Source organism: Cysteiniphilum sp. GTC20157, assembly GCF_055396795.1.
This window is the reverse complement of the sequence record NZ_AP044698.1, coordinates 632,127-862,812: the sequence shown is the minus strand read 5'-3', so window position 1 is coordinate 862,812 and position 230,686 is coordinate 632,127. Positions and strand designations below refer to the sequence as shown.

Sequence of the window (230,686 nt, the reverse complement as noted above, 5' to 3'; positions counted from 1 at the left end):
GTGAAATAACACATTGATTTCACCAGTGCCACATTCAGATATTGATGCACTATTTATCATAGTTAATGTTACACATTGTCACTTGTCACACATACTTTTCCCATCAAAAAACACATACGATCAGCACCGTACTGTAACTTCGAAATCAAGGATATATTTATGGAAAATGTACAAAACAAGCCACTAAAAGTACTCTATGCGCTAGACATCTATGAAAAGCATACCTGTATGATCGACGAAATCAGTCTTCGACTATTTCCCCAGAATACTGAATTTCATATCGTTACCGTAATACCTAAAGTACTTGATACAACCGGTTTTTTGATTGGTATTATTAATGAACTTAATGAGGATCAGCTCAATGCTGCCAAAGCGAAACTGATACAATCAATAAATCATGTCGGCGATAATTATCATTTTACGCCTGTTGTTATCATCGACAACTCAGTCGTTCACGCAATTAAGGAATATGTTGAAGAAAACCATATCGACTGCGTTATCATTAACGGGCAGAAACATGGTTTATGGGAACGTTACATCACCGGCAATCAGGAAAAAATCATCAGCATACTTGATTGCGATGTGATTATTTCTAAAAAGTCTTACCTCAATAGAGTGAAAAAGGAAATACTCCAGACTGCTTTGTAAATGGTATAAAGCACTAAAAATCAAAAGTGATTCATTTCACTCAACTCTGAAGAAAAGTCATCGGTTAAGCTATCGGTATAGTGCACATCCGTGGTTAGAATATACCCAGTGCTGTGGACTGTTTTTACTAGCCGCGGCTGAGCCGTGTTTTGCTCTACTTTTTTACGCAAACGCCCTATGGTGATATCCACAGAACGATCCATGCCATCATAATGTCTGTTATGCATTGACTTTGTGATCTGGTCTCTTGAGACAACTCGCCGTGCATTTTCAATTAACAACATCAAAAGATCGTATTCGGCTCTGGAGAGTTCAACCGTCACCATATCACGATCAAAAAGCGTTCTTTCATAAATATCAAGTCGCCAAGGACCAAAACAAATATAACGAGAATTTATTTTTTTTGGCGTGCGTTTAATGTTAAATACACTCTTTATTTGTGCCACGAGCAAATCTGGATTAAATGGTTTGGTAATGTACTGGCATGCCCCAAACTCATAGCCTAAGATCCTCTTAATGTCACTATCAACAGCGGTTAACATGATCACAGGAATGTCGCATTGACTACGAATTTGACGACATAAATCAACACCATCACCATCTGGTAACATAATATCTAACAGTATCAAATCCGGTTTAGATTGTAATTTTTTGAGTCCTTGCTCTGCCGTTTCGGCACACTCCGTCTTATAACCATGCTTTTTTAGCAAATCTGACACAAGACTTAATATTTCTTTATCATCATCAATGATTAAAATTTTATTTGTACTTTTCATCTTATTTCCTTATGCAGTCACTTAAATACAATTTCGTATAATTTATTACAACTGGTAGCATATTTAGCCACTTTGCATCAGTCAATATGCATATAATTTTTGCTTCAAATTGATGCTTTATGATACGTTTTTAGCCATTTCTTTATAGATGACTTTATGTACTTGCTCAGTAGGATGAACATAGTCATAAAAAAGATAGTTCTCAGGGTTGCTACACACATTAAAGTATTGATAACCGTTATAAAACATATCTTTTAAATTGATTAACCCAGGTAGGGCTTGCTCACTATAAGCACTATATGCAACTTTCACCATGTCTGAATTTATCCAAGAATAACCGCCTCGATAGCAAGGACGATCGATAATATCGATCGTCGTATGATGTTGATCATTGAGTGTTGCCCTTTGCGCTTTGCCTGTAAATTTTTGAAACAAATCTGCCACATTGACTAACTTAAATGTATACTCTTGCGGGTATTGCTCATCTAGCGCTTTGACCATCTGCTGTAGTTTCTCGTTATGTAATTGTGTTAGCACTCGTGTAACAGCAGCATTTTTGTTGATGCTGATTGACGATGGTACACGTGACAAATCAGGTAAATTAACAATCAAAAACTTTTTAATACCAGAGCTCGACAAGTCATCAATCGTCGCCTTAATGTTTGCCACAACCTCCGTTGTTAATTGTTGTTGTGCTTTTTCATCTAACTTAAGAGGCTGTGTCAGATAGTCATTACCACCTATCCAGATAATTGCTAATGTGCTATCGATATCTTGCCAGTTTTCATTTAACGCATTGGCATGATACATATATGTTTGATAGGTTAAAGTATAAGGCAGATGTTCGGTATCGGCATAAGATAAAGTAGTCGCACCGCCTACTGCATAATTACTTACTTGTATACCATGCGCTGACAGCTGCCCCCTTAAAATGGCAGACCAAGTATTGCCATTAGTAAACATCCCGTTATAGTAATTGCGTGCACTTGGTACGACACCTTGTGTCATGCTAAATAAATTACCTTCATCAGATAGACTATCGCCAAAGACGATAACACGTTTCACCCCGTCAAGCAGCGCGTTTTTTGAAATTTCAAGTTGCTTTCTAGGACATAGTTGCATTGTAACACTAGGAGTGCCTATCCAGTTATGCCACGAACGACTAGGCATATCAATAGCAATATTTCCTTGATTTGACGACATGGCAGTATATTGATTATTACGCCATGAATTATGCAAGGAAATATCAACAGTTGCTAATGCGTTTTGTTTCGCGTTATCTTGATAAACAAAATACTTAACTTCGCTGTCGTATGATAAATAGCCTGTATCAATATACTCAAGGAAAGTACGTTGATAGGGCCTAATCTCTTTTATTGGCTTTGCAACGCCATCCACTTGCGATTCAATATACTGTATTTTGTCACAATGATTGTCGACATATACATTCACTCCCGCCTTGGCGTAAGTATATGATGTAACCATCGACAAACCAAAAGCATATAATATTGAGCCCCATTTATTATTCAATTGCATCATTGTATTGCTCCTTGTGATTTCTTTGTTTCTTTACAATTTAATCAGAAATCATCTTTGGCATACACAAAACAAACTGCTTAAGATATATCTACATAAACGCTTGTATTTTGAGGCTTTAAGCACTTAACAAATCAATTTTAATGTCCAATTCATTACAAACTATCTGTTTTAAAACCTAAAATTTGTTATGGCAATCTTTCTGGTCACCACTCGTTGGCTGAGCGTTAGTCGAGGCCATCACGAGTTTGCAAAAATCCCATGGGATTGGCGTTAACAAAACGTGTAGGGCGAGCTTTTTGGTGACTTTTTTGCGGGAAAAAAGTCACTGCCATCAGCCACGTCAGTGGCGGGCATAATCACTTATTATTCAGTGACAGTTATCTTCCATGACACAACTGGATTGCCACGCATCCTCCTCGTAATCACAAAAAACATCATCATGAACCTTTTTTTATTGTCATCCTGAGCCTCCTCTTTTTTGTCATCCTGAGCCAGGAAGGCGTGAGGATCCAATGTGAAGCTGCCATGGATGGGAATGATCATTAAGTTAATAGTATGTTGTAACATTAAGCTTTATAGCACCTAACAGACACTTTGTCTCTAACTGCGCTCTAAAATATGAGAGGTATTGTAATCACTATATAAATTACGCTACTTGGGATAAAATATCTGATGACTGAAATTCGGACAGGCAACTAGTCTCCTAAACTCAAAACCTAATGCATACCGCCTTTTAACTCGTCCGCTAGAGCACTTACTTCTTCAATTGATAAATCAGTCGCTTCAACTACTTTTGAAGTCTCTAAGCCCATTAAAAGTAATTTGCGAGCTGTTGCTAAGGCTTTTTCTCGTAGCCCCTCAGCTTTACCCTCAGCTTTACCTAAAAGCACTCCTTGTAACTTCGCTTCATCTTGCCAACGCTGTAAAATACTCATAAGCTCACCACCTGTTTTATTGTCTATTACTTTTATTAAACGTCCGATACTTTCAGGGTCTTTATTCTTTCTTGTCTCTACATAAGATAATACAACATTTAAAAAATCTACGCCACCACTCAAGAAGTAATAAACAAACTGGGGATGTTGCTCGATGAAGTCTATTAGCTTCTCGGCAAAGTCTTCATCACGTGCATGTCTTAGCAAATACTCAAAGTACAACGTCGGTGGTAATTTCGCTATATCGTCATCTGTCGCGATCGTTAAATCAATTAAATTAAAAGGCTTAAATGCATACTCTTTGGCAAGCTCGACATCCTCAAAACAATCCAACAAATCATTGCTAAAAGGATAAGGCGATTTTTCACCATGGTAAATCACACAAGGTAAAATGATTGGTAGCTTTTTAAACCCTGCTCAACCTTTTGGCATTGTCCCAAAAGTAAGCAAGAACGCTAGACTCACAAATTAATGGCACTACCTTAAAAAGTAGCTTGTAAATATAGGCTTTGCAACGAAGTTAAATCAATGATCCCTGATAAAATGGATTGCCACGCATCCATGCTCGCAACGCCCCCCTCTGACTTGTCATCCTGAGCCAGGAAGGCGTGAGGATCCAATGCGAAGCTGCCATGGATGGTTATTGATCCTCCTAAAGGCAGTGCCATTAGCCTCACAAATTTCTTAACGTTTTTAAAACAGGTGCTTTGCAAACTCGTTGCACTCAAACAGTGTAAGACAATTATACCCCTCACCCGTGCAGCTTAAGCCGCACGACCTCTCCCGCAAGGGGAGAGGTAAAAAATAGTGCAACTTGTTTGTTAATCATTACTCACTTATATGACCACCTTTCCGAACCTCACTATGCCGAATGCATCAAATAACCTTTGATCGGCTGACTTAATGCCCATTAACGTTTTGCGTCCAATACCATGGATTAGATTTTTGCACTGTTTGAGTGCAACGAGTTTGCAAAAATCCCATGGGATTGGCATTAACAAAACGTGTAGGGTGAGCTTTTTGGTAACTTTTGCGGGAAAAAAGTCACTGCCATCAGCCACGACAGTGGCGGGCATCATAAACAAGTTTCAATCATTCGGTAATGCTATGTGCTGTATATCATCACTTATTGCCAAATAATCATTGTCGTTCATGACACAACTGGATTGCCACGCATCCATGCTCGCAATGACGGGAAGCAGAATTTAGTTCTAATCTCATCATTTTTTTCCATATAAAATTTATACAGTTAATTGTTTTAGTTTTTTAAATCAAGTTCATTCTCTGTATTTGCACTATAAGTTTCTAAATTATTCAAATTCAATTTTGTGTTATAGGCAAAAGAATTATTAGAGAGTGACTCCATGCTAACGTTATTTAATGTTTTTTCACCTACCATCATTTTGCTTAAATTACTTTCTGTAAGCTCAGAATGTTTTAGATTACAAGCTTCTTGATATGCCAAAATCCCCTTACCCATTTCATCTAAATGGACAAGCAAAGAGTCACTTTGGTCTAATACGCCGAGCTGAATCATCTCATCTTTCATAGCTAATAAGTCATTTAGATCATTATGCATCACCTCAACACCTTTCTTATCATGAGTAACATCAATAGCTTTATCAGTAGGTGATTGACTTGCAATATTTTGAACTAATGCATAGTTATAATTCATTACCTTATTTGCCAGTTGAATACACTGCTCATAAAAAGCATTTAACGTTTCTTGTTTGTCGTTTTCACCTATTTTGTACTCTTTATCTTCATCCTTATCATCAACTTTATCTAATTCGTTGAGCTGATTTAATAGCTTTGTCTTTAAATCATTTTTTTGCTCTTGCTTCAACTTCTTATTTTTATCAAAAGCTAACAGATCGTTTTTAACCTTATCTAAACTATTTTTTAATTTATTATCGTTGCTGTCATTATGATCTTCATTTTGAGGATCATTATCTAAATTATTCAAAAAATCCAAATTGTTATCTTCATCTAGAATAGGATTGTTAAGTTCATTTAACTTAGCTTTATAATCATCATCAAGATTTTTCTGTTTTTCCTGTTTTAATTGTTCCTTATACTTCTCTTTTAGTTGATTTTGACAGTCCTTATCCGTAATAAAAATTGACATTGTTTCCAGTGCGACTTGTTTTGTAGCCGTATCTATTAGCTCATTGTTATAATCATTTTTTGGATAAGTTTTCTTATATTCGTTAACTAATAATTCTTGTAATTTAATAATAGCGCCGCTATTTCGAATTCTTGTTGCTAATTTCTGTTTTTTATTTCCATCATTTACTTCATTATCTGTTATGTGTGCTTTGTAAATAGCATATGCTTCAGCAAATAAATATTGATTAAGGGCTACCTGATTATTACCATCAGTAATATTATCATTATTGCTAAGTAAACTCGTAGAATTATCAGTCAACGTTGCCTTAAGCATACGATATTGTGCTTTTTCTTTAATATCATCGTTATAGTTATTATCTTGAAATAATGGCATTTTATTCTCCTGTGGTTGATTATTTGGTTTGATTTGGTTGGTTTGATTAATCGTTATAATGGATCGATTAAAATTTATATCGCTGTTTAATGATATGAAGCTAGCTCGATCTTGAGTGCTTCGCCTTACATCAGAATAATCATGGCTATCAAGATCATTAATTTTCATTGCAATATCATCAACGCTTTTTGTGATGTTTTCGACGTTTGCTAAAGAATATTTATCATCGTTATCTTGATCAATATTATCAATACTTTCTTGTATAACTGCTAATTCATTAACTAGCGCTTTTATAGTGTTACCTAGCGCCAAAATAGAATCACGTCTACGTTGCATTGCTTTAGCCATATATTTTTTTTGATCATCATTCTCTACAATTGAATAATTACCTATTAATGACGAATTAGCATTTAAATAGTCATTTGAATGATCAGAAAATGGGTCTAAACTATCTAACTCTGTCAAATCCTCTTGATATAATTTATCTTGTTCATTAAGTCTCTCGCTTAATAAAGCTAGCTTTTTCTTGATTAGTTCCAATTGAGCAAGCTTTTGCTGATTTTCACTATCTCGTGTTCTGTCCTCCTCTAACTTCGTTATATAATTTAAGTGCTCAGTGTTATTACTTTTGTATTGAGATTTAAATATAGATAATTGATCATCAAAATGATTTAAAACTATTACTGCCTGATTAAGACCGTCTAACTTTGTATTAATTTCTTGCAATTGATTAACTGCATTTTTAATGTGATCCCACTGCTTAGATAACTTGCTACTGATATTTTCTCGGTCATTGCTATTATTGACTTGATTATCTAAAAGTTTTCGATACTTCTTTAATAGCTCACTAATGCTCAATTCATTAAATTCATTAACTAAACTTTGCTTCTGATCACGGTAATTATTTAATGTGTTACTGATTTGCTCTATATAATTTTGCCAGTCTTTAAAATTTTTAGCTTGCGATCCTTTTAAGTGATTAGCATCGGCATAAAGTTTTGTCGCATAATAGTCTTTGTTTTTATCTTCTAGTCCGTCATTTACCTCAGCAATATTATTATCTACTGCATTTTTAATTTTATTGTAATCCTCGATTAATCCTTGTACTTCGATAGCATATTGTTCAAAGTCATCTTTACTTAAAAATACAGCTGTCTGAAAACTTTCGTTATACAACACTGAATTAGAATATCCAAAACTTAATGTATCTCTTTTGTAATTAGATGGACTTTTCAAAAGAGACGAATAATTATCAAGGTTATCATCATTGCTTTCTTCTTCAACCATGCTTGATGACGATAAAATCGTATTTTTATTATCGTCATATAATGACTCGTTTGTACTATATTGATCCAAATCAACACTTTGTTCCTTGCCCTCATTTAAAAAAAATTCTGACTCTTTCTGATTTTTTTGAAATTCAATTGAATCAATATCATCTAAATCTTGAGGCTTATGGTTACTAAAAGCGGTGTTGTTATTTGAGCTTATACTTTCATCTTGGGTAGCAAATTCAGTTTTAGAAAGCGCTTCTTGAACAGAATATTGATCATTTTGCCACTGAATGTCATCATCGACTTTATTATCGGTATCTAATAAACTGATGGTTTTGCTTTGAGGGTAGTCATTTGACTCAACTAAATACTTGGGTAAATAATCTTTATATTTACTCTTAAATTCGTCATTAAAAACTTTTGTATTAGCTACCATTGCTTGCTGTAATGCGGGTTCTCCATAGACTGCTTTATATAAAGATAACGCCTCTTGAACCGCTCTTTTAAGCTGCTTATCATTACTTTTATACTTTTCTTGGCAAAAAGTTAAGTGGGTACTTAGGTCGGGATGCTTAGGTACATCATTTTTAATTAATGAACCTAAGAAACGATAGTGTCCACCATAAAAAAATTCACTCTCGCTTTTAGTTGATTGAGAGATACCATATTGATGAACCCCAGATCCCATAACACAGTATTTCGCACTTGCTGTTAAGGTATTTGTGCTATTTAATAGATTATGAAATCCATTGTTAAGAGTCACACATTTTTTGTCTTCTGACATTATTGTGTTTAGCTGCTTACTCAAGGCTTCCCTGAGCTTCTGATTGGTTTCAATATAGTTATGATAGTTCTTAACTAAATTATAAAATTCTGTGCATAAGTTACTCATCACTATCACCATTTTCATTTTATTGCCAATGACGATAGTATCAAAGAATATGGCGCATTTAGCAAAGCATGAAATATGTCACTAAAAGCTTATAGATTAAAGGGTAAAGAGTAAGTTAAAATGATCTTAGCATGTCAAAATAGATATAATTTTGTGCATAAAAATACATTTTGATACATAAAATTAATCATTATTTTTAACTCAAACGGAAACCGTGTGATGCACACCCCATTTGATAGATCCTTCAAATACTGGATAGCCTGAGCTTAAGGAAATATTAGCAACAGTCGACAGAGTGTGTAATTTCCTACCAACAACCAATAGTCCACCATTGATGGTCAATTGACTATACAAGCTCGTGGGGCTGACAATACTCATCTTAACCCCCATGTCCTTAAACTCAAGGTAAAATGGCGAATACAACTGTAAAGTGCTTGTTGGATTAGGAACCTCTGTAATCCGCCAATGCCATCCATCTTCTCCTTGTGAATACTGAGTTGTCCATTGCCCTTTAATCTCATAGGTTAACACGATTGAGTTATCTTCTGCATTATGATAGATGTGTAATTGACAATTGTAACTATGCGTTGACGTTTGATCTTTTTGCTCAATAATCTCATAGGCGCACACTGAATCTTTTTTAGGGACAAAGAATGACATTTGATTAACCGTTAGCACATTGCCTTGGTCTTTGAGCTGTGTTTTTAATGGATAGTTTGCATAACTTACATCAACGAAGGAAAGTACTTTGATTAATCCGATCAACCCAATAACAACTATACAATAGTGTTTCATGCTTTACACTGCCTGTTTTGCGATGTCATCCTTAAGCAGAAACTTTAGCACAAACATAAAATAAAGTAGTTACACAAGATGTATCAAAGATGCACCTTATCATTAACTCTCGATAATGGGGTTAGATAACGCTCAGCCAACGAGCGGGGATCGGTAATATTGCCATAGCAAATTTTAAGTTTTAAAACAGATAAGTGCATTGCACTGTTTGAGTGCAACGAGTTTGCAAAGCACCTGTTTTAAAAACGTTAAGAAATTTGTGAGGCTAGCGTTTTTGCCTACTTTTGGGGCAATGCCAAAAGTAGGTCACATCAGCTGTGAAACAGCGGTGGAGAAACTTAGGATAATAATTAGTGAGTGGCCATAAGTGATGATGCCCGCCACTAACATGGCTGATGGCAGTGACTTTTTTCCCGCAAAAAAGTCACCAAAAAGCGCGCCCCACACGTTTTGTGAACGCTAATTCTTAAGTATATAAGAATCACTCAGCTCAAGCAGACTTTCTTGCCATGCTCTAGATAGCAAATATCACCCGCTTGTAAATGATTCGTTGTTTTTGGTGTGTTAATACGTTGATAATAATGAGCACTTGTCGGCGATTGATAAATAACTTTGACATCATCTGGTAATGATTGCTCGGGTGACACAACAATGTAACCAATATAATTATCATGCTTTTCTACAGTGTCAACTACGGCTTGTGCTGAGCCTAATACCAAGGGTGGACAAAACTCTAAGGGCGATGAGAATTGGGCTTGGGCACGTGTGCGCGTAATATAAGAAGTATCAACACCCAGTGCATTATAGAATATCGAATTGATATTTCTATCGGTTTGTTCAATGGTTGTCACATTCGTGCTATTAAGATGATTGCTATAAGTGTACAACGCAAGCAGCGACTGTGGCGTTAATTGCTTTTCTGGAAAATCTTTATTTGCTATCACCAGCAATTGTGCAAAACAACTATTAAATAGCAAGGTTACTGTAAACATTACCATTAGTACAAAGCGAAACCACTGCAAAACGAAGTATTTACCGTGCTTGAGCATTGCTTGGCAGTTATCGCCCTTATTAAAATGAGTTGGTTTGATGCTTTTTCTCATTGACTGATTACTTACGCTTTCTTCATTTGTGCTAGCATACATGAATTAATATCAATGCAGCTAAATTAAAATATCGTTTTGACATACAACCCATGCGAAAACTGACGACGCCAAGGTCGAAACAAGACATTATCACAACTGAGCTTTTCACTACGAACCGCACTTAATATATCAACAGCGTAATGCTTTGAAGGTTCATAATCACTATATAATTGGACATCAAAATAACGACACCACTTACGCACGGTGGTTTCTTTGTAGCCCGTCAGCTCAGCAACATCACGATAGGTCATATTGCGATAGGAAAAAATAGCCAATACCTCATCTATCGGTTTTTTATATCTTTTTAAAATATAATCCCTAAAACTATCCGCATATTGATTCGCCATATTAATGCTCCTATTTTATCTAACATTCCATGAATAACATAACCTGCATTTTCAACGAAATATTAATTTTGACAACGGTTTGAGATAGGTCATTTGATATAAATTCTTGTCTTTTGTTGTCACTTTTATACCTTGCACAGAATTAAAAGCACACGTTAACGACAGTAAAAGTACTGGCTGTGATAATTTAATATTTCTTCCTGTAAGACCTAGAAAACACTGCATGTACTGACACTATATGCCAGCAAATATATCATTTCATTATTTCCTTTGCTTAGATTGAAATCATTTTATTGATATCTTGGCGCCTGTCACTCAAAACAAAAAATAATTAAAGTAGAGGTTACTCAATGAATTACAATAAATCAAAAATATCACTATTGATCGCCGCCAACCTGATCACCATCGCGCCGATTTACGCGCATACTTTTAATCTAGGACAGGTCGGTGTTGATATCAGTGGTTTTGCGTCAACCGGTATGACGACAAGCACTAGCTCCACACCTTATGCTATGCCAGGACATGGCACAGTTGACAATCATCCTAATTTTGCAACACCTTCATTATTAGGTTTACAATTATCCGCTGATTTAGGCAGTGGCTTTAGTGCGGTTGGTCAAGTGGTTGCCAATGGTGATAGTACCAATGGTCATAATGCCTTTAACCTGACAACACCATGGCTTTATCTGGCTTATAAAGTCAGCTCGAATTTGCGTGTCAGTGCTGGACGTATGCAACTACCTTCTTACATGTACTCGCAACAAATCGATGTAGGTTACAGCTATCCTTATACTTTTTTACCCAATGAAGTTTATCGCATTATTCCTTTTTATTCATTCAATGGCGTCAAGGCAGATTATACGATTAATTTAAATCAAAATTGGCAGCTGACATTATCCCCTTTTTACGGTCAAAACGATTTTAAATACGATGCGATGATGCGTCTTGATCTAACCTCACAAGATAAAATCACCTTAGCTGGCAAAGCCTATAATCTCATTGGCTCAAGTGTTGATTTAAACAATGGCAGCTTTAGTCTACATGGAGCTTATCTATACAGTAAGGTTGATGTATCAGCGACTATCAAAGGTCAAACCAATAATAAAAATGGCATTAACGCCCAATTTTTAAGCTTAGGCTCTAGTTGGAATATTCACAATCTAATGCTCAGCGCTGAAGTCGCTTATCGCAAAGCAGATCCAATGGCATCTTTACTTGGTGAATATATGACTATTGGTTATAACACCGACAATTGGTTACCGTATATTAGCATTGCTAATTTACACACAACCAATAGTGACACACTGAACAACCCCAAAAATTGGCCAACTGAAATTCCAGAAAATCAAACCACTGTATCCGTTGGCTTAAATCGTTATATTGCACAGAACATTGTCTTGAAAGGCGAATATAGTTACATTATGCCACACAATGGGCAATCAGGATTATTCTACGGTATTCCTAACGGCAACGTCAGCATGCTAACACTATCTGCTAGTGTTGTATTTTAACGTGCTTTTGTATAGATTTACTTCTTTTTGTTATTTAAACAATCCTTACATTCGATATAGAGTACTGAGCTATGCTCAACAAGTTTGCCTCCTAACTCCTCTACCGCTTTAACCTGTCTGGCTTCAATCACATGATCAACAAATTCTTCTACCTTGTGGCATTTGACACAAATCATATGATCGTGATGGTCATCCGAATCAAGCTCATATACCGCTTGCTCACGCCCAAGGTTTAGGCGCTGCAACAATCCAGCTGACTCAAACTGCGCCAACACGCGATAAACGGTTGCAATTCCAATATCTTCTTCTTTTTCTTTAACGACTCTATACACATCATCGGCAGATAAATGGCGCTGCTCTGATTCTTCAAAAATACGTAATATTTTTAATCTTTGTTGCGTGATCTTTAATCCCGCCTGTTTTAGATCTTCTTTTCCTAATGACATTTGTATATAACAACTCATTAAATTCATCAATGCTCGACATTCTAACCTGATCATTTAGATAAATGAAGAATTCACTCACGTAAAATTTGTACTTGTTTATCTATTTCCAAATAAAAAACAGTTGGTTTAAGCTTTTCCCCTCACCCGTGCAGCTTATACTGCACGACCTCTCCCGCAAGGGGAGAGGTTATTTCACGTTGGCTGAGCGTAAGTCGAAGCCATTATATACCGCACCCTTCGACTGTGCTCAAGAGACGGTTAACACTTCGTACTTGTGAGAAATCAAAGCGTCACACTTGCTTTTTTGCATCTTGAATCATTACCATAAGCGTCATCTTGAGATAAATTGATAAGGCATTTATGCTGAACTACAAAGATTTACGCGAATTTTTAGATCACTTAGAGGAAATGGGTGAGCTAAAACGCATCAAACAAGAAGTATCACCTTTTCTCGAGATGACTGAGATCTCATCGCGCGTACTTCATAACAAAGGACCTGCCCTTTTATTTGAAAACCCTAAAAATCATGATATGCCAGTATTAACCAACTTATTTGGCACTGAAAAACGCATTGCATTGGCACTTGGTGCTGAGGATGTCAGCCAACTGCGCGAAATTGGTAAACTTCTCGCGTATTTAAAAGAACCCGAACCACCAAAAGGTCTTAAAGATGCTTGGGATAAAATGCCTATTTTAAAACAAGTCTTAAAGATGTCACCTAAAGTAATCAAGAATGCACCGTGTCGTGAGGTAATCATTAACAAAGATGATATCGATTTCTATCAAATGCCCATACAAACCTGTTGGCCTGGAGATATTGCTCCTCTTGTGACATGGGGCTTAACCATCACCAATAGTATTCGGAAAGAGCGCTTAAATCTAGGCATTTATCGCCAACAAGTCATTGGTAAGAATCACCTTATTATGCGTTGGCTTCATCACCGAGGTGGCGCGCTTGATTACCAAGCTTGGTGCAAAGCAAATCCCGAGAAGCCTTTCCCAGTGTGCGTTGCATTGGGAGCAGATCCTGCGACTACTTTAGGCGCAGTAACCCCCATTCCCGATACGCTCTCTGAATATGCTTTTGCCGGATTATTGCGAGGTAGCAAAACGGAACTCACCCCTTCGATCCTCCATGGTGAAGATATTATGGTACCGGCGCATGCTGAGATCATTCTTGAGGGCTTTATATATCCTAATGATATCGCCGAGGAAGGACCCTTTGGCGATCATACGGGTTATTATAATGAAGTTGAAAAATTCCCTGTATTCACAGTTGAGAAAATCACCCATCGCAAAAATCCTATTTATCACAGCACCTACACTGGACGCCCGCCAGATGAACCGGCTATTTTGGGTGTTGCCTTTAATGAGATATTCGTGCCCATCATTCAAAAGCAATTTCCTGAAATCGTGGATTTTTATCTACCACCTGAGGGCTGTTCTTATCGCTTGGCAGTTGTCAGTATCAAAAAACAATACCCAGGACACGCCAAGCGCGTAATGATGGGTGTTTGGTCATTCTTACGTCAATTCATGTATACCAAGTTTGTGATTATTGTTGATGAGGACATCAACACACGATCTTGGGAGGATGTGATCTGGGCAATTACCACACGCATGGACCCGACAAGAGACACAACACTAATTGATAATACACCGATTGATTATTTGGATTTTGCCTCGCCTGTGGCAAGCTTAGGCTCAAAAATGGGGCTGGATGCTACCAATAAACTCCCCGGTGAGACAACGCGCGAATGGGGTGAGGTGATCACCATGCGTCAAGATATTGTTGATAAAGTTGATGCTATTTGGGCGGATTTAGGATTTTAGTTCATTCACAATTTTTACAACTTTCTATCTGAAGTATTTTTTGCTAACCTATCCAGACTTTGAGTTTACTTTAAAAGTCTATGCCTATTTTTTTTCAGCGTATTTACGCATGGTTTGTACACTTATTTACCGCCAGTGGTGCTGTTTTCTCAGTACTTGCGTTAACTAGCTCAGCACAAGCTTATGCTGCTAAGTTACTAGGAAACCATCTTGATTATATCCATTATTTAAAACTTTCTTTCCTCTATGTCGTCATTGCGATTTTAATCGATGCTGCTGATGGCACGTTAGCACGTCGCGTTGACATTAAAAAGTTGGCACCTTTAGATGGTGGCTTATTAGATAATATTATCGATTTCACCAATTATGCCGTTATTCCTGCTGTATGGGTTTATATCACCGATGTGGTACCTGATGGCTTTAAAACACTCGCTCTTATTTTGATCATGCTCGCTTCATGCTATCAATTTTGTCAAATTGATGCCAAAACCAAAGATCATTTCTTTAAGGGCTTTCCAAGTTATTGGAATCTGGCAATTTACTATCTGATTTATTTCCAATTCTCAGGCACCACCAACTTTGTTATTATTATTGCGTTAACTATTTTGACCTTTGTGCCGATTAAATATATCTACCCATCACGTATGAATTATTTAAGCAAGCGTAAATCCATTATTTCATTGATGTTTATTTACACCCTAATTTGGGGCGCTGCAACGATTGCATCAGCACTTATCTGGCCAGTTTCCAATACCCTTTTGACTTGGACGATTGTTAGTTATATTTTGGTGTATTTTCTATTTAGTCTTTATCGCACGTTGAAGCCTTTGCAATAGAGTCAATAGCACTACCTTTAGGAGAATCGCTAACCATCCATGGCAGCTTCGCATTGGATCCTCACGCCATCCTGGCTCAGGATGACAAGAAAAGAGGTGGCTCAGGATGACGCCTTTTGTCATTGCGAGTAGGACGCGTGGCAATCCATTTTGTCATGGATGACAACGGTTACTGAGTAATAAGTGATGATGCCCGCCACTGTCGTGGCTGATGGCAGTGACTTTTTTCCCGCAAAAAAGTCACCAAAAAGCTCGCCCGACACGTTTTGTTAACGCCAATCCCATGGGATTTTTGCTAACTCGTTTCACTCAAACAGTGCAAAAATCTCATCCATGGTATTGGGCGCAAAACGTTAATGGGCATTAAGGTTACCATCGAAGCTTGATAGGACATGGCTACATTCCACCTCATGGATTTGACTGACGCACAGCCAACGGGTGCTGACTGGAATATTGCCATAGCAAATTTTAGGTTTTAAAACAGATAAGTGCATTGCACTGTTTGAGTGCAACGAGTTTGCAAAGCACCTGTTTTAAAAGCGTTAAGAAATTTGTGAGGCTAGCGTTTTTGCCTACTTTTGGGGCAATGCCAAAAGTAGGTCACATCAGCTGTGAAACAGCGGTGAAGAAAAATAAAATAAAATTTAAGCAACACAGAAAGTATTGGGCGTATGCAATACGCCCCTACAAAAAACAATTACTCTGATTAACCCCTATAAAATACTGCACCTGTGATATATACTCCCAGCCAATTTCAAATATCACTTTATCACTCAAGCACATGCTTAAACATAATCGAATTATTATTGCGTTATCCGGTGCCACCGGCATTGAATATGCTGTCAGAATGCTTAAAGTTCTAAAAAACCAAGGTATTGAAACGCATTTAATCGTATCAAAGCCTGCCGAGATGACGCGTGAATACGAAACAGCGTATCGCTCACAAGAAATCAAATCCTTAGCACATAGCTGTTATGCTAATGCTGATATTGGCGCCAAAATTGCCAGTGGTTCCTACCCAACGGATGGCATGATCATCATTCCATCATCCACCAAGACATTGGCTGAGATCGCCAGTGGCATTGGAGATTCGTTAATTGCGCGTGCGGCGGATGTGGTACTAAAAGAGCGTCGTAAGCTCATCATTTGCTTAAGAGAAACGCCCTTTAGCTTAATACACATTGAAAATATGCAAAAAGCAACATTAGCAGGCGCAATTATTATGCCACCTGTACCTGCTTTTTATCACAAACCGCAAACGCTTGATGACATTATCGATGACTTTGTTTATCGTACACTCGATGTTTTTGGGCTAAATTTACCACAAATGAAACAATGGCAAGGATAAAAGGATAATAAACATGCATCAAAACCTTAAATATTTTTACAGTGCTTTTTTCATCACCATCATTGGTATCATTGCTGCCATCATGCTTGAACCAACACACAAACTTTATGCACTTTATTTGATTTTGGTATTATCTCTTTTGGAGATTTCATTGAGTTTTGATAATGCCGTCGTTAATGCTAAAGTATTGGCAAAAATGCCTAAAAAATGGCAAAAGATATTTATCTGGGTTGGCTTGCCCATTGCTGTATTTGGTATGCGCTTAATATTTCCTATCCTCTTGGTCAGTGTGACGACAAGCCTCTCTTTTCTTGATGTCTTCAAACTTGCCACCAATGATCCTGCGGCTTATCAACATGCCTTAGAGCTTGGTTTCCCTACGATTTGCGCGTTTGGTGGCGGCTTTCTGATCATGGTTTTCTTAAAGTTTTTTGTCGCTGAGAAGCATGAACTGCATTGGATCACTGCAATTGAGGAGAATAAATTTATTAGCCTGATTCGTCACTACCCTGGTGGCTATATTATCTTTGCATTGATTATTGGCTTTATCGTTATTTACAATGCAGATACTAATCAAGGCGGCACACTGGCACTTGCCTTTTTAATGGGCTTAATGGTGCATGAAGCATTAGGTATTTTAAATCACGCCTTTGGTAGTAACATGACCGGAAAAGTCATGCAAAACGGTTTAATGGGCTTTTTATACCTTGAAGTGTTAGATGCATCATTTAGCTTTGATGGTGTTATTGGCGCCTTTGCCATTTCAACCAATATTTTCATTATCATGATTGGTTTGGGTATTGGTGCGATGTATGTACGCTCACTGACGATTTTCTTTGTTGAGCATCAAACGCTAACTAAATTTCGTTATCTTGAGCACGGTGCGCATTATGCCATTGGCTTTTTAGCAGTTGTGATGTTTATCAAGATCTATACCCATGTACCAGAATGGTTAACAGGAACTGTTGGGATTGGTTTGATTATTATAGCGTTCATTCACTCAAATATTGCAAACAAACGCTCGAAATAACCTCTTGGTAATGAATCAAGAATAAGTTGCACTTTAATTTCCCCCTCACCCGCGCAGCTTAATGCTGCACGACCTCTCCCACAAGGGGAGAGGTGCTAGCTGATGCAACTTATTCATACATCGTTACTTACTTTATTAACAACATTGTCCAAAGACAACATCCAACTCACGCACGGCTTTAACATCATCCACACGTTTCACCGGTTGTGTTAATGGCGCTTGTTTCATCTTCTCAGGGTTTGTTCGAGCAAGCTCACGAATACTGATCATTGCATCAACAAATTCATTCATTTGTTCACGCGTTTCAGTTTCGGTCGGCTCAATCAATAAACATTCAGGCACTAACAAAGGAAAATACATCGTTGGCGCATGCATATCATGATCCAAAAGCTGCTTAGCAAAATCATTGGCATTAACACCATAGGCTTTTTTCTCGGGAGCTAACGACACGATAAACTCATGTGAGGCACGGCGATCAGGTAACGCAATGGTGAAACCTGCTAATTTCAAACGTGCCATCATATAGTTGGCATTTAAAGTGGCTATCTCTGACGCCTTTGTTAAACCATTGCCACCTAATGTTTTAAGGTAAACATACGCGCGAATTAATACACCGATATTTCCCATAAAGGCATGCATCGCACCAATGGTTTCTGGAATGACCTCTTTGCCTTTGATACGATAAGCATCTCCTTCTTTGACAATCGTTGGTATTGGCAAATAAGGCAACAAACGTTTATTCACAGCAATTGGTCCGCCCCCTGGTCCACCACCACCATGCGGTGTCGCAAAGGTTTTATGTACATTCATATGCATCACATCAAACCCCATCTTACCAGGCTTAGCTTTACCCATAATCGCATTCAAGTTTGCTCCATCGTAATATAAAAGCCCGCCTGCCTCATGGACAAGCTTAGCCACCTGTTCGATATCACGTTCAAATACGCCCATCGTTGACGGATTGGTTAACATGATCCCTGCCGTATTAGGTCCTAGGACTTTCTTTAATGCCTCAATATCAATATCACCTGTTTTAAGTGATGTTGGGATTTCAATCACTTTGCATCCTGCCATCACCGCGGTTGCCGGATTGGTGCCATGGGCAGCATCCGGCACAATGATTTCATTGCGATGTGCTTGACCATTAGCAATATGATAGGCTCTTATCATCTGTACACCGGCAAACTCACCTTGGGCACCTGCGCAAGGCACAAGTGACACCCCATTCATTCCTGTGAGCTCTGCCAATATCTCCTGTAACTCATACAGCATCTCTAAAAGACCTTGTTGTGTTAGCTCATCTTGATATGGATGAATATTTAATATTGATGGATTAAATGCACACTTTAATGCAATACGCGGATTGTATTTCATTGTACATGAACCCAGTGGGTAGAACTGCGTATCAATTGAGAAATTTTTTTGCGATAACTTGGTGAAATGGCGTAATACTTCAAGCTCGCCCATCTCTGGTAATAACGGTTTATCATCACGCAAATGCTTTTGATCAAAAAAGATTGCATCTGAAACTGCCCATTTTTGTGAATTTGCCCTGCGATTTTCTGCTGATTTTTCAAAACTAACTGTCATTTATTATACCTCTGCCATACACATTGCTAGAACTTTTGTCAAAACCTCAACATAGCGATTTAAATCCGCTTCATTGTGCACCTCAGTGACACATACCAATAAGCTATTGGCTTGTTGAGCATCAAACTGACCCAAATCATAACCTAACTGTACGTTTTCTTTGCTTGCAAGCGCCTTCGCTTCTTTAGCTGAAATCGGTAAATCAATAACTATTTCATACATATAGTTATCAGTAAATCGAACATTAACACCTGATATTTTTGCTAGCTTTTCTATCAATCGATGTGTGTTCTGATGCGATTGTAATGCTACTTCTTTTAAGCCAACAGCACCCATCAACGTCATATAAACTGTTGCCGCCGTTACAAGTAAGCCTTGATTTGAGCAAATATTTGATGTTGCCTTAGCACGTCTGATATGCTGTTCACGTGCTTGCAGTGTCAAACAAAAAGCCTCTTTACCATCAACATCAACCGTGCGCCCCACAATACGCCCTGGCATTTGGCGCGACAACTCTTCTTTGGTGGTAATAAAACCAAAGTAAGGTCCACCACCACTTAGTGGCAATCCTAAACTTTGACCATCACCACAGGCAATATCGGCACCATCTTCGTCTTCGCCCCAATATCCCGGTGCTTTTAACAAGCCTAGCGTCATTGGGTTGACAAGACCTATTACCATCACTGAGGTCTCATGCGCCCAATCAGTTATTGCATCAAATTCAGTAATCTGACCATAGAAATTAACTTGCGGCACGATAACAGCAGCATAATCACCCACTTCAATATCCGGTAAGTCATCAATCTCAGTCTTACCAATACTTGGATTTGGCGTTAAAAACTCAAGCTCAACCCCTTGGGCATGTGTCATTGACTTAATGACATCAACATACTGCGGGAAAATCGCATCAGTAATCAGCACTTTTTTACTCTTGATTTTCTTATTGGCACGCACTGCCATCAATACGCTTTCAGCCAAAGCCGTTGCACCATCATACATCGAGGCATTAGAGATATCCATACCCGTTAATGAAGCGATCATCGTCTGATATTCATATATCACTTGCAATGTCCCTTGTGAGGCTTCCGCCTGATAAGGTGTATAGGATGTATAAAACTCACCGCGACTAATCACATCCGTGACAATCGCTGGTGTGTAATGCTGATAAGCACCCGCACCAATAAAGTTGGTTTGCGGAATATTTTTAGCGCACTTGTCATTGAACAAACGATGCATTTGACACTCATTTAAACCATCTGCCAAGTTTAAATGACTTTTACTTTTGATCGATTGGGGAATTTCATCAAACAAGTCTTCAACTTTTTTTGCTCCAATCGTATAAAGCATCATATCAATGTCACGCTCGGTATGCGGCACAAAAGGCATATAGGCTCCTTAGATAGTGATGAAAAAAATAAGTTGCATTTTAATTACCCCTCACCCGCGCAGCGCAAGCTGCACGACCTCTCCCGCAAGGGGAGAGGTAATAAGTAATTCAACTTATTTTTTCATTGTTACTATGTTTCTATCGTCTTACTTACAAGGGCGTATTCAATACGCCCCTACTTTTATTTAAAAATTTACAAACAAAAACGCCCGATGTCATTGGAGCTCACCGGGCGTCTCTTTATATGCCAAACTTAAGCATCAAGCTCATCTGCATATTCTTCTGCAGATAATAAGTCATCTAACTCGGTTGGGTCATCCATTTTAATCTTAAATAACCAACCCTCATCGTAGCAGGCATCATTAACCATTGATGGTGAATCAACTAATGCTTCATTGATTTCAATAATTGTCCCTGAAACAGGTGCGTAAACATCAGAGGCGGCTTTCACTGACTCAACAACACAGACATCGTCCCCTGCTTTCACTTCATCATCTAATTCAGGTAACTCGACAAAAACAAGCTCACCCGCACTAGATTGCGCAAAATCGTCAATCCCACAAACGGCAATATCACCTTCAACACGCACCCACTCATGTGACTTGCTATAGCGACACTCTTCTCTTATTTCTGCCATTTTTTTCTCCTTAGATTTTATATGTCATTCGTTAAAATATTAATTTTCAGTCACTGCCTTTTGGCATTCTTTATATACTTTTTCGCCTTTGCGCACAAAAGGGAACTGCACGATTTTAGCAGACACTTGCTTGTTGCGAATCTCAACAAATACGTTCTCAGCATCTTTCGGAATACGTGCTAAAGCAACACTCTCAGATAAAGTAGGTGAAAAAGTGCCACTGGTGATAACCCCTGTTTTGCTGCTTCCTTCAACTACGACTTTTTGACCATGACGCAACACTCCGCGATCCAAAAGCACTAAACCGACAAGCTTACTATCAATCACAGGCTTTTTATTAAGTAATGCCTTTTTACCGACAAAATCACGATCATCGGTTAATGACACCGTCCACATCAATGCTGATTCTACAGGTGTTGTCGTTTGATCCATATCTTGCGAATAAAGATTCATACCCGCCTCTAAGCGCAAAGTATCACGTGAAGCTAGACCACACGGTGTAACACCTTGACCAATAAGCTTATCCCAAAATTCACATGCTTCACTTGCAGGTAGTGATATTTCATAGCCATCTTCACCGGTATAACCAGTGCGCGCAATCATCCACTGACCATTTTTATGCATGGCAAATGGTTTTAAGCTTTTGACTTCTGCTGTGGCTAAATTGCTCAGTGCTGCATCGGCTTTTTGGCGTGCCGTAGGACCTTGCACAGCAATAATTGCCAGATCATCACGCACATTAATTTTTACGTCAAAATTACCTTTATGCTGATTCATCCACTCAACATCTGTTGTGCGATTTCCAGCATTAATCACCAAACGAATAAAGTCATCACTAAAATGATAGGCAATAAGATCATCAACAATGCCGGCTTCTTCATTAAGCATGCAAGAATACAATGCCTTACCTTGCGGTATTTTATTAATATCATTGGCTAATAAAAATCGAATAAAGCGCTTTGCGTCCTTGCCAACAATATCAACCGTTAGCATGTGACTGACATCAAACATACCGGCATCTTTGCGTACCGCATGATGTTCTTCAATCACGCCTTGATATTGAATAGGCATCTCCCAACCAGCAAAATCAACCATTCGCGCATTGTGTTGTAAATGCTTTTCATATAAAGGTGTTCTTAATCCCATTATGACCTCGTGTGGCTTAATCCTCTTATGTCGAGGGCTCATTATAGCCAAAACAAAATAGCGAATAAATCGCTAATTGGCAGAAAATTACAGAATTTAAATTCCCCTCACCCATGCAGCATAAGCTATGACCATATTGTTTACTTCACTAAACAAATAAGCTAAGGTAGCCGTCAGTTTTATTTACTAAGCATATTTTACGATACGATGATTCACTGGTTTCCAGGGCATATGCACAAAGCAACAAAAGAGCTTATGAAGCTTATGCCACAAATTGATATTGCGATTGAAGTTGTTGACGCGCGCGCGCCTGAGGCGAGTGCCAATCCAGTACTGCACGAAGCAGCTAAATCTAAACCTATTATTAAAATTCTTTCTAAGTCTGATTTGGCTGATCCCACAGTCACCAAACAATGGCTGCAATTTTATAATGGCAAAGCAATTGCCTTGGATATTGCACGTGATAAAAAAAGTGCGCAAAAAATTATTCAATTATGCAAAAAACAACTGCCTCATCGCGGTACACTCTTAAAACCGATACGTGCCGTTATTTTTGGTATTCCTAATGTCGGAAAGTCTACGCTTATTAATAGCCTTGCTAAACGCAAAATTGCACAAACTGGCAATGAGCCGGCAGTGACTAAAAAGCAACAAAAAATTGAAATCGAGAAACATTTTTACTTAAATGACACCCCCGGTATCATGTTTCCAAGTCCTAAAGATGAAGGCTGTGGCTTTAAGTTGGCTGCGATTGGCTCCATTCGTGATACCGCAATGGATTATCCAACCACCGCCTATTTTATGTTGCAGTTATTAAAAGAAGACTACTCTGGTGTTTTAAATGCTCGTTATAAAATCGCTGAGGATTCTGAGGATCTAGAAAAAATACTCATGAGTGTTGGTCAAACACTAGGGCAGCAGCATATGCATCATATTGCTGAAAAGATCATCCAAGATTTCCGTCAAGGCAGAATAGGAAAAATCTCCTTAGAAACACCTGAAAATTATTTAAAATTTCAGGTGACCAATAAAATGTAACAAATTTATACATTTTATCTAAATCAATCTGATCTTTGCTTCTGGTACAATCTGAAATCAGCTAATCAATGGGGTGATTCAGAAGATGGTTGTTTTCCACTTCAAAAAAAAATTCCTCAATAGGAATATCTTCCTAGGTCTGTAATTGAAGAAGAAAAATATAGATACACATGGGGCTAAGCCCGTGGTGAGCTATCTGCAGACACATAGTTTAAGCTACAGGATATATACAATGAATAATAAAAACACTAATGAAAGTGATGTTGTATCACTTGAAGATATTTTAATTTTTTTTATAAAAAATTTTAAGATTTTTATTTTGATCGGGCTATTCCTATTCTTGGTTTCGTCTACATTTTTGTTATATTTTCATAAACAGAGTAATAACATTTATATTGCCATTGACCCTCCGATGAGTACTGAAAAGGTTGCAGACAATTTAAGTTTTCATGATTTGAAAGATATCTTAAATTTAAAAGAACTAATTGTTTGGCAGCTTATTCCAAACTACATTAATAGCTTAACAGATCAAAGGGAAAAAAAATTGATTTCAAACTTAAAATTTGAAGCTAGTTTTCCAGTAGAATCCAATAGTAAAATATCAAACGATAAGCTATTAATTTTAAAAACACAAACCAAAGATCAAACTAGTGATTTAGATATAATTTTAAAGAATTTCACAAGCTATTTAGCAAATCATTTAAGTAACAAAATTATGGAGATAATTTCAGTTATTGATAAGCGTCATGCTTATGAAGAGTTTAACTACATTTTCTCTAAGCGTTTAGTTGATGAAAGGGCTCAATCAGAAGTAGAAAACTTAAGTAAACAGTATGAAATTAATGTAGAGAAGATAAAAGAAAGTTTAAAATCAAGTAAAATGCTTGAAGGAGAATTGGAACGTCAGATTGCTAAGATTGAATCTAATGGTATTAAACTTGAAAATCATGGTTATTTGTTATTGAAACAGAACTTTTTATATGAACAGCTGTATGTGCTTAATCAGAAACGGTTTCAAGAGCAAAATTCACTGAAATATATGCAGGAAGATTTACAATTTAATATTAATAAAATTAACAACCAAAAGAGGTTATCCCTTCTAGAAATTAAAGCTCAGAAAGATATAAAATTGAAGCAGTATGAATTGCGTAAAGATAGCTTAGTGAAAGCATCCCTTTCTTACTTTGTTTCTCATGATAAAAAAGGGCTCAGTGTGTTTGCTCTTTTGGGATTAAGCTTTATGTTGAGTTTACTTATTTCTGCCCTATCAACGTTTTTATTAGTACAAATAAAAAAGCTTAGAATTAGGGTTAAGAATTAACAATTATTATGGTGTGACAAGAGGTACTTGCAAAATTATTAAAATTTCAACACATTCATACTGGGTTTGAAGTAGTTAAAGACTCGTATGCACTCTGTCTTCGACCATATAGATTGAGCCTTATAGATTAGCTATATTACTTAACAATAGAAGCCTCACCTGAAGCAAATACACGCTCACTATCGCCAACCTTAAGTTTTAATTGACCCAGCGCATTAACGCCATTAGCAATACCTGTAATCACTTCTTTATTTAAAATATTTAACCCAATGCTTTTTCCTTTTAAATAATCGTACTTAGCATAATCATCAATAAAGATACTAAAATCATTATTTTCAAATCGCTCTAACGTTGAGATCAGTTTATTGCTAATGCCGATGGCTAAGTCATTGCGATCAATATAATGATTTAATTCACTTGCTAATGATGTCCAATCTTGGGTTATATCATCACTTTGCTGCATATTAACGTTAACACCTATACCGATAACAATCTGACTTTGCGCATTGGATTCTGCTTTTACCTCAATCAAAATACCCGAAAGCTTTTTGGCATTAATATAAATATCATTTGGCCATTTGATTTTAACATCTAGCATTGGATATTTATTCACTAACGCTTTCACGACACTCACTGCCACTGCCAAACTCAAGCCTGATAGCTCACTTAATTCTTTTTGTAAGCTTACTTTTAATGAGTAATATAGGTTCTCAGCAAAGGGTGAGCGCCAAATACGATCAAAACGCCCTTTGCCTTGGCGTTGCTCTTCTGCCATACAAATATGATACTCACTTTTAAGTGCTGAGTTTTGCAAGTAAGTATTGGTTGAATCAACAGTTGTTAAGCATTCAAGTTCTACATTTGCCGCCTCAACACCTGCCAAAATCTTTGTTTGATCCAGCATAATAAGTGGTGATTGTAACTTATAACCATAAACACGATGCGACTCAATCGCTATATGATAATCATTTTGCAGTTTCTGAATCGCTTTCCATACCGCAGCTCGTGTAATTCCAAGCGTGTTACCGATGGTAGTGCCATCAATATAACTCTCATGATTTAATTGCTTTAAAATCTCTAATGTTGTTGCATTCAATAATAGTTACTCCGTTTTACAACTGTGTATTTATTTACATATTAAATAATATTGACAGAGAGGAAATAAAAACATGCCCCAAAGAGCATGTCTTGATAAGATATTAAAATTTTAAAAGCTGATTTTGCCGTAATTAGAGTTATTTCTTCTTAGGCGCATAAATATCGGTTGCTGTTCCTTCATAAACTTCTGTTGCCATCATTAAGGTTTCAGACAGGGTTGGGTGTGGATGAATCGTCAACGAGATATCCTCGGCATCACAACCCATTTCGATCGCTAACGCGGCTTCTGCAATTAACTCACCGGCATTTGGACCGACAATACCAGCACCAATAATGACATGGTTCTCATCATAAAGGATTTTTGTGATTCCTTCATTGCGTCCGATGCTAAGGGATCTACCACTTGCTGCCCATGGGAAAACACCCTTGTCATACTTGATGCCTTTTTCTTTGGCTTCTTTTTCAGTCACACCAACCCAAGAAACTTCTGGATCAGTATAAGCAACCGCTGGAATGCATTTTGGCTCAAAATAATGTTTCATACCACAGATAACTTCAGCGGCAACACGCCCTTCAGGCACGGCTTTGTGTGCTAACATCGGCTGACCGACCACGTCCCCTATCGCATAAATATGTGGCACATTAGTTTTTAGCTGATTATCAACAGCGATAAAGCCACGCTCATCGACATTAACACCTGCTTTCTCAGCATCGATCAACTTACCATTTGGTGTACGCCCTACCGCCAAAAGAATGTGATCAAAGCGCTCATCTTGAGCTGGCTTTTTACCTTCCATTGAAACATAAAGACCATCTTTTTTCGCTTCAACTTTAGTCACTTTCGTCTCTAAGCGAATATCATACCGCTTAGACATCATTTTCTCATATGGCTTAACGATATCTTTATCTGCCGCACCCATAAGTTGATCCATAAACTCAACAACGGTGATCTCAGAACCTAATTCACTATAAACTTGCGCCATCTCAAGACCGATGACACCACCGCCAATAACCAGCATTTTTTTCGGCACTTCTTTCATCTCGAGCGCACCTGTTGAGTCAATAATACGTGGATCCTCTGGAATAAATGGTAATTTAATTGAGCTAGAACCCACTGCGATAATGGCATTTTCAAATGCAATTTTCTTAACGCCATCTTTTGTTTCAACAGCAATTTCATTAGCACCTGTAAACTTACCATAGCCTTGTACAATCTCAACTTTACGCTGTTTTGCCAAGCCTTTTAAGCCACCTGTTAATTGCCCAACGATCTTATCTTTATAACCTAAAATTTTATCTTTATTGAACGTTAAGTTATCAAAACTAATCAAGCCATCTTTTTCTAAGTGACGCGCTTCATTGATGACTTTAGCGACATGCAACAACGCTTTTGATGGGATACATCCAACATTTAAGCACACGCCACCAATGGAGTCATAACGCTCAACGAGTACGACCTTTTTACCTAAATCTGCCGCACGAAATGCCGCACTATAACCGCCAGGACCACTACCTAAGACAACGACTTCTGTTTTAATATTGTTTACATCACTCATTTTTTTACCCTTTGTTTATAAAAGTATTTCTCTTAAATCTGCCAAAATTGCACAATAACGCGTTAAGAACTGTGCTGCTAACGCGCCATCAATCACGCGATGATCAGTAGATAGCGATAATGGCAGCATTGTTCTTGGCGCAAACTCTTTACCATTCCATACCGGTTTAATGGCAGCCTTTGATACACCCATAATTGCCACTTCAGGCATATTAATAATTGGCGTAAATGCAGTCGTACCTAAAACGCCTAAACTTGAAATCGTAAATGTCGCACCTTGCATATCATCAGGTTTTAACTTACCATCACGTCCTTTCTTAACTAACTCCATAATCTCGCGTGAGATTTCAAAAATACCTTTTTGATCAGCGTCTTTGATGACGGGTACAACTAGCCCTTTCGGCGTATCCGCGGCAAAACCAATGTTAAAATATTTCTTAACAATTAAATTCTCACCATCATTGGATAATGAGCTGTTAAAACGTGGATATTCTTTTAATGCCACAGCAGCAGCCTTGATCAAAAATGATAACGGTGTCACTTTAACACCTGCTTTTTCAGCAGCTGGTTTTTTCGCATTTCTAAAGGCTTCAAGGTCGGTAATATCCGCATCATCATAGAAAGTCACATGTGGGATCTTCACCCAGTTGCGCGCTAAGTTCTTGGCACTTAATTTATTAATGCGTGATAAAGACTCAACTTCAATCTCACCAAATTTAGCAAAGTCAATCTGTGGATCAGGTAAAAGATCTAATCCACCACCACTTGATACATTGCCTGATTGAGCGGCTTGCACGGCTTTTTTGATATAGTTTTCACAGTCTTCTTTGGTAATACGCCCTTTGCGACCTGTTGCCACAACACGTGATAATTCAACACCTAAGATACGCGCTAAACGACGCACAGCAGGCGATGCATGGGCATTGGTGTTATGCACTTCAGTTGCTTCAAATCCAGCAGCTGACTGAGTTTGAGCGGCTGGGGCAGCAGTGATAGCTGCTGCTTTGGTTTCTGGTTGTTTTGCTGCGGGTGTAACAGTTGCTGCACCTGCAACCTCAAGTGTTAGCACCAAGTCACCTTGTGATACTTTATCACCGATTTTAATTTTAACATCAACGACCTTACCTGATTCAGGTGCTGGAATCTCCATTGACGCCTTATCGGTTTCAAGCGTTGCTAATGAATCTTCAGCATTGATCTCGTCCTCTGGCTTGACGTTGATCTCAATGACATCAACCCCTTTATAATCACCAATATCAGGAACGGTCACATTAACCACTCGTGTGTTTTGCGCTTGTGATGGAGTAACTTCTGGTGTTACCGAATCAGCTGCTTGAGGTGCTTCAAATGAAGCCGCTGCATCAGTTTCTACAGATAGAACCAATGAGCCCTCTGAGACCTTATCACCTACTTTGACATTAATCTCTTTAACAACGCCTGCAAAAGGGGCTGGCACTTCCATTGACGCTTTGTCCGTTTCTAGGGTAACTAATGAGTCTTCCGCCTCAATCACATCTCCTACGTTGACATTCACCTCAATTACATCAACATCTTTATAGTCACCAATATCTGGTACTGTGACTTTTTGTATTGCCATGCAATTTTCCTCTTGTTTTTAATTTAATTTTAAAATGCTTTTTTGGGTGTACGCAACTCCCTATTGGGCGTATGCAATACTCTCTCTTGGGCGTATTCAATACGCCCCTACTAGTGATTAATCGGGTCAAGGCGTTCTGGATCAATATTATATTTCTTAATCGCATCTTTAACCACTTTGGCAGTCACAGCACCTTCACGTAATAAGCCAGTTAATGCGGCAATAACGACATGATAACGATCTACTTCAAAGAAACTTCTTAAGTTCTCACGTGAATCAGAACGACCAAAGCCATCAGTGCCCAACGTAATATAATTTTGAGGCATAAATTCACGCAACTGCTCGGTATAAAGCTTAATATAATCCGTTGATGCAATCACTGGGCCCTTGCGGTCTTTCAAGCATTTTTCAATATGAGTTTCTTGCGCTTTTTTATCAGGATGCAACATATTCCAACGCGCTACTTTACGACTATCACGATAAAGCTCATTGGCTGAGGTCATACTCCAAATATCACTGGTTACACCAAAGTCTTTCTCTAACAATTCAGCAGCGGCTTCCACTTCACGCAAAATGGTGCCTGAACCCATTAACTGTACATGCTTTTTAGCATCGGCTTTTTTAGCACCTTTTAACAAATATAAACCTTTGATGATACCCTCTTCAGCACCTTCAGGCATCGCGCCATGCACATAGTTTTCATTCATTACCGTGACATAATAGAAAACTTGCTCACCCTCAACATACATGCGACGCATACCATCCCAAAGGATAACAGCAAGTTCATACGCATACGTTGGGTCATAAGAGATGCATGATGGAATAAGGCCTGCTTGAATATGGCTATGCCCATCTTCGTGTTGAAGTCCTTCGCCATTAAGTGTCGTGCGTCCTGCTGTACCTCCTAATAAGAAACCTTTGGCATGTGAATCCCCTGCCAACCATGCCAAATCACCAATACGTTGAAAGCCAAACATTGAGTAATAGATATAAAACGGAATCATCGGTACACGATGGACACTGTACGAAGTCGCTGCCGCTAACCATGAGCAAAAACCACCGGCTTCATTAATGCCATCTTGAATGATTTGCCCATCAACCGACTCTTTGTAATACATCACTTGCGCTTTATCTTCTGGCACATATTGCTGACCACGGTGGTTATAAATGCCTAGTTGACGGAACAAACCCTCCATACCAAACGTGCGTGACTCATCTACTGTCACTGGCACCAAACGATCTTTGAGCTCTTTATGACGTGTTAGATTAACGAACATACGTACAAATGCTGTTGTCGTTGAAAACTCACGATCACCGCTGGCTTCTAAAAATAACTTACCAAAATCCTCATAGCTTGGAATCGGCAGCGCTGTATTATCTTCAAAGCGTGCGGGGACATATCCATCTAATGCTTTACGTTGCGCATGTAAATAGGCATGCTCTTTAGAGCCTTCTTGGAATTTCACAAATTCCATGTTTTCAACTTGCTCATCCGTTGCCGGTACATCAAAGCGATCACGGATATATTTCAATGCTGCGGTATCTAGCTTTTTGACGTTATGGGCAATATTTTTGGACTCACCCCATTCGCCCAAACCATAGCCTTTAATCGTCATCGGTAAAATAACGGTTGGTTTACCCGTTGTATTATTGACTGCACGCTGATAGGCAGCATAAACCTTGATTGGGTCATGACCACCACGCATTAAGTTTTGCACGTCTTCATCGGTATAACCTTTGCCCATTTCTTCTAGTTCAGGATCACCACCGAAAATAGTCTGGCGCAAATCTTGTCCGCCATGCGAACGCGCAAACTGCATCTGACCATCATTCATTTGTGCTAAACGCTGTTGTAATTTACCGTTGGTGTCTTTGGCAAATAACGGCTCCCAATTACTACCCCATAATACTTTAATGACATTCCAACCGGCACCCGTGAAAATCTGAGCGAATTCTTCAACGATCTTGCCATTGCCATCAACTAGACCATCTAAGCGCTGAAGGTTACAGTTAATCACGAAAATCAGATTATCCAAGCCTTCACGTGCCGCGCGATTAATCGCCCCTAATGATTCAGGCTCATCCATCTCACCATCACCACAAAACGCCCATACACGCCGATCTTTGGTTTCGGCTAATTGACGCGCTTGTAGATATTTCATAAAGCGTGCTTGGTAAATTGCCTGCAAAGGACCAAGTCCCATCGAAACGGTTGGAAACTGCCAATAGCTTGGCTGTAAATATGGATGAGGATAAGACGATAAACCTTTATCACCATTGAATGCTTGTTGGCGGAAGTTCTTTAGCTGTTCTTCAGTTAAACGCCCTTCAAGATAAGAGCGCGCGTAAATCACAGGCGTTGTATGCCCTTGATAAAATACTAAATCTCCGGCTTTTGTTTCATTTGGCGCATGAAAGAAGTGATTAAAGCCGACTTCATACAGCGTCATAATGGATGCACCTGAGCCAATATGCCCACCTAACGTGCCATCTTTTTTGTTGGCTTTAGCAACCATCACCGCCGCATTCCAACGATTAAGATTCTCGATTTTTTGCTCAATTTCCAAATCCCCTGGATAACCAGTCTGATCAGCCACTTTAATCGTATTCATAAACGAAATACTCTTGGCAGGCGCATACGCGCCATCAATGCCAATTTCGCCAGCGCGATCCAATAAGCGATTTACCAGAAAACTAGCACGCTCTGCACCTTCACGCGTCACCACATCTTCTAATGCTTCTAGCCACTCTTGCGTTTCGGTTGTATCAATATCATGAAACCTTTCAGACATGTTGCCTCCATAGACGGTTAAAGCTTAATAAAGCTAAGTATTAAAAACGGCGACAATTATAAACCTAAGATACCTGAAAATATAGGCGAATTAGCATTTTAGCGGAAAAGCTTGTGACCTTTGATTAAAACACAATCACAAAGTAATATCTTTTGTTCTAACCTCTTTGAAAAAAAGTGCAATCACAAAAGACAGTAACATTAAAACAGGAATTAAAATCATCATATATTGATACGCTTGATTCAGCCCATGCGTACTTTTAAAAAACTGTAACAAGAAACCAGACAATGGCTGCAATATTGCACCACTTAATGGTAAGAACAAATTAATAAAAGCAATACCAACACCAAGTTGTTTATTCTCAACATGCCCTTTGATCATCGAAAAATTAAGCACATGCGCACTTTGCATCGCACCAAATAAAAAGCATAGTAAGTAGATGAGATATACATTTAAATCTACGTAAATAAGCAATAGCACAACGACAAATCCAATAATTGGCGCCCATATTAAGAAAACTTTGTCTTTATTTATAATTGTCGCTAATGTCCCCCAGATTGGACTTGAAATAGCAACCGAAATAAAAATTAAACTGCAAGCAAATGCCGCTTGCGCTTCAGTGATATGATGAACACTGCTTAAGTAGCTAATTCCCCATAAATCAGCAAAAACAACAGTAGTGCCATAGATGGTGAAAAAATACAGTCCGTTTAACAAAAGTTGGCGATTTTTAACCATTTTACCTAGTGCTAAAATCTGCTGCCAAACCGTCTCCTGATGAATTAAATGACGCTTTTTATCCATTGATGGATGTTTACGCATAAAAAGCGCACTCACCAAAAACAATACCAAACTGATTATTGCGACCACAAAAAACACTTGTGAAACCGTGTAATGATCCAAAAATAAAACCAAAGGCAATGCAGATAGCGCACCACCGGCATAACAGCTAAACTGAGTGAAGCCTACAAACATTGAAAACAATCGATCTGGCAACCATAATGACAATGATTTTAACGCACACAGAATGCCAAACCCACCAGCAAAGCCCGCGATGACGCGTGCCAAGATCATCACGATGGGGTTATGACTTAATGAGAACATAAACATTGCCATAGTAAACAAAAAAGTACTACAAACCATGATACGCTTAACACCAAAGCGATCTACTAATAGTCCTGCTGGGATTTGTGAGATCACATAAGATAGGTAAAATGCCGAACCTAAGATAGCAATGGTTGATGAGTCAAAACCATAGTCTTCACGTAATGACAATGCCAAGGCATTGGTTGATGAACGCACAAAATATTCAAAGCCATAAAAAAGCGCACAAATACTCCAAATAAATAGCCCCAATGCCGTGAGCTTTTTGACGGTGTTATTTACGGTATCAGAATGATTAGAATGCACGTTATCCCCTTCTAAATCTTAAATAATAAAATGATATACTTTCGTGAAATCACCCATATTTACAATCCATAGCAAGGTGGTTTTATTCGACTTAATATCAATCGGTGTCTCTTTTAATGCAATGTCTAACGTATACTTTCCTGGCTTATACTGCTGCTCAAATAGTTGAATATTATTAGGCAGTAGCAACCAACTACGCTCATCGGCTTGCGCGGTCATAAAGCTGTAAATCGATCCTGCCAACAAACCCCAGCCACCGGCTTGGTTACTCGCTTCATACGTTGCTAATGATTTTACGACCAAGCGAATCACTTCACGGGTAATAATCGCAGGATATTCTTCAGTCAATGACTTCATTGCCATTTGCGTGGTATTCACCAGCAGTGATGTCTGACCTTTATCGATGATTTTCTTATCTTGTGTGATATATAAGTCTTTTGCTGGCAACAAGGTGTATTTTGAAGGGTAATACGCCACAGCCACCTCTTGTAAACCAAGTTTGCCTAAAAACAGCGGCAGTTTAAACGCCTCTCTTGGAGTGACAAAACCTTGCTCATAAAGCACAACCAGACGACCTTTATTATTTTCATACGCACTGCCACCACTAAACCCACGCTCCATTTCTTTGTATGTTTGCACTACGTATGGATTATCTGGCAATAGACGTTTAGCATCTTTAATCGAGACAAAAGCATTATTGTAATTATTGTCAAATGCTTCATATAGGATACTTGCCAAGTAATAGCCAAAGCCATTTTCATAGGCGTTACTGGCGTCTTTCACTGCATTAAACATCTGATTAATTTCGGTTGACTTATTAAGTCCTAATTTATCTCCATTAATACCTACTTTATGCGTATCTTTTTGGTATTTACTTTGCAAATCTCCTGCCATCAATTTTTGTTGATACGTCCAATATTGTGCATTAGTCAATTGACGAATCGCCACAAGCGCGCCACTTAGGTCATTTTCAGATAAATAATTAAGTGCCTGGTATGGGTATAAGAATGTCATTGCATAATCAGGTGTTGAAAATGGCAACTCACGATCATTGGTAAGTACTGCCCCCATATTCTCAAGCACTTTAGATACTTGAATTTTCGCTGCCATTTTACTGGTTGCTACTGTTTGGATCACTGCTTGATAATCTTTCTTAGACTCGGCAACATTACCATTTAGTTGCGCTAAACGCGCTTGCTCTAATAAATATAAGTTATCAGTTGTAGGTTTGTCACCAAACGCTTCAACAAATGCCTTTTGTGCTTCGGGTATATTACCACTTGCAGCATCTGCCTTTACTTGCTTCATTTTATTTGGGTAGGACGCTGAAAAAGTCGCACATCCTGATAACATCAACGCACTAACACACAATAGACTTAATGCGCTATTTTTAATTGTTTTTTCCATTGTCTTTAATCCAAACCACTACTTTGTAGGATAAACCTGTAAACCTCTAACAACCGTATCAGCCTGACCTGAGAGCACTCTTGCTATTGCATATTTTGGCGTCACACTCGTCACTTCGAGCTCAGCAAGCTTTTTACCTTGTATTGGAATATGCTCGCCTGTGCTTGGATCAATGACCGTATCTGCTTTAGCACGCACTTCAAACTTTTGACCAACCTGTACGCGATCACCACCTTGATTAAGATAAACCTCATCACCGTGAACGGTTAATATCGTTAGTGGATAAATTAGCCCAATCACTTGATTAGCGATCTTCTGCCCTGCTTTGTCAAACAAAGACTGTGCGATCGAATTTACCGCCGTGTTTTCTGAATTTATTTCTTTTGCAACATCCGATGATGGCAAGTAAACTTTAACACTATCCGACCATTTGATTGCCATTGTTGCCGTCTCAATCACGCGATAATTGATCACAACACCCACATGCCAAGTTTTAAATTCCTCGCCATAAAATGATTTTTTAGTTTGATAAAAATCAAAGCTTGCAATATCACCAACCACCATAAAATCAGCACCAATCAACTGCTTGATACGCGCTTTTTCAGCAGGTTTTGCATGCCCTGATTCCAGTACTGCCATTTCATCTTTATATGCCCCAAAATCTTCAGCACTGCGACTAACCACATTAAACTTGCGTGACTGGACAAACTGGTTTTGCAATGCCTCTTGAATCATTGGTTTTACTTGCTCTAAACCAATTAAGCCATTAATTGACCCAGGCATAAAATGAAAAGGTGTCAAAGCAATGGAGTAAAGCTTCAGTTTCTCACGCTCATCAACACTTTGATATTCACTCATTTTGACAACAACCGTTAATTGCCATACGCCATCAACTTCTTTGCTATCAATCACGTCATAGCCATTGATTAAGCCTTTGGTTGCGGTTTTGATGCTTGATTCATAGCTTTTTGATAGCTTAACATCTGCCTTCACATCACCATAATCACTGCTTTTGGCATTAATATTCGCATCAAAAGTTTTATTAATCGACTGCTCAATTGATGACACATCAACGCCATTAACTTGTGATACCGCTTGAACTAATGCGCTTTTTAAAGCCTTGTCATAAGTTTTACCAACGCCTGTGACATTTTTTGACACTTCCGTCACTTGTGCAAATAACACAGCAGGAAGCAATGAAAGTGCTAATATCGTTTTTTTAATCATTATCCATTCTCACTTAAAACTGATGTAAATAAGGGTTGTCTTCACTCTCACTCACAATCGCTTTATTGCTTTGTCTATTTTGTTTATTTGCCACATTTGTTTTATCAGTATTGTGTTTTTGCTGTGCTTGATTATATGTATTCACATTAAAATCTTTAACACTCTGCGCCAAATGCATACTTGTGGGCGACCACGCAAGCACAACACCATAGACAGCATCATTGTTGCCTTTTTGTGTATAACGCCATGTTTTTGCTACTTGAACACCGGATAATGACGTGCTTGCTGTGTTTTTAATTTCACTATCAAGCATATTAATTAGATTATTTGTTGATTTAATGTTTTCTTTACCCGTGGTTAGATTTCTAAATACATATTCCGCACTTTCTCTACCTAATTTTGTCAACTGACTGGTGGTCATTGAGGAGTTTAAAAAATTAGCATAATTTGCTTCAGCAACAGCACGCGCTTGTGCCACTGCGATATCCAAAGAGTTGGCTGAGCCCCGACGTTGATAACCAAATTGCGCATACGACAAAATAACTGGCTCACCACGCTCATCAAATACAACACGAATTCCAAAATCATTTTTCAACACATTGGCTGATTTATTGACCACCTCATTGATATTCAAACCTTTTTGATAATGCACTGATGACTCTTTTCCTGATTTAACATCCGCCACCAAAGCCCTTATTTTCTCAGAATACAACGCAATAACTGCGACATATTGCTGATTGTCTTTACTTACGACAAATGTTTTCAACGGCAACAAGCCCGCAACTTCCAGATAGGCATTTTTATAGGCTTCAATCAACATCTTTTGAAATGCCACTTGTTTTTTAAGCATCGGATCTTGAGCAATTTTCTCAGCGTCAACACCTTGTTTTGCCAACTCTTTATCTAAATCGTTACTTTTTATCGCAATATACTTATGATACAAGGAGCTCATCGTGTTCCAAAAACCATCACCACCTCCGGGCAATTGATCATTGTCAATGTCATATTTATTCAAGCTGTCATTTTGATGGTTCTCAAATACTATTTTGGTTAAGTTTTTACTAACCACACTGTTTACCAGTTCAGCTTGCGCTTTTAACATCGCCTCTTGAAATGCAAGCTGTAAAGTTGTTGCATTCATTGTGTTATTATCATTATCACTTTTAGCCACTTTAGCGTAAGCAGAGTACACTCGCGTATCTTCATTATTAAAGTTCAACCCATTACTAGCAATATAGGCGCCCACCTTATCCATAATAACTTCTTGAGCAGTACGATCATCTTGATCAGCCCTCACTGAAATAGGTGTATCTTTAGCGACCACTTGATTTATTGTACCTTCAATGGGGATTGTTTCCGCCTTTTGCTGTGTTTTCACGCCACTTGCAGCTAAATCGGCAGTCGTTTGATTTTGCTGTGCGGCATGTACATTAACACCTGCCACCATAAACAAAGTAGCCGCAATTGTTTTTAGTTTCATAAAAGTCCTTATTTACTGGAGTTACGCACTTTTTCTATTACAACACCCCGCCTCACAAGCTCGGCACCCCTCTTGTAAAGAGGGGAATAAAATCACCTTTGCCTAATTCCCCTCTTTGCAAGAGGGGTGGCAGCCGTAGGCTGACAGGGTGTTTATAAAATCATAGTTTTTCCCAAAGTGCGTAACTCCAGTTATTTATTTTAGAAAATGCAGCACCTAAACAATAGTTATTGGCAATACTAGATATTTAGATCACATCCAAATATGACAACTCATGATCACTCCCTAGCTTGATCCGAGAGCCCAAAAAACATCTAATCAATATTTATTAATAGACTACCACCCAAAAGAGCTACGCTTTTGTACTTTGCGAATTTGTTTTTGATCTTGCCATGTAATAATGCCGGTTTTAAGATCAATCATTTTTAACGTAATTAAATAGAATAAAGATTGCTGATCACTATTCATCGACTGCATATCGGCAATGCTGCCATAAATCATATATTGTGCACCAATTTGCTGTCCCATCTTCGTTGCTGTTGCTTGATCCACCATACCAGATTGAGATTGATAATCCATCTGCTCTTTCATGTGTTTGACTTGCGACATATCGGTGAATTGAAACTTACCACTATTGATAATCTCAGTCGAAACCGTATTCGCTAGCATACCTGTATTAATATGCTCAGCTGTTTCGTTTTTAATCGTACTAAAGAATACAACCGGTTGCTTGCCGCCTGCGGTAATGCGCGCAATGGCAGGAGAGGCTAACATGCCCCCAACCATTTTTTGCGTTGTCGTTTGCAAGTCTGTTGAGTTGAAATTAATCGATGTCGTATCGACACCCTGCGGATCTACATAGCTAACATTATTGCCAGAGCTTGCACAGCCGGCTAATAAGCCAACAGATAGCAATGCCGGTAGCATATAAATTGATTTGGTTTTTAACTTTTGTTTCATATTCATTGTATTCACTCCATAGTCCTTAGAATCCAAAATTCAACCGAGATTCTATTGAAAAAAAACCTTACTTTCAAATTGTATTTATTGTGCAAACATATATATTTTACTTTTTGTTTATTAACTTTACAGCTAAGCCCTAAAATCACACAATCCATTGGCTTTCAAAGTAATCATTGAACATTGTTGCCACAACTTCTCATTGGTAATTTTTCCTGTTTTATCGGCATAAGCATAATGTCCATCCTTGGTTAAGCCACAGACCTTAGCACATTGCAATGCATCTTTTTGATCAATACGGTACCAATATTGTGTACGTCCAAATAATGAGAAACCGACATAACCACGCACATAAAGTTTCTTGCCATTTTCTTGTGTTTGAATCTTGCAACTATAGACTTTGCCACTGGATGGATCCAAGATTGAACCATCTTCATATAACGCGCCATCTGTTCCATCCTTGTCACCATCCTTGTTAAAACTCCACATCATTTTCAAGCCTTGCACTTGATTGTTTGGATAGCTTGAATAGTCAAACTTATAACCATTTTCGTCACCCTTACCACACTTTTTACAGGATACGTCAGGCACTTGTTTTTTATCATCAACAATGTTTACAAAAGGCACAATAATCTTACCCTCAAGTTTGCCATCTTTACCTTTGTAAACTTGTAAAATTGACTGTGCTTGTTTGCCATCATCGGTATACTGCAACCAATAGCCAATGGGCGAATACAGATTTTGTGCTTTATGCATTGTAGCAATTGTTTGATCATTATACGACTTCACTGAAGCTTGATCAGTGACTGCTTGTGATAGCCCGATACTGGCAGTTACAGACATTGAAGCTAATAATGCTATATATTTTCCTTTCATCTTGTTTCCTTAAGTTGTTTATTTTAAAAGAGCGTTCTGACGTGCTCATAACTACGTATTGTTTCATCCGCTGTTATTAATGTTGCGCCATAAATACTTGCAGTTGCAATAATCATACGATCAGCAGGATCCTTATGATAATCAAAATTTGGTAAAGATGTCGAAGTCATTGCTATCTCATTGGTAACGGGGACAAACTCAACACAATCTATCATCTGCACTGTTTCAAGCCATTTTCTAATATCAATACGTAGACTCAACCTCCCTTTGTTAATTAGCATACAAATTTCCCATGCTGTAATCGACGATAATAGAATTCGACTTTTCTCTTGCTGAGCCTTATTAATAACCTTTACTGCTTTAGTGCTTAGCTTATCGTTACCGTCAACCCACCAAACTAAAATATGCGTATCCAAGACAATATCCATTTATGCCAGATCCCAATCATTATCTGCCACCGGTTTAGTTGGATCCTCAAATTTCATTACTGAGTCTTTCAATACATCCAAAGGCACTTTCTTTTTTATTAATGAGACCATTAATGATGGCTTACCATGATTTGTGATAATAAATGGCTGTCCCGTTTTTTCTATTGTACGGAAACACTCTAAAGCATGTGTTTTAAAATTTGATTTAGAAATCTGCTTACTCATAAAAAATGACCACCTATAATGACTATATCCATATTTTAGCCTTAAACCTTAGTAATGCAAACATTAATAGTTAGACTCCGCGCCATAAAAGTTAAAGCATTAATAACAGTAACGCAAGATAAACACTATTGACACTAGTCGTTTCTTAAAAATTTCGCTAACATACTGGCAATTTAGTAAATACTTTTACCCGCTACTTAGAACATAAAATTGGATAATAGAATGCAACAAACTTATGATTTCACCCAATTAGAAAAACACATCCAAGCCTTCTGGCAAAATAATCAATCTTTTAAAGCTGTTAAAGATACCAGCAAAGAAAAGTTTTATAGCCTGTCAATGCTGCCTTACCCTAGCGGCACATTACATATGGGACACGTTCGTAATTATACCCTTGGTGATGTCGTTAGTCGCTATCAACGTATGCTTGGTAAAAATGTATTGCAACCAATGGGTTGGGATGCCTTTGGTTTGCCCGCTGAAAATGCGGCGATCAAACATCAAAAAGCACCCGCTGATTGGACATATAGCAATATCGCTTATATGAAAAAGCAATTACAATCTTTAGGTTTTGGCTATGACTGGGATCGCGAGCTTGCAACATGTGATGATAGTTATTACAAGTGGGAGCAATGGTTTTTTATCGAGCTTTACAACAAAGGCTTAGTCTATAGCAAAAATTCAGTAGTAAACTGGGATCCCGTGGATCAAACCGTTCTTGCCAATGAACAGGTCGTTGATGGTCGCGGTTGGCGCTCAGGCGCACTTGTTGAGAAAAAAGAGATTCCACAATGGTTTGTTAAAATCACTGACTATGCCGATGAACTTTTGCAAGATCTAGACAAACTAAAAGGTTGGCCCGATGCCGTTAAAATCATGCAAAACAATTGGATTGGAAAATCTGAAGGTACAACGGTAACCTTTGATGTCAATGGCACAAAACTTGATGTTTTTACCACACGTCCTGATACGTTAATGGGTGTTACCTATTTGGCAATTGCTGCAGAGCATCCACTGGCATTACAAGCAGCTAAAGATAATGCTGAGATTGCTGAGTTTATTAAACAATGTCAACAGACGTCAACCATGGAAGCTGACCTTGCTACCCAAGAAAAGCTTGGCATTAAAACGCCTTTTTATGCGACACATCCCATTACAGGTGACAAAGTTGAAGTGTGGATTGCTAACTTTGTCTTAATGAGCTATGGCACAGGTGCTGTGATGTCAGTTCCGGCACACGATGAACGTGACTGGGAATTTGCCCATAAGTATAACATTCCATTAAAACAAGTCATTGAGACTACTGAAGGCAATACAGATCTTAGTAAAGGTGCGATTACTGAAAAAGGCACTTTGATTAACTCAGGTCCATTTGATGGTCTTGATTTCAAGATGGCTTTCAACAAAATTGCTGAGCATTTAATTAGCAATAACACAGGCGAGATCACCACCAACTTTAGAATTCGCGATTGGGGTGTATCGCGCCAACGTTACTGGGGCTGCCCTATTCCCATGATTCATTGTGATCATTGCGGCATTGTTCCTGAAAAAGAAGAAAACTTACCTGTCAAACTACCTCAAGATGTCACATTAACCGGTGCCACCTCTCCTCTTAAGATCATGCCTGAGTTCTACCAAACAACCTGCCCGCAATGTGGCAGTAAAGCAACACGCGAGACAGATACCTTTGATACTTTTATGGAGTCTTCATGGTATTACGCACGCTACACTTGCCCAACTGCTGATAAAATGCTCGATGATGAAGCCAACTACTGGTTGCCAGTAGATCAATACATTGGCGGCATTGAGCATGCGATCATGCACTTATTATATGCCCGTTTTTTCCACAAATTGATGCGTGACGCCGGTCTTGTAACAAGCAGCGAGCCATTTACCAACCTATTAACACAAGGCATGGTACTTAAAGACGGTGCCAAAATGTCCAAGTCAAAAGGCAACACGGTTGACCCACAAACTTTGATTGAGCAATATGGCGCTGACACCGTGCGTTTATTTAGTATGTTTGCCGCTCCTCCTGAGCAATCACTTGAGTGGTCTGATTCAGGTGTGGAAGGCGCACACAGATTCTTAAAGAAAATATGGAGCTATATTCATAACAACCATGACAAGATTAACCCACAAAGCACATTAAGCCTTGATAGCTTAAGTAACGATGATAAAAAAGTGCGTTTTGAAATCTATAGCGTATTAAAACAAGCTTTATTTGACTTCGATAAAATGCAGTTTAATACGGTTGTTTCAGCGTGCATGAAGATCTTTAATAGCTTACAAAACGCCTCAGATAGCACCGTTATTACTGAAGGTGTGAGCATTTTGCTGCGTTTATTAGCGCCATTTACTCCACACATTGCACAAGCTTTGTGGTCAGAGCTTCACTTTGGCGATGACATTTTAAATGCAGGCTTCCCGCAAATTGATAACCAAGCACTTGTCAGTGACAACTTCACGCTCGTAGTACAAGTCAATGGTAAACTGCGTGCCAAGATGGATGTCTCAAGCACACTTACTGCCAAGGAGATTGAAGCGATGGTTATTGCCGATGACGTCGTGAGTAAATTTCTGGAGGGCAAGGAAATTAAAAAAGCGATTTATGTACCTAAAAAACTCATGAATATTGTTATTGGAGCTTAGTTTAATATGCGCTACCCACGTTTAAATCAACTCAATATAAAACTGCTTATCACTGCGCTCTTTGTCAGTATGCTTTACGGCTGCGGCTTTCACTTACGCGGCTGGAATGAAGGCATGCCTAAGTTTATGCAAAAAGTATATATAAGCTATAACGGCAGTGAATTTGGCTTTATTAACGCATTAAGCTCCATTGTCACCTCAACAGGTGCTGATATTGTTACTTCCGCCAAAGAAGCCAATATTATTATTCACATTAAATCTGCTGCACAAAGTAGTCGCTTAGTGGGGATCACCGGTGGCGCATCTTCAAATGACTACATCATGAGTTATACCGTGACATATGATATTTTAAATAACAAAAACCAAGTTATCCTCAAAAATCAAAACAACTCTGCACAACAAACTTATACAACAAATGCAACACAACAGCTAAGCAATAACTCACAACAGCAACAAATTTACAACAGCCTACAATCGCAAGTGGCAAGTAATATTATTGTGCAAATGCAAAGTATTACACTTGATAAATATAATGAGCCATCTAGTAATGCACCTGAAGCACAATCATCATCTTCCTCAACTAATGACAATGCACAAATTAGTAATGCAAAGATAAGTTGAGCTTCAATAAAGGCTTCGACTTACGCTCAGCCAGCGCTCACACAGTCGAAGTGGGCAAGAAAATGGTCATAACCAATGGTTTGCAATGTGAATACAATTAAAAAGAATATGCAATCGTTGTTGATGTTGTCGTATTAACGCGTTTTTTATTAGTACTTGCCCAGCTACTACCATTGACCTTAAAGCCTAATTGTAAAATCAAATTTTTGTATATTTCTGTAGATAATGTGCTATTACTTTCATAGGTTGTTGCATCATCAGCTGTCCAGTTTACTAAGAAGCTTTGTTTGAAGCTCGAGCTATCGGTAAAGTTCCAGACATAATCAAGTCCACCCTGCGCACCAAGTGCGTTGGAAAACTCACCAGTATCTTTGACTTTTTGCTGCGTTAAACTTGGACCAACCGTCGCAATTAAGCTCATGGTATTATTACTATATAATTGACGCTGATAACCTACTGACTCTGATAAAATATAAGTATACGTATCAAGTTGGTCATTCAAGTAATTGACCCGTGCATAAACACCATTATTCTTATCAAAATTCCATGAAGTTTTACCTGTTGCTTGAAACTTATTGGTTTTAACTCCTTTACCATCGGGCATATCATCACGATTATATAAGTAACTCATCACCAATGTATTTTGCCATGGAATAATTGGGCTGTAGCTAATATTGGCATTGGCATTATAATTCGTTGCCGCAGAGTTACCTGTGACAATGCTGCCACCTAAACCAAAGCTCGTTCCCTTCCAAGGATCTGCTACCGCTATATTTGGTTTTTTCTGCGACAGGGCATCATCATTGGCAATACCTTCTGGCAGATTTAAACTATTAAGTGACGACGTAGATTTCGTCTGCGATGTTGCCGTAGTATCGGCACTTGATTCAGATGCCTGCTTTGACTGAACTGCTGATTTTTTCTGCTTTTGCAATGCGTCACCCCACGAACTAAGTACTGCGTCACTGGCGACTGGGACTTTGGCATCCGCAACGGAGCTATCCATTTTTTGTGTAACTGCACTTGTTTTTGCGCTTTGTGCTTTATCACTTGGATTAGCTTTAGGACTACCCGCATCAGCAATTGCCTGATAATGTTTGGCTAAATCTTCATAGCTTTGTGCTAATGCTCGATATTTTTGCGCCATGGTCTGTGCATCATCAGAGTTCATTGCATAAACTGCTGTTACGTTAAGCGCCCCTATCAATACAGCTAAAGAAGTTAGCTTTTTTGTCATTGTTCACTCCAGTTATTTTTTATTTTCTTTACCTTTTATTCGCTTTAATTTTGCAGACCATCTGAACTCTGCTGATCTTGCTGATTCTCTGCGCCTTCTATATCTTGCTTAGTTTGTACATCATCAGCCTCCGCTTGGTCATTACTCGATGATAACGTTGTATTGTCTTGATCACTTTGCTTATTTTTATCCCTGTCATCTGTTTTATCAACTGCTTTGTTAGATGCCTTATCATTACTACTAGTATCTGTAGAATCTGCTGCTGTTGCGTTTGTTTTTGCTGCACTAGAGGCTTCAGTAGACTTTGCCGCATTAGCAGTGTCTGCCGTAGGCAAATATAAAGGTCCCATTTGCCCACAACCTACTAATAAGGTCATAGGAATAAGTAATGTAAATAGTTTTATAAATCTTTTTGTCATAATCCGCTTGGCGCTATGTAAATATTCGTTAAAATAATTCCCAACATAATAAGAAACATTATGCATGAAGCCAAATAGAATTATGGTTTTTCTGCGTTAATTTTGACATCTTTTACGAAGGAATATGTGTGATTAAAAAACTCTTACTTAGTATTGCCGCTCTTATTACGCTGTTAATTATATTAATATTGATCTGGTTGATATTTATTTTCAATCCCAATGACTATAAAAACTGGATTAATAACAAAATAAATAATGACCCCAATATCCACATTATACTTAATGGACCACTGGATTTCTCGCTAAAATCAATGCAACTTAATGCCAAAGAAGTCACCATTAATGCGCAAAATGGCACATTTAATAGTCACTGGCAAAACGCAACGATCAAGATTAATCCGCTAGACTTTTTCATTCATCCGAGCAATCCTTTTGAATCTTTGACACTACAAAACGGTGAGATTAGGGCTGCACACCAACAGTTTAAAGCCCCCCTTTTGAATATTATCGAAAAACATCAACGCTATAGCGTGAGCACGGAGTTAACGAACGATATCAAGCAGTTAAATATTCAATTAACGCTAACCCCACACCCTAACAGCACTGAAATTACCGATTTAAGCATACAAACCACGCTTAATAGATTACCCGCTTGCCTTAAAGTGCCCAGTATTTATCTAAACAATAATAATATGCTCAACAATATTGATCATATTCGCCTGAAAATCAATGATCAGCTACTAATGGGTAATATTAGCCAAATCATACTCAAACCTAAGCTTTCGTTTAAAGGACAATTTACAGCACCCTATCTTGCAGTAGCACAAATAATGAACCTTAACGGTTTCAAATTAGATTTAAATTCATTTGCACTTAATTTTACTGTCTCACGAAATGACTCAGCAGCAAAAGCAGACATTAATGTTAATGCCCAAAGTGCTAATCTTACTGGTATTAATCTTAATGCCATTGCTTCTTCAACGCACAATCTATTAAGTGCTGTTGATCAAGGTGACGGTATTGGTAGCGCCTTTCAAACATTGAAATCTCAGCTACTACCGCTTCTTGCTAAAGACAAACTCATTGCTGATCCAAAAAAAAGCACGCAATTAAAACAACTTAGCATTCAAAGCACTGTTAATAATAAGCAACTTAAGACGACGGCTATTAAGTGGCAAGCCCCCGAATTTACGGTCACAGGCTATGGCCAAATCAACTTAAGCACACATGACTTAAACTATCCACTTTCTATTCATATCAAAGGCACCCCAAGCTTGACTATCCCATACAGCCTAAACTATCAAGACAAGCAATTTAGTGCTGCCATTAATCAAACTCAACTGCAAAAAAACTTACAACCTATTATTGAAAAAGCCCTCACAAATGCCTTAAATAATAAACTCGGTTCGTTCTTTAGGTAAGTGCATGAGTATAGATCTGGCAAGCTTAAAAGGCATTGGACAATCAACATTAGCAAAGCTTAATAAAGCCAACATCCATACGCTATGGGATCTATTACTTCATTTGCCCAAAGATTATCAAGATCGACGCACCATCACACCGATTGGACGTACCATCTCAGGACAAAAACAGCAAATATCTGGCGTTATTCGCCAAGTAAATATCAACGGCTTTGGCAAGAAGCATCTCAACTGCTATTTCTCTGATGACAGCGGCATGTGCAAAATGCATTTATTTAAGTTTTATCCCAATCAAACTAAGCTACTGCAAAAGGGTAAAATTATTCGCTGCTTTGGTGAGATCAATCATACCCATCACGGCATTGAAGTCATCCATCCTGAATGGCAAATTATCAATGATACAAATGAAGCATTAACTGGCGAAATCACTGCCATTTATCCAACAATTGAAGGTATAAGCTCGACAGTTATTCATAAACTGATAAGTCAAATTAGATCATCGATATCTTTTAAAGAACTGCTGCCTACTGAGATCTTGCAAGCCCGTGGCTTTATGGATATTAATAACGCTTTAATGGAGATTCATTTCCCACAAAACAATAACTTTGAGCAGTCGATTAAGCGCGTCACACACGCACGTTATCGCTTAGCGATTGAGGAAATGCTAGCACATAATCTTAATGCTAAAAAGGTACGCTTAACCAATCAATCGACACCATTTGCAAAGATAAAGATCAAGCCTAAATTACTTGATAGGTTTATTAATCAATTGCCATTTGTCCCAACCAAAGCCCAAGAGCGTGTTATTGCTGAGATTTTTGCTGATTTGACCAAACCCAAACCATGCTCTCGCCTTATTCAAGGTGATGTCGGTTCAGGTAAAACCGTTGTTGCCGCTGCAAGCTTAATTCAAGCTGCTGCTAATAATTTACAATCAGTGATGATGGCTCCCACAGAGATTTTGGCAGAGCAACATTATCAAAACCTAAGTAGCTGGCTTAGTGCTTTTGATATTCCTGTTGTTTTTATTGCCCAAAAATTGACTGCAAAAGAACGTAAGAACACACTTGAGATAATACAGACACAGCATAATTGCATTATTGTTGGCACGCATGCAGTATTTCAGCAAAGCATTGATTATCCCAATCTTGGATTAGTGATTATTGATGAGCAACATCGTTTTGGCGTTGAACAACGTCTGGCATTAATTGATAAATCAAGAAGTAACAATTGGCAGCCCCATCAAATTGTGATGACAGCAACCCCTATTCCACGGACATTGGCAATGACCGTATATGGTGATCTTGATCTATCAATCATTGATGAGTTACCCCCTAATCGCAAACCAATCACAACCAGTGTGTTAAATCAAAATAAAAAGCAAGTGCTAATCAATAAACTTGAAGCACATATCAATGCCAATGGACAAGCCTATTGGGTGTGCCCTTTAATTGAATCATCCGAAGTGTTAGTGACATTGCAAGACGCTGAATCACTCTTTGAAACGATCAAAGAAATGCTACCAAGCGCACGCATTGGTCTTATTCACGGTAAGATGAAAGCACAAGAAAAGACACTTATTATGCAGCAGTTTAAAGCGCATGAATTAGATATATTGGTTGCAACCACTGTGATTGAAGTCGGTGTTGATGTGCCCAATGCCAATATTATGATTATCGATAATGCTGAGCGCTTAGGCTTATCACAACTGCATCAATTGCGTGGTCGCGTTGGACGCGGACACAAAGAAAGTAATTGTATTTTACTTTATCAGCCCCCTTTATCACTCACTGCCAAAAAGCGTTTAGAGCTTATGCGCCAAACTCAGGATGGCTTTATCATTGCTGAGGAGGATTTGAAACTTAGGGGCTCAGGGGATATCTTTGGCAAAAACCAAACCGGTGATATTCAATTTAAGGTAGCGGATTTAAGTCAACATCAAAATCTATTTGATGAAGTTACTACCATTGCCGATGCCCTTATAAAAAACCACCCTCAAACTATTGAGCCAATTATAGAACGGTGGCTAGCAAAGGCCGATGAGTATATCAAAGCATAAAAACATTCAGTTTTTAATTCGACTGACTAATAACAAATTTTCAAATTCAATCTGTACAATGTAAAACATGTGTCTTACAATGACACACAACATTCAAACATTTAGGTGGACCAATGAATAAAGCAGCAACAATTAATGCACGCATAGAACCAACACTTAAACATCAAGCAGAAACCATACTACATGGTGTTGGCTTATCCACAGCTGAAGCTATTCGGCTTTTCTATACACAGATATGCCTGCATAAAGGGTTACCCTTTGAGGTTAAAATTCCAAACACCACAACACTTAACGCACTCAATGAACTTGAATCAGGTAAAGGACATCACTATAACTCTATGGATGACGTATGGAGTGATATAACAGGTGCTTAAACTTGAACTATCAACGCAATTCAAAAAAGACCTAAAAAAGATAATTAAACAAGGCAGAGATAAAAGCAAGCTTAATGCTGTGATCACCTCATTACAACATGAAACGCCACTAGCTAAAAAGTTTCGTGATCATGAGTTAGTTGGCAACTGGCGAGGCTACAGAGAGTGTCATATTACGCCTGATTGGTTGTTGATTTATAAAGTGCATGATGGAAATGTTAAACTTTTAAGGCTTGCTCGGACTGGTTCGCATGCTGAGTTATTCAAAAAGTAATTATACCTATTAACGAAACGCATGCCATATATGATCCGCAAGTTTAGCGCTAATGCCTTTGACCTTTGCAATTTCATCAATGGATGCACGTGATAGCTCTTGCCAACCACCAAAATGACGTAATAGTGCTTGTCTGCGTTTACTACCAACACCTTCAATCGATTCAAGTACGGATTCAGTTTGGCGTTTTGCTAGTTTTTTGCGCTGCGCTTTGATGGCAAAATCATGTGCTGCATCACGAATTTGTCTTAACAACAAAAAGGCTAAATCATGCTCTGGCAAATGATACACTTCATCATTAAAACCTTGAAAAATATCCTCTTTACCACTGATTCGCTCAATACCCTTGCCAAGGCTCAATAGTTTAATATTATGCTGCTGATTATATTGCAACAATATGTCTTCAGCCTTTTTGATCTGCCCCTTGCCACCATCGATAATCATAACATCCGGCAGATTATTTGCTTCCATCCCTGATTCAATGCGTCTTGTGACCGCTTGCGCAATCGCCGCATAATCATCTCCAGGGGTAATACCCTCAATATTATAACGTCGATGTGCGGATTTAAGCGCGCCATTTTGATCAAAGACAACACATGAAGCAGTTGTCGCTTCACCTTGATGGTGGCTAATATCAAAGCATTCAATGCGTTTAATCTCTGGGGTATCAAGCCACTTTGCCAAAGCTTCAAAACGTTTGACAAAATGCTGCCTAGATTGCAAATTCATCTGTAATTTTTGGCGCGCGTTGATTAAAGCAAGTTTCTGCCATTTGGCATTATCAGCTATCGCTTCTGTGATCCACTTAATATGTCGTTCAGCCTTTTGTGCAATACTTATAAGTAGCGACTCTGATATATTGATCTCCTTGGGCAAAATAACCTCTTCAGGCCAAATTGTTCGTGGTTCTGCCAAATAGTAATGTGATAAGAAAGCCTCTAAAATATCCGTCAACGTGCTGCCATTTTGACTAATAAACCAATGTTTATCATCTGCTACTTTACCTTGCTCAATATTGACCAATGTAATACAAACCTTATCAGCTTCTTGTAAAATACCCAGCACATGCAAACGTTTATTATTCAATTTATCCAAAAATTGCTGCTGTTGCAGCTTGGTCAGTAGCGCTAATTGATCACGTAACTGCGCGGCAAGCTCAAAGTCTTCGTCATTGGCGGCATCTTGCATTTTTTGTGAGATTTCTTCTAACACCGAGGTAAGCTTGCCACGCATAAATTTTGCCAGAAGATCAACTTGCATTTTATAGTCTTCAATACTGATTTTATCAACACAAGGACCACTACAACGCTTAATCTGATACTGCAAGCAAGGACGTGAGCGATGGTTAAAATAACTATCTTCACATTGCCTAATGGGAAAAAGCTTTTGCAGTAAGACCAATGTTTCTTTCATTGATGATAATGAGACAAAAGGTCCAAAAAACTGCCCTGCCTTGCGCGGCTTGCCACGAAAACCAGACAATCTTGGAAATAGATGATCACTTAGATGCAGATAGGGGTAACTTTTATCATCTTTAAATAGAATATTATATTTAGGCTTGTGCTTTTTAATAAGCGCACTTTCTAATAAAAAAGCATCATAGTCACTTGGCGTCACCGTGACATCAATAAACGCTACTTGCTCAACCAAAGTCTGTGTTTTGATGTCTTTAGCACCTTTTTTAAAGTAACTATTAACACGTTTATAGAGATTTTTGGCTTTGCCAATATATAAGATCGTATGCACTTTATCATACATACGATAAACACCAGGATGCGTTGTTAAATGTTTTAAAAAGGAATCTAGATCAAATACTTGATTAGCATTTTCAGAATTATCTGGATGAAACATATAAGGATAGATAAGGGGAAATTAAAAGGGATTATTCTTTGTTACTCTCAAGGTCAATCAACTTATGCCTAATTGCCAGATGCGTTAATTCAACATCACTATCAATATCTAGCTTCTCAAATAAGCGATAGCGATAACTGTTGACCGTCTTTGGACTCAAGCATAGCTGATCTGCTACTTCATTGACTTTTTGACCACTTGTGATCATGATTAAGACTTGCATTTCCCGCTCTGATAACACATCAAATGGTGATTCATCATCATGACTTAAATGTTTTAAAGCAAGTTGTTGCGCAACTTCAGGTGATAAATAACGTCTCCCAGCATACACTGTTTTGATCGCTTGAATCATCTCATCGATGCTAACCCCTTTAGTCATATACCCAGAAGCACCTGCTTGTAATACGCGTGTTGGATAAGGTTCTTCACCATAAACAGTCACAACCAAAATTTTAATCTGCGGATAGGTCTTGGCAATACGTTTTGTTGCCTCCAAACCGCCCATACCAGGCATTTTAACATCCATCAAAATGACATCCGGTAACAGTTTAGAAGTTAACGTAATTGCCTCCTCACCACTGGCTGCTTCACCGACAATCTCAATATTATGGACATCACTGAGCAGCTTCTTAATCCCTAATCTTACCAAATCATGATCATCAACCAAAAGCACTCTTATCATTACCTTGCTCCCATGTTTTAGGTCACCTCTTAAGGAAATACGCCTATCTACTTTGTGCTTTAGCTTAAACGTTTTAAGTCAAAAGCTTAAAGCCGACATTGATTAATACGCATACTCACTTGTGAGACTTTGACCATAGTATAGCGCAAAATTCCCAATGTTGCTGTAGCAATTTGAGCTTATTTTACTTGTATTTCTGCCTTTTGTTTGTAAGATAAAGCATTTGTGAGATGACAGTCACCCTCAATGATTACAAATAGTAATGATTTACAACACATTATGCCACTACTTATGGCAGAACCAATGATTGCACTAGTACCTCATCCTTTAAATAAGTAAATATTATGTCGCCTGTAGAACTCTCCCCTTATATGTCCATTTAAATGGCTTAGCCAATACATCATTAAAGTACCCAATAAATGCCGTTATTTTATCTTTAAGCTCAACTGTTGACTTCGTAGATAAACGTTTAAGTAATCGCTTAACCAAAATGCTAAACCATATCTCAACTTGATTAAGCCATGAAGCATGTTTCGGTGTATATACAAACCGAATACGATGTGAACTATCTTCAAGAAACGCTTTACGTGTTTGCATGTTTTTCAACACGCCATGTTTGCCTTTTTCACCAATATCCACCCCAGTAATACCACACAAATTAAGCACTAGCAAAACCAACGCTTCAGACATGTGCGTATTTAATTGATCAACAACGAAAACCCAATTAGCCTTAGGCTTCGTTTGCACTGTTTGCTCGACATGATTCTTGAAATCTTCTTCCGTTCTGGTATCACCTATGGTTGGAGCAATTATTTTACCTGAAGCAATATCAAAATTTGCAATTAAACATTGTGTGCCATGGCGTTCATAGCTGTTATCAACGCGTTCACAATGATCCAGATTCATTGGAGTGATTTGACGCTCCAATGCCTGTATCCCTGTTTTCTCATCACAACTGACCACTTGAAGCATGTCATTGTCCTTTTCATCATATGCTTTTTGATAGGTGTTGCACACTTGCGCTACTTCATGATCAAATGTGGCTTGATCCTCAATGGGTGTGTGTATCCACTGTTTTACCTTATGGGGCTTTATATCTGCCTGATTTTAAAAAAACATGTAGTTGGGAAATTGAAATGCTGTCCACTATTTGTCGTTTAACTAACTCTGCAGCCAAACTTGGTAAACTCCAATGACTTAAAGGAAGCCCTGATTTTTCTGGTGCTTCGCAAGCAACGCTTATAATTTTACAAATTTGCTCTGCGCTAAACTTTGCAGGTGTTCCTTCTCTAGGTAGATCATCAAGTATTTCGCATATAGCTCGCTCATACTCAATACCTTTTATTTCTTCTCGTTCAAGGCATGCAAGTTTTTCTGAAGCATTATTCCAACGATCACGCCATTTGCCTACCGTGCTAGCTACTATATTCAACTCAGAAAGTGTATCTTTTGTGCGTCTATGATCTGCGCTGTCAAGAATAATCTTGGCTCTTAGTTTATAGCGATATTGTCCCGTATTTGATGTATGCAGTTTTGACAGAATATGTCTTTGTTTTTCAGTCAGAATAATTGCTTGTTTAGCCTTTGCCATTGTCGCTTTAATAGTCAGTCATTTATAAGGATTTATTATACTACATTTTGTCTTTGTTTATTTAGAATATGCAGCACTAGACACTGAGTTTTATTGGCGTAACACCTATTATCCTGAATTATGCCTTATTCAAATTGCCACAACCGATCATATCTATTTGATCGATGCTTTATCAGCTGACATTAACTTGCAACTACTTAATCCGTTATTTGCAAATAAACACACACTTAAAATCATGCATGCGGCTGAGAATGACATCAAGATTTTGAGACATTACTTACATTGTGAGTTTAACGGCATATTCGACACACAAGTTGCCATGGCATTTCTAGGTCATGACCATCAATTATCACTGAGTAACACGCTAACTCATTTAGGGTTTGATGATTTAAATAAGGATGAAAAAATGTCAGATTGGCGTAAGCGCCCTTTATCCAACGCGCAAATAGCCTATGCTACATCCGATGTCACCTCCTTAATTCAATGTCAAAAACTGCTCACAGATCAGCTTAAACAAACACCATGGTTGAAGGCGTTTGCAGAAGAAATGCAGTTTATTCAAAAGACGCATTTCAATAACACACAGGATGCGCCCTTAAAATTTAAGCATCACCTTGCACGCTTAAATGCATCTGCCCGCACACATTTAATCCAATTATCAATTTGGCGCGAAGCCTATGCACAAAATAGAAACTGGGTGACGCGTTATGTGCTTTCAGATCAAGAGCTTGTCAACTTAGCTAAATTCAGTCCTCCTGATATACAGACTATTATTGATAGGCATATTCTATCGCACAAGAAAGTGCAGCGCTTTGGAGATCAAATCATCCAAGTACTACAATCAACCGATATTGACTATGAGAGCAGTCTTGTCGAACGCACTCGTATAAAGATTAATAAAGATCTATTACAATTATGCTTTGAGCATCTCACTGAGGCCGCTGAAAAACAACAACTGCCAATGGCATTGATCTCATCAAAGCAAGAGTTAAAACATTTTCTTTATCAGAAGCTGATTAATCCTAAACATATAGGAGCCAATAAACTAAATAATGGATGGCGCCTACAGTTTTTTGGTCAAATGATTGCTGATTACGCATATCAGCAATGTGCAGTATTAGGACTTCCCTACAATAAAAACCTTGACGAATTAAAATGATATTCTACGCTTAGAAGTGCCCCGCGCTATTCAATGAACTAAGGAGAATATTTATGAAAAAATTAGCTTTTTTATTGTTTGTTCCAACAAGCTTTTTCTTTGCCAGTACTAGCGTTCATGCTGCCACAGAGAGCAAAGCATCCACACCTGATATTCAATTAAACTGTAATGGTTCAGCGTTAACCTTGGGGCAAAGTCAAGCCGAAATCACTAAAACCTGTGGTGAGGCTAGCTATACTAGAAACTCTAAGAAATATAATAATACAACGCTATTTTATAAAACACCTGAAGCAACTGCTTCCATCGAAAACAAAACCAAACTTAAATTTGTTAATGATAAATTAGTTGAAATTTCTTATGAGCGCGAAAACAAACAGTTTGACGATTAATCAGAGCTTATAAAATCAACCCAATACGTTTAGCAACCGTTTTATAGTGACCAATCACATCACCTAGATCTTGACGAAAACGATCTTTATCAAACACCTCTTTTGTTTCTTTATCCCACAATCGACAACCATCTGGACTGAACTCATCCCCTAATAGGATCTCATTTTTAAATCGTCCAAACTCAAGCTTATAATCAACTAGCAATAAACCTGCATCATCAAAAACGTTAGATAAAATATCATTTACTTTGAAAGTAGCTTCACGCATAAACTTAATCTCTGACGCAGTTGCCCAATTAAAGCTTAAAATATGTGATGTATTAATCATTGGATCACCCAATGCATCATCTTTTAAAAAGAATTCAAACACCGGCTTCTCAAATTTCATGCCTTTTTCCAGACCTAAGCGTTTGCAAATTCCACCGGCTGCATAATTACGCACAACACATTCAACAGGGATCATTTCAAGGCGCTTCATCAAACTTTCATTATCGTTTAACGTTTTGACAAAGTGCGTTTTAACCCCTTCTTGTTCAAGTTTTTGCATAATATAAGCATTAAAAAGATTATTAACACGCCCCTTGTCTGTTAACGCTTCTTTTTTAACACCATTAAATGCTGTGGCATCATCACGATATTCAATAATAACATGATCGGCATCATCACTTTGGTAAACAGACTTGGCCTTTCCTTGGTATATCAACTCTTTAACCATTTTCATTATCCTCTTCTTACTTTCTAGCTATTTAGGTGTTATTTAAGCGGGATGTGCGATGCAATTGCCGCTAAAATTGGCTTTGCCTTATCCACTGGAATCAACACTTGTTTGGTATCAAACAATGAAACTCTTAACTGCTGTTGCTCTTCTCTGAAGAAATTACGCCAATTACTCATATCACTAAAGATCGAGCCGTTTTGTGTGTATGGGTACAGATATAGCAAGTAGCTTTGATCTTTATTATCTTCAAATAGAATCGTCTGTTCTTTAGCATCATAAGCAACGTATTTATAGCCTGCTGCTTTTAACGCGCTTTCCAAGGTCTTTCTTGTCAGTACTTCACCACCAACAAATACAATAGAGACAACCTTATCCTTAGTATAAAGCTGGAACTTCAAACCACTCTCACTATTGATAAAGCCAAATTGGGCTTTAACCAAAGTTTCCTCTGTGACTTTTTGACCTTCTATTGATTTTTGAATTTGCTCAACGATGCTAGTTGCTTCTTTACTAACGGCTGGCTTTTCATCCATTGTGAATAAAGATAACTCAGCGCGTCTAAATTCATTTTTAACGTGCGCAATAAATACATAATAAGACTCACCAGAAGCTTTGTCTTTGATCACAAAGCGGCCATTCTCTTTATCTGTTTTTTCAATTGCCACATTAGACAGCTTATCTTTTAGTGCAGACTCTACAATCATCCATGTCACCGCATGTGGTTCGTAAATGACTAATTTAGCTTGATTGTCTTTATCATAATTTAATTTCGCTGTCACAACATAAAGCTGCTTTTGCTCAACTGCACTCACATCATAATTCGATGTGAAATTAGGTGGTAACATCGAATTTTGTGCCTGAGACAGTTGATTCTTTGTAAAGCTCGTTTGCCCTTTTGGAATAACCAATGCCGGATGGATATTAGGATCTGTTGAGACGGACTTTGGTACTTCCAGTGGTTTGTTTTGTTCAACGGGTTGACGCGCGTAATCAAAATCACGATTACGGAAAAAATGACTGGTTGACGAGCACCCCGCCAACGTGCTGATACTTAAAATTGCAAGTGTACATGCAGTGATTTTATTAAATTTCATGACTACTTTACTTGGAAAAAGGTAACGCCATTATACACAAGCAAAGCCTAAATACGCATAGGATTTTAGCGCAAAAGTTCTAGTTATTTAAAAAACTAATATCCCTATTAGAAATACTAATTTCCATGATTGATTAAAAAACGGTAAATTTCTTCCTGCAACACAAACACACGGAGAAAAAAATGAAAAAACTAAGCCTACTAATCGCAAGCTCTTTATTCATATCAACAAGCGCTTTTGCTGCAACAAATGTAACATCTGATGATGTTGCCAATGCCGTAACACATGTCAACGATGTCAGCTTTTCAGACCAAGAAGGCACTGAAAACATTCAACAGCTTAAGAAATTAGTACAAAATGCCAAAGCAAAAAACTATATTGCCTCTGTTGTCAACACAGCCAATTTAGTTTCAATCGTTGTACCACAATATCAAGCATTCACAAAATCAACAGACTTGAATGAAGCATACACCAGTTTTTTCGTTGGATTTAATGATGCGCTTCAAGATACTATTACTGCATATCCTAAACTAGATATCATGGATCAATACTTAACAGAGGCACATAAGCAATTACAGTTAACCTGGGATCACCGTGTTACTTTCTTAAACGGTGAGTCAGGCGAGCAAGAAGCTTATGCGTTTAATTATTTATTAAATTACCTGACGATCAATGGTGTTAATGTCTTACAAAAAGGTAAAAGCATTGATGAAACCAAAGCTTTTTACGTAAAACTAAACAAGCAAGGTTATAGCATTCCAATGAGTGCTTTTGATATTTACTATAAAGCACGTGATATGGCAATTGACGCGGTTTACGGCATCAATAAAGACATGGTTATTTCAGCCTTGCAAAATGTACAAAATAACGCCAAAGTTCAACAATTATCTGAAGCAACTAACGATATCAATGTCGCGATTAATGATTTCTTGAACTTAAGCTACAGCTTTAAGTTTTTAGGTAAAACCATTGAAATCAAATTAATCCCTAAACAGCTGCAGGATATGGTGAAAAGTGCATTACAAAAATCTGGTTTTAACGATACGACAAGTGCATTGAACTTCCTATTAGCGACAACAACAGACGGTCAAACAAATATTCCAGTAGCTGCAGATTATAACAACATCAAGAATGCGCAAGATGATAATATGTTTGCACGTTTAATGGTTACCTTGTCAATGATGCTTGCACAAAACATCAATGCTAATACGCAAGATCAACAGTTTCATATTACTGATGAGCAAGCTTATTATGTGATTACTTACCAACTTGCAGAATTAGTTAATAAAAATCTAGCATAAGTAAAAACATTCACTGAAAACTCAAAACATCCTTCGACATTTGATCTGTTTTTCAGTATAAATAAGCGCATAAAAAAATGCGCTAGTGATAAGCTTATGATCAAAAAACAACGCAATATACTAGCCGCTTGGATTTGTTTTCTTGGCGGCTTTTTTGTGCTTTACCAATTCCTACTGCAAGGCTCAACCAGTTTAATGGTGCCAACATTAATGCGTGATTTATGCATTAACCTCACTGAAATCGGCTTTTTATCTTCTGCGTTTTTCTATCCTTATATTCTTTTGCAAATTCCATCTGGCTTTATCATTGATAAATTCGGTCCTAAAAAAACTTTATTTATTGGTGCGCTTATCTTAGGTTTGAGCACATTAGGATTCGCTTTTTCTGAAGGCTTTGCCACTGCTAATATCTCTCGAATCATTATGGGTATTGCAAGTGCGCCAGGCGTTGCATGCGCTATGTATCTTGCTGCACGTTGGTTTCCCAAGAAATTCACTATTGTCGCAGGCTTGATTGAAATGATGGGGATGCTTGGAGGTGCTGCAGGTGATTATTTTCTTGAGCATGCGATAAATGGTTATGGCTGGCGCACCGCGATGATTATTTGCGCTATTATCGGCTTGGTTCTTGCTGCTTTGATTTTGATTTTCGTCAAGGGAAATGCCCATGAATGCTGTGAAGTTGACAAACAAAGCAACTGCCAAACACATACCTTAAAGCACTTCATGGCACTATTAAAGAATGCTGATGTATGGCGCTATAGCCTATTTGGCGGTTTGATTTTCACCATTATCAGCGCCTTTGCATCTCTTTGGAGTATTGGCTTTATCCAAGTGCTTTATCCTGAGCAAAGCAGTCAGGCATCGCATGCTACAGCACTTATTTTTATTGGTGCCGCCTTAGGTGCTGCATCTAGTGGCTGGCTTGCTAACAAAATTCGCTGTATCCATGTTATGCAGTTATTTAGCCTTATTGCCCTGAGTAGCTTTATCGTCCTTTTATATATTGCCATTCCCTTTTATCTTGGCAATATTTTGCTTTTCCTAATGGGCTTTGGTTCAGGTGCCTATATTCTGCCATTTGGCTCAATAGAGAAATTATCGCACCCTGATGCCCAAGGTATGGCAATGGGCTTTACCAATATGATTATTATTGGTCTAGGTGGTCCCATACTGCAACCTTTCATCGGTTGGATTTTAAGTTGGTATCAATCAGCTTATCAATGTAGCGCTAACACCTTAGGTGGGTTTCAAACCGCCTTACTACCTATCTTAATCGGGTTAATTATTGCCGTTGTCCTAAGCTTTATTCCGGCAAAGTCGACAAACGCTTGCAATTAGTTTCTTTGACAGTCAACAAACCAATGACAAAAGCAATGGCAAAAAACAAAGTACAGCCAATAGTAAGTGCAACTTGATAGCCATGAACACTAATACTCTCGCCATTTTTAGAAAATTGATTGAGCACAATACCGGTGACATTTTGCGCAGCCCAAGCCCCTAATAGCACAAACATATTATTAAATCCCACAGCAGTTGCCGTTAATGAGGTAGGAACATTCTCAATCATAATGGCAAAAGATAAGGTTTGTGCACCCGCTGCCACACCAAGCAAAAACATCAAGATTGAAAATATCACATAGCTATCAACAGCCAACCAATTAAGTAACAAACTAATAACCACACCAAATACAGCACACGCTAAGAGCACTTGCTTGCGTCTGCCGAGCTTATCTGATAATAGTCCGATCAATGGACTGCCCAAACCCAGACCAAGCCACACAAATGATACGGCACTTGCTGATATTGTTTGACTAAAAAAATGCTGCAGATAACCAACACCGCTCATTGAACCAATCACTTCAACTGCTGGATAAACAAAAAAAGCAAAGATTGCAATTAACCACACCTGCTTTATTTTGATCAACATCACAAGTTTTTGTTTAACTGTTAATGCACTCTTGCTACTTACTTCCGTCTTATCCTCTTGATGTTTAGACTTATCTCTAACAAATAAAAAGAAAAACAACGCCAAAATACATCCAGCAACAAATACGCCATGAAAGATTAGTCGCCAGTCATTATCCGTGACAACAAGCATGAGCACAAAAGGGGCTCCCGCTAAAATCGGTCCAATCATTCCAAGTATTTGCGTCATACCACCCATAACACCTAAATGCTGATGCGGAAACCAATCAAGAATAATTTTAAACATCATTGCAAAAGCAAAAGCAGATCCCAAACCAATGGCAAAACGCCCAACCCAAGCAATAATTGCCGTTGTCGCAAAGCTAAATAATAAAGCGCCAAGTGCGGTAACAATAATCGCAAAAGTACCCACCTTGCGCACACCAAAATGATCAATCAGTATCCCCACTGGCAATTGCATCAAGGAATATGCCAAAAAATATGCCGATGAAATACTACTGACCGTTAATGCATCTAGATGCAGATCATGGGCGAAGATCGCATTCATTGAGCCAAATGAAGCGCGACAGAAAAACTCATACAAAAAGAAAATGCCCGCTAATGAGAAAAAAAGCCAGCCTTTGAGAAGTTTACGTGAAAAAAGATTGGATTGTGCTAATGATGGCATGTGATGATTTTTTAGATTTAAAGTGTCTTTAAATTACCACAGCTAACGAGATAAAAAAATATAATTAATGGATTTAAATCTCAATCAAACGATCACCTAATAATCGCTGTAAGTTACATCCTAAGGCAAGTCAAACAGGAAATATCACGCATGAGGGAATTTGGCTTCGACTAATGCTCCGCCAACGTCTATCGTACCCTGAGCCAAGTCGAAGGGAAGATATTATACAAAAGGAACATATGGCTTCGACTAACGCTCAGCCAACGTCTATCCTACCCTGAGCCAAGTCGAAGGGAAGATATTATACAAAAGGGACATATGGCTTCGACTAACGCTCAGCCAACGTTAGTTAGTTTTAGATCAACTCTTTTGGCCAATCATCAACGATCGTACCCAATGAGTAACCATAAGAAGATAATTTTTCTTTAATCTCATTTAATGATTTACGACCAAAGTTTGGTGTTTTCATTAGCTCAGACTCAGTACGCTGCACCAATTCACCGATGTAACGAATATTCTCTGATTTTAAGCAATTTGCTGAACGCACCGTCAAATCTAGCTCCTCAACTGTTTTCAATAAGAACGGATCAATCTGTGGCTCTTCTTCAACATATAAGCGCTCTGCCAATTCGTCTTCATCAACGATATTCGACATTTGTGTTTTAATTTTTTGTGCTGCCAAACTCAACGCTTCAGACGGTGTTAAGCTACCATCTGTTTTAATCTCAAGAATCAACTTATCTAAGTCTGTCTTTTGCGCAACACGCGCGTTTTCAACATTATAGCTGCAACTTACAATAGGTGAATAAGACGCATCCAACACAAACCAGCCATCAGCAAAAGCTTCTTCTGCAGCAACATAGCCAACACCAAGTTCAATCTGTCCATCGATTGATAGTTTTTCTTTGCCTTCATATTGGCAAATATAAACATCAGGATTTAAAATCTCCACTCCTTCAGAGACTGTTAAATCTGCTGCGTAAATATCTTTCGCCTTACCTGAGAGTTTAATCGCAATCTCTGCTGATTTATGTTCAGGTGAAAGCTTAAACTCAATAGCTTGCAAGTTAAGTAAGATCTCTTCGATTGTTTCAACCGTTGGCAACTGAACAGAAAGATCATCACCATCATTGAACTTAACACGTGTTAACGCAGTCCCTGCCAATGCATTAGCTAAAATCTGCTTTAATGAGAATCCAAGCGTGTAGCCAAAGCCACGCTCTAAAGGTTCCAAAATAATCTTTGCTTCTTTGTCATTTTTCTCAAGATTATTCACTGTTGTCGGATGTAGCAAATGCTCTAGTGCCATCGTTTTATATACCCTTTTGTTTATATATTACATCTCAATGCTTTTTAATCGCCTGACTATTCAAGCATTAACTCGCACGATTTGATAAATACGGATGTCGAAATTTTGCAGCATTCTATCAAATTTTTTCTAAAAAACCTAAAAGAAATTGACATTTGATTAGATTCATCCTTAAAGCAACGCAAGAAAGACTATAAAATGGTTTATGTTGAGTATATAATTCAGTGCAGTCACAATAAATCTAGCATCAATTATAATGAATAGCTTTCAGCAACAACTTAAGCACTTACGTGAACAACAACAACTAACCGTCGACGGTGTCGCCAGCAAAATGAGCTTCACGGCACAAACCATCCAAATGCTAGAAGATACAGACGATTTATTTTCGCTTGAATTACCCACTCAATCACTTAAAAACTATTATCGCAAATATGGCGAATGCCTTGGGATGCCTGAGCGCAAGATTGTGAGTATGTTAAATAGAATTGATTATTTGGATTATAAGCGCTCACGCAAAGGCAAAATGAAGCCATTTGATTACCTTAATCGCTTGGTTATTCTTATTTTAATTGCTCTATTAGGGCACACGGTTTATGCGCTATATCAACAACAAAAAGCTAATGCACTAAAACAAAGTATTGTTACCTTGAGTGCACCTATTGTTTCTAGCTCAGCCGAACAAGAAAGTCCAATAACTTCACCTCCAGCTAATAACCAAACAAGTGATACTGTAGCAACACCAAACACAACAATACCTAATACAAGTAATGCGACAACAATTAATCCTACAAGCGAATCAGCAGCAATAAATACTGCAGCACCTACAACACCTCAACCAAGTGATGCAACACAACAGCGATCAACTGAGCAACAAAATGCACAGTAAGTCAACCACTGCTCGCTTTATTATTGGCATTGAATCAACTCAACTGACGCCTTGCGACATTAACCGCCTACAAAACAAACATGTTGTTGGCGTCATTCTATTTACTCGCAACTTTATAAATACAGATCAACTACAGAAACTAACGACAGCCATCAAATCATGTCGTAATGATCTTATTATTTGTGTCGACCAAGAAGGTGGACGTGTTCAACGCTTTAAAAGCGACCAATTCACACCACTACCCTCACTCTATGAACTTGCACAAGCAAATGATAAAACACAACTTAAACAGCATGTTGCAACACTTGCCAATGAGTTGAAATATCATGGCATTGACTTTAGCTTCACTCCGGTGGTTGACTTATATTCTCAAGCAAGCCGCGTGATTAATACACGCGCTTTTGCTAAAGATGCCGATGAAGTAACACATCATGCTACTGAATACATTGATGCCATGCATCAACACAACTTACCTAGTGTTTTAAAGCACTTCCCAGGGCATGGTAGCCTCGCGGCTGACTCCCACACAGAAAGCGTTATCGATCAGCGAACGTTGAGTGAGGTAGAGCAAACAGATTTGTTGCCATTCACCACACTTATTAACGCAAATAAGGCTGACAGCATTATGGTGGCTCACCTGTCTTATCCGCAAATAGATAGTGAAATTGCTTCACAATCAAGCTTTTGGCTTAACACTTATCTGCGCCAAAAGATTGGTTTTAATGGCATTATTTTTAGTGACGATTTCGGCATGGCTGCTGCAACTCAAACTGATAAACATCAACTATATAACTGTCAAAAATTCTTTGATGCTGGAGGAGACATCGCTTTACTATGTAATGAGTTTGCTATCATCAATGAAATACTCAATGTTTTTAATAATGATAATTATCAGGATGATAAAACCTTTAATGACCGTTGGCAGTGCTTTCAACATTTTTTTGACAACGATTTGCAACAATAGCCATCTTGAAGTTCTCAAGAATTTCCCTAAAATAACATTCATTACAAAATATTATTAAGTGATTTATGGATCCTATTACACAATATATGGATGTTAACAAAGCTTATGCTGAATATATTCATGCTGCGATTGTGATTATCGCTATTTTACTGGTTAATGTAATTATTCGTATTGTACTTGCTATTTTTGATAAGAGTCTTGCTAAAAAGTCACCTTACTTGCGCATATTTTATCAAGCCGTTAATCGCCCTGTACGTTACGTCACATGGATTATTGGGTTATGGATCATTCTAACTCAATTCATTAATTGGCAAGGTGAGCAGCCGCAAATGATCTTTGCAATCGCCAATAAAACTGTGAAAATCTTAGTCATCTTGTGCATCGCATGGATACTTTTACGATTTGCTCGCGGCATGCGCCAACTGTTCATTGACAAAAACACGCGTACCGATGGCGGTTATAATGACTTTAGCATGATTGAAACGGTCTATAAGGCTGCTCAAGCAATCATTATAATTTTACTCTTTTTCAGCGTGCTTGGTGCTCTTGATATCCCTATTGTCGCTTTAGCAGGTATGGCTACCGTAGTAACGGGTTTTTTCGCAATTACACAACAAGAACTTATCAAAAACCTTTTTGGCGGCACCGTACTGTATCTTGACCGACCTTTTGCTGTTGGTGATTGGATCTATACCGTTGATGGTAGTATTCAAGGAACGGTTGAAAAAATCAGCTTTAGACTCACCATTATTCGTGGATTTGATCGACGCCCTATTTATGTACCAAACGCCACTTTCCTAACCGCTGCTGTTGTTAATGCATCACGCATGACTAATCGTCGAATTTTGCAGTATATTGGTGTGCGTTATCAAGACTTTAGTAAAGTGCATAAGATCTTAAGTGATGCTCGTGAGATGCTAAAAAAACACCCTGCAATCGATCAAAAATGTATAACTTTGGTATGCATTGTCAATGGTAACACCAATATGGGCTCAAATACTGAAGGCGTCTTTGGTTCATATTCGATTAATTTTATGGTTTACACCTTTACCAAAACCACCAACTGGGTCAAATTTCAAGCCGCACAAGATGAAATCATGCTAAAAATTGGCGAGATCATTGAACAAAATGGTGCCCAAATTGCTTTTCCAACGACCACACTCAATATCCCTGAAGGCGCATTAGATCAAGTCACGACTGCTGGTAACAAACTATAAGAATATTATGGTAATGAATCAATAATAAGTTGCGTCAGCTATACCGCTCGTAAATCATTTTACGGTGTTAGATGTCGAAGAAGTTTTTGATGTTTTTGGGTGATGGAACTGCAGGCAATAGCTGGGACTATTGGCAAAATTGCATCACCCAAAAGGGCGCAAAATTCAATGACAAAAATGCTGTAAAATGGTTTATGGGCGGTATAGTACCTCTCCCCTTGCGGGAGAGGTCGTGCAGCTTAAGCTGCACGGGTGAGGGGAATAATTGAAGCGCAACTTATTCTTGATTCACTACTTAATAAACCTTGAAAACACTTCGGCTATCTGTACCTGAACTTCTTCAATAGTATTATTGGCATTAATCATAGCGCTCGTTTGCGGGTTATCTTTAACAAGCTTTAAAAACACCTCGCGCGCACGATTAAAAAACGCTATTTTCTCCTGCTCAATACGGTCTAATACATTTCTTGATCTGGCACGCTCAAGTCCAATTACTGGATCAATATCCAAGTAAATCGTTAAATCTGGGCGAAAGGATGATAGCAACAAATCATTTAATTGCTTAACTTTATCAAGCCCAAGCTCTCTACCACCTCCTTGGTAAGCTAAACTCGACCAATTAAAACGATCGCTCACCACCCACTTGCCACTGTTAAGTGTAGGTTTTATCAACTTTTCAACATGCTGCATACGTGTTGCGTACATAAGCAGCAACTCAGCTTCAGGGCACAACGCTTCTTCCTGATACGATGTAATTAAAATATTACGTATCTTTTCAGCTAAGAAAGTACCACCTGGTTCACGTGTGAAAACCGACTCAATTTTTTTTTGCGCCAATATTTCACGAACAAATTCAATCGCGGTGCTTTTACCCGCCCCCTCTAAGCCCTCAATGGCAATAAACTGTGCTTTTTGGTTATCTTGATTATTTTGCCTATTCTGTCTATTTTCTTTCATCTCTAATAACTGCTTGTGCTTGAATCAAAATTTAATAAATTATCCAATAAACCGCTAACGCCAAAGCGAAAATGCTTTTTATTAATATAGTGATCACCACATATTGAACGTGCTAATTGAATATATTTTAATGCTCCAACATAATCTCTAATGCCACCTGACGCTTTAAAGCCAACCAGTCGATCTGATAAAGCAATTTCCTGCAATATGATTTTAGCCGCTTCTAGCGTTGCACCAACAGCTGTTTTACCTGTTGAGGTTTTAATAAAGTCTGCTTTGGCATTAATCATATCGCGACTGATGATTTGGATAAGCTCAGGTGGTAACTCACCAGATTCTATAATCACCTTTAGCTTATGATCTTGGCATAAGTCTTTTGCCGCTTTCACTATATTTATCGCGTGTGGCGATGCGCCATTTTTAAGATACTCTGTATAGGGAATGACTAGATCAATTTCGTTAGCACCAAGTTTAATCGCATTTTTAACTTCGATGACGACAGTATCAACAGAGGCCTTGCCATGAGGAAAGTTAACCACCGTTGCAATCTCAATATCTGGATTAAGTTTGGGTTTAACATATGAAATAAACTCAGGATAAACACAAACTGCAGCTACTGTACCTAGATGATTAACGCTTTTTTGTAACAATTGATCGATATTTGCCTGAGTGTCTGCCTTATTGAGTGATGTCAGATCGATAAGAGAAACAATTTCCGCTAACTGATTGTGATCAATCAACATGTGCTATATCCGCTGACTTGAAAATCGATTGCCCGAAGCTTAAGGGCACTAACCCCATATAGTCGGCAATGCTCTGACCAATATCTGCAAAACTCATACGCTCGCCAATGCATTCAGTTGTGATATTTTTGCCCCATACCAGAAAAGGGATATGCTCACGCGTGTGATCTGTTCCCTGCCAACTTGGATCACAACCATGATCCGCTGCAATAATAACCATCGTATCATCATCTAATAGTTGATCAAGCTCGGGCAGGCGTGAGTCAAAATACTCCAATGCTTTGGCATAACCTTCAATATCACGGCGATGACCAAAGCTTGAGTCAAAATCGACAAAGTTTGTAAAAATTAGTGAGTTAGGCTCTGCATCCTGATAAGTTGCAAGTGTTACATCAAACAGCTCTGTTAATCCTGTAGCTTTAATGCTTTGTGTGATCCCTTGATGAGCGTAAATATCCGCGATTTTACCAATTGAGATCACTTCTCCACCGGCTTCTTTTAATTTATCAAGCAAGGTAGGTTCTGGCGGCAATACTGAATAATCTTTGCGATTTCCCGTGCGAACATATTCATTTGCTGATTCACCAATAAAGGGTCGCGCAATCACACGACCTACCACTAATCCCATTTCATCCAGAAGATCACGTGCAATTTTGCATATCTTAAGCAAACGCTCTAAACCAAAATACTCTTCATGGGCTGCCACCTGAAAAACACTATCTGCTGAGGTGTAGATAATCGGCTTCTCTGTCAAGCAGTGGTTAACACCATATGTTTTAAGCACTTCAGTGCCTGATGCATGACCTGCATCAATAACACCTTGTGTTAACTCACTGCGCTTTAGCCATTCATCAATAAATGCTTTAGGAAATACCGATTCACCTTCATCTTTATCTTTATCTTTATCTTCAGCATGATTACTTTCCGCAAAATAATGCCAATCAAACATTACCGGCACACCGGCAATCTCCCAATGACCACTTGGCGTATCTTTGCCCTTACTATTTTCAACACAATAACCATATTTAGCTTCTACAACAGGCTCTTCTTTGAATAAATCAATTGTGAGCTTACGCGCACGACTTAACTCTGCGGCTTTCTGCAAACCACGTCTGGCAAGATTTGGTAAATCTAATGATCTTTTATACTGCGCACGATAATCAACAATATGCCCCAAGGTATCAGAACCTTGGTCACCAAATAGCTTGGCGTCTTTAGCCTCACCAATACCAAAAGAATCCATTAATAATATGATTACTTTTTTATTATTTAACACGAATGCTTTTCCTTACAATATATTTATGAATATATACCCACCACAAATCATTTTACAGAATTTCTTGCTTTGCAACTAAACACCGTAAAATGGTTTACGATCGATATAGGCGTTTAAGCCCAAACTCGCTATGAATAAGAAGTACCGCGACCTTAGTATATTCGACTAGCTCCATATAGGCCCTTTCTTCATCTTCTTGCCCTGTGACTTCATCATCATACTGCAAACGCGACATATCGATTAAATCAGCGATTGCCTCTTGAACCTCGGCAGAGCCTTTGGTGTAGTTAATCTCCATAAGTCCAAGTCCTGACAAAAAGCCCTGACTCCACATCGCTAACGCATCAATTCGCATATGAAATTTTTCATCGTCATCTGGCAGCAACAAGTCAAAATGCATGTCCTGTGCTAAAAACTGGGCTTTTGTTAGCTGATACATTTCAGCTAATACTTTTAATGCGCCTTGCGCGACAACATCACCTGCTTCAATGGGTTCAGCCATTAGTGAATCCATCCATGCTTCAATACGCACTTCAGCTCCTCCTGTAAAAAGCGCGCACAATAAAGCATGTGCCTCAGAAGCTTCAGATAATGCATTGATTTTACGTAGTGCAGCAGTCACTTCCTGGTAATCAGGTAAAACTTGTTTTTCCGTTATTTGCATGAGTGTTTTTATCATTAAAATCAAGATGTCGCTATCGTATCATTTTTTTTACAACAAATCACTTGCACTTAGTAACATATGCTTCTATGATTTCAAGTGTAAGTTTAGTGTTGCCTGTGCTGTTAGCCAGTCCTTACATTCTTGAGCCGATGTATTTATATCGGGAGCGTAGATACTTGTTTTAGCGTGCATGCTCGGTCTGACTGAGAAGCCCAACGAACAGCAAACGCACCCACTTGGTTCTTGAGGGTTCAAGAGCCATGTAAGCAGCGGCAGATATGGGCGGCACTATAAAAATTCTGACTAGCCTATGGCTTCCAATTCAGCTTTTGATTTATGAAACTCCTGCTCTTGATGACCCTTTGAGTTACTGCGATCAGAATCGCTACTTCCAAACCCACTTTTATCATTATCATCATTTTTATAAATACTATTATCATGTATTTTCTGATGGACATCTTCTGGCAATTTATGGTCAACCCAAACTGCACCTTTGACTAACCATGGTACCAATAATGAACCCTGCCAAGCTTGTTGCTCAGTCAGTGCCTTGTTATAACTAAGGACACCAACAATTAAACTAACAACAAGCGTTGATTTAACAACGCCAAACAAAAAGCCCAATAAGCGATCTGTAACTGTCTGATGATCTTTACGAAAAACACCAAAAATAATATGTGCCACACCGCCTAAAAGCCAAACAAAGAGTACAATCGCAAAAAACGACATCCAAAACGCCACTTCAGGTGAATTAAACCACTTTGTAACAATATTCATATCAAGAGAATCTGCAAAAAAGTAGGCAGATACTGCGGCAATCAACCAAGTGAGCAAAGAGATTAATCCACGCACAAATCCTTGTGAAAAGCCAATAATTGCAAAACCAAACACGATAATAATAAAAACCCAATCAAGCCAATTTAGCAGTGACATTACTCTTCCTTATAAGCCTAAAACAGCTTTTATTGTAGCGCGCTTTTGACACTTGGCAATCATTGCGCTGAAACAATGCTTAAAAAGTTCCACATGCCCACAGCCCATATGCTACAATTTGCAGCAAATTTCAAGAAAGGCGTAAATATCATGCAATTCGATTCTTTTGATTCTTTTAACTCTTTTGACTACGATGTCATTGTCATCGGCAGTGGGCCAGGTGGTGAGGGCGCTGCAATCAAAGCGGCTAAGTCAGGTCTTAAAGTGGCAATTGTTGAATCCGAGACTATCGGTGGCAACTGCACACATAAAGGCACAATCCCAAGTAAAGCACTGCGACATGCAGTATCTCACTTTTCTTTTCATGCAAAATATCATGACTACAGTTACCCACAAATGTTAGAGAATGCTTCACGTGTTATCAATGCACAAACCGAGCTAAAAACAGGGTTTTACAAACGCAATAATGTTGACATGTTGCATGGCTTTGCACGCTTTATAGACCCACATACCATTTGTATTTGCTCAGCAGACGAAGACGAACAAACCAAGGAACAGTTCAAAGCAAAATATTTTGTTATTGCCACAGGTTCCAGACCTTATCACCCTAAAGATATTGATTTCAATCATCCTCGTATTTTGGATAGTGATAGTATTCTGCACCTTGATGACAACCCCAAGACCATATCCATTTACGGTGCGGGGGTTATTGGTTGCGAGTATGCCTCTATTTTCCGCACATTAAAAATCCGTGTCAATTTGATTAATAACCGAGAGCGCTTATTATCTTTTCTTGATAATGAAATTATTGATGCTTTGAGTTACCACTTTCGCGAGCACGGTATTCGCACGCATCATAACGAGCACTATGATACCATTGATGCCAATGATAACGAGGTAATTCTAAAATTAAAGTCAAATAAAATTATCAAATCAGACTACTTATTATTTGCCCAAGGACGTACGGGAAATACCGATCAACTAGGGCTTGATGCGATTGATATTGAGGCGAACATACGTGGATCAATCGAGGTTAATCAAAACTATCAAACGCTCAAACACCCACATATTTATGCTGTTGGCGATGTTGTTGGTTACCCCTCTCTTGCTTCTGCGGCTTTTGACCAAGGTCGCTTTGCCGCAACGCATATTGCTAAAGGCAGGTGCACCAATCATTTAATCAAAGATATTCCAACGGGTATTTATACCTTGCCTGAAATCAGCTCTGTTGGTAAAACAGAACAAGAACTCACCGAAGAAAAAATTCCTTACGAAGTGGGGCACGCGTTTTTTAAGGATCTTGCGCGCGCGCAAATCTCAGGCAAAACCGCTGGCATGCTTAAGCTTATTTTTCACCGTGAGACACTGCAGTTATTAGGAATTCATTGTTTTGGTAGTCAAGCTTCTGAGATTATTCACATCGGACAGGCGATCATGTCACAAAAAGGTAAAGCCAATACATTGATGTATTTTATCAATACAACGTTCAACTACCCTACCATGGCAGAAGCCTATCGAGTTGCCGCTTTAAATGGATTAAATAGATTGTAGATTCATTGCCAGATTTCCTTTAGCCGCGCATCACGTCCGCACTGCCAACGATAAAATGCATAACTAACGGGGTTTTTTAGATAATATTTTTGATGATACTCCTCGGCTGCCGTGAACATGGTACTCGGACGTAGTTGTGTATATATTGGCTTGTTTAGATAAGTTTTAGTTTTTTCAATCACTGTTTGCGCTATTAGCATTTGTTCATTGCTTAGATATAAAATGGCACTTTGATATTGCGCACCCAAATCACAAAATTGTCGATCTTTAACCGTTGGATCAATATGTTTAAAGAAATAATTCAAAAGTTGAGTATAACCCAGAACATCATCTTCATACCAAATTTTAACAACTTCTAAATGATCTGTTTTCCCTTGTGATACGTGTTTGTAATTTGGGTATAAGGCCGTCCCTCCATCGTAACCCACTTCAGTTTTGACAACGCCCTTAAGTTTGTCAAAATCCGCTTGGACACACCAAAAACAACCTCCAGCAAAAATTGCTATCTTTGACTCAGCATAGCTAAATTGCGTCAAAATATAAAACCCTAGCAAACTCGCAAACTTTAAATATCGCAACATTTTATCACTCCAATTTATCTATCAATCTATTAAGTTATAGATCACAAAGAAGCCAAACACAATTAAGAGTAAATTACATAAAGCACTAAAAACACTAAAAGTACAATCGATCGGTTTTTTATATTTTTTATCTGTCAACTTGCAACAAATTATGAATAATAAATCACTTTTTAAGCAGTTATGCTATAAACAACATGGAAAATCCGAAATATTTTAAATATAATTATGCTCAATAAGATCATGTGTTACTGAGTTCAATTTACTATTAACAATGATCTGGGAGATTTTTTAACCTAAAGATGATGAGAGAGACCATGAAAGAAGATAATAGTATATTATTGGTTAGCACCAATAAAGAAAACACCAAAGACCTGCAAGCGTTACTTCAACGTTACTTACACCAAACCAACGTTGCACTTTCAGGACAAGAAGCCTTGGACTTATTGGCTGCTAATAAAAATACCAGAGTAGTACTCCTTGATTTATTACTACCCGATATGTACGGCATTGAACTATGCAAAAACATTCGCGAACGCTATCCAAACATGGCAATTATCTTTGTCTCAAAAAGTACCGATGCCACCGAAATTGTATTGTGCTTTGAAGCAGGCGCTGATGACTATATTGAAATTCCTTACAACCAGCACGTTCTTATGGCGCGTATCAAGGCGAAACTACGTGATCGCAATACCACGCAATCACCATATGCTATTACAGGCTCAGTCAATATTGAGGATATAAACATTAGTGATTATAACCAAATCCAGTTTGGTAAATGGGTATACCATCCGCGTAAGTCATTAGTTACACACCCAGATAACGCAGACATTTACCTAACCGACAAAGAAGGTGCTTTACTTAAGCTGTTGCTATCTGATCCAAGTAAAACTTTTATGCGTGAAGAAATTGCCAAATATCTTAATCTAAATGTCAAAGAGAGCATGGTGCGTGATGTCAATATTCATGTTCACCGACTGCGTAATAAATTAACCCAAGGACACAACTCAAGCTCACCAATTAAAGCAGTACGTTCACAGGGTTATACATTAGATTCATATTTGACTTATGTTTATGACAATAAAGAAGTTTCTTTTTTGTAACTTCTCTTACTGAATCATTCTAAATCAGCTAAATTCCCCTTTTGCTCTAGCCAATGCTTGCGATCTAATGAACGCTTTTTAGCAAGCATCTCATCCATTTCCTCCAGATCAAAACGCTCATCAGTGGATAACGTTAACTGCACAAGGCGTCGGGTATCCATTGCCATTGTTGATTCTCTTAGTTGCATTGGGTTCATCTCACCCAACCCTTTAAAGCGCAAAACATTGGCTTTAGCTGATTTTTTATTTTGAGCTATTTTATGTAAGATCACATTCTTCTCTGCTTCATCTAACGCATAATGCACTTCTTTGCCAACGTCAATTCTAAATAACGGCGGCATAGCAACATAGATATGCCCTTTCTCAACCAATGGTTTAAAGTGACGCAAGAACAAAGCACATAGTAATGTCGCAATATGCAAACCATCTGAATCCGCATCCGCGAGAATACAGATCTTACCATATCTTAACCCTTCTATATTATCACTACCTGGATCAACGCCAATGGCCACTGCAATATCATGGATCTCTTGTGATGATAGTACTTCTGATGAATCAATTTCCCATGAGTTTAGAATTTTCCCTCTTAATGGCATTACTGCTTGAAACTCACGATCTCGCGCCTGTTTTGCCGAACCACCTGCGGAATCCCCTTCCACTAGAAATAGCTCACTATATTGCGTATCTTGCGTTACACAATCTGTGAGTTTACCAGGCAATTGTGGGCCTTGTGTTACTTTCTTACGCACAACCTTTTTCTCGGCTTTAAGGCGTTTTTGCGCCCGCGAAATAATGGCTTCAGCAATTTGATTTGCCGTCTCAATATTTTGATTTAACCACAAACTAAAGGCGTCTTTGACATGTGTGGCAATAAAGTTCACACAATCACGTGATGACAACCTCTCCTTGGTTTGCCCTGAGAATTGCGGTTCAGGCATTTTAAGTGATAATACATAACAAAGACCTGCAAAGATATCATCTGGCATAATCTTAACACCACGCGGCAAAATATTATGAAGCTCACAATATTCACGCATTGCATCTAACAGTCCCGACCTTAAGCCGTTAACATGCGTGCCACCTAAAGGCGTTGGAATTAAGTTAACATAGCTTTCTGTAATTAGGTTATCACTTTCTTGTGGCCAACAAAGCGCCCAGTCAACAACATATTGTCCATCGGTGAAAGAGCCTGAAAAGGGAACCGCTGGCAATATCTCAAGACCGTCAATTTTCTCTTGTAAATAAGCCAATAACCCACCATCGTATTGCCAAGTCATACGATCGTTTTGTTCATCGTTTTGATAGTCAACAATAAGACCTGGGCACAATACTGCTTTGGCTTTTAATAAATTTTTTAATTTACGCGTTGCGTATTTGGGGGTATCAAAATATTTAGGATCTGGCCAGAAGCGCACCGTAGTCCCTGTGTTCTTTTTTCCAACTTCAGATACTATCTTTAATTCTTCAACCTTATCACCATGCTCAAAAGCAATAAAATAACGCTTACCATCACGCTTGATAAACACCTCAACACGCAAACTTAATGCATTGACTACCGACACACCAACACCGTGAAGCCCTCCTGAATAAAGATAATTTTCTTTGGAGAATTTACCACCCGCATGCAAGCGCGTCATAATGAGCTCAACACCTGATATTCCCTCCTCTGGATGAATATCAACCGGCATCCCTCGACCATTATCTTCAACCTCAAAACTGCCATCATCATAAACTCTGATGTTAAGTTTATTGGCATGTCCTGCTAATGCCTCATCCACTGCATTATCAATCACCTCTTGTGCGACATGATTAGGGGTTTGTGTATCAGTATACATCCCTGGACGTCGTTTAACAGGGTCAAGACCTGATAGAACTTCAATGGATTGAGCAGTGTATTGATTCATAACAAAATGGTGCTTATTATTTTATGTCTAATTTTATCGTTTATTCTGGCACAAAATCGAGTAATCTTAAATCTAAATGCTGCCTCGAATGGAAAATTATGAATATCCGTGATCTAGAATACATTATTGCCGTTGCTAAACATAAAAACTTCAATAAAGCAGCACAAGAATGCTTTGTCAGCCAACCGGCACTTAGCATGCAAATCAAAAAGCTTGAGGATGAGTTAGGCATCGCTATTTTTGAACGTTTCCAAAAAAGCGTGCTTGTAACAGCCATTGGCCAACAGATTATTGACAAAGCACAATCATTATTAACCATTGCTCAAGACATCAAAGATCTCGCCGCGATGCATAACAAAACGGAAGACCTATTGTTTAAAATTGGACTATTCCCCACGCTTGCTCATTATCTGTTACCACAACTCATTCACACAAGCTTAGCGGATAAGAGCCCTATTAAGATATATCCTATTGAGGAAAAAAGCCCTATTCTAATTCAAATGCTACAATCGGGTAAAATTGATGCTGCCCTTTTAGCACATGACTCATTACCTCAAGGGTTAGAGTTTTTACCATTATTTAAAGATACATTTAAACTGGCTGTGTATGACGGGCACCCTTTAAGTCAGTTACAAGAAGTCGATATATCAAAACTTGACGATGAAGCCATGCTTTTTTTAGAAAAGGGTCACTGCCTGCGCGAGCAAGTGCTCTCTTTAAACATCAATCCCGCACAAAGCATCCAGTGCAACGCCACAGGTCTTGAGACGCTAAGGCAAATGGTCATTGCTAAACTTGGCATTACCATTATCCCTGAGATTGCCACACTTACCTCACACAATGGCATTCATTATATTGACTTTAAGGCACCGGCTCCTTTTCGTGAGATTGGTTTGGTTTATCGTCGTGGCTCAGCCATTACCAAGTGGCTGAAAGCCATCGAATCACTTGTGCGAAAAAGCGTGCCAAGTTTGGCTTCTCATTAAATTTTAAACCCGCTATAATCCACCATGTTAATAAATAAGTCTGCTCTTTGCTGATCTTGGAGCTTATGCTAAAACAAATAATAAAATTAGGAAAAACATGTCAAACCTGAGTCATTTCATCTCTCAAAACTTAATACTATGTATTATCTTTGTACTTGCCATTTTGATCTACCTTGGTTATGAAATTCGCCAAGCTAAATCAAGTCGTTTTCAACTATCAATACAAGATGCGATTAACATCACAAACCGTGACAAAGGTGTGTTTTTAGATATTCGCGATAGCAAGCTATTTAATGAAAGTCACATTGTTGGTGCGATCAATAGTAGCGTTGATGAACTTAAAGAAAACACTAAAACACTCAACAAATATAAGAACAATCCAATTGTCGTCTACTGTGCAACAGGGGCACAAAGTGCTAGTGCCTGTGATTTGTTAAAAAAGGCAGGCTTTGATAAGCTTTACACACTAAAGGGTGGCTTCAAACAATGGTTACAAGATAAATTGCCGACTGACAATAAAACCGTAGCACATAATGAAATGAATACTGACAAGAAAGATGTAAAAAATAGAAAAGATAGAAAAGACAAAAATGATAAAGGCGTATCTAAATGATTGAAATTTACACTAAGCCAACGTGCCCCTACTGCATTAATGCCAAGGGATTACTTAGCGACAAAGGTGTTATATTTACTGAATATAACATCATTAACAAACCTGAATTGCGTGATGAAATGATTGAGCGTGCCAAAGGACGCACAACGGTGCCACAAATATTCATCAACAACCAACACATTGGCGGTTGTGATGACTTGTACGCCCTTGAAGATGCCAATGAACTTGACCCATTACTTGGAAAATAACACTTAACTTAACTATATAAGGAAAGACTATGACAACTGAAACAAATACACCAGATATTCAATTTCAAATCCAAAAACTCTACACCAAAGATATTTCATTTGAAATCCCTAAAGGTGCTGACGCATTCAAGCAGGAATGGAAGCCTGAGCTCAATGTCGCTTTGAATACTAAAGTGACAGGCTTGCCTGAAGAAAACATGTATGAAGTTATACTAACGGTTGAAGCAGATGTTAAATGCGGTGATGCTGATGCGTTTAAAGCAGAAGTGCAACAAGCCGGTATCTTCCTTATTTCCAATATGGAAGAAGGGCAACTAGATCATGCGCAATATGCATTTTGCCCTAATATCTTATATCCATACGCGCGTGAAGCAATCTCTGACTTAGTCGCTAAAGGCGGCTTCCCACAGCTATGCTTGGCCCCTGTTAACTTTGATATGATCTATCAACAAAAGCAGCAAGAGCAAAAATCAAACTAACTTAAGCTAATACTAATCACTTAGCACTCAATGTAACATAAGCTATTGCTTACACCAGAAAACCTTCAAAACGTGATTATCTGGAGATTTCTGATATTGGTATACGCCTATGCATCTCAATCCATTTATCCCCATCAAAATCAGCAATATCCCCACCTACAAATAGATCTTTTTTATTATAGCTTTCTATAGAACGTGGTACGGCATCTCCATCTTTTGCCTTACACATTATTAGATAAACCTCAGCACCACTTAAAATTAACTCAATATGCTTAAGTCTCTCTTTATAACCAAGATCATCTTGCCGATCAATATACTTTTGATGATTCGTAAGACGAAAAAATAACCTTTTATCATCAAGCTTTTCTTTTTCATCTTGCCAAATGCGTAAACACACAATTCCATCATTTCTTATGCCTCCCCAAGACCATCGATTATTTTTTAGTGGAGCTTTAATTTTTTCAAACAACTTGCTTAATGACATCTTTGCCGCAATCTCCTTTGTTTTTTGATATACGTAGTAAATCTATCCTATCTATTTCTGATAGATTTTAATAATTGATAAGCCACAGGCACAATAAACAATGAAAACAATGACCCTAATAATAATCCGGCAACAATAACCATACCGATTTGTTGGCGTGCATGCTCACCAACTCCCGTGCTTAACAATAATGGAATAGCACCTAAAATCATCGTTGCTGATGTCATCAAAATTGGGCGCAGACGTGTCGCTGCCCCTTTGATCACAGCTTCATTTAATGCTACCCCTTTTGCCAATAGTTCATTGGAGAATTGCACTATCAACACGCCATGCTTAGACACCAGTCCAATCAAGGTGATTAAGCCAATATCTGTATAAATATTTAGTGTCCCTCCGATGAGTTTAAGCCCAAGCAAAGCGCCAATAACACATAAAGGTACGGTTAATAAAATAATAAATGGATCGACAAAGCTTTCAAACAATGCAGCAAGTACCAAATAAATAAATAAAAGTCCCGCAATGAAGATAATAATCATACTGTTATTACCCTCAAGCATATCTTTGGCATCTCCTTTAAACGCTAAACTAGTACCTGGTAATAGCTGCTCAGTAATCGCTTTGATTTGCTCAACCACTTGCCCCATTGAAGCATTTGGCTGCAAGTTAACACTAATCGACATGGCATGCATTTGGTTATAAGTGGTCAAATAAGGAATTTTTACCACTGGGGCAATACTTACTAAGCGCCCTAGCTGCACCCAACCACCTGAGTCAGTTTTGATATATAAGCGGTTTAATACACCAAAGCTCTTAAGATCTTTTTTGGGTAACTGCACATAGATTGGAAAGCTCTCACCACCGGTTTCATAATCACGTGATAACTGCCAACCACCAAACATAATATTTAAGATCGTTTGGATATTCGCAGGGTCAACATCTAACAAAGCAGCATTAGTATAGTTGATATCCATATCAAATTGCCCACTGTCTGAGGCGCTGCCGATGCTTGCATAGGATATACTTGGCAGTTTCTCGAGCATATTGATTAAACTTTCTGCTTTTTTATAAAGCGTTTGATAATCATCCATACTCAATAGATACATCTGAATATCGCCATCACCTGATTGATTACGTCCTGATAATGGAAATACCCAACTACTACCTTGTATGCCTTGCGTGTTTTTAATAATGCCATTTAATTCACGCGCTACTTTATAGGCATTGGTGACTTGATCCTCTTTTAAAATATTCATTGAAAAGCCTGATGTTTGTCCACTTTGTGTATCGACAAAACCAAATGAGTGATCAAACACCTTGCTCGGTAATTTACTTTGAACCTCATCGAGCTTTTGCATGATAAAATCTGAGCTTGCATTGCTTTGCCCGACGATATTCACACCTACCACACCAATGGTATCATTGGGTTGCAATGCCGTAGGCATCGAGCGAAATAAACCGACCCCTGCAATAATCAAAATGACAAAAATAGCAATGATCCAAAAACGAACTTGCAGCACAAAATAAAGTAATTTTTTATATGCTTTTTCACAGTTTGCAAACAATCTAGTGACAAACTTCTCATAGCGACTTTCTTTTGCATTACCCAAAGTATGTGCACACATAGTCGGTGATAAAGTCAACGCCACAAAACCTGAGATTAAAACACTTGCAGCCAAGGTAAAGGCAAATTCACGAAAGAAAACGGCTGACTTGTCATTCATAAACGCAATGGGGATATAGACCGCAACCAATGTAATGGTCATACCAATAATCGCAAAGCCAATTTCTTTACTGCCTAAAATTGCTGCATCAAATGCATTATAGCCTTTTTGCATGTAGCGATAGCAGTTCTCAAGAACAACAATCGCATCATCAACCACCAGCCCCACGGCTAGCACAATGGCAAGTAATGTCATCATATTGATACTAAAACCTAACGGCCAGATAATCACAAATACGCCGATCAAACATACTGGCAAAGTAACAATAGGGACAAGGGCTGCTCTAAAGCGACCTAAAAACAATAAAGAGATCAATGATACCAAGATAATTGCCTCAATAATGGTTTTAATCACTTCATATAGTGATGCTTTAAGCGAGGTTGCGACATTAAAGAGCACACTGGCTTTCATGCCCGGAGGCAATGAGCCTTGCATTTGTTTAACGGCCTTTGCAACAGCATTAGCAACATCAATCGGGTTGGCATCACTAGTTTGCGAGACATTGACGACCACACCGGGTTTACCATCGATAATACTAATTGAACCATTGGCAAGTGATAAACTCCCTAAATAAACTTTAGCTATTTGTTTTAAATAGATTAACTTGCCATTGTGTTTAGCAATAATAAGATTTTCAAACTTACTGATACTATCCAGTGCGCTATCAACATTAATCGTATAGGTATTGTTATTAGTAATCAGTTGCCCTGCGGAAACATTACGATTCAACTGCTCTAGTTTATTGACAACATCAATGGCTGAAATTTTTAAAATCGCCATGGCTTTAGGGTCAAGCTCTATACGCAGTGCTGAGCCTTCGGAGTAAACTTGCACATCACCGACTCCTGGAGTCTGTGCGAGTTGTTTAGTTATCGTATCATTGATATATGATGTCAGACTTTCCGTTGAGCGATTACTATCTTGAAAGCCAATAAGCATCACTTGCGATCCATTGCCACGCTGCCTTATCTGTGGTGTTTGCGCATTTTGTGGTAGATCAACACCTGCAATATCACGCATTACTTCAGATTGCGCGGTAATAAACTTCTCTTGATCAATATTACCAAAGTTCAATTTAATTTGACTTCGATCTTGCATAGATGTCGCTTCGATATAACTTAAATTTTCCGTCCCTGAAATTGCTGCAACAAGTTGTTGAGTGACATCTTTTTGCACTACATCAGCACTTGCCCCTGGATAATTGGTTTGAATCATCAGTACTGGTTTAAACACTGTTGGTTCAAATTGCAACTTAACATAACTAAAGCTTAACAAACCACACAATACCAATATCGCATTAAGTACAAATGACAATACCGGACGCTTAATACAGATCTCAGGCAGCTTCATTTATTTCTCCACCTTAACAGTAACACCATCAGAAATATTACCCTCGGCAGAGACAATGACTTCTTGCCCTTTACTCAAACCCTCTAAAATACTGACATAACCTTTATCGATTTGTCCGATTTGTACTGGTACCATTTTGGCTTTACCCTCAACAATAACATAAACGATAAAACCACCACTTTGCGCACTTAATGCACTTTCTGGTACCGCTAACACCATATTATTTTCTTTGATAATTTGTGAGATATAAACACTCATACCAGGGTTTAACAGATTATCCGTGTTTTTAAATACAGCACGCACAGTAAAGGTCAAATTATCATCTGAGACATCTGGTGAAATATAATCAACCTTGGCATGGAAAACCTGCCCTGGAAATGCATCAACTTTAAAATCAACCGTTTGCCCAAGCTTAATACTGCCAGCATAGGATTCCGGTAACGCATATTGTAATTGCAGATTCTCTTTATCCACTAAGGATACCAAGGTATCTCCTGCTGAAACATAACTGCCTTTAGCTAAGGTCGTTAATGTCAAATAGCCACTAAAAGGGGCAACAATTTTGGTATTGGATAACTGATACAACGCTGCATCATATTGCGCTTTTGTCTTCATATAACTTGCCTTGGCATTATCTAGCTCACTTTGTGATACGGCATTATTTTCCTTATACAAAGTGTCTGTTCGCTTATATTGCGCCTCAGATTTTGTAAAGTCTGCCAAAGTAGAACTTACATCTGCCATTTGCTTGGTATCATCCAAAGTCATCAACAGCTGCCCTTTTTTAACATACTGACCACTCGTGAAGTCAATACTATTAATAATTCCTGCAATTTGCGCTTTAAGTGTGACCGTATTTGGTGCGATCAACAATCCCGTTCCTTTGGCTGATAGTGGGATATTGCGCTCATTGACCGCTGCAACCATAACACCTGTCGGTTCAACGTGAAAACTCATCTCTTTTTTAGCGGTCGCCAGAAACAAAAAGTAAATAACAATCAACAACAAAACGGCTGTCACAATTCCAAAAATAATATGTTTTTTCATTCATTAATACCAATGATAACAATTGCTACCGCCTAAACTAGACGATCTTTTGGCACGATTCAAGAACATTAATAAATGTTGTTTAAAATAAGACGTTAATTGTCTATACCCATCGTAAATCATTTTGCGGTGTTTAGTTGCAAAGCAGTTTATGAGGATTTTACAAAGCTGGATTGCAGGTAATAGCTAGGACTATTGCCAAAATTCAACTTTGTAAAGGCGCAGCAAATGCAAAGCAAGAAATTCTGTAAAATGGTTTATGATGGGTATATCATGTACTACCAACTTAAGCCTATAGAAAAATAGAAAAATAGAAAAAGTAAAAAAACAGGAACCTATGCTATGGCACAAATTATTGATGGCAAAAAAAAAGCGCAAGAAATCAGACTAAAAATCAAATCACAAGTTAATCAACTAAAAGAACAAAACAAACGTATCCCAGGGCTTGCTGTCATTATTGTTGGCAATAATCCTGCCTCACAAATATATGTCAATAACAAACGTAAAGCCTGTGAAGAGGTGGGGTTTTTATCGCTTAATTACGATCTTAATGAAAATGTGAGCAATGACGAGTTATTAAACCTTATCGATCAGCTTAACAATGATCCAACTATTGATGGCATATTGGTACAATTACCACTTCCACAACATATCGATGCCGAGAAAGTACTTGAAGCCATTCGCCCTGATAAAGATGTTGATGGTTTTCATCCTTATAACATTGGTAAATTGATGCAGCGAAATCCGCTGTTGCGTCCCTGCACACCCAAAGGTGTTATGACATTACTTGAGTCGGTGATCGATAATTTAAAAGGCAAACACGCAGTCATCGTTGGCGCTTCTAATATCGTTGGGCGCCCCATGTTAATGGAGCTTTTATTAGCAGGCTCTACTGTCACCACCTGTCACCGTTTTACTAATGATCTCACAGAACATTTAGCGCGCGCTGACATTGTGGTTGCCGCCGTTGGCAAACCGCACTTTATCAAGGGTCACTGGCTAAAAAAAGGTGCTGTGGTCATTGATGTTGGTATTAATCGATTAGAGGATGGCAGCATTGTCGGTGATGTCGACTTTGACAAGGCTTTAGCATATGCTGCTTTTATTACACCGGTTCCAGGCGGTGTTGGTCCTATGACCATTGCTACTTTACTAGAAAATACGTTATTTGCTTGTGAGTATTTACATAGCAAGGCATAATGATTCGCGAGAAGTTTGGAGCGAATATACATGAAGCTTATTAAAAATCACCTTTCAATTTGGGTCGGTGCCATCGTTATTGTGTTGGCTATTATTCTAGGAATGACTGCACTTTACCATAATAATGCACATGCCATTATCAGTAGTAAATTAGAAAAAACAGCTAACGTTGCCAAGGATAACCCCAAAACAATTAAAAGTTCAACAAATGATGAACCCATCAATTATACACAGCTAAGTCCTAAAGCTGCCTATGATAAAGGGGTTGAGTACAGCAAACAAATCAGCAAATCAGGTGGCAACAATATAGATAAAGCGGTTGATTATATTCAATACTCAGCTGCCACAGGATATGCTGAAGCGCAATTTAAGCTTGGGCTTATGTACTTCCAAGGATTGGGCGTGCAATCAAACCCTGCGGTTGGCTTCTACTGGATTGAAAAAGCTGCTAAAAATGACTATGCCGAAGCACAAATTTATTTGGCATATATGTATAAGAAGGGCATTGGTGTATCAACCAATCTCTTTAAATCAAACTATTGGTTACGCCAAGCTCGCGCCAATGGTATTGATCTAAGCTTAGACGCATTGCCATTTTTCTAAACGTTCAAGTTTAGGTATAATGGCACTACCTTTGGAGGATCACTAACCATCCATGACAGCTTCGCACTGGATCCTCACGCCATCCTGGCTCAGGATGACAAATCAGAGGGTGTCATTGCGAGCATGGATACGTGGCAATCCATTTTATCAGGGATGGTTGATTTAACTTCGTTGCAGAGCCTATATTTACAAGATACTTCTTAAGGTAGTGCCATTAATTTTATAGTATTTCTGCCATTGAATTTATCGCACTGTTGTAATTGAGTTGTAGCAACGCCCCTAGCTATTACCTGCAATTCAGTTACCGAAAAGCATCAAACATTTCTCAAGCATTAAACACCACAAAGTGATTGATGAGTATAGAGATTTGAAAACTTTTTGTAAATATTTACAAAAAGACCTTCCCATTACGCAAAAAGCTTAGTATAGTGGCGCTCTCTTTCGACGGGTCGCTAGTATCAACTTCCTCCCTCCTTGAATAGATCTAGTGGCTCGTCGATTGTTTGTTTTTTTGTTTTTGGGCTAAGACTAAATATTCACCTAGTAATGAATCAAGAATAAGTTGCGTCAGTCAGTACCTCTCCCCTTGCGGGATTGCTCGTGCAGCTTAAGCTGCGCGGGTGAGGGGGTGTAATTGAAGCTCAACTTATTTCTGAATTATTACCTAATATACCCAAAAATGCTCACCTTACCCTGAGCATCAGTCGAAGCGATGGACTGAGCATCAGCCAAAGTGGATACACTTCATAGAGGCTTCGACTTACGCTCAGCCAACGCTTACATAATCAAAGTGGGCAGGGGAATACAGCTTGTGGAAATTTTGTAATGGCAATACTTAGTGTTCTCTTGTAGCCAGAAATTGAATATCTGGATTACGCTCTTCAGCCATTTGCAGGTTAACACGTGTTGTTGCTAAATAGGTCAAATAATCACCACCATCTAACGCCAGATTGTCTGCATATTTACTTTTAAATTGCTCCAACTTTTTCTTGTCATTGGACTCTATCCAACGAGAAGCGACAACATTGACCTGCTCATAACTGCATTTAACACCATATTCATTCTCCAAACGATGTGCGACAACATCAAACTGTAGCACACCAATCGCGCCAAGAATCAAATCATTATTGTTCAACGGTCTAAAGACTTGAGTTGCACCTTCCTCAGATAGTTGAATTAACCCTTTCAAAAGCGCCTTCATTTTCAATGGATCATTTAAACGCACACGTCTAAAAAGCTCAGGGGCAAAATTAGGGATACCCGTAAATTTAAGTATTTCGCCTTGCGTGAATGTGTCACCAATTTGAATCGTACCATGATTATGCAAACCGATAATATCTCCAGGATAAGCCTCCTCTAAGGATTCACGCTCGCCTGCCACAAAAGTCAAAGCATTAGCAATCTGCACTTGTTTATTCATGCGCACATGCTGTAACTTCATGCCTTTTGTATATTTTCCAGAGCAAATTCTAAAAAACGCCATACGATCACGATGTTGTGGATCCATATTCGCTTGAATTTTAAAAACAAAACCGGTTAATGGCTCTTCACTTGCAACGACTTCACGCACATCAGTCGTTCTTGGTGTTGGCGATGGGGCGCATTCAGTAAAGGTGTCTAACATCTCTTTAATACCAAAATTACTCAATGCCGTACCAAAAAACACGGGGGTCAGCTCGCCACGTCGATATTTCTCAAGATCAAACTCATGACTTGCCCCTTTGACAAGCTCAACCTCTTCTCTTAACTCAGCTGCCAAATAACCAATCCTATCATCTAATTCACTATTATTTAGCCCTTTGATTACTTGATAGTTATGAATATGATGCCCATGTCCTGTTTCAAATAAAATCACTTCATCATTATATAGATGATAAACCCCTTTAAATTCCTTACCCGAAGCAATTGGCCAAGTCATTGGTGCGCATTGGATATTAAGGACATCTTCAACCTCATCCATTAATTCCATTGGATCACGTGTATCACGATCAAACTTATTGATAAAGGTTATAATCGGTGTTGTTCTCAAACGGCATACTTCCATTAACTTAATGGTGCGCGCCTCAACCCCTTTAACGCCGTCAATTACCATCAAGGCCGAATCAACTGCGGTTAATGTGCGATAAGTATCTTCTGAGAAGTCCTCGTGCCCTGGGGTGTCTAATAGATTAACCACACAATCATTATAGGGAAACTGCATTACGGATGTGGTTACCGAAATACCACGCTGTTTTTCAAGCTCCATCCAGTCAGATGTTGCATGACGACCTGATTTTTTGCCTTTCACCGTGCCTGCCAATTGAATCAGATTTCCAAATAACAGCATCTTTTCCGTTAATGTGGTTTTTCCGGCATCCGGATGCGAAATAATCGCAAATGTACGTCGCTTATTTAGCGCCTGTAGAAATTCAGACATCATTTTTCCTCAAAAAAATTCAAAAAAATTAAATTCAAAAATACTTTGCTCTTGCAAAAGAGCAAAGCCTACCTGTTTTACGGATAAATGTAAAAACTTTATGAAAAAATTAATGCTTTAAAGACTACATTGGCAAATGACCTTTTCTTACAATCACTAGCAGAATATTATGCAAAGTTAACGTTGATGTTCAATGATTTTATCCACTTCGGTAAAACTTATTTTCTTAACACCAAAAGGCATGCCGATCATCACATGCTCAGCAGATATATGCTTAAGCACCCCAACATAACGAATATTATGTGATTTCACGGTCACAATACTTTGTTTATTATACATATCAAACAACCATCGCTTGGTCTTATCATCTATTTGCATGATTGTCTCCTTCATACATAAGATATCAATGTCGTATTTATACCCATCACAAACCACTTTGCAAATAAACACCGCAAAATGATTTACGATGGATATACAACGAAAAGATATCCCGTAAGCTTGAATACCAACTTACTTTTTTGTTTTCTCTCTTAATCTTGATAATGATAGATAGGAACTGACTAAAATACAATATTCAAAAAAGCAACTTTAGCCGAAAACAATAGTCAACATCAAACCCCACTATGGAAACGAAATTCAGTATCAGGCGACTCTATCAGCAGCTTCTCCACAGTAGAAAAGCGCTTAATATGGTGATTGATGTCATCTGTGGCAAATTGTTGTGCAAATTTAAGATAAATCGTGAAGTGGCGCTGTTCTGATGCCAATAATCCCAAATAAAATTTCTCTAGTTCCTCATCTAGAAAAGGGGCAATAGCACCAAAGCGCTCACACGATCTAGCTTCGATAAAAGCGCCAATAATCAACGTATCTACCAAACGCCCTTCTTCCGAGGTGCGCATGTGTTTTTTTAGCTCTTTGACATAACGCGACTCTGATAATAAACGATACTCAATATTACGTTTTTTAAGAATACCTAGCACCTGCTCAAAATGTACCAACTCTTCACGGGCAATCTTTGACATTCTGAGCAGAAGCTCTGGATACTCAGTTGACTTGCGATACATAAAGCTAATAGCAGCAGAGGCAGCCTTTTTCTCACAATGTGCATGATCTAACAATAGGATATCAATGGATTTAAGCGCTTTATCTATCCACGCTTTAGGCGTCTTACATGGCAAAAACGTATCAATCGTTGTTTGATTAAAATAATTCATTCTAAAAACTTACACTACATTTTATTTTAACTCTAGGCTTATACTCCCTTCGACTTACGCTTAGGGAACTTGGCATCATCGCTAGGCATAATCTCATTTTATTCTTGGTTGTGCATATCAACAGCACCTAAGTTCGATGAATTATTTTCCGCTTGTTGTTTGCGATGCTTTAACAATGCTTCAAAATAATGCTCATCAATGCCACCGGTAACATATTTGCCATCAAATACTGAAGTGTCAAAATGCTGTAGGTGTGGCGCTTGTTTGCGCACAGCTGCAACTAAATCATCCGTCGTCAGATAAAACAAATGATCAACCCCAATCCACTGGCGAATTTCATCAATACCACGATTGTGCCCGATAAGCTCATCATGCGTTGGCATATCGATACCATAAACATTAGGGTATTTAACCACAGGAGCAGTCGATACGATTGATACCTTGCGTGCACCCGCTTTTCTTGCCATCTCAACAATCAACTTTGAGGTATTACCGCGTACAATGGAGTCATCAACCAAAAGCACATGTTTGCCTTTAAATTCATGATCAATGGTATTTAGCTTTTTACGAATAGATTTCTGACGTGCCGCCTGATTAGGCATGATAAACGTGCGTCCAACATAACGGTTTTTGACAAAACCCTCACGATATGGAACATCTAAGACACGTGACAAAGGCAATGCCGCATGGCGCCCTGAATCAGGTACCGGAATGACCACATCAATATCATGCTCTGGCAATTCAGTTAAGATGTTTTTACCGGCAATACGCCCCATCTCCAAACGTGCACTATAAACAGACGCGCCATCGATCACAGAATCTGGACGCGCTAAATAAACATATTCAAAAATGCACGGTGACAAACTGGCACTGGGAGCACATACTTTACGCATAAGTTCTCCGTCAAGTGAGATAAAGATAGCCTCACCCGCACCGAGATCCCCTATAACCTCATAACCATCACAGTCTAAAGCAACGGTTTCAGACGCAACCATATATTCTTTTTTACCATTGATTTCCTTTACACCCAACACTAAAGGACGAATGCCATGAGCATCTCGAAAAGCAAATAAACCAGCACCTGCAATCACACCAACAACGGCATAGCCACCAATACAGCGCTGATAAAGCTTAGTTAATGCATTAAAAAAGATATCCGTTGAAAAATTGGTGAGTGATACTTCCGCTTTGTGCAACTCTGAGGCTAATACATTAAGTAAAAGCTCCGAGTCCGAGCTCGTATTGATATGACGAAAATCGTGCTCAAGCAACTCTTTGCGAATTTGTGGGGTATTAATCAAGTTTCCATTATGCGCTAAGGCAATGCCATAAGGTGAGTTGACATAAAAAGGCTGTGATTCAAAAACACTATCTGATCCTGCAGTTGGATAACGCACATGGCCAATGCCTAAATTGCCTTGTAAACGCTCCATATGACGCGTGCGAATTGCTTCAACAACAAGTCCTTTATCTTTACGCAATGACATATGATAGCCATCACAGGTCAAAATACCTGCAGCATCTTGTCCACGATGCTGCAACATCGTCAATGCATCAAATAGCTTTTGATTTGCAGGCTCATGCCCAATAATCCCAACAACACCGCACATAATTATTCATCTTCTTGCTGTTTTAAGACCGCGCCATTTTATACTACTGGTATATTCATCACAAACCATTTTGCAGTATTTCTTGTTTTCAAACTTAGTAATGAAGCAGGAATTAATGGCACTAATTTAATAAGTAGCTTGTAAATATAGGCTTTACAACGAAGTTAAATCAATCATCCCTGACAAAATGGATTGCCACGCATCCATGCTTGCAATGACTCCCTCTGACTTGTCATCCGTAAGCAAAGTCGAAGCCATTATACGTTTATTGTTTGCATACTCACCCTTCGACTCACGCTCAGGGTACGATAAATACTCATACTCAGGGTGTGATCAATATTTTTTGGACGAATTGTTCAAACCTAACCAATTTTTTAAAAGACTTTTACGCTATTTCTTTTTATCATAGAACCACATTTTATTTTTACCTTTAATGGAAACTACATGAACATTATTCTTCTAGGTCCACCAGGGGCTGGCAAAGGCACACAAGCAAAGCGCATTGAAACAAAATTTAACATTCCACAGATCTCAACCGGTGATATGTTGCGAGCCGCGATTAAATCAGGCTCTGAAACCGGTATTAAACTGAAAAAAATTCTTGATGCCGGCGAGCTTGTTTCTGATGACTTTATTATGCAAATCGTTAAAGAGCGCCTATCACAAGCTGATTGCGACAATGGTTTTATGCTTGATGGCGTGCCACGCACACTAGGACAAGCTGACGCCTTTAAAAAGCTTGGTATTAATATCGACTTTATTATTGAGATCACTTTAGATGACGATATCATTATCAAACGCATGTCAGGTCGCAGAATCCATGAGCCATCAGGGCGCACCTATCACGTTGATAATAACCCACCAAAAGTTACTGGCAAAGACGATCAAACCGGTGAAGACTTGATTCAACGCGAAGATGACAAAGAAGAAACCGTTAAAAATCGTTTAAATGTCTATCATGCACAAACTGCGCCTTTGATTAAATACTACCAGCATTTTGATACAACTGGCACTAAGCTTAAAAAGCCAACTTATGTTCAAATTGATGGCAATCAAAGTGTTGATACGGTAACTAAAAAAATTTTTGACGTGCTAAGTCCTCAAAAACAAGCAACAAGTCCAAGACAAAGTTCCCACCCAATACGACGACAATATCGCGAAGCCTCTGAAACAATTACAAACTCCGATGATGATGTTTCACAAAGTGAACGAGAAGATGATCATCATGGCCTACAACGAGGGCTTAGATAAATGCTTTGCCAATGGTGCTGGTAGAGCATATTCCTTTATATTATCTTTGTTAACCCAACAAGCATCATCAATTATTACTTTCTGTGTTAATTGATAGACTTTGATATCATAATACAGCTCAATATGCGTAAATATATGCTTTTGTTCTTCACATAGCATATGACTATATTCACCGATACTTAACGCAGTTTCTGGTAATGAATACAACCCACCCCAAATGCCTTTGTTTGGTTTTTTGATCAATAACAATTCATCTTGATATTGATAAAGATGAAATACCGCTGACTGAATAGCTTTTGCAACCTTTATTTTCTTTCGCGGATATTGATCAACGCGCTCACTGGCAAAGCTCAAACAAATATTTTGCAGTGGACAAAGTCCACACTTTGGCTTAGTGCGTGTACAAACTGTTGCACCCAAATCCATTTGTGCTTGTGTATAATTTTGCGTTTTGTCTTTTAGCATAAGCTCATGCGCCAACTGCCATAGTTTTTTCTCAATCGCTGCATCTGACAACACTTCATCAATCGCAAATATGCGTGCAAATACGCGCTTAACATTACCATCCATAATCGGTGTTGCTTGATTAAATGCAATCGATAAGATCGCATGCGCGGTTGATCTACCGATTCCAGGTAGCGCTAATAAATCATCAACATTATTAGGCATTACACCATTATATTTCTCATATACAATTTGTGCTGTTTTGTGCAGGTTTCTAGCACGCGCATAATAGCCAAGCCCTGCCCAGTACTGCATTACCTCATCTTGATTTGCTTGTGCTAGATCACTGATATGCGGAAATTTATCAATAAACTTGAGAAAGTATGGAACAACGGTTTTGACTTGTGTTTGTTGCAACATAATCTCAGACAACCACACATGATAAGGGTTAAACTCGCCCTGCCACGGTAAGTCATGACGCCCATTCTGGCTAAACCACGCCAGTAAAGCGCTTTGATAATGTGAAATATTAAAATGAAGTTTAATCTCAGTCATATTGAACTAATGAGTCAATAAATATATCTGTTGGCATTTTCTCACGTCCATTGAGCCCATTAAGTTCAATCACAAATACAGAACCTAACACAGTAGCACCTGCTTTTCTAACCAAATCAACACAAGCACTCGCTGTACCCCCTGTTGCTAACAAATCATCCACTAACAACACTTGATCATTGTTAGAAAAAGCATCCTGATGCACTTCTAATCTATCAATACCATACTCCAACTCATACTCACAGGTATGCACCGCACGCGGCAGCTTACCAGGCTTACGAATGGGTACAAAACCAATGGATAAGTGCTTTGCTAATGCCACACCAAAGATAAAGCCACGACTCTCAGGTCCTGCGATAATTGTCGGCTTTAAGCCCTTTTCTTTAATGCGTTTCGCCATAATCATTGCCGTTTGCGTTAAGCCATCGGCATCTGCCAATAATGGCGTGATATCACGAAATAAAATACCCGGTTTTGGAAAATCAGGCACCGCGGTAATTAAAGATTTAATTGTTGTAATGCTCATTATTTTAAAAGAATTTTCTCAGCTATAGTTGCGCACATAGTAGCACGTTGGCGCGAATGTTGTCATTTAAAAATCCAGCTTGCTACATTCGCGAGCGGAAAGGTGATTATGATGCACAAGGCAGATTAAACCAGCAAAATGATTTACGATGGGTATGGCTTAACGCTACAATAGCCAATATTTTAATTTTATAACTTTGCGGGCTTTGTTATGTTATCGATGAAACTTAAAAAGACTTCATATATTGTTACGCTATCTATTGGCTGTTTAGGCTTACTGTCTGCTGCTGATTTTCAATGTAGTGAGAAATTATTAAGCGCTCCAATTACGCCATTTAAAACCAAGCAAACGCTTAATTTCACGAATTGGGCAGATTATATGTCACCGGATCTTATCCCATGCTTTAGTGGTTTATCTAATACCCGTGTACGTTTAAGCTATACCACTGATGATAATATGACACGCGCCAAAGTAATGACTGGCGCCTCTGGATTTGATGTCATTGAGCAAGGCGCGCTTTATCTACCAAGTGAAATCAAATCACACGCGCTCATTAAGCTTGATAAAAGCAAATTACCCAACTGGGTACATCGTAATAAAGCAATTTACGACAAGATTTCTGAGATTAATGATCCAGGTAACAATTATGCGATTGTTTACAGCTATGGTACAACAGGCATTGCCTATAATGTCAAAGAAGTTGCCAAAGTCTTTGGACACCCTGTTGTGCCCAATGGATGGAAGTATTTATTCGATCCAAAATATCTTAAGACGCTATCTAAATGCGGTGTTTCAATGCTTGATGAACCAGAACAAATATTTGGTAATTATTTTTATTATGCAGGTATCAACCCTAATACCACGGATAAGGCAGACTACGAGAAAGCAGCGCTGTATCTGATTAAAAATGTACGTCCATATGTTAAGTATTTTGATAGCAACAAATATCAAAATGACTTCACCGCAGGCAATTTATGTGTTGTCATGGGCTATTCAGGTGATGTTGTGCGTTCGGTTGAACGCGCCAAGCAAATTAATCCAGATCAAGTTTTAAAATATGTCTTGCCAAAGGAAGGGACAAATATTTGGTTCGATATGTTAATGATTCCTAAAGGTGCCAAAAACCTTGATGCTGCCTATGCTTTTTTAAACTTCAATATGGATCCTTATGTTGCGGCAATGAATAGCAACTATATTTATCAACCCAATGGCGTTGTTGATAACAGCCAATATTTAAATGATCTATTTAAAGACCCTAACGTCAATCCAACAGAAGCAATGATTAAGAAAATGTATGTGTTGAACATGCATCCACCTAAGTTACAAGCTTTTGTCTCTAAAATGTGGATGTATGTCAAATATGGCATTAAATTCACACCAAAGTATTATCATCCTGATAAAAATAACTAAGCCAACTCAGTTGTTATAGCTTCTGAATAAACAGGGAATTTAGCGCAGAGTGCCACAACTTTTTGTTTGATTTCCTGCTCTTTTGCTTCATTGCCAAGATCATCGATAATGTCGCACATCCAATGCGCAATTTGTGCACACTCATCTTCTTTGAAACCACGCGTGGTAATCGCAGGTGTGCCGATACGTAAACCACTGGTGACAAAAGGAGAGCGTGGGTCGTTTGGTACCGAGTTTTTATTCACAGTGATATTTGCGCGCCCTAAAGCGGCTTCAACATCTTTGCCTGTGATATCTTTGCTGATTAAATCAATTAAAATCAAATGGTTCTCAGTGCCCTTTGAGACAACATCAACACCTCGCGACATCAACACTTCTGCCATCTTTTTAGCATTTTTCACCACTTGTCGCTGATAAGTCTTAAACTCAGGTTGCAATGCTTCTTTAAAAGCAACGGCTTTAGCAGCAATAACATGCATCAATGGGCCGCCTTGCGTGCCGGGAAAAACAATTGATTGGAACTTCTTCTCAAGTTCTGGATTTGATCTAGCCAGAATAATACCCCCACGTGGACCACGCAATGTCTTGTGTGTCGTACTAGTTACTACATCAGCGAAGGGCACTGGATTTGGATAAACGCCTGCAGCAATTAATCCTGCAACATGCGCCATATCAACCATCAAATAAGCACCTACTTCATCGGCGATTTTTCTAAAGCGCGCCCAATCAACAATCCCTGAAAATGCTGAGAATCCAGCAATGATCATCTTTGGCTTATGCTCTTTTGCTAAACGCGCCACTTCAGCATAATCAATATCACCGGTTAATGGATCTAAACCATATTGAATCGCATTAAATAATTTACCTGAGAAGCTCACCTTAGCGCCATGCGTCAAATGCCCACCATGCGCTAAAGACATGCCAAGCACCGTATCTCCAGGTTGCAGAAGTGCAAAATAAACAGCCGCATTTGCTTGTGAGCCCGAGTGCGGCTGCACATTGGCATAATCTGCACCAAACAGTTCTTTCAAACGATTTACCGCTAATTCCTCAGCGATATCAACATATTCGCAACCACCATAATAACGCTTACCGGCGTAGCCCTCAGCATATTTATTGGTAAGTTGCGAGCCTTGCGCTTCCATCACAGCGGGACTGGCGTAATTCTCTGAAGCAATCAACTCAATATGTTCTTGCTGACGCTTATTTTCATTTTCAATAGCTTGAAATAATTCCGGATCAAATTGAGCAACGGTAACGCGGCGATCAAACATCGATGTATCCTCCAAGATAAGGTTATATAACTTAGGAATTTGGTGTATCATTCTACACATCATTATTACAAAATCCTATTGAAAAACGGCAATGACTGAAGAATATTACCAAGATCATAGCAGTGATGATTCTATCGAAGAAAAAAGTCGCACAAAAGTTAAAAAAGAAGCCCACGATATCACCGACTTCGGTAAGAAATTGACTGAATTAAGTGAAGAACGCATAAAGAAAATGCCCTTAGATGACAAAATTATTGATGAAATCATCAAGGCAAAATCGATGCAACGCATCGCCTTAAAACGTCAGCTGCAATACATTGGTAAACTGATGCGCAATGCTGATCTTAGCGAAGCTTATGCCACTTACGATGGTTATACTCAAAAAAATCAGGTTGAAATTGCTAAAATGCATCGTTTAGAGCAATTGCGTGATGCGCTTATTAATGAGCATACGATGAAAGCGACACTTAATAAGCTAATGAATGATCACCCGCATACTGATACACAGCAATTACGCCAACTGATTCGCAATCATCACAAAGAAGTATTACGGCAGAACCCTGGCAAATCCTATCGCCAGATTTTTCAATTATTAAAAGAAACACTAGGTTAAGTAATGCAAAAGCGCTTTATCTATGCTTTTTGGATTGTCATCTTTATTCTTATCACCTATCTTGCGCATTCTTATTTACAACATCAAGAAAACGTAAATCTAACACCAACATCGCAACAAAACACGTTTGAAAAAACAGTTGTTTTAAATGCCTACAATCATCACTATGTCAGCTTTGGCTTTATTAATAGCGTTAGCGTCAAATTTTTGGTCGACACAGGGGCAAGCTCCGTCTCTATTCCTGAGCATATTGCCAAACAAATTGGATTAAAGAAAGGCTTGGGTTATAGCGTCAGTACCGCTAATGGTAATATCACTGTTTATCAGACGATGATTGATCAATTGCGTATTGGCAATATCACATTGAGCAATGTTCGCGCCAGCATCAATCCTCAAGCTGATGATGATTTCATTCTTTTAGGTATGAGTGCATTAAAACAACTGGAGATGATTCAAAAGAACAACACGCTAATTTTAAAGCAGAAAATTTAACAAATTGTATAGTGACCATTTACATTCCTTATTTATTTCGTATACTTCCAATATACAAAATAAAACTTGCCACTTATGATAAAGTCATTCAAGCACAAAGGCTTAAAACAACTTTGGGAAAAAGGTAGCACAAAAGGCATTCAGCCCAAACATGCCGATAAACTGCTGAGCCTTTTGACTGCTTTGGATCATATCAGTAATGAGCAAGAAATTATAACTTTGTTTTATCGATTAAGACCTCACCAACTCCATGGCAAGACAAGACCATGGGCATTAGATGTTAATGGCAATTGGCGCTTAACATTTGAGTTAGTAGATGGTGATATTTATATCGTTGACTATAGAGACTATCACTAAAACCTGGAGCATGAAAATGAGCAAACATACACAACACCCTGGCATTGTATTTAAAAGTCTTGTGATTGAGGAGGACAAAGACCTCAACATCTCAAAAGTAGCAGACATGCTAGGAATTACTCGTGTTGCGTTATCTCGAGTGGTTAATGGCAAAGCAAGCCTTACACCGGATCTAGCTGCACGTATTGAAAAAGTTTTTAATATCAGCTCAGCACTAATGTTAAAAATACAGGCATCATATGATAGTCAAAAAGCGACTAAAAAACTGGAAAGCTTGGAACTGACACCTTACCAACCAGCATTCAATCAACCTATTTAGAAACTTAGCTAATACGCATTCCGGGAATTGCCCCTTGATCGGGTTCTAGTAGATATAGTGAATCACCATCACCTGCACATAACACCATTCCTTCTGACAGTCCAAAACGCATCTTGCGTGGCGCCAAATTTGCGACCATTACCGTATATTTTCCTACAAGACTCTCTGGATTATAAGCTGCTTTTATCCCTGAAAACACTTGTCTTTGCTCTTCTCCCAGATCAAGCTTTAAACGCAATAGTTTATTAGAACCCTCGACATGATCAGCTTCAACAATTTGCGCCACACGTAAATCCACTTTGAAGAAATCATCGATTTTGATTTCATCAGCAATGTTTAAACTATTTTCCACTGCAGCCTCAGGGACGGCCTCTGTTAGTTGCTCTGCTTCTAATTGCATCTTTTTTGTTTCCTCAATAATTAATTCAATTTTTTCTGACTCAACACGTGCAATCAATGGCTTGAACACATTGATCTTATGTCCCAACAATACGTTTGGAATCTCAGCCCATTGCAATTGATTAATATTTAAAAAATGCTCGGCTTTTAGTACCAAATCAGGCATTACTGGTTTTAAATAACCAATAATGATTTTAAAAAGGTTGATCGCTAGACTGCAAACCTCGTGCACCGTTTGCGCTTGACCTTCTTCTTTAATCAGCTGCCAAGGCTTATAGCTGTCAACATATTGATTCGCCTGATCAGCAAGATTCATAATGACACGTAACGCTTGGGCAAAGTCACGCTTCTCAAAAAGCGTTGTAATTTCCTCATGTGCTGCATGAAAGCGTTCAATCAGCTCCTGATCATGAATATGCTCAGATAACATGCCATCAAAACGCTTATTGATAAAGCCCGCGCAACGACTGGCAATATTCACGACTTTACCCACCACATCTGAGTTCACCTTTTGCACAAAGTCTTCAAGATTCAAATCGATGTCATCAATCCTAGGGGTTAATTTACTGGCAAAATAATAGCGTAAATAGTCAGCTTTTAAATGATTTAGATAAGTTCTTGCTGCAATAAACGTACCACGTGATTTTGACATTTTCTTGCCATTAACTGTCAAAAATCCGTTAGCGAAAACGCCTGTAGGCGTACGATAATCTACGGCATTTAGAATTGCCGGCCAGAAAAGCGCATGAAAATAAATAATATCCTTGCCAATAAAGTGATAAAGCTCCGCCTTGCTTTCTTGACGCCAGTAAGCTTCAAAGTCAATGCCTGCGCGATTGCATAAGTCTTTAAAGCTTGCAATATAACCCATCGGCGCATCAAGCCAGACATAGAAAAACTTCTTATCATCCGTACCCGGAATTGGAAAACCAAAATAGGGTGCATCACGTGAGATATCCCAATCTTGCAAACCTGACTCAAACCATTCCTTGAGTTTATTCTGCACCTCGGGTTGCAATGCTTTGTTGTGCTTCATCCACTTTTGAATATCTTCACTTAATTCACTGATCTTAAAAAAGAAATGCTCACTGTTTTTTTGAATCGGTGTTTCACCACTAACCACAGACTTTGGATTAATCAAGTCCGTTGGCGAATAGGTTGCACCACAGACCTCACAGCTATCACCATATTGATCTTCTGCCTTACATTTAGGACAAGTCCCTTTGACAAAACGATCCGGCAAAAACATCTCAGCCTTTGGATCATAAGCTTGCGCAATTTCACGCGTGCTAATCAGGTCATTTGCTTTAAGCTTTAAATAAATATCTTCAACAACCTCCTGATTCAGTGGATGATGTGTAGAATGATAGTTATCAAACTCAACCTCAAAGTCAATAAAGTCATCACGATGCGATTGCGACATTTGCTCAACCAGTTTTTCAGGTTTAACCCCTTCTTTTTTTGCTTTAAGCATAATTGGCGTGCCATGCGTATCACTACCGCAAACAAAGTGGCATTGATTGCCACGCATTTTTTGGAACCTCACCCAGATATCTGATTGAATATAGCCAAGCATATGTCCTAAATGCAAATGACCATTAGCATATGGCAATGCATTGGTGACTAGAATGTTTCTCATATAAATTGTATAGAATACTGAAAGTGTTGGTGATTATATACCAGTTGCACGGTATTTTACAGACTTGTTGATACGCATAATCAATTTAATGCTTTGTGCCAAAATCATAATGTTCATGATTATTTGCAGTGTTCAAAATGCTTTGCCTATTTACACTATCTAGGTTTATTATGGCAAACCAATTTAAGCATAAACAACTCTTTAGTAAACAATGTACTTTCTTATTGATAAAGCCATCGTCTTTCAAATCCTTTATGTGATTGGGATCACTGCTGAAAGCATGTCCGGCACGATTTCTGCCGGTAGAAAAAACATGGATATTTTTGGAATTGTCACGATTGCAACCATTACCGCGCTAGGTGGTGGTACGGTGCGTGATGTTCTTTTAGGGTATTACCCATTAACTTGGGTGATGTATCCTGAGTATATTCTGGTGACTTTTATTGCCTCTATCTTAGCTATTTTTATCGCGCGCCACATTGTTAAGCGTCATAAATTTTTCTTAATTGTTGATGCTTTAGGGCTTGTAACTTTTGCTTATCTGGGCAGTGACATTGGCTATAGTGTCGCGCAACACGCGGTAAACAATGACCATTTTATGGTTTATGGCAGTTTCATCATTGCCATATTAATGGCAATTATTACAGGTGTATCTGGCGGGGTGTTGCGTGATGTATTGTGTAATGATGTGCCTTTGGTTTTTCAGGCTGAGCTCTATGCGCTTGTCGCAGCATTAGTTGGCATACTCCACGCATTAACACTATATTTCAAAATAGATAATCTCATCAGTGCACTGATTATTATCGCAATAGGCTTCACCCTTAGGTTATGCGCCATATATAAAAACTGGCACTTACCTAAAGTTAAATATTTTTCCTAATCAAACTAGACACCCATACGCTTACGTGCCATCTCAGACTGATGGTTACAGAATTTTTTATAGCCTTCTGCAAACCTTGCCCACTTTGAAGTATTTGTCGTGCTTGATATACTCATTCTTTATGCTCCTTGACTTATTTGTATTATTGCTTATCGACAGGTGAACATTAATCACTCGCCACAGCTTTGATTGAATTTTACACTCATGTTTGCACAATGCACGTTTCATCAAAGTATTTGACCGTATTATTTTTGATACATGGACAGCAAGAATGCATATTCCCAAAAACATGCTTAACTGGTAAGTGTATTTTATAAAACACATCAAGCTGACTGGAGAAATCAATGCATTTGCGCAATTATGCACATAAACTTAAAACTATCGTCTTTTTTAGCCAGTGTATTATTTGTCAACAAATAACCAACAAAGGACTTTGCAATAACTGCCAAAAAGCACTCACCAAAGAATCTCATAGCCATAAACGCCAACAACTAATAATTAATGGTCAGCCTGTAATTTTCTATGCGTTAAATCACTTTGAAGGCTTAACACGCAAACTGCTGTTTTTATTTAAATATCAAAATAGTCATATTGCGGGTAATGCTTTGGGACTATATCTCTCAGCAAGCTTTAAACGTTTACATTCACTTGCTGATGTTGATTATATCTTGCCCGTGCCAAGTCATCGCTTGCGGTTTTTGGTGCGCGGCTTTAATCAAGCAGAAATTTTGGCTAAACATTTAGCCTCAGCTCATCACATTGTTGATCTAAGCTCAGTAAAGCGCCACAAGTATACTAAACCACAAGCTAAATCAAGCTATGAACAACGACAACGTCAAATGCATCATGTTTTTAAGCAAAAACACGCAATTACATCTAAACATCTTTTAATTATTGATGATGTCTATACGACAGGCGCGACACTCAAGGCACTTATCGAGTGTATTCAAAGCTTTTCAGGAAATCATATTGATAAAATAAGTGTATTAACACTTTGTCACGCGTGATTATGTCTTAATAATTCACGAACTTTTGAACGAATCACATCGATGGCAATTTTATTCTTGCCACCATGCGGCACGATAATATCAGCATAACGTTTAGAAGGTTCAATAAACTGTAAAAACATCGGCCGCACTGTTTCTAAATACTGCGTCACTACGCTATCGACTGTCCTACCACGTTCCTTTTGATCACGCACCAAACGACGGATAAAGGATACATCCATTGGGGTATCCATAAAAATTTTAATATCCATAAGCTTTCGTATATTCTCATCAGTAAACAGCATGATCCCTTCTAGAATCAAAATGCTCGTCTGCGCACTAATCGGCAGAGTTTGACCTTTCACCCGACTATGTGTTGCATAATCATACAATGGCACTTCAATATTTTGACCGGCAATAAGTGACTCTAAATGCTCTTTTAATAAATTGTGTTCAAAGGCATCTGGATGGTCATAGTTTAACTTGTCTAACTGTATTTTTGATAAATGACTATTATCACGATAGTAATGATCCTCAGATAATACCGTCACTCTTGCGGATTCTAAATCCTCAAGCTCCTCAACAATCGTATTAGATAATAAACTTTTTCCAGAACCAGAACCGCCGACAACACCAATGATGACAATATTTTTATTACTTTGCATCCGAATACATGATTTGATGAGTTTGTGACATTCTAGCGACTTTTCTAAAAAAAGCAGTAAAATTCTTTGACCTTTATGTCACTTGTAAACCATTTCGCAGTATTTCTAAGCAGCTGCTAAAGCTTATACTTCAATAATTAGCTAAGCTATGAACTGATTAAAACTGTTTTAATATTAGCAAGCTCACGCAGCGCCTCTAATGAACACTCCCTGCCATAGCCTGATTGCTTGACACCACCAAATGGTAGCGCTGGATGCGAGGCAACACATTGATTAATAAAACACATGCCCGCTTCAATGCGCTTTTCTGCTACTTCTTTGGCATACTCAATATCTTTGGTAAAAATCGCACTACCTAAGCCATACTTCGAGTTATTTGCAAGCTCAATTGCTTCTTCATCATTGTTTGAATAGCTAATCGTAATTACCGGACCAAATAACTCCTCTTGAAATGCCAACATCGATGGTGTGACATCGGTAAGTACGGTTGGAGCGTAGTAAAAACCTTGTGTATTATCTATTTCAAGGAACGTTCCTCCAGTCAGTAGCTTGGCACCTTGCGCAATACTTGTTTCAATTTGGTGATGCAAGTTATCACGTAAATCAGTCCTTGCCATTGGTCCCATCGTTGTATTCTCTGCTAACGGGTCGCCAACAATAATCTTGCTAATGGTATTAAGTACTGCTGTTTCAAATGCCACTTTAATAGATTTATCAACAATCAATCGCTTTGGTGAAATACACACCTGACCACTATTGAGCATTCTGACATGAACTATTTCTTTAGCAACTGTCTCAACATCGACATCTTTGCGAATAATATAGGCATCGGATCCACCTAGCTCCAGCACAGTTTTTTTGCAAACTTCTCCGGCTTGCTTGGCAACAATGCTGCCGGCGCGATTGCTACCGGTGAGTGTTACTGCGGCAATATCACGATGTTTAATAATATGCTCAGAATGTGCAAGATCAATCACCACATTGCTTAATATTAGTTGTCCTATTGCTTGCGTAAATAGTGATTCAATTGCACACGCTGAGCCAATGACATTTTCCGCATGCTTTAATACGATACCATTGCCAATTAAGATATTAGGAATCGCGGCACGAAACACCTGCCAAAAAGGAAAGTTCCACGGCATAATCATATAGATAACACCAAGCGGCGCAAATACACGCTCAGCATTTAGGCCTGGATAGTCGATTTTTTGCGGGCTTAACATTGCCACCGCATGTTCTGCATAATAGTCACACAAAAAAGCACACTTTTTAATTTCAGCAATACTTTCCTTCAGTGTTTTGCCCATTTCATTCGTGATTAAACGCGCATATTGATCAATATTTTGCAATAGCAGTGATTTGATTCTTTCGACACTTTCAATACGCTGATCAATCGCGTGATTTCGCCATAATGATTGTGCATTTTTCACTTTTTCAATTGTTTGATCTATTTCAGGTAAAGTAAACACTTGATAGGTATTTAAGCGCTGACCATTACTTGGATTAATCGTTTGATATTCCTTTTTCACATTATTCTCCTTCGTTTTAAATAAGCATCGTGACGGCAACAAACAACATCATTGCAATATAGATAATTTGTAAATATTTATGTGAAATGAGTGCGGTTACTTTAACACCAACATTAACGCCAATCACGCTGGGAATAAGCGCCACTGAAAAAAATACCAAATTCAAATAGCCAACACTATAAGGTGGTAAATTATTAGCATGCCAACCAAAGAGCACAAAAAAGCCAGACATCACTAAACATAAAACCATGGTAATGACCGTTGATGTACCGATTGCTTTACGAATATCTAAACCACATTTCGTTAGAAATGGGACAAAGAAAACCGATACACCTGAAAGCATCGTACACATTCCAGCTAGAAATGCGCTAATTGCTTTTAGTGGCAGTGGTGCCTTCCATACTTTCAGCACGACTTTGAGCTTGCGCCACATCCAAACTGCCATAACAATAACAATCAGTGCAAAGATAACCTTTAAGTCATTACTACTAATCGCTGTCATTAGAAACACACCTAAGACACCACCTAAAAGCACACTAACCATTGCCCAACGCAAGGTGTGATAACAGATTTGTTTATATCTATGCTGTTTAAAGCTTGCAAAGAAACCCAATAGAACACTCGAAGTAACGCCCGAGGCAATCGCAACTTGCATTAAGTGATCACTTGACGGATAGGCATATTGCATCAATAAATAAAAGCCAGGGACATTAATAAGACCAGCACCGCCACCAAATACACCTGATACAAAACCGGCCAAAAGTGCTACCAAACAAATAAGTACAATTAGTAAAGTCAAACTCAATTTATACACTCTCTTAACATTACAAACACCAATAGTGATGTTTTGTTTAAAGAGCAATATTACTTAGGCATACGCTTGTATACAAGCAAGAGCTTGCTAAATTCCCAAAAATCTCTAGCTGCGGTATATTAGATTAAGCAATTCTCTATTTATGACAAAATTACCTTTGATATTTTCAAAACTTGCTCAAGGCATGCTTTTGGGCATATTTCTATCTTCTCTGCATTGCGCGATTGGAAGTCCATTGAGCGTATTTGAAAGGTTAGTACACTACCCTTAGTTTTACACTTATCAGGGAGTGTTACTTCAAATTTATTCCCTCGCTCAATGCTTGTTATTGGAGCGACAAAAGCAAAGCCAGTATGCTCATTAAAAACAGCTTTTGTTAACACTAAAGCAGGTCTACGCTTCATTATTTCACGTCCAGAGCTTGGATCAAAATCAAGCCAGATAATATCGCCTTGATTTGGAATGTATTTTTTCAAGACTCTTTCCCTTTAGGTTTGTCTTGCATCCATTCTTTATCTTCAGCTAAAAGCTTAAAACTTTCTTTTGGACTTTCAGCAAGCATTTGCTCCAAGTTTAATTCCTCAACTCTGGGAGTTAAAATGATTTTGCTATCTTCAACATGAATATCTAGTTTATCTCCAGTGTGAAGGTTAAGCATTTGAAGTATCTTTTTGGGAATACTTACAATATTGGCGCCGCCTGATTGTCTAAGTGGTAGTGATGACATTTGGATACTCCTGCTTTTAAATTATACAAAAGTATAACACCGGAAAGCGAAAAATATAATACTTAGTTCGATTAATTAATCATTAAGATAATTAGAATGCTCCAACGAAGGCTCTTCTCTTAGGGTCGATCATTAGTCTACTGCGATAGCTATTTATTACGGAATTTAATACGACCTTTGGTTAAGTCATAAGGTGTCATCTCAACAGTAACTTTATCCCCTGTCAAAATACGAATATAGTTCTTCCGCATTTTCCCTGAAATATGTGCCGTAACAATATGCCCATTCTCAAGTTCAACGCGAAACATGGTATTTGGTAATGTCTCAACTACCGTACCGTCTAATTCAATACAATCTTCTTTTGCCATTGCTTGTTTAAATCTCTCTATATCTTCAACTTCAGCACTTTTATAAGCACCCAATAAAATAAGCGTGTGAATCATGCACTATTTTAAAGAAATATTCAACACCTAGTGTTGATCTATTGAAACTTTTCGAGATTTAATTGCTCTAGCGATCCGCTAATCTCTAATCGCACCACTGGCTTTAATCGCCTTGTAAGCTGCTGATAGATATAACCACATTGAATAAACCGTTAAGATAACGGCAATATATAACAACACAAATCCTAAAATAACCCAGATATTTCCTAGGTCTTTTGGTTTTAATAATAAAATAAAAATTGCCGCCATTTGTGCTGCTGTTTTTACTTTACCGACAAAAGAAACTTTAACCACTGAGCGTTGCCCTATTTCTGCCATCCATTCACGTAATGCTGAGACAATAATCTCACGGCAAATAATAATAATCGCAGGTAACGCCACCCACGGATAAGGATAAAGTGCAATCAAAAGCCCAAGCGCTGTAGCCACCATTAACTTATCAGCAACTGGATCTAAGAAGGCACCAAGCTTTGTTGTCTGTTGAAAGTAACGAGCGAGAAAGCCATCTAACCAATCAGTTAGTGCTGCTAATAAAAATAAAGTCGCACTAACCCCATGATGATGCGGAAAAGGAACATAAAATGCCACAACCAAAAAAGGAATAAGCAATATCCGTAGCATGGTTAATATATTTGGTACTGTCCAGATCATCTTTGTTATAATCCTTTTATTGACTAACGCAGTTAGTGTAACAAAGCACCTAGCTTGCGACAAGTTTGTTTATACCCCAGTATGCCCAAAACCACCTACACCGCGTGTGGTTTGACCACCAAATTCTTCAACCGCAACAAAGTTTGCTTGAATCACAGGAACAATCACCAATTGTGCAAAACGCATTAACGGTTCAATTGTAATCACATCATTTGATCGGTTCCAACAAGAAACCATCAACTCCCCTTGATAATCCGAATCAATCAAGCCAACGCTATTACCTAAGATAAGTCCTTTTTTATGCCCCAAGCCAGATCGCGGCAAAATCATGCCTGCAAATCCCGCATTGGCAATGTGAATCGCAATGCCTGTTGGTACCAACTCACATTGCCCTGAACTTAACTGAATATCTTGCTCAATCGCTGCGTGCAGATCAATCGCGGCTGAACCTTTTGTACCATACTCTGGAATTGCAGCAAAAATTTCAGGTCGTAATAATTTTAATTCAATCGTTGTTTGACTCATCTCACCACCTACAGTTGTTCGACAAATCGATCAAAAAGCCATGCTGTGTCAACCGGACCTGGCCCCGCCTCAGGATGGAATTGTACCGATGAGTATGGCAACTCTTTGTGCTTAATCCCTTGAATGGTATTGTCATTAAGATTTCTAAACCAGACTTCCCAATTCTCAGGCATGGTTGCTTCATCTACTGCAAAGCCGTGGTTTTGTGAGGTTAAATAACTGCGATTACTTCCTTCTAACAAGCACGGATGGTTCTGCGCGCGATGCCCAAATTTAAGCTTATAAGTTTTAGCACCAATCGCAATACCCATGATTTGCGACCCTAAACAAATCCCAAAAATAGGTTTTTGTGGCGCTTTATCCATCGCTTCTTTTAATACATTAGCAGTGGTTTGACAACGCGCAGGATCCCCTGGACCATTAGATATAAACACACCATCATAAGACTCTTTGGTGTAATCATAATCATAAGGCACACGCTTCAAAGTCAAATTAGAATACTCACACAAATAACGCCAAATATTTGCCTTCATACCACAATCCACAACAATCACCGTTTTCTCGCCTTGTCCATGTGTTAGCGGCTCATCAATCGTCACTTCCGAAACTAAATCAAGATCGCTAATATTGGGATATTTTTTCGGCAGATCCTTACCAACGACGATGGCGCCTGAAACAACACCATGATGACGCAAGACTTTAGTTAAGGCACGTGTGTCAATATCAGCAATGATTGGGGTATTATATTTTTCACACCATGCTTGCAATGATGACTCACCTTGGACTCGCGCATAGAAGTGAGCTAACTCTGAAACAATAATGCCCGCAGCATGAATCTGATCCGACTCCCAATGCTTTTGATTTTCAACACCGTAATTACCAATCATAGGATAAGTAAAACAGACAATTTGCCCCTTATATGATGGGTCAGTTAATACTTCTGTGTACCCTACCATACCGGTATTGAACACAATCTCTCCGTAATTAATGCCTTTAACCCATGTTGGCACTTTGCCCTCGAACACTTCCCCGGTCTGTAAAACAAGCTTTGCTGGAATCATGAAAAAATCACCTTGATTGAAGTTGATCTATTCTATGAGATGAGTCTTCAGATTGCAAACTCAGTGCACTAATTTTTAGACATCCTTAGGCATTTTGCTTTCTAGCGAAGTACATCACTAAAGAGATAATGATTAACACGATACAAGCGATTGCTGAAACTTTGGTAATCGCACCAAACACATTATAGTAATTACTGGCACTTTTAATTAAGAAATCTCCCGCAGCTTTGACCGTTTCGACACTTGTTAATGTCGCAATTTCTGCTGCGGCATAGTTCGCAATAGATCCCGTTATCAACATATAAAGACCTGCCAGAAAGCCAACCGATCCTCCGGGGTTTAGGCGTGTAATCTCAGATAAAGCAACAGGGTCAACAAACAGCTCAGCAAAACCAATAACTGCCATACCAACAACCACCCACATCATTGAAGCATGCCCATCTGTGGTCGCTGCAATTTTTGCACCCATCATAATCATAAAGAAGCCAAAAGTTAGAAACAATAAGCCAAAGGTGATTTTAAACAGCGCGCTTAACCTAACGCCTGCTTTAATCAACCAATACCAAACTTGTGACATAATCACGCCACCGATTAAAATGGCAAATGGATTAATTGATTGAAATGCTGCCGCTGGAATGGTAAACCCATCAAAGTCACGAACAACATTGCGTTCAATAAACAAGCTAATCGAGCTCCCGCCTTGTTGATCAAATGCCCAAAAAATCAAACCAAATATCATAAAAAAGCAAATTGCCAACAGTGATCTTTTATCTTTTCCATCAAGCTTAATAAATAAGAAAAACAAGAAATACAGGCTGACGATAACACATGCCAACAATATCCAACCGGCAAACAAATAATACAAAGCAAAGCTAAAAAATACCGCAGAAACTACGATTAATAACACCGTAATTGGCAGCACTTTGATGCTTAATATCCCTTTTTCCTTTAATGCGCTCCACTGCGGATCATTACCTGCAACAAAGTGCCTACGCCCTGTTATGAAGATCACCAAGCCAATCGCCATGCCAATGGCAGCTAACAAGAAGCCATAATGCCAACCCCATGCTTGTGCTGCCCATGCGCATAAAATCGGTGAAATAAAAGACCCAATGTTGCCGCCAACATACATTAATGCAAAACCACTATCGCGCTTAGTATGCTCTCTTGAGTATGTCGCCCCCAAAAGACAAGATACATTGGTTTTAAATAACCCATAACCACATATGATCAATGCTAAACCAAAATACAAGCCACCACCATTTAACCCAAGCACTAAGTGCCCTGCAACCATGGTTGCAGCACCTAACAAGGTCGACCAATAATAGCCTAAATAGCGATCTGCAATGACGCCACCGACGATAGGTGTGACATAGACAAGTGCGGTGTAAGCACCATATAGTGCATAGGCATGGTTGTCGGTAAATAAAAGTTTTTGTGTTAGGTAAAGCACCAATAGCGCACGCATACCATAGTAACTAAAATACTCCCAAACGTTCAGTGCGATGGCATAATAAAGTGACTTAGGTTGCGTCTCAATTTGAGTCATATAAATTCCCTGATAACCATGTAAAGAAATAAGCATATCAGAGATTTAATAAAAAACTATTAAAATGATGGAATTTAGCAATTGGCATTTTGAGCGACAACGTGGCTACAGAGCCTCTTTAGATGCTAGCATCCCACATGGTAGATCAAAGTTTTATTTCATTGGATTTTAGCCACTGAATCACTGGGTAAGTATATTGATAGCCCAGTTGCGTAATCTGATAACCTTCGCTAAAAGATGGTGATGTATAATTAAGTGCCTGCCATTGATCACCTGCATATTCAAAGATTGATAGTTGCTTATTATGATCACTGCCTTTTTTGACCTTTTCACCAATCAAAAAGACTGAGTTGCCAATGACTTTTAAGTTGTTTGCGCTTGTTGCTGCTGCTGGAATATCCGCTAACTCATGACAATGCATATCATCACCAAAATGCCCATATTCGTAATCAATATCACATTGAGCAAGCGTCTTATGACTGTGTCCGGCATCAACCAGCGCATAAAAGGACATACTATCTGGAATTACTTGTATTGATTCGATTGCCTTATAATAATTTGGAAATAAATAAGATGCGGCAGGATGATTGATTATTTCACTACCATCATCTTCTGCTGGTTGCGTTTTGTGATTAACCAAACTAATACGATATTGTGATGGATCCATTTTTTCAGTATCTATTACAGCTAAATAGTCATCACGTTTAAAGTAAAAGCTTTGCTCTAAGGTTGTTTGAGAAAGATATAGCGGCTCTATCCCTCCTGACGTATTAATCTTAGTAAATGCATTATGTTCATTACTTATCATATAATAATTATTGTATTGGTCTAACCAAACATTTGTATCATCTATCGGATATACCTTACCATCTATCGAAAAAATCTCATTCCATGCATAAGTTGAATCTTCAAGCTTACCAACTAGCATAATAAGTTTGCTAAATGATTTATCTGAGACAAACGCATGAATGTCACCTTTATCACTCGTTACTACTCTAACACCAAGGTAGTTATATTGACTATATGGAAAATTAAGATTAACCCAAGTTCCATTAATATTTTTTAATAACTCGAAATGCTTTTGTCGATCCCAAGAAGGCCCGTCTTCAGCTATCACAGCAAGTGTATTATGATCAGAATCATTCTCTAACCAATAGAGTTGATCAATTTGACCTGAATGTAAATATTTTCTAACGTTATCGGGATTAACGCCATCATTACTCATATGATAAAGAGCATAGTATTTAGACATATCAGGCATCTCAACATACAAGGCTTTATCTTTTCCTAAATCAAAACCGTACGTTTGACCAAGTGCATTAATCGTTAACTTTGCTGCACTTACATCGATATCACTTGGGCTATACATATATAAATGGCAAGCATCACCTGTATCAAGACTTATCTTACCCTCATTGATCTGACAGTAGTCTCGACAGACCTCAGCGCTACACCAGGTTGTTTTATAACTTGGGTCATCTCCATTATTGCCGTTATAAACCATAACGCTTTCTGGCATCACACTGAGATCTAGCACAATATCTTCAATCTTAGTGTCACCATTATTAGTTAACTTAATTGCACCCATATTAGACTGTGGGGAACCACCCTCAGTTTCAACAACGATATTAGCCGCTGCCGCCTTAATATAAAAGGATTCATTAACATCAGACATCAGATTGTTTGCTTGATCGATATGCAGCATATAACCATCTGGCACAACCTGTTGTGTTGCGTGTATTGTGACTTGGCATGAAGCACCCGTTGCCAATTCTGCATTAAAACAGTTTGAAGCAGGATCAATTGTCAGTCCTGCTACGTTTTGATCTTTTTGTGTAATGCTAAAATGTGACATCTCTGGTAAGTACGCGTTAAACGGACCATTATTGGTAACGTTAATATCAAAAGTTTGTCCCTGTTTTGCCTGCACATCTTTCTCGATAGCAACCTCGACCGGGTCAATAGCTATATCATTTTGAGCACTCAACTCAAGCCCCTGATTCGTAGTATAGTCAAGCGTGATACGTGCGGGTTTTGAAGCATCACTAATATGCGCATTATCAGCTGCCTCCAAAGTAATATGACAAGAACCATATGCTGCCAATGAAGCTTGGCAATTATTCTCTTGTATCGAGATACCAGCAATATTGTCGTCAAGTTTAACTGAGCCAATATTTAAATTAACGTCCGTGGTATTGGTATAAGTGATTTTTTGTGTTTCAGGTTGTTGAAACGTGATATCATTACTATCCAAAATTGAGGTTGAAACCTTCAGATCAACCACATGATTATCTTTTGCATTCGCTGCTTCAATAATAATATCAATGTTGTCATCTTGATGTGCTTTCAATGTATCTATGGTTTTTTGATCAATGGCTAGCTCAAATGTAAAACGAAAGTCACTGCCACTCGGTAATTCATCAATTTGTTGCGATGATCGATTTAAAGCAATCTCTCCTAACCAATCTGGTAACTGGATATTGAGCGCATTAATCGGTACTGGTGAATCATTATGAATATTAACACTTACCGTTGAACCAGGTTTAAGGTAATCACTTGTTTTTGTTGATTTTGATAAATCAATTAGACGCGCATCACTTTGTGGAACAAATTTTAAGGACTGACTGATCTTTAGATCTTCTGCATTATCGGATGTCTTTACCGACAATGTTAAATGTTTATCCGTTTCATGCTCAACTTGTTCATCTAACTTGGCTAGAAAAGCAATATTGCAATACTCACCTGCTTGCAAAGCTTGTCCTTGCCCTTTATCATCAAAACAAGTGTTTTGTGGTAAACTCAAATCATAAGTCAGCTTAACACCATCAGTCACTGGAGTCTCAAAACCTTCAATTGCAACTGTTGTATTACTTGTTGCTTGACCAATTGCACCAAGTTTAATTTGCTCAACACTAGGATTGATAACTTTATAAGATAAAACGCTTGCTTTACCTGATTGAATCACTTCAGGTGCTTTAATCTCTTGTTCTGCTTTTAACTGTGTTTTGACAGGTGATGGGGTGGGGCTATCACCGCCTGAAGAGCCGCCACCTCCGCAACCAATAAGTGCCAATGCGAATAATGATGAGATATGCTTTAAGTTAGATTTCATGCGAGCTCCTTTTGTTCTTTATATAACCAAAATATTGAGTGCATGAAATATAAACCAACCTTTTAACTGAGTGAAATTTGCTTAACTTATGACTGTATTAACATTATTTATAACCGGCAATGATTAACAATGGGACTTATGAAGCTGAACATGATCTTGAAGCGGTTGAAGAGCTCATATCTCGTCATAACCGCCGAGGACCTGCCGTCATTGAAACTCAAGAGGTTAAGCGCGCATTAGCAAATCACAATGTCAAAAAACTGCTATTGCCATACCCCATTGATTCAGAAGATTTTGATGAGTTCATTGTTGATGCGGTTGCCAGTGGCGCAAGCATTGAGTTTGTCACAGGAAAAGCGGCTGAGCTTCTTAAACAACATGGTGGGGTTGGTGCTAAACTATATTATTCGCTAAGCTAGATTAAACTTGATTCATTTTTAAAAATTGGCTTGTTTGCATTTGCCGCAGCCATTATTATGTTTATGGCAAGTAAATATAAAAGAAAAATGATTTATAATATGCTAATTAGTTTTTTAATCTCATTATTGGTCTCAATAATTATTACGTGGCTTGCAGCGCGCGCTTTATTTCGTCTTAATATAAAAAAAGGTCAAGCGCTCACCAAAAAAGATCGCTATCTTAATGCGGTGATCTGTGGCTTTGTTTTTTTCTGTGTTAGCTGTTTTGTTTACGCACTACTGATCAATAGCGTTTTCCACTAAGAATATTCTGATTCTCTTCAATCATCTGCACTGTATCAATAAGCTTTTTAAATGAGAACATCACCACACTGGCATGGCGTAATTCACTTTGAATACTCATTGACTGACTAAACTCCTCAAGTAGTGCTTCTAGATTAGTAATGATTTTTTGATACTCTCCTTGGTCAAAAACATTCTTTTTAAAGCTGATACTTACGGCTTTGAAGGTATGATTGATCTCATTATATAATGCCTTAAACGCAGGATTTTGCTGAAATTTCTCACGCTTTTCAGGATAGGTCTCAATATAATCATAAATCACACTGGTGTAACGATATAGTTGTCGCAGATGGCGCGTCGTCACTTTTAATAACTTAAAATCAATATTTGGTTTTTCATGCATTATTTCTTTTTGTAATGCGATTTGTTTTGAAAAATGACTAAAGATTTCAACCAAAACATTGTCATAATCACCACCGGCAAAAAGCCGACTATTTAACGAAGCAATACAGTTAACGGTATCACAAAAGGATTGATTGATGCGTTTATAAGCGTGAATAGGAAAAAAGTAACGGTTAACAATAATTGCTATGGTAATGCCAATAAGCACCTCAAGTGTGCGATAACAAGCCGTTGCTAAACTAACGTCATTACTGAATAAAATAATTGCTGCTGTCACAGCCCCTAAAACACCTGCATAGGTATATTTGCTAGAATTCGTTGCGGTAAAAACACCCATTGCAATAACCACAAGTCCTAATATAAGCTGAGTAATCCACATTTGCGGAAAGATTAAAATAATGATAATTGAGCATATCGATCCAATTAATGTCCCTAAAAATCTCATTTTAGCTTTTTCTAATGTGCCACCTAAATTTGGTTGACTTGACATGACCACTAAAACAGTAATCACGATCCACGCATACATTTGTCCAACATTAAGCCATTCACCTAATAAGTGCCCCACCAAATAAGCAATAGCACTAGCAACGACTGCCTTTAATGCATTGATCAATGAGTAACGTTTACTATAAAACAAATTCGTCATCGTAATAAGTCTCCCTTGAGTGTTATGTAATTAGTATAACGCTAAATATTGCACGGTTTTAGATGACAAGCAAAATGGTATTGTTATCATAAGCTTATTTTTTAGTGATAGGAATTAACATGAACCCAGCATCAACGATACGTTCAGCACTCTACGCTTTAAGCATCGTCGCTGCCAGCATTGGCATTTTTGTTTATTGGCAGATTAGCAGCTATCCACAAGCATTCAATAATATTGCCTTTGTTTTTGCTTATGCCGTTATGCTGATATTAATCAGCATGCCTCTTTTTGTCTCTGAAACCATCTCTGGTTTTTTAAGTAAAAAGCCGCTAACAGGAAGCCTGCATTTCGCTGCACGTTCACAGCGTTTACGCTTTATTGCTCTGTTATCGATGGTGCTTGCCGCAATATTACTAATCATGGTGATCGCGCGCATATCCGTCACCAGCTCAAGCCTTGTTTATACTAGCTTTTGGTATACAACGCATTCAGCAGAGAAAACACTACATCTTATTGATAATTACACCTTACTGATTGGCATTATTTTTAGCGCCATTATTGTTGTTATTATTGGTTTCTCACAGACGAGTGAGCACTTTTTAAAATTAAGCTCCGCATTTGCAACACTTGGACTGGCGTGCTTAATTGGCTTATTCATAATGAATGCTGTTACATTTAATACCAGTCTTACAACGAGTACTTTTTTCACACCTAATTTCCATTTACTGGCATCAATAGATGTATGGGAATCAGCATTAAGTCTTTCGCTGTTTTCTGGGCTAATCGGCTTAGGGATTAACTCCGTACTTGGAGCTTGCTTTAATGCACAGTGCTCTATTCGACGATTCAGTTGGGCATTTGTCATCGGTAGCATTATAACAGTCATCGTCATTACGTTAATGCAAAGCCTATATACCAACAGCAGTCGATCAGCTTCTGATGTCCTGGGTTTTCAATATGCCTATACACTCAACTTATTAGCTTTTGGGATGTTTTTCTTTTGTTTACTCACCACGGCCTTATTACTTTGTCAGACCTTTAAGGGATTGAGCACATCAACCGCAAAGCATAAATGGTATGTTTATTTGCCGTTTTTCATCTTGCTTCTAGCCGCTTCAATTATCTATCAACACGTATTAACAGACAAAGTACACGAAATCATTCAATCCGAATTGATTATTAGCCTTATTCTTTTTATTGCTTATCTTGAAATTATTATTTTTGGTTGGATTTGTGACGCACAAAAATTAAGTTATCAATTACATAAAGCAACAAAAATCAAACTCTCGGCACTTTATAATTTAAGTTTGCGCCTGATTGCACCAAGTGCCATTTTGACCGTTTTTATCCATAAAATAGTAAGCTGCTTTGTCACTATGCACTGGTTTTCAATTATTGGTCTTTTTATTTTATCGCTTATTTTCACCGTGATCCTTGGTAGCTTTTTACATCGCAGATTCCAGTAATTCGCTTGACCTTAGAAGCCATGACAATTATCCTCAACAACTTACTTGAAGCTCAAAGCATAAAAATGTTAACACTTAAGCAAATTCAACAGTTATCCGCAGATGACATCAACAATAATAACCAAGTCATTATTGATCAGCTAAGCTCTGATGTCGTTTTAATTAATCAGATCAGTCAATACATCATCCACAGTGGTGGTAAGCGCTTGCGTCCTTTATTACTGATGCTTGTGGCACGTGCGCTTGACTACAAAGAGCAAGATCATACCAAAGCAGCAGCTATTATTGAGTTTATTCATACAGCAACTCTATTACATGATGATGTAGTTGATGAGTCTGAATTGCGTCGCGGCAAAGACACTGCCAATAATGTCTTTGGCAATGCCGCTTCAGTCCTAACCGGTGATTTTCTTTACTCACGTGCCTTTCAAATGATGGTTGAATTAAATCAAATGCAGATTATGCAAATCTTAGCAGATGCCACCAATAAGATTGCTGAAGGTGAAGTATTGCAACTGTTAAACTGCAACAATCCAGACATCACTGAAGAACAATATATGCAAGTTATATACTGTAAAACCGCCAAATTATTTGAAGCGGCTTGCGATGTCGCCAGTGTCATCGCCAATGCAGGTGATAGAGAACAAAAAGCATTACATCAATATGGTATTCATCTTGGTAATGCATTTCAAATCGCAGATGATGTACTGGACTATATTGCAGATAGCGAGACACTAGGCAAAAATATTGGTGATGATTTAGCCGAAGGCAAAACAACACTACCTGTTATTTATGCACTCAACAATGCACAAGCTTCAGATCAACGACTTATTCGTCAAGCGATTGAGCAAGGTCACCATCCTGAGATGGTAAAGATTATTGATATTATTAAGCACAGTGGTGCGATTGAGTATGCCATTAGCAAGGCACAACAGGCTGCGCAATCGGCGATTGATTCGCTAGATATACTTGCTGTGTCTGAATACAAAAATGCACTGATCGCACTAGCACATATTGCTGTTGAACGTACACACTAAAAGCTAAACAACCATGTCTTCTAAGTCTTTACGTGATAATTTTTGGCACTTATACCCCTTAAAAGCATTAAATGATGCTGAATGGGAAGCGCTTTGCGACGGCTGTGGCTTATGTTGCCTACATAAACTGCAAGATGATGAAACCGATGAAATCTATTACACCAAAGTTGCCTGCAAGCTTTTAGATTGCAGCACCTGCCAATGCACCAATTACCCTAAACGTAAACAACTGGTACCTGATTGTTTGCAACTGGATTTATATCACTTAAAACATGCCCAACATTGGTTGCCTGAGACTTGCGCCTATAAACGCCGTTATCACGGTAAAGCCTTACCTGATTGGCATCCACTGATCACCAAAGATAGAAATAGCGTTCATAAGGCAGGCGCTTCAGCTTGCGATTTTGCCATTTCTGAGAATGACATTCGTGGCGATTTGGAAGATTATTTACTGTGATCCAACCATTAATTTATTTGATCAGTTTTATATTACAGAAAAGGATATTGTTACCGATATCTGGTCAATTAATTTGCGTGGCAAAAGCCAATAGCAATAAAATAATTAAGCAATATCTTTGCCCGTGATGATGTCGTAGGGGCGTATTGCATACGCCCGTCAAAATAGACGGAAATTCTATCAAACAGCAATGAATTCTCGACATTGACAAAACAACCATTGCATTATAACATTGTTATAACTTTGATCATCAGGAGAAGTCATATGCAAACTAAATTAAGAGCGATTGGTAACAGTGTTGGTATAACCATCCCAGCAAGTGAATTAAAATCACTGTCTGCTGACATTGGTGATACCATTGAGATTAATATTGTCAAGGTGATCAAAACGCCACGTTCAAGTTGGAATGACGCTAATTTATGGCAAAACACAGAACATGAACCCTTATATTTGGACAATCTAACCGACAATGATTTTGATGGGAACGAATGGCAATGGTAGCTATCAAACGTTTCAGTGTTTGGGGTGTTGATCTGGACCCAACCAAAGGTAGCGAGCAATCTGGGTTTAGACCTGTTTTGGTAATATCACCTGATGTTATGAATAATCATTTAAATACAGTGATTGTTGCACCAATGACAACTTCATTACGCAGCTGGCCTACAGGTGTTCAAATAGAGCATCAAGCAAAAACAGGTGAAGTCGCACTTGATCAAATTAGAACAATTGACAAAGTCAGTCTAAAAAAGAACATGGGATTACTTGAGGCAAGGTTTCATCGCAATATTTACCGTACTCTTGCTGAAATATTTAGCAAATAGTTAATAAACTGATTTCATTTTTGACAGATACTCTTTAAGTACAGTAATAATCTCCTGATTTGCTTCAGGCATGATGTCTGTATTTAGCTTGTTTACACTCACCCACTTCCCCTCTTGCCCTTCTTGAGGCGCAATTACTCCTTGATATTGCATAATCACAAAACAGTGAAGCTCGACTGACTTATGTTGATAGTGATGCGCTTTAATCAATAATGGTGAAAACTCAGTAACATTAATACCAACCTCTTCTTTAAGCTCACGCTTAAGTGCCAAATCTGGTGATTCATTGTTTTCAAGTTTGCCACCGGGGAACTCCCAAAGTCCGGCTAAATCCTGAGTTAATTTACGTTTAGTCAAAAAAACTTGATTTTTTTGATCATTTAATATGACTCCAACGGCAACTTTGATTAAAATCATCGCTAACGAATAAACACTTAAGCAAATCGAACATGTCTTATAGCTTAACAAGTCAATTTTTAATTGCTATGCCTAATTTGCAAGATAATGCATTTGAACACTCTGTTATCGTTATGTGTGAAGATAATAACAAAGGATCAATGGGCTTTATGATCAACAAGCCGCTTAAACATAAACTTAAAGATATCTTTAAAGAGCTTAATATCGATTACAGCAAAACTGATCATAATATCTTAAATAAGTCCATTCATGTTGGCGGTCCGGTAAACATGAATAACATTTTTGTCCTTTATCGCGCACCACATACGCCAAAGTACAAGGCAAGTATTCAAATTACTGATGAACTTGTCGTCACCACAAGTCCTGATATTTTGGAAGATATTGCACAAAACAATACCCCTTCACAGTATCTCGTCATCGCCGGTTGTGCTAGCTGGGAACAAAACCAGCTATTAACTGAAATAAAACAAAATAGCTGGCTTAATACTCAGATCAATTACGACATCCTATTTGCAAAAGAAGATCAGTATAAATGGGAACAGACTTTTAATCTTGCGGGATTAAGAAGCCCAGCACAGCTTGCTTGTAGCTTTGGTCATGCGTAAGTTAATCGGACTTGACTATGGCAAATCACGCATAGGTATTGCCAGTGGACAGATGATTACTAAAACAGCAACGCCAATTGCAACCATTGCAGCCAAAAAAGGCGAGCCCGAATGGCAGGCGCTTGATAAGATCATTAAACAATGGCGCCCAAGTGATATTATTGTTGGGCTGCCCATAGACGCTAAAGATCAAGAAACCAAAATCACTGAAGAGGCACGCAGCTTTGCGCAAAAGATTGAACTTAGATATCAAAAACCCGTGCACTTAATCTCAGAAACATTCTCAACACGTGAGGCACGTTGGCGTCTAGAGGAAGTGCAAAACAAATCTAACCGTCACCTTAAAGTCGATGCATTTGCCGCTTGTGTTATTTTAGAAACTTGGATGAACGAACAAAGCTAAATCATTTACGGCAACTTCATTTCTAATCTATACTAATACACATATCTATAACATGGAGTTTAGTGTGACAATTTATAGCTTTCTCTCACATCACTTAGTTATTGGCTTAATACAAAGTCTTGCTATTGCGCTAGTAATGTATTTTTTATACCGATTTTTACAATGGCATTTTACACGGAAAATTGATAACACAACCAAGCTAAAACGCAAACTTTCACGCCTTCGTTATCTATTGATTGCTATTTTTGTCTTTTGCGTGCTAAAAATATGGATTAGTGACTTTAGTCATATTCTCACTGCATTAGGTTTGGTGGGTGCTGGTTTAGTTGTTGCTAATAAAGAGACAATTATGAATTTTATTGGCTCATTTATTATCATGTGGCGCGATCTCTTTAGTGAGGGTGATTATATCGAGGTTCAAGGTCAAGAAGGGTATGTTTATCGCTTGGGGCCTTTATATTATACATTGGCAGAATACCCACCGAGTGACAAAAAAACCAAGGGAAAATACATTCGCATCCCGAATGCCACCGCAATTACTGCTGTTATTATTAATTACTCGCAACCCGCTGTACCTTTTAAAGGTAAAATTCAATTTAAAGTGACATATGAACAATATATACATCTCAATATCACTGAGTTAAAAACCACGCTAGAAAAAGATCTTAGTGACTATCTTGAAACATTAACTAAACCACAATTAAATACATTAACATCAACATTAATTAATCTTCATGAGCAGCCTGACACGGATGAGCCTCGACTCATTAATATCACGCTAACTTATCAATGTTTATTTGATCATAAAAAATCACTGTCAACAATGCTTAATAGTTCTTTGTTACAGATACTAACCACAAACATACCCAAAGGCTATCAACTCGATCAAAAGTGATCATAAAATACAAAATGCAAAGCAAAAAAGACTGTAAAATGATTTGTGATAAGTATAAAATCACTTCGCTTTTAACGTACTCTTTTGGAGCGAAATCTCGTGAGATCAATTAAACGCGCTTTGCTTAGTGTTTCTGACAAAACTGGGATTGTTGACTTTGCCAAGCAACTGCAAAAATTCAACATTGAAATATTATCAACCGGCGGCACTGCCAAGCTATTAACAGATGCCAATATCCCCGTGATTGAAGTATCAGATTACACTGGCTTTCCTGAGATGATGGATGGACGTGTCAAAACTTTGCATCCCAAAATACATGGTGGACTTCTCGGCAGACGCGATATCGATCAAGCGGTTATGCAACAGCACGATATCCCAAATATCGACTTAATCATTGTTAACTTATACCCGTTTAAGCAAACCATTGAAAAACCCAATGTCAGTTTCAGCGAAACCATTGAAAACATTGATATTGGCGGTCCGACAATGTTGCGCTCAGCAGCAAAAAATCATCAAGATGTTGCCGTTATTTGTGACCCTAATGACTATAACGATATTACAAACAAGCTAAATGACAATCATGGCGCTTTAGACTTTGCGACACGCTTTAGCTTAGCATGCAAGGTATTTGAACACACCGCACAATATGATGGCATGATTGCTAATCATTTAGGTGCATTACATCCGGCAACCGGTGAGAAAACAGAGAGCTTCCCTAACACCATTAATCTGCAATTTAACAAAGCCGAAGTGATGCGCTATGGTGAAAATCCACACCAGCAAGCTGCCTTATATATTGAGCCTGATTATCCTAATGCATCAGTGGCACAGGCAAAACAACTGCAAGGTAAAGCATTATCTTATAATAATATTGCGGATACTGATGCGGCTTTACAGTGTGTTAAGAGCTTTGAATTACCTGCTTGTGTTATTGTTAAACATGCCAATCCTTGTGGTGTTGCGGTAGCTAGTTCATTAACCGAAGCCTATCAAAAAGCCTTTCAAACTGACCCAACCTCAGCCTTTGGCGGCATTATTGCCTTTAACCAGAAGCTTGATGCGACAACGGCACAAACAATTATCAATCAGCAGTTTGTTGAGGTAATTATTGCCCCTGAAGTTGATGATTTAGCATTAAAAGCACTTGCGACTAAACCCAATGTTCGTGTATTGGCATGCGGCTATGATCAAAAACCAAATCTTGCTGAGTTTGAGCTTAAGAAGATTGAAGGTGGGCTTTTGATCCAAGATAAAGATAACTATCAACTAGATCAAAGTGAATTAAAAGTCGTTACTCATACAACACCAAGTGAACAACAGTTACAAGACCTGCTATTTGCTTGGAAAGTCGTAAAGTTTGTTAAATCAAATGCGATTGTTTATGCTAAAGACAATATGACGATTGGTATAGGTGCTGGACAAATGAGTCGCGTATTTAGTTCTAAAATTGCCATTGAAAAAGCACAAGATGCTAGCTTAAGTCTCCAAAAATCAGTCATGGCATCAGATGCTTTCTTCCCCTTTCGCGATGGGATCGATGCCGCTGCCAAATCAGGCGTTAATGCCATTATCCAACCCGGTGGTTCAATGCGTGATCAAGAAGTGATTGATGCGGCTAATGAACATGGTATTGCTATGGTGTTTACCGGTATTCGACATTTTAGGCACTGAGAACCACAAATAGAGCCTTCGTTTTTTATCTATACTTTTAATGATTGATTTATATTCATAAAAAGCAACCATTCGTTTATACTGCGTACAAAAATTCATACGTAAATACTGATGAATAGTATACTTATTGTTGATGATGATTTTAAATTACGTAACTATTTTCGAATGGTTTTAACCAAATATAACTTTCATGTGCTATGTGCACAAAATACGAAAGAAGCTGAAAGTTTAATAAACAATCAAGTAATTGACTTAATCGTATTAGACATTATGATGCCGGATGAGGATGGTATTTCCTTTTGCAAGCGCATTGCTTCAGTAGTCAATACTCCTATTATTATGCTAACCGCTGTTGACGATGATCTTGATCAGATTGTTTGTCTTGAGGCCGGTGCCGTAGACTATATTGTTAAGCCATTTAAACCACGCATTTTGGTATCTAAAATAAAAAGTCTTTTAAATTATACACAACAAGCCTCCCATGAAAATAAAAGCACTACACATCGAAGCGATAACATAATCATTATTGATCATTGGCGGTTTGACCGTCAACAACAATGCTTGTTTAATCAAGAGACGCTTACCGAGCAGTCGCTTACTAAGCTTGAATATTTTATGTTATGCTCGTTTGTCGAGAATGCTAATAAAGTCATTACTCGCGAACAGATTCTTAATGCACTTTATGAAGATCAATATGCAGTAAGTGATCGCACGATCGATATTAATATCAGTCGCTTGCGCAATAAATTGGGAAAACTAACTGCTAAGCGCATTAAAACCATTCATGGTCGTGGCTATCTATTTAAAATGGATCTAGCCAATGAAAACTGACTATACTCAAGTTAAGCTCAAAAAAACCAAACCAGGTTTCGATACAGTCATTCTCTGCAGCCTCAGCCTGCTTATTATGCTCACTGTACTTATATTAAGTTTAGTATTGATTAATTATTACCATAAAAGCTTGCGTGAAGTGAATCTACAAACTGTCGTTGAAATGAGCTTCGTAACCAAACGCTTGATTGACAGCAATGAAAATAAGCATCAAAAGTTTAACATCACCACAACGCTTGATGAGTTATCCACAGGTTCTGAGCAGTATCTTATTACTGATCACGCCTTATCCAATAACAGAATTTATTTTAACGATAATAATTATAATTACAGTGAGATTAGAACATTAGTCATTAATGAGTTGCACCATAAAGCAACGATTTATGACTTCTCGATTTATCTATCACATTACAACAAATGGTTGAATATCAAATTCCCCCCTCCTATTTTAGGTACCGTTATCAAAGCCATTATAATATTTGAGGCAATATTAGCTTTGATTATCCTTTATTTTGTAATTACCTCACTACGTTTTGCAGGCTTATGGCAACAGATGTTAACTATGGCAGAGTACTACAGTGGCAACTATAACACCAAAATCCAAAAGCATAAATTATTCTTAGGTAGCCGCGTATTGTTTAGTTCAATCGCCCATATGAAGCGCGTACTTCATCGACTCAAAGAACTCTCCGCACAAAAATCTTTCATTATTACCGCACTTACCCACAATATCCGTACACCTATTACACGTGCTGAGCTATTACTTGAAATTCAACAAGACACTCCCGAGAAAGATAAAATTCTTGAGGAACTCGATGAAATCAACAAACAGGTTACCCAAATTGCACAATACACTAAAAGTACGAGCATCCTTGATTTAGCTGATGATATTAATCTTTATCACTTGATTGAAAAAATACACCAAAAAACACCTGAATTTGAGATTCATAATGCAATTAATACTGATCTCATCATTTATGCACAGCCCTTTGCTATCGAGTTAGCTATTAATAACTTGATTGATAATGCTATTAAATATGCATCACAGCTTACGATTAAACAAACAAATCATAAAGAAAGTACTGAGATTATGTTTATTAGTGAGATCGATAGAGATAAATCCCATATGCATTATGAAAGCACAGGAATTGGAATACAAATCAGTGACATACTATTAAAACAAAATAGTTGTCAATTATTACTCGAGAAAACCAAGAATCAATATATAGCAACCATGAAGCTTCCGCCTATAATCTAGACAACATCAAAAAGGCTTGCGGCATAAAATAGCCAGAGTAAAGTACTTCTTTGCCTGACTCACTCCATTGGTTACCTGGCGTCATAAACCAATTATAGGTTTTATCAAAAAACCTTGCATGTTGATAACCATCAAACTGACGTATTTGTTGCTTTATATGCTGAGCTAGCTGCCAGTATGCTAACGATTCTTCGCCATATCTAAATAACGACGATGTCCATTTGCCATCAAGCACATTCTGGGCAGCCAATGCAATTGCCCAGCCAATATTAACATCAGCATCAGATGCTGAGTCATTCGTTAACGCACTTGTTCCATCTTCATCTTTGTAGTAAAAAGGTTTGCCTTCAATATCGGTAATCCATGGCATGAGCAGATCACTTTTTTGATGACAAATATGGTCATAATACAATGCACAACCATGGTTTTTGGACACTGCTAAAACATAACGCAATAATTGATCAAATAGCACTTGATCATTTGCTAAATAACTAATCAACAAACCATAGGCCATACCTTCTGATACGGTTGGCATTTGACCAGCATTAACGTGTGAGCGCTTATGTGGTGCAGTTTTTGAGCTGAAAATAACGCGCGCATATGTCACACCATCGATTCTAAAGCGCTCAATAAAACCATTATTATCACTCGTAAATTTGCGATAATTTTCCATAAATCCTGATTGCGTTAAAAACTTAGGCAATGCATGAATATGCTGTTTAGATACATAATCAACCATAAATCCTTGACTTAGTAATAATAAAGTCGCATTAAAATAGTTTTGGGTTGTCCAAGTAAAGGGGTCGTGTTTATTAATATCCCAAGGCGAATGTTGATCAAGATCATAAGCTGATAACTCCTTAATCAATGCATTAAAATAATCATCCTTAATACTTGATACCACTAAAGCAGCTACTGCTGTTGGCGCCAAAAACAATGGGTCATCTGTCGGCTCACTATCTATAACAGGACAGCCTTCCTCAAAACAGTATTGTGCCGCATCATATCCCATACGCAAAGAACTGACATCATATGCCCAAAAGCCCATCGACGGCATCTTACCCTTGTCATCATGATCCAGAGTTTTCGAATACTGCGAAGCTGTTTTTACTATAGCGGTCAAATTAGGTAAACTCATCTGACAAATTGGGCTTTGATAATCAACAAGGCACTGCTGTCCAAAATACAGTGGATAACGAATCGAATCAAAAGAATATTGAAAAACAGATGGATCATATTCAAAATCATCCCAAAACTCATTTAGCTTGGTTTTATTCATCGGCAATATATTAGCCAATAAGTGTTGATATTTACCTTTTGCTGGTGCATTGCTCGGATAATGTGCCAGAGCATCACTAATATTAGCAATCATATGGTAAAAAGGATCATTTTTTTGCTTTACTGTGTTTTGTAACACTGTATTCAAATGAACATCTTTTGTCTGAATATGTGCTGCTGATATATTTGTAGAAACTATTGCTGTAAAAGCTATTATTAATTTGTTTTTATGGAACATAAGTCTTCCTTTGTGTTATTTACCGGAGTTATTTGCTATTGATCATTACCCTTTATTAGTTGACATTTGATAACTCTCCTATCAAGTTTTATTGATTCCCCTAAATTGCGATTCCTTTTAAATAAATTTTAATACTGAGTGAAATTGTCTAAAAAAATTTGCTGAAAAAAAATGGGTTGATTACCTAGATATGCCGCTTTATACTGTGACTTTAGGTTATTTATAATTAATTCCATAGTTAGTTTTCCCATAGATACCTTCATTTGTTAAACATGGGTAACTTCTATTATGATTTAATGAGTCACTTTTTGCACAGATCAATTTTTATTTCGGTAACTTTTAATTTGATTCAATTCGACTTTAAGGCACCCTATAATGATTCTCTTGCTTATCAAATAGCTTCAGTGCATCATAAGGTTCGGCTTTGCTTTGCTTTAATGCTTCTGCAAATACCCTATTAGCACCTCCATACTTTATCTTAATATTCTGGTGCTGAGATAATTTTTGTAGGGCTTTTTGATACTCCTCCTTATTCAGATCAGGAATTTTTTTGAAGGCAATGTGTATTGTTTTATCAGGTTTTACTTTTCGCTGTTCATTTATTAGTTTTGATAGAGTTTCAACGAAATGGTCAAAGGAAGCTTGATAGCTCTCCAAAGTGATGGCATTTGTCGATTTGTTCTGAGATAAGGTAAAACTCTTATCCTGTTGTGTAAAATCAATCTTTTGTTGTGCTATACACTGATGTAAAGCTTCTGAATTATCCTCAACTTTAGTTTTCCCGTCAATACGCCTAATGAGTTGAACAACATTCTGCCAATCAATAAATTTCTTATCTGCATTTTGCTGATAAGTATTTTTATGGGCATTATCCAACGTTTGTGTAGCAGCATGTCGAGTATGAGAAGGCAGTATTCGAACAGAATACACAGATTGAATTGAATTTTTATTTAGATTTGAATCATATTTTGCATCTGAAAATAAACTGAGGCTTTTTTTGCTCAAAGCCAGCTCATTAGTTCCCAAAATCTCTTCACTAAGAACATTGTCTATTTTGAGGTCATGTTTATCTCTAGGATTAAAGTTGAGATGCTGCTCAGAAATATTTTCACTGATGTCACTACGCTTCTCCACTTTTAGTTGCGTGAATCCCTCCCTGAGCCGTTTTTGTAACTGCTCAATTAAAATAGCTTTCTCTGCAACTTGCGTGCTTAGTTTTGCTATTTCGTTTATGTCCTTCAAATGTTGGGATTCTTTTTCTTTAAGCTCAATTTTTAAGGTCTGCAAATCTTGCTTCGTCAACTCTAATGCTTTTTTAATCTCAACCTTTTTGTTATTTAATTCTTGAAACTCTATGTTTTTTACGTTGAGCTCATTCTGAATCTCAGTTTTATTTTTCTCGTTTTGTTCGAGCTTCTTCTCTAATTCTTTAATTATATTTTCATGTGTATTGATTGTACTTTGATGTTTATTTGTAAGCTCTTGAAGCTCTAACTTTTCCCGATTAAGTTGCTCTTTTTCCCCAGTTAGGTTCTTAAAATTTAGCTTCTCCTGCTGAAGTTGTTTTTCAGTCTCAGATACTGTGTGAGTGATTTTATTGACTTTTTCTTCTGCTTCGTTAATCTTTTCCTTGTGCGTTACGATTTCACTTTCAAGCCTAAAAACAGTGTCTTTGTCACTTTTTTGCTGTGCCGTTAACTCGTTGTATTCTTTTTGCAACTTTTTATTGTTTTGCGTGAGTCCATTAACTTTATCATTCAATAAATTAATTAAGCCTTTATTTTCTTCAATAGCGTTAATTTTCTCTTCAATTTCTTTGTTCAAGTTGGCTATTTTATCTTTATGTTTTTGTTGTTCGTTTGCATTGTCTTGGGTGAATTGCTTAACTTGCTTTTCCAGTGAACTAATTAACTTGTTATTTTCTTCAATAGCCTTACTTCTATTTTCAATGTCTTTCCTTAGGTTTGCTATTTCGTCTGTATCCTTTAAATGTTGAGATTCCTTTTCCTGAAGCATCTTTTGAAGATCAGTTATTATTTGAGTTTTTTGTATAATTTCATTCTGTGCTGTCTTTAAATTTTCTTCTAATTTGTTAAGTTCATCTAAAAAATTTTCTTTCAAATCATCGTTTAAGCTTGAATGTTTATTAACCTCTTGCTGTTCAATTAAAAGTTCGATATCCTCATGCGCTTGTTCAAGCTTCTGGTTTTTCACGCTAAGCTCAACTTTAAAGGCATCAATAATTCCTTCGTCATATAGCAGCTTTTGTATATAAGTTTCCTCTTTTTCCTTGAATTTAGGCGTCTCAATTTTTCGTACTCCTTTTGACTGCTACTGATTGAGTAAAGGTTTAAGCTGCCATGCTCTAAAACCTTTTCCAGTATCGTCTTCACATTTTTTAAAAGACACCTTTGATGCCATTTTGTTTAATAGTTTACTCATGTGGTCACCAAAAGTAGTATGCGCCATCCTTGTGATTCCTGTTCTTATATCATTGCTTTGGGCGTATTGTACACGCTTTTAAATTTTTGGGGAGTTTTCAGATTTTTTGAGACCTTTTTTGTGTCTCTAACTGTGGTCTAAAATATGGGGAGTATTATACTTTCAAAGGAATAAAAATCACAACAATAAGCACCTCACATTCTCTACTATAAAGAGATAATTAATATTGGTCGTTTACGTATAAGCACATAAAATTTAACTAAAATAATTCAAAGATGGCTGAATAAAAGCAATAAGTCCTTCACGACTTCGCACGGAAAATTTGCGATAAATCGACTGTAGATGCTTTTCAAAGGTGCGTGGTGATATTGCCATTTGTTTGGCAAGCTCAATACTCGACACCTCTAAATGATCACAACATAATTGAATAATTTCTTTTTCTCTAGCTGTTAGCATCTTAAAGGGATTGCTATCTATCAGTGACAGAGAATCAAAGTTGAGTTTAACTGGTTGTGTATACGCTTTAATGTTCGAGCACCGCTTAATGACTTTCTCAAAACACTCCGAATAAACCAATTGCCTTAACTTGTTAAGTAAAAAATTATTAAACAAACAATAACAGGCATCAAAAGCAGACTTAAATTGCAAGAAAATCAACACAAACCGTTCAGATGAATATCGAAATTTAAATAGCAAACTATCTCCGCCTTTGCCAATTTGATGAAAGTATTCAGACCGTATGTTTGCATACGATAATAAATGCGAATAAATAATTTGTTTTGGCATTTTTTGCACATTTTCATAGCTGTAGCATGGACAGCATTGAACCAAATCACTTGCCAAGAAATACTCACTCACTTGACTATCGACAAGTGTTACAGTTCTAACTTCATCTTCAGCAACTAAGGCAGCTGCTAGACCTTTAGCCTGCCCAAGACCAACAATATCTTTAGCTTGCCGCAGCAAGGAATGATTAAATATTTTCGCTGTCACGATCACTTATCCCATTTGTTGTATTCTAGCCTCAATTAAATTCAGCTATTTATAGTGATTTTGATATTAATTAATCGATCACAAGCAGGCACTATAACCTCAAGTTCTTTCAAAAATTTTGCATTTAAGCAACAAATTATTACATCAAGATACAATAATAAGATAAAAGCAAAATAGGTTGATTACCTATATCGCTTGCAGTGATAAGTGTACGCTTTGACTTTAAATCAGGGTTTGAAGCTGCAGAAAAACAACTGGTTTGAATTCGTTACATATTATGCAAAAGTATTTAGCATTTGCGCATTGCAATCGCTTTGGCGCAAAGTCATAATGTTTTTTCGTTTAAAAAAACGCTCATTAAATTTTGAAAGCGACAATAACAACTAATAAAGTACATTTAAGTTTATTCATCTGGTTCTTGGGTGCATTTTTCTTCTTTTGCGAGTATTTCCTGCGTGTATCCCCGAGTGTGATGCTACCTCAATTATCTGACAAATTCTCAGTCACTGCCGCGGGACTTGGCGCTTTATCTGCCTTTTTCTATTACCCATACATTCTCATGCAAATCCCTGTAGGGATGATTACCGATAAATTTGGTCCTAAAAAAGTCATGATGTTGGCTGCTTTTATCACTGGTATTGCTTGTATTATTTTCGCCCTTGCCAATAGCTTAACACTTGCCATTATTGCACGTATGCTGATGGGCTTTTGTGGTGCATTTGCTTTTGTTGGCACACTGCGTTTAGCGATCAACTTCTTCACGCCGAGCATCTTTGCCATGTTAACTGGTATTACCCAAGCCATGGGCATGCTTGGCGCTGCTGTTGGTGAGGCGCCAATGAGTATTTATGTGCATCATGTTGGTGTTGAAGTTGCCATGCTTAGTTTCGCGATACTATTTTTTATCATCGGTTTTCTTATGCTTTGGATGAGTAAACACAGCACGACTAACCAACAATTCACAGCTAGCAACAACAGTAAAATATCTCAAGGCATTAAAGAAGTGATAAAGAATAAAGCACTATGGTTAAACTGCTTGTTTATTGGTTGCTTGTATGGTCCGACAACGGTTTTTGCCGAGATGTGGGGTGCATCATTTACTGCAAGTTTCAGAGAGCTTACACACACTGATGCAGCATTTACCACCAGTTTGATTTTTATTGGCATGGTTTTTGGTTGCCCATTATTTGGCTTTTTAAATAGTATTTGTAACGCACTACACTTGATGCGCTTATCGGCTTTACTGTGTCTTATTTTAATGATTGTGATTATTTACGTGCCTGGATTATCACTGCCTCAATTGCAAGCTGTTTATTTTTGCTATGGAATTTGCAATGCTGGTATTATCCCCTCTTATAACCGCTCGGCATTGTTGGTGCCACGTCAATACTCAGGCATTGCTCTAGGGGTCACCAATATGTTCTCAGTTTTATTAGGAGCAATAAGCATTCAGATTGTCGGCATTTTGATTCATCTAATCAGTGACCATCAAATGCAACACACACATATCTATCCGGCTGAAATCTATCAACGCATATTTATACTGATTATCGTCTTATTCTGTATTTGCTTAGCGCTTTCTTTCAAGATGAAACCCATCTCAAAATCAACATCACTGTCACATGTTTCATAACATTAACATCATTTAATAGAAAAAAGCACAAACCCTGTTGGATTTACTGCAAACCCTCGCTAAAATGAACGCCTGTTCTAATTCGGGGTTAAAGAAGCAGTAAGTAGCTATGCAAATATTGTCAAATTGGCATGATTTTAGTGTTTTTACAACTTTTCGTCATTATTTTCGGCGAGCATCTACTATGCTAAGCGCGTTTTACTCTATAATGACCAAAACGCACAAAGCAATTTGAGTTTAAAGGAAATCACTATGCACGGATTTAAAAGCCCGCAAATCTATTTAAAAACATTTATCATTGGTCTTTTGGTGATTGCTGGCATTATCTATTTTGAACTAACCGGTTTAAAACCTTGTCCGATGTGCCTATTGCAACAATTTGCTATTTTATTAATTAGCATTCTCTCTCTTGTTGCGCTTATCCATAAACCTAAAATAACGGGTGTGCGCATTTATAGCTTTATCCTTGGCGTAATTGCATTGCTTGGTGCATTGGTTGCCTTAAAGCAAGTATGGATGCAGATAAATCCAAGTGAATATGTCGGTAGCTGTGAAGCGGGTGTCGATAGTTTATTTCAAAACCTACCCTTTCTTGATTTCTTAAAGTCGCTTTTCACAAGTGGACCTGACTGCTCACAAGTTGACTGGCAATTGTTTGGCTTAAGTATGGCAAGTTATAGTTTTATTATCCTTATCGTACTTAGTACGCTACATTTTTGGCAGTTTCTATTTTATAACCATCGCAATTCAATAAATAAAACAAAAAATATGAAAACAGAAGGATAAATCATGGCTGAACTCTCCCTAAAAGCACCCAAGAAAAAGCTTATTAAAGCTTTTATCATCGTCATCGCCATTCTTGTCGTCATTTTTGGCGGCATTTTTGGCTTTGCCAGTTTTGTTAATGGTAAAAAGGCTTCAGCCATGGCAACTTGGAAAATGCAAGCACCTGAAGTCACGGCAACTGCCGCCAAATCTGAAACATGGTATCCAAGTGTGAAAACCATTGGTGAAGCTGTTGCCATTCAAAATGTCAATGTTACCGCTCAAGCTTCTGGTTTGGTATCAACCATTTCTTTTAAAGCCGGACAAATGGTTAAAAAAGGTGATGTATTATTCACACTTGATACGCAACAATTACAAGCACAGTTAAAACAAGCACAAGCTGATTTGGAACTTGCTAAAATCACCTACCAACGTGATGCCGATCTTTTAAAAAGTCAAGCCGTCTCACAACAAACAGCAGATCAATCAAAGGCGCAATACAATGCCAATCTTGCTAATGTTGAGTCAATTCAGGCTGATATCAACTATCGCACGGTAAAAGCACCATTTGATGGCAAAATTGGCTTGCGTCAAATCAGCTTAGGTCAATACTTCAGTGCTGGCAACAGTGCGGCAACATTGACTGAAATCTCTCCAATTTATATCGACTTTAGTATTCCGCAGAACAACTTTAGCAATGTCAAAGTCGGTGGTGAGATCGAATTTACATCTGACGCTTATCCAGGGGTTACTTTCAAAGCAAAAATTACTGCCATTAACTCACAAATCACGAGTGACAACAGAGCGCTTAACATTCAGGCAACCTTTGATAATAAAGATCAACAGCATTTAATCTATCCTGGGATGTTCCTTGATGTCAGTTTAATTTTACCACCGATTCCAAACACCATCATTATCCCACGCAATGCAGTAAGCTATACCCTTTATGGTGAAACAGTTTATGTACTTGCGCCAGATTTCAAAGATGGAAAGCCGGTGATGTCTGAATACAGTGCGATGAAAGATGGTCAAGTCCAACTCATATCAACAGGCAAACAACAATATACCGCCAAGCAGGTTCCAGTTAAAACAACCATGACCAATGACAATAAAGTTATCGTTCAAGGCATTAAAGCTGGTGATATGGTTGCAACCTCTGGTCAAAACAAACTGCAAAATGGTGTTAGTGTTGTTATCAATAATGACGTTGACTTCAAAAACAATCCATAGGAAAACGGCATATGCATTTTATTGATATTTTTATAAAACGGCCTGTGCTATCAACGGTAATCAGCTTACTGATACTCGTTGCAGGGATAGGAACCGCATTCACCTTGCAGGTACGTCAGTACCCGTATATGAACAATGCAACCATTATTGTAACAACCGCCTACCCAGGTGCCAACCCTGAAGTTATTCAAGGCTTTATCACAACCCCGCTAGAGCAATCCGTGGGGGCTGCAGATGGCATTGATTACATGACCTCACAAAGTGTGCTTGGTCTAAGCACCTTAACAATTAACGTAAAACTTGGCGCTGATCCTAATAATGTCTTGAGTCAAGTGGTTCAAAAAGTCAATGCAGTACAAAATGTCATGCCAAGTGGTGCACAATCCCCGTCGATTGATATGCAATCGGGCAATTCATTTCCATCCCTTATTTTGGGCTTTACCAGTGATGCTTTAAATGAACAAGAAATTACTGCTTATATTAAAAATCAGCTAACGCCTAAACTACAATCTTTAGGTGGCATTTCCAACGTTATGATTTGGGGTGAAAAGAATTATGCAATGCGTGTCTGGTTAAACTACGACAAGATGGCACGTTTTAATGTCACCCCTGATGATATTGCCAAGGCCTTGCAAGCCAATAGCTTAATTGCTGCCGGCGGACAAATTAAAGGTCCTTATTTCAATGTCACTTTAAACCCGACTACCAACCTAGATAACGCGCAAAGCTATAAACAATTAGTGGTAAAAAATGAGAATGGCAATCTCGTGCGTCTTGGCGATGTTGCGACAGTTGAACTCGGTGCGCAAACTTATAGTGCTAATGTCAGCTTTAACGGTAAATATGGTGTTTTTGCCGGTGTTGTTGCTGCATCTGATGCCAACGTCTTAACCGTTGTTGATCGTATTATGAAAGATTTGCCAACCATTAAAGCAAGTCTACCAACTGGCTTGAACATGAATATTGTCTACAACAACACCACTTATATTAAAGCCTCTATTGAAGATGTTGTAAAAACACTGATTGAAGCCATTATCATTGTAACCGTTGTTTTATTCTTATTTATTGGTTCCTTTAGATCGGTTATTATCCCCGTCGTTGCCATTCCTTTGTCAATGATTGGCGCATTCTTACTGATGTTTTTAATGGGTTTTTCGATTAACCTATTAACACTCTTATCAATGGTGCTTGCCATTGGTCTCGTGGTTGATGATGCGATTGTTGTGCTCGAGAACATTTATCGGCATATCGAAGAAGGGGCTACCCCTTTTGAAGCATCTATCCAAGGCGCCAGAGAAATTGCCAACCCTGTAATTTTAATGACACTAACCCTTGTTGCTGTCTATTTACCCATTGGCATGATGGGCGGCTTAACTGGCATTTTATTTACAGAGTTTGCTTATTCATTAGCAGGGGCAGTTGTTATCTCTGGGATTGTTGCTTATACATTCTCCCCCATGTTGTGCTCAAAAGTATTATCTAAATCAATTACTGAAGCAAAAACAGTTAAGTTTATTGATAAGCTGTTTGAAAAACTCAAAAATGCTTATGAACGTGCCTTGCGTCTTGTAATGAGTGTACGTATTGTCGTGATTTTATTTGGTGCAGTGGTTATAATCAGTTGCTACTCATTATTTATGGGAACCAAGTCAGAGTTAGCGCCAACGGAGGATCAAGCATTTATTGGGATTCAAGGAACCGCACCTTCTCCGGCTAACATCCATTATTTAAACACCTTCGCGCCTGTACTTTATAAAGATATGCAAAGCTTACCAGGTGTTGAGTCGACCTTTGTTGTTAATGGCTATCCACAAAGTAATAGCAGTTTTGGCGGTGTCGTCTTAAAACCATGGAGTGAGCGTAAAGAAACACAAATGGAAATAAAACCAATACTACAAAACCTTGTCAATAATGTCGCAGGTTCACAGATCTACACTTTTGAAATGCCATCGTTACCGGGTATTTCATTTGGCCCACCAATGCAGTTTGTCATTCAATCGGTCAATAGCTACCCAGGCATCTACGCCATTGCCAATGATGTCATCAAGAAGATGATGTCAAGTGGACTATTTGTCTTTGCCCAAAGTGATCTACAATTTGACAACCCGCAAATGATTGTGAAAATTGACCGCGAAAAGGCTGCCTCTTTAGGTATCAGCATGCAGCAAATCGCCCAAGCCCTTGGTTATGCTTACTCTGGTGGTTACGTTAACTACTTTAGCATGCTTGGTTATAGCTATCAGGTCATTCCTGAGCTTGCTGATCATCTTAAGTTAACCAAAGAACAGCTTGGACAAATTCGCATTACCACCACAAATGGTAAGCTGATTCCATTGTCAGCTATTGTGACATTTAAAACACAAAGTGTGCCATTGAGTTTAAACCGTTTCCAACAATTAAACTCAGCAACCATTAATGCAGTAACTACACCGGGCGTTAGCCAAGGTCAAGCCATTGAATATATGCAAAACCTTGCTAAAACAGAATTACCTCAAGGTTATACGCATGATTACGCCGGTTCCGCGCGTCAGTTCTTAGAAAACAGCAACCAAATGGCTATTGCCTTCTTATTTGCACTGATTGTTATCTTCTTAATGCTTGCGGCACAGTTTGAAAGCTTTAGAGACCCATTGATTATCTTAATCAGTGTACCGATGTCGATTTGTGGTGCGTTAATTCCACTGTATCTAGGGCAATTGTTTAATTTAGGCTATGCATCTATTAACATCTACACGCAAGTTGGTTTGATCACCTTAATTGGTCTGATTAGTAAACACGGGATCTTGTTAGTAGAGTTTGCCAATAAACTGCAAGAAGAAGGCTATAGCAAGGTAGAAGCAATTCTAAAATCAGCTGCTCTTCGTTTGCGTCCCATTCTGATGACAACGGCTGCGATGGTGGTTGGTGTTATTCCACTTGTCATTGCCACAGGAGCCGGCGCTGTAAGTCGCCAATCTATCGGTATTGTGATTGCATCGGGCATGACGATTGGTACGCTTTTCACCCTTTTCGTTGTTCCTGTGGTTTATACTTATCTTGCTAAAGATCGCCGTGCATTGATCGAACGTTGGAAAGAAGAAGATAAGATCATCGCACAGATCAATAAGAATCATCATTTAGAATAATGATACACCCCTCAATTTGGGACAATGAGTCCACCAGAATGAGGAGCAAAAAATGGCAAAATCTCGCTACACACAAGCGTTTAAAAGTAAATCAGTTGAATTAGCCCTAGTTTCAAACAGAAAAGCCATAGTGTGTGCCGTCTGGAAGTTCAATATCTAATCTTAACTTTCCGCCAGTAGCTTCAATATATTTTTTTAATGAAGATAGCTTTAAATCACGCCCAGGCTTTTCCATCTCCGCAACTGTTGGCTGTTTAATACCTAGTATATTAGCTAATTCAACCTGTGTTTTATTTACTTTTTCTCTAAGCTCAGATAAATGTATATCCAAAAGTATAGCCTCTGCCTTTTGTTTGGCGTTTGTGACAACTTTTTCATTTTCTTGAGCAAGTATCTGTTTTAGTGTTCTAGCCATGTCTTACTCCTGCGTTTTATTTTTAGTCAAATAAAGCGTAAATTCTTTATCTGCAATGGGTATCATAACTTCATAAAATCTTTTATCTTTACCTGTTTTATTTCCAGCACATAATAAAATAGCGTTTCGTTTTGGGTCAAAAGCAAAAAATATACGTATTGGCTTACCTTTACTTTGGACTCTTAGCTCTTTCATATTTTTGTGGTTTGAGCCTTTAATGGTGTCAGCATATGGTCTAGAAAGTGCTGGACCCCTTTCTTGTAATACAATCATAGAAGCTAAGACGTTGCTTCTATCGGTGTCATCTAGTGCATCATACCAACCATCAAACAAATCAGTTGTTATAACTGACCACATAAATACTTCCTTCTTTAAATTATAGCTCACATTTTATATAGGTCAAAACCTATAATCAAGTTAAATTCGATCTATCTTTAGACTAATGGCATTACCTTTAGCAGGATCACTAACCATCCATGGCAGCTTCGCACTGGATCCTCACGCCATCTTGCCTTACGGATGACAAGTCATAGGATGTCATTGCGAGCATGGATGCGTGGCAATCCATTTTGTCAGGGATGGTAGATTTAAGTTCGTTGTAAGGCCTATATTTACAGGCTACTTCTTAAGGTAGTATCATTAATCTTTAGACATCAGGACAGAATCTTTTAAGATGTTGTGTCAATAGGACGTATGCAATACGCCCAACATTTTTTGTCAATAAGGCGTATGCAATACGCCCCTACTATACCCACCACAAATCATTTTACAGAATTTCTTGCTTTCTATTTCATAAAAACCCCTTTATCCTATAGCCTGATTTTTTAACATGGCTAACAGATGGGGGATTTATGCCCGATGGAGAGAATAACTAATAACAAAAAACCACTCATTAGCATTCGTAACTTAGTGAAACGTTTTGATGATGGTCATACTGCTGTTGATGGTATTTCTTTAGATATTTACCCAAAAGAATTTTTTGCACTGCTTGGTAGCTCAGGTAGTGGTAAAAGTACTTTGCTGAGACTTCTGGCTGGGTTTGAACAACCCACCGATGGAAAAATATTAATTGATGGCGTGGATATGACCCATATTCCACCCTATAATCGACCAATTAATATGATGTTTCAATCTTATGCCTTATTTCCACACATGACCATTGAACAGAATATTATGTTTGGTTTAAAACAAGACAAACTGCCCAAAGATGAGATAGTTAAGCGCACGGCATCTGCCCTTAAGATTATCAAGATGGAGCATTTAGCCAAACGTAAACCCCATCAACTATCTGGTGGTCAGCGTCAACGCGCAGCATTAGCACGCTGTTTAGCAAAACGACCTAAGCTTATTTTGTTAGATGAACCATTATCAGCATTAGATAAAAACTTACGCGATCAAATGAAGTTTGAATTAGTGGATATTCAAGAGCAAACCGGTAGCACGTTTATCATGGTCACACATGATCAAGAAGAAGCAATGACGATGGCGTCACGCATTGGTATTATGTCTGAAGGGTGGCTTGAGCAAGTCAGTCCTCCACAAGAAGTCTATGAATTTCCGAAAACTCGCTTTGTTGCCAACTTCATAGGTAAAAGTGCAATTTTTGAGGGTGCGATTAGTGAAATCAATGATGACTCAAGTGTGATTGACTCCGATGAGACAAAGTGCTCATTCAAACTCGATCGTCGCATTGATGGTGTTGAAGCTCAACAAATCTGGGTTGGACTCAGACCGGAAAAAATATCGATATCGAAAACGCCACCAGAGGGTTATAATCCAAACCGTCCGGTAAATACGATCGTTGGCAAAGTCAAAGACATTGCTTATATGGGTGGTTTATCCACGTATCACGTTGAAAGTGCAACAGGCAAACGTATCACTGCAACAGACTTTAACGTTGAGCGTAATGCTGATCACCCAACTTGGGAGGATACGGTTTATCTGACATGGGAACCTGAGAGCATAATGGTGTTGTACTCATGAAATGGCTTCATAATATTGATCCTCATTTTGTGCATAAATGGCAAAATCGCTTTGTTATTTTGGTGCCGATGCTATGGTTTATGGTGTTTTTGCTTATTCCTTTTTTGTTTGTTTTAACAATAAGCTTCACGTTACCTGCGGATGGCACCCCCCCCTTCACCGCTATTTTGCAGTACACTGATCATACTTTGCATATTATTTTACACCTAAGTAACTATATGCAAACGCTAAGTTCTAACTTAGTATTTATTGCCCTATTTGACTCAGTCAGTGTTGCGTTTTTTACAACGATCCTATGTATTTTAATCGGCTATCCGATGGCACTATCACGCATCAAACGCAAAAATGTTCAGCTGATTTTCCTTATCATGATTATCATTCCCTATTGGACGTCATTTTTACTACGTACCTATGCATGGGTGACATTATTAGGCAATCATCAACTCAATGTCTTTTTGATGAAGTTAGGCTTACCAAGCATGGCATTGCTATATAATAACTTCTCAATGTATTTAGGCATGGTTTATTGCTATCTGCCCTTTTTGGTATTACCCCTATATGCCACACTCATTAAACTTGACCCTATTTTAAATGATGCGGCTGCTGATCTTGGTGCCACCCCGATAAAGACATTTTTTAAAGTCACCTTACCACTGTCGATGCCAGGACTTATTGCAGGAAGCTTATTGGTATTCATCCCCGCTGTTGGCGAAGTCGTCGTGCCACAGATCATGGGTGGACTAAATAGTGTCATGATCGGTAGTGTTATTTGGGAGCAGTTCTTTACTGCTAACAACTGGGGAATGTCAGCGGCGATGTCAGTTATTCTGTTGATTATCTTGGTTATTCCTGTGATTTGGATGCAAAAAATCCAACAACGTCAGGCAAAAGCATCAGGGAGTCTATAATGCGTATTTCCTCTTTTTTTTCATACAGTAAAGTAATGCTTATTATCGGCTTGATATTTCTATATATTCCCTTAGTGATTCTTATCCTTTTTTCATTTAGTAACTCTCAAATCATTAACTTATGGGGTGGATTTACTCTGGATTGGTATAGGGAGCTTTTTCAAGATAGTGACATTATTAGTGCTGCTTTAATCAGCTTACAAGTTGCCCTTATTGCCTCATTATGCGCGACGGTACTAGGTACGATGGTTGCTTATATCATGACACGCTTTAATTATTTCAGAAGCAAAAACTTCCTGTATGGTATGGTCATTACACCACTTGTATTGCCAGATATTGTGCTTGGGGTCTCACTTTTGTTGATGTTTACCTCTTTACAGAACCTCATCGGTTGGCCACATGGTCGCGGTATGATGACAATTATCATAGCACACATTACCTTTTGTACTGCCTATGTCACGATTGTCATGCAAGCGCGTATTGCGAGCGCTGATCGCTCTATTGAAGAAGCAGCGATGGATTTGGGTGCTAAACCAGCTAAGATTTTCTTTCAGATTACTTTACCACAGATCATTCCTTCATTGATTGCCTCATTTTTATTGGCATTTACGCTATCGATTGATGATTTGGTGATTACTGAATTTGTCGCCGGTAGCAGTGATCCTACTTTGCCAATGTATATTTACTCAACCGTTAAAAATGGTCCTACACCTGAGATTAATGCATTAGCCACATTGATGATTGCGATTATCTCAACTTGTGTTGTAGTGGGTGCATACATTGCATTCAAAATGGAGCGAAAACGTAAAAAGCAAAAACTAAAATAGTCTCTTTAATGGTATGAGCCTTTTAAATTGTACAAGCATTTATAACCGACTCAACCCATTGGCTAAAGTCATCTTTAATCCGCGCTAGCGCTGCTTCGTTATCAGCTTCAAATCGCAAGACTAAGCATGGTGTGGTGTTAGATGCGCGAACCAATCCCCAGCCGTCTTTAAACTCAACACGCACACCATCAATGGTAATGACTTTTTCATTATTAAATTTTGCTTCTGCTTGTTTTATTAAGCTATCGACTACAGCAAATTTTTGCTCTTCTGTGACTTCAATATTGATCTCAGGCGTATTAATACTCTGTGGAATACGTGCAAAAATCTGATCTAGAGACTCATCACTATTTGCCAGAATATCTAATAATCTAACCCCTGTGTATAACCCATCATCAAAGCCAAGCCAGCGATCATTAAAGAACGTATGCCCACTCATCTCACCGGCAAGCTCAGCACCGGTTTCTTTGATCTTCTTTTTAATCAATGCATGTCCTGTTTGTGACATAATCGGTTTACCACCTAGGCTCTCAACAAAGCTTGCCAAATTCTTAGTGCATTTAACATCAAATAAAATCGTTGCTTGCGAATGCGTTTTTAATACATCTTCAGCATAAAGCATCAGCTGTCGATCTGGGAAGATATTCTCACCTTTTGGAGTAATGACACCTAAGCGATCACCATCGCCGTCAAATGCCAAACCAACATCGGCATTATGTGCTTTAACCGCAGCAATAAGGTCTTTTAAATTAGCAGGTTTACTTGGATCCGGATGATGATTTGGGAATGTACCATCAACCTCACAAAATAGTTCAATGACTTCACATCCTAGTTTTCTAAATAACTTAGGTGCGATCTCACCTGTGATGCCATTACCCGCATCAATCACAATTTTTAACGGTTTAGCGAGCTTTTCTTGTTTGGCAATATAGTCAATATATGTATCATCAATCGTAAGTGATTGATAAGCACCCACTCTATCGTCTTTTGCTTCACCCTTTATAATGATTTGTTTCAACACTTGAATATCATCTTGTGCTAAGGTGTGTCCGCCAATCATCATTTTAAGACCGTTGTAATTCGCGGGATTGTGACTACCTGTCAACATAATCCCTGTGCCATTGCCTTGGATTTTCGCAGCAAAATAAAGCACAGGTGTCGGCACTGCTCCGACATCAATCACATCGCATCCTCCGGCTTGCAAACCTTCCGCGAGTGACTTTAATAAAGTAGGTCCCGATAAACGACCATCACGCGCAATAAAGACCTTCTGTTCACCTTGGGCACGTGCTTGTTGCGCGAATGCCACACCGATGTTAAAAACAACATGCTCATTTAGATCTTCCGGATATGTCCCACGAATATCATACGCTCTAAAAATATGCCCAGGTGTCAGTGCATTTTCTTTAAACAATTTATAACTCCTTTAACTTTTATATATTTTACATCTTTCACAATAAATAACTCATATCAATATCATCAAATGCCTCAATCACGTCATCATAACCAACTGACAATGTCATAACCTTAAAATTCTCAGCTAACTCAGTGCTCAGTGTCAGTAATTTCAATTCTTGATTTAATCGTAACGTTTCTTTTTCATTTAACTCTGTTTGCTGCTTTTCATAAGCATCCATAATCCCAGCTTGGCTTAAAAAACTGCCCTGTGTGGCAAAACCATCAAGCACAAAGCCAAGGCTTTCAGCACATTCAGCAACAGCGGTAAAATCAACATGTGCGGTAATATCTTGCACACCAGTATAAATCAATGGATTCTCATGCACATGATGCTTGAAATAACATTGTAATGTGCCTTTACTACGCGTACTACTATAATATAAATCACGCTGATAGCCATAATCACAGATAAAAACCACACCTCGATTTAATACATCATGAATTGATGTTAACCACGGCTCAATCCATAGATTAATTTCTGTTTGATAATCATTGATAGATAGCAAATTTTCTAAAGGTAAACGGTTAATCGCTGTTGTTAATAATCGATCAGTAATCTCTTCATCACACCAAATAAATTGATCTTGTTGGTAATCGACCATCATCCGTTTTGGTACTTTCTCCTTAATACAGATCAACTCAATCGGCATGGCATCAATCACCTCATTGGCAAAGACAATCGCATTAAGCTTTTCTGTGGGCAATTTATCCAACCAATGAATATGGTTGTAGTATTCGCCTAATGACTTTAATAAACGCTGTTGTTCAAGCTTCAAATCTGGACTGACTTCAATAATATAATAGGCATGAGGCAAAGCATTAAGAGAATCAAGCTTTTGTAAACAATCCAAAGCAAACTTTCCCGTGCCTGCACCAAACTCAATAATGACAGGTTTCTCACCCAACTTTGGCAAGATATCTGCAAATTGTAAGGCAAAGGTTTGCCCAAAAAGGCTTGAGCTCATCGGTGCTGTCATAAAATCACCTGACTCACCAAGCTTTGGTTTATTCGCCGTATAATACCCTAAGTTTGGCGCATATAGTGCTTCTTGCATAAAGCGCTTAAAACTAATGGGTGCTTTATTGTTAGCAATGACCTTGGCAATATGAGCATACATTTCTGCCGCACGCAAACGCTCATCTGAATTTAATTCCGGCAGGGTTGCTTGATTCATTATTAACGCTTACGATCTAATTTATCCAATAGGCTCTTAGGGAAATAAAAACGTTTCATCTTAACACTTTGACGTAAAGCATTAACATCCTGTGGGCTTAGCTCTTCTGATTTACCTGCACTTAAATACCTTGGTAAAGTGGTATTGCCATAGCGCACACGTGTTAGGCGGCTTACTTGCACACCAACGGCTTCAAACATCCGTCTTACTTCACGGTTTCGACCTTCTGACAAGGTCACATGATACCATTTATTCATGCCCTCGCCGCCAACAAAGCGCACACTACTGAACTTAGCCTCACCATCGTCAAGCATAATCCCCATTTTAAGCTGCTCAATGACACTGTCTTCAATATCACCAAAAAGACGCACGGCATATTCACGCTCAACTTCATATGATGGATGCATTAAACGATTGGCAAGCTCGCCATCAGTGGTAAACAATAATAAGCCTGTGGTGTTAATATCTAATCGCCCCACCATAATCCAACGCCCAATTTTCAACCTTGGCAACGCATCAAATACTGTTTTACGCCCTTCAGGATCGCTTTTTGTGCAAATCTCACCATCTGGTTTGTTATAGATAACCACTCGAGGACGAGATAAAACAACTGCTTGATTACGCAATGGCTTGCCGTCAACAATGATCTTATCATCAAATGACGCACGATCTCCGATTTGTGCCACCTTACCATTCACACTCACGCGTCCTGCGAGAATTTTCTCTTCCATCTTACGCCTTGAACCAAGACCTGCTAATGCTAAGAGTTTTTGCAGCTTGTCTTTATGATTATTATTTGATTTAGGATTTCGATTATTTTGCTTATTTTGTTTACTTTGCTTATTTTGATTACGCATTTTTATGTACTTCGTAGAATAAATTCAATTACTGCGGGAACTTTACCCCATTTTCACTCATTCGCCAAGCGAAGTGTTGATATACACCTGTTTTTCCTTGCTCTATTAATTGATAAATTTCCTCTTGGCTGATCTCAAAATCCGTGCCCATAATACCCAAAGTATCTACGAAAACGACACGATTCCAATTGCTTGGCTCTAAATGACGTTTTAACGAAGCTAATGAATAAAACTTCATAAACTCACGCGTAAATTCAAAGATATGCCCTATCTTATGAAAACCTTGTGAACCTTTGCGCATTTGCTTTAATGGGTCTTCTTTAGGATCCAAACGAAAGCCTAAAGTCTCGGTATTAAACACTTCATCATTTGTGCTGCGACCATATAAGGCATTAAGCGTATTGTGCATATACTTTTTATCATCAAATAGCTCTAACGGGCAGTTCCAAATCAGACCTCCATCAACCAGAATGTTTTCTTCTTTGCCATCTTTGCGCTTAACTGCGCGAAATAGCATAGGAATACATGTCGAGATTCTAAGCGCTTCGACCACTTGCATCGTTGGCGTTGTCTCAGCGCTATAAATTTCAGCACATTCCTTGGTAAGGTTAGTGCCAATAATATATAAATCATTACTTGTTAATTGTTTAAGGGTTGCAAAATCAATAAAGCCATCACCGAGTTTACGCTCAATAAGCTCAGCCATATGATTGATAAAGAAATCCCCCTTATACCAGCCAAAATCAGTAATTAAACGTGTTGAATTACTGATAAAATTGCGACTAGCATCCATAAATAATCGATAATCCAGTTGGCTTACAATTTCTTCAACATCTTTAGCATTAAAACCAACGGCTAACAAAATAGCATAAATTGCACCGGCTGAAGTGCCTGCAAAACGATGAATATTTTTCAGCACACCCAATGATTCAAGTGCAGTAATCGCACCACTATAGGCAATTCCTCTAACACCTGCTCCTTCAAAAACCAGATTGCGAAAGGCATGAATATTTAACTCATCAATCGTCTGCCCCAAGAAATGGTTAACGCGTGTTTTCGATTGGCGCATTGGAAAAGGTGAAATACTTTCAAGCGGTTTAACACGTGCGCGATAAAATACCTTGTAGAAGTTATCAACTCTCTCACGCTTGGCTGGCAGATATTTTACTGAGCGCAACACCATGGTTTTAATGCGTAATTTACTTGGGTGTATATCCAAAGCAGGCAAGCTTAACAATGCTTGGTAATATGCTCTAATCACCCATAACCGTGGCAAGCTAGCGCTATTATTGCCTTGTGACTTAACTTGCGCTTCGTTTAAACGAAAAAAACGATAGCCCCATGAAAATGGCCATTGTAAATACCACGGCACATCAGTTAATTGCTCATAAGGTATTGGATTAATCAATAATTGTTTTTGAATCAACTTCGGATATTTCTCACATAATAGCAAACTAATCAATGCACTATAGCCGTAAGCAATAATCGTTATATTTTCAAGCTTGAAATATTCAATCACGCTTTGCGCATCAAGCACACTCTGCACCATTGAACATTCAATGACTTTTTTAGGGTGCCCACTTTGTCCATGACCATATAAGTCATAAGCCACAATATTATACTCAGGTGAAAACTTCCTAAATTGCGCCTGCCAGTTAATCGCGCTTCCGGTAATACCATGCAAAAAAAGTAAAGTTTTACGTTTGTGATCAATCTCATTATGATAAACACACAGCCTGCGATTGGTTCTAAACAAACGCTTAGTCATCGATAGAATCATCTAGATACCTTACTCGTACAATTTAGAACTCAGCTGCAAGCGCAAAGTTGCCGCTTCATTGTAATTACCTAAGGCTTGTAATATATCCATCTTAAGCTTGATATTTTCTTGTGTCTTACCCGCTAGTTCAATATAACGATTAACCATACTAAGTGCATCTTTATAGTCTTTTTCATGATATTCAAGTTGCGCAAGCTCCCAATAAGACAAGGTACTTCCCGCCCCTTGATCTATCGCTTTCTCAAAATAGTGCTTGGCTTGTTTGCTGTTACCTTGCTCTAGCAAACAACGACCATAAAGGGTAAAAGTCTCAGCCAAGTTGATATTTTTTGGCAATACAATCGAGCGCTGAAATAAATGATTAGCTTGTTGATATTGGTGTTTATCCATACATAGAAATTGCGCATAGAAATTATAGGCTTGGAAATCATCTGGTGCCATGCGTAATGCTTTTTCATAAGCACGCGCAGCAAGCTCTGGCATGCCTAGATTTTGATAATATAAGCCTTCGGCATAATAGATTGTTGGCACATTAGCATCTTGTGACTTGGCTTTTAAGAGCTTCTCCTTCGCGCGATCAAGCATCTCACGCTGCGCGTAAACCACCGCCAACTCAGCATTAATTTTGGCTGCTTTTGCATAATCAACCGTGGGTGCTTCGGGAATATCTGGTAATTGCTTAGAGTTACTTGCACATCCTGCAATCATCGCAATTGATATAAACAGTCCTGCCTTGACCAATGTATTCCTTATTTTTAGCATTATGCCTCACTTAAGCTACGTTGATATCGAGCCTGACGCTTGGTTTTGTCCTGCACTTTACCTGCAAGTTGACCGCATGCTGCGTCAATATCATCACCTCTGGTTTTCCTAATCGTTGCCACGAAGCCTGCTTCCATCAAATACTGCTGGAAGCGATGCGTTCGATTATTACTGGGCTTTTTATATGGCGTACCAGGGTATGGGTTAAATGGTATAAGGTTGATCTTAGCCGGAACCTGTTTCGACTTCAATAGTGTTACTAGCTCTTTTGCATGTTCAAGTTCATCATTAACATGCTCCATTAGCGTATATTCAAAGGTGATTTCCTTATGTGGTCCACGTTGCGCATAAAGCTTACATGCTGCCATTAACTCATCAATATTGTATTTCTTATTAATCGGCACCAGCAAATTGCGAAGCTCATCATTAGGCGCATGCAATGACACCGCTAATGATACATCTGATTGCTCAAGTAAATCATAAATACGCGGCACAACACCCGATGTGCTTAATGTCACACGACGCTTTGATAACCCATAGGCTAGATCATCCATCATAATATCCATTGCGCTAACCACAGCATCAAAGTTCATCAATGGCTCACCCATGCCCATCATCACCACATTGGTTACTTGCCTGTCATGCTCACCTTGTTGCTTGGATAGTGCACGCACTGCCGTCCATACTTGACCAATGATCTCAGCCACAGTCAAATTGCGATTAAAACCTTGCTTGCCAGTTGAGCAGAAACTGCAGTTTAGCGTACAGCCCACTTGTGATGAAACACATAATGTTCCGCGCGCGCCTTCTGGGATATAAACGGTTTCCACAAGATTACCACCAACATCAATAAGCCACTTATGCGTGCCATCATTTGAGGGTTTATCTAATACAACTTTTGGGGTTACTACTTCAGCCACACCCATCAACTTCTGGCGCAAGGCTTTACTTAAATCACTCATATCATCAAAAGACGTCACTCCCTTTTGGTGAATCCATTTAAACACCTGCTTGGCACGAAATGGCTTCTCATCAATACTTGCAAAATATGCTTGTAAGTCTTTTTGACAGAAATTCATTAGATTTGTTTTTGCTGCTACTTTGTCAATTGCCGTGTCTTGCATCTATATACTCTATGTCGTTTTATTTTTTTATTTTTTTTATTTTTTTAATAAGCACCTAAACAATACTTTTTAGTCATCGTAGGCATTCAGGTCAAACCCGAATATGACGATTCATGGTCATTCTTGGACTTGATCCGAGAATCCAAAAAATACCTAACAATATTCTCATAGCTACTTATTGATTGATCTAATCAATGATAAAATCGCATAGGGCATTATACAGATGATTATTTTGCGTTCAATATTTTTATGTGTTCTTTTATGTTCTTTTGCAATTGACAATAGTATTGACGGCTCACACAAAATCACTCTGAAAAACAACGCGCTCGATATACTTTTGTTGCAAAAGGGTCTCAGTTTTCAAAGAAGCCAACGCTAATACGCCAGCAATACAGACCATTGTAACCACTAAAAGCATTACTGTTTTCATAATTCATTCTCATTGTTCACTGTTATTATGGCATTCTAACCTGTACTATTTGTAAACAAAAATTATAAAAACTTATAGCCCCATCAATAAATTGAATAGCAACAAAAATGAATCACAATAAACGTGCTAGCGGTTAGCAAAAAGTATTGTCATACCCATCGTAAATCATTTTGCGGTGTTTGGTTGCAAAGTAGTTTATGAAGATTTTGGCAAGTTGGATTGCAGGTAATAGTTGCCCTTGACAGAGTCTTTGGGCGCTCATTTGCTAAAACAATGAAACTATTCATTGTTTCTTAACGCATTCGCTACTATCAAAATTCAACTTGCCAAAAGCACGCAAAATACAAAGCAAAAAATTCTGTAAAATGGTTTGTGATGGGTATAAACTAAGTCCATGGAACATTTACCCATGGTTAACATTTATAAGGGAGCTCACCATGACATACAAAAAAGCACTTGTTGCCGTTAATATTTATGAAGACACTGAACACGTTATTGCATCAGCTAAAGCTATTGCCCATAAGCTAAAACTCAAGCTTGATGTTATGACCGTTATTGATAATGCCGCTGAATTTGTGCCTGCGGCAATGGATTTTCAAAAGAGTTTGCAAGAGAATGCCAAGCAAAAATTACAAGAGATCAAGCCGCAATTTGATGGCATTAATGCCGAGTTTCATATTGCTCAAGGCAATCCAAACTATGAAATCACACATTATGCTGAAGAACATGATTGTGATTTAATCATCATTGGCTCACATGCACGTCATGGCTTAAACCTGCTGCTAGGTTCTACAGCCAACAGTGTGTTGCATAAAGCCAAGTGCGATGTTTTAACCGTACGTATTCGTGAGAATAACCCAAATCAAGTCATGAATTATGGCAAGATTCTACTGGCTACCGATCTTGAGGATGACAGTGCTCAAGTTGCAACTCTCACCAAAGAAATCGCGCATGCTTTTGACTCGTCGGTTTCAACAATTTGTGTTCAAGGTGATCCAACCGTTGTTACCGGCATTTATGGCATCGTGCCAGAAGTGCAATCACAACTTGCTGAAGATATGCAACAAAAACTTAATGATTGGTCAAACGAGTATCAATTCAAAGGTCAATGTTATCTCCAAGCAGGTAGTGCCGCAGATGAGATCACTGAAACGGCTAACTCACAAGGCTATGGACTTATCGTCATTGGCAGTCATCAGCGTGGCGCCTTTGGTCGCTTCTTCCTAGGATCGACTGCAAATGCCGTCCTTCATCATGCTAAACAAGATGTACTTGTTACTAAGCTTAAAGCATAATCTTCCACACCTTACTTTCTGATTCTCCTGAATTGCTCAATCGCTTAGATAATTTAGCCTAATCAATCACAAACCTTTTGAAGATTGGCGCAAAATTCACTAGGATAGTGTCATCTTTGATAACCCAATGCTCACATAAACTATTTGATGTTACTTACAGAAAAATAAGTTTGTAATGGGTATATGCAGTATTAGCGAATTAGGAAGATTTATATGACAAAAACAGCAATCGTTTTCCCAGGTCAAGGTTCACAAAAGCTTGGGATGTTAGGTGATTATTACAACCGTTTTAATGAAGTTAAAGAAACCTTTGCTGAAGCCAATGATGCTTTAGGTTTTGACCTTTGGCAAATCACTCAAGAGAATGAAGTCAAACTTAACCAAACAGAATATACACAACCGGCGTTATTAGCTGCAAGCATTGCCATTTGGCGTGTGCTTAACAATCACAGTAATATTACCCCAGAAATACTTGCAGGCCACAGCCTTGGTGAGTACTCCGCACTTTGCGCTGCAGGTAGCATTGATTTCGCTGATGCACTACGTTTGGTGCGTTTACGTGGGCAACTGATGCAATCAGCGATTACTGATAAAGCATGCGCTATGAGTGCTATTTTGGCATTAAGCAATGAAGAGGTTATTAAGTGCTGTGATGCAGCAAGATCAGCTGGCATTGTTGAGCCTGCTAATTTTAACTCACATGGACAAGTTGTGATTTCAGGCGAGTTAAAAGCCGTTGAAAAAGCCAATGAAATCGCTAAAGAGATGGGTGCAAAACGCGCACAACTGCTTCCTGTTAGCGTGCCATCGCATTGCTCATTAATGAAAGAGGCAGCTGATAAATTTGCCACAGCATTAGATAAGATCACCATCAAAGTGCCAGCCATAGAAGTAATTCACAACTATGACGTCCAATCTCATCATGATATCAATGACATTAAAACAGCATTGGTTAAACAGCTGTACTCGCCTGTTAAATGGACGCAAACCATTGAAAAAATGGCTGAGCTTGACATCAATAATGTTATTGAATGCGGCGCTAATAAGGTATTAACAGGATTAAACAAGCGCATTGTTAAAGAACTTAATTATCAAGATAGCGCAACGATTGAAGCAATGGATAAACTACTTGAGCAAGTTAAAGCATAATAATAAATGACGGCTATGAATATATTAAAGATACTTGGCCAAAACCCCCTTCGACTTACGCTCAGGGAGCGATATATTAACGTCGGCTAAGCGTCCTGTTAAAGACACTTGCTCAGCCCCCTCAACTTACGCTCAGGGGGCGATATACTGACGTCGGCTTAAGCTCAGTCTAGGCCTCTATATAAAGGCACTTGCTCAGAGAGCGGTAAGTAATGTTAAAAAAATATTTGAATATATCAATACAAAATAAAAGGATAAAAAATGAGTTTTGACAATTTTGAAAACAAAGTAGTTTTTGTAACCGGCGCAAGCCGTGGAATTGGTGCTGCTATCGCTAAAGATTTCGCTGAAAAAGGCGCGACTGTGATTGGCACAGCAACCTCTGATGCAGGGGCTGAGAAAATCACTCAAACATTACAAACCTATGGCAAAGGTCACGGCATTAAACTGAATGTGACTGAAGCACAGAGTATTGAGGCAGCTTTCGCTTGGATGAAAGATAACACAGGCTATCCAGATATTATCGTTAATAATGCCGGCATCACTAAAGATAATCTCATGATGCGTTTAAGCGAAGAGGACTGGCTAAGTGTTATTCACACTAACTTAGACTCTGTTTTTAATATTTCCAAGGCAGCAATTCGTCATATGATGAAAAAGCGCTGGGGTCGCATCATTACAATTGGCTCAGTGGTTGGCACATCAGGCAATCCAGGGCAAGCAAACTACTGCGCAAGTAAAGCCGGTGTTATTGGTTTTTCTAAGTCATTGGCGCAAGAAGTTGCCTCACGCAATATCACCGTTAATGTGGTCGCACCTGGCTTTATCCAAACAGATATGACCGATAAACTTACTGATGAGCAAAAACAAGCCATTATCACACAAGTCCCCGCACAGACCTTGGGACAACCTCAAGATATCGCGCATGCGGTTACTTTCTTAGCATCGGAAGGTGCGCGTTATATTGCAGGCCAAACAATACACGTCAATGGCGGTATGTATATGGCATAGTAATGAATCAAGAATAAGTTGCGTCAGCTAGTACCTCTGCCTTTGCGGGATCGCTCGTGCAGCTTAAGCCACACGGGTGAGGGGAGTAATTGAAGCTCAACTTATTTTTGAATTATTACATAATGAAAGCACAACTTATCATTGTGTAAAAAATGTGTATTTGCTGAGGTAATATGTATGAGTAATTTTATGATTATGGAACCAACAAACCAAAGCTTTCAAGAGTTAATTGGTAATGGAACAAGCTATATTGTACCAAGATTTCAAAGGGATTATGCCTGGGGGCAGCAACAATGGGAAGATTTATGGTCTGATATAGAATCTTTGCAGCAAGAAAAATACCATTATATGGGGTATATTGTTTTACAAAAAAAAGGTGATCACGAATATGAAATTATTGATGGTCAGCAACGACTCGTTACTATTTCATTACTCGTTTTAGCAGCAATGCGTCAAATTAAAAACCTAACGGAAAGTGGCATAGATGTTGATGCAAATAATGAGCGCTTAGAGGTATTAAGAAATCAATTTATAGGTTATAAGAATCCTGTTTCTTTAAGAATTAGTAATAAGCTTTACTTAAATCGAAATAATGGGCAGTTTTATCGCTCGATAAGTAATGATTTAAGTGCACAAAACCGTAGAGGGCAAACACATACAAATAAGCTTTTGCTGAATGCGTTTAATTTTTTCCTTGATAAAAAAACTGGCAACTCAGGAGAAGAGATAGCCCAGTTCATTGAAGAATTAACATCAGGAATGATTTTTACAAAAATTGCTGTTAAAGATGAGCTAAATGCTTATAAAGTCTTTGAGACTCTGAATGCCAGAGGCGTTCAATTATCAACTCCTGACCTGCTTAAAAACTACATTTTTTCAGTTATTACACGTAATGATGATGTTGATAATACCGAGCTTAATGAACTTGATGAACAATGGTCAGGCATAGTTCATGAACTTGGCGAGAGTTATTTTAGTGATTTTGTGCGATATCATCATAACATGCAGAATAAACTTGTTACAAAAAATAATTTATTTTCTGCAGTTAGAAAAATAGCCAACACACCTGAGAATGCCTATAAATATTTAGCCTCATTAACTAAATATGCTCCGATATATTCCTCATTACTTAAACCATATGAAGAATGGTGGAATAATGAAATTTCATCACAAGATATTAAAGAATTAAGAAAGTATCTAGAGGGTTTCTCACTATTTGGGATTAAGCAGCCTTTTACTATTCTTATGGCTGGTTATCATAATTTTGATCATAGTGAATTTATTAAGTTAGCAAAATATATTTACATTCTATCTATTCGCTATAATGTTACATGCAATTTATCACCAAATGAACAAGAGAAGCAATATAATCAAATTGCCATAAAAATATCTTCAAAAGAATACAAAAGAGCTAGTCATGTTAAAAATAGCTTAGAGTTTAAAAAGTTATATCCATCAGATGAGGAGTTTATTCGTGGCTTTGAGTATAAAAAAATGCCAAGCAGACGATCCTCCAAAAAAATAAAATTCTTACTTTCTGAAATAGAGGCATATCTAAGTAACAATATAAACTATGCTAATACGGTTTTAGAGCATATATGCCCTTATAACCCTGATCAATACTGGAATGAACATTTTGGTGATAATGTTGGTGACATACAAGATAGACTTGGGAATATGGTTTTACTTAATAAAGATGAGTTAGGTCGTAGCGAGTTTAATATAAAAAAAGACCATTATAAAAACTCTACCTTTCAATTGGCTAATAAAGTTTCGGAGTATATTGACTGGAATATAACCAATTTAAATGCTTATCAAAGTTGGTTAGCTCAACAAGCTTCTAAAACTTGGTGTATTGATTTGCAATAAAGATTCTTGACTAAGACTAAATATTCACCCACAAGTACTCACCGTATCCTGAGCATAAGTCGAAGCGATGCACTAAACAGCAGTCGAAGTGGGTGAGCTTGAGAAAATCACACTTCATTAAAGCCCTGTTGCATTCTCAATAAAAAACCGTTTTAATATCTTACTGTTATTTACCGCATTCATACCCAAAGCTCTTAACGGTTTAATCAACGGGTGGTCATTACAAAAAAGCTGTTTTAATCCTTGCATTGCATGAATCATCAACTGATTATCAAATTGACGCTTACGCGCATATTTTGCCAACGTACTGATATCCGCAATATTGCGTCGCAGATGGCTTGCTTCAGTTAATATCTCAATCAACGCGCGGACATCAGCAAAGCCTAAGTTAATGCCCTGTCCCGCTAAGGGATGAATCGTATGTGCGGCATCAGCAATCAGCACCACGCCGTGCTTATAGTAACTATCGACATGGCGTTCGATCAATTCAAAGCTCATACGCTGACTTTGTAATTGCAGCTCACCTAATTTGCCTTCAGCAGTAATGCTAAGATATTCATTAAAGGTCTTATCATCCATCGCATTAAGCTTTATAAGCTCATCACTGGCAACTGAAAAGACAATAGAACATAAATAAGGATCACAAAGCGGTAAAAGTGCAAGCACACCCTTTTTCAAAAAGCGCTGATAAGCGATATTTTGATGCGGCTTTGTCGTTTTAACATTGGCAACAATGGCATGTTGCTGATAGGGTTTAACAGTACAATCAAAATTATATTGCTGGCGAATAAACGAATTAGCGCCATCTGCACCAACAATCAGAGTTGCCTCAAGCTCTTTGCCATTATCAAGTGTTATTGCCGTATGTGATACATGAGAAGTCAACGTTGCGACTTTTGAGTGTTCAAAAATGGCAACATCTCGTTTTATGAGCGCTTGATATAATTGCGCAACAATCAAATCATTCTCAACAATTGCACCCAGACTCTGTAGCGAACACTCTTCGGCTTTGAGTTTTAACTGTGCGCTTGAGTTTTGATCCCAAACATCCATGGCAACATAGTTATTGATACGCCTACTAGCGATGCTATGCCAGACACCAAGCTCATTTAATAAGCCTTGGGAAGTTGCATTAATCGCACTGACACGCTTAGGTGCCGCACTCTTATCAAATGACTTTACAATGTGTCCTACTTCAACTAGAGCAACTTTAAAGCCGTTTTGCACCAAGCCTAAACTTAAAGATAAACCAGCCATGCCACCACCGACAACCATTACATCATATTTCATAAGATACTTTTCCCATGCTTTGAGCGCATTAAGGTTGAACCATGATTATATTTACCCATCATTAGCTTACTAAAGACTCTCTTCAAATGCTGATCTCGCTCTAAGCAATGAAGCACAAAACCTCTAGCAAATTTAACCGGTAGTGCATCTTGCCTAAACACATTAATCATAGAGTGAGTCAACAGTGCAGTGCGCTTATGATCAAACACTCTGACCTCTTGATATTTAGCTAATGTATCAGCAATATTTTGAGCTGTGAGTGTTGCATCATCACTGGCAAGCAAATCATACATTATACCAATATCACGAACGCTAAGATTTAACCCCTGCCCTGAAATCGGATGCAAGAAATGTGAGGCATTACCAAATAACAATACATTTTTGCGATAAAGCGTTTGTGCGCGAATAAGAGACAAAGGAAAACTTTTAAGCTCGCTCACATCAATAAAACGCCCTAAGCGATAACCAACAAGGCGTTGAATTTCTTTTAAAATAGTTTGTTTTGACTGTGCCATCCAGTAATCAACTCTATCATGATCAACGCTCCATACACACGCCATTTGTCGATTATCAACAGGTAAGAGCGCCAAGACGCCATTATTAATAAAACGTTCATAAGCAATATTGTTATGAGCTCTTTGCAGATCAAGATCAAATACTAATGCACTTTGCTGATAGTCATGTTTGCGCACCAAAATACCGGCTTTTTCACGCAGTTTGGACTGCGCACCATCCGCAGCAATAATTAAATCTGCCGTTATCTCTGAGGTGTTGACACCTTTCTCAATCACTAAACTAAAACACGTTTCCTGTTCTAATAAATCAAGTACCTGACAGTCCTGGTAGAGTGTTATATGGCTTTCACTCATAAGCGCTTGATACAACGCTGGCAATAAATGCCTCATCTTAACAACAATGCCCAAAAACGCTAAGCCTTCATCTTTAGCATAAAGATTAGTCTGCGCATATTGCCCCTTATCGGATACATGAACCTGCTTGATATATTCAACATCGGCTTTTATATTCTGCCAAATACCTAAGGTTTCTAACACACAAACTGAGCTATACGACAAGGCCACTGATCTGTTATCACTTCTACTTAGCTCAGCACTGACTAGCTTTTCAATGAGTGTGATTTGCTTACCTAACTTTGCTAAGCTCAATGCCATCAACATGCCGACAGCACCACCACCAATGATCACGATATCATGATGACTCTCATCCAAATTGTTCTTTTTATTATCTTTAATCATTTTGAATAGTCATTGTATCTGTGCTCTCACAAGCACAGATAATTTACCCTGAAGATAGTTTAACGATAGTTGTCAGACTTTAGAATGGCTGATAGACATTATTCTGTAGATTCTTTCTTTTATGCATTCGCTAATGCATTATTTGACGGCATTTTATTCATGGCATTTAAAACTTTCAATATACTAATAGCTTGCGCTAGCTGCTTATCTTTATGCAGTAAACTTTGTGCGTTTTTATAGTCCTTCTTATAGTTTGCCAGTGCTTCTTTTGTCGCTTTATCCTTTTGAATATCATTATTTGAAACAATGGCATGCTCGAAACTACTTTCATCAAAAACTAACTCTAGCGCATTGCTATCACCTTTATCATCTTTGCTATTATCTGCCAATAAATCAATTTCTTCTTCCTCAATAATCACATCAGGAATCACCCCTCTTGATTGAATCGCAATCCCATTAGGTGTGTAGTATCGTGCCGTTGTTAACTTAACGGCATTGGTTTCTGAAATAGGGATAACCGTTTGCACAGAGCCTTTTCCAAATGTTTTAACCCCCACAATGACTGCTCTTTGGTGATCCTGCAGCGCTCCGGCGACAATTTCAGATGCTGAGGCAGAGCCCATATTCACCAATACAACCATCGGTAAGCCATGGATATAATCATTACTCACAGCATAACTTGTAATCGACTCCAATGGATTGCGAGATTTGGTAAAAACAATCTTTTTGGGATTTGCAGGTGTCACTTGTAAAAAAGTATCACTAACAGCTACTGCGGCATCCAAGAGGCCACCAGGGTTATTACGTAAATCCAACACATAACCTTTTAAATGCGCATTTTCCTTAACCAGTTTATCAATATTTTTTTTCAACTCCTCGGCAGTGTTACCTTGAAATTGGCTAATTCTTAAATAACCATAGTCTTCTGCCACAATCTCAGACTTAACTGAGTCTAGCTTGATATTTTCACGTATTAATGACAATTTAATTGGCTTGGGGGCCTTAGGTCGCAACAAGGTGATGGAGACTTCAGTTCCTGGTTGTCCACGCATTTTTTTCACGGCTTCATCCAAGGTTAAACCGGCAACGCTGGTATCATTGATTTTAATAATATAATCACCCGCTTTGACGCCTGCGCGCTGTGCTGGTGTGTCATCAATCGGTGAGATGACCTTGATGCGTTCATTTTCAGCGCTCACATGCATGCCAAGACCAGCAAACTCGCCATGCACTGACATTTGCAAATCTTCAAAATCATCATCATCCAAAAATCGTGAGTGCGGATCCAACGACTGCAACATACCATCAATCGCCCCTTCAAGAATCTCCTCATCAGTTAATTCATCAACATAAGCTTGTTTTACCAAACCAATGCTACGTGATAACTTATCAATATGTTTTTGTGTTTCTCGACTTTGTCCGATTTGATTGACTTGATTGACTTGATCACCTTGAGAAAATACTGGCATACAAAGAAAACCAAACAATGATATATAGAGTGTCAAATTTATTTTTTTCATAGCCTGTACCTCTACTTTAGCTGATAAGAAGACATCCATTTACGCTGTGTCCTGTTGAGCTTAAGTGTAGAAAGTATTTACATATTTTCAAATAAAGATTCAATATTGGTGTCATTAACTCGTGAATCATTTTGCAGTGCTTCGCTGTAAAGTAGTTTGTGAAGACTTTAAGACACTTGATCCTTGAATATCACAACATATCAATAATCACATAGATTAAAATAAGCCTGAATAACCATAAGGATATGACTTCAGGACATTTTTTAACAATGCGAATACCAATAGGTGTGCCGATAACTGAGCCAACTAATAATCCACAAAAGGCAGGAAAGTATAAATACCCTAGGCTATAGGCAGGAATACCCGCAGCATGATAACTAGATACTAGCATAGTAATCGTAGCGATTAAACCCGTTGGAAAAGCAGTTGCTGCCGCCATTGCTGCACAATTCTTCATTGGATAGTGATAATGTTTCATATACGGATTAACAATGCTTGAACCACCAATACCAACAATACTAGATAGTAACCCTGTTGTGCCACCCAGAAAAATACATGAACCTTTAGATGGCATCACAATATCTTCACTTACTTGTGCTTTCTTCAAACGGAATGTCTTAATGAGGCTCACTAATAGCACTACTGCAAATAAAACTTCAATGCCTCTTGCTGGCATAAACTCACTAATGATAGTACCTAAAATTGCACCAATAAAGATCATTGGCAGCGCATTTTTGAGAATTGTCAGCACTAAATGCCCATGTTTATAATGTTTGTAAGCATTATAAAGTGCATTGATCATAATAAATGCCAATGATGTTGAAACCGCTAAATGAATGGCTGTCGCATTTGACATCCCTTGATATTTACAGACGACTAACATCAGTGGAATGATGATAGCCCCACCACCTGCGCCTACCCATGCAGATAAAATACCCGTGACAATGCCTGCCACTAAATAAATCATTAATACAATCATCAAATCAACCTTTAACAAAAATTTATTATGTCGTTATTCTAACAAGCGCTACACTATAGATAAAATGAATTAAATAAATGCACGTCATTCAAATATGGAATCAATGAAGAATATCCGCGCATTTTTAGCCGTTGCTGAAACCCAGTCATTTACTGCAGCGGCTGATAAGTTATTTTTAACACAACCAACGATTACCAAACGCATCTCACAATTGGAATCACAGTTGAATAATCAACTATTTCATCGCACCGGATCTTTGGTTCAGCTCACTACCGCAGGCAAAGCCCTTATCCCTGACGCTAATCATTTAATCCAAGTCTGGAGTAGCCTTGAGCATAAAATGCAACTTTTCCAAGACGATGTTATCGGTGATTTAACCATTAGCTGCAACTATCATATGGGGCTCCATTTTTTGCCAAAAATACTTAAAGTGTTTACATCTAAATACCCCAAAGTAAATATAAAACTCGACTCCACCTACTCATTACCGATCATTGAAAAGGTCAGCGCGCTGGAAGCCGAAATTGGTTTAATCACCATGAAAGAAAATATGCCTGAAAATATTGATTGCCATCTCCTGCAAAAAAGCCGTGTTATTGCTGTTATTGCCAAAAATCATCCATTTTGGCAACAAAATGGCGATATTGTAGAGCGCTTAAATGAAATTCCTGTGCTCTCTCCAGCACCTGAGAATAGACATCATACGGTTTTGCATACCCTACTGGATAAACATAAAATACACTCACCAGAGCTTAGTAACATTAATATGTTGGAAATCATTAAAAGACTGGTTGAATCAGGCTTTGGCTGGTCAATTATTACTGAGGACATGATGTCAGATAAGCTTAAAGAGTTGCCCCTTATCGATACACCTATCTATATTAATAGTGCTTGTATCTACCACAAAAAGGTCGAGCTATCGCGAGCAGCTAAAGCCTTTCTTGAAATATGTCAAAAGGTTTCTTAAACCAAACGCCCAATTTAGTTATGACGCTTTCTTTTTTCTAATAGCGCATCTAACACCACTGGGTGTACATAGTCAGCCACACGATGAGGATCAATTTTAGAAACTTGACGAAGCATCGTTGATGATAAACACGTATATTTTTCATCAGGTGTTAAAAAGATTGTTTCAAATTTTTTATTTAAATGGCGATTAATATTTGCCATTTGAAACTCATAATCAAAATCAGAGACCGCGCGCAATCCGCGAATGACGGCATTAGCACCCACTTCATCAATAAAGTCAGCAATCAATCCTTGTAGGCGTACAACACGCACATTAGGCATGTCAGACAAAACTTTAGAGGTAATTTTAAAGCGCTCTTGTTCAGTAAAAAGAGTTGATTTGCCATTACCGGTGGAAATAGCAACAATCACTTCATCAAATAAAGATCTCGCGCGTTTAATTAAATCTATATGCCCTAAACTAATAGGATCAAATGTCCCAGGATATACTACCTTTATCATGGCTTACGTCCTTTACTAAACCTAAAAAAGTCCAAGCTCAAGCTTTGCTTCTTCCGTCATCATTTCAGAATTCCATGGCGGATCAAACACCAATACCACATCAGCCTTTTCTACATTGGCAAATTGTCTAAGCTTATCTTCAACATCCTGTACCAACACAGGACCCATACCGCATCCTGGAGCAGTTAATGTCATTTGCACACCAATGTGATAATTGCCACTGTCCAAACGCGTGGTTGAAATATCATAGATCAGACCTAAATCAACAATGTTTACAGGAATCTCAGGATCATAAACAGTGCGCAGCTGATCCCATAGAAGATCAAGATTCACTTCATCACCCGCTTGAATATTGGCCTTATCACTTGGTAAAAGTACTACTTCACGATTAATCGCATCGGCATCTTTGCCATCAAGATAAACCAGATTACCCATCACATTTAACGTGAAGCTTGCACCCATTGCTTGCGTTACAAGCACTTCTTGCCCTGGTAGCAAAGTCATTTTCTCACCGTAAGGAACAGTCGTCACTTCAACTTCACGACGTAAAATAGCAACATCAGACATTTTCATTACTCTTTTAACCCTTCTTGTTGCACGGTGAAACTCTCACCACAACCACAACGCGCTGACTCATTGGGGTTATTATAAACCAATTGTGATAAACCTAATTCTCTTTTGACGTGATCTATTTCAAGACCATTGACATATTGCAACGCCTTAGGATCTACAAAAAACAAAACACCTTCTTCATCGATCTTAATAAAGCCTTCAGGGATTTCCTTAACCGGCTCAACAACATATGCTAAGCCTGAACAGCCTGTTGTAGTAATACCAATCTTGATGGCAAGCGATTGGGTTTTCTCTAAATGGTTCCTAAAATGCGCTAAAGCCGCTTGAGTGAAAGTCACTGGTTGCTCAGCTTTTGGGTCAAATTTCTCTATCATCGTTAATCTATCTTCATCTTCACTTGTAAATAGCACCGCTATGGTATCATTTAACAACGACTTTTTCTAAGGTTTTAAGCATCTGCAATTTATCAAGCGAAATTCTTGGTTAGATCAATATCACATTAATAGCTTTATTAAATTGCTATCGTCATAACGCTCGAATCCTTTTTTTCAATCGCGTTGTTGAGACCGTTTCAATGGTTTTAATATCCTGACTATACCATGAGATCCATAGCTCATACATCAACCAATGGATCTCATCAATTTCAACGGCATTAATCACACCTTTTTGCTGCATTTTTTGTTTAAGCAAATGCGTTAATTCCTCTTGCTCAACTTGATATTGGCGATCCTGCTTTGTCGCTCTTGGCGCCTTATCCAATCGATTGCTTAGCGCTTGTAGATATAATGGGATTCGTTTTAACCAATGATAAGGCGTTTTAATAATAAAGCCTTTATAGACCAAACCATCAACAATAGTACACACTTCCTTGTAAAGTGCCAACAAATCAAAAGGCAGCTTCTTGCGATTAAGTAATTTATGTAAGCTTTGATAACTCAACATCAAGGTCTCCATATCATGACATAGATTTTCAATCGTCAATACTAACTGACCTCTTCCTAAATCATACATCGCATTAAACTGCCCGCGCGAACGCACGACAGGTTTCTCTTCAATTGCAAAGGCAATATCATAAGCTTTGGCAATTAGCTCATCTTGCCATTTGGTCTCTTTGATCAAACTAAATAATAAATGTAAGGTCTTCTTATGCGCAATGCGTTCAACCAACGTGCGATTGATATGTGAACAGGCAAGCATCAATAGCTTACGTGTTGCAAGCCTTGTTGCGATTTCGGCTTCCAGCAGGGTTGATTTTTGCGTTAATACCACACCATCATCACGTGTCTCAATACAAGGATAAACGCTCAACTTAATGCCGTGTTCAGTCACATCACGCGTTAATGCGATATCACCAAATTCCCACGTTTGATAAAGTGTAGTATTGTTCTTTCTAGCAACTGCCACCTGTGGGCGCTCTACACCACGCAACGCTTCACGAATGATACTTAAATCACGCCCTTCAGCCAATATTTTATTTCGTGGGTCAACCACACGGTAGTTCATATGTAAATGCGCCTCAATTGCCGCATCCTGCCAAACACTTGAGTCAAATGAAATACCGGTAATACGTACCAATTGACGCACCAGAATATCATAGAAATTTGCGCTCAAATCAATATCAATCGCTTCAATGACGGCTTGTGCATAATGTGGTACTGGCACACAGGCTTTACGAATATTCTTAGGTAGTGCGCGCATCAAAGCAATAATTTTTTCCTCGAGCAACCCTGGCACAAGCCAGTCACATTGATTAGCATCGATTTGATCTAACAGCACTAATGGCACGGTCATCGTTACCCCATCATCTTTTGCCGTTGGATCAAAATGATAACTCAAAGGTAACTGAAACCCACCAAAATCAAAAAAATCAGGATAGGCGTTGTCTGTCACTGCTTCGGCGTCATGCTGCATTAAGCTTTTTTTATCAAAGATCAACTGCTCACGCTCAAGCTTTGATAAGGATTGATACCATTTTTCAAATACTACACCATTGTTAATATCCGCTGGAATCAATTTATCGTAATAACTAAATAACGTCTCTTCATCAACGACAATATCGCGTTTGCGTGCCTTATGTTCCAAGTCTTCAACTTCTTCTAGAAGGCTCAAGTTCTTTTGAAAAAATTGCGCATTTGTCGTAAACTCACCGTACACCAAAGCATGGCGAATAAATAATTCACGTGAGACTTGTGGATCAACGTCACCATATTGCACCTTGCGATTAACCACAATATCCAAGCCATATAACGTAATACGCAAGCTTGCCATCACCGCTTTGCGTTTTTGGCTCCAATGCGGCTCGCTATAATGCTTTTTGGTTAAATGCTCAGCAATAGACTCTAACCAAGCAGGATCGATTTTAGCGATCATTCGCGCATAGAGTTTCGTCGTTTCGGTAATTTCAGCGGCACACAACCATTTCGGCGTGCGTTTGAATTGCGATGATCCAGGAAATATATAAAACTTCATGCCGCGAGCACCTAAGTATTCCTTGAGCTCATAATTAAAGCCGATATAACCTAACAATCCCGATAATAACGCTTGATGAACATGTGCATAGCTTGATTCGCTTTCTGAGATTGTCCACTTAAAAGTCTTCGCCAGATTCAACAGTTGAAAATAAACCTCACGCCATTCACGCATCCGCAAAGGAGATAAGAAGTTCTTTTTGCAATACTCACGTGTTAAGCGATGAGATAAAGCTTTGGTTTCAGCATGAAAACGTTGCCATAAATTAACCACTCCCAGAAAATCGGAATCCTGATGATGATCCTGTTTATGCATTTCATCTGATTTTTGTTGAAATTGTATCGGGCGCTCACGTGGATCTTGAATGCTTAAGAAGCTGACAATAATCAATATCTCACGCAAAACACCTAGTTTTGCACCACTGACAAGCATTCTCGCCAAGCGTGGATCCAATGGAAACTTGGCAATTTGTCGCCCAATTGGCGTGATTTGCAGGTGATGTTTTTTACTGTGTTCAGTCAATGCACCTATTTCATGCAGTAAGCGATATCCATCTTTAACCATGCGCGAATCAGGTTTCTCTAAAAACGGAAACTTCTCGATATTACCAAGCCTCAAGGTTTCCATTTGTAAAATCACTGACGCTAAGTTCGTGCGTAAAATCTCAGGATCGGTAAATTCTGTACGTGATAGAAAGTCTTCTTCAGAATAAAGGCGAATACAAATCCCATCAGCCACGCGTCCACAACGTCCGGCACGCTGATTAGCACTGGCTTGTGAAACTGGCTCAATCGGCAAATGCTGCACTTTAGTGCGATAACTATAACGACTAATACGCACATCGCCGCTATCAATCACATAGCGAATACCAGGCACCGTTAATGAAGTCTCGGCGACATTGGTTGATAAAATAATGCGTCTGCCAACACCACGCGGATTAAATATCTTATCTTGATCGGCATTGGATAATCGCGCAAATAATGGCAAAATCTCGGTGTGCCTTAATTGCGCTTTCCTTAATACCTCTGCCGTTTCATGAATATCACGCTCGGTTGCCAAAAATACCAAAATATCACCTAGCTTTTCATGATATAAACTATGCACAGCACGCAAAATTTGATCCGCTTGCGTTAATTCATCATCAAAGTCTAGTGGATCTTGATAACGAATCTCAACGGGATAAGTGCGTCCTGAAACTTCGATAATTGGCGCATTAAAATGCTCGGCAAAACGCGCCTGATCAATCGTCGCTGAAGTGATAATAAGCTTTAAATCGGGACGTTTTTTTAAAATCTGATGAATATGCCCTAATAGAAAATCAATATTTAAACTGCGTTCATGCGCCTCATCAATAATAATGACTTCATATTGTGAGAGATATTTATCTTTTTGAATCTCCGCTAATAAAATGCCATCAGTCATCACTTTGATAAAGGTATTATCATTGGTTTGGTCACTAAAACGAATTTTAAAACCTATGCCTTGTCCTAGTGGCATATTGGTTTCTTCACTTAAACGATTAGCAATTGATCGCGCTGCTAGACGCCTTGGTTGGGTGTGACCAACAAGACCTTTAGCACCTAAGCCCAAATCAAGGCAAATTTTGGGTAATTGCGTTGATTTACCCGAGCCAGTTTCACCAGCAATAATGACGACTTGGTTATCACTAATGGCTTTTTTAATCTCATCAACACGTTGGCTGACCGGTAAATCAGGATAGTTGATTTTTGGCATGTTGGTACGACGTAATGCAACTTTTTCTTTGGATTGATCTGCATCCATTATAAGCTTTTGCCATTTATCATTATCCGTAGTATGCGCTTTGGCAAGCTCGGTGAAACGCATCATTAATCGTGCACGATCTTTTGTTTGTACGTCATTAATAACGCTTGTTAATGAATCATTGAATCTCATATTCTAAGGCATATTATTTTAATTTTTCTCACAAGTGGGATCATAACACATTTACCCATTCATAAAAATATTGAAAAGTACCAATTTTGGGACTATTATAAATCACAATTCTTTTGGTTTATTTTTGGTAAATAGTCAATGAATTATAAATACAAGGTTGAACTTGAAGTTGAGGTAATTAAATACCTTAAAGCACTTAGCAAAAGTGAGCTGATAAAAGCCTACAAAGTAATAGACCTGCTACGAATGTTTAGACATGAGCTAAGCTTACCTTATAAAAAAGATATTCAAGGCAGTAAACATTTAAAAGAGTTGAGAACCCCAACGGGTACTAGAATCTACTACTTTTATTTCGATGGCAAAACTTACCGTTGCATATGGGCTGGTAACAAGAAAACACAGACAAAAGATATCGAGAAGGCAAAACGCATTCTTAAAGATTTAATTGGAGGCTAAAATGAGTAAATATGATTTTATCGATTCAGAAACCCTAAAAAAAGAACTATTTTCAAAAGAAGAAATTGTAGCAATTGAAGTGGATGCAACCATTGAAAGCCAAGCTATTATTGCTCGTCAAGAGCTTGCCAGTGATGTTATGGAATACAAAAATTCACAAGGTTTGACCCTTGAAGGCTTAGCAGAAAAACTAGGAACGAGTAAATCTCAAGCCAATCGAATTTTAAAGGCAAAAGCATCCTATAGCTTGGAAACCATTTATAGGATTTGTCGCATTATTGGCAAAAAAGAACTTACCCTAAAAATATTTTAAACCCGAAAATAAATATCCTGTGATGCAAGCTTGACATCGCTTAGCGTCACTGTAATCGTTGCATCTAATTCTGCAGACTCTGCCAATGTTAGCTTCTTGATCAATGATAAACCAGGAATAAACACCGTGACGCGATTGCCTTGCTGTTTCTCGATCACCACCGCCTCACCTTGCCAGTTAGGGTTTTGCATCAAATAGACACATTTCCAGTGATTGTTACTTAAGCTTTCTGCTTGACGCGCGGCTTTAATGCCTGATTCACTTTCACCAATGCGCATGAGAATCTCTTCACCACTAAACAGAGTTTCAGACTTCAAAAACCGTCTTAATTGCTGGTGTACCACCATATCCAAATAGCGCCTTAATGGGCTAGTTGCTTGTACATAGGCATTAAGTCCCATGCCAGCATGTCTATCAGCACTACTTTTGTATTGTCCTTTTTGTAAGCGCCTTCTAACGGCAAACATTTGTGACGTCAATTGAGGTGTTTGCTCTTCTTTGGTTAAATCGTGCTCAGGCTGCGTTGAGAACGGCAACGGGATCTCATGTTGATCAGCAAAGGTGGCAACTGCCACACCTGCCATTAACATCGCATCGCGCACGATATTGCGACTTTGTAATGTTGCCAAAGGAATGATCTCGACTTTCTTATCACGCAATTTAAGCTTCACCTCTGGAAACTGCAGCTCAACTGCGCCATGGTCTTGACGATAGCTACTAAATTCATTAGAAAAACGCACAAAATCACTAAATGGCGCCTCAGTTAATTTATGCTCGGCTTCTTGGTAGCTTAATCTTGTTACTTTGATAGTTGATAATACAATCTCGATATCTTTAATCTCACCATCAATCAATTTAAAGCCAATGGATAAAGCCGGAGATGTCGGGTGAAGACCAAGTGCCAAGTCCTCGGTAATCTGATGCGGCAGCATCGGAATAACGCCTTCAGGTAAGTAAAGATTGCTCCCTCGAGCGCGTGCTTCTTTGTCAATCTCACCATCAACACCCACTAAACTTGCCGGATCAGCAACATGCACCCATAGTTTTTGCGTTGCTTCATCAAAACTTATCGCATCATCTGGATCATGACTGTCTTCATCATCGATGGCATAACTTGCTAAATGGGTTAAATCAACACGTGACTGAGATTGCATTTCAGGCAAATCAAAAACAGGCGCTTGTAAAGCGGCACCTAAACGCATGGGATAAGGATTAACAAACTCATCCCAATAGCCGATATCAAGCAGCAATGCATGGGCATTAACGGGTGTCTCTTCCTTGTCAATCAATTTAAAAAAGCGACATCCGGCAGACTGCCCCAAAGCATATGAGGCAAGCTCTTTAACAAAAGGTTCATCTTCTTTGGCATATGTTTTTTGCTTTAAGCGCATGATGAAGTTTTCTAATGCTTGTGCTTTTTGTGCTTTTTCTTGTGCTTGTTTGATAATGCCATCTACCGCCTCAGGCGTATTAACACCAATTTCATCTTCATGTGCGAAGAAATGAAGTCCTTTTTGCACAATCTGCCAAGTACCATAAACTGTAGAGCAATTATACTCACCATATATAAGCTCACTTAACTCACCATAGTTGGTTTTAGTGCCTTGCAACAAACTCCAAGCATCAATGAGCTCACCTTCACCTAAATCAGTATTTAATACCTCAAATTTCTTAAAGCCACCATCGTGCAATAACAGCAAATTTTTCTCAGGCAATTTAATGGTTTTTTCATCTTCTAATTGAATTTCAACTTTCTTATCAACAAACCCAATGACACGCGCTGGGCGACTTTTAAAAATTACTAAACTATCAAGCTGCATTAATACGACTAAACAAAGCTAATGATTCATGCTTGCTATGGTATCAAAAAAGCTGATCTTCAGGGATGATTGTTGCACTTTTTTTTCGTACACTTTGTCTCTACTCATCGACAAACAAAGATCAACATATCATGCATGACAAATCTACTAAATCATCTATTCACAATATTAAACCTGTCGTTTTCATCACTGGTGCGAGCTCAGGCTTCGGTGCTGAAATGGCACGTAAATACAATGCCAATGGTTATCCAGTCATTTTAACCGCGCGCCGCTTTGGTCATTTGCAAGCATTGGCTAAAACCCTCAACCAAGAATACCCCATTCATATTGCTGAGCTGAATGTCACGGATAAAAATGCCATCGATCAAGTCATTGGCACACTACCTGAGCATATAAAAAATATTGGCATTTTAATCAATAATGCAGGGTTAGCACTCGGCTTATCCTCTTTTCCAGATGCTGATGAGCTTGATTTTGAAACCATGATTAACACCAATATCAATGGTCTGTTATATGTCACCAAACGCATATTGCCATTGATGCTTGCTAACAATCATGGGCATATCGTTAATATCGGTTCAATCGCTGCCAATTGGCCGTACCCAGGCGGGCATGTTTATTGCGCAAGCAAAGCTTTTGTTCAGCAGTTCTCGCGTGCGTTACGCTCTGATCTTCAGGGCAAAAATATTCGTGTCACTGATATTGAACCGGGACTTGCGCAAACTGAGTTTTCCGTGGTGCGCTTCAAAGGCGATACGCAAAAGGCCAATCAAGTTTATGATCAGACTGAACCATTGCTTGCGCATGATATTGCTGAGATTGTTTATTTCACGACATCATTGTCTCAACATATCAATATCAACACACTAGAGGTGATGCCAACCTGTCAAAGTTGGGCACCATTAAATGTCACCAGATCATAATAACCACTAGCATTACACTCTTTTTGAGGTTTATACTTATTTTCTAAAGCACTTTGCCAATTATCAACTGGTTTCCCCATTTTAAAATGAGGAGGCAAAGGGCTTGTAATAGAACCAACTCAAACCATTAAAATGTACAATACCACTTACAATGATTATTGGGAGAGAATTTATGTGGAGTATTTTATCATTAATCATTGCGCAAATGGTGACAGGAATCAACATCACGGGCTCTAAGTTTTTAGTGTCAAATTTATCGATTATTGCCTTGCTTGAAATACGATTTATTGTTGGCAGTATTGTCCTTTTGGCGTGTATTCCCTTTATCAAAAAAACCAACAATGCACAAAGTAATAGTATTGCATCGCTTAGCAAAAAAGACTGGTTGGTGCTGATTGCACAAGCCTTATGTGCAGGCATGTTATTTAATCTCTTAATGCTCTCAGGTATTCAATTCACCAGTGCCAGTATGGCAGGACTTATCACCAGCACATTGCCAGCGATGATTATTATTCTATCTTTTATTATTTTTCGCCAACGCATTACGCGCTTTAAAGCATTATGCATCCTCTTTGCTACCATAGGGTTAATTGCGATTAATGGCTCAAGTCTGTCAAATCACGACTTTTCAGCCTTATCAATTATTGGAGATGTGATCATTTTCTTAGCAATGATTCCTGAGGCACTTTATTATGTCATTAGCAAATTTAAAAACACTCAATTACCTGCGGTTAAATCTGCATTTTTGATGAACTTAATCAATGCAGTTGCAATGATTCCGCTATTATTTTTCGCCAACTGGCATGAGTTACTTAGCTTGAGCATCAATGCTTATTTTGTATTATTCTTAGTATCCATTGCCTCGGCACTTTTTTATCTTTTCTGGTTTTTGGGTTGTGATCAAGTCAGTGCCAGTACCGCAGGTCTTGTCACTGCGGCAATGCCGATCTCAACACTGGCATTATCCTTTATTTTCTTAGGTGAACATATCACACTGGTGCAGGGTATCGGCACCTTGCTAATATTACTTTCTATTGTTTTTGGGGCAAGAAAAAGCTAATTATCGCTTAGCAACGATGTATAAATAAGTTGCTCAAGCTAGCACCTCTCCCCTTGTGGGATCGCTTGCGCAGCTTAAGCTGCACGGATGAGGGGGAAATTAAAGCGCAACTTACTCTTGATTCATCTCTTAGCAATTACAAATCGTCTTAACAATAAACACAACACAGCACCAACAACAGTTAAGACGATAAACAACTCTAAACCTGCTGACATTCCTGCTTTTATACGATGGATATCACCAGTCACAGGCGCCCACTGCGCAATAACACCGGCAAGTTTGCCGCCAATACCAAGTGTTACCAACCAGATTCCCATGTATAAAGAGACATAATTAGGCGGTGCCAACTTCGTGATGAGTGACAAACCAATCGCTGATAATGATAACTCACTGATTGCCATAATTAAAAAGGCGATGATCATGTATATTGCTGGCACGCCTTGACCTTTAGGCGTTAACTCAATGCCAACCCAAATAACTAAGAAAACAACAGCTAGTAAGATAAAACCAATATTAAATTTATCAATATCCTGCACCGCTTTGCCTTTGCGCTCTAATGACAACCACAGTTTCCCCATAAAGAAGCCAAAGATCAACACGCCTGCTGACTCAAAGCTCAAAAACTGTGAATCCAAAATACGCCAGCCAAAAAAGTCATTGCTGACACCTTTTGAGATAAACAACAACACTGAAATAAAGATCTGAAAAAACAATGCCCAATATAAAATGGACAAGGCAAAAAAGATAAAAGCAACGATGACATTGCGCCAGTATTTTTTTTGCGCTGAGACAAGCATAACAATAAAACATCCCAATCCTGCAACTGTAATGGCAACATTGGCAATGATTGGATTCTTCAACACCAGAAAGACCACCACAAAATACACTGCCAAGATTACAATGGTTTTAGCAACAATGGCTAAATTAATTCTCACTTCTTTAATATGCTTTGCCAAAATAAAAAAACCGATGATCAAATTAATCAATACCAATATGGATACGATTAGGCTTGAGTAAAAGGGCGCGGCAAAGCCATAGGTTTCACTTAAGTAAGAAGCGACAAATAATGCCGCAAAGCCCCCTAAATTAATCCCAACATAAAAGATATTAAAGCCAAAATCACGCTGCCCTTCTGTCGCATCGGTCTTATCATAAAAGCGTCCAATAAATGAGCTTATATTTGATTTAATCAATCCCGTGCTAATTGAAATAAATGAAAGACCCAGAAAAAGTAAGTTCTCAGAACTTGCAACGGCTAACACTAAGCTACCAACAATCATAAACGCCACACCAAGCGTTGCTGCACGGTAATAGCTGATGAGTTTATCGGCGATATACCCACCAACCAATGCTGAGATATATACCATGCTAAGCACCGTCCCCACAAGAGAAGCACCCTTTGCCTCAGGTAAATTAAATTTGTGAATCAAAAAGAAGATGAGTAATGACTGAATCACATAGTAGCTATAGCGCTCACCAAATTCAGTCAAACTGGCAATAGTTAGGACACTACCTTGTCCTTTTAATACTTTCATATGTTCCTCTAATCGTTTTCGCTAGAAATTGATGAACATTCGATAATAAAAGTAAGCAAAAGGCAAGAAATATAAGAGATAAATTGTTAGCATTATGCCCAGTTCAAAATAACTTTACCACACTGCCCTGATTTCATCAGTTCAAACCCTTCTAAGAAATCATCAACGTGAAACTGGTGGGTAATCACAGGGTTTACATTTAAGCCTGAGCCAACCATGCTTGCCATCTTGTACCAAGTTTCATAGATCTCACGACCATATATCCCTTTTAAGTGCAAGCCTTTAAAAACAATTTCATTCCATGGCACGGTGACTTCAGCTCCACCAATACCTAAAAGCGCAATATTGCCGCCGTTATTCATCGTTTGAATCATCGCATTAATCGCGGCTTGATGACCTGACATCTCAAGGCCAACATCAAAGCCCTCTGTCATGCCAAGATCATTCATTGTCTCTTTTAATGCATTAGCTTGCTCAGTTGCTGTTTTATAGTCTTTGACATTTAAGGCAACACTCGCCCCCATTTGTCTTGCAAGTTCTAAGCGGTAATCATTAATATCAGTAATCACAATATGTTTAGCACCGACATGACGCGCAATCGCTACTGCCATAATACCAATCGGACCGGCACCAGTAATCAGCACATCTTCACCAGTAAGATCAAAGGACAGCGCGGTATGCACGGCATTACCAAAAGGATCAAACATACTGGCAATATCATCGCTGACATAATCAGGTACTTTAAAAGTATTCTCCGCAGGAATCGCTAAATACTCAGCAAATGCACCTTGGCGATTAACACCAACACCGACAGTATTGCGACATAGATGACGCTTGCCTGCACGGCAATTGCGACAAAATCCACAGGTAATATGCCCTTCACCTGAAACGCGATCACCAATTTTAAATCCTTTCACCTCACAACCTAAAGCCACGATCTCACCAACAAATTCATGTCCAACCGCCATCGGTACCGGAATTGTTTTTTGCGACCATTCATCCCATAGATAAATATGCAAGTCAGTACCACAAATTGCTGTTTTTTTGACCTTGATCAAAACATCATTATGCCCAACATCAGGAATAGGTAACTCAGTCATCCAAATACCGGGCTCAGCTTTGAGCTTGGATAATGCTTTCATCGTTTTTTGCACCTTTTGCATTTCTTGCACTTCTAGCATTTAGATAATTCCCATTTCTTTACCGACTTCAGTAAACGCTTGAACTGTTCTATCAATTTGCTCAAGCGTATGTGCTGCTGACATCTGTGTACGGATACGTGCTAAGCCTTTTGGTACCACTGGGTACGAAAACGCAATAACATAAATGCCTTTTTGTAGCAATTTCTCTGCCATTTCAGCGGCTTTTTTCTCTTCATATAACATCACCGGAATAATCGGATGCTCACCAGGGATTAGGTCAAAACCTGCTGCAGTCATTTTTTGTCTGAAGTGTTTTTGATTGCGTTGCAACACATCACGTCTTTCATCTGAGCTCATCGCCAATTTAATCGCTGCCATTGATGTTGCTGCAATCATCGGTGCTAAGGCATTTGAAAATAAATAAGGACGTGCTTTTTGTTTTAACATCTCAGCAATTGGCGCACGCGCTGATACAAAACCACCTGAGGCACCACCGAGCGCTTTACCCAAAGTGCTAGTGATGATATCAACACGCCCTTCAACACCGCAAAAACTTGGCGTACCACGCCCTTTTTCACCAATAAAGCCGGTTGCATGCGAATCATCAACCATCACGATGGCATTGTACTTATCCGCTAAATCACACACGCCTTGTAAGTTGGCAATAATACCATCCATTGAGAAGACACCGTCTGTAACGATTAGTTTGAAGCGTGCACCTTTGTCATCGGCTGCTTGCAATTGTGCTTCAAGATCACTCATATCATTGTTTTTATAGCGAAAACGCATCGCTTTACATAAACGCACACCATCGATAATACTGGCGTGATTTAATGCATCACTAATCACTGCATCCTCAGCAGTCAAGATAGATTCAAACACTCCCCCATTGGCATCAAAGCATGATGGGAACACAATAGTTTCTTCCATTTTCAGATACTGACTGATCAGATCTTCAAGCTCTCTATGCGGCGTTTGTGTACCACAAATAAAGCGTACAGATGCCGCACCATAGCCATATTGATCTAATGCTTTTTTAGCCGTTTCCACTAAATCCTTATTATCGGCAAGTCCCAGATAATTATTCGCACAGAAATTAATAACATGTGCACCATTTTTAAGGGTAATATCTGAAGATTGCGGTGAGTTGATAATACGCTCACCTTTGTAAGTGCCTGCTTCTTTGATTTCATTAATCCCTTGGCGTAAATGGTCATAAAATGCGTTATTCATCTTAAGTTTCCTTATGTTAGTTTTTAATAGCAAATGAACTTGCGCCATTCTACCTGAGAAAAGACATAAGCGACAAGCAGATAAGAGCGAACAATGTTAATCTATGAACATTCTGGCAAAACGAGTTGCCTGCTTGGTTTTGCCCTTGGTATGATAAGAATGTTTAATCTCAATGAATATGAGGAATCAAGAGTGGCGCTGCTGCGTAAAAGTAAGAAAAACACATCACAAAAAGCGGGTTCTAGGAGAACTAGAGCCGACAAAACAACTAAAACAGCAAAACAATCTGCCAATCAAGCAACCGTTAAAAGGGTGCTTCATCCACTGTTGGTTGATCGCTTACGGATTACTTGGCTTGTATTGATGGGTGCAATTGCCTTGTTTTTATTGTTATCGCTTTTTTCATATAACAGTAATGACCCAGGCTGGACGATTGCCCAATCACAAGATAAAGTCTATAACTACGCAGGTATTGTCGGTGCTTATACTGCCAACATTATCTTAAGCATTTGTGGCGTCTTTGGTTTTTTGATCCCCTTTTTATTGGTCTATGGCATCTGGCAGCTTTTCCTGGAGCGTAAAACATTTGCTGAAAGTAGTATTCTGCTGATGCTTATGCGCTTTGCCGGTGCTATTTTACTCATCTTTGCAGGCAGTGGACTTGCACAAATTGCATTGTCTGTTTTTAGTGTCTACATGCCTGAAGGCGCTGGCGGCATTCTAGGACAAGAAGTCGCTAAATATGCCATTTTATACCTTAGTACTGCTGGTAGCATTTTGGTGCTTATCGTTGCTTTTGCATTAGGGTTAACTTTGTTCTCAGGTGGTTTTTGGATTCGCTCACTTGCCGCACTTATTCGTTTTATTGTAATGACGATAAAAGACTTTTTCACAAGCTCTGACGAAGAAAAAGAGCAAAAGGCACTACAACGCGCTGAACGCAAAGCACAAAAAGAAGCGCTCAAAGAGCAAAGAAAGGATGAAAAGGCACAGTTAAAAGAGCAAAAATTACGAGCAAAAAATGCTAAAAAAGAGCAAGCACATCAACAACAGCAAGATAATTTTATTGCTGAGCATGACACACTTGAGCACTTAAACTACAATGATCCAGGCATCAATCAACGCATAGATGATCACGATATCTCCTTTGAGCCTTTTGATGATGAATTTACACCAAAATCACTGACAAAAGCGCTTGATGATGAGGTGTTAACTGAGATCGATGACATCCCTTTACCTGCCCCTATAAGTAAGTCATCAAAACCTAAAAAACCTAAAAATAAAACCGATAAAATTACCGGTCTACCATCATTAGATCTACTTGATGACCCAGAAGCAAAAAAAGAGCTCATCTCTAAAGAGTTCTTACAAAAAATGGCGTTATTGGTTGAGGAAAAACTGGCTGATTTTGGCGTACAAGTTAAGGTTGTTGGCAGTTACCCAGGTCCCGTTATTACTCGCTTTGAAGTCGAGCTTGCCCCTGGCGTTAAAGTCAGTAAATTAAGTGGTTTAGCTCAGGATTTGGCGCGTTCTCTGTCAGCGGCACGTGTGCGTGTTGTTGAAGTGATTCCTGGCAAACCCTATGTAGGCCTTGAGCTACCGAATCAAAAACGTGAAATGGTACGTTTAAAAGAAGTATTGGCACACAAAAAGTTTATCGAATCAAGCTCACCTTTGACCATGGGGCTTGGTGTTGACATTGCAGGCACACCTGAAACAGCTAATCTTGCAAAAATGCCACATCTACTGGTTGCAGGAACGACGGGTTCAGGTAAATCAGTTGGTGTAAATGCTATGATTATCAGTATGCTTTATAAATCAGCACCAGATGATTTACGCCTTATTATGATTGATCCAAAGATGCTTGAATTATCAATCTATGAAGGTATACCACACTTATTAACACCGGTTGTTACTGATATGAACGAGGCGGCTAACGCCTTACGTTGGTGTGTTAAAGAAATGGATCGACGTTATGAGCTTATGGCAGCCGCGGGTGTGCGAAACATTGCTGGATTAAATGAGAAAATCCTTGAAGCTGAAAAATCAGGCGAGCCAATGAAAGACCCCCTATGGCTTAAACTACGTCCAGGACACGATGAAGATGCGCCTTTGCTAGAGAAGCTGCCTTACATCGTTGTCATTGCCGATGAGTTTGCCGATATGATGATGGTCGTTGGTAAAAAAGTCGAAGAGCTCATTGCGCGCTTAGCGCAAAAAGCACGTGCTGCAGGCATCCACTTAATCCTTGCAACACAGCGTCCATCAGTTGATGTCGTCACAGGATTGATTAAAGCCAACATTCCAACACGTATTGCGTTTCAAGTGTCATCAAAGATTGACTCACGCACCATTTTAGACCAACAAGGTGCTGAACAGCTCTTAGGTCATGGTGATATGCTTTATCTGCCACCTGGTTCCGGCGTGCCTGCTCGTGTGCACGGTGCTTTTGTTGATGATGATGAAGTGCATCGGGTGGTTGCTGCATGGAAAGAAATGGGTGAACCTGAGTATATCGATAGCATCACTGCAAGCGAAGATGAAGAAGGCAGTGATGGCGAGGGTGCAACAGATAGCACCGATCCACTCTATGATGAAGCCGTTAAAATTGTCCTTGAAACACAACGCGCATCGATTTCAAATATTCAACGTCGTCTGCGCATTGGCTATAACCGCTCAGCACGTTTAATTGAGGAAATGGAAGCAGCTGGCCTTGTGAGTGAAATGCAAAGCAATGGTATGCGCGAAGTACTGGTAAAAAGGTGACAACAATGAACAATATACAAAAAATACAGCCGTTGATTAAATATAGTCTTTTAGGTTTCACCACCATTGGACTACTCTCTGGCGCACTACTAAAGCCTGCGTTTGCACAGGATAAAAGCACCACACCAATAGCAACTAAAACTGCCCCCCTTGAGAGCACTAAAAATACTAAAAACACTAAGAATACTGAAAATATCGAAAGTATCAAAAATAATGACGCTGATAGTACATTGTTTACGTTATTAACCAACCTTAAAAACATGCATGCCAAATTTCATCAAAGTTTAATTAATCCACAGCAAGGCATTAAAGAAACGAGCATGGGTGAATTATGGGTGAGTAAACCTAGCTTTTTTAAATGGCAGGTTGAGTCGCCACAAAAGCAAATGCTGTTATCTAATGGCCAGAAACTTTGGAACTATGACGAAGATCTAGAGCAAGTGACCATTAGTGAGGTGCCTAAAAACATCTCTCAAGCGCCCTATTTACTGTTATTGACCGGTGACAGTAAAGTATTGCAAAAACTCTTTAGCATAACCCAAAATGGCGAGCATACTTATCGCTTAACACCTAAAGTGAATGATCAGTCTTTGATTAAATATATCGATATTACGTTCGCGGGCAACACACCAAAATCAATGCTTATCCAAACAGAAGTTGGGCAGTCCACGCATATTGAGTTTTATGATATCTCCACTGCAAAGATCCCTGCTAAAACCTATGACTTCACACCACCTAAAGGGGTGGATGTGTTAGGTTAAAAATGAGTTTGACAATATCTTTATCCATAATAACAAGCCATGTAGGGGCGTATTGCATACGCCCTTTAAGCATAAGCAAAGACCCTGTCAAACCTTTACAAATAAATAAACTGCATATGGTTGAAATCTTCAAAACATAATTTATAAGGATTATTCATGCATACGTTTGAGACGCTTAAACACCTATTTACCCTACCGCTAGATAATCCTGTGAGTATTTTTACCGTTGTTTTGGCACTCATTCTTACGGCTAAGGTGATCTGTCATTACAGCAAAATACCGAGCATTATCGGACTGATTATCACAGGCATTATCGTAGGTCCTCATGCCTTAAATATCTTAGATCAAAACCTTGCGGTAACCATTTTTGCAACAACTGGACTGCTTTATATTATGTTTCTTGCAGGGCTTGAGCTTGAGATGAAAGAGTTTAAACTACACCAACGTAAAAGCCTGCTCTTTGGCGTATTGACGTTTATTATCCCTTTTGCCATAGGCTTTCCCGTGTTTTACTTTGGATTTGATCTTCAAACCAGTGCAGCAATTCTAGTGGCGATTATGTTCTCAACCCATACCTTGATTGCTTATCCAATGGTCAGTAAAAAAGGATACGCCAGACGCCAAGCAGTTGCCATTGCCGTGGGCGGGACGATTATTACCGATACGGTGGTGCTACTTATTCTAGCTTTAGTTACGGGGCTTCATCAAGAAGGTAGTAGCATTGTGATGCTTATCACACTTGTGATTGGTTTTATCCTTTTTAGCCTGATTGCTTTCATTGTTATTCCTTATATTGCCAAAGGCTTTTTCTATCTTTTTGCACGCAAAAAAAGCTTGCATTACACCTTTGTATTATTCGTTGTTTTTCTGTTGGCATTACTTGCTGAAATCATTGGTGTTGATGCGATTATCGGTGCGTTTTTTGCAGGTCTATCCTTAAATCGTTTTGTTGCCAAAAAGAAAAAACTCAAAGCAGAAATCCATTTTATTGGTGATACCTTGTTTATTCCAGTTTTCCTGATTAGCGTTGGCATGATTGTTAACCTAGAGGTACTTGTTGATATGCATCATATCTTAACGATTGCGATTACTTTGATTATCGTCGCTCTTGTCAGTAAATGGCTTGCCGCAAAATTCACCCAATATGCACTTAAACTATCGCCACTTGATGGGCGTTTAATCTTTGGCTTAAGTAGCGCTCACGCTGCCGCAACCTTAGCCATCATCCTCGTTGGTTATAAAAATGGCATTCTAAGTAACGCTATTTTAAACAGTACCATTTTACTGATTTTAATCAGCTGCTTAACAGCCTCATTAGTTACGGCAAACACACTCAAACATTTGTCAAAAAAGGAGACTCACGATGCCTAGTATCATTGATGACTTAACGATTGATCAAAACTATTTACGCGAAGTGCGTGAGCATATTCACCGCCATCCTGAGCTTGGCTTTGATGTTGAGAATACTGCCAATTTTATCGCGGGCAAACTACAGACGCTTGGATTAACAATTAAGCGCAACATTGGCAAAACAGGACTTATTGCTGATTTGATTGTTAACCCTGATTATCCGATGATTGCACTGCGCGCTGATATGGATGCGTTACCGATACACGAGCAAAACACGTGTGATTACAGGTCAACCATTGATGGCAAAGCACATATGTGCGGGCATGATGCCCATTGTGCAATGGTATTAACTACTGCGCACACGTTGATTCAAATTAAAGATCAGCTGAATGTTAACATCCGCTTTTTATTTCAGCCTTCTGAAGAAGTGTTACCAGGTGGCGCACCGGCGATGATCAAAGATGGCGCATTAGCGGGTATTAGTGCTATTTATGGTATTCATGTATTACCATCAATTAATGAAGGACAAATGCAAATTTGCCAACCAGTCGCCTTAGCAGGTGTTGATCTATTTGATATTACCTTTATCGGCAAAGGCGGGCATGCCAGCACACCATGCACAACCAATGATCCGATGATTATGGCAACGCAATTTGTCAATGCCGTGCAAACGATTGCCTCAAGAAATCTATCGAGCTTTGATCCCGCGGTTGTTTCGATTACTGCACTTAATATTGGTAGCGCTTATAATGTGATTGCTGATAACGCTAAACTCAAGGGCTGTATTCGCTATCTAAGTCAATCCGTACGAGAGCTCGTTAAAAAGCGCTTATATGAAATTGCTAATGGCATTGCCAATACTTATGCCGGTTCTGTTAAAATCGATTACCTACCGGGGTATCCTGAAACGCAAAATGACGCAGAATGTGCACAGAAATCCATTTCTGCCGCGCAACAAGTTGTGGGCAAGGAAAATACCTTATTATCTCACATTCCATGGATGGCATCAGAAGACTTCTCCTATTTTGCCAAAGAAATTCCAGCATGCTATGCCTTTTTAGGCGTCCGCAATGAAGCTTCAGGCTTTACCTCAATGGTGCATGAACCAACCTTTGATCTATCGGTTAATGCCATGGTTTATGGTGTCAAATACTATTTAACACTGTGCTTAGACTATCGTTAGTTAACTTGCGCACAACGATAAGCACAGCTATACAGCTACCTAATTCCCCAAAGCCTCGAAAATTCTCCAAAAATCAATAGCTTAGATTAGCTAAGCAGCCTTAAAGCCTAACAACTAATGGCACTACCTTAAGAAGTAGCCTGTAAATATAGGCTTTGCAACGAACTTAGATCTACCATCCCTGACAAAATGGATTGCCACGCATCCATGCTCGCAATGACATCCTATGACTTGTCATCCGTAAGGCAAAATGGCGTGAGGATCCAGTGCGAAGCTGCCATGGATGGTTAGTGGTCCTGCTAAAGGTAGTGCCATTGGTCTAACAACGATTTGCACTGTATACATACTAAAACAATTTGATACATTTATGCGCAAGTTATCTCTTGCCTAATATGCTATAGTTTAGGCATTGTTGTTCAGTTTAAATACCCGATTAAACAAATACATGTTGATGCTATTTTGTTGGTGTCTTGTAAAGCGAAACTTAGTAGTAACAATAGGATTTATCGGTATTTATGGCAACCTATGGTGTGAATGTTATGAATGATCAATTTAGAAAGGTTCTACCGGTTTTATGCGGCAACATCCTTGAGACTTATGACTTTTGCCTTTATGGTCTTTTGGCGCCTGTTTTTGCTAAAATTTTTTTCCCAGAGAATTTTAAACACTCTTTACTTGCTACATTCTTAGTATTTTCTATGGCTTACATTGCTCGGCCTTTTGGAGCAATTTTCTGGGGAATCGTTGCCGATAGATATGGGAGAAAGTCTGTTTTACTTGGAACTATTAGCCTTATGGCTATATGTGCTGTTGGCATGGCAATAATGCCAAGTTATGCTTATGCTGGTAGTTTAATTTGCATTCTTGTTATCATATTAAGAATATTACAAGGAATTGCATTTGGTGGTGAATTTCCAACGGTCATTGTAACTCTTTATGAATTAGCACCTGACGATAAAAAGGGATTTTATGGTAGTTTTGCAGATGGAATTGCTATTATTGGATATTTGGCTGGAATTATCATTTTAATTGCACTTAAAGCGATGCTAACTGAATCTCAACTGCATCAATGGGGATGGCGTCTAATGTTCGGCTTATCAGTAGTATTTGTATTTATTGTTGGCTGGATTAGAAGGAATTTAAGTGAAACGATCCCAAGTCAACAAAGTATTTTTTCACTAACAGACATTCTACGAGAGAATACACAAAATATTGCAAGTATTGGCAAAATATTTTTGTACATGTTTGCCCCGTCATGTCTATTTTTTAATTTTGTTTTTTACATACACGCCGTAATCGGAGCAAATAACAATTTATCAAACATACAAATATCTATCATCCATATGCTAATAGTGATTTTATTTGTCGCCTTGCTACCAACTGTCGGTTTTTTTTCCGACAAAATTAACCGTAGTAAACTGCTAAAGTACAGTTACATTGTATTAATAATAGTCGCCATCCCCTTGTATCAGTCGCTGTTTAGCAGCAACACTATGATCGTGATCATAGCTTACGTTATATTTGCCATTTTTACGGCAATCTCGGTTAGCACTTTTGTTGCTATTATTGTCAGACAAGCACCAGAAAACAGCCGTGTGACTTCCGTCGGAATTGGTCACAGCATTGCTGTAATTTTTGGCTCATTTACACCAAGTATTAACACGTTTCTAACGGACTTTACTGATGTCAAAATGGCGCCTGCACTTTACATTGTTATATGTGCATTGATCTCAGTGATTACGTTAGCCTACATGAAAAATAGTCAGGAGTACAAACATGGAACATAAACAAAAAGATTTTGAATCAATGCACGTTTTTAAAGTGATGCCAGAGGTGATTGAAATTGCTCAACCCCTTTATGAAGACAGCGGTATACATTTCTTAACTTATTGTAAACATTATACTCATGGGGAATTTAGTGACTTAGGAACTCCTCGCGAGTGGGCTATGCATTATCTAAACAATCATCTTAAACCTGAAAATTCTGTGCATAGATTTACTGGAGGTATTAATTATTGGCGCAGAAATAAAAACGAACATATTTCTGAAATTGCTGAAGATGCACGTGAAAATTTTGACATTGATGCCAGAATAGAGTTTGTCGTGGAAGATAAATCGCAAAACTGCTTTCACATGTATTCTTTCCATTCAAACAAAAAAAACGCAGACAAAGCATATCGATTTTATGATTTACATCGTGCAAAATTATTAAAATTTATCAGCTATTTCAATAAAAAAGCAGCGCATTTAATTCGTGAAGCAGACTTACCCGAAAATAGAATCCAGATACCAAACTACTTACCACCCACTACACAACAACCAAAACGAGACTATGCGAGCGAATTGCTACAGGAAGACGCAAGCAATGAGCTAAAGGATCGCGAATTTGAGATTATGCTTCTTTATGCAAATGGTTGCACCGACAGTCAAATAGCCAAAATGTTAAATCGTTCTCAAAACACCGTATCTACCTACCTGAGGAACATTCGAGAAAAAACAGGATGTCATGATAAAAGATCGCTACATAAATACGTTGTTGAACAGGGTTACGGAGGCTTAGAACAGTTTTTTTTTCCTTATATTAGACATTAATTATTCACTACAAAGCTTATTTTCACCCTTTTCAGAGATTAATTTCATCTTGAAAAAGATTTATCATCTTCATGGTCAAATACAAACTATTGGAGGATGAGACATGTTTAATTCATCAAGCCGTACTTTAGGTAACAATAATCAAAGTTGCTATCAAATAGACAGGGAAAACCGTTGTTATATTTTATTTGAGGACTCAAATTCGCGTTGTGTCAATTTAACAGAAATAAACGAAATCTGCACTCAACACTATGGTGATCAAGCGCATTACGCCGAACAAAAACTTCTTTTTGGCGAATCAATATTGGTGATTGGCAAAGGGTATTTACGTCTGGAAGCAATGGAAGAATGAAAACTCGATAAGTGTCAAGTCGGTTATCGCCTAGGTTTTTGATTCATTATAAACCTTAATATTGGCTATATTTTCTGCGTTTTATTAAACCAACGCACAGCTTTAGGCTGATACAAAATATAAAATGCGGCAATGATTAGAATGATTTCAATAAACACCAACCAGAAATTAAGCGGGTGACTGGCGTGCTCTGGCAAGTAAAAGATTAAAAAAGCATACCAAATGACCGCAAGGATAATATAAATCCATTTCGCGGCTTTCACCCCTAGGCTAATCACAAAGGCAACTGCAATCAGTACAATATAGGCAACCACATCAAGCCAGACATGCTCCATTGGTACCATCACCAAAGTTGATGACGTCAGTAAATCCAAAAGCCCCAAGATGCTCACACCATAGAGCATCCAAATAGCGGCATACACACGTTTTGGTCTAATTACTTTATTCATAAACTGTAAACTCCTTTTAAATGTTGATTAGTGGAATATCTTTGTAATTTAATTCCCTCCAAAGTGTAGCCTAAAAAGCTGATCTTTGGCTAGCTGGTTTATGTTAATATCTGGGATTTTTTGCAATGATCGGCTTAACACTGCCAAGGCAATGTGCATTTTGAAATGGTTATGATCTTTTAATAAGCACGTCATATCACTTTAGTGTCAACACCTCAAATAATTTCATGGTTATAAATACTGCTGACAAAGTGACTTAAATGCCGCAAAGTGTGTCATGGCTTGTAGCTCATGATAAATCGATTGCGCACACTCATCCGGTGTTTTATTATCGGTACTGATATCTATGTCATAACGCGTATATTTATGCGTCATATGATTTGAGGCACGACTCATGCCGATTGGGCGAAAATCATCTTGGTAATTTTGGGATTGCTCCATGCGTTTTTGTGCACGTTTCTCGCCAACTTCATCAGCAACATGTAAGCCAACCATCACCACTTCATGGTTTTTAAGCTTATCCAAAAATACTTTAAAATCATCAAAGCGCCAAAAAATTTCATCTGCAACAACACTTATACCATGATCTAAAAAGCAACAGACTGATTCATAACGCGCCAGATTTATGCGCTGAATGATCTCACCGTGCACAATCTCTGTCATCGCCTGCCCATTTTCCTGATATTGCTTGGGATACAAGTAATTTTTATCCGGCTTTGACAACTCTAGTTTTGCACTGGGAATTGCCAAATGAAACGTATCAATCCCTAGATGAACATTGGGCTCATTCATTAAGTTCTGTAATGCTTTTGCTGTAGAGCTTTTTCCCGCACTACAAGCACCTACAAGCAATATTAATCGCGCCATCTTGAATCCTTTTCACTCTGTTGTTAATTGTCGATTATACAAATTGAAACATGTTTATAGCTAGTAACCCAAGGTTATTTCAGAAATTTATTATCTATACCGCTTGTATACCGCTCGTGAATCATTTTGCGGTGTTTAATGTCGAAGAAGTTTTTGATGCTCCTGAATGATTGGTTTGCAGGTAATAGCTGGGACTATTGGCAAAACCCAATCATTCAGAAGTACGAGAAATTCAATGATAGAAATTCTGTAAAATGGTTTGCGGGCGGTATAAATCATTTTGCAAGTGCTATACCAAGATTCTCTATTTTTTGCTACAATCGCCTGCGTTTATGCCTAAGTACCTAAACAATAGTTTTTTGGTAATAATGGATATTCGGGTCGAGCCCGAATATGACGATTTGTGGTCATTCTCGGACTTGATCCGAGAATCCAAAAAATACCTGATAATATTTGCATACGTACTTATATCCATCTTACAAAACAAACTAAGGATTCTTAAATGTCTGAACAATATATTTATTCGATGCATCGCGTCGGCAAAGTCGTTCCGCCCAATCGCTATATTCTAAAGGATATTTCGCTATCTTTTTTTGATGGTGCCAAGATTGGTGTCTTGGGTCTTAATGGCTCAGGGAAATCAACACTTTTGCGTATTATGGCAGGTCTTGATACTGAGATCGTCGGTGAAGCAGCCCCTCGCAAGGGTGTTAAGATTGGTTATCTACCACAAGAGCCACAACTTGACCCAACAAAAGACGTTAAAGGCAATGTTGAGGAAGCATTAGCCGATCTTAAAGCACTGGTTACACGCTTTGATGAAATCAGCATGAAGTTTTGCGAGCCGATGTCCGATGATGAGATGAACAAGCTGCTTGCTGAACAAGGTGAGCTACAAAACAAGATTGATGCAGCAGGTGCGTGGGAGATTGATCGCAAGCTTGAGATTGCTGCTGATGCGCTTCGTTTACCTGCTTGGGATGCTGATGTATCTAAGCTTTCAGGTGGTGAAGTACGCCGTGTTGCATTGTGTAAATTACTGCTATCTTCTCCTGATATTTTACTTCTAGATGAACCGACAAACCATTTAGACGCTGAAAGTGTTGCGTGGCTTGAGCGTTTCCTACAAGAGTATAAAGGCACTGTTGTAGCCATCACCCATGATCGCTATTTCTTGGATAATGTGGCTGAATGGATTCTTGAGCTTGATCGCGGTGAAGGCATTCCTTTTAAAGGTAATTACTCAAGCTGGCTTGAGCAAAAAGAAGCGCGTCTAGCTCAAGAAGAGAAAAAGCAAACCGCACATAGAAAAGCATTACAACAAGAACTTGAGTGGGTGCGTCAAAACGCCAAAGGTCGTCAAGCCAAATCAAAAGCACGTTTATCGCGCTTTGATGAGCTAAGCTCACAAGAATTCCAAGAGCGTAATGCCACACAAGATCTATACATCCCACCAGGTCCTCGTTTAGGGAATAAAGTCATTAATATTGATGGTATCAGCAAAGGCTTTGGTGATCGTTTATTGATTGATCAGCTTGGTTTTGAGGTTCCTGCTGGCTCTATCGTTGGCATTATTGGCCCCAATGGCGCAGGTAAATCGACATTCTTTAAAATGGTATCAGGCATTGAAACGCCTGATGCGGGCAATGTTGAGTTCGGTGAAACGGTTGAGCTTGCTTACGTCAACCAATCACGTGATACTTTAGATGATAACAAGACTGTATGGGAAGAGATCTCTGATGGTTTAGATGTCATCGCTGTTGGCAAGTACACGATTCCATCACGTCAATACGTTGGGCGCTTTAACTTTAAAGGTTCTGATCAACAGAAATTCATCCATCAGCTTTCCGGTGGTGAGCGCAATCGCGTGCATTTAGCAAAATTATTACGCAAAGGTGGTAATGTCATATTGCTTGATGAACCAACGAATGACCTTGATGTTGAAACATTGCGCGCACTTGAAGAAGCCATTCTTGCCTTCCCAGGTTCCGTGATGATCATCTCGCATGATCGCTGGTTCTTAGATCGTGTAGCAACACATATCTTAGCTTTTGAAGGTGAAAGTAATGTCGTATGGTTTGAGGGTAACTATGAAGCCTATATCGATGATAAGAAAAAACGCCTAGGCGATGACTCTGTCGACCCACATCGTATTAAATATAAGAAAATCACAGCGTAACTTTAATGATTCAGAAATAAGTTACATTGTTTCTTACCTCTCCCCTTGAGGGAGAGGTCGCGCAGCTTATGCTGCGCGGGTGAGGGGAATAATTAAAACTCAACTTAATGCTTTCTCTATTTTTTTCACTCATCATTTGTCCAATCCTCTAGCTCAAGATGCTTTGACAAGTGATAAAAGGCACTATCTTTTGTGACCAAAATCGCATTTTCAGCCTTAGCATGCGCTGCAATAAGCATATCCATGCACGATAATGTCTTGCCTTCTTTTTCACAGGTTGCGCGTAACTTTGCGTAAATTTTTGCCGCTTGTGATGTCCACGGCAATATCTCAACACGCAGTAGAAACTCATTAACAATCATAGGCAAATGTTTTGCATGCGGCTTTTTAGCGACACCTAATAACAATTCAGCCTCAGTAATCGCTGAGATGCAAATACTCGACATAGGGACATTAATAAGCTGCGCCTTAAGTGCAGGGTAATCACCTTTAATAATATAACTTGCCGTATTGGTATCAAGCATATAGAGCTTTGTATTTACCATCAGAATAAATCTCTCTGTGATGGCACTTCATCATCTCTATCAGTCATAAAGTCTTTAGGGATATTCATTCCCTCTTTCATCGCAAAAAAATCCGCCCACGAGCCAGGCTTTTTAGAAATAATAATATCACCCGTTTCAGGATGACGTCTGATATAAACCTCTTTGCAGTCAAAACGATAACTACTCGGTAATCTTACTGCCTGACTGCGCCCATTCATAAATAATTTCGCTGTATGAATCATCACAAAATACCTCTAATGACCAACCTATCTAAAGCATAGAGCAGAGATTGACATATATCAAGATATATCACATTGTTTATCGTAACTTATTATTGATTCATTACTAATGCTCAGCCAACCATTGCATAGTAAAAATTTAGAGTCAACATGTAATCATAGTCAAAACAATAATAGCTACAATGCTTCATTCAGCATCTCTTGTATCCTATCCAAACCCAGCTTGATCTCCTCAAAACTTGGACCAAAGCTTAAGCGCACATATTTCTTTAGTCGCGTATTAACCACTTTGCGACGCTGACCAGGATTCACATCAAAGAACTCACCTGGCACGCAAATCACTTTATACTGCAATAAGGCTTTAAAAAACTTCATACCATCAGCAAGACTCTCTGGCAGGTTCTCCAAAGAAGCAAAACAATAAAAGCCCCCTTCTGGCACTTTGGATAGCACAAAGCCCATTTCTTTCAATCGTAACATCATGTAATCACGTTTTTTGACAAACTCTTGTTGAATTGAATCTGCTTCTTGATCAGCATGTTTGAGATCTAATAATGGCACAACTGCCTTTTGTATCGCGTGCACCGCGCCACCATCTAAAAATGACCCCGCTGAAGCAATGCCTTCAATGACATCTTTTGGTCCCAATGTCCATGAGATACGCAGCCCTGGATAACGCCAGTTTTTGGTCAACCCATCAACGATCAAGATATTATCTTTATCGACATCTTTGATATACGCGGCAGCACTTAATGTTTTTTGGTTTTGCTCATATAAATAGTGAGAATAAAACTCATCAAATATCATCGAGCAACCGATATTTTTCGCTGAATTAATCAATTGTTTTAATGCATCACCAATAATAATTTGCCCTGTTGGATTACATGGATTAGATAAAAGCATTGCCCCCAAACCCATATTAATCATTGCTTTTTCCATCTCAGCAACATTCGGTTTAAAACCTTCGGCAGTACGATAAGAAATCGGCATAGAGACAAAGCCGCCAAAGACATTTAACAGCTCTTCATAAGCGGTATAATCCGGTAAAAAATGTCCTAAATTAATATTACTCATTGTTGCTGCAATTCGGCACAGTGCCAAGCGCCCGCCAGAGGAAATCGCAACATTTTCATAGGTATATTGCGATTTTTTGTCAAAACGATAACGTTGATTATATAGCTCAGCCACTGCTTTTCTCAACTCAACATCTCCCGCGACGGGGCTGTACTCAGCTGAGATTTGATCTAATGAGATATCTTTCAAGCGTGCTGGACTTTGAGGCATATCGCCTGTTTCAGGTGCACCTTGCCCGAGATTTGACCATTCAGGATTACCATAATAAAACCCATGCGCTTGCGCTTTAGACATCACATAAATCACCCCAGTTTTAGGGACTTTCTTAAAACTACTTTCCATTTAATTTCCTTTGTTTTTCTGCGTAACTAATCATATTAACCGTCCCCTGAGCATAGTCGAAGGGTACGGATGAAAACAACAAATGGCTTCGACTAACGCTCAGCCAACAATGTCAATCGCACCCTAAGCATGGTCAAATGGTACGTTTAAGCTTGCATTTACAGTGTTTTAAAATAATTTTCTAACCATTGCGTCAATTGCTCTACTTCATCTTTTTTCAGCCATAACCCAAGCTTACTGCGACGCCATAACAACGCATCAACATCGCGCACCCATTCATGTTCAGTCAAGTATTCAACTTCCTGCTGATATAGGTTATAACCAAAACATATCCCTAAATCATCATAAGACTTCGCATCTTTTAACACATCAATACTCTGCATCCCATACGATGATGCCAAGCGATAAGCGTGCTTATCCTGAAGCCATGAGTAAGTAGTGTTGAGCTTTGCCAAAATTTCGTTAAATGAGGCTGCTTCACCACCTGGTGTTGCAATCTTATCCGTTGTGCATGCTTTCATATCAGGGAAAAACGGTTGCAACTTATCAATCACATGCTTCGACAAAGTGCGATAAGTCGTGATCTTGCCACCAAAGATTGATAATACGGGTAATTCACCCTGATCATCTTCAAGCTCCAAGTGGTATTCACGCGTAATTTTAGACGGATCCTTGGCATGATCATCATATAGCGGACGCACACCAGCATAGCTCCAAACAACGTCTTTAGGTGAAATCTTTCTTTTGAAATAACCATTAATCAACTCACATAAATAATCCGCTTCTTCATCACTAATTTTTATATCTCTTGGATCACCTTGGTAATTAACATCCGTCGTACCAATTAAGGTAAAGTCATTGTTATGTTCGCTAGTAAAACCATATGGCAACGCAAAGACAATACGCCCATCCGCATTCTGCAGAATATACGCATGATCACCCTCATATAACTTAGGTACCACAATATGACTGCCTTTGATCAAACGCACTGCCGATTTAGAACTCGTTTCTAGCACGTCATGAATAATGTCCGCAACCCAAGGTCCTGCGGCATTAACAACGGCTTTAGCAAGAACGATTATTTGATCACCTTTATCATTTACAAGTTTTGCTTGCCAGCTACTGTTTACCTTTTTCACTTTTTTTACCTCAACGCATTGATACGGCATCAAGATTTTGGCACCATGCGCTTTGGCTTGTTGAGCATTAAGCATCGTCATGCGTGCATCATCAATCCGGCAATCAGAATAAGCAAAGCCAACAGTGAAATCATCAATCAAATTTTGACCTTCTAGCGTATTAACCAATGAGATCTTTTTTGATTTTTTTAATGACATTTTACCTGCGAGAAAATCATATAAAAACATGCCAACACGAATCATCCACACCGGACGCAAATGTTTGGCATGCGGCAAAACAAAACGCAAAGGATGAATAATATGCGGTGCTTTTTTCAGAAGTACTTCACGTTCTTTTAAGGCTTCTTTAACGAGCTTAAACTCATATTGTTCTAAATAACGCAAGCCGCCATGCACCAATTTACTGCTAGCTGATGAGGTTGCACAAGCAAAATCTTTTGCTTCACAAAGCGTCACATCTAAACCTCTTAATGTCGCATCAACAGCAACGCCTGTACCATTAACCCCGCCACCGATCACTAAAACATCGGTATGAATAACATTCTCTTTTTGTGCCTGCATGACTATATTTTTGCCGTTAGGTTGATAAGCAGGTTGCTATTGTAGCCAAAATTAAACCTTTTTTCTAATGATTAAAATCACAGTGTTGACTTATCATTCAAATCGGTTCAAAATACGCTGCGATTTTAAATTAGCAGTTGATCCTATTTCAGAAAAGCGTGTCCGTTTCTTGATTGTGGTGATCTGTCACTTGATACCTAAAAAAATTAAATAATCGGAGAAGAACATTGGCTAATAGTAAGCAAGCTAAAAAACGTGTAAGACAAGCAGAGAAAAACCGTCAACATAATATGTCTCGTCGTTCAATGATGAGAACTTTCATGAAGAAAACAGTTAAAGCGATTGAAGCAAGCGATTTATCTTTAGCAAAAGATTGCTTTGCCAAACTTCAACCAGTATTAGATCGTTACGCCACTAAAGGCTTGATCCACAAGAACAAAGCAGCACGTCATAAGAGCCGTCTTGTTGCTAAGATCAAAGCATTGGAAGTTGCTGCTGCGTAATCGCGCATCAGCCAATTGATCAAAAAGCTCCTTGATGGGGCTTTTTTTTTATATGCATAAGGATATATAAACATGTACTCACTTAAAACACTTGCCGAAGACCTTGGTGGTTATGTCCATGGTGATGAATCTGTTATTGTCGATCGTTTAGCAACGCTTAAAGGTGCGAAATCAGGACAACTGTCATTCCTAGCCAATAGCAAATATATCAACGACCTTAAAGACACTAAAGCTTCAGCCGTTTTATTAACCAAAGAAGCACTTGATCTCTGTCCGACAAATGCAGTGGTTCTTGATAACCCTTATCTTGCCTTTGCTAAGGTTGCCGCTTTATTTGATCGCACACCTAAGGCCAGTGCTGGCATTCACCCAAGTGCGACAATCGCAAGCTCTGCTAAAATTGCTGCCAATGCATCCATTGCTGCCAATGTTGTCATCGGTGAGCATGTTATCATTGCTGAAAATGCGATTATTGGTGCCAATTGTGTCATCCTAGATAACTCAAGCATAGGCACAAAAACAGAAATCAAGCCTAATGTCACGATTTATCACGGCGTGCACATTGGCGAGCACTGTATTGTTCATGCCAACACCGTGATTGGCTCAGATGGTTTTGGTAATGCCAAAGATGAAAAAGGCAATTGGGTTAAGATTCCGCAAATCGGAGGTGTAACTATTGGCAATCATGTTGAGATTGGTGCCTGCACCTCTATTGATCGAGGTGCGATTGATGACACCATTATTGCTAATGGCGTGAAAATCGATAACCAAGTGCAAATTGCACATAATGTTATCATTGGCGAGAATACTGCGATTGCTGGCTCAACCGGCATTGCCGGATCCGTCACCATTGGCAAAAACTGCTTACTTGGCGGTCAAGTTGGGGTCAGTGGTCATCTGGAAATCTGTGATAACGTATTGCTAGCTGCTGCCTCAAATGTTAGTAAAAGCATTACTGAACCTGGGTTTTATACTGCAGCATTTAATGCTCGCCCACATATGGAATGGAAACGCACCAGTGCGCGCATATTTAGGTTAGATAAACTGGAAACTCGTGTTAAAATGCTCGAGCAAAAATCTAAAGATTCTGAATAAACCAACGTAAGGCACATTACACATGCAGCTTAACATTCAACAAATTAAAGAAATTTTACCGCATCGTTACCCTTTTCTATTGATTGACAAAATCCTTGATATCAACGTTGAAGAAGGCACGGTAATTGCTCAGAAAAATGTCACTGCCAATGAGGAATTTTTCAATGGCCACTTCCCAAACCAGCCGATTATGCCTGGTGTTTTAATCGTTGAAGCGATGGCTCAAGCCATTGGTATTTTGGGCGTTAAAATGATGGGTGATGAGCATGATCCACAAGATCATAAGAAACTTTTTGTGCTTGCGGGGATTGATAATGTCCGTATTAAGCGCCCTGTTGTGCCGGGTGATGTTTTAAAATTTAATGCGACAATGGGCAAAATAAAGCGCGGCATGTGCAAAAGTGAGGCCAAGGCCTATGTTGATGGCGAGCTTGTAGCCAGTGCTGAGTTTCTTGCAGCTTACAGGGAAGTATAAACGTGATCGATAACAGAGCAGTCATTCATGAAACAGCAGAAATTGCTGACAATGTCACGATAGGTCCCTATGCTATTATTGGTGAAAATGCCAAAATTGGCGAAGGGTGTAATATTTCTGCTCATGCGGTTATTGGTAAAAATGCTGTTATCGGCAAAAATAATCGGATATTCCAATTTGCCTCCGTCGGCGAAGAACCCATTGATCGCACCTTCCATGGTGAGTTTTCACAGCTTATTTTGGGTGACAACAACATCATTCGTGAATGTGTTACCATTCATGGAGGTACTGCCAAAGAAGATGGCATTACGCGTGTTGGTAATAATAATTTGATTATGAATTATGTGCATATTGGACATGATTGTCGTGTTGGTAACAATGTCACATTGGTTAACAATTCAGCGCTTGCCGGTCACGTGCACGTCGATGATTTTGCCACAATCGGCATCAATTCAGGCATTCACCAGTTTTGCCATATCGGTTCTTATGCTTTTATCGCGCATATGGCGCTGATCACGCAGGATGTTCCTCCTTATTTGATGGTGACGGCATCACCTACTACCTCACCTTGCGGCATTAATGTCGAAGGCTTAAAAAGAGCAGGTTTCTCCTCGCAAGATATTCGCCAAATACGAGAGGCTTATAAAGTCATTTATCGTCAAGGTTTGCGCTTAGTTGAAGCCATTGACAAACTTAAAGTCATGCAGCAAGAAACCCCCGCGATTGAGCGATTTGTCACATTGCTTGAGCGCTCAAAACGCGGGATCATTCGCTAATGCGTATTATGCTTGTTGCGGGCGAGCTCTCTGGTGATCAACTGGGCGCGGGCGTTGTACGTTTACTAAGAGAACATTACCCTAATGCCATTATCGAAGGCATTGGTGGTCAGCAAATGATTGATGCCGGGCTTAAAAGCCTTTATCCCATTGAGACACTATCCGTCATGGGACTTTTTGAGGTGTTAAAGCACCTTCCTGCCATTTTAAAGGTACGCAAAGGGATTCTTAAACATTGCCAAGATAACCCACCAGATATCTATATCGGTATAGATGCGCCTGATTTTAACCTCCCCGTTGAAGCTAAGCTTAAAGCGCGTGGCATCAAAACCGCGCACTATGTCAGTCCTTCTGTTTGGGCATGGCGAGAAGGTCGCATGAAAAAGATTAAACGCGCTACTGATGTTGTTTTTGCTATCTTGCCTTTTGAGGAAGATTTTTATCAAAAACATGGGCACAAAGCGATATTTGTTGGACATCCTTTAGCTAATAAAACGCCTATGGATGAGGATACTATTGGGGCTCGCAAACAACTTGACATTGATACAAACCCCAATAGGAAAGTTATTGCGTTACTACCAGGGAGCCGCACACAAGAGATCATCCGCATCCTGCCGGTTTTCTTGCAGAGCATTGCCCAGTTAAAAAGGCAAGGTTATGAGTTTGACACCTTACTTCCTGTCGCCAAAGAAAGTTTATATGGCGAGATTAATAAACATCAAGAACTACTTGATAAGCTTAACATTCAAAAATTCAACGGTAATGCACATAGGGTACTACAAGCCTGCGACTTTGCATTAGTCGCCTCGGGTACCGCTGCACTTGAGACAATGCTTTATAAAAAGCCAATGGTCATTGGTTATCAGATGTCGACACTTACAGCAACTATTGTTAAACATATGTTAAAAACCAAATATGTTGGTTTGCCAAATATCCTTGCGAATAAGGCAATCGTGCCAGAGCTTTTGCAGAAAAATTTCACAGCTAATCAGATTACTCATGAATTGCAACGATTCTTTGACGATCAAGAATATACTCGACAGCTTAAAGCAACATTTCGAAGCCTACATCAGCTATTGATGCTTGATGCCGATCGCAAAGTCAGCGATGAAATTATAAATTTATTAGATTCTTAGCGCTTTTGTCTTTTTAATTAGGCATGCATTGATTAGAATAAGCCTCTATTGAAATACGATTATATAGATTATAAACATGACTCAAGTTCAACTGATTTTATTGCTAAGTATTATCATCGTGATTTTACTATTGATTGATGCATTTCGCCGCAGCAAACGCAAAAAATACAAGCGTGAGATGGCGAAGCTACAAGCTATTCAAGAAAAAGAAAAAGCTGTCAAAAAAGTAGCAAAGGCAGAAAAAACCCCACATAAACAAAAAGCTGAAGCCAAGCAATCACAAGAAAGTGCAACATCACATGACTCGAGCACCATAGACGTTGCGCAAAAAATTGAGCTTGGCGCCGACATCAAGGTCGACCCATTATCTGATACACCGATTACCGAACTCGAAGAATCACATGCAGATTATCCACAACTTGAGAAAGGGATTGTCAGCTACTTTATTAGCGCACCGCGAGGGTATGTATTTAATGGCGAAGACTTAGATACTTTGTTTAAACATAATGGCTTAAGCTTTAATGCTGAAGATCAAAGCTTTGAGCTATTAACCCAAGACAAAGACGTACTCTTTAGCATCAAGGCCGATGCACCCGTTAAGGGCTTCGACCCAGAGGACTTCACACAAAAAGACTACACACGCCTGTTATGCCGCTGTGAAATTGCTGATCTTGTGCAATTTTACGAGCCACAAGTTTGTTTTGATCACTTCACCAAAAGCATTGAGAAAATCAATACCCGCTTAGGTGGAACACTTTTAAATGAGCATAGAAGACGCTTTACCAGTCATGACGAAAGTGCTTATAAGCGATATATTAAGCAGTTTGAAACTCAAAACTAAGTTATGGCATACCTCACAATTATGCACTTTTTGGCATCCATGAGTTTACTAGCACACTCTTAATTTCATCTTGTTGATCTTTATTCAATAAGTCCTCACCAACGCCACTTTCAACATTAAAGCTTGCTAACGTCTGGATGATCACATCGATTTGTTTATTACTCAGCATAAATTGACCAACCTCAATCTCATCGATTTGATGATCTTCAGCTTCAAACCAATCTTGCACAACAATTTCTTTAGGTTTGTTGCTATCAGCCAAGTTCTTAATCATCAGATTACTTACTTCACGATAAAAGCGTAAATCTGTGGTTTTAACACCATTGAGTTTCATAAAGTCAGTGCTATTGTCGTTATCATAGTTATTAACAATCGTTTTTTGTGTTTGCGAAAAATCAACTGCATAGCTATCTTCTCCATTGCCTCCATGGAGATAGTTTAAATCACCATTGGCAACTAAAATATCATTATTATCACTACCTGATTGCACGTTTTCTCTTTTAAGTACCGTACCATCAGCAAATTCAAAGCCACTGACTTTCGTACGAGTATAACCACTTACCGCATAAAAATTCTCTATAAGCACACGATTATTTTCATCATCACCAACTTGGATACCCAAGTTGTTACCTTGTTTGCTTAAGCTTAAATCCTCAAAGCTAATCCCTGCACCAAAACGCAATACATCATTAAATCGATCATATGGGTAGCTGCCACCACGGCGAATCGTATCAATGCCATCACCAAGCTCGTAGACATAGGTCGTTGTCGTATAATTATAGGTAATGAGTAAGTCATCTCCCTTGCCGCCAATTAACGTATTATGCTGCCAATTTCCTTGTGATAGTAAGATATCATTACCGGCACCGCCATATAAAAAGTCATTGCCATTTCCAGTAAGCGTATCATTACCTGCTTCACCATACAGATAATCACTACCACCTGCACCCATTAAGTGATCATCACCCTCACCACCTCGAAGATTCTCTGCAAAATCCGTACCAGATAACGTATTTGCTAATGCATCACCTATAATATCTGGATTTAGGCGTGCATCCTCACGCTTAACCACCGTGCCATCAGCAAATTCAAAGCCACTGACCTTCGTACGAGTATAACCACTTACCGCATAAAAATTCTCTATAAGCACACGATTATTTTCATCATTACCAACTTGGATATCCAAGTTGTTACCTTGTTTGCTTAAGCTTAAATCCTCAAAGCTAATCCCTGCACCAAAACGCAATACATCATTAAATCGATCATATGGGTAGCTGCCACCACGGCGAATCGTATCAATGCCATCACCAAGCTCGTAGACATAGGTCGTTGTCGTATAATTATAGGTAATGAGTAAGTCATCTCCCTTGCCGCCAATTAATGTATTATGCTGCCAATTTCCTTGTGATAGTAAGATATCATTACCGGCACCGCCATATAAAAAGTCATTGCCATTTCCAGTAAGCGTATCATTACCTGCTTCACCATACAGATAATCACTACCACCTGCACCCATTAAGTGATCATCACCCTCACCACCTCGAAGATTCTCTGCAAAATCCGTACCAGATAATGTATTCGCTAATGCGTCACCGACAATATCTGGATTTAAGCGTGCATCCTCGCGCTTAATCACCGTACCATCAGCAAATTCAAAGCCACTGACTTTCGTACGAGTATAACCACTTACCGCATAAAAATTCTCTATAAGCACACGATTATTTTCATCATCACCAACTTGGATATCCAAATTGTTACCTTGTTTGCTTAAGCTTAAATCATCAAAGGGAATCCCTCCACCAAAGCGCAATACATCATTAAATCGATCATATGGATAGCTGCCACCACGGCGAATCGTATCAATGCCATCACCACGCTCGTAGACATAGGTCGTTGTCGTATAATTATAGGTAATGAGTAAGTCATCTCCTTTGCCGCCAATTAACGTATTATGCTGCCAATTTCCTTGTGATAGTAAGGTATCATCACCAGCACCACCATAAACTTCTGAATTGCTCCCATGACCATAGAGTGTATCGTTACCTTCCTCACCATATAATTGATCAAAGCCGCCTTGACCGTGCACCACATCATCACCGGCACCAGCATATACGATATCAGCACCAGCGCCAGCATAAATGACATCATTACCAGCACCTGCTTCGATCATATCATTACCACTGCCTGCGTGAACCACATCATCCCCAGCATAAGCAAAAAACCTTTCTCCAAAATCCGTACCAGATAATGTATTCGCTAATGCGTCACCGACAATATCTGGATTTAAGCGTGCATCCTCGCGCTTAATCACCGTACCATCAGCAAATTCAAAGCCACTGACTTTCGTACGAGTATAACCACTTACCGCATAAAAATTCTCTATAAGCACACGATTATTTTCATCATCACCAACTTGGATATCCAAATTGTTACCTTGTTTGCTTAAGCTTAAATCCTCAAAGGTAATCCCTGCACCAAAACGCAATACATCATTAAATCGATCATATGGATAGCTGCCACCACGGCGGATCGTATCAATGCCATCACCAAGCTCGTAGACATAGGTCGTTGTCGTATAATTATAGGTAATGAGTAAGTCATCTCCTTTGCCGCCAATTAATGTATTATGCTGCCAATTCCCTTGTGATAGTAAGATATCATCACCAGCACCGCCATAAACTTCTGAATTGCTCCCATGACCATAGAGTGTATCGTTACCTTCCTCACCATATAATTGATCAAAGCCGCCTTGACCGTACACCACATCATCACCGGCACCAGCATATACGATATCAGCACCAGCGCCAGCATAAATGACATCATTACCAGCACCTGCTTCAATCATATCATTACCACCTCCTGCGTGAACCACATCATCCCCAGCATAAGCAAAAAACCTTTCTCCAAAATCCGTACCAGATAATGTATTCGCTAATGCGTCACCAACAATATCTGGATTTAAGCGTGCATCCTCGCGCTTAATCACCGTGCCATCAGCAAATTCAAATCCACCGACTTTCGTACGAGTATAACCACTTACTGCATAAAAATTCTCTATAAGCACACGATTATTTTCATCATCACCAACTTGGATATCCAAATTGTTACCTTGTTTGCTTAAGCTTAAATCCTCAAAGGTAATCCCTGCACCAAAACGCAATACATCATTAAATCGATCATATGGATAGCTGCCACCACGGCGAATCGTATCAATGCCATCACCAAGCTCGTAGACATAGGTCGTTGTCGTATAATTATAGGTAATGAGTAAGTCATTACCTTGACCGCCAATTAATGTATTATGCTGCCAATTTCCTTGTGATAGTAAGGTATCATCACCAGCACCACCATAAACTTCTGAATTGCTCCCATGACCATAGAGTGTATCGTTACCTCCCTCACCATATAATTGATCAAAGCCGCCTTGACCGTACACCACATCATCACCGGCACCAGCATATACGATATCAGCACCAGCGCCAGCATAAATAATATCATCACCTAAACCTGCTTCGATCATATCATTACCACTGCCTGCGTGAACCACATCATCCCCAGCATAAGCAAAAAACCTTTCTCCAAAATCCGTACCAGATAATGTATTCGCTAATGCGTCACCAACAATATCTGGATTTAAGCGTGCATCCTCGCGCTTAATCACCGTGCCATCGGCAAATTCAAATCCACCGACTTTCGTACGAGTATAACCACTTACTGCATAAAAATTCTCTATAAGCACACGATTATTTTCATCATCACCAACTTGGATATCCAAATTGTTACCTTGTTTGCTTAAGCTTAAATCCTCAAAGGTAATCCCTGCACCAAAGCGCAATACATCATTAAATCGATCATATGGGTAGCTGCCACCACGGCGAATCGTATCAATGCCATCACCAAGCTCGTAGACATAGGTCGTTATCGTATAATTATAGGTAATGAGTAAGTCATCTCCTTTGCCGCCAATTAATGTATTATGCTGCCAATTTCCTTGTGATAGTAAGGTATCATCACCAGCACCGCCATATAGATAATCATCTCCATTGCCATATAATTTATCATCACCTAATCCGCCATATAAATCGTCACTACCGCCACCGCCTTCTAAAGTATCATTCCCGGATAAACCATAAATATTTTCATTGCGATGATTACCTACCAAATAGTTATCGAGATCGTGTTCAGATTGAGATGCACAGACAAAGTGGTAGGTTTGATTCATAAACTCAAGTGAATCAAGTGCTGATAATTCAGCGAGCATTTTGTTACTTGGTGCTGCCAACATGTCATTGGCAAGCTTTAACGCGTCAAAACCCAATTGTTGAAATTCTTGTTGTTGACGTTCAATAATCATTTCCAGTCTTGAAAAGCTCTTTTCAGGATTACTCTCAGCCATCTCTAGAAAATACTTTTCAAGTCGTTGCCAATTATATTGAGCGACACCTGAGGCATCCTGTTCTATCGTTATATAAGGCAGCATTTGTGTTAACACTGCTTGATAGCGATTAGCTTGCTGATGTTCTTTCATATTCTTAACCATCAGCTGAAACGCTTCACTAATCACCGCACTTCTTTGCCCATTCACAAGCTGAAAAAAGCTTTGATCAACCATTGTCACACTGCCACCTTTGCTGACATTTTGCCAACCAAAGCTCACGTTACCCGTTTTGATCCCAACAGAATAATAACTTCCCTTATCGACAATACTATAATCTAACAATCGCCGCCCATTGACTCTCTCTAAATAAGCTGTTTGCTTGGTTTTCTCGATAACACCTGTGCTTAGGTTCATTTGTATCTGAGTGCCATCTTGCAAGGTTAAACCATCAAGCATACTCTCTGCAGACACAAAATCATCTCCTGCCTTCATCCACCAATCTAACTGCAGATAAGGGTCATAGCTACTACCAGCAATCAGTGTTTCCTTAATTTCTCTTAATTCTTGACTTGCTTGCAACGATTGGCGCATTGACTTAACCACACCATAGCCGGTATAAGGAGTCATAACCACTTCAACACCAACAGCTCCTTTTACATCAGCGGTCGTAATCTCAAGCATGTTGTTCATATCAACTTTATGAAAACTATTTTCATTAAAGTTTGCGGCAACGATTTGATAGCTTTGACCATTGTTATTTTGATAGCTTGACTCATATGCTAAGGTCGCCCCTAGCACCTCCTGATTGAGCGATTGTTTGTTGATCGAAATGCTATTAATGCCCACTTCTGTTAAGCTTTTGAGCTCGCTTTCTTTAGAAAAGCCATCTTGGTCAGCATCTTGCCATATCTTGACACTTGTAAAAGCGATATCTTGCGCATCAAACACACCATCTTGATTATCATCCAAATCCGATAGCGCATCAAAACCATCTGTGGCATTTTGTCCATTTTGTTTTATGGTGTTCTCGCCAAATAACTCTAATCCATTATCAATTCTGCCATTACCATTGATATCACGCACTAATAATGCATCATCTTTACCAACCCAACCAGTAGCGTAGTAGACATTGTCACCCGTATGATCAAACATCACTTTTCTATTGGTGTCAATCGTCTCAATACCATCACCATCGAGATCTAAAACCAAAGGATCCTGTCGCAAAGCCGGTGCGTTTAATGCACTGTTAAATAGCTGATTAATCAGGTCATCTAACACAACATTGCCGACTTGATTAATATCAACACCTTCGGCGAGTAACGCCATTAATTGACGCAACAACTCACCTTGTGATGAATCATCATTAACATTCGTTCCCATGATTAGCATCTCATTGAAGTTCGCATAATCGCCAAAGACATCCTTAAAATCAGCCAGACGTCCACGTGCTTCATTTAATAACGATTCATCAATACCCGCATCTTCCAGTGCTAACTTATACAAGGCTTCAAAGTCTGCAATATTAAGTGGGTTTTCAACCACTTTCTCCATTAATTGCTGCAAAACCATCTCAGCTTTAGCAATGAGCGCAATATCCTCACCATAATCATTTAATACCACATCAATATTGAGCTTATCTGGAATTATATTGCCATTGTCATCATAGCCTTGATACAAGTAATTATGGATTTTGTGGATATCCCCAGAATCAAGAATCCCACCACCAGGCAACATAATCGTTTGCCCAATATTATCCGATACCGGATCGACATAATCTCCTTCACGCAAGTAATTTAATATTTTGTCATCAATAAAGTCTTTGTTTTCAGCATATTTATTATAAAGCGCTATTTTGTCTGGGTCAGTTACTGCTACATGAACAATTTCATTATCAATCATATCAATCTCATAATACTGTCCATCAATTGTTATTGGGTTCATAATTTTATGAATGCCAAACGCTTCAAAGGTATAGGTATTTTCTAACTTATCACCGATATAGGCACTTTGCGCCTGCGAAATAGCACCCCCTAGCGAGTGACCAGTGGTTATAATTCTTTGTATGCTGTCATTTATATCTGCTATTTTTTTAGCAAACCTAGTGCCTGCTAACATATTTTCGGCAATATTGCCCATAAGCATCTGTCCGTTAGATATATAGTCTCCGAACTCACTGGTGCCCTTATTGACAATCATGATGCTACTTAGATCATCTTTAGGTTGTACGGCAATGGCATAATAGCCCTGCCCACCAATTGTTTCTGCCCCATCAATACTATTGGTTGTGTCTTTTAACTGAAAATTATCCAATATTTTGTTAAAGGTATCTGGTTGGCTATTTATCTTATCTTTAAGCGCCTGCGGAATCCCTTGGCGAAAATTGCCATCCTGATCATAAATATAATCTCTTAATGTTTTTTCACCTTCTGTTACTTCTTGGCTATCAAAGATATATTGATTGTTTTCTTCGTTTTGGGTATATACCAAATACGATAAAAATGCCGCTTGCTGTGAGTTTATTTGCTTATTCATAAGTCTTCTCCCGTGTCTGTAGTTTAACGATCTGTTGATAAAGCGGGGTATTCACTAAAAATTGCGCCTGTTCTGAGCTATAGCGCCTTGAAATTGCCCAAGAGTCTACAATATCTCCAAAAATATCAGCTTTAACAGGATGCGTTGGGATCAATTTAATATACTTAGCAATATCTAAAGGACTTTTGATTTGTGCATCTAGTTCAGCGTATTTTGAATCTTTTCTTTCTTTGCTATGACACCCATCTGTTCTCGGACTGTTTTTGCAATCTGCTATAAATAACAATCCCCAAGTATGCCTTATTGCATAGCTATTCTTATAATACATCAATTGTCGCCAATCAAATGGAATATCAATCTTAGTACTATCTATTGGCTCGGGTAAATCGACCAAATTAACTTTTAGATAAACCTCTTGAGCATTATTAATATTTTGATAAATCTCAAAGATGCTCGTCATAAATTCCAATAACTTCTCAGGCGTCTTCTGTATATCGATATAGCCACTTAACCCGTCAGAATAAATATTAAAAATCATTTTATTAACATCAAACTGCTTAAAGTATTTTTGTCTATAGGCAAGTTCTTGTTTGGCTTCTGTTAAATCATTATTGTCCAAACTCACAGTATTACTTTTAGTAATACTAACGTCGAAATAGTGCCCTAAATATTTCTTTGATCTGACTGTAAAGTAATTGGTTTCACCTTTTCTCAAATCGGAGATAGCTTTAACATCATAAAATTTTGCATCCGGATAGTTTTTAGCTAAAAATGTCTTGATGACATTCTGCTTACTTTCAAGAAAGTTCGCTTTTTTATACTCGAAAATTAATGACGCTATTGTTATAGATAGCGTTAATCCAACGATAATGATCAAGAAAATGATCCAGATTTTTTTTGCTCTAGATTTATAATAAACGCGCGTCCTTTGCTTATATTTACCCCATAATTTTTGATGTTTTTCTTTATAACGGTCCCGTCGGGCATAACCACTCAATATTAACGCAATAGATACAATAAAAAAGATAGCCATAGCTATTATGATAAAAGGCGTAATTAAAGATAAAAACAAAAGTGGGCCAGCTCGATCACTGCCAACATGAGTATGCATAACATACACAATGCACAGACCAATAAGTAATGGCCAAAAAGCAACAGAAAATATAACAATAACTACGTCAAAAAATGGCTTTACTTGCTCTAACAATCTGATTTTTCTTAGGTTTCTAAGCGTGGAAACTGTGCTTTCATTCTTTGATTGACTCATCACAGCACCATCCTCTTTATGATTTCCCTTAGCTTTTGTCTTATCGTGCATTTTATACCTCGCCTAAATTTACCTTAACAAAGCAACACAATAGAAATAAGTTAATAAAGCCTTCAAAAGTTAGACTTTAGTATAAAATTAATCCCTTAATAAAAGTTAAGCGCGGGGAAAACAAAATAGAGTTGCCTCGATTGAAGCGTAGACTATTATTTGTAAAGATCAAATTTCATCCTTGATTTTTTTGCAATTTCCCACCGCGCAGCAGTGGGTAGATAATCATTAATGCTAAAACCACGATAAAGTAAAACCAATAGTTGCTCGGAAAGTGCATCTGGCTATTAATAATCAAAAACATTGTATAAATCACCATCACCATTAAACCGGATAAACCATAGCTTAAACCTTGGGTTTTCCCTTGTAGCGTGATATCTGTATGCCTTTGGGCAAGAGTAACAGAGACCGCCCAGCATGAAAGACATATGCCGATAATAAAATAAAAGACCAATGCCAGCCAGACACTATGGACGATTGCCAACATAAAGTATAAACAGACTGACAGCAGTAAGGCGCCAACGATTGTTTTGATCTCATTATAACGATCAGCAAACCATGGCAAAATAATGCAACCAATAATAAAACCGATTGAAAACCCTGTTTCAATTAATGCAAACTGCCATGAGCTTGCTTGCAAAATATTCTTAGCATAAGGTGCTATAAAAATCGGTACCGTCATAAACAAACAGGTAAAGCCAATTTCGGCGACATAAAACCAAAAGACAAAACGCTTTTGGCGCAAGAAGCGATAGACCATACGCCAATCTTCGATAAAACCACTTTCTCTACGCTCAACATAACGCTTAGGTTTCACACCAAAGCTTGCTATTAATGCAATGGCTGTAGCAAATAACAAGAAATATAGGATTTGATGCATATTAAAAAACACAACCAATAAGCCACCCAAAGACATGCCAATCACCATACCAATTTCAAATATGCCATCCATCGTGCTATTGGCGTATAGCAGATAGCTATCGTCGCTAAAGATCTCACGCACCATAATCAGCATTGCCGGCATATAAAATGCTAATATCAAACCCCAAAAGCTAGTAAAGAAGTATACCTCAGCCAATGTATCAAGGTAGCCAAACATTAAAAAGGCAGCAATCATAACAACACGCGCACCATTGGTGACAACAATGATTTTTTGTCGCGGGAAACGATCAGCAATATAACCCGTTATAGGTGATAAAACAGCACCTGAAACCCACCAGCTAAACATAAAGATAATAATCGCATTAACACTATTATAAATCGCTAGCAAATGCCAACTGAACGAAACATATGCCATACCAACAGCAATAGCAGAAAAAAAGCTCATAATACATGCATAGGTAAATGAGCTATTTTTAAATAACGCTGCACGTGCTTTTAAGTACGACTTCACACATCCTCTTTATACAATCATCCGCTCTACAGAGCATTGTGGCAAAGTTATGATTTTACAGCAAGCAAAAGTATTTTAGTAATGGATCAAGAATGGTGCTGAGTTTTAATTACCCCTCACCCGTGCAGCTTAAGCTGCACGAGCAATCCCACAAGGGGAGAGGTATTAGATGATGCAACTTATTGATATATTATTATAACCACTGAAGTTAATCAGGCAATTTGCCCTTTTTTATAATGCCAACGACAGACTGAGATATAGCGCTCATTGCCACCAATTTGCAGCTGTTCACCATCTTTAATAACATTCATATCTTGATCTAGGCGCAATACATGTGTGGCCTTTTTACCGCAATGACAAATGGTTTTGATCTCAAGCAGCTGATCCGCCCAAGTAAGTAAATACTTACTACCTTCAAATGGCTCTGCCTGAAAATCATTACGCAAGCCATAGGCAAGCACAGGAATGTCTAACTCATCGACAATATCCGTTAATTGCAAAACTTGTGCCTTTGTTAAGAACTGCGCCTCATCCACCAAAATACAATGCAGTTTTTTGGTTTTAAGCACATGCTTTGTCTCTGCGCATAAATCTGTTGATTGATCATATAACAGCGCATCTGCCTGCAAACCAATGCGCGATGAGATTTTACCTATACCAAAGCGATCATCAAAGCTCGGGGCAAATAATAAGGTATTCATCCCACGTTCACGATAATTATAATCAGATTGCAAAAGTGTTGTACTCTTGCCGGCATTCATGGTTGAGTAATAAAAATGAAGCTTTGCCATGTTCAGTAGTATTTACTTTTTGTATTGGTTGCATAACTTACTGTATTGCGCGCCCACTTGGAATAAAAAATTGTTGAAAACAGTTCGCGTTCGCTAAAAAATCCGTTAGGCTGTGCCCCAATGTTACGAAAAACTCGCTATTTAATTTCATGAAGTTTAATTTCAAGTTTTTAGCTATTTTAACTGCTTTGCCACTGGCTGGATGTATTACTGCACCACCGAATAATCCTAATAATGCCTGTTCAATCGCACAACAATACCCTGATTGGTATTACGACTCACTAGATTCCTATAAAAAATGGGGTGTGCCAATTAGTGTGCAATGGGCATTTATTCGTAAAGAATCAAGCTTTATTGCCGATGCGCAAACACCAATGCAATATGTCCTAGGGTTTATTCCAACCGGACGCCAATCAACGGCTTATGGTTATGCGCAAGCACTTGATGGCACATGGGATGAGTATCAAAAAGAAACTGGAAACAGCTGGGCAAGCAGAACTAACTTTGCCGATGCCGTCGACTTTATTGGTTGGTATGCCAATCGCGCACAACGCATTGCTGGCATCTCTAAGGACAACGCCTATCAGCTTTATCTTGCCTATAACCAAGGTATTTATGGCTATATGAAAAAAAGCTATCGCAATAATCAATTCTTACTAAAATATGCACGTGAAACACAAGATATGGCCTATCGCTATGCCTATCAGCTCAGGCGTTGCAATATCCCATCACAAAGTTGGTGGTAGTTTTATATTACTTATTCAACACCAATATTATCCACATTCTGAAAACCGCGTGGCAAGATCTTGCCGCGTGAGGCGCGTTTACCCTGATAATCATGTAGATCGCTAAAGCTTAAACGCATATGGCGTTTACCTGAATAGATAGTCAAGCTTTGCCCATTGGTAACGGCAGCAACAAATTTAAGCTCTTCACCAGTGGCTAATGGGCTTGGCATATTGATCAAGCGATTACCTTTACCTTTTGCTAAATTGGGTAGCTCACTTTTATCAACAGCCAACAGGCGCCCTTGATTAGAAATGGCAACAACCAAGCTATGCTCATAATCATGGGCATTAGCCGGAGGCACCATCTTATCACTACCTAAGGTGATGCCCTGTTTACCTGAGCGATTCTTACTAATCAAATCATCACCATTTGCTAAAAAGGCATTGCCTGCACTTGAGGCTAAAACAAACTGATCTTCTGCTTTGACAAAAGTTAGTGCGATAATTTGTTCATTTTGCTCAAGCTTCAAATGCCCTGTGATCGGTTCACCTTGTCCTCTTGCAGAAGGCAAATCAGCGCTTAGTAAACTATACGCTTTACCAAGACTTGAGAAAAATAAACAATGCTGATTACTCTTACCCATGCTTGAGGCAAAATAACTATCACCGGTTTTGTAGCTTAAACCTTCGACATTAACATCATGACCTTTGGCAACACGCACCCATCCTTGTTTTGATAAGACGACGGTAACATTTTCAACCGGTTGTAAATCCGCTTCTTTTAACGCTTTGGCTTCAGGACGTACTACAAGTGCTGACTTTCTTTGATCACCATGCTTTTGTTGTGCTGCTTTGAGCTCTTTTTTAATCAGGTTTTTTAACTTGGTTGGATTTTCCAAATAGCCCATAATCTCATCACGCTCTTTTTCAAGCGCATGTTTTTCCTTTTTGATCGCCATTTCTTCAAGCTTAGCTAAGTTGCGTAGTCGCAGATTAAGTACCGCTTCGGCTTGTGTATCAGTGAGATCAAAACGCTTTTTAAGCTCATGTTTTGGATCATCCTCATAACGAATAATGGCAATAACTTCATCAATATTTAAAAACGCAATCAAGAAACCATCTAAGATATGCAAACGCTCTAAGATTTTATCCAAACGAAACTCTAAGCGCTTAGTCGTGACCTCAGTTCTAAATTGTAGCCACTCTACAAGGACCTCCATTAAGGATTTCACCTGCGGCTTACCATTTAAACCAATCATGTTTAAGTTCACACGATAACTTTTCTCTAGATCCGTTGTCGCAAATAAATGACTCATCAAAAGATTGGTATCCACGCGATTTGAACGCGGTACTAAGACTATTCTCACTGGATCGTTATGATCGGATTCATCACGTATATCACTTAACCATGAGATTTTCTTACTGTTCATTTGTGCAGCAATCTGCTCAATCACTTTGGCACTAGAGACTTGATGCGGCACGCGGGTAATAACGATATTACCCTCTTCCGTATGAAATACCGCACGCAGGCGAATGCTGCCAGTGCCGGTTTCATAGATTTTTTTACGCTCTTCAAAAGGAGTAATGACCTCGGCACCTCCTGGGTAATCAGGTCCAGGAATATGCGTCATTAAACCATCTAGATCGTGATCTTTACCTGTTAGAAGATATAAACAACCGTTAACAACTTCCGTAAGATTATGAGATGGAATATCGGTTGACATCCCCACAGCAATCCCCATGCTACCATTTAATAGCACATTAGGTACTTGTGCCGGCAACATCTTTGGCTCTTGTAATGTACCATCAAAGTTCGGTTGCCAATCGACTGTACCAAGCTTTAATTCATTTAATAAAACCTCAGCATATTTGGATAAGCGCGACTCAGTATAGCGCATTGCGGCGAATGATTTCGGATCATCGGGCGAGCCCCAGTTACCTTGCCCATCAATTAACGGATAGCGATATGAGAAGTCCTGCGCCATCAGCACCATTGCTTCATAGCAGGCACTATCACCATGCGGGTGATACTTACCCAACACATCACCGACCGTACGTGCGGATTTCTTATGCTTACTTAATGCCGATAAGCCAATCTCGCTCATCGCATAAACAATCCGCCGTTGCACTGGCTTTAAACCATCACCGATGTGTGGCAATGCACGATCGAGAATCACATACATTGAGTAATTCAAATAGGCCTGACGACTAAAGGCACTAATCGTCTGCTTTTCATTATCTTCAAAAGAAAGGCTTAGTTGATCCATACGTTAAAAAATTAAGGCGTTAAACTCGTCACATCATAGCAAATGATCACCTAAGCGTCACGAAGCATTTTGGTTTCGTAAAAAACTAATTAACAACTCGCGGGTTTTAAGTGCCCTACCCTGTAAACAGGCATTTAAATTAATGCGTATGAGTTTTTGTAGCACTTGCAACGTGCCATTATCCCAGCTAGAAACAGGTTGTTGCAACTGCTTAATATATTTGCCATTGATACCACTTTCAGCAGTTGTTTGATAAAAGGCGGATAAAGGCGCCATCGCATAATAATGATCTTCAGTAATTAGCTTATGTCCCTGATCATAATCCACTTGAAAACCATAGCCTAAGCTTTCTAATAACTGCAGCTCAAAATAACGTAGTAATCTTGTAATATCATCGCTAACTAATTCTTGTATTACCAATAAATAACGATCAAAAAGTGCCTCGTCATGATGATCATGCGGCAAAAGCCAGTACAAAACTTCATTCAAATACATTCGCGCCAATTGCGATAAATAGGTACCCATGCTAAAGCTACTATCGCACTCGGCAGAACGAATATTTGCTAAGCTTTCTGCCGATGGCATGATCTTTATATCAACACTCAATAACCTAAAGGGCTGATAAATGCCGTGATTCTTTTTGTTTGTCCTAGCAATGGCATTCAACTTACCATGTTCTCTTAACCATAATGTTAATAACAGTGATGACTCTTTATACTTACGACTATGTAAAATAACCGCTTTCTCTACTATGCCCATTATGTACCCATCATAAACCGTTTTATAGAATTCTTGCTTTGTAACGAAATTAAATCAACCATCCCTGATAAAATCGATTGCCACGCATCCATGCGCGCAATCACACCCTCTGAATTGCCATCCTGAGCCAGGATGGCATGAAAATCCAATGCGAAGCTGCCATGGATGGTTAGTGATCCTCCTAAAAGTAGTGACATTAGATTTACGATGGGCATAGCTGCTCAATCAACTGCAAAATCACTAAAGCATCTTGACGTTTATGTGTTGGTAAATCAAACATCTGTTGCAGCTGAGCAATATCGATATCAGCAAGTGTTATCTTCTTTTCATCTTGCAATTGCATTACCAACCATTTTGTCATTGCCAACAAATACGGGCTACCAATCGCTTTAAAATAATAATTAGCCTGATCGCTGTAAATGAAAACTTGCTGCCCCAGCTCACCAGCATGCGCAATCGTTTGCACGCATGCATGATCATATTGACAATCCTTCAATGTAATCGCTTTAAGTAGTGCTAAAATTTTCTCACTTATCATGGCACTATTGACCTTGCCACAATGGTGATAAGGCACGCAATTTAGTGACCACATCAACGATTGCCGCAGTGGCAATATCAATATCTGCACGCGTGGTATAGCGACCAAATGAAAAACGTAAACTGGCATGCGCCTGTTGTTGTGTTAAACCAATGGCACTTAATACAAATGACGGCTCAACACTGGCTGAATTACATGCCGAACCCATCGATACTGCTAACTGGTGAAGCATTGCCACTAATGACTCGCCATCCACACCTTTAAAGGTAATATTAATAATTCCGGCATAACTATTATCTAACGGCGTGTTAATGATTAACTCAGGTAAAATATTGATTCCTTGTAAAAATTGCTTGCGCAACTCATGTACATGCTTATTTAATTCATTTTGCTTTGAAGACATTAACTCACAGGCAGCACCTAATCCTACGATTTGATGTGTTGCTAGGGTTCCTGATCGAAATCCTTGCTCATGCCCGCCGCCATGAATTAATGGTGTGAGCTTTACCTTAGGCTTTCTTCTGACATAGAGCGCACCAATACCCTTTGGTCCATATATTTTATGTGCTGAGATTGACAATAGATCAATATTCATTGCTTTGACATCAATTTTTATTTTGCCAACACCTTGTGCAGCATCCACATGAAATAAAATCTTATGCTCACGGCACAACGCCCCAATTTCAGCCAATGGATATATTGTGCCTAACTCGTTATTAACTGCCATAATCGAAACTAGAATTGTCTCTTGTGTTAATGCGTTTTTTATTTGATCTAGCGAGATCTGACCTTTAGCATCAGGTTTAAGATACGTTATCTCATAACCTTTTGTTTCAAGATAAGCACAGGTGTCGATCACCGCTTTGTGCTCAATCATTGAGGTAATAATATGCTTGCCACGAGTTCGATAGGCATCTGCAACACCTTTAATCGCCAAATTATCCGACTCGGTCGCACCTGAGGTAAAAACAACCTCACGCGCCTCAGCGTTAATAAGGTGAGCAATTTGCAATCGTGCATTATCCACAGCCCCTTTTGCCTGCCAACCATAATCATGGGTATTGGATGCAGGGTTACCAAAGGCATTATCAAAGCTTAGATATTTGAGCATTTCAGCAACCACCTCATCAGCAACCGGAGTTGTTGAGGCATAATCAAGATATATTTGTTTCATAATTATAAATGTATTTACTAAAGCTGATTATTTCACTGACATACAGTCTATACTAGCAACTTGTGAATGCCAAAAAGAAAAACTTTATTTGCTATTTATGGCTAAGACTAAATATTTGCCCAAAAGGACTCATCGTACCCTGAGCGTAAGTCAAAGCGATGCACTGAGCATCAGTCGAAGTGGGTAGCTTAGGAGAATCACACTTCATAGAGGCTTCGACTTACGCTCAGCCAGTGCTTATACAATCAAAGTGGGTTGCAATATTGTCATCACCCTATTTGCAACCTTACTCCCAGCAAGCAATTGGCGTGCGTGTAATGGTTCCACCACTGGCGACTAGTCTTAAATTAGGGCAATCACCACTATCTGCCGTTTGTGATCCTGTAGGCGTAGCGGTAATGGTATAACCGCTACTTGTGACACTGGTTAAGCTCATATCATAAAAACCTCTTGTTGAGGTCGTTCCTGACCACACATTAGTCAGTGTTGCGGTATAAGTGCCTGAGCTTAATGCCCATGCTTCTTCATTCATTGCAATTAGATTGATTGAGCTTACTGCATCGGCTCGATGCGCCCTTAGTACATAATTGCTATACATCGGAATGGCAATGGCTGCTAACACTGCAATCACCGCCACGACGATTAATAATTCTATCAATGAAAAACCTTGTGTTTTAGCATTTCTGTTTGTTTTTTCAAGACTCATTTTCATACTCGCTATCCATATTTATGTTTACAGTATAGAAGACTTTCAAATATCAACCGACAAAATTTTAAGGATATTTAAATCTAGCGCTTGACAGCCTTTTAAAACCTCCCTAGAATGCAGCTTCAGTTTCGGGGCTATAGCTCAGCTGGGAGAGCGCTTGCATGGCATGCAAGAGGTCAGCGGTTCGATCCCGCTTAGCTCCACCAGTAAACTGATATGACACAAGTTTGTGTCCCCATCGTCTAGAGGCCTAGGACACCGCCCTTTCACGGCGGCAACAGGGGTTCGAATCCCCTTGGGGACGCCATCATTAAAACCGCGTTGAGCGGTTTTTTTGTTTCTACACTCAGACATTTTCACGCTTAAAAAATTTTTTAAAATCCTATATGCCCATTATAAATCGCTTTGCGGTGTTTAATGGTTTGTGATGGGTATATCTATGCTATACTTCGCAGCATTATGGATAAACATGAGTAGCATATGGGTAAAGAACTCGTTCCTAAAAAAAACACCTTACCAATACCAGCACTTTCTGATACGGATGGCTTAGATAGCTACATCCGTTTTGCCAGCAGTATCCCGATGCTTTCCGAAGAAGAAGAAAAAGAACTAGCACATCGCTTACGCCAACAAAATGATATTGATGCGGCACAAAAGCTGATTCTTTCACACTTACGTTTTGTCGTTAAGGTCGCGCGTGGGTTTTCTGGTTACGGCTTACCAATTACTGATTTAATCCAAGAAGGTAATATTGGCTTAATGAAGGCAGTAAGACGATTTGACCCTGATGTCGGCGTGCGTCTTGTTTCCTTTGCCGTGCATTGGGTTAAGGCTGAAATGCATGACTATATTTTGAAGAACTGGCGTATTGTGAAAATTGCTACAACTAAAGCACAACGCAAACTGTTCTTTAATTTGAGAAGTAGCAAAGAACGCTTAGGCTGGTTTAGTGATGAAGAAATCCAAAGTGTCGCCAAAGAGCTTGGTGTTAAGCCTGAAACCGTCCTTGAAATGGAAAAACGCATGAACGCCTATGATATGGCGTTTGATGCACCGGTTGAAGAATCAGGAGATGAATCAAGTTTTCATCCGGCTTTATACTTGGAGGATCAATCAAGGAATCCTGAACAAGCAGCTGTTGAAGATGACTATGAAGAAAAAGTTCAAGGTAAATTACAAGAAGCGATTGATAAGCTTGATGCGCGCAGCAAAGATATCATCTTATCGCGCTGGTTTGCTGAAGACAAACTCACCCTTCACGATTTAGCAGCAAAGCATGACGTGTCTGCTGAGCGCATTCGTCAAATTGAAGAGCTGGCAATGGATAAGCTCAAACGTGCTATTGCGCGCGTCTAGATCACTTCTCTGTGGTTGTTAATGCTGCCATACCATCGGCTTTAGTTAAGCTAAAACTTATGATTAACGCTCCCAACCAAAGCACTAGCATCGCATAAAAGCTATAGCGATCTATCCGACGAATCGCCACCATCGATGAATCTGACACGTCACTACCCTCTCCAACATAAAACCCGCTTCAAGTCTATGCGAATACTATGCCTGTATCAAATGAAATATATTCAACCTTAGTTTAAATTTTTCTACGCCTATAAAGCCAAAAAACCCAATACCTTTTGATCAGCTTCCACTACTGCCATAAAATGATTTCCATGTTTAAACTAGACAACTATAAGATGCTATCAATGTTTTGAGTAAATAAAAAGCGTGCTACATCCCAAAAATTGACGAGATAAATATCTGTAAACAAATAAGTACAAGTAATATCAGCATTGGCGAGAAGTCCATGCCACTTTGTGTTGGCGGGATAATTCTGCGTGCTTTTCTAAGCAATGGTTCAGTTAATTGATGCAATGCCATCAAAGCCGGGTTATATGAACCTTGTGCAAACCAGCTGGCAATCGAGCGAATAAAGATCAAGATAATATACATCCAGATCACCGTCAGAATGAGCTTTATCACTGCAACAAACCAAATAATTGACCATGGGATATAAAAGCTTTTTGCACTTAGCATTTGTATTAAAATAATTTGCAGCAATAGCACAACGTACGCCAAAACAAGCGCGGCAAAATCCACACCAAAGAAACCAGGAATAATACGACGCAATGGTTTCAACAAAGGATTGGTCACACGAATAATCAACTGACAAAATGGATTATAAAAATCAGCCTTTACCCATTGTAAAAAGAATCTAAGCAGTACCGCATAAGCAAATAGGCTAAAGATAATTTCTATTAAGAAAAGTCCTACATTATTGACGGCATTAATCATACTTTATCCTTTTTTTCATTATGTGTTAACGCATTACCAAACTGGCTTGCCAGCTCTTGTGAGCGTGAGAGGTTCTCTTTGATCGCTTTTGCAATACTCTCTTTAAACCCTGTTTCTGAGAAAGCTTTTAATGCCGCCGCAGTGACCCCTCCTTTTGAAGTGACATTTTGACGCAAGTTTGACAAGGTCTGCGTACTTTCTAGCGCCATTTTACTTGCACCAAAGGCGGTTTGCGTCACGAGCAATGCGGCTTGTTTTTCACTTAATCCTAGTGATACTGCCACATCAATCATATGCTCCATCATCAGGAAAAAATACGCAGGTCCTGAGCCTGAAATCGCCGTTGTGACATCAATTAAGTTCTCATGATCAACCCACGTAATCACACCAACTTTACGCATAATTTGCTCAGCCATTTCTTTTTGTTGGCGCGAGACATAATTATTGGCAAATAACGCGCTCGCACCACAACCGATAAGACTTGGCGTATTTGGCATCGCCCGCACAATCGCATAATCACCGACAAGCCAATGCGCAATTTGTACCAAGGTAATACCTGCTGCAATCGATATAAACAAAGGTTTATTCTGCTTATGCAATGCCGTTTTAACCGTAAACATCAGCTCTTTTAATGATTGTGGTTTAACGCATAGCATAATAATATCGGCATTTTTCACTGCATCCTCGACACTTTGCGTTGTATTGACACGAAACAACTGATTAAGCATATCCAATTTTTCTTGGTTGCGATCAACCACCGTAATTGATTGACCAGAAACACCATCACTCACTAACCCAGCGATAATGCTTCTTGCCATATTACCACCACCTAAAAAGCAAATTTGAGCATTAACCATTATTAAATCCTTTTTAAAATTTTCATGTAAGGCATTGTTTCAAATTGGTTCTTTAAACTCAAGACTTTGTAACCACTTCACTGATCTTTTCGCGTAACAGCGACACCAAACTTGCTAATCACAACCGAACCAATAACGGCAATAATTCCGCCAATGACGGAAAGAATACTTGGAATTTCAGATAAGAAGATAGCCGCTAAAATTAAGGTAAATATGGGCATAAGATACAAAGCGCTCGATGCCGCTGCAGCCTTGATATGTTTAAAGGCGTACCCCCATAATAAATAAGCAATCGCTCCAGGGAAAACACCCATATAAATAATGGTTAAGACGTGTGACATATCCGAATGTATGACTGAGTTTATTGCCTCAGGCGCAAAAATCATTAACATCAAAGTGCCTAGCCACATACAGTAACACACGACTTCAATCGGGTGGTAGCGCGCTAGAAACTTCTTTTGAAAGCATGAGTAAATCGCACCTGAGCAGGTCGCACCATAGACTAATAGCACACCAGAAAATCCGGCGCTATTGTGACTTCCCAAGAGTATCACCAGCACACCAAACAAACTGATCACAAACCCCAAGACACCATAGCGATTGATGCGCTCTTTAAACAAAATCATGGCTAAAACAGTGACAATAATCGGCAATTGCGCAACGATAAAATTTGCCAAACCAGCACTTACCGTTTTCTCACCTTCATTTAATAAAAGGTTATAAGAGAAAAAGCCAAAAAAACCAAGAATAGCGAATAGCATCAAGTCTTTAAGCCGTGGCAGTTTTTTATTTTTGATCAGACAAAATGGAATCAATGCTGCAACCGATGCCACAAAATAGCGTGATAACGCCAAGCCACCTGCTGAAAACGCTTCCATCACATAACGAATACCGACAAACGCAGACGCCCATAAAACAACGGTTATGATCAGTGCTATCAATGCCTTTTTCTCGTTGGTCATACTTTCTCTTCTCTTAATTTGATGCGATATACTAACTTAATCACCTCAACACTGACTAGCAATTTACTCCATTTGCTTAGTTTTTTATTTGCTATTAAACTACGCGCAATTTACTAAACAGGACTCACTAAACACATGAAAGAAATTGTCTTTGCATCAAGTAATAAGGGAAAAATCAAAGAAGTCAGTGCGATATTATCGCCCTTGGGCTTTAAAGTCATTCCACAAACAGCGTTTAATGTCCCCGATGCTGACGAAACCGGTTTAAGCTTCGTTGAAAACGCCATTTTAAAAGCGCGACACTGTGCGCAATTTACGGGACTCCCCGCTCTTGCCGATGACTCTGGTCTATGCGTTGATGCCTTAAGAGGTGCACCTGGGATTTATTCAGCACGTTTCTCTGGTGGGCATGGTAATGATGAGGCAAATATCGATAAGCTGCTTTCTGATATGCAAAATGTCACGGATAACAAACGTCAAGCCCATTTTCAATGCGTCTTAGCACTTGTAATGCATGAGCATGATCCAATGCCTGTCATTGCTGAAGGACGTGTTGATGGCAGTATCACCCATGCGCGCCGTGGAGATAATGGTTTTGGTTATAATCCTGTTTTTTTATTGCCTGAATATCAGCAAACGATGGCTGAAGTATCTAATGAGGTTAAAAATAGTGTGAGTCATCGCGCTCGCGCGTTGGCAAAACTCAAAGAGAAACTCCACTGCCTTTTGTAGAAAAACATGATACTTCAAGATGATTTTCTTGATACTTTACATTACACTAAAGCGCAATATTAATTGATAGTCGATGGGTTATATTGAAGATGAGTGATAATAAAAAAAATGAACAAAACGAAATAACAGACAACCAAGAAAATAAAAAAAATAACAACGATCAAGGTAATGGCTTACCTGCGAATGAAAATAGTCAGACCAAGCAACCTGACACCTTGTTTGAATTTCCTTGCCGATTTCCAATCAAAATCATGGCAAATCCGCAAAAAGAAGTTGCTGAGTTTGTCCTTAACACTTTAGAAAAATACATCGAAAATCCTGAGAAAATTGAATTCACCACACGCGAAAGCAAAACCGGTAAATACATCTCTATTACCGCAATCTTTGAAGCAACAAGCAAAGAGCAGCTTGATAATATTTATCAAGCACTAAGTGGACATCCTGAGATTCACATGGTGCTTTAACAGATGTCAATCGCCATTAAAAATTTGGGATTACAGGACTACGAGTCAGTTTATCGATCAATGGTTGAGTTTACACAATCACGCACTAAGGACACTCAAGACCAAATCTGGCTTGTTGAACACCCACCGGTTTTCACCCAAGGTCGTCACGGCAAGCCTGAGCATATTATAAACCCTAAAAACATTCCAGTTATTCAAAGTGATCGTGGCGGTCAAGTCACCTATCACGGACCAGGACAAGCCGTTATTTACTTTTTATTTGACCTTAAACGTCTTAATTTAGGCGTTAAAGATTTTGTTTGCACGATTGAGAAATCATGCATGCACTTACTAAAAACCTATGGTATCAGCAGTCATACCATTGAGAATGCACCAGGCATTTATGTTGATCAGGCTAAAATTGCATCACTTGGTTTACGTGTTAAAAAAGGGCTAACCTATCATGGTCTTGCCATTAATGTAAATATGGGTCTAACACCGTTTAACTATATCAACCCTTGTGGTTATCAAGGCTTGAAAATGACACAAGTTCACGCGCACAACTCTAAAATCAGCATTACTGATGTATTGAATGATTATGCCAATATATTGACTCAAAAGTTAGATAACCCGATTTTCAGTTAGACCGATCATGAGATTATTGTCATAATAACCAAAGACTCATTTGACACACATAGGCTATGCAACTAAAACCTAAAAAACTACTCCTTAACACCAAGCAACCCTTTGGCTTGTGGTTTTTGTTGTTAACCTCGCTTCTTTATAGCATGGGCACAACGGCTATAACAGTGCATTTTTCTGGCTATATTCATAGCATTGCTGATAGTACACAGGAGGGGTTAACCTCTGATATTTTAGCCATCAACTTTAATCTTGTGACGAATCTCTTTTTATATAGTGCAGCCGGATTAATCGGTGGCATTCTAGGTTATATGATCGGTCATCGCCGCTCAGTAATTATCGGTATGCTTTATTCATTTGTCGCCCTTATCCTGTTATCACTTAATAACTTATCCTTAATTGGCTTTTCCGCCTATGTTATTGGTGTCGGACTCGTTATTCCCAATCTATTCACTACATTAAGCTTTCTTTATACTCAAGATGACCCAAGACGCCACGCGGGTTTTACCTTGATGTATATGACCACTGTGCTTGGTGCTGCATTATCGTTATCGATTAGTGGCACATTGCAACACTTAAGTTATCAGCACTGGTTTATGATTATGGCCATAGTTACCCTATTTGCTGTGCTTATTTTCTTAGCCGGTGGTATTTATCTTAATCGCAATATTGGTTTGATTGATGGTGTTGAAGCAAAATATACACCATCGACCTATAGTGTTTTGTTTATTTTGATCGTACTTTCCTCGGTAACTGATTTTTTACTGCATTATCAGCGCGTATTGCAAGTGCTTATTATTGCCATAGCACTTATAGCGATTAGCATCATGCTTATCTATGCTTATCTTGAAAAAGATGAGACTCAACGCAAGCGCAACCGCTTGCTTCTTATTCTATTAGCCCTTAGCGTATTTTTCTGGCTTGCTGATAAGAGCATTATTACTATTTTCCTTAACTATCTCACTCTTTTTAACCGCGATTATGGTTTCTTTAACGCTAAGAGTTTATCGGCTGATTTCTTTTTTGAAGCTAATATTGCTTTAGTACTAATTATTGGCTTTGTCTCAGCAGTACTGTGGAATAAAAATAAACACACGCAACATATGAAGCGCTTGATTCGCTTATTTAGTTTGGCTACTTTTTTTATGGCGTTGGCATGTGGTTTGTTATTTTTCAGCTTTTTCTCGCAATCTTTAAATCACTTTGCAATGACGGGAAACTACTTATTACTTATCACTTTAATGTTAAACTCTGTTGCTAAAGTATTGTTATTACCTTTGTATTACGCAATGGTTGGTAAATTCTCACCGCGCAAGTATGAATCTATCGTTATGGGATTTTTCTTTATCATTACCGCGGCAATTGGCGTATTTGTTTACTCTCTTAATCAAAATATTCTCAATTCGCAACTTCTAACAAGTACTTATCAATCATTATCTTATCTTTATGGCACGCTGTTAGTCGCTGGCCTGCTATGCGCTTGCTTTGCCTACCTATTAGCAAAATTCATGCACTATCATAAAAAAAATGTCTAAATTTAAGCCATTGACTATTGTTTTTTCAGCGACTCTCCCCATATACTTACCAGTAATTTTGGCTTTATCATTTAAATATAATATGGAGAGAATATGAACGATCGTTTTAACTATCAACAAAACGCACGCGTGATTGATGCTCGTGGCAGCTCAGTCATTCAAACCAACAAAGTGTTGCGTAACACTTATTTACTGTTGTCACTAACCCTTTTGTTTAGCGCTTTAACAGCCGGCTGGTCAATGATGGTGGCAGCGCCTCCTATTAACCCCTTTATTACGTTAATCGTCTACTTTGCTTTACTATTTGGCGTCCAAGCAACACGCAATAGCCCAATGGGGTTAGTGCTGACTTTTGCATTAACGGGCTTTCTGGGTTGGACGTTAGGACCCATTTTGAACTTCTATATTACAACGTTTAGTAACGGCTCAGAGCTTATCATGATGTCTTTAGGCGCAACAGGCGCAATATTCTTAGGGCTTTCAGCAATCGCCTTAAATCCAAAACGTGATTTCTCAAGATTAGGCTCTTTCCTTGGCATAGGTGCACTGATTGCATTAGTTGCTATTGTGGTTAACTTATTCTTACAAATGCCGGCATTGTACTTAGCACTTTCTGTTATTATCGCCTTTATTTCAGGCGGCTTCATTCTATGGCAAACCAACCAGATCGTACGCGGTGGTGAGACAAACTACATTGTTGCAACCGTAACTATTTATGTTTCAATCCTAAATATTTTCTTAACTATTCTACAATTTTTAGGTATGTTCTCAGGGAATCGTAACTAATCTAAAACGGCTGTGATATGCCAGATAAATTGAGCACTTGCGCCACTATAACTAAAGCACCCAATACTAAAGGATAAAGATTAACTGCATCTTTTCTGTTTTCTTTATCTAAATAAATCGGCGTAAATACAAAAATCACTACCGCAAAAATAGCCGCATATTGTAAGGCTAAGATAAAGCCTTTGGGATAAAAAACCGTAAATATAAATGGCGGGATAAAGGTCAATAAAAAGCCAACTATTTTATTTAACTCAATATTAAATCGTCTAAACGTGTCCCTGATATAATGATAAAGCGACAAGCCAACACAAATAAATGAAGTAATAATTGAAATATTCACAAATACCGATAAGAAGGTATTAATACTCGCACTTTGGGTGGCTTCTTTTATCTCATTCATCAATGCTGTTAAGGTATTTCCATCTTTAAAGATGGTCTCATAACTGTGCAACCCTTGTTGTGGCAATATAGCCAAACAGACAATAAGCCAGATGATATAAATGATGAGGACAGCAATGCTGCCGATAAACACACTGCGCTTGACTGCTTGAACGTCACCCTTTTGATACTCATACAATACGGGAATGATGTTCTGAAAACCAAAAGAAGGTAAAAGTGTTGGCCACGCAAACACTAAAGCATAGAAAGATAATGGCATATCAAGCATATTTGCCCATTTTAAAGCAAACAGCATACTAATCACGCAGAGCACATAAAATACAAGTTTAACCGACACAAATGAGCGATTAACATAGTCACTTAAGCGCGTACTTAAAATGACAAGTCCAAAAATCAAGATAAAGACAATCGCATCAACACTGACTGTTGGCACTTGTGCTTGTGACACCAAATTCACCAATGACGCGCCTTGTGTGGTATAGGCTGCCATTAATGCATAGAGCAAAAGCAGATAAACTAATGTGAAAATCACTTGCAGGCTCTTTGGCATTTCCTCTTTGATCAATGAGGTGAAGTTCACTCCCAATGGCTGATGCGCGCAGACTTTGATTAATCTTAATCCTGTTAAATACATCACTGACCATGAAATAATAATTAATACTATCGATACCCACAAGCCACAAGCTGCCGTAATTAACGGCAATGATAACATCCCCGCACCAATTGTTGTCCCGACCACTAAAAACGCACCACCAAGCGATCTTGTCATTTGCTTTCTCCATTAAATGCACCAAAATCGTAACGATACAACAGTACAGATAAAAAGTATATTTAATCATCGCTCAAAAAATAATTATTTTAGTAATCTTTAATATTTTCTTAATATGAAACTCATAACATTGTCAATTGCGACCAACGTTTCGCTAATAATAAGAATTAACAACCAAACAAACAAAAGGAATACATTATGACTAAGAAAATTACACAGATCACATTAGCTTTAGTTGGTATTATGGGAATGTCACTTACGGCATTTGCAAGCACGCCAAGCATAACTGCCAGCAATACAGGGTACACAAAAGCAACAAAGCATCACAAAGAAGCCAAGCATAATACACATCAGCATACGAGCAAATCACATGCATCCACAACTAAAAAGACTCATTCAACAACTTCATCACTTTATCATGCCTAAATAAAAATTGTACTTCTCTAGATTATCTGCCAGTATGCTGCCATGAGTTTACAATCTATATCAACATGCACTCTCAGAAGAATTGTTTCAAAAAGCGTTTATATCTGTGGGTAATACTTTCAACCTTAAGCCTTCTAAGCTTTGTTTTTTTGCTTTTCCAAGGTTTACCCATTAACACCAATATGCTCGCGCTATTACCAGGTGCCAAAGATACCAATAGTATCGAGAAGATCGCTGATAATTTTGCCAACACAATGGGCAAAAAGATTGTTATTTTGGTTGGCAATCCCGATCAAGATAAAGCATTGCAAGCTTCGAATGTTTTTAGTCATAGACTTCAACAATCTGATTACTTTTCCAGTGTGACTAATGGCGTAAGCACTAATGAACAAGAAGCATGGGCAAGTTTTTATTTCCCCTATCGCTTATCCTTATTATCGGATAAAGATCATACATTGATAACGCAACATCAATTTAACACCATTAGTCAACAGGCTTTGTTTAACCTCTATAGTCCCATCGGCATTAGTAATTCTAAGCTCTTGCAAAATGATCCTTTTTCTCTTTTTCAGCACTTTATCTTAGCTTTGCCCAAACCATCTAATAAGCTTGATTTGTATAAAAATCACCTGATGACCGAAGATAATGGCATCTGGTATAGTATGATTAATGCCACCTTAAAGGAAGATAGTTTCTCCTTAAGCAATCAAAACAATATCACTCGCCTTTTAAGTAACATAAAACAAACGATTACAAACGACTATCCACAAAGTACTTTTTTGATGACGGGCATGCTGTTTTATGCCAAAACTGGCACAGATAGCGCGCGCCACGATGTTTCAATCATTGGTGTTGGCTCATTGATTGGCATTATTCTCTTAATGCTTATTAGTTTTCGTTCATTATCACCGTTGTTATTGACGCTATTCTCTAGTGCGATTGGCTTTGTTTTTGCCTTTATCGTAACGTACCTTATTTTTGGTAAGGTCTTTTTATTTACCCTTGTTTTTGGTGCCAGTCTAATTGGCATTTCAGTCGATTATGCCTTTTTCTACTATGCTGATCGATTGTATGGTGGCAAGCTATGGCAGTCAAGTTCTGGACTTAAGCGCATTTTCTCTGGCATTACTTTAGGTCTTTTAAACGTTATCATTGCTTATTTGATTATCGCCATTGCACCTTTTCCAGGATTACGCCAACTTGCCACCTTTGCCATTAGCGGTTTATTGATGTCATACCTGACGGTGGTATGTTTGTTTCCTTATCTGCTTAAACCACATAAACGAGCCTTTAATTCATTTATTTGTCGCATCGCCACACTTTATCTTAAGCTTTGGCAAAACTTAAGTATCAAAAAAATTATGATCATCTACATGATCCTTGCGATTATCGCCGCCATTGGCATCTCTAAACTGCATAGCAATGATGATATTCGCATTTTAGAAGCGACACCCAAAGCACTAAAAGCCAATGAACAGCAATTAAAATCGATTATTGGCAGCGATGTCAGCACTGATTTTATTGTTGTCACAGGCAATACACCTGAAGATGTCATCAGTCATGAGCATATATTGATTAACCAAATTAAAGCGCAAAACCCAACTATCCCGCAACCAGTTATCTCGATTAGCCAATATCTGCCAAGCATTGATAGCCAACAACAGAATTACACACTTGTGCGCGAGAACCTCTTACAAAATCGATTAAGCGACTTCCTAAACCAAATCGGTGTTGATAGCAAAGAAATTAAGCGTATTGAAAAGAACTTACGTAATATTCCTTTTAAACCACTGACTGTTCACGATTGGTTAAGCTCACCCGTATCACACAACTTACAATTTTTATGGATGGGAAAAACTCAAACTTCAAGACATTCTGAGGCACAATTTACTTCCATTGTTTTGTTATCACAAAAACTAAATATGGACGATATCAAGATGATCTGCTCCAATTTTTCCTATACAAGCTTTATTAACAAGGCAGATGAAATCTCACATGTCTTTAAAACCTATCGTCAATATATTAGTTATCTCCTAGTTATCGTATTCGTGGCACTATTTTTACTATTATTGTTACGCTATAGAAGTCTTAAAAAAGCGATTTGCTATTTTGTACCACCAACGATGGCAACCTTACTAAGCCTTGCCGTGTTTGGCATATTTAACGTCCCAGTTACACTCTTTAGCATTCTGGCATTAATTCTAGTGCTGGGCATTGCCGTTGATTATGTATTGTTTTTTGCTGAAACCAAGTCAAGCCTGCATAGCACAATGCTAGCAGTGACACTCTCAGCGATTACAACGATACTTTCCTTTGGACTATTAGCTTTTAGCCAAACACCCGTTATCCACTACTTTGGGTTAGCTGTATTTGTTGGCATTGCCAGTGCATTTTTATTGTCGCCCTTAGCTTCTAATCGAGTGATGTATAAATAAGTTGCATCATCTAGTACCTTTCCCCTTGTGCGATTGCTCGTGCAGCTTAGGCTGCACGGTTGAGAGGGGCAGATCACTCACAAAGGCTAAAGGGCAACACTGAAAGTTCATGGACATATCCTTGTTTTTTTTATATGATGCGCATCAGTGACTTTTTGTAGTCTAATTGACCAATTTAAATGAGTTCAAATAACCAAAATTTAAAAGTAGATCTATTATTATGATGTTTTATCCTCAAGAGTTTGATGTTATCGTTGTTGGTGGCGGTCATGCTGGAACAGAAGCGGCAGCGGCAGCGGCACGCATGGGTGCCAACACCCTACTCTTAACACACAATATCGACACCCTAGGACAAATGTCATGCAACCCTGCCATAGGTGGCATTGGTAAAGGTCATTTGGTGAAAGAGATCGATGCCTTAGGTGGCATTATGGCAAAAGCGATTGATAAGGCAGGCATTCAATTTCGCACACTCAATGCCAGAAAAGGACCTGCAGTACGCGCAACACGCGCGCAAGCTGATCGTACACTTTACAAAATCGCTGTACGAAATGCACTAGAGAACCAAGAGAACTTATTAATATTCCAACAAGGTGTTGATGATCTCTTAATCGAGAATGATCGCGTCACTGGTGTTGTCACGCAAATGGGGTTAAGCTTTCGCGCCAAAACAGTTGTTTTAACGGTTGGTACGTTTCTAGCAGGCAAAATTCATATCGGTTTTAATCATTATCAAGGCGGTCGTGCCGGTGATCAACCGGCTAATGCTTTAGCGCAGAAACTGCGTGCACTTCCCTTTGATGTCGCACGTTTAAAAACAGGCACCCCGCCACGCATTGATAAACGTAGCGTCAACTTTGCCGCAATGGGTGTTCAACCTGGCGATGACCCAACACCTTGTTTTTCATTTTTTAATGAAGCGCACGAGCACCCACTGCAAGTGCCGTGTCATATTACTTACACCAACCTTAAAACCCATGAAATCATTCTTAAAAATCTAGATCGCTCGGCGATGTATGGTGGCATGATTGATGGCATTGGACCACGTTATTGCCCATCGATTGAAGATAAGATTGTGCGATTTGCGGATAAAGATCGCCATCAGATATTTGTTGAGCCTGAAGGATTAGATAGCATTGAGCTTTACCCTAATGGCATGTCAACCTCTTTACCATTTGATGTGCAACTGCAGTTTATTCGTAGCATTGAAGGTTTTGAAAACGCTTACATCACGCGCCCTGGTTACGCTATTGAGTATGATTTCTTTGATCCACGTGGATTATATCCAAGCTTAGAAACCAAACACGTTGAAAATCTATTTTTTGCTGGACAAATCAATGGTACAACAGGCTATGAAGAAGCCGCTGCCCAAGGTCTTATTGCCGGCTTAAACGCAACCCTTAAATCACAAGGCAAACCAACTTGGTCACCCAAGCGCAATGAAGCATATATTGGTGTACTCATCGATGATTTAATTACCAAAGGCACACAAGAGCCTTATCGCATGTTTACCTCACGTGCGGAATATCGATTGATTCTAAGAGAGGATAATGCCGATGCGCGACTATGTCCCAAAGCGATAGAGCTTCGACTGTTAAACAATAAAGATAAAGAAGCATATCTTGCCAAAGCAGCCTTAATATCCAGTGAAACTTCACGCTTAAAATCTACGTGGGTTGCACCCAAAAGCGTTAAAGCCGAAAAATTAAAGTCATTGCTTGGCAAAGCCATGAGTAAAGAAAGCAGCCTTTTTGACTTATTAAAGCGTCCTGAGGTCGATTATCAAAGCCTTGCTAATCTTGCTGATATCGCAGAGCTTGGTGAGTTTATCGATCACACACAAGCCATTGAGCAAATTGAAATCTCTGCCAAATATGCAGGATATATCGAGCGTCAAAATGAAGAGATTTTGGCTAATCAAACCCTTGGAAATGCACAAATCCCTCAGGAGTTTGACTATAGCAAAGTTTCAGGGCTTTCTAACGAAGTTCGTCAAAAGCTTATGACACAACGCCCATCAAGCCTAGGTGAAGCTTCACGCATACAAGGGGTAACACCGGCTGCTATTTCCTTATTGACTATTTACATGAAAAAGTTAGGCTTTCTTAAGAAGCAAAATAAGATTAATGACTAAGGGGCCTTTGATGATACTGAAAAAAACAACGCCTTTATTTAAAACATTGCTTTTGATTGTGTTGAGTGTTGTGATGAGCGCATGCGCGACCACTGCAAAGTATCGTGCCATTCTAGATCAATGGCGTGGTCAAAAAATTGATACTTTTGTACAGATGTGGGGATATCCAAATAAAACATTGAAGCTTGATAATAACCAAACAGCCTATGTTTATAGTGATCGCCAAATTGTCAGCACACCCATTACACAAATGCCAACGAACATTACTACGGTGCAAAATGGCAATAACACCACGGTGATCTCGACACCTGGTACGATTGTCGGTGGTCAGACGTATTCATTATCGTGCACAACATGGATTGTCTTTGACAACAAAACGAGAAAAATTGTCAACACCACATTCCGTGGCAATAACTGTGTTTCTTATTAAGTGAATATATTAAAACACACTATAACTTATGAATTTTAATAAGTAGCTATGCAAATATTATCAGGTGTTTTTTGGGACTCTCGGATCAAGTCCGAGAATGGCCATGAGTTGTTATATTCTGGCTTGACTCGAATATCCATGATTACTAACAACCTATTGCTTAACTTTAGACTAACCTAAACTGAAAAGGATAAAAAAGAGACCATGACTGATATTTTTTGTGAAAAACTGAAACAACAAGGCACTGCCATGCAATATGCACCCATTCCAGGAGCGCTTGGACAACGCATTTTAAAGTCGATCTCACAGGAGGCTTGGAGCAAATGGCTTGATCATCAGACGATTTTAATCAATGAATATCGTCTTAACCTTATGGAGCCTGAAGCTAAGAAATTCTTAATGACTGAAATGGAAAAATTTCTATTTGGCGAAGGTTCTGAAAAGCCTGATGCTTTCTCTACACCTGAATAATCACCGCACACAGCATAAAAACGAGTACTATGCTATATAGCAATGTTGTATAAATTAATGATATCTTTAGGGTAGTCACTAACCGTCCATGGCAGTATCGCACTGGTTCCTTAGTGCCATCGTGGCTCAAGATGACAAATCAGAGGATGACATTGCAAGGATGGATGCGTGGCAATCCATTTTTCAGGTATGGTTAATTTAACTTCGTTGCAAAGCCTGTATTTATACGCTACTTCTTAAGGTAGTGCCATTAATGCATAAATAATTTGTATTAAGCTAGTCTTAGCCATCTTTTCTTTGCAAGTTAACCCATTCAGCAATCGCATAAATGGGCGTACCCAAAAAGAATAAGATCATACCATAGTAAACAACTTCTTGCCCTGAGCCTAATATGGTCCAGAATGAATAAGCGCATGCAAGTACGGCAATAATAATGGACATTTGCCAGAATGGACTATCTTTATCTTGTTGCTTGATCACTAAGATATTCGATATCGTCGTATAAAAATATGGCACCAATGCAGTTAACACCGCCATCAGAATAATTAATTCAAATTGTTCAACCAAGGCTTTTGACATCGTCAGTAATAGCAAAAGCGTCATTAGCACACCAGATAAGACCAAGCTAAAGCTTGGCGCACCATAGCGATTTTCTTTAGCAAAAATCTTAGGGAAGAGATTAGTCTCAGCAATAGATTTTGACACAACTGCTGTCACCATCACCCAGCCATTTAGTGTACCTAAACAAGCAATCACTGCTGCAATTGCGATAAATACACCACCGGCTTGACCAATAATTTCTGTCGCTGCTAGAGCAAATGGCGCATTCGAGTTTGCAAGCTCTGCCGCTGGCACCATACCCATAATCACTGTAGAGCTGGCGATATAAATAAATGCCGCAATCAATGTACCTGTTAATGTCGCCAATGGGATGGTTTTTTGTGGGTTTTTCACTTTGCTTGCTGTCACTGCTGCAGACTCCAAACCAATAAATGCCCAAAGGGTCAATGAAGCAGCAGCACTTAATGCACTTAAACTTGAGCTATCGCTGCGATTAAACTCAAGATAATACTCTGGGTGGATATACCAAATACCCGCAAAGATAATAAACAATAGCGGAATTGTTTTACCAATCATTGATAGCAATTGTAGCCAACCCACAATACGCGCACCAAACATATTAAAGAAAGTAATGATCCAAATAATGCCAATCGCTGTAATTGCGGTCATTAACTTATCCGACAAAATCGGGAAAAAGAAACTCAAATATCCCACCATTGCCAAAGAGATTGCGCAGTTTCCTACCCACAATGACACCCAATAGCCAAAACCACTTTGGAAGCCTAGAAAGTTACCCATCCCGACGCGCACATAAGTGTAAGGTCCGCCATCAACCTTGGGTATCAGGCGACTAAAACTGCAAAAAACAAGTGCCAACAATACCGAGCCAATTGCCGTGAAAATCCATGCCAAAATACTAATTGAACCAAACTTTGCCAGACCTGATGGCAATAAAAATATCCCCGAACCAACCATATTGCCAGAGACTAGCGCCACTAACATCCAAAAGCTCATATATTGATTTTTTATAACTTTTACATTATGCATTAAAGCATTCCTCTAGCGTTTTATATTCTCTACTCAATAATAATCAAAATAAATACCATAGTATAAGCAACTATTAAAGTCGCCTTTTGTTAACAGCAGTTACCATGACAGGTTTTACCCCCAATGAGCAGACACAAAATCATACGATTTCAGATAATTAAAAAGTACGCATAAAAAAAGGGTGCGCTGCCAACAGCACACCCTTTAATTCAACTAGCGCTTACTAAATTAAGCTGCTAATGCTGATTTTGCTTTTTCAACTAATTGCGCAAATGCATCTTTGTTGAATACTGCTAATTCAGCTAACACCTTACGATCAAGCTCGATGTTCGCTTTTTTCAAGCCATTAATAAATAGGCTATAGCTTAAGTCGTGCTGACGAGCTGCGGCATTTATGCGCACAATCCAAAGCGCTCTGAACTGTCTTTTTCTCTGCTTACGGTCACGATATGCGTATTGACCGGCTTTGATAACCGCTTGCTTAGCAACACGATACACACGCGAGCGCGCACCATAATAGCCTTTGGCTTGTTTTAAAATCTTCTTATGACGACGACGTGCTTCCACGCCTCTTTTTACTCTAGGCATAATCTACTCCACTTTAAAAAATTGTTACTAACACTTATGCATACGGCATTTGTTGATTCAAACTTGGTACGTCTACTTTAGCAACTTGAGACATACCACGTAAATGACGCTTACGCTTAGTTGTCATCTTCGTGTTAATGTGAGCGCGGTTCGCTGAACGATGCTTAAAACCACCCTTACCTGTTCTTTTAAAGCGCTTAGCAGCACCTCTGTTTGTTTTTATTTTTGGCATAATATACTCCGCATTTTACCATTTTTATGACATGTTCAAGCTTGCACTTGGCATGTGTTTATTTTTTCTTAGGTCCTAAGACCATAACCATTTGGCGACCTTCCATTTTCGGTCGGTGCTCAACCACGCCGTATTCATCTAAGTCGGCTTCCAAGCGTTTAAGCATATCAACACCTAATTCTTGATGCGCCATCTCACGACCTCTAAAACGAACAGTGATCTTGACTTTATCGCCACCTTCAAGGAACTTTATCAGGTTGCGTAGTTTTACCTGATAGTCCCCAATATCAGTACCAGGACGAATTTTAATTTCCTTGACCTGCATCTGCTTTTGCTTCTTTTTTGCAGCGGCTTTCTTCTTGCCTTGTTCAAACAAGAATTTGCCATAATCCATGATACGACACACTGGTGGTGCTGCCTGAGAGGCAATTTCCACCAAATCCATACCATGTTCTTCTGCCTGTGTTAACGCTTGTCTTAACGACACAACGCCAATTTGCTCTCCTTCCGGCCCGATTAAACGAACCTCTTTCGCCCTAATACTTTCATTAATCGGCGTTTTCTGGTCTGCTTTGTTAATAACTCAAACTCCTAATTTAGGTTTTCTAGGTCTCTCAACTTACTCGACCTTTTTTCTCAATTTCTGACAACAAAAGCTCAGCAAGTGCATCAATCGTCAACGCACCTAGATCGCTACCATCTTGCTTTCTGACGGTGATTTGACCCAAAGACTGCTCTTTTTCTCCAGCAATCGCCATAAATGGCACTCGTGCTAAAGTGTGCTCGCGGATTTTAAACCCTATTTTTTCATTTCTCAAGTCAATTTGTGTACGAATACCAAGTTTTCTTAATTTTTGCTCAACTTCTTTAAGATATTGATCTTGTTTATTACTAATTCCCGTTAATACCACCTGCACCGGTGACAACCATACAGGCAATTTACCTGCATAATGCTCAATCAATACACCAATAAATCGCTCAAGTGAACCAACAATCGCACGATGCAACATCACCGGCACTTGCTTTTCACTATTTTCATCAATAAATGTCGCCCCCAAGCGCATTGGCATGGACAAATCTAGCTGAATCGTGCCACACTGCCAACTGCGCCCTATCGCATCCTTTAAATGAAATTCAATTTTAGGACCATAAAATGCACCCTCTCCAGGCAAATAATCAAAAGCCACCTTTTGATTATGAAGCGCATCTGCTAAGGCTTTTTCTGATTTATCCCAAATCTCATCGGAGCCGACGCGATTCTCAGGACGAAGCGCAAGTTTGACATCAAAATCGGTAAAGCCAAAATCGCGATAAACTTCAAAGCATTGTTCAACCATTAGTGCCACTTCAGCTTCGATTTGTGCCTCTGTACAGAAGATATGCCCATCATCTTGCGTAAAGCTTCTGACACGTAACAAACCATGCAAAGCACCTGATGCTTCATTTCTATGAACAACACCAAACTCTGCCATGCGAATTGGTAAGTCGCGATAGCTATGCAAATGATGATTATAAACTTGAACGCAAGTCGGGCAATTCATCGGACGAATCGCATACTCACGATTCTCAGAATGTGTCATAAACATATTCTCAGCATATTTTGCCGCATGCCCTGACTTCTCCCACATCGAGATATCTGCAATCAATGGCGTTCTAATCTCAGTGCAACCATATTTCTCATTGGAGGCACGCATATAATCTTCAACAACACGCCAAATGGCAGTGCCCTTTGGATGCCAAAAAGCGATCCCTGGGGACTCTTCTTGAAAGTGATATAGATCAAGCGCCTTACCGATCTTACGATGATCACGCTTTTCCGCTTCCTCAAGACGCGTTAAGTATTCTTTAAGCTGCTTTTTATCCGCCCAACACGTACCATAAATACGTGTTAACATCTCATTTTTTGAGTCACCACGCCAATAAGCGCCAGCTACACGCATCAGCTTAAAGGCTTTAAGGTAAGAAGTATTGGGCACATGTGGTCCACGACACAAATCAGTAAAGTCACCTTGTGAATACAAACTTAACACTTCATCTTGTGGTAGATCAGCAATAATTTCTGCCTTGTACTTTTCACCAATGGCTTCAAAATAAGTAATCGCATCATCACGTGATTTAACGGCACGTGTCACATCTTCCGCCTGTGCCGCTAACTCGTACATGCGCTTTTCGATTTTCTCTAAATCTTCAGGTGTAAACGCACGTTCATAAGCAAAGTCATAATAAAAACCATCCTCAATCACAGGCCCAATCGTCACCTGAGCATTAGGATAAAGCTGTTTCACCGCTTGCGCCAACAAGTGCGCGCAGGAGTGGCGTAGAATCTCTAAGCCTTTATCATCCTTTGCCGTAATCAATTTCACGGTTGCATCATGCTCTACAATAAAACTTGTATCTACTTCTTTGCCATTGACAATACCAGCCAGGGTAGCTTTTGCTAAACCCTGCCCAATATCCAAGGCAACGTTATATACGGAAATAGGTTTCTCAAACGCACGCTGCGACCCGTCCGGCAAGGTAATTACAGGCATTATTCACTCCAGATGTTATTATTTTCATTAGGCTTGCTCTTTAAGTTTAAGCAAAGCAATAAGTCTATAGTAGAGTATTTTCAAGTATTACCATAGCTGCTGTCAAGCATTGTGGTTTTGTTTCAGCAGCCCACGCTGTATTTTATACTTCAATAGACCTGATGCGATCTATTTTGCCATTTTTTGCTTAACTTCTTGACGCAAGTTTCTAACAAACTCAACCATAAACACAATAATCGTTGCTAGAATAAGCGACAGTATGATACCCAACACAATAATCATTGGTGAGGTTAAACCAACCGGTTTATAAGACCTAAGCATCCCACCATAAATAAGGACATTGTGATCAAGCGTTTTTAATTGTGACTTATAATGCTGTATTGTTATATTGTTGCTAAACATTTGATTTTGATAGGATAAAATGGTGTTAGACAGATTATTTAACAGTGCTTGACCATTGACCGTTGCCAAGTCTTGTGATTTAGTTAAGCTGTCCATGTTATGCTGAAATTGATTAACTGTGTCACCGTACACTTTATTTTGTTGTTGTAATTGCGCAAGGTTGAACTCAACATTCTTCTGCCAATTATTAATATTGTTGATATATTGCTGTTGTTTTTGGATATAAGCAATAAATTGACTAAATAATTCATTAACCTGTCCTTGTTCTTTGTATTTTGCTTTGACATGAAGCATTAACTTAGCAATATCAAATTGCATTGTATCCTTAAGATTATCTTTAGATGATTTTTGATCATCTTGATATTGTTTATAGTAAATATCAATCAATTTCGAGAGCTTATCCTCCCCCATAACACTCACCAATTGCCCACTATCAATATAACTAGGTCCTAAAAGATAAGCGCTATATTCGTAGTTATCTTGATGCTTAATACCATAAACAATACTCAAAATCGCACCAAGCACTACAAGAACAAACCATAATTTAATATGCTTAATTAGGGTCACCAATAAATCACTGATGCTAATAATATCATTATCCTGTTGTGACATACTTTTCCTTTTTTTCTTTTTTGTTATCTGTTTGCAAACACTGGCAGAAATATAATAAATTGATGATAACTATGCAATGAAAGGTTTTGGTTATTTTGATTCAACATGTTTAATAACCGTTTTTTATAAAAATTCAATAACTTTAAGTAAACTTTCTTTTGTCGCATTTGTTTTTAACAAACTAAGTATAGCGTTTATTTTATCACTCTCCAGATGAATGGATTGACCAATTAATAATTTATCAAAACCTGAGCTTCTGAGCTCTTCTTTTGAATAAAATAATTCTTCATACATTTTCTCACCAGGTCTCAACCCTGTGAATTCAATATTAATCTGCTCATAAGGCTTTTTACCAGAAAGCTTTATCATTTGCTCAGCAAGCTTAACGATCTTTACAGGCTCTCCCATTTCAAGTACAAAAGTTTCTCCACCTACGCCAATAGCACAAGATAAAATAACCAATAGTGAAGCCTCTGGAATCGTCATAAAATAACGTTCAATATCTTTGTGCGTCACTGTAATGGGCCCACCACT

208 protein-coding genes, 2 tRNA genes, 1 other RNA gene and 1 pseudogene (1 of these 212 running past the window's edge) are annotated in these 230,686 nt (G+C 38.7%); 95 read left to right on the top strand and 117 right to left on the bottom strand.

Going from position 1 to position 230,686, the window contains the following annotated elements; all coding sequences use genetic code 11:
- Positions 1-159: 159 nt before the first annotated feature.
- Entirely contained in the window at positions 160-648 is a 489-nt protein-coding gene (locus ACZ5V8_RS03960) for a universal stress protein (RefSeq protein ID WP_464218432.1), read from the top strand.
- 20 nt (positions 649-668) lie between these two features.
- Here ACZ5V8_RS03960 and ACZ5V8_RS03955 read toward each other — a convergent pair whose 3' ends face one another.
- From ACZ5V8_RS03955 to ACZ5V8_RS03925, 7 genes are all read right to left on the bottom strand, one after another.
- Entirely contained in the window at positions 669-1,424 is a 756-nt protein-coding gene (locus ACZ5V8_RS03955; RefSeq protein WP_464218431.1) for a response regulator transcription factor, read from the bottom strand.
- A gap of 117 nt (positions 1,425-1,541) precedes the next feature.
- Complete coding sequence (locus ACZ5V8_RS03950) at positions 1,542-2,963, bottom strand: SGNH/GDSL hydrolase family protein (protein WP_464218430.1); 1,422 nt, start codon at positions 2,961-2,963, stop codon at positions 1,542-1,544.
- A gap of 716 nt (positions 2,964-3,679) precedes the next feature.
- The gene (locus tag ACZ5V8_RS03945; RefSeq protein ID WP_464218713.1) at positions 3,680-4,294 is read right to left on the bottom strand and encodes an Rpn family recombination-promoting nuclease/putative transposase; all 615 of its coding nucleotides are present in this window, start codon (positions 4,292-4,294) and stop codon (positions 3,680-3,682) included.
- An 862-nt stretch (positions 4,295-5,156) separates the two neighbouring features.
- Positions 5,157-8,459: a hypothetical protein gene (locus ACZ5V8_RS03940; RefSeq protein ID WP_464218429.1), complete on the bottom strand. Its 3,303-nt coding sequence runs from the start codon at positions 8,457-8,459 to the stop codon at positions 5,157-5,159.
- A 309-nt stretch (positions 8,460-8,768) separates the two neighbouring features.
- The gene (locus ACZ5V8_RS03935) at positions 8,769-9,362 is read right to left on the bottom strand and encodes a hypothetical protein (protein WP_464218428.1); all 594 of its coding nucleotides are present in this window, start codon (positions 9,360-9,362) and stop codon (positions 8,769-8,771) included.
- Between the two features lie 485 nt (positions 9,363-9,847).
- On the bottom strand, positions 9,848-10,465 hold the full coding sequence (locus ACZ5V8_RS03930; protein ID WP_464218427.1) for a hypothetical protein: 618 nt from the start codon (positions 10,463-10,465) through the stop codon (positions 9,848-9,850).
- Between the two features lie 65 nt (positions 10,466-10,530).
- Positions 10,531-10,854, bottom strand: a complete 324-nt coding sequence (locus ACZ5V8_RS03925; protein WP_464218426.1) for a hypothetical protein — start codon at positions 10,852-10,854, stop codon at positions 10,531-10,533.
- 350 nt (positions 10,855-11,204) lie between these two features.
- On the opposite strand from ACZ5V8_RS03925, the gene ACZ5V8_RS03920 reads away from it, so the two are divergent.
- A complete protein-coding gene (locus ACZ5V8_RS03920; RefSeq protein ID WP_464218425.1) occupies positions 11,205-12,365 on the top strand; it encodes a hypothetical protein in 1,161 nt (386 codons plus the stop codon).
- Positions 12,366-12,382: 17 nt separating this feature from the next.
- On the opposite strand, the gene ACZ5V8_RS03915 is transcribed toward ACZ5V8_RS03920, so the two are convergent.
- Positions 12,383-12,811 (bottom strand): Fur family transcriptional regulator, encoded by a 429-nt coding sequence (locus tag ACZ5V8_RS03915; protein ID WP_464218424.1) that lies wholly within the window; start codon positions 12,809-12,811, stop codon positions 12,383-12,385.
- A 363-nt stretch (positions 12,812-13,174) separates the two neighbouring features.
- On the opposite strand from ACZ5V8_RS03915, the gene ubiD reads away from it, so the two are divergent.
- The 4 genes from ubiD to ACZ5V8_RS03895 all read left to right on the top strand — a co-directional run bounded on the left by ubiD (position 13,175) and on the right by ACZ5V8_RS03895 (position 17,858).
- Positions 13,175-14,644, top strand: coding sequence for a 4-hydroxy-3-polyprenylbenzoate decarboxylase (gene ubiD / locus ACZ5V8_RS03910; RefSeq protein WP_464218712.1), 1,470 nt, complete (start codon positions 13,175-13,177; stop codon positions 14,642-14,644).
- 80 nt (positions 14,645-14,724) lie between these two features.
- Complete coding sequence (locus ACZ5V8_RS03905; RefSeq protein WP_464218423.1) at positions 14,725-15,480, top strand: CDP-alcohol phosphatidyltransferase family protein; 756 nt, start codon at positions 14,725-14,727, stop codon at positions 15,478-15,480.
- Between the two features lie 781 nt (positions 15,481-16,261).
- Entirely contained in the window at positions 16,262-16,828 is a 567-nt protein-coding gene (locus ACZ5V8_RS03900; protein ID WP_464218422.1) for a UbiX family flavin prenyltransferase, read from the top strand.
- 13 nt (positions 16,829-16,841) lie between these two features.
- On the top strand, positions 16,842-17,858 hold the full coding sequence (locus ACZ5V8_RS03895; RefSeq protein WP_464218421.1) for a DUF475 domain-containing protein: 1,017 nt from the start codon (positions 16,842-16,844) through the stop codon (positions 17,856-17,858).
- Between the two features lie 135 nt (positions 17,859-17,993).
- Here the strand turns inward: ACZ5V8_RS03895 and gcvPB are convergent, their stop codons facing one another.
- From gcvPB to gcvT, 4 genes are all read right to left on the bottom strand, one after another.
- The gene (gene gcvPB / locus ACZ5V8_RS03890; protein ID WP_464218420.1) at positions 17,994-19,448 is read right to left on the bottom strand and encodes an aminomethyl-transferring glycine dehydrogenase subunit GcvPB; all 1,455 of its coding nucleotides are present in this window, start codon (positions 19,446-19,448) and stop codon (positions 17,994-17,996) included.
- Between the two features lie 3 nt (positions 19,449-19,451).
- Positions 19,452-20,834, bottom strand: coding sequence for an aminomethyl-transferring glycine dehydrogenase subunit GcvPA (gene gcvPA / locus ACZ5V8_RS03885; RefSeq protein ID WP_464218419.1), 1,383 nt, complete (start codon positions 20,832-20,834; stop codon positions 19,452-19,454).
- Between the two features lie 254 nt (positions 20,835-21,088).
- Positions 21,089-21,472 (bottom strand): glycine cleavage system protein GcvH, encoded by a 384-nt coding sequence (gene gcvH, locus ACZ5V8_RS03880; RefSeq protein ID WP_440615210.1) that lies wholly within the window; start codon positions 21,470-21,472, stop codon positions 21,089-21,091.
- Between the two features lie 39 nt (positions 21,473-21,511).
- The gene (gene gcvT, locus ACZ5V8_RS03875; protein ID WP_464218418.1) at positions 21,512-22,618 is read right to left on the bottom strand and encodes a glycine cleavage system aminomethyltransferase GcvT; all 1,107 of its coding nucleotides are present in this window, start codon (positions 22,616-22,618) and stop codon (positions 21,512-21,514) included.
- 207 nt (positions 22,619-22,825) lie between these two features.
- Between gcvT and ylqF the strand changes: the two genes are divergently transcribed.
- Positions 22,826-23,656 (top strand): ribosome biogenesis GTPase YlqF, encoded by an 831-nt coding sequence (gene ylqF, locus ACZ5V8_RS03870; protein WP_464218417.1) that lies wholly within the window; start codon positions 22,826-22,828, stop codon positions 23,654-23,656.
- Positions 23,657-23,888: 232 nt separating this feature from the next.
- Positions 23,889-24,977 carry a hypothetical protein gene (locus ACZ5V8_RS03865; RefSeq protein WP_464218416.1) on the top strand — a complete coding sequence of 363 codons (1,089 nt, stop codon included), beginning with the start codon at positions 23,889-23,891 and terminating at the stop codon, positions 24,975-24,977.
- Between the two features lie 136 nt (positions 24,978-25,113).
- On the opposite strand, the gene ACZ5V8_RS03860 is transcribed toward ACZ5V8_RS03865, so the two are convergent.
- From ACZ5V8_RS03860 to ACZ5V8_RS03805, 12 genes are all read right to left on the bottom strand, one after another.
- Positions 25,114-26,073: a biotin--[acetyl-CoA-carboxylase] ligase gene (locus tag ACZ5V8_RS03860; RefSeq protein ID WP_464218415.1), complete on the bottom strand. Its 960-nt coding sequence runs from the start codon at positions 26,071-26,073 to the stop codon at positions 25,114-25,116.
- A gap of 139 nt (positions 26,074-26,212) precedes the next feature.
- The gene (gene lpdA / locus ACZ5V8_RS03855) at positions 26,213-27,631 is read right to left on the bottom strand and encodes a dihydrolipoyl dehydrogenase (RefSeq protein WP_464218414.1); all 1,419 of its coding nucleotides are present in this window, start codon (positions 27,629-27,631) and stop codon (positions 26,213-26,215) included.
- A 15-nt stretch (positions 27,632-27,646) separates the two neighbouring features.
- Positions 27,647-29,227: a dihydrolipoyllysine-residue acetyltransferase gene (gene aceF / locus ACZ5V8_RS03850; protein WP_464218413.1), complete on the bottom strand. Its 1,581-nt coding sequence runs from the start codon at positions 29,225-29,227 to the stop codon at positions 27,647-27,649.
- 110 nt (positions 29,228-29,337) lie between these two features.
- Positions 29,338-32,019 (bottom strand): pyruvate dehydrogenase (acetyl-transferring), homodimeric type, encoded by a 2,682-nt coding sequence (aceE, locus tag ACZ5V8_RS03845; RefSeq protein ID WP_464218412.1) that lies wholly within the window; start codon positions 32,017-32,019, stop codon positions 29,338-29,340.
- 135 nt (positions 32,020-32,154) lie between these two features.
- Positions 32,155-33,429, bottom strand: coding sequence for an MFS transporter (locus ACZ5V8_RS03840; protein WP_464218411.1), 1,275 nt, complete (start codon positions 33,427-33,429; stop codon positions 32,155-32,157).
- Between the two features lie 18 nt (positions 33,430-33,447).
- A complete protein-coding gene (locus tag ACZ5V8_RS03835) occupies positions 33,448-34,836 on the bottom strand; it encodes a COG3014 family protein (RefSeq protein WP_464218410.1) in 1,389 nt (462 codons plus the stop codon).
- Positions 34,837-34,854: 18 nt separating this feature from the next.
- On the bottom strand, positions 34,855-36,063 hold the full coding sequence (locus ACZ5V8_RS03830) for a CsgG/HfaB family protein (RefSeq protein ID WP_464218409.1): 1,209 nt from the start codon (positions 36,061-36,063) through the stop codon (positions 34,855-34,857).
- 13 nt (positions 36,064-36,076) lie between these two features.
- Positions 36,077-37,543 carry a DUF6844 domain-containing protein gene (locus ACZ5V8_RS03825; protein ID WP_464218408.1) on the bottom strand — a complete coding sequence of 489 codons (1,467 nt, stop codon included), beginning with the start codon at positions 37,541-37,543 and terminating at the stop codon, positions 36,077-36,079.
- Positions 37,544-37,879: 336 nt separating this feature from the next.
- Positions 37,880-38,509: a penicillin-binding protein activator LpoB gene (gene lpoB / locus ACZ5V8_RS03820; RefSeq protein ID WP_440615221.1), complete on the bottom strand. Its 630-nt coding sequence runs from the start codon at positions 38,507-38,509 to the stop codon at positions 37,880-37,882.
- A 126-nt stretch (positions 38,510-38,635) separates the two neighbouring features.
- Positions 38,636-39,379: a DUF2147 domain-containing protein gene (locus tag ACZ5V8_RS03815; RefSeq protein ID WP_464218407.1), complete on the bottom strand. Its 744-nt coding sequence runs from the start codon at positions 39,377-39,379 to the stop codon at positions 38,636-38,638.
- Positions 39,380-39,402: 23 nt separating this feature from the next.
- On the bottom strand, positions 39,403-39,807 hold the full coding sequence (locus ACZ5V8_RS03810) for a type II toxin-antitoxin system VapC family toxin (RefSeq protein WP_440615223.1): 405 nt from the start codon (positions 39,805-39,807) through the stop codon (positions 39,403-39,405).
- Positions 39,808-40,032, bottom strand: a complete 225-nt coding sequence (locus tag ACZ5V8_RS03805; protein ID WP_440615224.1) for a hypothetical protein — start codon at positions 40,030-40,032, stop codon at positions 39,808-39,810.
- A 222-nt stretch (positions 40,033-40,254) separates the two neighbouring features.
- On the opposite strand from ACZ5V8_RS03805, the gene leuS reads away from it, so the two are divergent.
- Together leuS and ACZ5V8_RS03795 are read left to right on the top strand one after the other, a co-directional pair.
- A complete protein-coding gene (gene leuS / locus ACZ5V8_RS03800; RefSeq protein ID WP_464218406.1) occupies positions 40,255-42,684 on the top strand; it encodes a leucine--tRNA ligase in 2,430 nt (809 codons plus the stop codon).
- A 6-nt stretch (positions 42,685-42,690) separates the two neighbouring features.
- Positions 42,691-43,305, top strand: a complete 615-nt coding sequence (locus tag ACZ5V8_RS03795) for an LPS-assembly lipoprotein LptE (protein WP_464218405.1) — start codon at positions 42,691-42,693, stop codon at positions 43,303-43,305.
- A 97-nt stretch (positions 43,306-43,402) separates the two neighbouring features.
- Here the strand turns inward: ACZ5V8_RS03795 and ACZ5V8_RS03790 are convergent, their stop codons facing one another.
- Together ACZ5V8_RS03790 and lptM are read right to left on the bottom strand one after the other, a co-directional pair.
- Positions 43,403-44,542, bottom strand: a complete 1,140-nt coding sequence (locus ACZ5V8_RS03790) for a DUF481 domain-containing protein (RefSeq protein ID WP_464218404.1) — start codon at positions 44,540-44,542, stop codon at positions 43,403-43,405.
- 44 nt (positions 44,543-44,586) lie between these two features.
- Positions 44,587-44,961, bottom strand: a complete 375-nt coding sequence (lptM, locus tag ACZ5V8_RS03785; RefSeq protein ID WP_440615228.1) for an LPS translocon maturation chaperone LptM — start codon at positions 44,959-44,961, stop codon at positions 44,587-44,589.
- Between the two features lie 128 nt (positions 44,962-45,089).
- On the opposite strand from lptM, the gene ACZ5V8_RS03780 reads away from it, so the two are divergent.
- From ACZ5V8_RS03780 to ACZ5V8_RS03765, 4 genes are all read left to right on the top strand, one after another.
- Positions 45,090-46,382: a hypothetical protein gene (locus ACZ5V8_RS03780; RefSeq protein WP_464218403.1), complete on the top strand. Its 1,293-nt coding sequence runs from the start codon at positions 45,090-45,092 to the stop codon at positions 46,380-46,382.
- A gap of 4 nt (positions 46,383-46,386) precedes the next feature.
- On the top strand, positions 46,387-48,441 hold the full coding sequence (gene recG / locus ACZ5V8_RS03775) for an ATP-dependent DNA helicase RecG (protein WP_464218402.1): 2,055 nt from the start codon (positions 46,387-46,389) through the stop codon (positions 48,439-48,441).
- A 113-nt stretch (positions 48,442-48,554) separates the two neighbouring features.
- Positions 48,555-48,815, top strand: a complete 261-nt coding sequence (locus tag ACZ5V8_RS03770) for a type II toxin-antitoxin system RelB/DinJ family antitoxin (RefSeq protein WP_464218401.1) — start codon at positions 48,555-48,557, stop codon at positions 48,813-48,815.
- Positions 48,808-49,089 (top strand): type II toxin-antitoxin system YafQ family toxin, encoded by a 282-nt coding sequence (locus ACZ5V8_RS03765; protein ID WP_440615232.1) that lies wholly within the window; start codon positions 48,808-48,810, stop codon positions 49,087-49,089. The genes ACZ5V8_RS03770 and ACZ5V8_RS03765 overlap by 8 nt, the downstream gene beginning before the upstream one ends.
- A gap of 9 nt (positions 49,090-49,098) precedes the next feature.
- Here ACZ5V8_RS03765 and uvrC read toward each other — a convergent pair whose 3' ends face one another.
- The 4 genes from uvrC to ACZ5V8_RS03745 form a co-directional block, all read right to left on the bottom strand.
- Positions 49,099-50,940, bottom strand: a complete 1,842-nt coding sequence (gene uvrC / locus ACZ5V8_RS03760) for an excinuclease ABC subunit UvrC (protein ID WP_464218400.1) — start codon at positions 50,938-50,940, stop codon at positions 49,099-49,101.
- Between the two features lie 31 nt (positions 50,941-50,971).
- On the bottom strand, positions 50,972-51,622 hold the full coding sequence (gene uvrY / locus ACZ5V8_RS03755) for a UvrY/SirA/GacA family response regulator transcription factor (RefSeq protein WP_440615234.1): 651 nt from the start codon (positions 51,620-51,622) through the stop codon (positions 50,972-50,974).
- 342 nt (positions 51,623-51,964) lie between these two features.
- Positions 51,965-52,639 (bottom strand): transposase, encoded by a 675-nt coding sequence (locus tag ACZ5V8_RS03750; RefSeq protein ID WP_464217023.1) that lies wholly within the window; start codon positions 52,637-52,639, stop codon positions 51,965-51,967.
- 64 nt (positions 52,640-52,703) lie between these two features.
- Positions 52,704-53,213 (bottom strand): helix-turn-helix domain-containing protein, encoded by a 510-nt coding sequence (locus tag ACZ5V8_RS03745; RefSeq protein WP_464217022.1) that lies wholly within the window; start codon positions 53,211-53,213, stop codon positions 52,704-52,706.
- Between the two features lie 34 nt (positions 53,214-53,247).
- Here ACZ5V8_RS03745 and ACZ5V8_RS03740 point away from each other — a divergent pair, with 34 nt between their 5' ends.
- Both ACZ5V8_RS03740 and ACZ5V8_RS03735 read left to right on the top strand, forming a co-directional pair.
- On the top strand, positions 53,248-54,372 hold the full coding sequence (locus tag ACZ5V8_RS03740; protein WP_464218711.1) for a ribonuclease D: 1,125 nt from the start codon (positions 53,248-53,250) through the stop codon (positions 54,370-54,372).
- Positions 54,373-54,425: 53 nt separating this feature from the next.
- On the top strand, positions 54,426-54,761 hold the full coding sequence (locus ACZ5V8_RS03735; protein WP_440615236.1) for a hypothetical protein: 336 nt from the start codon (positions 54,426-54,428) through the stop codon (positions 54,759-54,761).
- Positions 54,762-54,768: 7 nt separating this feature from the next.
- On the opposite strand, the gene purC is transcribed toward ACZ5V8_RS03735, so the two are convergent.
- Both purC and ACZ5V8_RS03725 read right to left on the bottom strand, forming a co-directional pair.
- Positions 54,769-55,482 (bottom strand): phosphoribosylaminoimidazolesuccinocarboxamide synthase, encoded by a 714-nt coding sequence (purC, locus tag ACZ5V8_RS03730; RefSeq protein ID WP_440615237.1) that lies wholly within the window; start codon positions 55,480-55,482, stop codon positions 54,769-54,771.
- 32 nt (positions 55,483-55,514) lie between these two features.
- Positions 55,515-56,573, bottom strand: coding sequence for a hypothetical protein (locus tag ACZ5V8_RS03725; RefSeq protein WP_464218399.1), 1,059 nt, complete (start codon positions 56,571-56,573; stop codon positions 55,515-55,517).
- 182 nt (positions 56,574-56,755) lie between these two features.
- On the opposite strand from ACZ5V8_RS03725, the gene ACZ5V8_RS03720 reads away from it, so the two are divergent.
- Together ACZ5V8_RS03720 and ACZ5V8_RS03715 are read left to right on the top strand one after the other, a co-directional pair.
- Positions 56,756-57,874, top strand: coding sequence for a hypothetical protein (locus ACZ5V8_RS03720; protein ID WP_464218398.1), 1,119 nt, complete (start codon positions 56,756-56,758; stop codon positions 57,872-57,874).
- Positions 57,875-57,970: 96 nt separating this feature from the next.
- Positions 57,971-59,215, top strand: a complete 1,245-nt coding sequence (locus ACZ5V8_RS03715) for an MFS transporter (RefSeq protein WP_464218397.1) — start codon at positions 57,971-57,973, stop codon at positions 59,213-59,215.
- On the opposite strand, the gene ACZ5V8_RS03710 is transcribed toward ACZ5V8_RS03715, so the two are convergent.
- Entirely contained in the window at positions 59,181-60,470 is a 1,290-nt protein-coding gene (locus tag ACZ5V8_RS03710) for an MFS transporter (protein WP_464218396.1), read from the bottom strand. The two genes, ACZ5V8_RS03715 and ACZ5V8_RS03710, sit on opposite strands and share 35 nt — an antisense overlap.
- Before the next feature lie 355 nt (positions 60,471-60,825).
- The gene (locus tag ACZ5V8_RS03705; protein WP_440615242.1) at positions 60,826-61,779 is read right to left on the bottom strand and encodes a DNA-directed RNA polymerase subunit alpha; all 954 of its coding nucleotides are present in this window, start codon (positions 61,777-61,779) and stop codon (positions 60,826-60,828) included.
- Positions 61,780-62,035: 256 nt separating this feature from the next.
- Between ACZ5V8_RS03705 and ACZ5V8_RS03700 the strand changes: the two genes are divergently transcribed.
- The 3 genes from ACZ5V8_RS03700 (at position 62,036) to ACZ5V8_RS03690 (ending at position 64,846) form a co-directional block, all read left to right on the top strand.
- The gene (locus ACZ5V8_RS03700) at positions 62,036-62,665 is read left to right on the top strand and encodes a helix-turn-helix domain-containing protein (RefSeq protein WP_464218395.1); all 630 of its coding nucleotides are present in this window, start codon (positions 62,036-62,038) and stop codon (positions 62,663-62,665) included.
- Complete coding sequence (gene nagZ / locus ACZ5V8_RS03695) at positions 62,655-63,629, top strand: beta-N-acetylhexosaminidase (RefSeq protein WP_464218394.1); 975 nt, start codon at positions 62,655-62,657, stop codon at positions 63,627-63,629. The genes ACZ5V8_RS03700 and nagZ overlap by 11 nt, the downstream gene beginning before the upstream one ends.
- Before the next feature lie 65 nt (positions 63,630-63,694).
- Positions 63,695-64,846 (top strand): mechanosensitive ion channel family protein, encoded by a 1,152-nt coding sequence (locus tag ACZ5V8_RS03690; RefSeq protein ID WP_440615245.1) that lies wholly within the window; start codon positions 63,695-63,697, stop codon positions 64,844-64,846.
- Positions 64,847-65,137: 291 nt separating this feature from the next.
- On the opposite strand, the gene tmk is transcribed toward ACZ5V8_RS03690, so the two are convergent.
- The 4 genes from tmk to ACZ5V8_RS03670 all read right to left on the bottom strand — a co-directional run bounded on the left by tmk (position 65,138) and on the right by ACZ5V8_RS03670 (position 68,486).
- Complete coding sequence (gene tmk, locus ACZ5V8_RS03685; RefSeq protein ID WP_464218393.1) at positions 65,138-65,803, bottom strand: dTMP kinase; 666 nt, start codon at positions 65,801-65,803, stop codon at positions 65,138-65,140.
- Between the two features lie 2 nt (positions 65,804-65,805).
- On the bottom strand, positions 65,806-66,546 hold the full coding sequence (deoC, locus tag ACZ5V8_RS03680) for a deoxyribose-phosphate aldolase (protein ID WP_464218392.1): 741 nt from the start codon (positions 66,544-66,546) through the stop codon (positions 65,806-65,808).
- Entirely contained in the window at positions 66,536-67,822 is a 1,287-nt protein-coding gene (locus ACZ5V8_RS03675; protein ID WP_464218391.1) for a phosphopentomutase, read from the bottom strand. Before ACZ5V8_RS03675 ends, deoC begins: the two co-directional genes overlap by 11 nt.
- Before the next feature lie 94 nt (positions 67,823-67,916).
- Complete coding sequence (locus tag ACZ5V8_RS03670; protein WP_464218390.1) at positions 67,917-68,486, bottom strand: UPF0149 family protein; 570 nt, start codon at positions 68,484-68,486, stop codon at positions 67,917-67,919.
- A gap of 108 nt (positions 68,487-68,594) precedes the next feature.
- Between ACZ5V8_RS03670 and ssrS the strand changes: the two genes are divergently transcribed.
- Positions 68,595-68,775, top strand: a non-coding RNA gene (gene ssrS, locus ACZ5V8_RS03665) — 6S RNA.
- Positions 68,776-68,789: 14 nt separating this feature from the next.
- Here ssrS and ACZ5V8_RS03660 read toward each other — a convergent pair.
- Positions 68,790-69,419 (bottom strand): CvpA family protein, encoded by a 630-nt coding sequence (locus tag ACZ5V8_RS03660; RefSeq protein WP_464218389.1) that lies wholly within the window; start codon positions 69,417-69,419, stop codon positions 68,790-68,792.
- A gap of 150 nt (positions 69,420-69,569) precedes the next feature.
- On the opposite strand from ACZ5V8_RS03660, the gene sthA reads away from it, so the two are divergent.
- On the top strand, positions 69,570-70,970 hold the full coding sequence (gene sthA, locus ACZ5V8_RS03655) for a Si-specific NAD(P)(+) transhydrogenase (RefSeq protein ID WP_440615251.1): 1,401 nt from the start codon (positions 69,570-69,572) through the stop codon (positions 70,968-70,970).
- A 2-nt stretch (positions 70,971-70,972) separates the two neighbouring features.
- Here the strand turns inward: sthA and msrA are convergent, their stop codons facing one another.
- Positions 70,973-71,551 (bottom strand): peptide-methionine (S)-S-oxide reductase MsrA, encoded by a 579-nt coding sequence (gene msrA / locus ACZ5V8_RS03650; RefSeq protein WP_440615252.1) that lies wholly within the window; start codon positions 71,549-71,551, stop codon positions 70,973-70,975.
- 314 nt (positions 71,552-71,865) lie between these two features.
- Between msrA and ACZ5V8_RS03645 the strand changes: the two genes are divergently transcribed.
- A complete protein-coding gene (locus tag ACZ5V8_RS03645) occupies positions 71,866-72,651 on the top strand; it encodes a response regulator transcription factor (RefSeq protein ID WP_464218388.1) in 786 nt (261 codons plus the stop codon).
- Between the two features lie 14 nt (positions 72,652-72,665).
- On the opposite strand, the gene parE is transcribed toward ACZ5V8_RS03645, so the two are convergent.
- Positions 72,666-74,555, bottom strand: coding sequence for a DNA topoisomerase IV subunit B (parE, locus tag ACZ5V8_RS03640; RefSeq protein WP_464218387.1), 1,890 nt, complete (start codon positions 74,553-74,555; stop codon positions 72,666-72,668).
- A 23-nt stretch (positions 74,556-74,578) separates the two neighbouring features.
- On the opposite strand from parE, the gene ACZ5V8_RS03635 reads away from it, so the two are divergent.
- From ACZ5V8_RS03635 to secB, 4 genes are all read left to right on the top strand, one after another.
- Complete coding sequence (locus tag ACZ5V8_RS03635; RefSeq protein ID WP_464218386.1) at positions 74,579-75,541, top strand: LysR substrate-binding domain-containing protein; 963 nt, start codon at positions 74,579-74,581, stop codon at positions 75,539-75,541.
- Positions 75,542-75,638: 97 nt separating this feature from the next.
- Positions 75,639-76,154 carry a rhodanese-like domain-containing protein gene (locus tag ACZ5V8_RS03630; RefSeq protein WP_464218385.1) on the top strand — a complete coding sequence of 172 codons (516 nt, stop codon included), beginning with the start codon at positions 75,639-75,641 and terminating at the stop codon, positions 76,152-76,154.
- Positions 76,151-76,402, top strand: coding sequence for a glutaredoxin 3 (gene grxC / locus ACZ5V8_RS03625; protein ID WP_440615257.1), 252 nt, complete (start codon positions 76,151-76,153; stop codon positions 76,400-76,402). The genes ACZ5V8_RS03630 and grxC overlap by 4 nt, the downstream gene beginning before the upstream one ends.
- A 29-nt stretch (positions 76,403-76,431) precedes the next feature.
- Positions 76,432-76,881, top strand: a complete 450-nt coding sequence (gene secB, locus ACZ5V8_RS03620; protein ID WP_464218384.1) for a protein-export chaperone SecB — start codon at positions 76,432-76,434, stop codon at positions 76,879-76,881.
- Positions 76,882-76,957: 76 nt separating this feature from the next.
- Here the strand turns inward: secB and ACZ5V8_RS03615 are convergent, their stop codons facing one another.
- From ACZ5V8_RS03615 to ACZ5V8_RS03605, 3 genes are read right to left on the bottom strand one after another with little or no spacing between them, the layout of a single operon-like run.
- Positions 76,958-77,365: a hypothetical protein gene (locus ACZ5V8_RS03615; protein WP_440615259.1), complete on the bottom strand. Its 408-nt coding sequence runs from the start codon at positions 77,363-77,365 to the stop codon at positions 76,958-76,960.
- Between the two features lie 47 nt (positions 77,366-77,412).
- Positions 77,413-80,436 (bottom strand): efflux RND transporter permease subunit, encoded by a 3,024-nt coding sequence (locus ACZ5V8_RS03610; RefSeq protein WP_464218383.1) that lies wholly within the window; start codon positions 80,434-80,436, stop codon positions 77,413-77,415.
- Complete coding sequence (locus tag ACZ5V8_RS03605) at positions 80,437-81,483, bottom strand: efflux RND transporter periplasmic adaptor subunit (RefSeq protein WP_464218382.1); 1,047 nt, start codon at positions 81,481-81,483, stop codon at positions 80,437-80,439.
- Positions 81,484-81,825: 342 nt separating this feature from the next.
- Here ACZ5V8_RS03605 and folD point away from each other — a divergent pair, with 342 nt between their 5' ends.
- Positions 81,826-82,683 (top strand): bifunctional methylenetetrahydrofolate dehydrogenase/methenyltetrahydrofolate cyclohydrolase FolD, encoded by an 858-nt coding sequence (gene folD / locus ACZ5V8_RS03600; protein WP_440615262.1) that lies wholly within the window; start codon positions 81,826-81,828, stop codon positions 82,681-82,683.
- A 30-nt stretch (positions 82,684-82,713) separates the two neighbouring features.
- A complete protein-coding gene (locus ACZ5V8_RS03595; RefSeq protein ID WP_440615263.1) occupies positions 82,714-83,286 on the top strand; it encodes a tetratricopeptide repeat protein in 573 nt (190 codons plus the stop codon).
- A gap of 835 nt (positions 83,287-84,121) precedes the next feature.
- Here ACZ5V8_RS03595 and ACZ5V8_RS03590 read toward each other — a convergent pair.
- From ACZ5V8_RS03590 to purF, 4 genes are all read right to left on the bottom strand, one after another.
- A complete protein-coding gene (locus ACZ5V8_RS03590) occupies positions 84,122-85,702 on the bottom strand; it encodes a peptide chain release factor 3 (RefSeq protein ID WP_464218710.1) in 1,581 nt (526 codons plus the stop codon).
- Between the two features lie 177 nt (positions 85,703-85,879).
- Entirely contained in the window at positions 85,880-86,080 is a 201-nt protein-coding gene (locus ACZ5V8_RS03585; RefSeq protein ID WP_440615265.1) for a hypothetical protein, read from the bottom strand.
- A gap of 233 nt (positions 86,081-86,313) precedes the next feature.
- On the bottom strand, positions 86,314-86,919 hold the full coding sequence (locus ACZ5V8_RS03580; protein ID WP_464218381.1) for a MiaE family protein: 606 nt from the start codon (positions 86,917-86,919) through the stop codon (positions 86,314-86,316).
- Positions 86,920-87,017: 98 nt separating this feature from the next.
- Positions 87,018-88,529: an amidophosphoribosyltransferase gene (purF, locus tag ACZ5V8_RS03575; RefSeq protein ID WP_464218380.1), complete on the bottom strand. Its 1,512-nt coding sequence runs from the start codon at positions 88,527-88,529 to the stop codon at positions 87,018-87,020.
- Positions 88,530-88,973: 444 nt separating this feature from the next.
- Here purF and adk point away from each other — a divergent pair.
- Positions 88,974-89,627: pseudogene (adk, locus tag ACZ5V8_RS03570) on the top strand (adenylate kinase); the annotation flags it as partial.
- A gap of 132 nt (positions 89,628-89,759) precedes the next feature.
- Here the strand turns inward: adk and mutY are convergent.
- Positions 89,760-90,779 (bottom strand): A/G-specific adenine glycosylase, encoded by a 1,020-nt coding sequence (mutY, locus tag ACZ5V8_RS03565; RefSeq protein ID WP_464218379.1) that lies wholly within the window; start codon positions 90,777-90,779, stop codon positions 89,760-89,762.
- On the bottom strand, positions 90,772-91,305 hold the full coding sequence (locus ACZ5V8_RS03560; RefSeq protein WP_464218378.1) for an adenine phosphoribosyltransferase: 534 nt from the start codon (positions 91,303-91,305) through the stop codon (positions 90,772-90,774). Before ACZ5V8_RS03560 ends, mutY begins: the two co-directional genes overlap by 8 nt.
- A gap of 210 nt (positions 91,306-91,515) precedes the next feature.
- Here ACZ5V8_RS03560 and ACZ5V8_RS03555 point away from each other — a divergent pair, with 210 nt between their 5' ends.
- Positions 91,516-92,715, top strand: a complete 1,200-nt coding sequence (locus ACZ5V8_RS03555; protein WP_464218377.1) for a polyamine ABC transporter substrate-binding protein — start codon at positions 91,516-91,518, stop codon at positions 92,713-92,715.
- Here ACZ5V8_RS03555 and glyA read toward each other — a convergent pair.
- Entirely contained in the window at positions 92,712-93,989 is a 1,278-nt protein-coding gene (glyA, locus tag ACZ5V8_RS03550; protein ID WP_464218709.1) for a serine hydroxymethyltransferase, read from the bottom strand. The genes ACZ5V8_RS03555 and glyA overlap by 4 nt on opposite strands.
- A 91-nt stretch (positions 93,990-94,080) precedes the next feature.
- Here glyA and yjgA point away from each other — a divergent pair, with 91 nt between their 5' ends.
- From yjgA to ACZ5V8_RS03530, 4 genes are all read left to right on the top strand, one after another.
- Positions 94,081-94,602 (top strand): ribosome biogenesis factor YjgA, encoded by a 522-nt coding sequence (gene yjgA, locus ACZ5V8_RS03545; RefSeq protein ID WP_464218376.1) that lies wholly within the window; start codon positions 94,081-94,083, stop codon positions 94,600-94,602.
- Between the two features lie 3 nt (positions 94,603-94,605).
- Positions 94,606-95,094, top strand: a complete 489-nt coding sequence (locus ACZ5V8_RS03540) for a retropepsin-like aspartic protease family protein (RefSeq protein WP_464218375.1) — start codon at positions 94,606-94,608, stop codon at positions 95,092-95,094.
- A gap of 75 nt (positions 95,095-95,169) precedes the next feature.
- Positions 95,170-95,451, top strand: a complete 282-nt coding sequence (locus ACZ5V8_RS03535; protein ID WP_440615274.1) for a type II toxin-antitoxin system RelE/ParE family toxin — start codon at positions 95,170-95,172, stop codon at positions 95,449-95,451.
- Positions 95,452-95,467: 16 nt separating this feature from the next.
- Positions 95,468-95,770 carry a HigA family addiction module antitoxin gene (locus ACZ5V8_RS03530; RefSeq protein ID WP_440615275.1) on the top strand — a complete coding sequence of 101 codons (303 nt, stop codon included), beginning with the start codon at positions 95,468-95,470 and terminating at the stop codon, positions 95,768-95,770.
- Between the two features lie 4 nt (positions 95,771-95,774).
- On the opposite strand, the gene metG is transcribed toward ACZ5V8_RS03530, so the two are convergent.
- The gene (gene metG, locus ACZ5V8_RS03525; RefSeq protein WP_464218374.1) at positions 95,775-97,808 is read right to left on the bottom strand and encodes a methionine--tRNA ligase; all 2,034 of its coding nucleotides are present in this window, start codon (positions 97,806-97,808) and stop codon (positions 95,775-95,777) included.
- A gap of 211 nt (positions 97,809-98,019) precedes the next feature.
- Between metG and ACZ5V8_RS03520 the strand changes: the two genes are divergently transcribed.
- Both ACZ5V8_RS03520 and ACZ5V8_RS03515 read left to right on the top strand, forming a co-directional pair.
- Positions 98,020-98,688, top strand: coding sequence for a trimeric intracellular cation channel family protein (locus ACZ5V8_RS03520; RefSeq protein WP_464218373.1), 669 nt, complete (start codon positions 98,020-98,022; stop codon positions 98,686-98,688).
- Positions 98,689-99,032: 344 nt separating this feature from the next.
- On the top strand, positions 99,033-99,695 hold the full coding sequence (locus tag ACZ5V8_RS03515; protein ID WP_464218372.1) for a ComF family protein: 663 nt from the start codon (positions 99,033-99,035) through the stop codon (positions 99,693-99,695).
- Here the strand turns inward: ACZ5V8_RS03515 and udk are convergent.
- From udk to ACZ5V8_RS03460, 11 genes are all read right to left on the bottom strand, one after another.
- The gene (gene udk / locus ACZ5V8_RS03510; protein ID WP_464218371.1) at positions 99,686-100,339 is read right to left on the bottom strand and encodes a uridine kinase; all 654 of its coding nucleotides are present in this window, start codon (positions 100,337-100,339) and stop codon (positions 99,686-99,688) included. The genes ACZ5V8_RS03515 and udk overlap by 10 nt on opposite strands.
- Positions 100,340-100,485: 146 nt before the next feature.
- Positions 100,486-101,868, bottom strand: a complete 1,383-nt coding sequence (locus ACZ5V8_RS03505; protein ID WP_464218370.1) for an NAD-dependent succinate-semialdehyde dehydrogenase — start codon at positions 101,866-101,868, stop codon at positions 100,486-100,488.
- A gap of 16 nt (positions 101,869-101,884) precedes the next feature.
- On the bottom strand, positions 101,885-102,682 hold the full coding sequence (locus tag ACZ5V8_RS03500) for a sulfite exporter TauE/SafE family protein (protein WP_440615281.1): 798 nt from the start codon (positions 102,680-102,682) through the stop codon (positions 101,885-101,887).
- Between the two features lie 140 nt (positions 102,683-102,822).
- Positions 102,823-103,158 (bottom strand): type II toxin-antitoxin system PemK/MazF family toxin, encoded by a 336-nt coding sequence (locus ACZ5V8_RS03495; RefSeq protein WP_464218369.1) that lies wholly within the window; start codon positions 103,156-103,158, stop codon positions 102,823-102,825.
- Positions 103,155-103,409 carry an AbrB/MazE/SpoVT family DNA-binding domain-containing protein gene (locus tag ACZ5V8_RS03490; RefSeq protein ID WP_464218368.1) on the bottom strand — a complete coding sequence of 85 codons (255 nt, stop codon included), beginning with the start codon at positions 103,407-103,409 and terminating at the stop codon, positions 103,155-103,157. The genes ACZ5V8_RS03495 and ACZ5V8_RS03490 overlap by 4 nt, the downstream gene beginning before the upstream one ends.
- A gap of 149 nt (positions 103,410-103,558) precedes the next feature.
- Positions 103,559-103,777 (bottom strand): translation initiation factor IF-1, encoded by a 219-nt coding sequence (infA, locus tag ACZ5V8_RS03485; RefSeq protein ID WP_440615329.1) that lies wholly within the window; start codon positions 103,775-103,777, stop codon positions 103,559-103,561.
- Positions 103,778-103,930: 153 nt separating this feature from the next.
- Complete coding sequence (gene pgsA, locus ACZ5V8_RS03480; RefSeq protein WP_440615282.1) at positions 103,931-104,503, bottom strand: CDP-diacylglycerol--glycerol-3-phosphate 3-phosphatidyltransferase; 573 nt, start codon at positions 104,501-104,503, stop codon at positions 103,931-103,933.
- Between the two features lie 69 nt (positions 104,504-104,572).
- A complete protein-coding gene (dut, locus tag ACZ5V8_RS03475) occupies positions 104,573-105,028 on the bottom strand; it encodes a dUTP diphosphatase (RefSeq protein ID WP_464218367.1) in 456 nt (151 codons plus the stop codon).
- An 8-nt stretch (positions 105,029-105,036) separates the two neighbouring features.
- Positions 105,037-106,089 (bottom strand): glutamine-hydrolyzing carbamoyl-phosphate synthase small subunit, encoded by a 1,053-nt coding sequence (gene carA / locus ACZ5V8_RS03470; protein ID WP_464218366.1) that lies wholly within the window; start codon positions 106,087-106,089, stop codon positions 105,037-105,039.
- Between the two features lie 85 nt (positions 106,090-106,174).
- Complete coding sequence (locus ACZ5V8_RS03465) at positions 106,175-107,638, bottom strand: peptide MFS transporter (RefSeq protein WP_464218365.1); 1,464 nt, start codon at positions 107,636-107,638, stop codon at positions 106,175-106,177.
- Positions 107,639-107,783: 145 nt separating this feature from the next.
- Positions 107,784-110,750: a COG1361 family protein gene (locus ACZ5V8_RS03460; RefSeq protein WP_464218364.1), complete on the bottom strand. Its 2,967-nt coding sequence runs from the start codon at positions 110,748-110,750 to the stop codon at positions 107,784-107,786.
- A gap of 119 nt (positions 110,751-110,869) precedes the next feature.
- Here ACZ5V8_RS03460 and ACZ5V8_RS03455 point away from each other — a divergent pair, with 119 nt between their 5' ends.
- Positions 110,870-111,169 (top strand): hypothetical protein, encoded by a 300-nt coding sequence (locus ACZ5V8_RS03455; RefSeq protein ID WP_464218362.1) that lies wholly within the window; start codon positions 110,870-110,872, stop codon positions 111,167-111,169.
- A 99-nt stretch (positions 111,170-111,268) separates the two neighbouring features.
- Complete coding sequence (locus ACZ5V8_RS03450) at positions 111,269-111,472, top strand: hypothetical protein (protein WP_464218361.1); 204 nt, start codon at positions 111,269-111,271, stop codon at positions 111,470-111,472.
- On the opposite strand, the gene ACZ5V8_RS03445 is transcribed toward ACZ5V8_RS03450, so the two are convergent.
- Positions 111,453-112,499: an FUSC family protein gene (locus ACZ5V8_RS03445; RefSeq protein WP_464218360.1), complete on the bottom strand. Its 1,047-nt coding sequence runs from the start codon at positions 112,497-112,499 to the stop codon at positions 111,453-111,455. The genes ACZ5V8_RS03450 and ACZ5V8_RS03445 overlap by 20 nt on opposite strands.
- Positions 112,500-112,618: 119 nt before the next feature.
- On the opposite strand from ACZ5V8_RS03445, the gene ACZ5V8_RS03440 reads away from it, so the two are divergent.
- The 5 genes from ACZ5V8_RS03440 to ACZ5V8_RS03420 all read left to right on the top strand — a co-directional run bounded on the left by ACZ5V8_RS03440 (position 112,619) and on the right by ACZ5V8_RS03420 (position 116,280).
- Positions 112,619-113,965 (top strand): SLC5/6 family protein, encoded by a 1,347-nt coding sequence (locus ACZ5V8_RS03440; RefSeq protein WP_464218359.1) that lies wholly within the window; start codon positions 112,619-112,621, stop codon positions 113,963-113,965.
- 65 nt (positions 113,966-114,030) lie between these two features.
- The gene (ispB, locus tag ACZ5V8_RS03435) at positions 114,031-115,002 is read left to right on the top strand and encodes an octaprenyl diphosphate synthase (protein ID WP_464218358.1); all 972 of its coding nucleotides are present in this window, start codon (positions 114,031-114,033) and stop codon (positions 115,000-115,002) included.
- A 13-nt stretch (positions 115,003-115,015) separates the two neighbouring features.
- Positions 115,016-115,459: a YcgN family cysteine cluster protein gene (locus ACZ5V8_RS03430; protein ID WP_464218357.1), complete on the top strand. Its 444-nt coding sequence runs from the start codon at positions 115,016-115,018 to the stop codon at positions 115,457-115,459.
- A 264-nt stretch (positions 115,460-115,723) separates the two neighbouring features.
- Positions 115,724-115,960 carry an AbrB/MazE/SpoVT family DNA-binding domain-containing protein gene (locus ACZ5V8_RS03425; RefSeq protein ID WP_464218356.1) on the top strand — a complete coding sequence of 79 codons (237 nt, stop codon included), beginning with the start codon at positions 115,724-115,726 and terminating at the stop codon, positions 115,958-115,960.
- Positions 115,948-116,280, top strand: a complete 333-nt coding sequence (locus ACZ5V8_RS03420; RefSeq protein ID WP_464218355.1) for a type II toxin-antitoxin system PemK/MazF family toxin — start codon at positions 115,948-115,950, stop codon at positions 116,278-116,280. The genes ACZ5V8_RS03425 and ACZ5V8_RS03420 overlap by 13 nt, the downstream gene beginning before the upstream one ends.
- Here the strand turns inward: ACZ5V8_RS03420 and mutT are convergent, their stop codons facing one another.
- Positions 116,281-116,697: an 8-oxo-dGTP diphosphatase MutT gene (gene mutT / locus ACZ5V8_RS03415; RefSeq protein ID WP_440615292.1), complete on the bottom strand. Its 417-nt coding sequence runs from the start codon at positions 116,695-116,697 to the stop codon at positions 116,281-116,283.
- Positions 116,698-116,729: 32 nt separating this feature from the next.
- Here mutT and ACZ5V8_RS03410 point away from each other — a divergent pair, with 32 nt between their 5' ends.
- The 6 genes from ACZ5V8_RS03410 (at position 116,730) to ACZ5V8_RS03385 (ending at position 122,360) form a co-directional block, all read left to right on the top strand.
- Positions 116,730-117,302: a YqgE/AlgH family protein gene (locus ACZ5V8_RS03410; protein ID WP_464218354.1), complete on the top strand. Its 573-nt coding sequence runs from the start codon at positions 116,730-116,732 to the stop codon at positions 117,300-117,302.
- Complete coding sequence (ruvX, locus tag ACZ5V8_RS03405) at positions 117,295-117,705, top strand: Holliday junction resolvase RuvX (protein ID WP_440615294.1); 411 nt, start codon at positions 117,295-117,297, stop codon at positions 117,703-117,705. The genes ACZ5V8_RS03410 and ruvX overlap by 8 nt, the downstream gene beginning before the upstream one ends.
- Before the next feature lie 64 nt (positions 117,706-117,769).
- Entirely contained in the window at positions 117,770-118,600 is an 831-nt protein-coding gene (locus ACZ5V8_RS03400; protein WP_464218353.1) for a mechanosensitive ion channel family protein, read from the top strand.
- Between the two features lie 99 nt (positions 118,601-118,699).
- On the top strand, positions 118,700-120,271 hold the full coding sequence (purH, locus tag ACZ5V8_RS03395) for a bifunctional phosphoribosylaminoimidazolecarboxamide formyltransferase/IMP cyclohydrolase (protein ID WP_464218352.1): 1,572 nt from the start codon (positions 118,700-118,702) through the stop codon (positions 120,269-120,271).
- A 111-nt stretch (positions 120,272-120,382) separates the two neighbouring features.
- On the top strand, positions 120,383-121,102 hold the full coding sequence (locus ACZ5V8_RS03390; RefSeq protein ID WP_464218351.1) for a response regulator transcription factor: 720 nt from the start codon (positions 120,383-120,385) through the stop codon (positions 121,100-121,102).
- On the top strand, positions 121,092-122,360 hold the full coding sequence (locus ACZ5V8_RS03385) for a sensor histidine kinase (RefSeq protein WP_464218350.1): 1,269 nt from the start codon (positions 121,092-121,094) through the stop codon (positions 122,358-122,360). Before ACZ5V8_RS03390 ends, ACZ5V8_RS03385 begins: the two co-directional genes overlap by 11 nt.
- Here the strand turns inward: ACZ5V8_RS03385 and ACZ5V8_RS03380 are convergent.
- From ACZ5V8_RS03380 to ACZ5V8_RS03370, 3 genes are all read right to left on the bottom strand, one after another.
- A complete protein-coding gene (locus ACZ5V8_RS03380) occupies positions 122,350-123,876 on the bottom strand; it encodes a glycosyl hydrolase family 8 (RefSeq protein ID WP_464218349.1) in 1,527 nt (508 codons plus the stop codon). The genes ACZ5V8_RS03385 and ACZ5V8_RS03380 overlap by 11 nt on opposite strands.
- A gap of 360 nt (positions 123,877-124,236) precedes the next feature.
- Entirely contained in the window at positions 124,237-126,090 is a 1,854-nt protein-coding gene (locus ACZ5V8_RS03375; protein WP_464218348.1) for a hypothetical protein, read from the bottom strand.
- Between the two features lie 483 nt (positions 126,091-126,573).
- Positions 126,574-127,311, bottom strand: coding sequence for a helix-turn-helix transcriptional regulator (locus ACZ5V8_RS03370; RefSeq protein WP_464218347.1), 738 nt, complete (start codon positions 127,309-127,311; stop codon positions 126,574-126,576).
- Between the two features lie 364 nt (positions 127,312-127,675).
- Here ACZ5V8_RS03370 and ACZ5V8_RS03365 point away from each other — a divergent pair, with 364 nt between their 5' ends.
- The 4 genes from ACZ5V8_RS03365 to ACZ5V8_RS03350 all read left to right on the top strand — a co-directional run bounded on the left by ACZ5V8_RS03365 (position 127,676) and on the right by ACZ5V8_RS03350 (position 134,064).
- A complete protein-coding gene (locus tag ACZ5V8_RS03365; RefSeq protein WP_464218346.1) occupies positions 127,676-128,944 on the top strand; it encodes an MFS transporter in 1,269 nt (422 codons plus the stop codon).
- Positions 128,945-129,196: 252 nt separating this feature from the next.
- Entirely contained in the window at positions 129,197-129,730 is a 534-nt protein-coding gene (locus ACZ5V8_RS03360) for a disulfide bond formation protein B (protein ID WP_464218345.1), read from the top strand.
- Between the two features lie 3 nt (positions 129,731-129,733).
- Positions 129,734-130,939 carry an efflux RND transporter periplasmic adaptor subunit gene (locus tag ACZ5V8_RS03355; RefSeq protein ID WP_464218344.1) on the top strand — a complete coding sequence of 402 codons (1,206 nt, stop codon included), beginning with the start codon at positions 129,734-129,736 and terminating at the stop codon, positions 130,937-130,939.
- An 11-nt stretch (positions 130,940-130,950) separates the two neighbouring features.
- A complete protein-coding gene (locus ACZ5V8_RS03350; RefSeq protein ID WP_464218343.1) occupies positions 130,951-134,064 on the top strand; it encodes an efflux RND transporter permease subunit in 3,114 nt (1,037 codons plus the stop codon).
- Positions 134,065-134,176: 112 nt separating this feature from the next.
- Here the strand turns inward: ACZ5V8_RS03350 and ACZ5V8_RS03345 are convergent, their stop codons facing one another.
- Entirely contained in the window at positions 134,177-134,479 is a 303-nt protein-coding gene (locus ACZ5V8_RS03345; RefSeq protein WP_440615302.1) for a helix-turn-helix domain-containing protein, read from the bottom strand.
- Between the two features lie 3 nt (positions 134,480-134,482).
- Positions 134,483-134,836: a type II toxin-antitoxin system RelE/ParE family toxin gene (locus ACZ5V8_RS03340; RefSeq protein ID WP_440615303.1), complete on the bottom strand. Its 354-nt coding sequence runs from the start codon at positions 134,834-134,836 to the stop codon at positions 134,483-134,485.
- A 501-nt stretch (positions 134,837-135,337) separates the two neighbouring features.
- Here ACZ5V8_RS03340 and ACZ5V8_RS03335 point away from each other — a divergent pair.
- From ACZ5V8_RS03335 to ACZ5V8_RS03325, 3 genes are read left to right on the top strand one after another with little or no spacing between them, the layout of a single operon-like run.
- Positions 135,338-136,462 carry an ABC transporter ATP-binding protein gene (locus ACZ5V8_RS03335; RefSeq protein WP_440615304.1) on the top strand — a complete coding sequence of 375 codons (1,125 nt, stop codon included), beginning with the start codon at positions 135,338-135,340 and terminating at the stop codon, positions 136,460-136,462.
- Positions 136,459-137,370, top strand: coding sequence for an ABC transporter permease (locus ACZ5V8_RS03330; RefSeq protein ID WP_464218342.1), 912 nt, complete (start codon positions 136,459-136,461; stop codon positions 137,368-137,370). The genes ACZ5V8_RS03335 and ACZ5V8_RS03330 overlap by 4 nt, the downstream gene beginning before the upstream one ends.
- Complete coding sequence (locus ACZ5V8_RS03325) at positions 137,370-138,197, top strand: ABC transporter permease (protein WP_464218341.1); 828 nt, start codon at positions 137,370-137,372, stop codon at positions 138,195-138,197. Before ACZ5V8_RS03330 ends, ACZ5V8_RS03325 begins: the two co-directional genes overlap by 1 nt.
- A gap of 22 nt (positions 138,198-138,219) precedes the next feature.
- Here the strand turns inward: ACZ5V8_RS03325 and ACZ5V8_RS03320 are convergent, their stop codons facing one another.
- The 7 genes from ACZ5V8_RS03320 to ACZ5V8_RS03290 form a co-directional block, all read right to left on the bottom strand.
- On the bottom strand, positions 138,220-139,611 hold the full coding sequence (locus tag ACZ5V8_RS03320; protein WP_464218340.1) for a phosphomannomutase/phosphoglucomutase: 1,392 nt from the start codon (positions 139,609-139,611) through the stop codon (positions 138,220-138,222).
- A gap of 37 nt (positions 139,612-139,648) precedes the next feature.
- Positions 139,649-140,830: a class I SAM-dependent methyltransferase gene (locus ACZ5V8_RS03315; RefSeq protein WP_464218339.1), complete on the bottom strand. Its 1,182-nt coding sequence runs from the start codon at positions 140,828-140,830 to the stop codon at positions 139,649-139,651.
- Positions 140,831-140,832: 2 nt separating this feature from the next.
- A complete protein-coding gene (gene rluB, locus ACZ5V8_RS03310; RefSeq protein ID WP_464218338.1) occupies positions 140,833-141,687 on the bottom strand; it encodes a 23S rRNA pseudouridine(2605) synthase RluB in 855 nt (284 codons plus the stop codon).
- Positions 141,688-141,715: 28 nt separating this feature from the next.
- Positions 141,716-143,467: an alpha/beta fold hydrolase gene (locus tag ACZ5V8_RS03305; protein ID WP_464218337.1), complete on the bottom strand. Its 1,752-nt coding sequence runs from the start codon at positions 143,465-143,467 to the stop codon at positions 141,716-141,718.
- A gap of 9 nt (positions 143,468-143,476) precedes the next feature.
- Complete coding sequence (locus ACZ5V8_RS03300; protein WP_464218336.1) at positions 143,477-144,229, bottom strand: tetratricopeptide repeat protein; 753 nt, start codon at positions 144,227-144,229, stop codon at positions 143,477-143,479.
- A complete protein-coding gene (rlmN, locus tag ACZ5V8_RS03295; protein WP_464218335.1) occupies positions 144,229-145,353 on the bottom strand; it encodes a dual-specificity RNA methyltransferase RlmN in 1,125 nt (374 codons plus the stop codon). The genes ACZ5V8_RS03300 and rlmN overlap by 1 nt, the downstream gene beginning before the upstream one ends.
- A 295-nt stretch (positions 145,354-145,648) precedes the next feature.
- Positions 145,649-145,783, bottom strand: a complete 135-nt coding sequence (locus tag ACZ5V8_RS03290; protein ID WP_440615318.1) for a hypothetical protein — start codon at positions 145,781-145,783, stop codon at positions 145,649-145,651.
- 437 nt (positions 145,784-146,220) lie between these two features.
- Between ACZ5V8_RS03290 and ACZ5V8_RS03285 the strand changes: the two genes are divergently transcribed.
- From ACZ5V8_RS03285 to ACZ5V8_RS03270, 4 genes are all read left to right on the top strand, one after another.
- A complete protein-coding gene (locus tag ACZ5V8_RS03285) occupies positions 146,221-147,078 on the top strand; it encodes a universal stress protein (protein WP_464218334.1) in 858 nt (285 codons plus the stop codon).
- 213 nt (positions 147,079-147,291) lie between these two features.
- A complete protein-coding gene (gene fabD / locus ACZ5V8_RS03280) occupies positions 147,292-148,227 on the top strand; it encodes an ACP S-malonyltransferase (RefSeq protein ID WP_464218333.1) in 936 nt (311 codons plus the stop codon).
- A gap of 261 nt (positions 148,228-148,488) precedes the next feature.
- On the top strand, positions 148,489-149,238 hold the full coding sequence (gene fabG, locus ACZ5V8_RS03275; protein ID WP_464218332.1) for a 3-oxoacyl-ACP reductase FabG: 750 nt from the start codon (positions 148,489-148,491) through the stop codon (positions 149,236-149,238).
- A 177-nt stretch (positions 149,239-149,415) separates the two neighbouring features.
- Entirely contained in the window at positions 149,416-151,107 is a 1,692-nt protein-coding gene (locus ACZ5V8_RS03270; RefSeq protein WP_464218331.1) for a DUF262 domain-containing protein, read from the top strand.
- Between the two features lie 117 nt (positions 151,108-151,224).
- Here the strand turns inward: ACZ5V8_RS03270 and ACZ5V8_RS03265 are convergent, their stop codons facing one another.
- The 4 genes from ACZ5V8_RS03265 to ACZ5V8_RS03250 form a co-directional block, all read right to left on the bottom strand.
- Entirely contained in the window at positions 151,225-152,397 is a 1,173-nt protein-coding gene (locus tag ACZ5V8_RS03265) for a UbiH/UbiF/VisC/COQ6 family ubiquinone biosynthesis hydroxylase (RefSeq protein ID WP_464218330.1), read from the bottom strand.
- Positions 152,394-153,650 (bottom strand): FAD-dependent monooxygenase, encoded by a 1,257-nt coding sequence (locus ACZ5V8_RS03260; protein WP_464218329.1) that lies wholly within the window; start codon positions 153,648-153,650, stop codon positions 152,394-152,396. Before ACZ5V8_RS03260 ends, ACZ5V8_RS03265 begins: the two co-directional genes overlap by 4 nt.
- Positions 153,651-153,769: 119 nt before the next feature.
- Positions 153,770-155,170, bottom strand: a complete 1,401-nt coding sequence (locus tag ACZ5V8_RS03255; protein WP_464218328.1) for a S41 family peptidase — start codon at positions 155,168-155,170, stop codon at positions 153,770-153,772.
- Positions 155,171-155,360: 190 nt separating this feature from the next.
- Positions 155,361-156,149, bottom strand: a complete 789-nt coding sequence (locus ACZ5V8_RS03250) for a sulfite exporter TauE/SafE family protein (protein ID WP_464218327.1) — start codon at positions 156,147-156,149, stop codon at positions 155,361-155,363.
- Between the two features lie 103 nt (positions 156,150-156,252).
- Between ACZ5V8_RS03250 and ACZ5V8_RS03245 the strand changes: the two genes are divergently transcribed.
- Positions 156,253-157,116, top strand: a complete 864-nt coding sequence (locus tag ACZ5V8_RS03245) for a LysR family transcriptional regulator (protein WP_464218326.1) — start codon at positions 156,253-156,255, stop codon at positions 157,114-157,116.
- A 14-nt stretch (positions 157,117-157,130) separates the two neighbouring features.
- Here the strand turns inward: ACZ5V8_RS03245 and coaD are convergent, their stop codons facing one another.
- The 4 genes from coaD to hrpA all read right to left on the bottom strand — a co-directional run bounded on the left by coaD (position 157,131) and on the right by hrpA (position 162,575).
- Complete coding sequence (gene coaD, locus ACZ5V8_RS03240) at positions 157,131-157,619, bottom strand: pantetheine-phosphate adenylyltransferase (RefSeq protein ID WP_464218325.1); 489 nt, start codon at positions 157,617-157,619, stop codon at positions 157,131-157,133.
- A 21-nt stretch (positions 157,620-157,640) separates the two neighbouring features.
- Positions 157,641-158,192: a putative Fe-S cluster assembly protein SufT gene (sufT, locus tag ACZ5V8_RS03235; protein WP_464218324.1), complete on the bottom strand. Its 552-nt coding sequence runs from the start codon at positions 158,190-158,192 to the stop codon at positions 157,641-157,643.
- Positions 158,192-158,602, bottom strand: coding sequence for a HesB/IscA family protein (locus ACZ5V8_RS03230; protein WP_464218323.1), 411 nt, complete (start codon positions 158,600-158,602; stop codon positions 158,192-158,194). Before ACZ5V8_RS03230 ends, sufT begins: the two co-directional genes overlap by 1 nt.
- Positions 158,603-158,717: 115 nt before the next feature.
- Entirely contained in the window at positions 158,718-162,575 is a 3,858-nt protein-coding gene (gene hrpA, locus ACZ5V8_RS03225) for an ATP-dependent RNA helicase HrpA (RefSeq protein WP_464218322.1), read from the bottom strand.
- Positions 162,576-162,713: 138 nt separating this feature from the next.
- Between hrpA and ACZ5V8_RS03220 the strand changes: the two genes are divergently transcribed.
- Both ACZ5V8_RS03220 and ACZ5V8_RS03215 read left to right on the top strand, forming a co-directional pair.
- Complete coding sequence (locus ACZ5V8_RS03220) at positions 162,714-163,031, top strand: type II toxin-antitoxin system RelE/ParE family toxin (protein ID WP_464218321.1); 318 nt, start codon at positions 162,714-162,716, stop codon at positions 163,029-163,031.
- A 1-nt stretch (position 163,032) separates the two neighbouring features.
- Positions 163,033-163,344 (top strand): helix-turn-helix domain-containing protein, encoded by a 312-nt coding sequence (locus ACZ5V8_RS03215; RefSeq protein WP_464218320.1) that lies wholly within the window; start codon positions 163,033-163,035, stop codon positions 163,342-163,344.
- Here ACZ5V8_RS03215 and ACZ5V8_RS03210 read toward each other — a convergent pair.
- On the bottom strand, positions 163,341-165,164 hold the full coding sequence (locus ACZ5V8_RS03210; protein ID WP_464218319.1) for an RNB domain-containing ribonuclease: 1,824 nt from the start codon (positions 165,162-165,164) through the stop codon (positions 163,341-163,343). The genes ACZ5V8_RS03215 and ACZ5V8_RS03210 overlap by 4 nt on opposite strands.
- A gap of 131 nt (positions 165,165-165,295) precedes the next feature.
- On the opposite strand from ACZ5V8_RS03210, the gene ACZ5V8_RS03205 reads away from it, so the two are divergent.
- Together ACZ5V8_RS03205 and ACZ5V8_RS03200 are read left to right on the top strand one after the other, a co-directional pair.
- Positions 165,296-166,087 carry an SDR family NAD(P)-dependent oxidoreductase gene (locus tag ACZ5V8_RS03205; protein ID WP_464218318.1) on the top strand — a complete coding sequence of 264 codons (792 nt, stop codon included), beginning with the start codon at positions 165,296-165,298 and terminating at the stop codon, positions 166,085-166,087.
- Positions 166,088-166,259: 172 nt separating this feature from the next.
- On the top strand, positions 166,260-167,147 hold the full coding sequence (locus ACZ5V8_RS03200; RefSeq protein ID WP_464218317.1) for a DMT family transporter: 888 nt from the start codon (positions 166,260-166,262) through the stop codon (positions 167,145-167,147).
- Between the two features lie 122 nt (positions 167,148-167,269).
- On the opposite strand, the gene ACZ5V8_RS03195 is transcribed toward ACZ5V8_RS03200, so the two are convergent.
- The 3 genes from ACZ5V8_RS03195 to ACZ5V8_RS03185 all read right to left on the bottom strand — a co-directional run bounded on the left by ACZ5V8_RS03195 (position 167,270) and on the right by ACZ5V8_RS03185 (position 171,057).
- Positions 167,270-168,682 carry a peptide MFS transporter gene (locus ACZ5V8_RS03195; RefSeq protein ID WP_464218316.1) on the bottom strand — a complete coding sequence of 471 codons (1,413 nt, stop codon included), beginning with the start codon at positions 168,680-168,682 and terminating at the stop codon, positions 167,270-167,272.
- Positions 168,683-168,774: 92 nt separating this feature from the next.
- Complete coding sequence (tdh, locus tag ACZ5V8_RS03190; protein WP_464218708.1) at positions 168,775-169,824, bottom strand: L-threonine 3-dehydrogenase; 1,050 nt, start codon at positions 169,822-169,824, stop codon at positions 168,775-168,777.
- A gap of 39 nt (positions 169,825-169,863) precedes the next feature.
- Complete coding sequence (locus ACZ5V8_RS03185; RefSeq protein ID WP_464218315.1) at positions 169,864-171,057, bottom strand: glycine C-acetyltransferase; 1,194 nt, start codon at positions 171,055-171,057, stop codon at positions 169,864-169,866.
- A 93-nt stretch (positions 171,058-171,150) separates the two neighbouring features.
- Between ACZ5V8_RS03185 and ACZ5V8_RS03180 the strand changes: the two genes are divergently transcribed.
- The 7 genes from ACZ5V8_RS03180 (at position 171,151) to ACZ5V8_RS03150 (ending at position 180,061) form a co-directional block, all read left to right on the top strand.
- The gene (locus ACZ5V8_RS03180; RefSeq protein ID WP_464218314.1) at positions 171,151-173,823 is read left to right on the top strand and encodes a DNA translocase FtsK 4TM domain-containing protein; all 2,673 of its coding nucleotides are present in this window, start codon (positions 171,151-171,153) and stop codon (positions 173,821-173,823) included.
- Positions 173,824-173,828: 5 nt separating this feature from the next.
- Positions 173,829-174,584, top strand: coding sequence for an outer membrane lipoprotein periplasmic chaperone LolA (lolA, locus tag ACZ5V8_RS03175; protein WP_464218313.1), 756 nt, complete (start codon positions 173,829-173,831; stop codon positions 174,582-174,584).
- Between the two features lie 156 nt (positions 174,585-174,740).
- Positions 174,741-175,955 carry a cation:proton antiporter gene (locus ACZ5V8_RS03170; RefSeq protein WP_464218312.1) on the top strand — a complete coding sequence of 405 codons (1,215 nt, stop codon included), beginning with the start codon at positions 174,741-174,743 and terminating at the stop codon, positions 175,953-175,955.
- On the top strand, positions 175,948-177,117 hold the full coding sequence (locus tag ACZ5V8_RS03165; RefSeq protein WP_464218311.1) for a M20 metallopeptidase family protein: 1,170 nt from the start codon (positions 175,948-175,950) through the stop codon (positions 177,115-177,117). The genes ACZ5V8_RS03170 and ACZ5V8_RS03165 overlap by 8 nt, the downstream gene beginning before the upstream one ends.
- A 515-nt stretch (positions 177,118-177,632) precedes the next feature.
- A complete protein-coding gene (locus ACZ5V8_RS03160; protein ID WP_464218310.1) occupies positions 177,633-178,904 on the top strand; it encodes an MFS transporter in 1,272 nt (423 codons plus the stop codon).
- Entirely contained in the window at positions 178,894-179,709 is an 816-nt protein-coding gene (locus tag ACZ5V8_RS03155) for a LuxR C-terminal-related transcriptional regulator (RefSeq protein WP_464218309.1), read from the top strand. The genes ACZ5V8_RS03160 and ACZ5V8_RS03155 overlap by 11 nt, the downstream gene beginning before the upstream one ends.
- Before the next feature lie 103 nt (positions 179,710-179,812).
- Positions 179,813-180,061: a hypothetical protein gene (locus tag ACZ5V8_RS03150; protein WP_464218308.1), complete on the top strand. Its 249-nt coding sequence runs from the start codon at positions 179,813-179,815 to the stop codon at positions 180,059-180,061.
- 65 nt (positions 180,062-180,126) lie between these two features.
- Here ACZ5V8_RS03150 and ACZ5V8_RS03145 read toward each other — a convergent pair whose 3' ends face one another.
- Positions 180,127-180,510, bottom strand: a complete 384-nt coding sequence (locus ACZ5V8_RS03145) for a hypothetical protein (protein WP_464218307.1) — start codon at positions 180,508-180,510, stop codon at positions 180,127-180,129.
- A 231-nt stretch (positions 180,511-180,741) separates the two neighbouring features.
- Positions 180,742-181,377, bottom strand: coding sequence for a phosphotransferase-like protein (locus ACZ5V8_RS03140; RefSeq protein WP_464218306.1), 636 nt, complete (start codon positions 181,375-181,377; stop codon positions 180,742-180,744).
- Positions 181,378-181,879: 502 nt separating this feature from the next.
- Between ACZ5V8_RS03140 and ettA the strand changes: the two genes are divergently transcribed.
- Positions 181,880-183,556, top strand: coding sequence for an energy-dependent translational throttle protein EttA (ettA, locus tag ACZ5V8_RS03135; RefSeq protein WP_464218305.1), 1,677 nt, complete (start codon positions 181,880-181,882; stop codon positions 183,554-183,556).
- Between the two features lie 125 nt (positions 183,557-183,681).
- On the opposite strand, the gene ACZ5V8_RS03130 is transcribed toward ettA, so the two are convergent.
- From ACZ5V8_RS03130 to glpD, 4 genes are all read right to left on the bottom strand, one after another.
- Positions 183,682-184,101 carry a type II toxin-antitoxin system VapC family toxin gene (locus ACZ5V8_RS03130; protein ID WP_440617085.1) on the bottom strand — a complete coding sequence of 140 codons (420 nt, stop codon included), beginning with the start codon at positions 184,099-184,101 and terminating at the stop codon, positions 183,682-183,684.
- Positions 184,101-184,343 (bottom strand): antitoxin, encoded by a 243-nt coding sequence (locus tag ACZ5V8_RS03125; protein WP_464218304.1) that lies wholly within the window; start codon positions 184,341-184,343, stop codon positions 184,101-184,103. The genes ACZ5V8_RS03130 and ACZ5V8_RS03125 overlap by 1 nt, the downstream gene beginning before the upstream one ends.
- 174 nt (positions 184,344-184,517) lie before the next feature.
- Positions 184,518-185,756 (bottom strand): pyridoxal phosphate-dependent aminotransferase, encoded by a 1,239-nt coding sequence (locus ACZ5V8_RS03120; protein ID WP_464218303.1) that lies wholly within the window; start codon positions 185,754-185,756, stop codon positions 184,518-184,520.
- Positions 185,757-185,914: 158 nt separating this feature from the next.
- Positions 185,915-187,456, bottom strand: a complete 1,542-nt coding sequence (gene glpD / locus ACZ5V8_RS03115; protein ID WP_464218302.1) for a glycerol-3-phosphate dehydrogenase — start codon at positions 187,454-187,456, stop codon at positions 185,915-185,917.
- A gap of 227 nt (positions 187,457-187,683) precedes the next feature.
- Here glpD and rpsT point away from each other — a divergent pair, with 227 nt between their 5' ends.
- The 6 genes from rpsT to ACZ5V8_RS03085 all read left to right on the top strand — a co-directional run bounded on the left by rpsT (position 187,684) and on the right by ACZ5V8_RS03085 (position 192,282).
- Complete coding sequence (gene rpsT, locus ACZ5V8_RS03110) at positions 187,684-187,959, top strand: 30S ribosomal protein S20 (RefSeq protein ID WP_440617092.1); 276 nt, start codon at positions 187,684-187,686, stop codon at positions 187,957-187,959.
- A 72-nt stretch (positions 187,960-188,031) separates the two neighbouring features.
- On the top strand, positions 188,032-189,054 hold the full coding sequence (lpxD, locus tag ACZ5V8_RS03105; RefSeq protein ID WP_464218301.1) for a UDP-3-O-(3-hydroxymyristoyl)glucosamine N-acyltransferase: 1,023 nt from the start codon (positions 188,032-188,034) through the stop codon (positions 189,052-189,054).
- Between the two features lie 22 nt (positions 189,055-189,076).
- Entirely contained in the window at positions 189,077-189,529 is a 453-nt protein-coding gene (gene fabZ, locus ACZ5V8_RS03100) for a 3-hydroxyacyl-ACP dehydratase FabZ (RefSeq protein WP_464218300.1), read from the top strand.
- 2 nt (positions 189,530-189,531) lie between these two features.
- Positions 189,532-190,305, top strand: coding sequence for an acyl-ACP--UDP-N-acetylglucosamine O-acyltransferase (gene lpxA / locus ACZ5V8_RS03095; RefSeq protein ID WP_464218299.1), 774 nt, complete (start codon positions 189,532-189,534; stop codon positions 190,303-190,305).
- Positions 190,305-191,441 carry a lipid-A-disaccharide synthase gene (gene lpxB / locus ACZ5V8_RS03090; protein WP_464218298.1) on the top strand — a complete coding sequence of 379 codons (1,137 nt, stop codon included), beginning with the start codon at positions 190,305-190,307 and terminating at the stop codon, positions 191,439-191,441. The genes lpxA and lpxB overlap by 1 nt, the downstream gene beginning before the upstream one ends.
- A gap of 76 nt (positions 191,442-191,517) precedes the next feature.
- Entirely contained in the window at positions 191,518-192,282 is a 765-nt protein-coding gene (locus ACZ5V8_RS03085; protein ID WP_464218297.1) for a cell division protein ZipA C-terminal FtsZ-binding domain-containing protein, read from the top strand.
- A 19-nt stretch (positions 192,283-192,301) separates the two neighbouring features.
- Here ACZ5V8_RS03085 and ACZ5V8_RS03080 read toward each other — a convergent pair whose 3' ends face one another.
- The 4 genes from ACZ5V8_RS03080 to ACZ5V8_RS03065 form a co-directional block, all read right to left on the bottom strand.
- Entirely contained in the window at positions 192,302-199,192 is a 6,891-nt protein-coding gene (locus tag ACZ5V8_RS03080; RefSeq protein WP_464218296.1) for a calcium-binding protein, read from the bottom strand.
- On the bottom strand, positions 199,185-200,510 hold the full coding sequence (locus ACZ5V8_RS03075; RefSeq protein WP_464218295.1) for a hypothetical protein: 1,326 nt from the start codon (positions 200,508-200,510) through the stop codon (positions 199,185-199,187). The genes ACZ5V8_RS03080 and ACZ5V8_RS03075 overlap by 8 nt, the downstream gene beginning before the upstream one ends.
- A 175-nt stretch (positions 200,511-200,685) precedes the next feature.
- Positions 200,686-201,903, bottom strand: a complete 1,218-nt coding sequence (locus ACZ5V8_RS03070) for an MFS transporter (RefSeq protein ID WP_464218294.1) — start codon at positions 201,901-201,903, stop codon at positions 200,686-200,688.
- Positions 201,904-202,115: 212 nt separating this feature from the next.
- Positions 202,116-202,694, bottom strand: a complete 579-nt coding sequence (locus ACZ5V8_RS03065; protein WP_440617440.1) for a thymidine kinase — start codon at positions 202,692-202,694, stop codon at positions 202,116-202,118.
- 149 nt (positions 202,695-202,843) lie between these two features.
- On the opposite strand from ACZ5V8_RS03065, the gene ACZ5V8_RS03060 reads away from it, so the two are divergent.
- Positions 202,844-203,440 (top strand): transglycosylase SLT domain-containing protein, encoded by a 597-nt coding sequence (locus ACZ5V8_RS03060; protein ID WP_440617442.1) that lies wholly within the window; start codon positions 202,844-202,846, stop codon positions 203,438-203,440.
- A gap of 11 nt (positions 203,441-203,451) precedes the next feature.
- On the opposite strand, the gene parC is transcribed toward ACZ5V8_RS03060, so the two are convergent.
- The 6 genes from parC to ACZ5V8_RS03030 form a co-directional block, all read right to left on the bottom strand.
- Entirely contained in the window at positions 203,452-205,689 is a 2,238-nt protein-coding gene (parC, locus tag ACZ5V8_RS03055) for a DNA topoisomerase IV subunit A (RefSeq protein WP_464218293.1), read from the bottom strand.
- Positions 205,690-205,746: 57 nt separating this feature from the next.
- Positions 205,747-206,448, bottom strand: a complete 702-nt coding sequence (recO, locus tag ACZ5V8_RS03050; protein WP_464218292.1) for a DNA repair protein RecO — start codon at positions 206,446-206,448, stop codon at positions 205,747-205,749.
- On the bottom strand, positions 206,448-206,645 hold the full coding sequence (locus tag ACZ5V8_RS03045) for a hypothetical protein (RefSeq protein WP_440617445.1): 198 nt from the start codon (positions 206,643-206,645) through the stop codon (positions 206,448-206,450). Before ACZ5V8_RS03045 ends, recO begins: the two co-directional genes overlap by 1 nt.
- Before the next feature lie 5 nt (positions 206,646-206,650).
- Positions 206,651-206,986: a hypothetical protein gene (locus ACZ5V8_RS03040; RefSeq protein WP_440617447.1), complete on the bottom strand. Its 336-nt coding sequence runs from the start codon at positions 206,984-206,986 to the stop codon at positions 206,651-206,653.
- Positions 206,987-206,990: 4 nt separating this feature from the next.
- On the bottom strand, positions 206,991-208,160 hold the full coding sequence (locus tag ACZ5V8_RS03035; protein ID WP_440617448.1) for an IscS subfamily cysteine desulfurase: 1,170 nt from the start codon (positions 208,158-208,160) through the stop codon (positions 206,991-206,993).
- A 286-nt stretch (positions 208,161-208,446) separates the two neighbouring features.
- Entirely contained in the window at positions 208,447-208,872 is a 426-nt protein-coding gene (locus ACZ5V8_RS03030; RefSeq protein WP_440617450.1) for a type IV pilin protein, read from the bottom strand.
- Between the two features lie 127 nt (positions 208,873-208,999).
- On the opposite strand from ACZ5V8_RS03030, the gene ACZ5V8_RS03025 reads away from it, so the two are divergent.
- From ACZ5V8_RS03025 to rpoH, 3 genes are all read left to right on the top strand, one after another.
- Positions 209,000-209,075: transfer RNA gene (locus ACZ5V8_RS03025), tRNA-Ala, on the top strand.
- 25 nt (positions 209,076-209,100) lie between these two features.
- Positions 209,101-209,176: transfer RNA gene (locus ACZ5V8_RS03020), tRNA-Glu, on the top strand.
- A 173-nt stretch (positions 209,177-209,349) separates the two neighbouring features.
- The gene (rpoH, locus tag ACZ5V8_RS03015) at positions 209,350-210,225 is read left to right on the top strand and encodes an RNA polymerase sigma factor RpoH (RefSeq protein ID WP_464218291.1); all 876 of its coding nucleotides are present in this window, start codon (positions 209,350-209,352) and stop codon (positions 210,223-210,225) included.
- 1 nt (position 210,226) lies between these two features.
- Here the strand turns inward: rpoH and ACZ5V8_RS03010 are convergent, their stop codons facing one another.
- From ACZ5V8_RS03010 to ACZ5V8_RS02995, 4 genes are all read right to left on the bottom strand, one after another.
- Positions 210,227-210,373 (bottom strand): hypothetical protein, encoded by a 147-nt coding sequence (locus ACZ5V8_RS03010; RefSeq protein ID WP_464218290.1) that lies wholly within the window; start codon positions 210,371-210,373, stop codon positions 210,227-210,229.
- Between the two features lie 221 nt (positions 210,374-210,594).
- A complete protein-coding gene (locus ACZ5V8_RS03005) occupies positions 210,595-211,158 on the bottom strand; it encodes a YggT family protein (RefSeq protein ID WP_464218289.1) in 564 nt (187 codons plus the stop codon).
- Positions 211,155-212,015 carry a pyrroline-5-carboxylate reductase gene (proC, locus tag ACZ5V8_RS03000; protein WP_464218288.1) on the bottom strand — a complete coding sequence of 287 codons (861 nt, stop codon included), beginning with the start codon at positions 212,013-212,015 and terminating at the stop codon, positions 211,155-211,157. Before proC ends, ACZ5V8_RS03005 begins: the two co-directional genes overlap by 4 nt.
- A 77-nt stretch (positions 212,016-212,092) precedes the next feature.
- Positions 212,093-212,977, bottom strand: coding sequence for a DMT family transporter (locus tag ACZ5V8_RS02995; protein ID WP_464218287.1), 885 nt, complete (start codon positions 212,975-212,977; stop codon positions 212,093-212,095).
- Between the two features lie 135 nt (positions 212,978-213,112).
- Here ACZ5V8_RS02995 and ACZ5V8_RS02990 point away from each other — a divergent pair, with 135 nt between their 5' ends.
- From ACZ5V8_RS02990 to ACZ5V8_RS02970, 5 genes are all read left to right on the top strand, one after another.
- Positions 213,113-213,709, top strand: coding sequence for an XTP/dITP diphosphatase (locus tag ACZ5V8_RS02990; RefSeq protein ID WP_464218286.1), 597 nt, complete (start codon positions 213,113-213,115; stop codon positions 213,707-213,709).
- Positions 213,710-213,924: 215 nt separating this feature from the next.
- Positions 213,925-214,173, top strand: a complete 249-nt coding sequence (locus tag ACZ5V8_RS02985) for an HP0495 family protein (RefSeq protein ID WP_440617480.1) — start codon at positions 213,925-213,927, stop codon at positions 214,171-214,173.
- Positions 214,174-214,176: 3 nt separating this feature from the next.
- Positions 214,177-214,797 carry a lipoyl(octanoyl) transferase LipB gene (lipB, locus tag ACZ5V8_RS02980; RefSeq protein WP_464218285.1) on the top strand — a complete coding sequence of 207 codons (621 nt, stop codon included), beginning with the start codon at positions 214,177-214,179 and terminating at the stop codon, positions 214,795-214,797.
- Positions 214,798-214,853: 56 nt separating this feature from the next.
- Entirely contained in the window at positions 214,854-216,329 is a 1,476-nt protein-coding gene (locus tag ACZ5V8_RS02975; protein ID WP_464218284.1) for a hypothetical protein, read from the top strand.
- A 93-nt stretch (positions 216,330-216,422) separates the two neighbouring features.
- On the top strand, positions 216,423-217,115 hold the full coding sequence (locus ACZ5V8_RS02970) for a Bax inhibitor-1/YccA family protein (protein WP_464218283.1): 693 nt from the start codon (positions 216,423-216,425) through the stop codon (positions 217,113-217,115).
- 1 nt (position 217,116) lies between these two features.
- Here ACZ5V8_RS02970 and ACZ5V8_RS02965 read toward each other — a convergent pair whose 3' ends face one another.
- Entirely contained in the window at positions 217,117-218,283 is a 1,167-nt protein-coding gene (locus ACZ5V8_RS02965) for an amino acid permease (RefSeq protein WP_464218282.1), read from the bottom strand.
- A gap of 198 nt (positions 218,284-218,481) precedes the next feature.
- On the opposite strand from ACZ5V8_RS02965, the gene ACZ5V8_RS02960 reads away from it, so the two are divergent.
- The 5 genes from ACZ5V8_RS02960 to ACZ5V8_RS02940 all read left to right on the top strand — a co-directional run bounded on the left by ACZ5V8_RS02960 (position 218,482) and on the right by ACZ5V8_RS02940 (position 224,179).
- Positions 218,482-218,709: a hypothetical protein gene (locus ACZ5V8_RS02960; protein ID WP_464218281.1), complete on the top strand. Its 228-nt coding sequence runs from the start codon at positions 218,482-218,484 to the stop codon at positions 218,707-218,709.
- Positions 218,710-218,774: 65 nt separating this feature from the next.
- Positions 218,775-221,144, top strand: coding sequence for an MMPL family transporter (locus tag ACZ5V8_RS02955; RefSeq protein ID WP_464218280.1), 2,370 nt, complete (start codon positions 218,775-218,777; stop codon positions 221,142-221,144).
- Between the two features lie 223 nt (positions 221,145-221,367).
- Positions 221,368-223,278 carry a tRNA uridine-5-carboxymethylaminomethyl(34) synthesis enzyme MnmG gene (gene mnmG / locus ACZ5V8_RS02950; protein WP_464218707.1) on the top strand — a complete coding sequence of 637 codons (1,911 nt, stop codon included), beginning with the start codon at positions 221,368-221,370 and terminating at the stop codon, positions 223,276-223,278.
- A gap of 10 nt (positions 223,279-223,288) precedes the next feature.
- Positions 223,289-223,708, top strand: coding sequence for a hypothetical protein (locus ACZ5V8_RS02945; RefSeq protein ID WP_464218279.1), 420 nt, complete (start codon positions 223,289-223,291; stop codon positions 223,706-223,708).
- A gap of 204 nt (positions 223,709-223,912) precedes the next feature.
- Positions 223,913-224,179: an oxidative damage protection protein gene (locus tag ACZ5V8_RS02940; protein WP_464218278.1), complete on the top strand. Its 267-nt coding sequence runs from the start codon at positions 223,913-223,915 to the stop codon at positions 224,177-224,179.
- Positions 224,180-224,461: 282 nt separating this feature from the next.
- On the opposite strand, the gene ACZ5V8_RS02935 is transcribed toward ACZ5V8_RS02940, so the two are convergent.
- The 7 genes from ACZ5V8_RS02935 to ACZ5V8_RS02905 all read right to left on the bottom strand — a co-directional run.
- Positions 224,462-225,787: an amino acid permease gene (locus ACZ5V8_RS02935; RefSeq protein WP_464218277.1), complete on the bottom strand. Its 1,326-nt coding sequence runs from the start codon at positions 225,785-225,787 to the stop codon at positions 224,462-224,464.
- Between the two features lie 228 nt (positions 225,788-226,015).
- Positions 226,016-226,375: a 50S ribosomal protein L20 gene (gene rplT, locus ACZ5V8_RS02930; RefSeq protein ID WP_117003271.1), complete on the bottom strand. Its 360-nt coding sequence runs from the start codon at positions 226,373-226,375 to the stop codon at positions 226,016-226,018.
- A gap of 34 nt (positions 226,376-226,409) precedes the next feature.
- Complete coding sequence (gene rpmI, locus ACZ5V8_RS02925; RefSeq protein ID WP_119328653.1) at positions 226,410-226,607, bottom strand: 50S ribosomal protein L35; 198 nt, start codon at positions 226,605-226,607, stop codon at positions 226,410-226,412.
- A 58-nt stretch (positions 226,608-226,665) separates the two neighbouring features.
- A complete protein-coding gene (gene infC / locus ACZ5V8_RS02920; RefSeq protein ID WP_464218706.1) occupies positions 226,666-227,187 on the bottom strand; it encodes a translation initiation factor IF-3 in 522 nt (173 codons plus the stop codon).
- 34 nt (positions 227,188-227,221) lie between these two features.
- On the bottom strand, positions 227,222-229,138 hold the full coding sequence (gene thrS, locus ACZ5V8_RS02915) for a threonine--tRNA ligase (RefSeq protein ID WP_464218276.1): 1,917 nt from the start codon (positions 229,136-229,138) through the stop codon (positions 227,222-227,224).
- A gap of 168 nt (positions 229,139-229,306) precedes the next feature.
- Positions 229,307-230,152, bottom strand: a complete 846-nt coding sequence (locus ACZ5V8_RS02910) for a hypothetical protein (protein WP_464218275.1) — start codon at positions 230,150-230,152, stop codon at positions 229,307-229,309.
- Positions 230,153-230,275: 123 nt separating this feature from the next.
- Positions 230,276-230,686, bottom strand: the 3' portion of a protein-coding gene (locus ACZ5V8_RS02905) for a polysaccharide biosynthesis protein (protein WP_464218274.1). 1,374 nt of this gene lie beyond the right edge of the window; only the last 411 of its 1,785 coding nucleotides appear in the window; its start codon lies off the right edge, out of view; the stop codon is at positions 230,276-230,278.

What these genes read in the sequence shown, in the direction of transcription:
- ACZ5V8_RS03960 (WP_464218432.1), top strand. Translation starts at nt 160, where the DNA reads ATGGAAAATGTACAAAACAAGCCACTAAAAGTACTCTATGCGCTAGAC.
- ACZ5V8_RS03955 (WP_464218431.1), bottom strand. Translation starts at nt 1,424, where the DNA reads ATGAAAAGTACAAATAAAATTTTAATCATTGATGATGATAAAGAAATA.
- ACZ5V8_RS03950 (WP_464218430.1), bottom strand. Translation starts at nt 2,963, where the DNA reads ATGATGCAATTGAATAATAAATGGGGCTCAATATTATATGCTTTTGGT.
- ACZ5V8_RS03940 (WP_464218429.1), bottom strand. Translation starts at nt 8,459, where the DNA reads ATGTCAGAAGACAAAAAATGTGTGACTCTTAACAATGGATTTCATAAT.
- ACZ5V8_RS03935 (WP_464218428.1), bottom strand. Translation starts at nt 9,362, where the DNA reads ATGAAACACTATTGTATAGTTGTTATTGGGTTGATCGGATTAATCAAA.
- ACZ5V8_RS03930 (WP_464218427.1), bottom strand. Translation starts at nt 10,465, where the DNA reads ATGAGAAAAAGCATCAAACCAACTCATTTTAATAAGGGCGATAACTGC.
- ACZ5V8_RS03925 (WP_464218426.1), bottom strand. Translation starts at nt 10,854, where the DNA reads ATGGCGAATCAATATGCGGATAGTTTTAGGGATTATATTTTAAAAAGA.
- ACZ5V8_RS03920 (WP_464218425.1), top strand. Translation starts at nt 11,205, where the DNA reads ATGAATTACAATAAATCAAAAATATCACTATTGATCGCCGCCAACCTG.
- ACZ5V8_RS03915 (WP_464218424.1), bottom strand. Translation starts at nt 12,811, where the DNA reads ATGTCATTAGGAAAAGAAGATCTAAAACAGGCGGGATTAAAGATCACG.
- ACZ5V8_RS03905 (WP_464218423.1), top strand. Translation starts at nt 14,725, where the DNA reads ATGCCTATTTTTTTTCAGCGTATTTACGCATGGTTTGTACACTTATTT.
- ACZ5V8_RS03900 (WP_464218422.1), top strand. Translation starts at nt 16,262, where the DNA reads ATGCTTAAACATAATCGAATTATTATTGCGTTATCCGGTGCCACCGGC.
- ACZ5V8_RS03895 (WP_464218421.1), top strand. Translation starts at nt 16,842, where the DNA reads ATGCATCAAAACCTTAAATATTTTTACAGTGCTTTTTTCATCACCATC.
- gcvPB (WP_464218420.1), bottom strand. Translation starts at nt 19,448, where the DNA reads ATGACAGTTAGTTTTGAAAAATCAGCAGAAAATCGCAGGGCAAATTCA.
- gcvPA (WP_464218419.1), bottom strand. Translation starts at nt 20,834, where the DNA reads ATGCCTTTTGTGCCGCATACCGAGCGTGACATTGATATGATGCTTTAT.
- gcvH (WP_440615210.1), bottom strand. Translation starts at nt 21,472, where the DNA reads ATGGCAGAAATAAGAGAAGAGTGTCGCTATAGCAAGTCACATGAGTGG.
- gcvT (WP_464218418.1), bottom strand. Translation starts at nt 22,618, where the DNA reads ATGGGATTAAGAACACCTTTATATGAAAAGCATTTACAACACAATGCG.
- ylqF (WP_464218417.1), top strand. Translation starts at nt 22,826, where the DNA reads ATGATTCACTGGTTTCCAGGGCATATGCACAAAGCAACAAAAGAGCTT.
- ACZ5V8_RS03865 (WP_464218416.1), top strand. Translation starts at nt 23,889, where the DNA reads ATGAATAATAAAAACACTAATGAAAGTGATGTTGTATCACTTGAAGAT.
- lpdA (WP_464218414.1), bottom strand. Translation starts at nt 27,631, where the DNA reads ATGAGTGATGTAAACAATATTAAAACAGAAGTCGTTGTCTTAGGTAGT.
- aceF (WP_464218413.1), bottom strand. Translation starts at nt 29,227, where the DNA reads ATGGCAATACAAAAAGTCACAGTACCAGATATTGGTGACTATAAAGAT.
- aceE (WP_464218412.1), bottom strand. Translation starts at nt 32,019, where the DNA reads ATGTCTGAAAGGTTTCATGATATTGATACAACCGAAACGCAAGAGTGG.
- ACZ5V8_RS03835 (WP_464218410.1), bottom strand. Translation starts at nt 34,836, where the DNA reads ATGGAAAAAACAATTAAAAATAGCGCATTAAGTCTATTGTGTGTTAGT.
- ACZ5V8_RS03830 (WP_464218409.1), bottom strand. Translation starts at nt 36,063, where the DNA reads ATGATTAAAAAAACGATATTAGCACTTTCATTGCTTCCTGCTGTGTTA.
- ACZ5V8_RS03825 (WP_464218408.1), bottom strand. Translation starts at nt 37,543, where the DNA reads ATGAAACTAAAAACAATTGCGGCTACTTTGTTTATGGTGGCAGGTGTT.
- lpoB (WP_440615221.1), bottom strand. Translation starts at nt 38,509, where the DNA reads ATGAATATGAAACAAAAGTTAAAAACCAAATCAATTTATATGCTACCG.
- ACZ5V8_RS03815 (WP_464218407.1), bottom strand. Translation starts at nt 39,379, where the DNA reads ATGAAAGGAAAATATATAGCATTATTAGCTTCAATGTCTGTAACTGCC.
- ACZ5V8_RS03810 (WP_440615223.1), bottom strand. Translation starts at nt 39,807, where the DNA reads ATGGATATTGTCTTGGATACGCATATTTTAGTTTGGTGGGTTGACGGT.
- ACZ5V8_RS03805 (WP_440615224.1), bottom strand. Translation starts at nt 40,032, where the DNA reads ATGAGTAAGCAGATTTCTAAATCAAATTTTAAAACACATGCTTTAGAG.
- leuS (WP_464218406.1), top strand. Translation starts at nt 40,255, where the DNA reads ATGCAACAAACTTATGATTTCACCCAATTAGAAAAACACATCCAAGCC.
- ACZ5V8_RS03795 (WP_464218405.1), top strand. Translation starts at nt 42,691, where the DNA reads ATGCGCTACCCACGTTTAAATCAACTCAATATAAAACTGCTTATCACT.
- ACZ5V8_RS03790 (WP_464218404.1), bottom strand. Translation starts at nt 44,542, where the DNA reads ATGACAAAAAAGCTAACTTCTTTAGCTGTATTGATAGGGGCGCTTAAC.
- lptM (WP_440615228.1), bottom strand. Translation starts at nt 44,961, where the DNA reads ATGACAAAAAGATTTATAAAACTATTTACATTACTTATTCCTATGACC.
- recG (WP_464218402.1), top strand. Translation starts at nt 46,387, where the DNA reads ATGAGTATAGATCTGGCAAGCTTAAAAGGCATTGGACAATCAACATTA.
- ACZ5V8_RS03770 (WP_464218401.1), top strand. Translation starts at nt 48,555, where the DNA reads ATGAATAAAGCAGCAACAATTAATGCACGCATAGAACCAACACTTAAA.
- uvrC (WP_464218400.1), bottom strand. Translation starts at nt 50,940, where the DNA reads ATGTTTCATCCAGATAATTCTGAAAATGCTAATCAAGTATTTGATCTA.
- uvrY (WP_440615234.1), bottom strand. Translation starts at nt 51,622, where the DNA reads ATGATAAGAGTGCTTTTGGTTGATGATCATGATTTGGTAAGATTAGGG.
- ACZ5V8_RS03745 (WP_464217022.1), bottom strand. Translation starts at nt 53,213, where the DNA reads ATGGCAAAGGCTAAACAAGCAATTATTCTGACTGAAAAACAAAGACAT.
- ACZ5V8_RS03735 (WP_440615236.1), top strand. Translation starts at nt 54,426, where the DNA reads ATGAAAAAATTAGCTTTTTTATTGTTTGTTCCAACAAGCTTTTTCTTT.
- purC (WP_440615237.1), bottom strand. Translation starts at nt 55,482, where the DNA reads ATGAAAATGGTTAAAGAGTTGATATACCAAGGAAAGGCCAAGTCTGTT.
- ACZ5V8_RS03725 (WP_464218399.1), bottom strand. Translation starts at nt 56,573, where the DNA reads ATGAAATTTAATAAAATCACTGCATGTACACTTGCAATTTTAAGTATC.
- ACZ5V8_RS03720 (WP_464218398.1), top strand. Translation starts at nt 56,756, where the DNA reads ATGAAAAAACTAAGCCTACTAATCGCAAGCTCTTTATTCATATCAACA.
- ACZ5V8_RS03715 (WP_464218397.1), top strand. Translation starts at nt 57,971, where the DNA reads ATGATCAAAAAACAACGCAATATACTAGCCGCTTGGATTTGTTTTCTT.
- ACZ5V8_RS03710 (WP_464218396.1), bottom strand. Translation starts at nt 60,470, where the DNA reads ATGCCATCATTAGCACAATCCAATCTTTTTTCACGTAAACTTCTCAAA.
- ACZ5V8_RS03705 (WP_440615242.1), bottom strand. Translation starts at nt 61,779, where the DNA reads ATGGCACTAGAGCATTTGCTACATCCGACAACAGTGAATAATCTTGAG.
- ACZ5V8_RS03700 (WP_464218395.1), top strand. Translation starts at nt 62,036, where the DNA reads ATGAATAGCTTTCAGCAACAACTTAAGCACTTACGTGAACAACAACAA.
- nagZ (WP_464218394.1), top strand. Translation starts at nt 62,655, where the DNA reads ATGCACAGTAAGTCAACCACTGCTCGCTTTATTATTGGCATTGAATCA.
- ACZ5V8_RS03690 (WP_440615245.1), top strand. Translation starts at nt 63,695, where the DNA reads ATGGATCCTATTACACAATATATGGATGTTAACAAAGCTTATGCTGAA.
- tmk (WP_464218393.1), bottom strand. Translation starts at nt 65,803, where the DNA reads ATGAAAGAAAATAGACAGAATAGGCAAAATAATCAAGATAACCAAAAA.
- deoC (WP_464218392.1), bottom strand. Translation starts at nt 66,546, where the DNA reads ATGTTGATTGATCACAATCAGTTAGCGGAAATTGTTTCTCTTATCGAT.
- ACZ5V8_RS03670 (WP_464218390.1), bottom strand. Translation starts at nt 68,486, where the DNA reads ATGCAAATAACGGAAAAACAAGTTTTACCTGATTACCAGGAAGTGACT.
- ACZ5V8_RS03660 (WP_464218389.1), bottom strand. Translation starts at nt 69,419, where the DNA reads ATGTCACTGCTAAATTGGCTTGATTGGGTTTTTATTATTATCGTGTTT.
- sthA (WP_440615251.1), top strand. Translation starts at nt 69,570, where the DNA reads ATGCAATTCGATTCTTTTGATTCTTTTAACTCTTTTGACTACGATGTC.
- msrA (WP_440615252.1), bottom strand. Translation starts at nt 71,551, where the DNA reads ATGTTGCGATATTTAAAGTTTGCGAGTTTGCTAGGGTTTTATATTTTG.
- ACZ5V8_RS03645 (WP_464218388.1), top strand. Translation starts at nt 71,866, where the DNA reads ATGAAAGAAGATAATAGTATATTATTGGTTAGCACCAATAAAGAAAAC.
- parE (WP_464218387.1), bottom strand. Translation starts at nt 74,555, where the DNA reads ATGAATCAATACACTGCTCAATCCATTGAAGTTCTATCAGGTCTTGAC.
- ACZ5V8_RS03635 (WP_464218386.1), top strand. Translation starts at nt 74,579, where the DNA reads ATGTCTAATTTTATCGTTTATTCTGGCACAAAATCGAGTAATCTTAAA.
- ACZ5V8_RS03630 (WP_464218385.1), top strand. Translation starts at nt 75,639, where the DNA reads ATGTCAAACCTGAGTCATTTCATCTCTCAAAACTTAATACTATGTATT.
- grxC (WP_440615257.1), top strand. Translation starts at nt 76,151, where the DNA reads ATGATTGAAATTTACACTAAGCCAACGTGCCCCTACTGCATTAATGCC.
- secB (WP_464218384.1), top strand. Translation starts at nt 76,432, where the DNA reads ATGACAACTGAAACAAATACACCAGATATTCAATTTCAAATCCAAAAA.
- ACZ5V8_RS03615 (WP_440615259.1), bottom strand. Translation starts at nt 77,365, where the DNA reads ATGTCATTAAGCAAGTTGTTTGAAAAAATTAAAGCTCCACTAAAAAAT.
- ACZ5V8_RS03610 (WP_464218383.1), bottom strand. Translation starts at nt 80,436, where the DNA reads ATGAAGCTGCCTGAGATCTGTATTAAGCGTCCGGTATTGTCATTTGTA.
- ACZ5V8_RS03605 (WP_464218382.1), bottom strand. Translation starts at nt 81,483, where the DNA reads ATGAAAAAACATATTATTTTTGGAATTGTGACAGCCGTTTTGTTGTTG.
- folD (WP_440615262.1), top strand. Translation starts at nt 81,826, where the DNA reads ATGGCACAAATTATTGATGGCAAAAAAAAAGCGCAAGAAATCAGACTA.
- ACZ5V8_RS03595 (WP_440615263.1), top strand. Translation starts at nt 82,714, where the DNA reads ATGAAGCTTATTAAAAATCACCTTTCAATTTGGGTCGGTGCCATCGTT.
- ACZ5V8_RS03590 (WP_464218710.1), bottom strand. Translation starts at nt 85,702, where the DNA reads ATGTCTGAATTTCTACAGGCGCTAAATAAGCGACGTACATTTGCGATT.
- ACZ5V8_RS03585 (WP_440615265.1), bottom strand. Translation starts at nt 86,080, where the DNA reads ATGCAAATAGATGATAAGACCAAGCGATGGTTGTTTGATATGTATAAT.
- ACZ5V8_RS03580 (WP_464218381.1), bottom strand. Translation starts at nt 86,919, where the DNA reads ATGAATTATTTTAATCAAACAACGATTGATACGTTTTTGCCATGTAAG.
- purF (WP_464218380.1), bottom strand. Translation starts at nt 88,529, where the DNA reads ATGTGCGGTGTTGTTGGGATTATTGGGCATGAGCCTGCAAATCAAAAG.
- mutY (WP_464218379.1), bottom strand. Translation starts at nt 90,779, where the DNA reads ATGACTGAGATTAAACTTCATTTTAATATTTCACATTATCAAAGCGCT.
- ACZ5V8_RS03560 (WP_464218378.1), bottom strand. Translation starts at nt 91,305, where the DNA reads ATGAGCATTACAACAATTAAATCTTTAATTACCGCGGTGCCTGATTTT.
- ACZ5V8_RS03555 (WP_464218377.1), top strand. Translation starts at nt 91,516, where the DNA reads ATGTTATCGATGAAACTTAAAAAGACTTCATATATTGTTACGCTATCT.
- glyA (WP_464218709.1), bottom strand. Translation starts at nt 93,989, where the DNA reads ATGTTTGATCGCCGCGTTACCGTTGCTCAATTTGATCCGGAATTATTT.
- yjgA (WP_464218376.1), top strand. Translation starts at nt 94,081, where the DNA reads ATGACTGAAGAATATTACCAAGATCATAGCAGTGATGATTCTATCGAA.
- ACZ5V8_RS03540 (WP_464218375.1), top strand. Translation starts at nt 94,606, where the DNA reads ATGCAAAAGCGCTTTATCTATGCTTTTTGGATTGTCATCTTTATTCTT.
- ACZ5V8_RS03535 (WP_440615274.1), top strand. Translation starts at nt 95,170, where the DNA reads ATGATAAAGTCATTCAAGCACAAAGGCTTAAAACAACTTTGGGAAAAA.
- ACZ5V8_RS03530 (WP_440615275.1), top strand. Translation starts at nt 95,468, where the DNA reads ATGAGCAAACATACACAACACCCTGGCATTGTATTTAAAAGTCTTGTG.
- metG (WP_464218374.1), bottom strand. Translation starts at nt 97,808, where the DNA reads ATGAGAAACATTCTAGTCACCAATGCATTGCCATATGCTAATGGTCAT.
- ACZ5V8_RS03520 (WP_464218373.1), top strand. Translation starts at nt 98,020, where the DNA reads ATGTACTTTCTTATTGATAAAGCCATCGTCTTTCAAATCCTTTATGTG.
- ACZ5V8_RS03515 (WP_464218372.1), top strand. Translation starts at nt 99,033, where the DNA reads ATGCATTTGCGCAATTATGCACATAAACTTAAAACTATCGTCTTTTTT.
- udk (WP_464218371.1), bottom strand. Translation starts at nt 100,339, where the DNA reads ATGCAAAGTAATAAAAATATTGTCATCATTGGTGTTGTCGGCGGTTCT.
- ACZ5V8_RS03490 (WP_464218368.1), bottom strand. Translation starts at nt 103,409, where the DNA reads ATGTCATCACTACCACTTAGACAATCAGGCGGCGCCAATATTGTAAGT.
- infA (WP_440615329.1), bottom strand. Translation starts at nt 103,777, where the DNA reads ATGGCAAAAGAAGATTGTATTGAATTAGACGGTACGGTAGTTGAGACA.
- pgsA (WP_440615282.1), bottom strand. Translation starts at nt 104,503, where the DNA reads ATGATCTGGACAGTACCAAATATATTAACCATGCTACGGATATTGCTT.
- dut (WP_464218367.1), bottom strand. Translation starts at nt 105,028, where the DNA reads ATGAGTCAAACAACGATTGAATTAAAATTATTACGACCTGAAATTTTT.
- carA (WP_464218366.1), bottom strand. Translation starts at nt 106,089, where the DNA reads ATGATTCCAGCAAAGCTTGTTTTACAGACCGGGGAAGTGTTCGAGGGC.
- ACZ5V8_RS03465 (WP_464218365.1), bottom strand. Translation starts at nt 107,638, where the DNA reads ATGACTCAAATTGAGACGCAACCTAAGTCACTTTATTATGCCATCGCA.
- ACZ5V8_RS03460 (WP_464218364.1), bottom strand. Translation starts at nt 110,750, where the DNA reads ATGAAATCTAACTTAAAGCATATCTCATCATTATTCGCATTGGCACTT.
- ACZ5V8_RS03455 (WP_464218362.1), top strand. Translation starts at nt 110,870, where the DNA reads ATGATTAACAATGGGACTTATGAAGCTGAACATGATCTTGAAGCGGTT.
- ACZ5V8_RS03450 (WP_464218361.1), top strand. Translation starts at nt 111,269, where the DNA reads ATGCTAATTAGTTTTTTAATCTCATTATTGGTCTCAATAATTATTACG.
- ACZ5V8_RS03445 (WP_464218360.1), bottom strand. Translation starts at nt 112,499, where the DNA reads ATGACGAATTTGTTTTATAGTAAACGTTACTCATTGATCAATGCATTA.
- ACZ5V8_RS03440 (WP_464218359.1), top strand. Translation starts at nt 112,619, where the DNA reads ATGAACCCAGCATCAACGATACGTTCAGCACTCTACGCTTTAAGCATC.
- ispB (WP_464218358.1), top strand. Translation starts at nt 114,031, where the DNA reads ATGTTAACACTTAAGCAAATTCAACAGTTATCCGCAGATGACATCAAC.
- ACZ5V8_RS03430 (WP_464218357.1), top strand. Translation starts at nt 115,016, where the DNA reads ATGTCTTCTAAGTCTTTACGTGATAATTTTTGGCACTTATACCCCTTA.
- ACZ5V8_RS03425 (WP_464218356.1), top strand. Translation starts at nt 115,724, where the DNA reads ATGCAAACTAAATTAAGAGCGATTGGTAACAGTGTTGGTATAACCATC.
- ACZ5V8_RS03420 (WP_464218355.1), top strand. Translation starts at nt 115,948, where the DNA reads ATGGCAATGGTAGCTATCAAACGTTTCAGTGTTTGGGGTGTTGATCTG.
- mutT (WP_440615292.1), bottom strand. Translation starts at nt 116,697, where the DNA reads ATGATTTTAATCAAAGTTGCCGTTGGAGTCATATTAAATGATCAAAAA.
- ACZ5V8_RS03410 (WP_464218354.1), top strand. Translation starts at nt 116,730, where the DNA reads ATGTCTTATAGCTTAACAAGTCAATTTTTAATTGCTATGCCTAATTTG.
- ruvX (WP_440615294.1), top strand. Translation starts at nt 117,295, where the DNA reads ATGCGTAAGTTAATCGGACTTGACTATGGCAAATCACGCATAGGTATT.
- ACZ5V8_RS03390 (WP_464218351.1), top strand. Translation starts at nt 120,383, where the DNA reads ATGAATAGTATACTTATTGTTGATGATGATTTTAAATTACGTAACTAT.
- ACZ5V8_RS03385 (WP_464218350.1), top strand. Translation starts at nt 121,092, where the DNA reads ATGAAAACTGACTATACTCAAGTTAAGCTCAAAAAAACCAAACCAGGT.
- ACZ5V8_RS03380 (WP_464218349.1), bottom strand. Translation starts at nt 123,876, where the DNA reads ATGTTCCATAAAAACAAATTAATAATAGCTTTTACAGCAATAGTTTCT.
- ACZ5V8_RS03360 (WP_464218345.1), top strand. Translation starts at nt 129,197, where the DNA reads ATGCACGGATTTAAAAGCCCGCAAATCTATTTAAAAACATTTATCATT.
- ACZ5V8_RS03355 (WP_464218344.1), top strand. Translation starts at nt 129,734, where the DNA reads ATGGCTGAACTCTCCCTAAAAGCACCCAAGAAAAAGCTTATTAAAGCT.
- ACZ5V8_RS03350 (WP_464218343.1), top strand. Translation starts at nt 130,951, where the DNA reads ATGCATTTTATTGATATTTTTATAAAACGGCCTGTGCTATCAACGGTA.
- ACZ5V8_RS03345 (WP_440615302.1), bottom strand. Translation starts at nt 134,479, where the DNA reads ATGGCTAGAACACTAAAACAGATACTTGCTCAAGAAAATGAAAAAGTT.
- ACZ5V8_RS03340 (WP_440615303.1), bottom strand. Translation starts at nt 134,836, where the DNA reads ATGTGGTCAGTTATAACAACTGATTTGTTTGATGGTTGGTATGATGCA.
- ACZ5V8_RS03335 (WP_440615304.1), top strand. Translation starts at nt 135,338, where the DNA reads ATGGAGAGAATAACTAATAACAAAAAACCACTCATTAGCATTCGTAAC.
- ACZ5V8_RS03330 (WP_464218342.1), top strand. Translation starts at nt 136,459, where the DNA reads ATGAAATGGCTTCATAATATTGATCCTCATTTTGTGCATAAATGGCAA.
- ACZ5V8_RS03325 (WP_464218341.1), top strand. Translation starts at nt 137,370, where the DNA reads ATGCGTATTTCCTCTTTTTTTTCATACAGTAAAGTAATGCTTATTATC.
- ACZ5V8_RS03315 (WP_464218339.1), bottom strand. Translation starts at nt 140,830, where the DNA reads ATGAATCAAGCAACCCTGCCGGAATTAAATTCAGATGAGCGTTTGCGT.
- rluB (WP_464218338.1), bottom strand. Translation starts at nt 141,687, where the DNA reads ATGCGTAATCAAAATAAGCAAAGTAAACAAAATAAGCAAAATAATCGA.
- ACZ5V8_RS03305 (WP_464218337.1), bottom strand. Translation starts at nt 143,467, where the DNA reads ATGATTCTATCGATGACTAAGCGTTTGTTTAGAACCAATCGCAGGCTG.
- ACZ5V8_RS03300 (WP_464218336.1), bottom strand. Translation starts at nt 144,229, where the DNA reads ATGCTAAAAATAAGGAATACATTGGTCAAGGCAGGACTGTTTATATCA.
- rlmN (WP_464218335.1), bottom strand. Translation starts at nt 145,353, where the DNA reads ATGCAAGACACGGCAATTGACAAAGTAGCAGCAAAAACAAATCTAATG.
- ACZ5V8_RS03290 (WP_440615318.1), bottom strand. Translation starts at nt 145,783, where the DNA reads ATGAAAACAGTAATGCTTTTAGTGGTTACAATGGTCTGTATTGCTGGC.
- ACZ5V8_RS03285 (WP_464218334.1), top strand. Translation starts at nt 146,221, where the DNA reads ATGACATACAAAAAAGCACTTGTTGCCGTTAATATTTATGAAGACACT.
- fabD (WP_464218333.1), top strand. Translation starts at nt 147,292, where the DNA reads ATGACAAAAACAGCAATCGTTTTCCCAGGTCAAGGTTCACAAAAGCTT.
- fabG (WP_464218332.1), top strand. Translation starts at nt 148,489, where the DNA reads ATGAGTTTTGACAATTTTGAAAACAAAGTAGTTTTTGTAACCGGCGCA.
- ACZ5V8_RS03270 (WP_464218331.1), top strand. Translation starts at nt 149,416, where the DNA reads ATGAGTAATTTTATGATTATGGAACCAACAAACCAAAGCTTTCAAGAG.
- ACZ5V8_RS03265 (WP_464218330.1), bottom strand. Translation starts at nt 152,397, where the DNA reads ATGAAATATGATGTAATGGTTGTCGGTGGTGGCATGGCTGGTTTATCT.
- ACZ5V8_RS03260 (WP_464218329.1), bottom strand. Translation starts at nt 153,650, where the DNA reads ATGATTAAAGATAATAAAAAGAACAATTTGGATGAGAGTCATCATGAT.
- ACZ5V8_RS03255 (WP_464218328.1), bottom strand. Translation starts at nt 155,170, where the DNA reads ATGAAAAAAATAAATTTGACACTCTATATATCATTGTTTGGTTTTCTT.
- ACZ5V8_RS03250 (WP_464218327.1), bottom strand. Translation starts at nt 156,149, where the DNA reads ATGATTGTATTAATGATTTATTTAGTGGCAGGCATTGTCACGGGTATT.
- ACZ5V8_RS03245 (WP_464218326.1), top strand. Translation starts at nt 156,253, where the DNA reads ATGAAGAATATCCGCGCATTTTTAGCCGTTGCTGAAACCCAGTCATTT.
- coaD (WP_464218325.1), bottom strand. Translation starts at nt 157,619, where the DNA reads ATGATAAAGGTAGTATATCCTGGGACATTTGATCCTATTAGTTTAGGG.
- sufT (WP_464218324.1), bottom strand. Translation starts at nt 158,192, where the DNA reads ATGAAAATGTCTGATGTTGCTATTTTACGTCGTGAAGTTGAAGTGACG.
- hrpA (WP_464218322.1), bottom strand. Translation starts at nt 162,575, where the DNA reads ATGAGATTCAATGATTCATTAACAAGCGTTATTAATGACGTACAAACA.
- ACZ5V8_RS03220 (WP_464218321.1), top strand. Translation starts at nt 162,714, where the DNA reads ATGAATTATAAATACAAGGTTGAACTTGAAGTTGAGGTAATTAAATAC.
- ACZ5V8_RS03215 (WP_464218320.1), top strand. Translation starts at nt 163,033, where the DNA reads ATGAGTAAATATGATTTTATCGATTCAGAAACCCTAAAAAAAGAACTA.
- ACZ5V8_RS03210 (WP_464218319.1), bottom strand. Translation starts at nt 165,164, where the DNA reads ATGCAGCTTGATAGTTTAGTAATTTTTAAAAGTCGCCCAGCGCGTGTC.
- ACZ5V8_RS03205 (WP_464218318.1), top strand. Translation starts at nt 165,296, where the DNA reads ATGCATGACAAATCTACTAAATCATCTATTCACAATATTAAACCTGTC.
- ACZ5V8_RS03200 (WP_464218317.1), top strand. Translation starts at nt 166,260, where the DNA reads ATGTGGAGTATTTTATCATTAATCATTGCGCAAATGGTGACAGGAATC.
- ACZ5V8_RS03195 (WP_464218316.1), bottom strand. Translation starts at nt 168,682, where the DNA reads ATGAAAGTATTAAAAGGACAAGGTAGTGTCCTAACTATTGCCAGTTTG.
- tdh (WP_464218708.1), bottom strand. Translation starts at nt 169,824, where the DNA reads ATGAAAGCATTATCCAAGCTCAAAGCTGAGCCCGGTATTTGGATGACT.
- ACZ5V8_RS03185 (WP_464218315.1), bottom strand. Translation starts at nt 171,057, where the DNA reads ATGAATAACGCATTTTATGACCATTTACGCCAAGGGATTAATGAAATC.
- ACZ5V8_RS03180 (WP_464218314.1), top strand. Translation starts at nt 171,151, where the DNA reads ATGTTAATCTATGAACATTCTGGCAAAACGAGTTGCCTGCTTGGTTTT.
- lolA (WP_464218313.1), top strand. Translation starts at nt 173,829, where the DNA reads ATGAACAATATACAAAAAATACAGCCGTTGATTAAATATAGTCTTTTA.
- ACZ5V8_RS03170 (WP_464218312.1), top strand. Translation starts at nt 174,741, where the DNA reads ATGCATACGTTTGAGACGCTTAAACACCTATTTACCCTACCGCTAGAT.
- ACZ5V8_RS03165 (WP_464218311.1), top strand. Translation starts at nt 175,948, where the DNA reads ATGCCTAGTATCATTGATGACTTAACGATTGATCAAAACTATTTACGC.
- ACZ5V8_RS03160 (WP_464218310.1), top strand. Translation starts at nt 177,633, where the DNA reads ATGGCAACCTATGGTGTGAATGTTATGAATGATCAATTTAGAAAGGTT.
- ACZ5V8_RS03155 (WP_464218309.1), top strand. Translation starts at nt 178,894, where the DNA reads ATGGAACATAAACAAAAAGATTTTGAATCAATGCACGTTTTTAAAGTG.
- ACZ5V8_RS03150 (WP_464218308.1), top strand. Translation starts at nt 179,813, where the DNA reads ATGTTTAATTCATCAAGCCGTACTTTAGGTAACAATAATCAAAGTTGC.
- ACZ5V8_RS03145 (WP_464218307.1), bottom strand. Translation starts at nt 180,510, where the DNA reads ATGAATAAAGTAATTAGACCAAAACGTGTGTATGCCGCTATTTGGATG.
- ACZ5V8_RS03140 (WP_464218306.1), bottom strand. Translation starts at nt 181,377, where the DNA reads ATGGCGCGATTAATATTGCTTGTAGGTGCTTGTAGTGCGGGAAAAAGC.
- ettA (WP_464218305.1), top strand. Translation starts at nt 181,880, where the DNA reads ATGTCTGAACAATATATTTATTCGATGCATCGCGTCGGCAAAGTCGTT.
- ACZ5V8_RS03130 (WP_440617085.1), bottom strand. Translation starts at nt 184,101, where the DNA reads ATGGTAAATACAAAGCTCTATATGCTTGATACCAATACGGCAAGTTAT.
- ACZ5V8_RS03125 (WP_464218304.1), bottom strand. Translation starts at nt 184,343, where the DNA reads ATGATTCATACAGCGAAATTATTTATGAATGGGCGCAGTCAGGCAGTA.
- ACZ5V8_RS03120 (WP_464218303.1), bottom strand. Translation starts at nt 185,756, where the DNA reads ATGGAAAGTAGTTTTAAGAAAGTCCCTAAAACTGGGGTGATTTATGTG.
- glpD (WP_464218302.1), bottom strand. Translation starts at nt 187,456, where the DNA reads ATGCAGGCACAAAAAGAGAATGTTATTCATACCGATGTTTTAGTGATC.
- lpxD (WP_464218301.1), top strand. Translation starts at nt 188,032, where the DNA reads ATGTACTCACTTAAAACACTTGCCGAAGACCTTGGTGGTTATGTCCAT.
- fabZ (WP_464218300.1), top strand. Translation starts at nt 189,077, where the DNA reads ATGCAGCTTAACATTCAACAAATTAAAGAAATTTTACCGCATCGTTAC.
- lpxB (WP_464218298.1), top strand. Translation starts at nt 190,305, where the DNA reads ATGCGTATTATGCTTGTTGCGGGCGAGCTCTCTGGTGATCAACTGGGC.
- ACZ5V8_RS03085 (WP_464218297.1), top strand. Translation starts at nt 191,518, where the DNA reads ATGACTCAAGTTCAACTGATTTTATTGCTAAGTATTATCATCGTGATT.
- ACZ5V8_RS03080 (WP_464218296.1), bottom strand. Translation starts at nt 199,192, where the DNA reads ATGAATAAGCAAATAAACTCACAGCAAGCGGCATTTTTATCGTATTTG.
- ACZ5V8_RS03075 (WP_464218295.1), bottom strand. Translation starts at nt 200,510, where the DNA reads ATGCACGATAAGACAAAAGCTAAGGGAAATCATAAAGAGGATGGTGCT.
- ACZ5V8_RS03065 (WP_440617440.1), bottom strand. Translation starts at nt 202,694, where the DNA reads ATGGCAAAGCTTCATTTTTATTACTCAACCATGAATGCCGGCAAGAGT.
- ACZ5V8_RS03060 (WP_440617442.1), top strand. Translation starts at nt 202,844, where the DNA reads ATGAAGTTTAATTTCAAGTTTTTAGCTATTTTAACTGCTTTGCCACTG.
- parC (WP_464218293.1), bottom strand. Translation starts at nt 205,689, where the DNA reads ATGGATCAACTAAGCCTTTCTTTTGAAGATAATGAAAAGCAGACGATT.
- recO (WP_464218292.1), bottom strand. Translation starts at nt 206,448, where the DNA reads ATGGGCATAGTAGAGAAAGCGGTTATTTTACATAGTCGTAAGTATAAA.
- ACZ5V8_RS03045 (WP_440617445.1), bottom strand. Translation starts at nt 206,645, where the DNA reads ATGTCACTACTTTTAGGAGGATCACTAACCATCCATGGCAGCTTCGCA.
- ACZ5V8_RS03040 (WP_440617447.1), bottom strand. Translation starts at nt 206,986, where the DNA reads ATGATAAGTGAGAAAATTTTAGCACTACTTAAAGCGATTACATTGAAG.
- ACZ5V8_RS03035 (WP_440617448.1), bottom strand. Translation starts at nt 208,160, where the DNA reads ATGAAACAAATATATCTTGATTATGCCTCAACAACTCCGGTTGCTGAT.
- ACZ5V8_RS03030 (WP_440617450.1), bottom strand. Translation starts at nt 208,872, where the DNA reads ATGAAAATGAGTCTTGAAAAAACAAACAGAAATGCTAAAACACAAGGT.
- rpoH (WP_464218291.1), top strand. Translation starts at nt 209,350, where the DNA reads ATGGGTAAAGAACTCGTTCCTAAAAAAAACACCTTACCAATACCAGCA.
- ACZ5V8_RS03005 (WP_464218289.1), bottom strand. Translation starts at nt 211,158, where the DNA reads ATGATTAATGCCGTCAATAATGTAGGACTTTTCTTAATAGAAATTATC.
- proC (WP_464218288.1), bottom strand. Translation starts at nt 212,015, where the DNA reads ATGGTTAATGCTCAAATTTGCTTTTTAGGTGGTGGTAATATGGCAAGA.
- ACZ5V8_RS02995 (WP_464218287.1), bottom strand. Translation starts at nt 212,977, where the DNA reads ATGACCAACGAGAAAAAGGCATTGATAGCACTGATCATAACCGTTGTT.
- ACZ5V8_RS02990 (WP_464218286.1), top strand. Translation starts at nt 213,113, where the DNA reads ATGAAAGAAATTGTCTTTGCATCAAGTAATAAGGGAAAAATCAAAGAA.
- lipB (WP_464218285.1), top strand. Translation starts at nt 214,177, where the DNA reads ATGTCAATCGCCATTAAAAATTTGGGATTACAGGACTACGAGTCAGTT.
- ACZ5V8_RS02975 (WP_464218284.1), top strand. Translation starts at nt 214,854, where the DNA reads ATGCAACTAAAACCTAAAAAACTACTCCTTAACACCAAGCAACCCTTT.
- ACZ5V8_RS02970 (WP_464218283.1), top strand. Translation starts at nt 216,423, where the DNA reads ATGAACGATCGTTTTAACTATCAACAAAACGCACGCGTGATTGATGCT.
- ACZ5V8_RS02965 (WP_464218282.1), bottom strand. Translation starts at nt 218,283, where the DNA reads ATGACAAGATCGCTTGGTGGTGCGTTTTTAGTGGTCGGGACAACAATT.
- ACZ5V8_RS02960 (WP_464218281.1), top strand. Translation starts at nt 218,482, where the DNA reads ATGACTAAGAAAATTACACAGATCACATTAGCTTTAGTTGGTATTATG.
- ACZ5V8_RS02955 (WP_464218280.1), top strand. Translation starts at nt 218,775, where the DNA reads ATGCACTCTCAGAAGAATTGTTTCAAAAAGCGTTTATATCTGTGGGTA.
- mnmG (WP_464218707.1), top strand. Translation starts at nt 221,368, where the DNA reads ATGTTTTATCCTCAAGAGTTTGATGTTATCGTTGTTGGTGGCGGTCAT.
- ACZ5V8_RS02945 (WP_464218279.1), top strand. Translation starts at nt 223,289, where the DNA reads ATGATACTGAAAAAAACAACGCCTTTATTTAAAACATTGCTTTTGATT.
- ACZ5V8_RS02940 (WP_464218278.1), top strand. Translation starts at nt 223,913, where the DNA reads ATGACTGATATTTTTTGTGAAAAACTGAAACAACAAGGCACTGCCATG.
- ACZ5V8_RS02935 (WP_464218277.1), bottom strand. Translation starts at nt 225,787, where the DNA reads ATGCATAATGTAAAAGTTATAAAAAATCAATATATGAGCTTTTGGATG.
- rplT (WP_117003271.1), bottom strand. Translation starts at nt 226,375, where the DNA reads ATGCCTAGAGTAAAAAGAGGCGTGGAAGCACGTCGTCGTCATAAGAAG.
- rpmI (WP_119328653.1), bottom strand. Translation starts at nt 226,607, where the DNA reads ATGCCAAAAATAAAAACAAACAGAGGTGCTGCTAAGCGCTTTAAAAGA.
- thrS (WP_464218276.1), bottom strand. Translation starts at nt 229,138, where the DNA reads ATGCCTGTAATTACCTTGCCGGACGGGTCGCAGCGTGCGTTTGAGAAA.
- ACZ5V8_RS02910 (WP_464218275.1), bottom strand. Translation starts at nt 230,152, where the DNA reads ATGTCACAACAGGATAATGATATTATTAGCATCAGTGATTTATTGGTG.